Origin of the sequence: Burkholderia sp. BCC1972 (assembly GCF_905339605.1) — a bacterium.
Classification (GTDB): domain Bacteria; phylum Pseudomonadota; class Gammaproteobacteria; order Burkholderiales; family Burkholderiaceae; genus Burkholderia.
Genome location: NZ_CAJPGH010000001.1, coordinates 56,339 through 284,461, shown reverse-complemented (window position 1 = coordinate 284,461; position 228,123 = coordinate 56,339). Strand labels below are relative to the sequence as shown.

Below are 228,123 nucleotides of genomic sequence, written 5' to 3'. Positions count from 1 at the left end.
CGGATGGAGTGCGTCGACGTTGCCGCGCACGACCGACTGGACGTTCGACTACAACGCCGACCTGGTCGCACGTGCCGAGGCGCTCGGCTTCGATCTCGTGTTCGCGCTGTCGCAATGGCTGCCGAAAGGCGGCTACGGCGGCGTGTTCGATGGCCAGGCGCTCGACTCGTTCATGACGCTGGCCGCGCTGACCGCACGCACCGAGCGGATCATCCTCGTCGCGACGAGCCACGTGCTCTACGGGCCGTGGCACCCGCTGCATTTCGCGAAATTCACCGCAACGCTCGATCACATCTCGCGCGGGCGCTGGGGCGTCAACGTCGTGACGGGCCACCGCGCGATCGAACACGAGATGTTCGGCTGGAACCGGATCGAGCACGACCGCCGCTACGAGCTGGCTGCCGAATTCCTCGACGCGGTCCAGCAGTTGTGGGCGCAACCGGACAACTTCAGCTATACGCCGGCGCTGTCGAGCTGGCGCCTGGGCGGCGCATTCGTGACGCCGAAGCCGCGCTACGGCCGCCCGTTGCTGATCAACGCCACGGGCTCCGACGCCGGCATCGAGTTCGCGGCGCGCTATTCGGACATCGTGTTCGTCACGAGCCCGGCCGGCCCCGACGCCGAACGCGCGATCGACGTGCTGCCCGCGCATACCGCTCGCGTGAAGGCGGCCGCCGCCGCACACGGCCGGACGATCCGCACGCTGCTCAATCCGCTCGTGATCTGCCGCGAGACGGCGGCGGAGGCGCGCGCGTACCGCGACGCGATCGTCGCGCATGCGGACGAAGGCAGCTTCCACCGCTTCGACAGCGATGCGCATGCGTGGCGCGGCGGCTTCGACCAGCGTTCGCAGGCCGCGGCACGCGCGATCGGCGGCAACATCTCGATCACGGGCTCGCCCGACGAAGTCGCCGACACCATCGTGCGGCTGCACCGCGCCGGCATCGACGGCATCCAGCTGAGCTTCTACGACTTCAGGCCCGATCTCGACTTCTTCGGCGAGCGCGTGCTGCCGCTGCTGCGCGAAGCCGGCTTGCGGCGCTGAAGTCCCGCCGCGAATGCCTGCCGCGGCACGCTCAGAACACGCGCCCTTCCGTCAGGTGCGTCGTCACGCCGTTCAGCGTGTAGTCACCGATCACACGCGCCTTGTGCAGCAGCGGGTTGTGACTGAAGATCGTGCGCAGGTTGCGCCAGTGCCGGTCGAAGTTGTGTGAGCGCGCCGTCGCCGACGCGCCGCCGACTTCGAACAGCCGCTCGGCCGCATGCAGCGCGAGCTTGCTGACGATCAGCTGCGTGCGCGCGGTCGCGAGCGCGCTGTCGAGCACGAGCGCATCCGCGTCGGCAGCGCCTGCTTCGATCGCATCGGCGGAGCGATCGAGCGCCCGCGCGTTTTCGCGCACGAGCGCGTCGATCGCGTGACTGTGCGCGGACAGCTCGCCGACGACCTGCTGGACGAAATGATCGTCGCGTGCGGTCGGCGCCGGGCTGTGCAGTGCCGGGCGCCCATGCTCGAGCACGTAGCGGCGTGCATCGGCCACCACGTTGCGCACGATGCCCGCCCCCGTCGCGACGAGATGCAGCTGCCGCAGCGCGCCGCAATGACGGCCGACGAGCGTCGAGCCGTCACGCGGCGCCACTTCGTCCGCGAACACCTGCACGTCGTTCAGCACCAGGCTGCCGCTCGCCGTCATGCGCTGCCCCATCCCGTCCCAGTCGTCGAGCACCTGCAGGCCGTCGCGCGCGACGGGAATGATCACGGCCAGCGCGTCGCCCTGCTCGTCTTCCACGTTGATGCGGGCGAAATCGGCAAACGCGGTGCCCGTCGAATAGTATTTGCGGCCCGTCACACGATGGTGCTCGCCGTTGCGGCGCAGCACGGTCGTGTTCTCGCCCGGCCGCGACGTGCCGAGTTCCGTCGACGCGCCGCCGAAGATCGCGCCGGCCAGCACGCGTTCGAGCTGCACGTCGTTGAACGGCGTGCGCGGCGAGAGCCGCAGCGTCTCGGTCTGGTCGTAGTGAATGCGCAGCGCGTGCGCGAGATTCGAATCGGCGGCGGCCAGCGTCGCGATCGTGTCGAACAGATCGACCAGCGTGCCGCCGAGGCCGCCGCGTTCCACCGGAATCCGCAACGCGCCCAGCGCCGAGCGCCGGAAGATCGCGAAGCCCTCGAACGGCAGTTCGCGGCGCGCTTCACGTTGCGCGGCATCCTGGCCGATCGCGTTCGCGACGTCGGGCAGCGTGGCGAGCGCGTCGCGTAACGCATCGCGCGGATCGACGGCATCACGGGCAGTCATCGGGCAAATCCTTGTGCGAGAAGATCGGAAGCGTCGCGGCGTGGCGCGATCGCGGCACCGCAAAGTATAGGGACGCATGCGGCGCGCGCGAAAAACCGATTTCAGCTTTTGTTATGCGTGCGCCGGGATTGATCGTGCATCGCGGCCGCGTCAGTGCTGGATGCCCCAGCGGCGCACGGTCACGCGCTCGAGCGTGTCGAACACGAGGTTCTCGACGAGCAGGCCGATCACGATGACGGCCGCGAGACCCGCGAACACGCGGTCGGTGTACAGCTCGTTGCGGTTCTGGAAGATGTACCAGCCGAGCCCGCCCTGCCCGGCGCTCGCGCCGAACACGAGCTCGGCCGCGATCAGCGTGCGCCACGCGAATGCCCAGCCGACGCGCAGGCCCGACAGGATCGACGGCAGCGCGGCCGGCACGAGGATCAGCGCGATCTGGCGCAGGCCCGTGAGGCCGTAGTTGCGCCCGGCCATCTTCAGCGTGGCCGGCACGCCGGCGAAGCCCGTGTACATGCTGAGCGCGAGCGGCCACAGCACTGCATGCACGAGCACGAACAGCAGGCTGCCGGTGCCGAGCCCGAACCACAACAGCGCGATCGGCAGCAACGCGATCGACGGCAGCGGATTGAACATCGACGTGAGCATCGTCAACAGGTCGCGGCCGATGCGCGTCGACACCGCGAGCGACGTCAGCACGAACGCGAAAAACACGCCGAGCGCATATCCGCGCAGCAGTACCGACATCGAGATGCCGGTCTTGACGAGCAGTTCGCCGGACTCGATGCCCTGCACGAATGCAGCCAGCGTCGCGCCGAAGGTCGGCACGAGCAGGTCGTTCGCGACGATGCGCGCGACGATTTCCCATGCGGCGACCAGGACGAGCGCAATGACGCTGCGACGAAACCACCCGGCGTCGACGATGCGACGCGCCAGCGGGGCCGGGGCCGCGCGTTCGGCATCGGGCAGCGTGTCGAGCGTGCGCTCGTACTCGGCGCGAACGGGCGGCAGCGGTGTCAGGGACGGATCGATCGTGCTCATGATGCGGCTGCCTCCGTCGCCGGCGCGCCCGTCGCATCGGTATCGAACAGCAGGCGATGAATCCGTGCGACGTTGTCACGGAAGTCGCCGGTATCGACGTTGTCGAGCGAATGTTCGTGACTGTTGAGTTCCGCGCGTACGCGGCCGGGATGCGGCGACAGCAGCAGGATCCGGTTGCCGACGACGAGCGCCTCCTCGATCGAATGCGTGACGAACAGCAGCGTGAAGCGGAACTCGTCCCACAACCGCAGCAGTTCCTCCTGCATCTTGCGGCGCGTGAGCGCATCGAGGGCGGCGAACGGTTCGTCCATCAACAGCACGCGCGGCTGCATGGCGAGTGCACGCGCGATCGCGACACGCTGCTTCATGCCGCCCGACAGCGTGTGCGGATAGGCGTCGGCGAATGCACTCAGTCCGACCTTGTCGAGATAGTGCAGCGCACGTTCGCGCGCCTCGGCACGCGACAGTTTCGCGGCGACGCGCAACGGAAACGCGACGTTCTCGACGACCGTCTTCCACGGCGGCAACTGGTCGAACTCCTGGAACACCACGACGCGATCGGGTCCCGGCCCGCGCACGGGTTTGCCGTCGAGTGCGATCGAACCAGATACGGGCTCGATGAAACCGGCAATCGCCTTCAGCAGCGTCGACTTCCCGCACCCCGACGGGCCGAGCAGCACGAAGCGATCGCTGCCGTACACGTCGAAGCTCACCTGGTGCGTTGCGCGGACGATCCGCGCGCCGCTCCGGTATTCGAGGCTGACGCGGTCGATGGCCAGCAGGCGCTCGCTGTGCGAACCAGCCGGCGCGGCGTCCACACCGGACTGCCCGGCAACAGGCGTGGCGGGCGCGGCCTGAGCGGCGGACGACGCACCGCGACGCGACGCATACGGCGGCAGCCAGGTTCGGAGTGAATTGGCGTTCACGATCGGGACTCTTGCGGGGAAAGCATCAACATACGGCCGCGCGTGGCGCGGACCAACCATCGATTGCGCATATCGAAACCGCGCCGACGCATAAGCGTCGATCGCGGCGTCGAAGCGCCGGTGCGGTTCAACTGCCGCCGGCAGTCGCCGGATCGTCGAAGAAGTAGTCGCGCCACGATTTCGGTTCGTTGCGGATCGCGCCGGTGCGATGCATGAACTGCGCGAGCGGCAGCGTGTTCTGCGGCGCGGTCTTGAACTGCACCTGCGGATTGCGCAGGATCTTCAGCAGCAATGCGCGATCGATCTTCGACCCGTTCACGCGAATATACGTATCGGCCGCGCGCTCGGGATCGGCCGCGATCTGCCGCGCGGCGTCGGCCAGCGCGGCGACGAACGCGTGGTAGGTCTTCGGGTTGTCGTCGCGGAATTTTTCCGTCGCGTACAGCACCGTCGCGGAGCTCGGGCCGCCGAGCACGTCATACGAATTCAACACGATGTGCGCGTTCGGGTTGCCGGCGAGTTCCTGCTCCTGGAACGGCGGATTGCCGAAGTGCCCGGTGATCACGTTGCTGTTCGCGAGAATCGCGGCGGTCGCGTCGGGGTGCGGAATCGCCTGCGTGAGCGCGTCGAGCTTGTCGAACTGCTTGTCGCCCCACTGCTTCGCGGCCGCATACTGCAGCACGCGCGACTGCACCGACACGCCGACTGCCGGCACCGCGATGCGGTCCTTCGCGCTCAGGTCGGCGATCGTCTTCACGCTCGGGTTGCTGCTGACGAGGTAGTACGGGAAATTGCCGAGCGACGCGACGCCCTTCACGTTCTGCCGGCCGCGCGTGCGGTCCCACACGGTGAGCAACGGCCCGACGCCCGCACCGGCGACGTCGACCGCGCCCGACAGCAGCGCGTCGTTCACGGCCGCGCCGCCCGACAGGCGCACCCAGTCGACCTTGATGTCGAGGCCGGCCTTGCGCCCTTCCTTTTCGATCAGTCGCTGGTCGCGCGCGACGTTCAGCATCAGGTAGACGACGCCGAACTGCTCGGCGATGCGGATGCGGCCCTCCGCATGCGTGGCTTGCGGGAAGGCAGTGCCCGCGAATGCGAGCGCGGCGGTGAGCGTGGCCGCCAGCGCGCGGCGCGCCGGCAAAAACGAAAACGACATCGGGACTCCGGTCGGGATGGGGCGGGAATGAATGACGCGGCGCGCGGCTCAGAAAGGCGCGTCGCCTTCGATCGTCGTGCGGTACAGCTTGCGGCGCAGGTGGTCCGGCGTGCCGGCGGCGAGATGCATCAGCGAACGGTTGTCCCAGAACACGAGGTCGTGCTCGCGCCACCGGTGCCGGTACTGATGCTCGGCGCGGACGCTGTGCGCGAACAGTTCGTCGAGCAGCGCGCGGCTTTCATCGTCCGGCAAGCCGACGATGCGCGTCGTGAAATGCTCGCTGACGAACAGCGCCTTGCGGCCGGTTTCCGGATGCGTGCGCACGACCGGGTGGACTACCGCCGCAACCTGCGCGACCTGCTCGTGCGACAGCTTCGGCCGCCATGGGCTGCGCGCCCGCAGCTCCTCGTAGCGCGCGAGATACGTATGCTCGGCGCGCAGCCCTTCCACCGCGCGGCGCAGGTGGGCCGGCAGTGTGTCCCACGCGAGATGCATGTTCGCGAACAGCGTATCGCCGCCTTCCGCCGGCAATTCCTGCGCGTGCAGCAGCGAGCCGAGGCTCGGCTTTTCCTTGTAAGACAGGTCGGAATGCCAGAAATGGCCGGCGTCGCCGAGCCCGACCGGTTTGCCGTTCTCGACGATGTTCGACACGATCAGCACTTCCGGGTGGTCGGCCAGCGCGAACTGGTGCAGCACGTGGATCTGCAGCGGGCCGAAGCGGCGGCTGAACGCGATGTGCTCGTCCGGCGTGATGCGCTGGTCGCGAAACACCAGCACATGGTGATCGAGATGCGCGCGATGGATCCGCGCGAAATCGTCGGCGCCGACCGGTTGCGACAGGTCGAGGCCGATTACCTCGGCGCCGAGCGGCGCGTCGAACGGCACGATGTCGAAATGCTGCGCCGCGCCGTCCGGCCGCAAGGCGGGATGCCCGGCGGAAAGCGTTGCGGCGTCGCGGATGGCGGTAGTCGTCACGGCACGGCCCCTGATTCGGTCAAAACGCGAATCTACGAGGGCGTGCCGGCGCGCGTCAACGAAGCGATTCGGATACGTTTATCTGCTGCGGTGATAAAGATCGCTGCTTGCGCATACGGCAGCGATTGGGGGCCGAATCGTCCAACCGGCGCCGGCGTCCACTGGGCGTCCTTGCCGGCGTGCCGGTCGGAACCGCAAGCAAAGTCGCCCCCTGTCTCTTTTTCCGTATCCGCTCGGATGCGGACAAGTTGCCACAACCTTGTGTGTGGACAGATAGAGATCGCTGCGTGTCCTTCTTTTTGCTCCGGTCCTAGCGGTCAGCCATCGCCAGTCACTTTATAGCGGAAATACTGCTTGTCGACCCACTCGACGCCGCGTCGCCCGTCGCCGAGCATCTCGCTCATCTCGTTCGGCACCCGCACCGAGCCGAAAGGCTCGAACCCGAGCCGCCGGTAGAGTCGGTGCGCCGCAAGCGCATTGCCGTTGCTGCGCACGATGATGTCGCGATAGCCGGGCGCCGCCTCGCCGACGCAGTGCCGCACCAGCGCCTCGCCGAGCCCGCGCGAACGCCAGTCCGGGGCAACCGCCAGCTCGGCGATCGACATTACGGGCCCGTCGCCGAGCGTCGCGCGCAGCGACACCGGCAATTTGCGGTCGTAGCCCGCATCGGCGGACAGCAGGAAACCGGCCAGCGTGTCGCCGGCCGCCCACAGATGGCAACGCGCGGCATGCTTGGTGAACAGTCCGTAGATCCAGCCGCGCTCCGCCGCCTCGTCCAGGTAGTGCCCGGCATATGGCCCCGTCGTAAACGCGTCCATGTACAGCGCGAGCACCTGCCGCTCCCACGCATGGAACAGGCCGATTCCGCCGGAACGAATCTCGCTCGTCGTCATCCCGCCCTCCTACCAGTCGAGCTGATAGGCCGTGCTCACCAGCAGCGACGAGCACAGCGTGGCCAGCTTCACGAGCGGCAGTCCGGCCGAATCGAACCCGTAGTTCGGATAGAAATACTGTCCGAGCCCCTGCACCTGCCGCTCGATCACGATCACGCGGCGATCGCGCGGCGCCGTCTCAATAATCCGTTCGACGATCTCCACCTTGTTCTCGATGTGAATCGACAGGATAACAATGTCGCATGCGCCGTAGTCGTACACCGCGCCATCCGCGTGAACCATCTCAATCGCCGCTCGGCGATAACGCGCCGGGTGCGATGCGCACAGGTGATCGACGAACCGCTCGCCGGTTCTGAGCGATTCCTCGCTGATATCCAGCCCAACGATGCGGGCGCCGCTGAACGACTGCATGAACAGGAGCGACAGCGGCATCCCGCCGGAGCCGACCATCGCCACCGTCGAGCCGGCAGACATGTCCGACAGGAAGATCTCGGTTCTCGCGAGCAGCCGGTAGATCTCCGCGTAGTATTCCTTGATGATCAGCAGCAACCCTTCGCTCGACGGCCCGGCGCGCAGCACGTCGCTCATCTGCCGCTCGAAGCGGACCTCGTTGTCGAGCGACAGCGCCTGAAAGCGCTTCATGTACTCGCGCACCGTCGCGTCGCGCAGGAAGCGCTCGGTCTCGTTCGCGTCGAGCACCGGAGACAGCAGGTAGTTGCGGATCAGCAGCGTCTTCGCGAAACACGCGCGCAGATCGTGCCGGTCGGGCGAGACGAACATCTCGTCGATCCAGCGATGGATCTGCGTCTTCACGAAGTCGATGCGGTGCTGGGTATCGTTGGCCGCGCAATGCGGTGCAAGCGGCAGGTTGGTCAGCATGTCGGTGTCGATCCAATCTCGGGTTGAGGGGCGCCGGCGAGCCGGCGTCAGATCCAGGCCTTCGGCAGCGCGGCAAGGCGTTCGCGCGCGACCGGCCGGGTCTGGCCGAACGGCGGATGCGCCCGCTTCTGCAACGCGTGCGCGAGCATCGTCGGCATCCGCGCAAACAGGAACACCGGCGTGGCCAGCACGGCGGGCACGCCCAGTTCGAGCAGGATCGCCGCGGCGGCCGAGTCGATGTTCGGCGGCAGTCCGCGCAGGTCCTGCATCGCGCCGCATACGGCCCGGTACGCATCGAACGCCGCGCCGTCGACTCCCAGCCGCACCGCGTGGCGCTCGAGCGCGGCCGGCCGCGGATCGCACTCGAGCAGCGGATGACCGAAGCCGGGAATCCGGTCGCCCACCTGCACGCGCTGCGCGACGCGATCGCGAATCTCCGCGGAAGGCCGGCCGACGAGGCTCGCGAAAAACCGCGTCGCGTCGCTGCACGCGCCCACGTGCGCGGAACCGCTGCCCGTCATGCCCGCGATCAGGTTCAGGTCGATGCTCGCGTAGGTGCTCGCCGAGAAGCGCGGCAGTGCGATGGTCGGCGCGACGAGACCGAAGCCGCCATGCAGCGCCACCAGCAGCACGTCGAACAGTCGGGCCTGTGCGTCGCGCGATTCTCCGCCGCATAGGCAGTCCAGCACCGATGCGCTGAAACCGCGCGCGGCGTCCGTCGGCCGAGGCCGAACCGGCGCCTCGTCGTCCACCGCGCGCCACGCCGCCAGCAGGCGCGGCAATACGGCGACGATGCCCAGGCCCGTCGCCACGTCGTCGTCCTGCCCGATGCCCGACAACGCGTCGGGCCACGCAACCGGCCGCGCCTGCGGCCCGGCGGCCAGCCCGGCCGCGATCGCCGAGACCAGGAACACCTCGGGCCGGCGCTGACGGCGGGCCAGTTGCGCGGCGAGCAGGCCGTCGTCGGTCGGCCCGTCGTCGGCCAGCCGCGCCGCCAGTGCGCGGTCGAGGGCGCGCACGTCGCCCGCGTCCGGCATCCGGCCCGTGAGCACGTGCAGGATCGCGGCAGTGAAATCGACGGATTCGATCAGCTGCAGCAGATCGACGCCGCGTACCGACAGCCGGTCGGGCGAGATCGACACCGCATCGATCTCGCCTTCGTCGCGTGCGGCGCGCGGACGGGCGGCGTCCGGCGCCGGCAGGTCGTGATCGGTTCGCATCGGCAATGCTCCGCTTACTGCTCTGCCGGTTTCGCGATCAGCACCTCGAAGCCGATCGCGAGCATCCCCGACCCCTTCGATACGCTGGCGTGCTCGCCGATACCGGCTTCATGCAGGTGCCCGACCGATTCCGCGACCGTGAACTTGCCGTCGAGATGAACCGGATGAACGCCCGCGGCCGCGCGCCGCTCATTGAAGAACGCGAGCGCCTCCGGCGCCGGATCGCTGCAGGGTTCGTGAATCAGCGCGAAACCGCCGGGCGCCAGCGTGCGGAAGATCTCACGGTACGCGCCGACCGGGTCGGCCCAGTGATGCACGACCGAACGACCGATCACCGCGACGAACGTGCCGTCGTCGAACGGCAGCGCGTGGACATCGCCGGCGCGGATCGCGATCCGTCCTTCCAGCCCTTCCGCGCGCACGTTCTGTTCGGCGCGCTGCACCATGTCGTCGTAGTAGTCGACGCCGACGAAGCCCAGCGGCGCGAGCGACGGGACGCGGGCCAGCTCGATCAGCGTACGCGCGGTACCGGTGCCGACATCGAGCAAGCTGCCCGACGCGATGCGCCGCTGCGCGAGCTCGTGCTCGACGCGCTGCACCAGATTGCGGTTCCATTCGAGCGTGAACGTGTCGACATAGTGATCGTAGGTGTCGGCGTTGACTTCGGCGGGGGTGTTGGTACGCATGCAGGTCTCCAGTCGTGAGGTCTAGGGGTACAACGGTCGTGGAATCATCCGGCTGCGGGGCGCGCGCCGGCCGGAGCTGCGGCCGGCGCGGCGCCGAGCCTGCGCATGAGCCGCAGGAAAATCGTCAGGTACACGGCCTGGCGCACGACACTCACACCCGCGAGCAGCGCGAACAGCTGGGTGAGCGCGAGATGGTGCGTGACGCCGAAGTAGATCGCACCCGGGGTGACGATCCATGAAAAGAACAGCCCGAGCGCCATCGCGCGCGCCGGGCGTTCGAGAATCTGGAAGCAGCCCGTCACGAGGTTCGTCAGCAGATAGCTGAAAATGAACAGCGGCACGTAGTCGAGCAGCGCGGTCGCAACCGCGATCACGCCGACGTCGGACGCGAGAAAACGCAGCGCGAGCGAGCGCAGCAGGAAGAACGCGATGCTGATCGCCGCGGTGAACAGCACGCCCAGCAGCATCACCGACTGCAGGGCCGCACGGGACGGCGCGCGGCTGCGCACGAGATGGCCGATCCGGATCATGAACACCATGCTCAGGCCCTTGATGAGGATGAATCCGATCGTCATCAGCTCGAAGCCGATGCCGTAACCACCGATCGCGCGCACGCCGTAGCGGGCGATCAGCGAATAGACGGCGGTATTCGCGAGAAAGGTCAGCGCCTCGAGTGCGGCCGAGGGCAGGAAGATGTGCAGCAGCCGGCGCTGCGTCGGCCATTCCACGCCGGGGCGCGGCAGCACGACCTGCTCGCGGCGCAGCCGCGGGCGGATGCAGCGGACACACCAGCCAAGATACAGGCTCTTGGTGATCCACGAGGTCAGCGCGAGGCCGAACAGCTGCAGCGACGGATGCTGGCCGAACAGCCCGAACACGAGCAGCGGATCGAGGATGTTGTTGACCACGCCGCATGCGATGCTGATGCGGGCGGGCGACTTGGTGTCGCCGTACGTGCGCATCGCCGCGGAAAGCGCGGTGCTGAGCAGCGTGAGCGGAAAGCTGCCGATCACGAGCGCGTAGTAGCTGAACATGCGTTCGCCGTGAAAATGGCCGCCGGAAATGAACGTCATCAGCGGCACCCGCGTGCCGATCAGCGTCAGCACGACCAGCGCGCCGATCGCGCCCGCGAACACCAGGCTCTGCACGAACAGCCGGCCCTGGTCCTCGCGCGGCGCCTTGGCGAACACCGCGACGAACGACTCCTCGAAACTCTTGCCGAGCAGGAACAGGAACGTCGCCACGCTGCCGTTGACGAGCGCGAGCAGCGCCATGTCCTCCGCCGGCAGGTCGCGAATCCAGCGATAGTCGAACAGCGTCATGCAGTAGCCGAAGATCGACGACAGCACCATCGGATAGAGCATCAGCCAGGTCGCACGCACTTCGGCCGCGAACTGCCGCATGCGGTCGGCCCGCGACGCGCGCGTCGAAGCCAACGCGGCAGACGTCGAGGTCGCGGCAGACGCGGCAGACGCGACGGTAGCGCGATCGTCAGACATGGGCATGCCTCTCGTCGATCAGGCGCGGCAGCTTCTGGCGCGCGGAGAAGCGCAAGGCGTCGCGACCGAGCACGTCGAGGCGGCCCTCGCCCTTGTCGATGCATTCGCGCACGTCCTCGATCTCGAGCAGCGCGCCCGCGAGCCGCGACGCGAGCGGCGCGAGCTCGTCGTCGCCCAGATCCAGCGCGACCGTCAGGCAGTCGCGCCCGTGCGTGTCGACGGCCAAGCGAAACTGGCAATCGAGCGGACGGCCGGCGCACGCCGCCAGCCGTTGCGCCAGCAGCTCGGTGCTGACCAGGTTGCCCGCGAACTTGAAGCGCTGATCGGTCCGGCCCTGCAGCACGACGACCGAGCCGCCCTCGCCGCACGTGCAGCGCACCGACGGCCCGACGCGCACGCGATCGCCGATCCGATAGCGCAGCATCGCGAGGCCAGGGTTCGCGCGGCTCGTCACGAGGAGTTGCCCGTCCTCCTCTTCGAGAAAGAACCAGTCGTCAAGCACGTGGTAATGCCCTTCCGCGCAGCGCGGCGTGTGATAGCCGAGAAAGCCCGTTTCGGTCGCGCCGTACAGCCCGAAGAATGCGGCATCGCGCCAGCGCCGCTGCACGATCGCGCGCTTGCGCTCCGTGAACGCCTCGCCGGTGTAGAGGATCTTCGTCACGTCGAGATCGACGCCGTACGCGTCGAGCAGCCGCAGGCATTGCAGCACGCTCGTCGGCGTGCCGACCAGGACGTTGGGGCGGGCGCGGCCGATCAGGTTCAGCATCGCGGGCAAATCGGCGCCGTATGCGTCCAGCCGCCCGATCGGGAGTACGTTCGCGCCGATCGCTTCCAGCAGCCGGTTCACGCCGTCGTACAGCGTGGAAAAGCCGCCGGCGGTAAACAGGTTCGCCACCCGGTCGGTCGGCGCGATCGCCGTGCCCGCCAGCGCGTTCGCGAGCGCCCGGCCGTAGGTCGTGTCGGGCCGCTTGCGCGCCGGTGCGTTGAGCAGCAGCTTGACCTCGCCGCTCGTGCCCGACGTGGTGTAGAACGTCGCGCCGGCGAGACCGTCGTGATCGAGGCGGTCCAGCACGCGCCGCTTCAGGTCGTCGGCCGTCTCGATCGTGACCTGCGAGCGGAAAGCCGCGTAGCTGGCCACGCCCGCCGGCAGCAAACGCGCATAGCGGGCATCGTACGAAAGCGCTTCGCTCACGGCGGAGGAATCGAAGCGGGTCGTGCGCTCGGACATCGTGGGCTCCTGGTTCAGGCCGCGGTCACGCGCTTTCGCGCAGGAGCCGCAATGAGATCTTGCCGGTGCTCGTGACCGGAAGGTCATCGACGAACAGCACGTCGGCGATGCGCGGATACAGCGGGAACGCGGCCCGGTAGCGGCTCAGGATGCGTGCCTTGAAATCCACGTCCGCGCCGGCCGGCGTCAGGCCGGGCACGACGAACACCGTCAGCGCGCCGGTCTGCGGATCGGCGAGAAAATAGCTCTTCGCGATGTCGTCGAACGCATCGAAATGCTGGTGCAGCAGGCTGACGTTGATGAGCCGGCCGTTGCACTTGACCGTCTCGTCCCGGCGGCCGACCCAGAACACCACGCCGTCGTCGCGGCGGAACACCAGGTCGCCGGATTCCAGCGTCGTGAACCGCCGCAGGCTGCCGTCGGGCAGCAGATAGCCGTGCATCGCATACGGCGTGCGGTAAAGCAGATGGCCGGGCTCGCCGGGCGCGCACGGCCGGCCCTGCGCGTCGACGATCGACAGCTCGATGCGCGGATCGATCGGGCGGCCCGGCGCGAGGACGCCTTCGAAGCAGTACGAATCGACGTGCGGCAGGTCGTCCGGCGTGAGCGGCAGCGCGAAGATTCGCGGCCCCGATTCGGTCTGGCCGAAGTTGTTCCACACGCAGGCGCCGAGCGCGAGCAGGCGGCGCACCTGCGCCGCGTAGATGCGGTCGGATGCATTGAGCACGACGATTCCGTCGAACCGCATGCCCGGCGTCGCCTCGGCCAGGTCGCACACGCGCTCGGCAATGCTGCGGATCAGCGGCACGAAGCGGATCCGGCCGCTGCCCAGGTAGCCGAGTACCTCGTGCGCGGTCAGCGACGCCCGTTCGAGCCAGACGGTCGCGCCGGCCAGCAGGCCGTTCATCATCGTCGAGAAGCCGTACATGTAGTGCGTGGGGAACATGCACAGCACGCCGTCGCCGGGCTGCACGCCCAGATAGCGGCCGACCGCCAGCGCATTCTCGACGAGCTGCGCTTCGTCGTAGACGACCAGCTTCGGCGCGCTCGTCGTGCCCGACGTCATGAAGACGATCTGCGCGCGCGGCGCGCCGGGGTCGGCCCACGCGAACGTATCGGGCGCGGACGCTTCGGCATCGGCCATGGCCGGGTCGAGCACGACGACCGGCGGCCCGTCGCACGCGATCGACCGCGTCGCGACGACCGCGAGCGCATCGAGCCGGTACTGGCGCAGCGCGGCGGACAGCATCTTCGGGTCGCACAGGACGATCCGGCAGCCGAGCGTCGACGCGAGCAGCGTGAACAGGAAATAGTCGAACCCCGAGAAGCCGACCGCGATCAGGCAACCGCGCCCGCGCAGGTGCGGCTCCAGCGTACCGAGCGCGCGCCGGGCAGCCCTGAGCCGCGCGCGCAGGTCTTCCGCCGTCAGGCGCGCCCCGTGCAGCACGATCTGCCAGTTCGCGTCCCGTGCAAGCAGCGACGCGAACTTCATGCGGCCGCTCCTTCCAGCACGAGGGAGGCCGCGAGGCCGCCCATGCCGAACGAATTCTTGAGCACGCGCCGTGCATCGCTCGGTGTCGGGGCGCGCACCACGTTGACGGGGCACTCCTGCGCCTGCTCGTCGAGGTTGATGGTCGCCGGAATGAAGCGCTCCCGCAGCCCGATCGCCGTGTTCAGCACTTCCATCGCGCCCGCCGTCGCGATCAGGTGGCCGTGCTGCGACTTGTTGGCGGTGACGGGCATCCCGGGCCGCGTCGGGAAGATCGCGCGGATCGCCTCCGATTCGTGCTTGTCGTTGAGCACCGTCGATGTCCCGTGCGCGTTGACGTAGTCGATATCGGCCGGCACGCAGCCCGCATCGTCGAGTGCACGCTGCATCGCGAGCCGCATCTCGAGCGACTGCAGATGCGGGATGACGATGTGCTCGGCGGCCAGGCTTGCCCCGTAGCCGGCCACGCGCGCGAGCGGCGTATCGCCCCGGGCGCGCACCGCCGATTCGCGCTCGATCAGGAACAGCACCGCGCCTTCCGCGAGCACGAAGCCCGAGCGACGCACGTCGAACGGCCGCGACCGGTGCCGGGGATCGAGATTCAGGTCGGTCGAGATCACGTCGAGCGATTCGAGCCGCGCGAGATTGAGCGGATTGACCTTGCCCGACACGCCGCCGACGATGGCGGCGTCCACCCGCCCTTGGCGCAGCGCGAGCATGCCCATGCCGATCGCCTGCAGCGACGCGGAGCACAGGCCCACGTGCGCGAGCGCGCAGCCGCTGAACGGAATGTGGCGATGAATCGCGCCGAACACGGAGGTTGCGTCGCCGCTCACGAACTCGCTCATGCGCATGTGTGACACGAGCCCGCGGATCAGCGCGTCGCGCGATTTGTCGCCGTTGACCTTCTCGACGAGCTCGAGCGCGCTCTGCACGTCGGTGGCCGGCACGTCGACGCCGACCAGGCAGCCGATGCGCTCCGGCGCGTAGTCGCGCACGACGAACGGCGCCTGCGCGAGCAGCCGCGCGGCGGCGAGATCGCCGTACAGCTGTTCGGTCGCGATCCGTCGCGACGAAGGCCAGCGCACGCGCTCGTTGCCTTCGTCGGGAACGCCCGCGTGCTGGGTCGTATAGGTCGAGCAATCGAATTTCTCGATCTTCCGGATGCCGGAGCGGCCTTCACGCAGCGCGGCATGCAGTTCGTCGTAGCTGCCGCCGAGCGGCGTGACGGCGCCGAATGCACTGATGACGATGGCGTCCGATCGCGATTTCATCGCCCCACCCCGCTCAGCTTGCGTACCAGGATCGCCCCGAGGCCCGACGACACGCCAATGCCGTTGACCAGCACGGGCGCGCCGACCGGGATGGCCGGATCCGCGATCGCGAGGACCAGGTCGATCAGGTTGTTCGCCCGGCCGGTATAGCCGACATGCGGCTTGTACGCGTGCACGACGGCATTCGGCCACGCATGCTGCACGGCATTGCGCTCCGCCTTACCGAGCGACGGCTCGCCGTTCTGGTACAGCACGACGTGCGGCACGCCGAGCGCGGCCTCGCCGGGAAAGCGGGCGAACAGCCTCGACCAGTCGGCGCTCGACACGGACGTGTCGGGCTTGTACAGCGAATGCACGTCGAGCACCTGCGCGCAAGGCGCGCACCCGTCGCGCGGCGTGCGTTCGACGACGGCGCCAACCGCCCCGAACGCGGGCACGATGCCGACCGGGTGCGACGTCGTGCGCAGCAGACCCATCTTCTCGAACGCCGCGACGTTGTCGGCCGACGTCATGTCGCCAACGGCCGCGATGACTGCCCGGTCGATCGCGCCGCCCTCGATCTGCCGGTGCGCTTCCTCGAGCGCGCACAGGCTGGTCAGCGACATCCGCTGCAGCGGATAGCCTTCGCCGCGCAGCGCGAACAGCTTCGATATCTGGTACAGCGCGTTGGTGGTCAGCAGGCGCAGCATGTCGAGCGGATTCAGGTCCGCCTTGACCTCGCCGAAGTAGCCGCAGCCGTCGAGGCCGTGACGCGCGTGCAGCGGCGCGAGCACGGCCATCGTCGCGTCCTCGCCCTCGACCCCCGTGAATACCGCGAACCGCTCGCGCTCTTCGTCCGTGTAGGGCCGGCCGACCGATGCCGCGTCGAACGCCTCGGCGGCCACCTGCAGCGCGAGACGCGAACCCGGGTTCAGCAGCGAACGATCCTCGCGCGCCATGCGCTGCACGAGCGGAAACGGCAGGTTGGCGCGCACGTAGTCGCCGGGCTTCTCGGCCGGCGCGAGCGGCGCGCGCGCGGCGAAGTCGACGTCCAGCAGCGACGCGATGTCGGGAAAAGCGGCCGTCGCGATGCCGAGGCCGGTGATGTACGACATGGCAAGTCCCCATTCACATGAGTCGAAAATCGGGCGGGCGCGCGATGCCGCGCCGCGCGGTGCGGCGTTCCTGCGACGCGGGCGGAACGCCCGGGTCAGCTGAACTGCGCGATACGGCGCTCGATGTAGTTCACCGAGAAGTGCTCGTAGAGATCCTGCAGGCTGCATTTCTCGTGGCCGTTCCAGCTCATCACGTCGCACACCTGCCGCCAGCCGGCCTCGGTCCACTCGGTGCCAGTGTGGTATTGCGGATCGAGCAGCATCCGGTTGAACGGCCACAGGTTTTCGAGGCTGATGCGGTTGTCCACCTTGTCCTTGAGCTCGTAGCACAGGTCGACGTAGTCGATCGAGCTCATGTTCAGCTCGCGGAACAGCGACGCGGAGTCGGCCACCTGTTCGGGACCGCTCAGATACAGGATTTGCGCGACGATGTTCTTGATGTCTTCCTTCATGGTCCACTCTCCTTGATTCACTGGGTCAGCCACTGATGTTTTCGCCATTGCCGAGATCGACGACGCTTCCCGTCGTTTCGAGCGAGCCGTTCGCGAGCAGCAGGACCGTGCGCGCGACCTGGCCGGGCTCGAGGATCTTGCGCATCGGAATCTGGCGGTAGAACGCCGCGGCGTCCTGCGACGCGAGAAAACGCTCGAACAGGTCGGAGCGCACGAACCCCGGTGCGACCGCGTTGACGCGCACGCCGAAGCGCGCCATCTCGAGCGCGAGCGTTTTGGTGAAGCGCTCGATCGCCGCCTTCGACGCGCCGTATGCGCCGTTGCCGGTCTTCGGCTTGCGCGCGGCGATCGACGACACGTTGACGATCGCGCCGCGCCGGCGCGACTGCATCCCGTCGCCGAACGCATGGCAAAACGCCATCGTCGCGCCGAGGTTGATCCGCAGCGTTTCCCAGTAGCGGGCGAACGGGCTGCCGATCAGCAGCGCATCGTCGTTGACGCCCGCGTTGTTCACGAGCACGTCGACGGCCGCCTCCGCGTTCACGTGGTCGGCGAACGCCTGCACGGCGTCCCAGTCGCCGCCGTCGACCCGAAAGCCGCGCGCCGCGCCGTCGTACGCGCGCTCCAGTGCGTCGGCCAGTTCCGGATTCGATCGGTAGGTGAAGTAGACGGTGTGGCCGTCGGCGATCAGCGCGTCGACGATCGCGCGCCCGATCCCGCGGGTGCCGCCCGTGACGATGGCGAGCTTCGTCATGCCGCGTGCTCCCAGCTGAGGATGCCGTCCATCACGCCCTGCCCTTTGGCATTGCGCAGTTCGACGTGCGCGGTGGTGCGCGCCCCGTCCTGCTGCAGGCGTCGCAGGCGCGCGGTCAGGCGCTCGCCCGGCCGTACCGGGCAGATGAAGCTGATCTTGCGAACCGTGAGCGCCGGAATCGGCCGGTTCGCCGCGAGGCCGAGCGCGTCGAACAGCATCGAGATCACCAGGCTGAGGCTGAACGAACCGGGCAGCACGGGAAACTGCTCGAAGTGCTCGTCGAAGAGCGGTGCGGCGCTCGCCACGTCGATCACGCCGAACTGATCGCCGGTGATCGTGGCCGAGGGCGTTGCGACGGCGGGCATCATGGCCGGTCTCCCGGCGCGGCCGACGCGGGCGGGCGGGCCGGCATCAGCGCGACGAACACGGTACCCGATGCGACGGCCGGAAACATGCCGGCATCGGCGTCGCGCGCCGACACCTCGACGCGGTATCCGTCGCCATGTTTCGCGACGGTGCCGGCCAGCGCCAGCCGCGGATAGCCGTCGACGCGGTGCAGCGTCAGCTCGCGCAGCTGTGCCGGCACCATCAGCGCCGGCTCGCCGTGCATCGTGCGCGCCGCCTTGACCGCGAACTGATGCAGCGCCTCGATGACGAGCAGCGCGGGCCGTGCGCTCGACCAGTCGTCATACCGCCGCGGATCCGCGTCGCCCGCGAAACGCGCGGGATCGGACGGATCGCGGATCACGCGACAAAGGGCAAGAAAGCCAGGCCGCGCCGTCTCGCTCCCCCTCTCAAACCTGGTATGGCTCATTTTTATGCCTTGTTATGTCTGTGTTTTGGCTTCTCGCACCCCGGTGACCGCTCTCACGTCGGCCGATGTCGTGCGGATCAAGTGCTGATCGGCTGCGAGTGTATCGATTCGTCGCCGAAAGAAACGATCATGCGACCAATTGCAGAAACGGGCGACGAACCGCGCGTGGGGCCGATGGAATGCAACGCGGTCGTGCGGCCGCCGACGGGCCGCGACCGGCTCGCCGCACCGCTGCGCGGCAGCGCTCGCTGACGGCCGCCATTCGTCGCGAAGGAATGCCGTTCGTCCGCGCGTTCCGCCGTTCGTCGCACTGCGCAATACGGGGCCGCGGTTCCCGCTAAGGTGGCGACATCGATCGAATACCCTGGGAGGTGCCCGTGTTGGCGGCCAGCTTGAGTCATGTCACGAAAACCTATGGAACCGGCCCGCTCGCGGTCGCGGCGGCCGACGACGCGTCGCTCGATATTCTCGCGAACCGCTTCACGGTGCTGTCGGGCCCCTCCGGCAGCGGCAAGACGACGTTGCTCAACCTGCTCGGCGGCATCGATCGGCCGACGCGCGGCGCCATCACGGTCGCGGGCCAGCGAATCGACGCGATGCGCGAGAATGCGCTGGCCGATTTCCGCGCGCGTCACGTCGGGTTCGTGTTCCAGTCGTTCAACCTGCTGCCGGTATTCAGCGCGTTCGAGAACGTCGAATATCCGCTGACCCTGCTGGGCGTCGCCCGCGCGCGGCGACGCGAACGGGTGCTCGCGCTGCTCGACGCCGTCGGCATGGGCGACAAGGCGAATCGCCGGCCCGGCCAGTTGTCGGGCGGCCAGCAGCAGCGCGTCGCGATCGCGCGCGCGCTCGTCACCGAGCCGGCACTCGTGCTGGCCGACGAGCCCACCGCCAACCTGGACAGCGCGACGGGCGCGACCATCATCGCGCTGATGCGCACGATGCAGCGCGAGCGAGCGACGTCGTTCGTGTTTTCGTCGCACGACCCGCAGGTGATCGCCGCCGCGGACGACGTCGCGATGATTCGCGACGGATGCGTCGTCGAAACCCGCTCCGCCGCCGTGCACGAGGAGGCCTGCCAATGAGCACCTGGGTTCTCGCCTTCCGCAATCTGCTGCGCAACCGCCGCCGCTCGTCCACCACGCTGCTCGCGATGGTGGTCGGCCTGTCCGCCATCCTGCTGTTCGGCGGCTATGCACGCGACATCAATTACGGACTCCAGACCAGCTACGTGCGTCAGGGCGGCCATCTGCAGATCCAGCACCGCGACTATTTCCTGTATGGCAGCGGCGACCCCGTCTCGTACGGGATCGCCGACTACCGGAAGATCATCGACACCTTGCTCGGTGATCCCGAGCTGGCTCGCGAGGTGACGGTCGTGACGCCGGTGCTGACGATCAACGGCATCGCCGGCAACTTCGCGGCGGGCGTATCGCGCACCGTCTCGGGCAGCGGGATCGTCGTGGCCGACCAGAACCGGATGCGACAGTGGAACGACTACGGCTTCGCCGACCGGGCGACGCCCGTCGCGCTGACCGGCAGCGCCGCGAATGCCGCCGTGATAGGCACGGGCGTCGCGCGCGTGCTGCGCCTCTGCGATGCACTGCGCGTACCCGATTGCCACGATCCGGTGACGGCGGCGGCCCCGGCTGGCGCGTCGGACCTGCCCGACGACATCGCGTCGCTCACGCGGGCCGAGGCCGCGGCGAAGCCGGTGCGGCACGGCGGGCTCGCTCGTCTCGAACTGCTGACGTCGAATGCGTACGGCGCACCGAACGTCGCCGAACTGTCGGTGATCTCGGCTCAGAAGCAAGGCGTCAAGCAGATCGACGACATGTTCGTGCAGGTGCATCTGCCGCAGGCGCAGCAGCTCGTCTACGGGACCGGCCCGAATGCGAAGGTGACCTCCATCGCCGTGCAGCTGAAACACACGGCCGATCTGCCGGCCGCGCGCGCCCGCATCCAGACGCTGCTGCGCACCCGGCTCGCGGGCGAGCCGATCGAGGTGCTCGGCTTCGCGACGCTGAATCCGCAGTACGGCCAGGTCACCGGCATGTTCGGCGCGATCTTCGGCTTCATCGCGGTGCTGATCGCCACAATCGTGCTGTTCACGGTCGGCAACACCATGAACATGGCCGTGATGGAGCGCACGCACGAGATCGGCACGCTGCGCGCGCTCGGCCTGCGTGGCGCGGGCATTCGCCGCCTGTTCGTCTGCGAAGGCTGCCTGCTCGGTATGTGTGGCGCGATTTCAGGCACCGTCCTCGCGCTCGCGGCGGGTGTCGCGATCAACCGCGCCGGCCTGCACTGGACGCCACCCGGACAGACCGATCCGGTCGCGCTGTCGGTACGCGTGTGGGGCGAGTTCGGGATGATCGCGCGCTACGCGCTCGGCGTGACGGTGGTCGCGACGTTCTCGGCCTGGCTGCCCGCGCACCGCGCTGCCCGCCTGCCGATCGTCGATGCGCTGCGTTTCGCCTGACCAGGAACCGCTACCATGATCGTTCCCATCCGGATCCTGCGCGCCGCCGCGATGCTGCTCGCGTTCGCCGCCACCGCGGCCGCGGCGGCGGAGCCGTCGGCGCAACAGCTGCTCGCGCAAAGCGACGCGGTGCGCAATCCCGACAAACCGTTCGGCCTGACGACGACCCTGCTCGAATTTCGCAATGGACAGCAGACGGACAGCGAGGTGCTGAAGATCTACTCGAAGGCAGACCCGGCAACCAGCCAGTTCCGCACGCTGGTGCAGTTCGTCGCCCCGGCCCGCGACGCGAACAAGCTGATGCTGAAGAACGGCAACGATCTGTGGTTCTACGATCCGTCGAGCCAGGCCAGCGTGCGAATCTCGCCGCAGCAGCGCCTGCTCGGCCAGGCCGCGAACGGCGACGTCGTGACCGTCAACTGGGCGAACGACTACGACGCGTCGCTGGCGGGCGAGGAGAACGTGGCGGACGGCGAGCACCAGACCCGGCACTGCTACCGGCTGCACCTGACGGCGCGCGCGGCGGACGTCACGTACCACGCGATCGACCTGTGGATCGCGAACGATACGAAGCGGCCGGTCAAGGCGCGCTTCTTCGCGGCGAGCGGCAGCGTGCTGAAGATTGCGTACTACCGGCACTACCAGGACCGGTTGGGCGCGGCGCGGCCGACGGAAACCGTCATCATCGACGGGCTGGATCCCGGCTGGGTCACGGTGATGCGCTACTCCGACTACGCGTGGCGCGACATTCCGGACGCGTGGCTGCAGCGCGCGTACCTGGCCCGCTTCAAGGCCGACTAGACGATGGCGCGATCCCGGGTCGCGATACTGATCTGTGCGGCGGGCGTCGCGACCGCGCAGCCGGCCCTCGCTGCCGACGACGCGGACGGCGACGCGCTGCGGCTCGCCGATACGGCGGCAGCGGCTCCCGTGACGCCGAGCAACTGGCGCGGCACCTTCGAGGCGGCCGTCGCGAACTACACGGCGGCGAACCAGGCCGCGTCCGTGACGCTCAACGACAACGCGCGCGTATCGAACACGCTGTCGTACGACGGCACGTCCGGCAACTGGCGGGCGATCGTTTCGAATCGCTTCGATGCGGGATGGCGTGCGGGCACGTCGCGGTACAACGCGGTCGACACGCTGAAACAGGCGTACGTGAGCTGGCAGGCGAGCCCGAACGCGCTCGTCGACCTCGGCCGCGTGAACCTGCGCGAAGGCGTCGCGTCGGGCTTCAATCCCACGGACTTCTTCAAGGCCGGCGCACTGCGCTCCGTCGTCTCGATCGACCCCGAGAGCCTGCGCGAAAACCGGCTCGGCAGCGTGATGATGCGCGGGCAACTGCTCTGGAGCGGCGGCTCGATGACCGCGCTGGTGTCGCCGCGGCTCGACACGCATCCGAACGAGGCGACCTTCAATCCCGATCTCGGTGCGACGAATGCACGCACCCGCTACATGCTGAGCGGGTCGCAGCGCCTGTTCGGCAATTTCTCGCCTCAGTGGCTGCTGTACGGCGACGAAGGTATCGCACCGCAGTTGGGCGTGAACGCCACCACGCTGATCGACGATGCGACGGTCGGGTTCGTCGAATACGCGATCGGCCGCGGCAGCGCGGTCGGCGATTTCGCGCAGACCGCATCGTCCTGGGTCTCGAAGCTCGCGACGGGCGTCACCCATACCTTCGCAAACAAGCTGTCGCTGACGCTCGAGTACGACTACGACGGCGCCAGCGCGAGCGGCGCCGCATGGCGGGCACTGCAAGGCGACCCGTCGCGATACTGGCGCTATCGCGACATGGCCGGCACCGCGCAGGAACTGATGACACGGCGCTCGCTGTTCGTCTACGCATCGATGCCCGACGTCTTCGTCCAGCACCTGGGGTTGACCGCGATGGCGCGCTACAACCTCGACGACCACAGCTACTTCACATGGCTCGAAGCGCGCTATCACTGGCCACGCACCGACTGCGCCGTGCAATGGCAGAGCAACCACGGCTCGGCGCGCAGCGTCTATGGCGCGCAGGCGCAGGGCGAGATCGTGCAGGCGATCGCGACGTTCTTCTTTTGAGCGCGGAAACAGGGGAAAGCGCGGCCGCCGACGCGCATCATGCAAGACGCGCCCGACGCGATGCGTCGGGCGCGGAAGGCGGCGTAGCGGCGTAGCGGCGCACGGACCGCGAACCCGCGGGAGCGGGCGGCGCAACCGCCCGGGTCGCCGGGATCGCGGCGGACCCAGACGTCCGCCCTCGCCGGCGACGCGGCCTCGTTCAGCGCGATTCGAGCGCGGATCCGCCGCCGTCCTCCAGCACGCCGTTCGAATGACGGACGCAGCGCGTCACCACGTTGATCGCACGTCCGAACGGCATGCCGACGAGCCCGCCCCAGACCGCGAACGACAGGACTGCGAAGGCGTCGGTGGCCGCCCACGGCTGCGCGGCCTCGATCGAGTAATGAATGAAGGTTTCGGCGACGAAGGTCAGGAGCAGCGTGACCAGCAGGCTCGCGTCGCCCGGCAGGCGGACGAACATGCCATCCGGCCCGGTCCTGAACTGCAGGCGCCAGCCGCGCGCGTGGAACCAGCCGCCTGTCGAGCCGACCACCAGCATCGCAAGGGCCGCCGCGTACGCATCGACGCCCGCCTTTGGAAACAGGTGACCGAGGCTCGACAGGCCGAGGCCGACGAATACGACCGGAAACAGGAGGGGACGCACGGGACGCACTTCGCGCACGAAGCAGCGCTTCACGCCGATATAGACGAGCGCGCAGAACAATACATAGACGTAGGTCGGCAGGTGGGCCAAGGGGTACCTCGTTCGGAAGCGCCGCAACCGGCGGGATGTCAGCAACTTTAGCGGCCGGCCGCATCGAGCGCTGCATGTTGCGATGAACGGTCGAAATCGCCGGATGAACGGCCCTCAGGTCCGGCGAACGTCCTTGCGGATCGTCACCTGCGCGTCGCAGCCGATCGCCGATGGCAATGCCGTCGCAAATTACGCTACCATCTCCGCAAACCTCCCCGCTCGCTGCCATGCCAAGCAAGCCGCTCGCCTTTCTGTCGTCCGAACCGCACGTCGGCCCCGCACATCGAGGCCGCTCGCTGCTGGGTCTTTTCTGTTTCAACTCGGCGGTCGGACTGATCTTCTGGGCGACGCGCCGCAACGAAGCGCTGCTGCCGTACTTGGTCGTCGCGAACGGCATCGGGTTCAGCGCGACACTGCTCGGCGTCGCCATCGACCGGCTCGTGCGCGGCAAACTCGCGCTGGTTCCAAAGATCCTGATCGTCGCGCCGGCCAGCGTGTTCATCGGTTTTGAGGTCGCGGCCTCCACCGTCGGCCACGTTCCGCACCTGATCGGGCATGCAGGCATCAAGGTCTGGCTGGCCTACGGCTCGTCGTTCATTGTCGCCGGCGCCGCCTGCGCGTTCGTGTCGGTGTTCGTGCAGGCCGCCCGCATGCGCACGTCGCTCGAGACGCAGCGGCGCGAGGCCGCCGAGGCGCGCCAGGCCGAAACGGCCGCGCGGCTCGCGCTGCTGCAGGCCCAGATCGAGCCGCATTTCCTGTTCAACACGCTGGCGAACGTGCAGAGCCTGATCGAGCGCGATCCGGCTCGCGCCACGACGATGCTCGACAGCCTGAACCGCTATCTGCGCGCGAGCCTGGGGCGCACTCGCAAGGCCACCTCCACGGTGGGCGAGGAACTGGAGCTGGTCGAGGCGCTGCTGAAGATTGCGACGATCCGGCTCGGTGAGGAACGCCTGCGCTATTCAATCGACGTCCCGGAGGCGCTGCGGGCCTTGCCGCTGTCGCCGCTCCTGCTGCAGCCCCTCGTCGAGAATGCGTTGCTGCACGGCATCGAGCCGTCGGTTGCCGGCGGTGAAGTGCGTGTTCGCGGCACGCGCGACGGCAATTTGCTCGTCCTGAGCGTGAGCGATACCGGCGTGGGCCTCGGCAACGGCGGCACGAAGCTCCACGGCGGCGTGGGACTCGCAAACATTCGTGCCCGAATTATCAGTCTCTATGGCGAGCGCGGCCGCGTGTCGGTCGGCACGAATGCCGAAGCCATGCGGGGCGTAACCGCAACCTTGCAGATTCCGATTGCCTGACATGCCGACAGCCCTGATCGCCGACGACGAACCCAACCTATCCGCCGAACTTGCCGCGCGCTTCGGTACGCTGTGGCCCGAACTGGAGATCGTCGGGATGCCGCGCAACGGCGTCGACGCGCTCGCGGAGCTCAATGCAAAGCGCCCGGATTTCGCTTTCCTCGACATCCGGATGCCCGGTATCGACGGGCTGAAGATCGCGAGCCTCGTGCCGCACGTGCATGTCGTATTCGTAACGTCCTACGACGAGTACGCGGTTCAGGCATTCGACCAGTCGGCGATCGACTATTTGCTGAAACCCGTGACCGATGATCGCCTCCTCCGCTGCATCGTCAAGCTGCAGCGCGGCGGCCCTGCACCGGCCGACACCGCGCTGTTGGCCGGTGCGCAGGAGCAGCGAGATGCCGCACTCATACGGTGGCTGACCGTAGGGATCCGGGATACAACCCGACTCGTTTCAGTGGACGAGGTGCTGTATTTTCAAGCAGCGGACAAATACACAGAGGTCGTTACCGCGAGCGAGCGGCACGTGATCCGAACACCCCTCAAGGAGATGCTGCTGCGCCTCGATCCGGGGCGTTTCGCGCAGGTGCACCGCGGCGTAATCGTTGCCTACGCAGCGATTGATCACATCGAGCGAGACCTGCTTGGTCGACTGCGCATCCATTTGCGCGGAAGCTGCGACGTTCTCCCCGTGAGCCGCGCCAGCGCCGGCCTCTTCAAGCAGATGTAAAGGGTTGGCCGATGCGGTTCGCGAAATATCGAGTGCGACGATATCGGCGCTGATATCGCCCGCGCTCACGTCCCCCGATTGCAGGACTGGATCCATACCATCCCCGCTGCCGAATCGAGCACCTTGAGATTGGCGGCCAACCCTCCTATTCGCTTGAGGCTGCCATTGAAGGCGGATTGCGGGAGGACTTTGCAGGGCAAGGATAGCCCCTTCTACGTTACTGGCAACGACTCGATCCCGACTCGGACATTTTCGAGAAGCTCGACAGCCGAGGCGCGCTGCTTTGCGCTTGGACCAACGGTGAACGAGAGCTGTGGTTCGCCTCGTTGATGCTGCGTTTTGACACCCTGTATGGGTATTCGTCGTCGCTCCCGGGCCATCGACAGGCGCCGGACGCCATATCACCGCACGAGCTGGAGTGATGGCAGGGTGTCGAATGGCCCGAACCGAACCGGTAGTTGGCAATCTCCGCGGCCAGCAGCTCGGAAAAATGCTCCTCGAGACATTCATTTTTGTAGCGAAATCAATAACGTAGGTCGAGATGCGGCGGATTTTTCACGAATCCCGGCCAACCCTCTGTATCACGCGCCGACGCACCGGCCCGACCATCACGGCGATCACTGGCCGCACTGCGAGCTGACGATGCCGCTCGGGAATGCGACGCGGTTCGCCGATATCGACATGGATGCGCTGGTTGCGTTCGGTCAGGCACTCGGGCTCAGGGACAAGGCGGCCGCGAGCGAACTGCAGCGCTTTCTCGAACCACTCGATCGTCACGTCGAGCAGACGCTCGATGATGTGCGGCACATCGCGCACCCGGACGCCGGGGAAATGCGCTTGCTGAATTCGATCGCCGCGATGCCGATCGCGGAAATGGGGCGCGCGCTGCGGCAGACGCGCGGATAGGCTGCCGCGCGCGGGTGTCGCGCCGTTGCCGATACCCGCGAGCGCCCTCTCCCCGCCGAACCTCAGGCCTGCTCTGAGCCGCTTCGCTTGGCGGGAGCATGCTTGCCCTGGTCATAGCGTGCCCGGTTGTTCTCGATCTCTTCGAGATGCTCTCCCGCCCACGCACCCAGTGCGCGAACCGGCACCGCCAGGGCTTGTCCGAGCGGCGTCAGCGCATATTCGACTTGCGGCGGCACCGTCGGGTAGACCGTGCGGCTGACCATGCCGTCTCGCTCGAGCGCCTTGAGGGTACGCGTGAGCATCTGTTGCGAGATGCCGCCGACCGTCCGCTTGATCTCGTTGAAGCGGTGTGGCCGCTCGACCAGCACCCTGACGATCATCACCGTCCATTTGTCGCCGACGATTGCGAGCACCTTGCCGACTTCATGGCAGCGGGTGCTGACGCCCGGTTGGGCAGGCATATCCATCTGACCTAGTCCTAAAAATGTGCGTTCTTGGCGTATCGCCTCCAGTTACATAGCATAGTGCCGATCGCAAATCCACACCGGAGGTATCCAGTGAACCTGCTTCATCTCGATTCCAGCATCATGGGCGCGAACTCCGCCAGTCGCTTGTTGTCTGCCGCCATCGTCGAGCGGATCGTCGAATCAAATGACGCGGTGAATGTCACCTATCGCGATCTTGCCAGCGAAACGCCCCCGCATCTGTCCTTCGACGCGTTCATGGCGCTCGACGCCGGCAAGGACGTGCAGCAGTTTCTCGACACCGACGTCGTGGTGATCGGGGCGGGCTTCTACAATTTTTCGGTTCCCACCCAGCTCAAGGCCTGGATCGATCATATTGTCGTGCGCGGCAAGACTTTCGCGCGCGGCGAGAACGGGCCGATCGGTCTCGCCCAGGGCAAGCGCGTGTTCGTCGCGCTGGCGCGCGGCAATGTTTACAGCGAGGGATCCCCGTATCAGGCGTTCGAGCACGCCGAGACCCTGCTTCGCTCGGTGTTCACCTTCATGGGCGTCTCGGATATCGAGTACATCGTCGCTGAAGGGCTCGGGCGCAGCGAGGAGGTACGCCACGCGTCGATCGAGAGTGCACTTGAGAAAGTGCGCAAGCTCTCTCCGAAAGCTGCGGCTTCGGCTACACCCGGCGCTTGAGAGCACGGGCGCGAATACACGGCATATCCGGATTTCGCGCCCCCTGGTTTAGATGCGTTTCGGCATCAAGCTGCCGAATCCAGCATGGCACTTCGCTGTATCGACAAGGCTGCGACAACCGATCAGCCGGAACAGTCCATCGCCACCATTAATCTTCCTTCATGCCGAATCGCGTTAGGGAACGAGCATCAGGATAAGTATTCTTATCACAATACATCCATTTAAAAATGAAACCCGCCAATGCATGATTCGTCGCACCGCGCGCGACGCATTGCCGAAACACGGGAACCATGCACCGCGCCGGCTCGTTACCCGCCGGTATGCCGCAATTCGCCGTCGATATGCTGCGGCAGCTTCAGCAGGTTGAAGATCGGGCAGACGGCTTCGACCGCCTGATGCAACGCACGGATGACCTCCGGCGGCTCGGGTGACGCGATGTCCAGCGTATAGCGGATGTTGTGCGGGAAGACCGGGACATGCTCGAACCCCGGCTGCTGGGCGAGCGGATGCTGGTCGCCGGTCACCTCGACTGCGATCGAGTCGATCTTCAGGCCGCGCTCCGCAGCCTGGATCAGCGTGATATGCGTGAGGCAGCTGCCGAGCACGCCGAGTTGCAGTTCGGGCGACGCGGGCCCGAGGTTATAGCCCGCGAAGTCGGGCGGACTGTCGCTGATCACCTGGAAATCGCGAATCCGGATCTCGCGCACGCCGCTGCGGCCGAGCGCGCGTACGGTCGCCTTCAGCGGCGTCGCCTTGAAATCGGGATCGTTGCGTGCCGCCTGCTGCTTCGCGTGCCACGCGGTGCGTTTCTGGGCGAGATAGTCGTTCAGGGTCGTCATGGTCGGGTCATCGGTAGGCGACGCGCGGAAGGAGGTCGCGTCGCGGCGTTCAAAGGCGATCAGTCGATCGCCGGAATCCATGCGGCCGTCGCGGCATCGCTCGCGCGGAACGCCGGAAACTTCGCGCCGAGCTCGGCGACAGTGCGAATGTCGTTTTTCACGAGATCGTCGCGCGTGATCAGCGTCGGCTTGACCGCGATGCGCGCGCCCGGGTTCTGGCCGGCGACGAGCAGCGCCGCGGCGCGCACGGACACGGCGCCGACGACCGCGGGATTGGTCGCGGCCGTCGCGACCCATGCGCTGTTCGGCGCGCGGATGGCCTCGATGTCGGCCGTCGAGATGTCCGCGCTGTAGATGCGGACTTTCGACGACAGCCTGGCCTCGTCCGCCGCAAGCTTCGCGCCGCGCGCAAACTCGTCGTAAGGCGCGAACACGACGCGGATGTCCGGGTTCGCGCGATAGGCCGCCGCCGCCTGATTCGCGACCGATTGTGCGATCGGATTGTCGACGGTGCCCCAGCGCGCCTTTTCCTGAACCTTCGGGTGTGCGCGCTTGAAATCCCGCCACGCCGCATCGCGCCGGTCGAGCGGCGCGAATCCGGCCACGTAGACGTAACCTGCCGCGAACGCGTCGCCGTTGTCCTTGACGGCCTGATCCAGCAGCAGGTTCGCCAGGTCGCGATCGTTCTGCTCGATCTGCGGCACCTTCGGATTGGCGAGGTCGACGTCGAACGCGACGACCTTGATGCCCTTGTCGAGTGCGCGCTGAACGACGTCCTTCAGCGACTCGGGCAAGCCGTGATTGACGATGATCGCGGACACGCCGATGCTGATCGCCTGCTGAATCTGCTCGCGCTGCTCGGCCGCATCCTGCCGGCCTTCGTAGATGCGCAGATCCACGCCGAGCGCACGCGCCTGCTTCTGCGCGCCGGCTTCGTAAGCCTGGAAGAAGTCGCCGGTCGACAGGTAGTTGACGAGCGCGATCTTCACGCCGCCCTTGTCGAACGGCGCCGGCGCGCCCTTGAGCGGGCCGGCCTGCACCGCGGGCGTCCCCAGCACGAGCGCGGCACCCAGGACGAATGCGCCGACCTTCAGGTCGATACGCGAGTTTCGGCGAAGCAACGATTGCATGGCGTGTCTCTCTCCCCATCGAACGATATCGGCCCAATCTATCAGTGCGACGCACCAACGCAAACCGACCGATTCGGCAATGGTTATTACTCTGGATAACAAACCGTCCGGAACCGGCTAGCCGGCGAACCGATGAACGCTGCCGCACCCGCGCCGCGTGTCGCGCCGCCCGCCATCACGCGCGGGCATCCGCTCGGCGACCGATGCCGAACGTGAACGCAAGCGCCAGCACCAGCAACACGCCCTTGATGAAATCCTGCATGTAGTAAGGCGCGTTCAACATCGTCAGCCCGTTGAGCAGCACGCCGACGAACACTGCCCCAACGACCGTGCCGAAGACGTTGGGCCGCTTCGCGCCCCACACGGCATACCCGATCAGCGCGGCGGCCACCGCGTCGAGCAGCAGCGAGTGCCCCGCGCTCACGTCGCCGCGGCCGACCCGCGCGGCGATCAGCATGCCGCCCAGCGACGCGATCGCGCCCGACACGACATACGCGGCGACACGGTAGCGCGCAGCCGGCGCGCCGGCCAGCCGTGCCGCCGTTTCGTTGCCGCCGATCGCGTAGATCACGCGGCCCCAGCGGGTCGCCTCCATCGTGACGCAGGCCAGCACCGTCACGGCCGCGAGCATCAGCACCGGCAACGGTACGACGTCGAACACGCGCAGCCGGCCAAGCGCGAGAAAGGCGGCGGGGAACACGCCCGTCGCGTCCGTGCCGTCGGGCAGCACCGAGCCGGTCGCGAGCGAACGGCCACCGGTCGGGATCAACTGCAATCCGGCCAGCAGGAACAGCGTGCCGAGCGTCGCGAGCTGATCGGGCACGCGCAACCGCGTAATCAGCAAGCCGTTGAACAACCCGGCGGCCACGCCGAGCACGATGCATGCGATCACGGCCGCCAGCGCGCTGCCGTGCCAGACGACCAGCACGTAGCTCGCGGCCATCTGCGCGGTCGCGGCCACGCTGCCGACCGACAGGTCGAAGCCGCCGGCCGCGAGCGTGACGGTCACGCCGATGCCGAGCAACGCGACGATCGACACGGCCTGCAGGATGCTGAACAGATTGTCGAGGTTCAGGAAGGCGGGCTCCCTGAGCCCGAACACCGTCACGAGCGCGGCCAGCACGAGCAGGATGCCCGTGCGTTCGAGTGCATCGCGGATGCGTGCCGGCGCGGGGCGCCGCCGTCCGCCGGGCGACGCGGGCTGCAAGACGGAAGGAGGAACGGATTTCATGAGGTAGCTGGCTCGACGGAAGAAGTCGGATGCAGGCGATCGAGCGTGGCGCGATCGAACCGCACGATGCGATCGGCGATCTCGGCGGCTTCCTCGAGATCGCTGACGAATACGATCGTCGCGCGCTCGGGCGCATGACGCCTCAGCGTATCGACGATATCGGCACGCGCCCCCGCATCGATACCCTGAAACGGCTCGTCGAGCAGCAACAGCCGCGCGGGCTCGGCGTGCCAGCGCGCGAGCACGACCTTCTGCTGATTGCCGCCGGACAGGCGGGCCACGCGATCGTCCGGGCCCGTGCAGCGAATGCCGAACCGGGCGATCGCCGCCGCCGCGGCCGCGCGTTCGCGCGAGCGACGCACCGCGCCGCTCGCGAACCAGCGCGACAGGAACGGAAAGCCGATCGTGCCCGCGATCGATGCAAACGGCACGCCGTCGGGAAACAACGAGGTACGCCAGCGATCTTCGCCGGCCAGGAATACGCCGGCGCGAATCGCGTCGGCCGGCGAACGCGGCCGCCATGGCCGGCCGTCGAGCGTCATCTCGCCGGCCGCCGCGCGCACCGCGCCGAAGATCGTATTGGCGAAGCGCGACTTGCCGCCGCCAACCGGGCCCGCGATCGCGACGATCTCGCCGCGCCGGACATCGAGGTCGAACGGGGCACTGGTGGGCGTCAGCCGGATCTGCCGCGCACTGAAGCCCGGGCCGGACCCGGACTGCCCGTCGCGAACCGGCGCCGATGCACGCGCTCGCGGCAGAGCGCGTCCGATCATCGTTTCCACCGCGGCATCGAAATCCACCGGCGCGGCCAGATCGGCGACGATCCTGCCATCGCGAACGATCGCCACGCGATCGGCGATGCGACGCAAATCGCCGAGTCGATGCGACACCAGCAGGATCGCGACGCCGTCGCGGCGCAGCGCGTCCACCAGCACGAACAGCCGCTCGGCCTCCGGCGCGGACAGGCTGGCGGTCGGCTCGTCGAGAATCAGCAACGACGGCTGCCCGGCCAGCGCGCGCGCCAGCGTCACACGCTGCTGGTCCGCCAATGACAGCGAGGCCAGCGGCGCCGCAAGGTCGACGTCGAGCCCGACTCGCTCGGCGAGCGGCCGCGCCGCGGCGCGCCGCGCGGCCGGCGGCACGTGCCAGGCCGACGCCGGATCGCACAGCCGGTCCAGCAACAGGTTGTCGGCAATCGACAGCGTCGGCACGACGGCATCGGCAACCGACTGGTGCACGGTCGCGACGCCGAGCCGCTTGGCGGCATGCGGCGACGCCGGTCGATACGGTTCGCCGCGCAGCGCCAGCGTGCCGCCATCCGGGCGCAGCGCGCCGCTCAGGATCTTGACGAAGGTCGACTTGCCCGCACCGTTCGCACCCATCAACGCGACGACCTCGCCTGCGTCGATCGACAGGTGCAGCGCCGACAGCGCGACGGTCGCGTCGAAGCGCTTCGCGATGCCCGCGGCGCTCAGGACGGGCGTCGGCATGAAGCAATCCGGCCGGTCGTCACGAATGGCGGCCGCGTCCCGTCCGCAGCTTCCGGTTTCGCCGGTATCGGTACGTCGTGGTTCATGTCACGCGACTCCCTGTCGTTCGTTTCGCCGTGGCCGACGCACGGTCCGTCGCCCGGCACATCGCTCACCCGGCGCCCGTTCATGCCGTCGCCGTCTCGCGCCGCAGCGCCGGCAGTTCCAGGTTCGCGCGGAAATCGCCGCCCACATAGTCGGTGTCGAGCAGATCGCGGCGCCGCAACTCGGGCAGCAAGCCATTGAGCAGCAAGTCTTCCTGGTCGGGCTGGCCGAGCCCGTGCAGCGACAGCACGTCGACGAGCCCCGTGCGATAGCGCAATTCGATCGCATCGGCGAGTTGCTCCGGCGTGCCGGCCGCGAACCAGTGGCCGGTCTCCTGCGCGCGGACGATCAGCTCGCGCAGCGTCAGCCGCTGGCGTGCGTAGCCGACGAAGATCGCGACCCGCCCGCGCCGTCGATGCACGCTGTCGATCGCCGGCAACAGCGAGTCCGGCAACGGCCGGTCGAGCGGCAGGCCGCGCAGGTCGACATTGCCGCCGAGCATGTCGGCGAGCTTCAGCCTGCCTTGTTCGTAATCGATTCGTTCATGCTTGTCGCGCAACCGCCGTGCGACATCGGCATCGGATTCGCCGATCACCGAATGAAACGAATTCATCACGAGCGGCAACCGGTTGCCGCGACCGAATGCGGCAGCCTGCCGGTGCAGCTCGGAGACGAATATGCGGGCATCGTCGAGCGTCGGCTGCGACGTATAGACGACTTCGGCGTATCGCGCACCGAGCGACACGCCGCTCGCCGACTGCCCTGCCTGGAACAGCACTGGCCGCCGTTGCGGCGAGGGCGGCACGTTCAGCGGCCCCTGGACCTGAAAATGCGCGCCACGGTAGTCGATCGGGCCGAGCCTGAGCGGATCGACCGAAATGCCGCCGCCCTGCCCGCGCCGCACCGCATCCGGATCGTTCGCGTCGAACAGCGCGTTGACGACTTCGACGAATTCGGCCGCGCGTGCGTAGCGTCGCTCCGGGTCGGGCAATGCCGCGTCACCGAAGTTTTCTTCGCCGACCGACGACGTGACCGCATTCCATGCGGCGCGGCCGCCGCTCACGTGATCGAGCGTGCCGATCAGGCGCGCGAGATTGTAGGGATGGTGATACGTCGTCGACACGGTCGCGACGAGCCCGATGGCCGAGGTCGCCTGGCTCAGCGCCGCCAGCGCGACGATGGGCTCCTGGCTGCCCGTGCTGCCGGCGAGACCCGCCGTATCGGCCTGCAGGAGGTCGGCGGTAAAGAGGCCCGTGATCTTCTCGGCTTCCGCCTTGCGTGCGAGCGACGCCGCACGCCGCACGCCCTGTGCAACCTCCGCGTCGCCGGGCGCGTACAGCACGCTTGCCGCGCCGACGAGCGTCTTCAGCCGTCTGCGGGCGCGGCTCATGACGCGGCCCCGGTGGGCGCGCCCGTGCGTGCGGTGCGCGCCGTGCGTCGTTCGCCATGGTCGTTCATCTGCAATCCTCGTGATTCCGTCGGTTCGGGCAACGCATGTCGGCATCACGATGGCGAGCGCACTCGCGTCGGATCGTCCGGCAGGCTCCAGGCACGCGCCGCAAGGCGCGCAGCCAACGACCATAACGCAAGCCCCCCGGTCGGCCGGAACGAATATTTTCGGCTTTCGATATTCTTCTTGATTGTTTGACCGCGCGAACGTCGGCGAAAAATAATTCTGCATGCCTAACCCGTTGATCAGGCCGCTTCGACCCGCGCCGATCGCCTCATCATGACGTTCGACGCCATCCCTTCCGATTCCGCGCTGTCCGCGTTGCCGTTCCGCCTGAGCGTGCTCGACAAGAGCCCCGTTGCGCCCGGAGAAAGCGCCGCCGACGCGCTGGCGCGCAGCGTATCGCTCGCGCGCTTCGCCGATGCCGCCGGCTATCACCGCTACTGGCTCGCCGAGCATCACAACACGGCCGCGCTCGCGTGCCCGTCGCCGGAGATCCTGATCGCACACGTGCTCGCACACACGCAGCGCATCCGTGTCGGGTCGGGCGGCGTGATGCTGCAGCACTACAGTCCGTACAAGATCGCGGAAAACTTCAACCTGCTCGCGTCGCTCGCGCCGGGCCGCGTCGATCTCGGCATCGGCAAGGCGCCGGGCGGGCTGCCGCTGTCGACGCGCGCGCTGCAGGACGGCTACGATCCGGCGCGGCGCGCGTCCTTCGCCGATCTGGCCGACACGCTGAACCGTCATCTTCAGGGAGCCGCCGCGACCGGCGATGCGGCCGGGCAGGATGCCGGCGCACTGCACGCGACGCCGCACCCGCCGGTCCCCGCCCAAGCGTTCCTGCTCGGCGCCAGCGCGGAGAGTGCCGCGCTCGCGGCACGGCTCGGCTGGGCGTTCGTCTATGCATCGCATCTCAACGCATCCGTCGCGGATCTGGAACATGCATTCGACGCATACCGTCGCGCGTCGGGCAACCGCACGCCGCTGCTTGCGGTCTCCGTGATCGTCGCGGCAACCCGCGACGCGGCCGCTCGACTGGCGAGCGGGCATCAGGGCTTTCGCGTGCAGGTGGGCGACACGCCCGCCGTCAACGTCGGCAGCCTCGAACAGGCGCATGCCTACATCCGCCAGGCCGGTGGCGGCCCGCACCGGATCGACCCGCGCGAAACGCGAATCGTGCACGGCACGCGCGACGACGTGCTGCGCGAACTCGACGCATTGCACCGCCGTCACGGAATTGCCGAATTCGTCGTCGACACGCCGGTCGCCGATGCCGCACCGCGGATTGCGTCTCTGCAATTGCTGGCCGGCGCGCGCGCCGACGACCACGACGCGGCGGCGTCACGCGGGCGGCCGGATGCGCGAAACGAGAACCCGCGCCCCGTCACCCGCCAACCGGACTTCGAGAGCTCGGCGCGATGACCGATACGATCCGCATCGCCGGCGCCGACGACGTGCCGGCTGTCTATGCGTTGCTGCAGGACGCATACGCGCCGCTGGTCGCACAAGGCGTGCACTTCAACATCACCCGCTCGCCGATCGGTCTCGTCGCGCAGACGATCGTTCGCGAAACGACATTCGTGCTCGAACGGGCAACCGACGACGGCCGCACCGCGCTCGCCGCGACACTGACCGTGCGGTTCCCGTGGGTATCCGGCGAACCCGGCCGCACGCCGTATCCGTTCCTGCACTGGTTCGCGGTCGCACCCGCGTTCAAGCGTCAAGGCCTCGGTCAGGCCCTGATCGAGCACGTCGAATCGCGGTTCCTGGCCGCGCAGGTGAAGGCCCCCGCGACCTATCTCGCGACCGCGACCAACCATCCGTGGCTGCAGCCGTATTACGAGCGCCACGGCTACGTCGCATTCGACCGCTCGACGAATACGCTCGGCACGCCGCTCGTGTGGTTGCGGAAGATCCTGATCCCGGATCTCTATCGCGATCCGCCGGCGGTCGAGGCCGCCGGGAACGGTGCACGCGTCCGCGCAAGCGCGTGACGCACGGCCCGTCGCGCCGAACCCTCCTGCCATCCCTATCGTGAAAGGCTTCCCAGCATGACATTCGCATTTCCGGATTCCGCCCGCTTCGTGTCGCGCCGCACCGCGCCGGCCGCGCTCGTGCTCGCACTCGCGTTGCCGCACGCCGCGTTCGCGCAGGGCACGCCCGTCTCGGGCGGCACACTGACCTGGGGCGTCGAAACGGAGCCCCGCACGCTGAACCCGCAACTGAACGGCCAGGACAAGGTCGAGTTGCTGCTGCGCAATGCGTACGAGAGCCTGCTCGTGCAGAAACCCGACGGCAGCTACGTCCCGTGGCTCGCGACCGGCTACAAGGTCTCCGCCGACGGCAAGACCTATACGTTCACGCTGCGCGACGGCGTGAAGTTCACCGACGGCGCGCCGTTCGACGCGAAGGCCGTGGCGCGCAACTTCCTGAACGCACGTGAACTGTCGTATGCGGCCGGCAGCCAGCTCGCGCGGCTGAGCTCGCACGTCGCCGACGTCAAGACCCCGGACGAGCGCACGGTCGTCATCACGCTCGACGCACCGTATGCGCCGTTCCTGACGTTCGCCGGCCGGCTGCCGCTGCTGTCGCCCAACGCGTTCGACCGGCCCGGCCTGAAATCGGGCGGCACCGACATCGCGGGCACCGGCCCGTTCATCCTGCGCCGCTATGTGAAGGGGCAGGAAATCGAGTTCGCGAAGAACCCCGACTATCGCTGGGCACCGCCGACGGCCGGCCACCAGGGGCCCGCCTACCTGGACCGGATCGTCTACCGGTTCCTGCCCGAATCATCGGTGCGCACCGGCGCGCTGCTGTCCGGTCAGGTCGACGTGATCGAGGGCGTGTCGGGCAACGACGCAGCACTGATCCGCAAGAACGCCGATTTCACCTACCGCCGTGCACTCAACACCGGTACGCCCTACTCGCTGTTCCTGAACGTCGCCTATGGCCCCACGCAGGACGTGAAGGTACGCCGCGCGCTGCTCGAGGGCCTCGACACGACCGGCATCGTGCAGTCGATCTACCGCGGCGAACGCACGCGCGCGTGGGGGATCACGTCGCCGATCGATCCGTTCTACGACGCCACGATCGAACGGTCCTACGGCAACAATCCGAAACTCGCGAATCAGTTGCTGGACGAAGCCGGCTGGAGCACGCGCGACAGCGACGGCTACCGCACGAAGAACGGCGAGCGGCTGACGATCGCGGTGATCCAGGCACAGGCGACGGTGCGCGACCAGCGCGACGTGCTGCTGCAGGCGCTGCAAGCGCAGGCGCGGCAACGACTCGGCATCGACCTGAAGATCCAGTACGTCGACGACGGGACGTACGTCGAGGCACGCAAGAGCGGCAAGTTCGGCTCGATCGCGAACTCGAACACGCCGCCGGACGGGATCGACATCGAAGGACATTACCTGCCGGTCGATCGCGGCGGTGCGCTGAACTACAGCCGCGCGTCGGCCCCCGAACTGACGCGCTGGCTGCAGGCGGCCGCACGCACGCAGAACGTGGCGGAGCGCAAGAAGCTCTACGGCGAACTGCAGCGCTTCGCGATCAACGAGCAGGCGTACGCGGTGCCGCTGTATGAGCCCGAAGACCAGATCGCCGCCGCGAAGACGGTCCAGGGGTTGCGCTTCCGCTCGTTCGCGCAGATGCCCGAGAACCCGTACGACGTGTGGGTGAAGAAGTAGGCCGACGCGCGCCGATCCGACTGGAGAATTCGACCATGAACCGTTCGCCGTCCACGCCCCTCGCCGTCCCGGACACGCTGCCGGTCGCCGCGCCGCCGGTGGCATGGCGCCGCTGGTTGCGTTCGCCGATCGCGACGCGGCTCGCCACCGGCGCACTCGTGCTGTGGGCCGCGGTCACGCTGTCGTTCGCGGCCGTGCATCTCGCGCCAGGCGATATCGTCGGCATCCTGATCGGCGAGCAGCTGAGCACGCCGGAGATCGAAGCGGCCATCCGCCAGGAATGGGGACTCGACGAACCGCTTGCGCTGCAGTACCTGCATTACCTGTGGCGCGTGCTGCACGGCGAGTTCGGCCGCTCGTACATCCTGAACACCGACGTCGCGCCGCTCGTGCTCGGCCAGCTGTGGCCGACCCTGAAATTGACGGGCGCGGCGCTCGTCGTGACGATCGGGTTCGCCGTCGGCCTCGCGGTGCTGACGGCCGGCCGCCGCTGGGCCGGGCGCGTCGCGTCCGGCGTCGAGCTGCTGCTCGCGTCGACGCCGTCGTTCTGGCTCGGCATCATGCTGCTGTTCGTGTTCAGTTTCACGCTGAAGCTGTTCCCGGTGGCCGGCGATCGCGGCTTCGCGTCGCTCGTGCTGCCCGCGCTGTCGCTCGGGCTGGCACAGGGCGCGGTGATCGGCCGAGTATTGCGGCAAGGCATCGAGCGGGCGCTCGACGAGCCGTACGCGCTGACGGTGCGTTCGTGGGGCGTCGGCGGGCTTGCACTGCGCGTGCGTCATGCGCTGCGCCACGCGGCGCTGCCGGCCGTCACGCTCGCCGGCTGGCTCGTCGGCGGCTTGCTGAGCGGCGCGGTGATTACCGAGCAGGTGTTCGGCCGTCCGGGGCTCGGCAAGGTGACGGTCGACGCGGTGCTGTCGCGGGACATGCCGGTGATCCTCGCGATCGCGATCCTGTCGGCCGCCATCTATGTCGCGCTCAGTACCGCCGTCGACCTGCTGTACCTGCTGATCGATCCCCGCCTGCGCGACCGCCGCGCAGCGCATTGAACCGGAGGCACCGATGTCCGTTCCCGTCGATCTCGCGCTGCACGCACCGGCGACGTCCCGCGCGGCCGGCTGGCTGCGCCGCCACCCCGGCCTCGCGCTCGCGGCCGTCTACCTGCTGCTGAACGCGGTCGCCGTCGTCGCACCCGGCTGGCTCGCACGCTACGATCCGCTGGCGGCCGACCCGCTGTCCGCGCAGCTTGGCAGCAGCGCCGAGCACTGGCTCGGCACCGACCAGCTGGGCCGCGACATTTTTTCGCGCGTCGTGCATGGCGCCCGCTACTCGCTGTCGATCAGCGCGGCGGCGATCGGCGTCGCGACGCTGTTCGGCACCGCGCTCGGGCTGTTCGCCGGCCTCGCGCGCGGCTGGCTCGACGAGCTGATCACGCGCTTGCTCGATGTCGTGTCCGCGTTCCCCGACCTGCTGCTCGCGTTGATGCTGATCTCGTTCACCGGCCCGGGCGCGACCAACCTCGTGTTCGCGCTCGGCGTCGCATCGGTGCCGCGCTTCGCACGCGTGGTGCGTGCGCAGACCTTCGTCGTCGCGGCGTCGGGCCATGTCGAGCATGCGCGCACGCTCGGCCTCGCGCCGGCGGTGCTGGTATGGCGGCACGTGTTGCCGCATGCGATTGCACAGGTGCCGGTACTCGCGACGATCGGGCTGGGCACCGCGATCATCGGCACGTCGGGACTGAGCTTCCTCGGCATGGGGCCGCAGCCGCCCGCCGCGGAATGGGGGTTGATGCTCGCCGAAGGCCGCAACTACCTGTACAACGCGTGGTGGATCGCGGTATGGCCGGGCCTCGCGATCACCGCGGCCGTCATCGCCGTGAATGCGCTCGGCGGCTACTGGCAGACGCGCTTCGAGCGCCGGGAGGCCGCATGAGCACCCGTGGAAACGTTTCGCGCGCGACGAGCGCCGCCGCGCCACTGGTCCGCATCGAGCGCCTGACGATCGGGTTTAGCGGCCCGCAGGGGACGCGCGCCGTCGTCGGCCCGCTCGACCTTGCCGTGCATGCCGGCGAATGCGTCGCGCTCGTCGGCGAGTCGGGCTCCGGCAAGTCCGTCACCGCACGCAGCCTCGTCGGGTTGAACGGCCCGCGTGCCGTGATCGATGCTGCGTGCTTCGAGATCGGCGGCGCGGACGCGCGCGGCCACCGGGAACGCGACTGGCGCGCCATACGCGGCCGCCGGATCGGCTACGTGCTGCAGGACGCGCTGGTGTCGCTCGACCCGCTGTGGCGCGTGCGCGACCTCGTGGCGGAGGCGTTGCACGACACGCGCCGGCGCGACGTCGCGGCGCGCAGCGCCGAGCTGCTGCGCTCGGTCGGCATCGACGACCCCGAGCGGCGGCTGCCGCAGTATCCGCATCAGCTGTCGGGCGGCTTGCGGCAGCGCGTGCTGATCGGCACCGCGATCGCGGGCGGCGCGTCGCTGCTGATTGCCGACGAGCCGACCACCGCGCTCGACATGACCGTGCAACGCCAGATCCTGACGCTGCTGCGTGCGCGGCGCGACGCCGGCGACGCGATACTGCTGATCAGCCACGACCTCGCGGTCGTCGCGGACCTGGCCGACCGCGTGCTCGTGATGCGCGCCGGCCAGGTCGTCGAGCAAGGGCCGGCACGCGACGTGCTGAGTGCGCCGGCGCATCCGTACACGCGCGAGCTGCTCGCCGCGATTCCCACCGCCGCATCGCGCGGGTTTCGGCTCGCGACCACCGCACGCGTACCGCTGCCGCCGAAGCGCATCGATGCGCACGCACCGGTACTGGCCGTCGACGCGCTGACGAAGCGCTATGGCGGACGCGACGCGCCGGCCGCGGTCGACGACGTATCGTTCTCCCTTTCGCGAGGCGAGACGCTCGGCATCGTCGGCGAATCCGGCTCCGGAAAATCCACGGTCGCGCGAATCGTGCTCGGGCTCGTCGAGCCCGACAGCGGCACCGTCGTGCTCGACGGCCAGCCGTGGAACGGCGTACCGGAAGCCGCACGACGCGCCCGCCGTGCGCGGCTGCAGTTGATTGCACAAGACCCGTACAGCTCGTTCGACCCGCGCTACTCGGTCGGCCAGATCATCGGCGAAAGCCTCGATGTGCTCGGTATCCACGGTGACGCACGCCGGCGCCGCGTGCTGCAGCTGCTCGACGAAGTGCAGCTCGGCGCCGCCTGCCTCGACCGCTACCCGCGCGAATTGTCCGGGGGCCAGCGGCAGCGCGTCGCGATCGCGCGCGCGTTCGCATCGAACCCGGCGCTGCTCGTCGCGGACGAGCCGGTCAGCGCGCTCGACGTGTCGATCCAGGCCCAGGTGCTCGATCTGCTCGCCGATCTGCAGGCCGAACACGGCACCGCGATGCTGTTCATCTCGCACGACCTCGGCGTGGTCCATCACGTGGCCGACCGGATTCTCGTGATGCGGCGCGGCCGCGTGGTCGAGAGCGGCCCCGTCGGGCAGGTTTTCGATGCGCCGTCGCACCCGTACACCGTCTCGCTCCTCGATGCGCTGCCGACGCTGCCCGCTGCGTACGCGGCACCGACGCTCGCCGCGCTCGCATGAGCGTTCCCGGGCGCCGACGCGCGCGTCAGCGACCGATCGGCAACCCGGTCGGTTCGATCCAGCCGAGCTTGTACGCGATCAGCAGCGACAGAAACAGCGTGACCGACAGCCCGACGCGGGCGGCGAGCGACCATGCCATCCGCTTGGACTTGCCGCGATCGTGATTCATGAAATACAGCGCGAAGATGAGGCTCGCGATGATCATCGCGAATGCCACGGAGACCAGCAGGGTTTTCATTGCTGTTGCCTTTGAAGATCCGAATCGGCCTGAATGAGTTCGGCCAGTTTATTCCGTTCGTCGGCGACGCCGCCGACGCCTGATGCGGGCCAGTCCAGCGCGACACCGTTGCCCAGCGAATCGCGCACGAGCGTCTGGTAGCGCCGGTCGTTGATCCGGCCATGGTCCATGGCGTCCGAGATCTCGTGCCGGAACGGCAACGGGAAACTCGCGTACGCGCGCGACAGCGCCGCATATTGTCTCGCATCGATCTCTTTCGACGATGGTATGACGGTCCAGAGCACCACGGCCACGATGGCCGTGAACGGAATCGCCGTGTAGCGGAGAATGAACTTGATCGGGGTCATGACGCGGTAGGTCGAAGGGAGCGCGGCCGCGAAGCCGCAGGCTGGCCGTACCGTTCGCATTGTACTGGCAGCCCCATGAGGCTAACAGAGTATGATAATGACATTATCATGTTCATCACATGAATCGACAGACCCGGCCTTCGGCGCAGGCGGCGTGCCCGCCCTGCCGCCGGGCGCCGGTCTTCATGTCCGTGCCCGCGATCCGCGGCGATTGAGCGAAGCCCCTATGCCAGCGCAGTACTTTCGAAACCTGACGGGAAAACACCGCAGCGCGACCGCAAATCGCCAGCTCGGGTTTTCGCTGGCGTTCGTCGCCGGCGCGGCCAATGCCGGCGGCTTTCTCGCGGTCAAGCAATACACGTCGCACATGAGCGGCATCGTGTCCGCGATCGCCGACCAGACGGCACTCGGCGACGTTCGGCTGGCACTGGCCGGCATCAGCTCGCTGGGCTCGTTCCTGATCGGCGCCAGCTGCTCGGCGATCCTCGTCAACTGGGGGCGCCGCCGCGGCCTGCAGAGCCAGTTCATGCTGCCGCTGCTGGTGGAGGCCGCACTGCTGCTCCTGTTCGGGCTGCTCGGCAGCCATCTCGCGCTGTGGGAAACCTTCTTCGTGCCGGTGACCGTGACGCTGCTGTGCTTCATCATGGGGTTGCAGAACGCGACGATCACGAAGCTGTCGGGCGCGGAGATCCGCACGACGCACATGACGGGCATCGTGACCGACCTCGGCATCGAACTCGGGAAGCTGTTCTACTGGAACCGGTCGGCCGTCGACGTCGACGCGCATGCGGTGATCGCCAACCGCTCGAAGCTCAGGATTCACGCGACGATGCTCGCGTCGTTCTTCGTCGGCGGGCTGGCCGGCGCGATCGGCTTCAAGCATGTCGGCTACGTGTCGACGGTGCCGCTCGCGGCGGTGCTCGTGCTGCTCGCGATCGTACCCGTGATCGACGACCTGCTCGCGTTGCGCCGCAGCAGCCGCTGATCGGCGCGCAGAACCGTCATTCCGGCGGCGGCACCGAAGTCGGATGGATTATAATTTGATTAACATACCGACCACGCTCGCCTCGTCATGGAAACGAAAACCGCCCGCCTGACCGTCCTGATCGACCCCGCGAAGAAGGAAGCCTTCGAAATGCTCTGCGCGGAGCAGGATCTCACGCCGTCGCAAGTCGTGCGGCAGTTGATCCGCGAATATCTCGACCGGCACGGCGTCACGTACAAGACCAAGAGCACGCTCGGCAAGCGCGTGAAGTAAGCGCGGCCGCGCTCACGCACCGCTCACACACCCGTTACGCGCCGATTTCCCAGCGCCCTTGCGATTGCGCGCGCCGCACCAGCCGCTGCGGATCGACGCTCTCCCCTGCCTTCATGCGCCTCGCCGTAGCCCCTAGCTTGAGCGTGCCGGCCTGCGCGCACGCGAGCGCGCGTTCGAGCAGGATCCGCAATGACGGCAGCCGGTTGTCGTTCTTCCATGCGAACGCGACGAAGTTGTTGTCGTCACCGCACGGTACCAGCGCATACGACGCACCGAATACCGCCCGCAACTGCTCGACGTGTTGCGGCAGCGCCGGATCGTCGTCCATCAGGTTGATCGCCAGCACGCCGGTTTCGCCCAGGCGCGCGCGGCACGCGTCGAGGAATGCCGCGCCCGTGCACCGGCCCGGCGTGCCGTCGGCGACGAACGCGTCGTGCAGGATCACGTCCGTCCGGACGTCCGCCCGGTTCACATGATCCGCGGCGTCGGCGCATAGCACCGCGAACCGCGCGTCATCGGCAGGAATCCTGAAGACATCGCGCAATGCGATCACGTCCGGATTGATTTCGACCGCGTCGATCGCCGCACCGGGCAGGTGCCGGTAGCAGTACTTGGCGAGCGAGCCGCCGCCGAGCCCGAGCATGCAGATGTGCGCCGGCTCGGGCTGCAGCAGCAGGAAGCCCATCATCACGCGCGTGTAGCCAAGCTCGAGCCGCACCGGATCGCGCAGCGACATGAAGCTCTGCGTGCCGAAATGATCGAAGTGCAGCGACAGCGCGTGCCGCGTCTCCAGCACGAACGGCCGGCCGTCGTTCAGCGGCGTCGCCAGGAATTTGACGAACGCGTCGTAGGAAGCTCGATCGTCGATCATGGCCGGGCAATCGGACGGAAATGAACGGGCACGCGGATGCTCAGACCTTCTTCAGGTAGCAGGCCTTCAGCATGAAGCCGCCCATGTCGGTCTTGCAATCGACTTCGTGATCGCCGCCGACGAGCCGGATGCTCTTCACCTTGGTGCCCATCTTCAGCGTGATCGATGAACCCTTCACGCGCAAGTCCTTGATCAGCACGACCGAATCGCCGTCCGACAGCACGTTGCCGTTCGCGTCCTTGACGACGTCGCCCGCGGGTTCGTCGCCCGCTTCGGTGCCGGCACCGGCCGACCATTCATGGCCGCAGTCGGCGCAGACGGTCAGCGTGCCGTCCGGGTAAGTGTTTTCCATCGCGCATTGCGGGCAGGCGGGGGCGGCGTTCATTGCAGCTTCCATTCGGGAGGAGTCGGGTCGATCGAAAAAATGCCGGGCGAGCAGGTTGCGCGCCCGGGCGGCCATGCGGCCGGGACACGCCGGCCGGCGGAGCGGCAGGCCGGCATCGGCGCACACGGTATTATAATGCAATACACATGTTCTGACCGATGCATTATAATCCTCGACTTCGCGACATTCCGCGAACTTGAAGGCAGCTTTACCGAGGTTGCCGGCATGTTCGCACCGGATCGTGCGCCGCGGCCCTGCGGGAAACCGCGACAGCGCGGCCCGACGGCGCACGCGGTACACGTCCCGGCACTGCATTTCACGCGGCCCGCTGCGTGGCCGGCCCGGCGCCGCGCACCGATTCCGCCCCCGTCCGGAGGATTTCCAGCATCGTGGCAACCGTTGTATACGTTCAGGTCGGCCCCGCGTGGAACCGCAATCGCGGCGCCGCCGCCCGCGACGCAATCGTCGACGCAGCGCGCCGCTTCGAAAGCGACATCCAGCTGATCGCGAACGGGATCAGCGGAAACGCGAAGGACGGCGCGGCCATCGCGTCGTTGCAGGTACACGGCGGCACGTCGGCCCAGGTGCTGGCCACCGGGCCCGACGAAGAAGCGGCGCTGCACGCGCTGCTGCCGTTGCTCCAGGCGTGCTGATGCTTGTGCCGCCAGTCTCGCGGCGTTGCGCCGCCCACCCCGAATCTCCACTCCCCGAGGAAGCGATGAGCGATACCGACATGTCCACCACCCCCAACCTGTCCGCCTCCGCCATCTGGGCGCTCGAACGCCTCGCCGACGTCCGCTACGGACGCGATGCGCCGGCGCTCGGCTGGTCGATCGCGCGGGAGCTCGTCAGCGCCGGATTCGTCAGCCATCCCGTGCACGGACGCTCCGGCGCATCGATCACGGCCGAAGGGCGGACGTTCCTGAAAAGCCGGAAGTAGATCGCCCGCGGCGCTTGCGAGCGGCCGGGCGGCAAAGGCGATCGAATGCCGGTGACGGCCGCACGCGACTCAACGGCGGCAATGCGCGCGGGTATGCATGCCGTCCGCTTCGCCGCGAAACGGCGACAGTGCAATGCCGGCATCGTCGCCCAGGGGTTTTGATATGATTTCGGCGCCTTGACGGCGCGGTTGTTCTGTTCAACCCTGTTCCGGAAAATTCGATGCCGCCCATCTCTTCCCCACCCGTTCTCGACACGCCCCGCCTCGTCCTCGAAGGCCATCCGCTCGGCGACTTCGACGCGCTCGCCGCGATGTGGGCCGAACCGGAGGTCGTCGCACACATCTTCAATGGCGAACCGTCCGCGCCGCGCGATTCGTGGATGCGCATGCTCGCGTATCGCGGCCTGTGGCCGCTGCTCGGCTACGGCTACTGGGCGATTCGCGAGAAGGCATCGGGGCGCTATGTCGGCGATCTCGGCTTCGCGGATTTCCACCGGAACATCGAGCCGTCGGTGCGCGGCGTGCCGGAAGCCGGCTGGGCGCTCGCGACCTGGGCGCGCGGCAAGGGCTACGCGACCGAGGCACTCGCGGCCGCACTGGCGTGGCTCGATGGGCAGCAGCGCTTCGAGCGCAGCGTGTGCCTGATCGCGCCGACGAATGTCGCGTCGATCCGCGTGGCGGAGAAAGCCGGCTACGGCGAACCGGAACGCATCCGTTTCAACGACGCCGATTCGTTGCTGTTCTCGCGCAAAAGCCGATAGGCGCAGGCGCCGCGTCGATCCGGTGGCCCGGTCACTCCGCTACCGGTTCGTAGAAATGCTTGAAGAGGCTGTTGTCCATCGGCCAGCAGTTTCCGCATTCATCGAGCAGGATCCAGTCGCCCGGCTTCACCGAGCGCCAGCCTTCGGGCGTCGCGACGGCCCAGATGCCGTGACGGCTCTCCACCCGGTCATGATCGCCCTCGGCGAACCACCGTGTCGCATCGACATAACTGGTGCGTTTTCTGAATCTCATGCCATTCCAAAGGGAAGCGAATATCAGCTTCGTGTTGCAGGGCGGGAATCGGATCGGGCGCCCGTGCGGAAAGCACGGCGCGGTGCTGCAGCGCCCACCCCGAGCAGCTGCTGCCTGGCCTTCAACGCGTTCGTCGCCGCGCGGGTTTCGTGCAACGCAATCCGGCTCTCGGCTATGTGCACCTGCAACTTGTCGCGTGCGACCGTGGAAATCCGGACATCGATCTCCTGCATGCGCCTGAGCGCCGCCCGCACCTCGTCCGGTGATTCGGTTGCGAGCGCAACCACAAACCTCAAACGCGCATCGGCGGCCTGAACGGCCTCGTCCCAGTCGGCCCGCACCACCGCGACTTCGATCGCGTTCGTGAGCACAGCGAGATGCTGGACGACTTGCAACGGCGTCATTTCACCCCCGTCGATGGCACGCGGTTCGTTTGCCTGCCCGGCCGACGCCGGCGCGCATCACGACCGCGAACCCGACGAATCGCCATGGATCATGCAGTACGTGGCAGGTGCTGCAATTGTAGGGACGGATATCCGGCGATATTGGTAATATTTTGTAATGATATGTCGAGTAACCTTGCCTGGCCTTGGTTCCGCCGATGCGGACGGCGTTCCGGACGACGGATTTTCGCAAACGTTTTCGTCTGAAGGATGCCCGATCGCGCATCCTCGCCGGCCCGCGCCGGCTATCGCGCCGAGCCGTTTCGGCCGAACGCACGCCCCCGCCCCGCCAGCCATTCATCGCTCCGCCAGGCAGCGGCACTTTCCACATCGATACGCTCACCGAACGAATCAGCTTTCGTCACATTCCGGCGGAATGTTGCGCAGTACCATGCACGTCGCGTCGGCTGCCACGCATTCGGACTGGACCTGACCGCTCGCCACTTTCCCGTTTTACCCCCTCGTTCAGCGATGCCCATCCGAATCCTGCTCGTCGAAGACGACGCCCCACTGTCCGCGCTGATCGCCGACTATCTGCGCAAGCATCATTGCCAGGTGGACACGCTGTTCGACGGCACCGGCGCCGCCGCCACGATCGTCGCGAGCCGCCCCGACGTGGTGCTGCTCGACATCAACCTGCCGGGCAGGGACGGCTTCGAGATCTGCCGCACGGCACGCACGCAATACGACGGCGTCGTCATCATGCTGACGGCCCGCGACGAGCCGTTCGACGAATTGCTCGGCCTGGAACTCGGCGCCGACGACTTTCTCCGCAAGCCGGTCGAGCCGCGCATCCTGCTCGCACGGATCAAGGCGCAGTTGCGGCGGGTGCGGACGCAGCCGGCCGACTGCGTGCCGGAATCGCCGCAGCGGTTCACCTTCGGCAAGTTCTCGATCGACCGCACGGATCGCCGCGTCCATCTTCCCGACGGCAGCGTACCGCGCCTGACGTCGACCGAATTCGACCTGCTGTGGGCGCTGGCGTGCCGCGCGGGCGAAGTGGTCAGCCGCGCGGAGCTGACGTTGCTGCTGCGCGGCATCGCATTCGACGGCCTCGATCGCTCGATCGACGGCCGCATCTCGAAGCTGCGCCGCAAGCTGTGCGACGACGCGGCCGAGCCCAAACGGATCAAGACGATCCGCTCCAAGGGCTATCAGTTCAGCAAGCACGCGTGGGAATGACGCGGCGCGTGTGACGAATCAGCGTCCGGCCTGCCATCCCCCGCCCAGCGCCTTGTAGAGCGCGACGAGATCGGTCGTCGTCTGCAGCGCCCCCTGCTCGGCCTGTTGCCGCCCTTGTGACCACTGTCGTTCGGCATCCAGTACGTCGAGGAAAGGCGACAACCCCTTCCGGTAGCGATCGCGCGCGAGGTCCAGCGCGCCCTGCTCGGCCTTCACTGCATCGTCGAGCGCCGTCGCGCGCGCCTGGTCGGTGCGATACACGACCAGCGCATTGTCGACGTCGCGCAGCGCGACGAGCACGGCCTGCCGGTACGCCAAAGCCGCTTCCGCCTGACGCGCCTGCGACAGCCGCAGGTTCGACACGAGCGCGCCGCCGGAAAAGATCGGCAGCGACACGGCCGGCCCGAACGCATAGAACAGGTGCGACCAGTGCGCAAGCTCCCGCACGTGCGACGCGCGCAGGCCGACCTGCCCCGTCAGCGAGACGTCCGGATAGAACTGCGCGACCGCGACGCCGACGTCGGCCGTGGCCGCATGCAGGTCGGCCTCGGCCCGGCGGATGTCGGGGCGCCGGCGCGCGAGCGTCGACGGCAGGCCGACGGGCACGGTCGGCGGCACGCCCGGTAACGCGGCCGGCGCGGCGAGCCAGTCGTCGAGCGCGCCCGGCGCGCCGCCGACCAGATACGCCAGACCGTTGCGCAGCAGTACGATCTGCTGGTCGAACTGCGGCAGTTGCGCGCGGATCTGCGCGAGCCGTGCCTCGGCCGCCCGTACGTCGAGGTCGCTCGCGAGCCCGTGCGCGGCCTGTTCGCGCGTCAGGTCGAGCAGTTCGCGCTGCGCGCGCTGCAGGTCGTCGGCCAGTGCGCGTTGCGCCTGCGCGCCACGCAGTTGCAGATAGGTCTGCGCGACCTCGGCTTCGAGCGACAGCAGCGCGTCGTCGCGGCTCGCGACCGCCGCACTCGCCTGCGCGCCGGCCGATTCGACCGAGCGGCGCACGCGCCCGAACAGGTCGAGTTCCCACGATGCGTCGAACCCGGCCTGCCACAGGTTGACCGGCGCTTCGAGGGCATCGAGCGCGCCGCGCGCGCCTTGCCGCACGCTCGCGCCGGTGCCCGGCCCGAACCGGTCGAGCGGCGAGCCCGGTGCGCCGAGCCGGTCGACACGCTGGTCGATACCCTGTTCCTCGACGATGCCCTTCACGCCGAGCTGCTCGCGCTGGTAGCTCGCGCTCGCGCGCACGTCGGGCAAGCCCTGCGCGGCGGCCGCGCGAACCTGCGCGCGTGCCTGAGCGATACGCAGCACGGCGGCCTGCACATCGAGGTTGTCGCGCGCGGCACGCTCGACGAGCCGATCGAGCAGCGGATCGCCGAACGCGTGCCACCAGCGCGGATCGGGATCGGCACTCGTCACCGGCGACGACGGCGCACGCGCACCGGGAGCCGACGCCGCTGATGCCGCCGATGCGCCCGATGCCGGCGATGCCGCGTCCGCGGCCTGCAAGTCACGCCAGTTGGCCGGCGCCTCAGCCTGCGGCGGCTTGAAATCCGGCCCGACGGTACAGCCTGCGAGCACCGCGCAGGCGGCGAGCATCGCGGCGATCCCGCGTGCTCGTAGCGAATGTCGGCGACGGCCGCGTCGATGCATCGTCATCGTCAATGCCCTCCCGCGCCGCGCGCGGCCTTTGCCGGCGAGAAGAGGAACGTCAGTGGAATACTGAACGCGCAGAACACCGCGAGGATCGCAAACACGTCGATATACGCGAGGATCGTCGCCTGCTCGATGAATGTCTGGTACAGCCGCCCGTTCGCCGTCTGCAGCGCAGCCGACAGCGGCGCGCCCGTCAATTCGCCGATCGCACGCGCGTTCTGCTGCAGCGCGTCCCGGAAGTTCTGCGACAGCGTCGACATGTGCGTGGACAGATGGGCCATGCGCGCCTGCGTGCGTTCGCGGATCAATGCGGTCGACACCGAGATGCCGATCGAGCCCGCGACGTTGCGGAACATCGTGAACAGCGCCGAGGCGTCGTCGTTGAGCCGCTGCGGCACGGTCAGGTACGCGAGCGTCGTGATCGGCACGAACATGAAGCCGATCGCGAGCGATTGCGCGCAGCGGATCATCATCAGGTGCGTGTAGTCGATGTCCGGCACCAGCGTGCGCGAATAGATCAGCGAAACGCACAGCAGCACGAAGCCGAACCCGACCAGATAACGCGTCTGCACGTGCGGCATCAGCCGGCTCACGAGCGGAATTTCCATCGTGATCAGCAGCGCGCCGGGCGACAGCACGAGCCCCGCGAGCGTCGCCGTGTAGCCGAGATGCTGCTGCGCGAGCTGCGGCACGATCACCGCGCTGCCGTACAGCACGGCCGCGAACGTCGCGATCGTCACGCAGCCGAGCGCGAAGTTGCGGTCGCGCAGGCACGACAGGTCGACCACCGGCTTTTTCGTGCGCAGCAGCCACAGCGTCGCGCCGACGAGGCCGAGCGCCGACAGCACCGCGAACACCCGGATGAAGGTGGAGCCGAACCAGTCCTCGTCCTCGCCGCGATCGAGCATCACCTGCAGGCAGCCGAGCCCGATCGCGATCAGCCCGATGCCGACGTAGTCGATCGAGATCCCGCGTTCGGCACCGCGCCGCCACGGCGGATCCTCGACGAGCTGCATCACCGCGAGTACGGTCAGCGCGCCGATCGGCACGTTGAGCAGGAACACCCAGCGCCACGAGAAATGGTCGGTGATCCAGCCGCCGAGCGTCGGTCCGAGCACGGGAGCAACGACGATCGCGATCGCCGAGATCGAGAATGCGCGATTGCGCTGCTCGGGCGGGAACGTGTCGAGGATGATCGACTGCTGGTTCGGCTGCAGCCCGCCGCCGAACAGCCCCTGCAGCACGCGGAACACGATCAGTTCGCCGAGGTTGGTCGCGACGCCGCACAGGAACGAGCACGCGGTGAACGCGGCGATGCACAGCAGGAAGTAGCGCTTGCGGCCGAGCAGGCGCCCGAGGAACCCCGAGATCGGCAGCACGATGCCGTTCGCGACAAGGTACGACGTGAGCGTCCAGGTCGCCTCGTCGTAGCTCGCCGACATCGTGCCGGCGATGTGCGGCAGCGCGACGTTGACGATCGTCGTGTCGAGTATTTCCATGAACGCGGCGAGCGTGACGACGATCGCGACGAGCCACGGGTTCGCGGCGGGACGCCACGCGCCATCGGACGCACCGCTGCGGTCGGGCGGCCGGTTCATCGGCGGGCCTCGTCAGGCGGGAACGGCATGCGGGTATCGGGCATCGGATCGCTCCGGTCGAAACCGGCCGCGGCACGGCGGCCGGTCATTTCAGATGGACGGTCGGCACGACCGACAGGCCGAGACCGAGCGGCGGACGGGTCGGCAGCGGGCCGTCGAGCACGATCTTCACCGGCACGCGCTGCACGATCTTCACGAAATTGCCGGTCGCGTTCTCGGTCGGAAACGCCGAGAAGCGCGAGCCGCTGCCGAGCTGGAGACTGTCGACGTGGCCGTGCAGATCGAGATCGGGATACGCGTCGACCGACACATCGACGCGATCGCCGATGCGCATCCGTTCGAGCTGCGATTCCTTGAAATTCGCGGTGATCCACACGCGCGGCGTGACGATCGAGAAGATCGACGTGTCGGGTTGCAGGAACGAGCCCAGTTGCACGTTGCGCCGCGTGACCCAGCCGTCGGACGGCGCGCGCATCTCGCAGTACGACAGGTTCAGCTCGGCCGTATCGAGCTGTGCTCGCGCCTGCAGCACCTGCTGGCGGCGTTCCTCGACCGTCGTCTCGGCCTGCCGGATCTGCTGCGGCACGAGGCTCGCGGTGCGCGCCTGCGCCTGGGCCATCGCGACGTTCGCGTCGGCGCTCGCGCGCTGTGCGTCGGCCGCGTCGATCGCCTGTTGCGACGTCGCCCGCGCATCGACCGCGCGCTGCCGCTCTTGCGCGGCGAGCGCCTGCCGATACGCAGCTTCCGCCGATTCGATCTGGGCACGCGCTTGCCGATACTGGGCCGGATACTGCACATGCGCGATGTCGAGCTGCACGCGCGATGCGTCGAGCTGTGCCTGCGCGAGACCGAGTTGTGCACGCGCCGCATCGACCTGCGCGCGATAGTCGCGCGGATCGATCTCGACGAGCACGTCCCCGCGTCGTACGAACGTGTTGTCGTCGACGGCCAGCCGCGTCACGTAGCCGGACACGTGCGGCGCGACTGCAATCGCGTTGCCGTCGGTGTACGCATCGTCGGTGCTTTCCTGGTTGCGCGTCGCGAACCACCAGACGAGCCCGCCGATGAGCAGCACGAACACCACCGCGCCCAGGATGATCAGCGGCTTCTTGCTGCGCCGCTTGCGTTCGCCGTCGCCGTCGCTGCCATTCCCGTCGCCGCCGGTGCGGCCGCCGCGATCGTCGTGCGGATGGTCGTCGCCGCCACCGCCGCCCGGCGCATCGGTCGGGCGCTCGCCGTTGCGGCCCGGCGCGTCGCCCGAGCCGCCGCCGGACTGGCCGTCGCCTGCACGGGCGACGGCGGCCGGCCAGCGCTCGAACGTCGGCCACGGCACGCGCAGCGGCGTCGACAGCAAGACACCGGCCATCGCCGGCACGAACGCGTCCGGCGCACCGGCGCCGCATCGTCCGGGCGTCAACGCGCGCCGCAGCACGAGGCCGAATCGCTCACGAACGGGTAACGGGCACAAGATCGCATCGGGCATGAAACGGGGCTCCAGGCGGCGGGCGCAGGCGTCATTGCCCGCGCCGACCTCAAGCGCGCGATCAAGCAAACAGCGAGCCCGGCAACGGCTTCGTCCCACCGCGGCACGCCCGATGCGCGACGGGTGCCCGTCGACCGCCCCGACAGGACTCGCGAACCATGACACGCTCGACCTCACTCGACACCGACACACGCGGCGAAGATCGCGGCGACAGCACGCCCGGCCCCGAAGGCAAGCGCCGCGGCACGGCCACGCCGCCACCGCGCAGCGCGCACGACCCCGCCGAAGGCAAGCCGGCCGGGACGGAAAACGGGGCGCCGCCGCCTCGCGCGCCAGGCGGCGAACACGGCGACGCGTGATCGCCGCGCCCCGCACCGAGCCGCCCGCCCGAAGCGGGCGCGACGGCCGGCGGCAGAAATGACAAGCCGTTGAAAAATCGCGGACGACGGTCACCAAGCTCGCGGGACACGTTCACAGGGCAGCCCGCGCGGCGACGACGCAGGAACGCACGTTGCGTCACAGGCGCATGGATCTTTCAATTGCCCGCCGCCTGCACTGCATGACGCTACCCGACCCGCCCGATTTCCCCGTTCGCGCAGTGCCGCTCGCGCCGCTCGCGAAGGAACGCGCGACGATCGTCTGCCATCGCAACCAGCGCGTGCTGCTGGTCGCGCGCGGACGATCGTCGCGCTGGACGCTGCCGGGCGGCGTGATCCGGCGCGGCGAATCGGCGCTCGACGCCGCGCATCGCGAACTTCGCGAGGAAACAGGGCTCGCCGATCTCGAACTCGCGTATTTCTTCTACGTGGACGGCAGCGTGAAACGCCATCATGTCTTCGTCGCGAGCCTGCCGTGCGGCGCGCACGCGTGCCCGGGCCGCGAAATCGCGCTGTGCCGCTGGGTCGGCATCGACGCGGTGCCGCACTGGCCGGCAAGCGCGCCGACGCAGCGCATCATCCGTCAGTTTGCCGGCCTGTGGGCGGCGTACGATCTGCAACCGGACCCGCTCACGCGTCTTTCGTCGTCTCGTTGAGCCCGGCGACCGGCGACTGCGGATCGCGCGCGAGGCCCTGCGCGAAAACCTTCAACCCTTCGAGCAGCGGCGTCAACGCATCCCACAGCGCCTCGTCGTGCAGCAGCCGATAGACGCCGCGCACGCCGGGCGCGACATGCGCGTGCTGCCCCGGCTGCCAGGCGCCCACGTGATGCAGCGCGTCGGCCGCCGCGAACGCGGCGCGACCGAACTGTTCCGGCGGAATGCGCGACAGCGCCGTCACGAGCATCGCGAGATTCTGCATGCCGCTCTGCATGCCGGGCTTGTCGAGCGCGTCGACGAACGTGTCGGCCAGCCGTGCGTTCGCGCTGACGACCTCGTTCGCGAAGCGCAGGAAGCCGTGTCGATGCAGGCTGCCCAGCAGGTGTTCGAGCGCGTCGTGCGCGCCGGACTCCGGTTGCGGCGGCGTCGTGTCGGGGGGCTGGCGTTCGGTCATGGGCTTGCTCCGGTTGAGGCGCCGGGCTGCCGTCGCGCCGGCAGCCGTGCGTGCGCCGAATGCGTGTCGTACTCGTTCGCCGGCCCCCGCCAGTGCGGGCAGCCGCGGCCGCGTCAGTGCGAATGACCGCCGGGCGGCGCCTTGTATTCGCTGCGCGCGCCCAGCGCGTCCTCGACGCGATGCACGCCATGCAGCGCGGCGACGCCGTCGATCAGCGCCTGCCGTTCGCCCTCCTCGACCTGTCCGGTCAGGCACACGTTGCCGCGCTCGACGCTCACGTCGATGTCGCGCGGGCGAGCGACGAGCCGGCCGAGCGCCGCACGCACGCGCTCGGCGACCTGCACGTCGCTCGCATCGCCCGCGAGCCAGTCCGCCCGCAGGCCGGCGATCGCGCCGCGCGCATGGTCGGCCGCCCGCTTCACCTGCGTATTCGCATAATCGGCCACGTCGTGCCGGCCCGCAACCGCCTTGTCGCGCAGATAAGCGCGCCGGCGCCGGCCGGACGACGGATCGAGGAAGTACATCGCGGCCGCCCCGCAGGCGACGGCTACCGCAAGATTCAGCAACGGATTCGAAGGGGTTCTCGAGTTCATGGAAGCACCGTTGGCAATACCCGGAACAGCCGGGTTTCGTTTCTGTGTACAGCACGTGCCGTTCCCCGCTGCGAGCGTCGCATGCTCGCGGTCGCGCCGCGGGGCGGCGCCAGAAACGACAAGCGTTTGAAAAATCATCGGGCCGTGCATCGTTCGAACGCTCGATCGAAAGATCACGATTCGGGTGGCGCGTCAGCCGTTTCCGCGCGCTTTCCCCCCGGCTCGTCGTCACCGCGCTCGGCCGCGCGCTGCGCCATCTCGACATAGGTCTGCGCCAACGCGCGCAGTTCGTCCTCCGACGCATCCTCGATCCCGATCAGCCGGTCGCTCGCCGCGCGCGTGACCGCGAGCAGCTCGTCGAGCTTCAGGTGCAACGCCACGCTGTCGCGGTTCTGGTTGCGCTGCAGCAGGAACACCATCAGGAACGTAATGATCGTGGTGCCGGTATTGATGACGAGCTGCCACGCGTCGGAGTAATGAAACAGCGGCCCGCTCACGAGCCACAGCACGGTGATGGCGACCGCGCTGCCGAACGCCACCGGCGAGCCGGCCCAGGTCGTGACGCTCGACGCAAAACGTTCGAATGCGCGCGTGACGGCGTGCCCGGCCGACTGGGCACTGGCGCCGGGCTCGCACGCCGTGTCGCGACGGTCGCTCGGTGGGTCGTTGGGTTCGCGCATGAAAGCCTCCGGATTCGATCGTTCGTTTGAATGCGCGCATGCACCGCCATCCCGCCCGCCGCGAACCGGTCGCTAGCCGGGACTTGGGGTTCGGTCCCGTATGCGCGCCATGAAACAAGCATCTCGCGTGCCCGGCCCGTACGGCCTGCGCGGGCTTTACCGCGGCGCGTGCGTGTCCACGTCGTCCGGGAAATAGCGCGTGTCGATCAACTGCGCGATGCCGTCGAGATCCGGAAAGATCGTCGCGATGCTCACGCCGACGCCGGCCAGCTCCCGCCGGATCGTCGCGAACCGGGCGCCCGGCACGACGATCCGCATCAGGCGGCCGGCGAGATCCGCATGCTCGTCGAGCGGCACGAAGCGCTCGGCACCGGCGTCGTAACAGTGAATCGTGAACCAGCCGTCCTGCGCGGTGATCCTCGGCATCACGTGGCGCGGCCGGAACACCTTGGTGCACGTGACCTGCAGCGGCGCGCGCCGCTCGGCGGCGGTCGCGATGTCGTCGGCGTCGTGCGACAGGCACCACACCACGCCGTCGCCACCCGATTCGCTCGCGCGCCGGACCGCGAACCACAGCGCGGCCAGCGCGTTGCCGGACCAGTCGAGCAGGCGCGTGCGCATCCCGTGCTGCTGCGCGAGTGCGAGCCAGTCGCACGCATCGAGGGCCTGCCCGGGTTCGAGATGCGGCAGCGCATGCCGCGTGAATTCGTCGAGCATCCGCGCTTCGACGTCGGGCGACGCACGCTGCCGCGCGATGCCCGGCACGAGCGGCCAGCCTGCGTTGCACTGGCCGCGAAAGAGCCGCAGCGCCATCGTCTGCCGCTGCGCGCCGATCACGGCCATGTAGCCTGCCACACTGTCGATCGAGCGATCTTCCGCCATGTGCTCACCGTCCATGCATCGCGCCTCCTGCCGCGGCTGCCCGTGCTTGCGGCCATTGCGTCGGCGCGTGTTCGTTATTGCCGCTTGCCGGAGGCGGAACCGCCGGTGGGGCCGGCTGCGTATCTCCGTCCTGCATCGCGGTTCACGGCGTCTTGCCGTGCTCCTTCTGCCAGCGCTCCATCAACGCGATCTCGTCGCGCTGCGCGGCGACGATCCGGCTCGCGAGCTGCCGCAGTGTCGGGTCCTTGCCGTATTTGAGCTCGACCTGCGCCATGTCGATGGCGCCCTGATGATGCGGCGCCATGTGCGCGACGAAATCGCGGTCGGCGTCGCCCGTGTACGGCGCGCTGTCCATCGCTTCCATCATCTTGCGATCGGCGCGCTTGAACGCCTGCGTGGACGTGTCGGGCACGCTGGCGGGACTCGGAGGGCGCAATTGTCCGGCCGCGGGCAGCGCCGTCACGCACACCGTCAGCAGTACGCAGGCGGCACAGCGGTGTATGGATGAACGGTTGAATGCAGGCATGAGACGATTTCTCCATAAGAATGTGAACGGTTCACGTGCGGCATCCTCGCTCGTACGCAACGTCGTATCGGCCGCTGCCGGAGCCGTGCGGCACGATTCACCGCCATCGCGCACGCGCATGCGCGTCGCCACGCGCGACCAGCGCGCGGATGCGGTCGGCGGTGCGGCACGCGATCGCCTGGATCGTCAGCGACGGATTGACGCCCCCCACCGTCGGAAACACCGAGCCGTCGCACACCCACAGGTTCGGGATGTCCCAGCTGCGGCAGTCGGCATCGACGACGCTCGTCGCCGGGTCGTCGCCCATCCGCACGGTGCCGGCGAGATGGCACGTGTCGTCTTCCTCGTGCCAGATGTCGCGCGCGCCGGCCGCTTCCAGCGAACGCGCCATCTGCGCGAGCGCGTGGCGGATCATCCTGCGATCGTTGTCGTCGTACGAATAGGTGACGCGCGCGACCGGCAGTCCGAACCCATCGCGTTCGTCGGCAAGCGTCACGCGGTTGTCCGCGCGGGGCAGCGTCTCGCCGACGATCTTCAGGCCGGCCTGGAAGTTGTAGCGCGCCATCTCGCGCTTCAGCGCGTCGCCCCACAGCCCGCGCGCGGCGACCTTGCGCGCCCATTCGATCGGCAGCGGCCCCTGGCTCATCCAGCAGTAGCCGCCGAAGAAATCCTTGCCTTCGTCCGCGTAGTTCCAGTGCTCGGTGATCGACAGCGACGGCGGCCCCTTGTACCAGCGCACTTCGTCGTCCATCGTCCCCCACGACGCCTGGTTGAGCTGCGCCATCAGGTAGCGGCCGACGAGGCCCGAGCTGTTCGCGAGCCCCTGCGGATGCCGCCCGTTCGCGGACAGCAGCAACAGGCGCGGCGTCTCGATCGCATAACCGGCGACGACGACGTTGCGCGCGCGCTGGAACCGGGTGCGGCCGTCGCGCTGGTAGTGCACGCCGGTCACGCGGTCGCCTTCGGCCTCGATGCGCAGCGCCATCGCGAGATCGCGCACTTCGGCGCCGGCCGCGACCGCGCGCGGTATCCACGTGATCAGCGCGCTCTGTTTCGCATTCGTTGCACAGCCGGCGATGCAGAAGCCGCGATACACGCACGGATGGGCGCGGCCGCGCGGCGCGGATAGTGTCGCGAGCGGCGTCGGCGTCCAGTCGATGCCCATTGCCTCCGCGCCGCGTGCGAGCACGAGCGCGGCCGCGTTCAGTTCGTGTGCGCGATACGGATAGCGCGGGCGCGGCGGGCCCCACGGGTAGTTCACCGGCCCGCTGATCTTCAACGCCTGTTCGACCTCGCGGTAGTAGCGCCACATCTCGCGCCAGTCGAGCGGCCAGTCGACGCCATAGCCGAGCGCGCTACGCGAGCGAAACCACGCGGGCCGGAACCGCAGCGACACCATCGCGAAATGCACGGTGCTGCCGCCGATCGCGCGGCCGCTGTTGTTGGTGCCGAGCGTCAGCGGATCGGCGCCGTCGCAGATCCGCTCGTCGGTCCAGAACAGCTTGTGCTGATGCGTCTCGTCCGATGCGAATTCCTCGAGCGGCCGCCACCAGGCGCCCGCATCGAGCGCGACGACCGAGAAACCGTATTCGGCGAGCTTGCATGCGAGCGTGCCGCCGCCTGCCCCGGTGCCGACGATCACGAAGTCGACCGCGTCGTCGTCGCGGAACATCCGCATCGGCGACCAGCCGCCCACGCGTAACGGATCGGGTGCACGGCCGTCGCGGCCGCGCGGCGTCGGCGCGGACAGCGGTTCATTGGCGGCCATCGCGATCGCCCTCCTCCACGCGCATTTCCGCTTCCCACGGGTCGCGGCGGTTGAAGTCCATTCGCACGTAGCCGCGCGGGCTCGCGGGGCCACCGAAGCCGATTTCGTTCCATGCGAACGGATGCCCGTAATACGCACCGCAAATATCCATCAGCACACGCTTCATGAAGAACGTCTGCGGGTCCATGCCGGCCCAGGCCTGCGCTACCTGCGGATCGATATCGCCTTTCTGTACCGCGTGCAGCAACGCATCGGCATCGCATGCGCCGAGCGCCGCGAACGGGCAGCCATGCGCGTGGCGCGCCATCGCGTCGAGTGCGGCGAGGCCCGTCTGCCAGGCGGCGCGCAGCGGCGGCAGGCGCGCATCGCGATAGCCGTCGCCGTCGTCGGCCGCGAGCCGCGCGTCGACCAGCGCGGCGGTCGGGATCGCGCCCGCGCCGCCCGGTTGCTGCGGCACGATGCGCGCACACAGTGCACCGAGCGTCGCAAATCGTTCGGGGTCCAGATAACGCGGCGCATTGGCCGCGACGCGCAAGCGTGCATCGATCGCGCGCCGCGTCGCATCGTTCCACGACGGCGTATCGCGCTTGGCGAGCACGTCGTAGCCCGGATAGCGCGGCAGCGCGACCGGCTTGCGGCTTGCGTCGTTCATCGCGCCTCCTGTTCGGCGAGCGCGGTCGCGGCGAGCCCCGCGATCGCGAGCGCAGTGAAGCTCGGCGGCGCCGGCAGCGGCGGGCCTGACAGCAGGTTCTGCGACCAGTTGCGCCAGCCGCCCATCTGCCGCGCGACGCCGCGCGCATGGAGTGCGACGCCGATGAAGCCGAGCACGGCCGTCGCGCGCAGCCACCCGCGGCAGAAGCGCCGGTCGGCGCGCGGGCGCGACAGCGCGAGCTGTGCGGTCGCCAAGGCGGCCGCCGGCGGCACGACGACCGGCGCGAACATCGCGCGATGCTGGAACGCGCCGCGAAAATGCAGCAGACCGACTTCGCCGAGCGTGCCGACGAGCCCCGCCGTGACGAGCCCGGCCAGCGCGCGCCCGGCCGGCAGTCCGGCGAGCCGCGGCGCGTCGGCCGGGCTCTCGCGCAGCCGCTCGCCCGCCGCGCCCAGCGCGCCCGACAGCAGCAGCGCGAACGGCGCGCCGAGCGGTGCGCCGTAGAACAGGTTGTGCCAACTGAACCCGCCCGGCCGCTTTGTCACGTTGTACAGGTGGAACGCCGAACCGGCGACGCCGACCGCCGCCGACGCGACGTGCACCGCGTCGCGCAGCCGATGGCGCGCGGGCGTGTCGTCCGCATGGCCGTGCACGCTCGCGATCACCGACAGCGTGGACATCGCGAGCGGCGCGAGCATCGCGCGATTGTGAAAGGTGCCGCGGTAATGCTCGACGCCGCTGTCGGCGAGTACCGAGCCGGCCAGCAGCAGCGCGCTGCGGTTGAGCAGCCGCGCGGCGTCGGCCAGTAACCTGTCACGCTCGGCGGCGCGGTATCGGCGGTGTCGCATCGTTCCTCCTCGTCGGCATTCAGCGCGCAAAATCCAGCAGGTCGGCGGCGCGCAATTCGAGGCCGAGCCCCGCGCGCGTCGCGTCGATTTCCAGTGCGCCGTCGACGAGCATCGGCGCGCCGTCGAACAGCATTCGCTCGATGCGGACGTGATCGTGAAACCATTCGACGTGACGCAGGCGCCGCGCCGCGCATCCGACGTGCCGGTGCAGCGCGGGCGCGCAATGCGCGGACAGGTCGACGTGGTATGCATCGGCAACTGCGGCGGCCGCCAGAAAGCCGCTGACGCCGCCGCAGCGCGTTGCGTCGGCCTGCAGCACGTCGACTGCTCGGCCCTCCAGCAGGCGACGGAAATCGTCAGGCGTATACGCGTATTCGCCGGCCGCGACGTCGATTCGCGCGCCGACGTGCTCGCGCACGAACCGCAACCCGGCGACGTCGTCGCTGCTGACCGGCTCCTCGAACCAGCGAATGTCGCAATCGGCGGCGGCCTGCGCGAACGCGAGCGCAGTGCGTGGCGCATACGCGCCGTTCGCATCGACGAACAGGTCGACGCCGGGCCCGAGCGCGTCGCGCGCCGCGCGCACGCGCAACGGATCGTGCGCGTCCGCCATGCCGATCTTGATCTTGCATGCGCGTACGTGTTCGGCCCGCCAGGCGTCGAGCTGCGCGGCAAGCGTCGGCGCATCGTAAGTCGTGAAGCCGCCGCTGCCGTACACCGGCACGCGGTCGCGCACGCGGCCCATCAGCAGCGCGAGCGGCACGTCGGCGAGTTTCGCCTTCGCATCCCACAGCGCGACATCGAGCGCCGAAATCGCGGTCGCCGCGATCCCGCTGCGGCCGACGTTGCGCACCGCGCGCCACAGCGCATCGACCGCGGCCGGGATATCCACCACCGGCCGGTTGCGCAATACGCCGGCCAGCAGCGACGCCACGAGCGTCACGGCGCTCGCGTCCGTGTACGTATAGCCGAGCCCCGTCACGGGCCCCGCGTCGATCTCGACGACGACGACCGTCGTCGCGGTCCATGCGTAGGTGCCGTCGGCTTCGGGCCCGTCGGTCGGCACGCGGTACGCGCGAGCGCGCACGTCGTCGATCGTCGGTGCGGCGGAAAGTGGCATCGTTGGGCTCCGGTCAGCTTGCTGTTGCGTGCGGATGCCGCGTGCAACCGCTGTGCCCACCGCATGCGGCGCGGCATGTGCCTTGCGCGGCAGCCTCGCATCGACTCATCCCGAACCAAGGAGAAACGGCATGGCGACAGTGGCGGATTTCATCGTCGAGCGGCTGTACGACTGGGGCGTGCGCCGCATCTACGGCTACCCGGGCGACGGCATCAACGGCTTTTTCGGCGCGCTGAACCGCGCGGACGGCAAGATCGAATTCATCCAGGCGCGCCACGAGGAGATGGCGGCCTTCATGGCGTCCGCGCATGCAAAATTTACAGGCGAGCTGGGCGTATGCGTCGCGACGTCCGGCCCCGGCGCCTCGCACCTCGTGACCGGCTTGTACGACGCGCGGCTCGACCACATGCCGGTGCTCGCGATCGTCGGCCAGCAGGCGCGCGCGGCGCTCGGCGGCCACTACCAGCAGGAAGTCGATCTTCCGGCGCTTTACAAGGACGTTGCGGGCGCATTCGTTCAGCTTGCGACAGTGCCCGGCCAGGTGCGCCACCTGGTCGACCGTGCGGTACGCACCGCGCTCGGCGCGCGCACGGTCACGGCGCTCGTGCTGCCGAACGACCTGCAGGAGCTCGACTACGCGCCGCCGAAGCGCGCGCACGGCACCGTGCATTCGGGGGTCGGCTATACCGCGCCGAAAGTCGTGCCGTATGCGGACGACCTGCGGCGCGCGGCCGACGTGCTCAACGCGGGGTCGAAAGTTGCGCTGCTGGTCGGCGCCGGCGCGCTGAAGGCGACCGACGAAGTCATCGCGGTGGCCGACCGGCTCGGCGCGGGCGCCGCGAAGGCGCTGCTCGGCAAGGCCGCGCTGCCGGACGACCTGCCGTGGGTCACCGGCTCGATCGGGCTGCTCGGCACCAAGCCGAGCTACGAGTTGATGACCGAATGCGACACGCTGCTGGTCGTCGGCTCCGGCTTTCCGTACTCGGAATTCCTGCCGAAGGAAGGTCAGGCGCGCGGCGTGCAGATCGACCTGAAGGCCGACATGCTGAGCCTGCGCTACCCGATGGAAGTCAACCTCGTCGGCGACAGCGCCGAGACGCTGCGCGCGCTGCTACCACTGCTGAACGAGCGTCGCGACACCGCATGGCGCGACCGGATCGCGAAATGGAACCGCGACTGGCACGACACGCTCGCGGCCCGCGCCGCCGCGAGGGCCAGCGCCGGGCGTGGCGTGAATCCACAGCGGGCGTTCACCGAACTGTCGCCACGCCTGCCCGACGACGTGATCCTGACGAGCGATTCGGGCTCCTGCGCAAACTGGTATGCGCGCGACCTGACGATGCGGCGCGGAATGATGGGGTCGCTGTCCGGCGGGCTTGCGTCGATGGGCGCGGCGGTGCCGTACGCGATCGCCGCGAAGTTCGCGCACCCGGTGCGCCCGGTGATCGCGATGGTCGGCGACGGCGCGATGCAGATGAACAACATGGCCGAGTTGATCACCGTCGCGAAATATTGGCGCCAGTGGCCCGACCCGCGCTGGATCTGCATGGTGTTGAACAACGAGGACCTGAACCAGGTCACGTGGGAACAACGCGTGATGGAAGGCGACCCGAAGTTCGACGCATCGCAGCAGATCCCGAACGTGCCGTACTACCGCTTCGCGACGCTGCTCGGCCTCAAGGGCATCTACGTCGACGATCCGGAACAGCTCGGCGCCGCGTGGGACGAAGCGCTCGCGTCCGACCGGCCGGTCGTGCTCGAAGTGAAGAGCGACCCCGAGGTGCCGCCGCTGCCGCCGCACGTGACGCTGCAGCAGGCGAAGCATTTCGCCGAAACGCTGGTGAAAGGCGACGCGCGGGAGGGCAACGTGATCGTCGAGACCGCGCGGCAGGTGCTGTCGGCCGTGCTGCCGGGCAACGGCGAACACGGCGACAAGAGCAGCAAGGGAAGCAAAGGCGAATCGTAAGTAAGCCAGGCGCGGGACGGCTGCGCGACACCCTAGCCGATGTCGACGTCGTCCCGCCCGTTCCCCTGCAGCGCGAGCGCCGCGTTCACGAGCCCGACCTGCGCGAGCGTGAACGGAAAATTCCCGCACAGGCGCCGCGCGTTCACGTCGTATTCCTCGGACAGCAACCCCACGTCGTTGCGCAAGCCGAGCAGCCGCTCGAACAGCGCATGCGCGTCGTCGTCGCGGCCCTGCATTCGGTACACCTGCACGAGCCAGAAGCCGGCCGCGACAAACGCGCCCTCGTCGCCTTCGCAGCCGTCCGCGAAACGCGGCGGCCGATAGCGGAACGGCAAGCCGTCGTCCATCAGTTCGCGCTCGATCGCCGCGACCGTCGCGACCACGCGCGGGTCGGACGCATCGAGCATCCCCGTCAGCGGAATCAGCAGCAGGCTGACGTCGATGCCGTCGCCGTCGAAGCGGTCGACGAAGCGGCCGAGCTGCGCGTGATAACCGTGTTCGAGCACCTCCGCGCGCACCGCGTCGGCCCAGCGCCGCCACACGTCGAGCGGCGCTTGATGGCCGAATGCGCGCGCGGAGCGGTACGCGCTTTCGACCGCGGCCCACACCATCACCTTCGACGACGTGAACGGATGCCGGCCGCTGCGCACTTCCCAGATGCCTTCGTCCGGCTCGCTCCAGATCGTCGCCAGATGTTCGAGCAGGCGCCGCTCGAGCGTCCACGCGTCGTCGTCGGGCGGCAGCCCGTGCCGGCGCGCCTGGTACAGCGCGCCAAGCACCTCACCGTATACGTCGAGCTGCAACTGGTCGGCCGCCGCGTTGCCGAAGCGCACCGGCTGCGCGCCTTCGTAGCCGGCCAGATGCACGGCCTGCCACTCGGCCGCGCGCCGGCCGCATACAGCACCTGCAGTTGCGACGGATGATCGGCGATCGCACGCACGAGCCAGTCGCGCCAGCGCACGGCCTCGTCGCGATAGCCGCAGCGCACCAGCGCGCGCAGCGTGAAGCTCGCATCGCGCAACCAGCAGAAGCGGTAGTCCCAGTTGCGCTTGCCGCCGAAGCGCTCGGGCAGCGAACTGGTCGGCGCCGCGACGATGCCCCCGGTACGCACGCTCGACAGCAGTTTCACCGTGATCAGCGCGCGTTCGATCGCGTCGCGATGCGGGCCCTTCGCGACGTTGCAATCCGACCAGACGCGCCAGAACGCCTGCGTGTCGTGCAGCGACGCGTACGCATCGGGCACGGCCGGCGCCGGGTCGAACGAGCGCGCGTAACTGATGCAGGAATCCACCCGCTCGCCCGCCGCGATCCGTCGCGTGCCGACCAGCCGGTCGTTCTGCACGTCGAGTCGCGCATCGGTGTCGAGCCATATCGCATCGCCGCCCGTCGTCATCCGCCAGCGCCGGCCCAAACGCCGGCACCACGGCAACGCGCTGCCGTAGTCGAAGCGCACGCCGAGATCGACGTCGACCGTCCCGCGCTCGCCGCGCTCGCCGCGCACGCTGCGGATCAGACACGGATCGCGCGCGTTCCAGCTCATCCAGTCGGTGATCGAGATGCAGCCCGACGCCGTTTCGAACGTCGTTTCGAGGATCGCCGTGCCCGGCAGATAGCGGCGTGTGGCGCGGGCATCGCACTCGCGCGGCGCGATCCGGAACCGGCCGTTGTCCGGCGTACCGACGAGCGCGGCGAAGCACGGCGGCGAATCGAAGTCCGGCCAGCACAGCCAGTCGATGCTGCCGTCGCGCGCGACGAGCGCCGCGCTGCGACCGTCACCGACGAGCGCGTAATCCTCGATCCGCATCGCGCTCACCGGCGCCATTTGCGTGCGGCGGCACACGCGGCCGCGAGCACCGCGACGGCCGCGCCGAATGCGAGCGCGCGCGACGCGCCGAGCCCGGCCTCGGCGCCCGTGCGGTGCGCTTCGTCGCTGAACGCGCCACGTGTCGCATGCCGGCCCGGCACGGGCGTCCACAGGTTCGACACGCGCGGGCCAGCCGGCGCCGCGCGCTGCTGGCCGCGCACGGCAGTGCGCGCGAGATAGCGGTCGAAGCAGCCGGGCGCGATGCCGTTCGCGACGATCGCCGCGAGCGACGACCAGCCGACCCAGCGCTCGCGGCACGGATGCCGCGCGGCGTGCACGATCGCATCGGCCGCCACCTCCGGCGCATAGACCGGCGCGACCGGACGCGGTGCGTGCGGCAGCACGGATTCGGCCCAGTCGAACTGCGGCGTGTCGATCGCCGGCAGTTGCACCATCGTCACGCGCACGCGGCTGCGTGCATGCAGCAGTTCGCAGCGCAGCGCGTCGGTGAAGCCGCGGATCGCATGTTTCGCGCCGCAGTACGGCGCCTGCAACGGAATCGACCGGTACGCGAGCGCCGAACCGACCTGCACGATCGTGCCGCGGTTGCGCGGGGCCATCCGTGCGAGCGCGGCACGCGTGCCATAGACGCAGCCGAGGTAGGTGACGGCCGTCACGCGCGCATAGTCTTCCGGCGAGATGGCGTCGAACGGCGCGAACACGGTGACCATCGCGTTGTTGACCCATACGTCGAGCGGCCCGAATTCGTGTTCGATCCGCTCGGCCGCCGCGTCGAGCGCGGCCGCGTCGCTGACGTCGACGGCGATCGGGAGCGCCTGGACGCCATACGCACGCACCTCGCCCGCGGTGTCGTGCAGCGCGCGCGGGTCGCGAGCGAGCAGCGCGACGTTCGCGCCCAGCCGTGCAAATGCGTGGGCGGTCGCACGGCCGACGCCGGCGCTCGCGCCGGTGATCGCGACGGTCTTCACGGTCGGTCCTCCCATTTTGAGATGAGGGCCGGCACGCCGCCGACGCCTTCGCGCCGCAGCGTGCCGGAACGGGATCCGCCCAGCAAACGGTATGCCGGCGCGCACGCGAGCCGTATCACCCCGGCGCATGCCGGGAACGCTCGCCCAATTTACAAGCCAGCTGTAACGCACAGGCCGTGGCGCGCGCAATTCCGCATCCCCAAGGCTGGCTATGAGCGAGCCCGTCGCGCACGAAACTTGCTCTGCCGGGAACGGCTGTCGTCACGCCGCCGAATGCGGCAAGGAGTCGTGTTGCTCGTTGCGCCGTCCAGGAAAACGCGTCATATCGCGTGCATCGCACCGTTTGCGTGGGCGGTCGCGCCGCTCGCCGCGCGCGCGGCCGCCAATCCCGCCGCGCCGCTGCCGCTCGCGTACGTCGTACATGCAGCCGGCCCCGCCGCGCAGCCGGTCTTCGTGCTCGGCTGGGCGCTGCTCGCGCTGTGCGTGGCCGTCTGCGTCGCGATCGCCGTGCTGCTGCTGATTGCGATGTTCCACCGGCGCGCGCAGGCAGGCGGCAGCCACGGCAGCGGGATGACGATCGTGACCGTCGGCAGTGCGATCTCGATCGTGCTGCTGTTCGGCGCGCTCGTGTCCATGCTGCGCGTGCTCGGTGCGGTCGCGACGCCGCCGCATCCGCCCGCGCTGACGGTCGTCGTCACCGCGCACGACTGGTGGTGGGCCGCGCGCTATCCGGACGACGCGGGCGGCAGCGCATTCGTCACCGCGAACGAGCTGCACATCCCGGTGGGCGAGCCCGTCGCGATCGAACTGAAAAGCGCCGACGTGATCCACGCGTTCTGGGTGCCGCAGCTCGCCGGCAAGACACAGACGATTCCCGGCCAGACGAATCGCCAATGGCTGCAGGCCGACCGGCCGGGCATCTATCGCGGGCAGTGCTCGCAATACTGCGGCGCGCAGCACGCGCACATGGCGCTCGAGGTCGTGGCCGAGCCGCCCGCCGCGTTTCGTGCGTGGCTCGCCGCGCAGCGCCAGCCGGCACCCGTGCCCGGCACCGACGCGCAACGGCATGGCCGGCGCGTGTTCGCCGCGCGCTGCGCGGGCTGCCACACCGTGCGCGGCACCGACGCGACGGGCGACGCCGGCCCCGACCTCACGCACGTCGGCTCGCGCCGGCTGCTCGCGGCCGGCACGCTCGACAACACCCCCGACGACCTGCGCCGCTGGATCGCGCATGCGCGGCAGGTCAAGCCGCAGTCGCTGATGCCGTCGATCGCGCTCGCGCCGCGCGACGCCGACGATCTCGCCGCGTATCTCGCGACGCTGCGCTGAACGGAGGATGCCGATGGACGTTGCCCGCGACACGCCCGCCCCGCTCAGCCGCGTACCCGACCTCGGCGAAGCGCCGCCCGGTTCCGCGCACGAGCGCGCGCTGGCCGAGCTCTGGGAATCGGCGCCCGGCTGGCGCGGCTGGCTCGGCACCGTCGACCACAAGCGCATCGGGCTGCGCTACATCGTCACCGCGTTCGCGTTCCTGCTGCTCGGCGGCGTCGAGGCGCTCGTGATGCGCATCCAGCTCGCGCGGCCCAACGCGACGCTGCTCACGCCCGCGCAATACGATGCGCTGTTCACGATGCACGGCGTCACGATGATCTTCCTGTATGCGCTACCGGTGCTGTCCGGCTTCGCGAACTACCTGTGGCCGCTGATGCTCGGCTCGCGCGACATGGCGTTTCCGCGGCTCAACGCGTTCTCGTACTGGTCGTTCCTGTTCGCCGGGCTGTTCCTGTACGCGAGCTTTCCGCTCGGCGCCGTGCCGGACGGCGGCTGGTTCAACTACGTGCCGCTCACGTCGCTCGACTACAGCGCCGGCGCGAACATCGACATCTATGCGCTCGGGATGATCCTGCTCGGCATCTCGACGACGGGCGGCGCCGCGAACTTCGTCGTCACGCTGCTGCGGATGCGCGCGCACGGGATGTCGATCGACCGGCTGCCGATCATCGTCTGGGGCACGCTGACCGCGTCGGTCGCGAACCTCGTCGCCGTGCCGTCGGTGAGCCTCGCGTTCCTGCTGCTGTGGCTCGACCGCAACGCGGGCACGCACTTCTTCGACGTCGCGCAAGGCGGCCGGCCGCTCCTGTGGCAACACCTGTTCTGGATGTTCGCGCATCCGTGGGTGTACGTCGTCGTGCTGCCCGCGATGGGGATCGTGTCGGACGCACTGCCGACCTTCTGCCGGCGGCCGCTCGTCGCGTACGAGGCCGTCGCGGTATCGACGGTCGCGACGATGCTGATCGGCTTCGAAGTGTGGGTCCATCACATGTTCGCGACCGGTATCGCGCCGCTCGCGCTCGCGTTCTTCGGCGCCGCGAGCATGCTGATCTCGATCCCGAGCGCGGTCGCGGTGTTCGCGTGGATCGCGACGATCTGGACGGGCCGCCCGGTGTTCCGCACGCCGTTCCTGTATTTCGCGGGCTTCGTGCTGATGTTCGTGATCGGCGGCGTGTCGGGCGTGATGACGGCCGCGGTGCCGCTCGACTGGCAGCTCACCGACACGTACTTCGTCGTCGCACACCTGCATTACGTGCTGCTCGGCATCAACGTGTTCCCGGTGCTCGGCGGCGTCGCGTACTGGTTCCCGAAATTCACCGGGCGGATGATGAACGAGCGGTTCGGCCGCTGGACCTTCTGGGTCGTCCTGGTCGGCTTCAACCTCGGCTTCTTTCCGATGCACCTCTCGGGGCTGCTCGGGATGCCGCGCCGGATCTATACCTATCCGTCCGGGATGGGCTGGGACACGTCGAACCTGCTGACGACGATCGGCTCGTTCGTGTTCGGGATCGGCATCGTGATGTTCGTCGTCAACGCGCTGGTGAGCGCACGGCGCGGCGCACGCGCCGGCGACAACCCGTGGGGCGCGCCCGGCCTCGAATGGTCGGTCGCGTCGCCGACGCCCGTGTACAACTTCGCGGTGCTGCCGCTCGTCGCGTCGCGGCACCCGCTGTGGGAAACGCGCGACGATCCGACGCGCACCACCATGCGCGTCGGCTACCGGCTCGCGGATGGGCGCGAGGCGCTCGCGGTCACGCCGCTTGCCGCGACGCCGGACGCGATCCTGAAGATGCCCGACGACAGCTGCGTGCCGTTCGTGCTCGCGCTGCTCGCGACCGGCGTGTTCGCGGCGATGCTCGTGCGCTCGCCCGCACTCGTCTGTGCGGCGGTTGCGGGCTGCACGATCGCGACCGGCGCGTGGCTGTGGCCGCGCCGCACGCTCGGACAACGCACGCGCCCGCCGGCCCGCGCCGACACGCAGGCGCCCGCCGGCGCGGCCGGGCTTCATCCGGACGAACCGCCGTCGGCGACGGTGCCGGCCGGCGCGCCGGCTGCCTGCATCGACCCGCTGCCCGTCGGCAGTTGCGGCGAGCGCGCGGGCGGCTGGTGGGGCGTACTGACGCTGATCGTGACCGAGGCCGGGCTGTTCGGCTACCTGCTGTTCTGCTACTTCTACCTGCAGTCGCAATCTTCCGCGCCGTGGCCGCCCGAAGGGATGCCGAAGCTCGCGCTCGCGGCCGGCAACACGGTCGTGCTGCTGTCGAGCAGCGTATTCGTGTGGCTCGCGGAGCGTGCGGTGCGGGCCGGGCGGCAGGCGCGCGCGGTCGCGATGCTCGCCGTCGCGCTGGTGCTCGGCGCCGCGTTCGCGCTCGTCCAGCTGCACGAATGGCGCGAGCATCCGTACGGCCCGACCGCGCACCTGTACGGCAGCCTCTATTTCACGATCACCGGGTTCCACCTTGCGCACGTGGTGGCGGGCCTCGTCATCCTCGCACTGCTCGCCGGCTGGACGACCGCCGGCTTCTTCGATCGCGAGCGGCGCGTCGCACTGACGGTCGGCGGGCTCTACTGGCACTTCGTCGACATCGTGTGGCTGTTCATCTTCACCGCGCTGTACGTGTCGCCGTTCTGGCTGAGGAGCGCGGGATGAACGACGCCCGACGCGCATGGACCCCGCTGCTCGCGATCGCCGCCGGCCTCGTCGGTGCGCCCGCGCTGTGGTTCGCGCAGATGCTGGTGTCGGAGACGCTTGCGTCCACCGCGTGTTATCCGCTCGGTGTCGCGCAAGCCGTGCCGCGCTGGGCGCATGTCGGCGTGTGGCTCGCGCTGATCGCCGCGGGCGCGTTCGCGCTGGCCGCGGCCTGCGCGACGTGGCTCGCACGCGCGTGGCGGCACCGGCACGATGCCGAGGCGTCCGTCGCGACGCGCGACGACAGTACGCGCTTTCTCGCGCGCTGCGGAATGCTTGCCGCGCTCGGTTTCGTGATCGGTCTCGTGTTTACGGGGATCGTCACCGCTTTCGTGGGGCCTTGCAGCCCATGGCGCTGATCTCGTTCGCTTCGTTCACGTTCCGAGTTCCGGGCCGCCGCGCGGGTGTCTTGCTCGCGATATGCGTCGCGCTCTGCGGATGCGACAGGCAGCGCGACGACAATGCGGCCTCGGCCGGCGAGACAGCCGGCGCCGCATCGGCGGCGGAAGCGCCCGAACCCGCGTCGGGCTGGCGGTTCGTACGGATTGGCGCGTCGGCGGCCGATGCCGGCGCGTCGATGTCCGCTCGCGCGAGAGACGATCCGCGGCTTTCCCGGTCGAGGGACGCGGCGCAGGGTTCGGCCGCGTCCGCCCCGCCGCCCGACGCCGCTTCCGCTTCGACCGCCCGCCGCCCGGTGATCGCCGCGGCTGCCGCGAGCGCCGACGCCGCGACGATCGCGCGCGGCCGCTACCTCGCGCTCGCCGGCGATTGCGCCGCGTGCCACGACGCGGCCGACCATACGCCGTACGCGGGCGGCCAGCCGGTGAATTCGCCGTTCGGGCCGATCTATGCGCCGAACATCACGCCGGACCCGGCGCACGGCATAGGCAACTACACGCTACGGCAGTTCGACGATGCCATGCGGCGCGGCGTGCGCGCGGACGGCAGCCGGCTGTATCCGGCCATGCCGTACCCGTCGTTCGCGCACCTGAGCGACGACGACGTGCGCGCGCTGTATGCGTATTTCATGCGCGGCGTCGCGCCATCCGCGAACGCGGCGAAGCTCACGCAGTTGTCGTTTCCGTTCAACCAGCGCTGGGCGCTCGGCCTCTGGAGCCTCGTGTTCTCGAACCGAGGCCGATTCACGCCGCAGCCGTCGCAATCGGCGCAATGGAATCGCGGCGCGTATCTCGTGCAGGGGCTCGGCCATTGCGGCGCATGCCATACGCCGCGCGGGCCGGCCTACAACGAACGCGGCTACGACGAGCGCAGCCCCGCGTTCCTGACCGGCGGCATCAACGACCACTGGTTCGCGCCGAACCTGACCGGCGCGGATACCGACGGCCTCGGCCGCTGGTCGGCCGACGACATCGCCGCGTTCCTGCGCAGCGGTCACGCGCAACGCGGCGCGGTATTCGGTGCGATGGCACCGGTCGTCAGCGAAAGCACCGCGTTGCTGACGGATGCCGACCGCCAGGCGATCGCCGTGTACCTGAAGTCGTTGCCCGCGCAACCGACTGCCGCGACGAATCCGCTGGGCGTCGGCGTGCCGCGGCTGACGGCCGCCGGGCCGCGTCCGGAAGGCGGTCAGCAGGCGCCGGGGGGCGGTGTGTACGTGGGGTTCTGTGCGCGTTGCCATGGTGCGGACGGCATGGGGGTGCGCGATCGGGGGCCGGCGCTTGCCGGGAATCCGGCCGTGCTCGCGGCGGATCCGACGAGTGCGATCCGCATCGTCGTCGAAGGCGCGCGGCCGGCGCCGGGCCAAACCGGGCCCGTGCGCCGGATGCCGGCAATGCGCGGCGCGCTGACGAGCAGCGAGATCGCGGCGGTGGTCAGCTATGTGCGCGGCGCGTGGGGGAATCGGGCGGCGCCGGTGTCGGAACGGGAGGTGAGGCGGTTGCGGGAGGCGATACATCGGTAGCGGCGTGCCGCACCGTTCGATGCCGACCGGATCAATACGGGTGGGCCGGCGCGAAGTTTGCAGCCCCTTGAGGACATCATCCGTGGGCCGCCGCACGTGCGTGCGAGCGCGCGCGCGAAGTCGGTTCAGGCGCGGGTGCGGCTTCGGCGGTCTGCGTGGTCGGCGCAACGGTCAGATGCAATCCCAACGCGGCGACAACCTTCATGATCGTTGCAAACTCCGCGTTCCCACCCTCCGACAACGCACGGTAGAGCGCTTCACGCTTCACACCGGACTCCCGCGCCAGCGCCGTCATGCCACGCGCCTTCGCGACGTTCCCGAGCGCGGCCTGGATCAGTCGAGGATCCCCGTCTTCGAACGCCTGCGCCAGATAGTGACGAATCGCTTCCTCATCCTTCAGGTACTTCGAGCCATCGAATTCGGCCAGTTCGCTGATTTTCATATTCAATCCTCCAGTTCGGCGGCGATTTGCTTCGCCGTCTTGATGTCCTTCTTCTGCGTCGACTTGTCCCCGCCACACAACACCACGACGATGATCTTTCCGCGCCGCACGAAGTAGGCCCGATACCCCGGCCCTACGTCGATCTTCATTTCATTGACGCCATCGCCGATGGTACGCCACTGGCCAAGGTTGCCGAGCTTTGCCCGCTCGAGGCGCAGGCTGATCGCGGCGCTGCCGACCGGGTCGCGAAGGCCGTCAAGCCATTTGTCGAATTGGGGGGTGGTCAGGACTTTGAACATGAATCGATTGTAACTCATGGGGGACAATTCGACTACTGCTCCGCGTTGCTCATCAGATCCGCAGGCACCGTGGACGCGCACTGGGCACGGCGCCGGGCATCGCAATCATTCGACGCTTGTCCGGTCCGACCGATCAGGTTCCGAAGTTATCGCTACCGGCTCGCAACAGCCTGCGCTTCCGGCGCCTGCCACCCACCGCCGAGCGCCTTGAACGCCGCGACCGCCGCGCGCGCCGATTCGGTTCGTGCCTGCACGCGCTCGTCCGATGCGCGCAGCAGGCTTTCATCGGCCTGCAACACTTCGATCAGGCTCACGACGCCTTTCTGGTACGCCGCAAATGACGCCGCCCTCGCGCGGCCAAGCGAATTGACGCCGTCGGCCAGAACGGCCGCCTGCTCGTCACGCTTGACGAGCGCCGAGAACGCGTTCTCGACGTCCTCGGTCGCATGCAATGCCGCGAGCCGATACGCGGCCAGCATTTCGGCATCCTGCCCTTTCGCCTGCGCGATTTGCGCATTGATCCGGCCGAAGTCGAACAGACGCCAGCGCAGGCCGAGCACGCCCGCCGCCTGGTTCGCGCCGCCGGCAAACAGATTGCCCGCGCCCATCGTGGTCGCGCTGCCGATCAGTCCGCTCAGCGAGAACTTCGGGTAATACTCGGCGATGGCCACGCCGATGCGGGCGTTCGATGCCGCCACACGCCGCTCGGCGACGATCAGGTCGGGTCGGCGCCGGAGCAGTTCACCGGGCGTGCCCGTCGCCGCGATCCGCGGCGCGACCGGAACTTCGCCGCCGGCGAGCAATGCCGCGCGATGCGTGCCGGGCTGTGCGCCGAGCATCACGTCGAGCGCATTCATCGCCGCGTCCAGCGCCGCTTCGAGCACCGGCACCGTGGCGCGAACCTGCGCGAGCGCGCCCTCGGCCTGCCTGACCTGAAGTTCCGCCGCGAGGCCCTTTCCATAGAGCAGATTGATGGTCGACAGCAGGTCCTGCTCGGTCTGCACCTGGTGCCGTGCGACTTCGAGGCGGCCCTGCAACCCGCGAATCGTGATGTAGGTGTCGGCGGTTTGCGCGGCGACCGCGAGCCGCGTCGCGACCGCCGCCGCTTCGGAGGCCTGATAATCGGCGAGCGCCGCTTCGCGGCCGCGGCGCAATCCGCCGAATACGTCCAGCTCCCAGCTCGCGTTGAAATCGGCCTCATAGTCGTTACCGTGACGGTCGAAACCGGGCGTCGCATTCAACACGCGCCCCAACGGTGTCTCGACCGACTGGTAGACGCGCGCCGCCTGGCCGCTCACGTTACCCGACGGCAGCAGCGCGGCATTCGCCGCACCGAGCCCCGCGCGCGCTTGCTCGACGCGCGCCGCGGCCTGGGCCAGATCGAGGTTCTGCGCGAGCGCGAGCGAGACGAATCGCGTCAGTTGAGGATCGCCGAAACCCGCCCACCACGTCGCGAGGTCGACGTCGGCAGCCGCGTGGCGCTGCTCCACGGCGCCCTGCCCCTGGAACCGCTCCGGCATCGCCACTTCCGGCCGCACATAGTCGGGACCGACGGCGCACCCCGCCGACAAGATGGCGGCCAGCGCCGCGGCAACGATGGGTTTGGGTAGCATGTGGGCATTAGCAAGAATCCGGTTGTGACTATAATACCAAATAGTCACTCGTTGTCCATTCCTGTCTGTTGCAGCCCATGAAAAAAATCGACCCTTCCCCGGCGCCCGCGCGCGGCCCGGCCGACCACGACGTCCGCGACCAGATCGTGGCCGCCGCCACCGAGCACTTCAGCCGGTACGGCTATGAAAAGACGACCGTGTCGGACCTCGCGAAGGCGATCGGCTTCTCGAAGGCCTATATCTACAAGTTCTTCGAGTCGAAACAGGCGATCGGGGAAATGATCTGCGCGAACTGCCTGCACGAGATCGAAACGGACGTGCGCGCGGCCGTCGCCGAGGCCGAGCTGCCCACCGAAAAGCTGCGCCGGATGTTCAAGGTCTTTACCGAAGCGAGCCTTCGGCTGTTCTTCCGCGACCGCAAGCTGTACGACATCGCCGCGTCGGCCGCCACCGGAAACTGGCCGTCGGTGCAGGCCTACGAGGCGCGCGTGCAGAAGCTGCTGCAGGACGTGCTGCAGGAAGGCCGGCAAAACGGCGAGTTCGAACGCAAGACGCCGCTGGACGAAACCGCGATGGCGATCTATCTGGTGATGCGCCCGTACCTGAATCCGCTGCTGCTGCAGTACAACCTCGACACCACCGACGCCGCGCCCGCTCAACTGTCCAGCCTCGTTCTCCGCAGCCTCGCGCCCTGATGCGTCACCACATGTGACCATTGACTATATTGGTCACTAGATACACAATGAAAGCCCCGATCACTTCGTCACTGGGTCTTTCATGGTTCGGCGTCGCCTCGCTCTCTTCGCAGTCGCTTCCGCACTGCCCCTCGCGCTAGCCGCCTGTAGCGGAAAAGCGCCTTCCGATCCGCGCACGGAGGCGCCGCTCGTGCGTACCGCCATCGTGCAGGCGGCCGTTCCCGCGTCCCGCGCGTTTACCGGAATCGTCGCCGCACGCGTGCAGAGCGACCTCGGCTTCCGGGTGCCCGGCAAGGTGCTGGAGCGGCTCGTCGATACCGGGCAAACCGTCCGGCGCGGCCAGCCGCTGATGCGGATCGATCCCGTCGACCTGAAGCTGGCGGCGCGCGCACGCGACGAAGCGGTGGCCGCCGCACGGGCACGCGCGCGGCAGACCGCCGAGGACGAAGCGCGCTACCGCGACCTGCGCGGCACCGGCGCGATATCGGCATCGGCCTATGACCAGGTCAAGGCGGCAGCCGATGCGGCGAAGGCGCAGCTGAGCGCCGCCGAGGCCGACGCCGACGTCGCGCGCAATGCGACCGGCTATGCGGACCTCGTCGCGGACGGCGACGGCGTCGTGATGGAAACGCTCGCGGAACCCGGCCAGGTCGTCAGCGCCGGCCAGCCGGTGGTGCGACTCGCGCACGCGGGCAGCCGCGAGGCCGTGATCCAGCTGCCCGAAACCCTGCGCCCGGCGGTCGGGTCGGTCGCGCAGGCCGGACTGTTCGGCAAGCCGGACGTCAGCGTCCCCGCGACGCTGCGCCAGCTTTCCGATACCGCGGATCCGGGAACCCGCACTTTCGAAGCGCGCTACGTGCTGCAGGGCACGCTGGCGAACGCACCGCTGGGCGCGACCGTCACGATCCGCCTGCCGGACGACGCGCGCACCGCATCGCAAGGCGGCCTGCAGGTGCCGATCGGCGCGCTGCTGGACGCGGGCAAAGGGCCCGGCGTGTGGATCGTCGCCGGCGAACCGGCCAAGGTGGCGTGGCGGCCGGTCAAGGTCGAGCATCTCGACGACGACAGCGCGCGCGTGTCCGGTGCGCTGAAGCAAGGCGAACGCGTCGTCGCGCTCGGCGCGCAGCTGCTGCGCGAAGGCGAGCCGGTCCGCGTGTCCGCGCAGGCCATCGCGGTCGCGGACGAAGGAGTACGGCCGTGAGCGAACGCCGCTTCAACCTGTCGGCGCTCGCCGTGCGCGAGCGTGCGATCACGCTGTTCCTGATCTGCCTGATTTCGCTCGCGGGGCTCGTATCGTTCTTCAAGCTGGGCCGCGCGGAAGACCCGGCATTCACGATCAAGGTGATGACCATCGTCACCGCGTGGCCGGGCGCCACCGCGCAGGAAATGCACGATCAGGTCGCCGAAAAGATCGAAAAGCGCATGCAGGAGCTGCGCTGGTACGACCGCACCGAGACCTATACGCGTCCCGGCCTGGCGATCACGACGCTGACGCTGCTCGACAGCACGCCGCCATCGGAGGTACAGGAGCAGTTCTACCAGGCGCGCAAGAAGATCGGCGACGAGGCGAACGATCTGCCGGCCGGCGTGATCGGCCCGATGGTCAACGACGAATACGCGGACGTGACGTTCGGGCTGTTCGCGCTGAAGGCCAGGGGCGAACCGCAGCGCCTGCTGGTGCGCGACGCCGAAACGCTGCGCCAGCGGCTGCTGCACGTGCCCGGCGTGAAGAAGGTCGACATCATCGGCGAGCAGCCCGAGCGCATCTACGTCCAGCTGTCGCACGAGCGGCTCGCGACGCTCGGCGTGAGCCCGCAGGAAGTGTTCGCCGCGCTCAACGGCCAGAACGCGCTGACGCCGGCCGGCTCCGTCGAGACGCGCGGGCCGGAGATCTTCATTCGCGTCGACGGCGCGTTCGACAAGCTGCAGAAGATTCGCGACACGCCGATCGTCTCACGGGGCCGCACGCTGAAACTGTCGGACATCGCCACCGTCGAGCGCGGCTACGAAGATCCGTCGACGTTCGTGATCCGCAACAACGGCGAACCCGCGCTGCTGCTGGGCATCGTGATGCGCGACGGCTGGAACGGGCTCGACCTCGGCCGCGCGCTGGACCGCGAAGTCGGCGCGATCAATGCGGGGCTGCCGCTCGGCATGAGCCTGACCAAGGTCACCGATCAATCCGTGAACATCAGCTCGGCCGTCGACGAGTTCATGGTCAAGTTCTTCGCCGCGCTGCTCGTCGTCATGCTGGTGAGCTTCGTCAGCATGGGCTGGCGCGTGGGCCTCGTCGTCGCCGCGGCCGTGCCGCTGACGCTGGCCGCGGTATTCGTCGTGATGGCCGCCACCGGCAAGAACTTCGACCGCATCACGCTCGGCTCGCTGATCCTCGCGCTCGGCCTGCTGGTCGACGACGCCATCATTGCCATCGAAATGATGGTCGTGAAGATGGAGGAAGGCTACGATCGCGTGGCCGCGTCGGCCTACGCGTGGAGCCACACGGCCGCGCCGATGCTGGCCGGCACGCTGGTGACCGCGGTCGGCTTCATGCCGAACGGCTTCGCGCGCTCCACCGCCGGTGAATACACCAGCAACATGTTCTGGATCGTCGGGATCGCGCTGATCGCATCGTGGGTCGTCGCGGTGGCGTTCACGCCGTACCTCGGTGTGAAGATGCTGCCCGAGTTCAAGAAGATCGAAGGCGGTCACGATGCAATCTACGATACGCCGCGCTACAACCGCTTCCGCCGGTTGCTGACCCGCGTGATTGCACGCAAATGGCTGGTTGCCGGGTCCGTCGTCGGCCTGTTTGTACTCGCCATTCTCGGGATGGCCGTCGTCAAGAAGCAGTTCTTCCCGATCTCCGATCGCCCCGAGGTCCTCGTCGAGGTGCAGATGCCGTACGGGACGTCGATTTCGCAGACGAGCGCCGCCGCGTCGAAGGTCGAAGCGTGGCTCGCCAGGCAGAAGGAAGCGAGGATCGTCACCGCGTACGTCGGCCAGGGCGCGCCGCGTTTCTATCTGGCGATGGGACCGGAGCTGCCCGATCCGTCGTTCGCGAAGATCGTGGTACGCACGGACAGCCAGGACGAGCGCGACGCGTTGAAAGCGCGGCTGCGTCGCGCCGTCGCCGACGGCCTCGCGCCCGAAGCGCGCGTGCGCGTCACGCAGCTCGTGTTCGGCCCGTATTCGCCGTTCCCGGTGGCGTATCGGATCACCGGCCCCGACCCCGACAGGTTGCGCGGCATCGCGGCCGAGGTGCGGCACCTGATGACCGGCAGCCCGATGATGCGCACCGTCAACGCCGACTGGGGCACGCGCGCGCCGACGCTGCACTTCACGTTGCAGCAGGATCGCCTGCAGGCCGTCGGGTTGACGTCCAGCGCGGTCGCGCAGCAGTTGCAGTTCCTGCTCACCGGTGTGCCCGTCACCGCGGTGCGCGAGGATATCCGGACCGTGCAGGTGATCGCGCGTTCGGGCGGCGACGCGCGGCTCGACCCGGCGCGGCTCGACGACTTCACGCTCGCCGGCGCGAACGGGCAGCGCATTCCGCTGTCGCAGGTCGGCAAGGTCGACGTGCGGATGGAGGAACCGATCATGCGCTGGCGCGATCGCGTGCCGACGATCACGGTGCGCGGCGACATCGCCGACGGCTTGCAGCCGCCGGACGTATCGGCCGCGATCACGAAGCAGCTGCAGCCGATCATGGCCAAGTTGCCGAGCGGTTATCGAATCGAGGAAGCGGGCTCCATCGAGGAATCGGGCAAGGCGACGACGGCGATGCTGCCGCTGTTCCCGATCATGCTGGCGATCACGCTCGTCATCATCATCTTCCAGGTGCGCTCGATCTCGGCGATGGTGATGGTGTTCCTGACGAGCCCGCTCGGGCTGATTGGCGTGGTGCCGACGCTGATCCTGTTCCGGCAGCCGTTCGGCATCAACGCGCTGGTCGGCCTGATTGCACTATCGGGGATCCTGATGCGCAACACGCTGATCCTGATCGGGCAGATCCATCAGAACGAACAGGCGGGACTGGATCCGTTCCATGCGGTCGTCGAAGCGACCGTGCAGCGGGCGCGCCCGGTGATCCTGACCGCCATGGCCGCCGTGCTCGCGTTCATTCCGCTCACGCATTCGGTGTTCTGGGGCACACTCGCGTACACGCTGATCGGCGGCACGTTCGCCGGAACCGTCCTCACGCTGGTGTTCCTGCCGGCGATGTACGCGATCTGGTACAGGATCCGGCCGGGCCATTCCGCCGGTGCGCGCCACGGCCGGCATGAACCGGCATTGCCTGCCGAACCTGCGCTTCAGACCGCGCTGGATGCGCGTAATTGACACCCCATTCATCGCATCGAAGGAAACAGCCATGTCGAACTCCATCGTTGTCGTCGTGACCGGCGTGTCGTCGGGCATCGGGCGCGCCGCCGCGGAAAAATTCGCCAAACGCGGGTGTCGCGTATTCGGCACCGTGCGCAGCATCGCCCGGACGGCACCCGTCGCCGACGTCGAGCTGATCGAGATGGACGTGCGCGACGATGCGTCCGTTCGCGCCGGAATCCAGACGATCATCGAGCGAGCCGCGCGTATCGACGTGCTCGTCAACAACGCGGGCACGAGCCTGATCGGCGCGGTGGAAGAAACGTCGGTGGACGAAGCGGCCGCCCTGTTCGACACCAACGTCTTCAGCATCGTGCGCACCGTGCAGGCGGTGCTGCCTCACATGCGCGCACGGCGCAGCGGACGCATCGTCAACGTGAGTTCGGTGCTCGGCTTCTTGCCGGCACCGTACATGGGGCTCTATTCGGCGTCCAAGCATGCGGTCGAAGGGTTGACCGAAACGCTCGATCACGAGGTGCGCCAGTTCGGCATCCGCGCGACGCTGGTCGAACCGTCGTTTACGCGCACCAGTCTCGACGTCAATGCGCCGCGCGCGAACGCGAAGATCGCCGGCTACGACCGCGAACGCGCGCTGGCGTCGCAGGCTGTCGTCGACGGCGTGCAAGCCGCGCCCGAACCCGACGGCGTCGCCGCCACCATCGTGGACGCGGCGCTCGGCGCATGGCGGATGCGGCGCACGCCGAACGGCGAGGCGTCGCTATTGCGCCAATTGCGGCGCTTCATGCCGGCAGGCCCGGTCGATTCGAGCCTGCGGAAGAAATTCGGGCTCGGGTGACGGGACGATAGATGAAACCGCGACATCGGCGGCAAGCGCGATGCCCGTCGATCAGCCTCGCAGCACCGCCACCGCCTTGATCTCGACGATATAGCCGGGCGAGCCGCCCAGCATGTGCGCGCCGACCGCCGTCCATGCCGGCTTCGGATGCGCGCCGAGATAGCGGTCGCGCACCTGCATGAAGAGCGGCAGGTCGCGCATGTCGGTATGGAACGTGGTCAGGTCGACCACGTCGTCGAACGATGTGCCGGCCGCTTCCAGTACCTGCTTCAGGTTCTCGAACGCCTGCACGATCTGCGCTTCGCGGCCTTCGACCAGCTGCATCGCCGCGTCGCGGCCGATCTGGCCGGACACGTACAGCGTGTCGCCGACCCGAAGGCCCGGCGCGTAGCCGATTTTCTCGTACACCGCTTCCATTCCCGCCGGAACGACGGCTTTGCGATCACGCATGGATGTCTCCGTGGCCGGCGTCGGCGCGCCGGCCGTGTGGTTGTCGATGAGGGTTGTCGATGAGGGTTGTCGATGAAGTCTGTCGATGAACGATGCCAAGCGGCGCGCCGCTCAACCCGTATCGCCGCCCGCCACCGGCAGCACCGTGCCGGTGATGTAGCTTGCCTCGTCGGACGCGAGGAACAGGATCGGCGCGATCTGCTCGTCGAGGCTGCCGTAGCGCTTGAAATACGTCGAGTCCGTCACCTGCTGCACGGCCTCGCCCATCCACGCCTGTTCCTGCTCGGTGTCGCCCGCCGCATTGCGCGGCACGCGGCGCGGCGGCGCTTGCGTGCCGCCGGGCGCGGTGGCCACGACGCGAATGTTGTGTTCCGCGTACTCCATCGCGAGCGCCGACGTCAATGCATTGACGCCGCCTTTCGCCGCCGAGTACGGCACGCGGCGGATCCCGCGCGTCGCGTTCGACGACACGTTGACGATCGTGCCGCCGCCGCGCGCGAGCAGGTGCGGCAGCACCGCGTGACAGGCATAGAGCGTCGGCATCAGCGAGCGGCGGATTTCCGCGTCGATCTGCGCCGGCTCGAATTCGGCGAACGGGCGCATGCGAATCGCGCCGCCGACGCCGTTGATCAGGATGTCGATGCCGCCGAACACCTGCGCCGCGTACGCGATCGCCGCGTGCGCGCCTTCGTAGGTTTCGAGATCGGCGACGAAGCCGGCCGTCTCGCCGCCGGGCGCCTCGGCCGCCACCTCGGCGACGAAGTCTGCACGATCGACGAACAGCACCCTGCCGCCCTCGGCCGCCGCGCGCAGCGCGACGCCTCGGCCGATGCCCTGTGCCGCGCCGGTGACGACGACGACCTTGCCGGAGAATCGTTGCATGGTCATGCCGCCTTTGCCGTGACGTTGGGGGTGAACTTCTCGTAGTGGAAGCTGTTCGGCTTCACGCCTTCATCGTCGAAGTACTTGCGCACCGCGTCGACCATCGGCGGCGGCCCGCACAGGTACACGTCGACATCGCCGTCGTTCAGCGCATCTGCCGGGATGTGCTGCGTGACCCAGCCCTTGCGCGGATGGCTCGACGCGGCATCCGCGACGACCGTCGCGAAACTGAAGTTCGGCAGTTTCGCCGCAACCGCTTCGATCGCGTCGACCAGCACGAGATCGAGATCGCGCGTCACGCCGTAGATCAGGTGCACCTTCTGCTGCGAGGCGCTGCGCGCCAGCACTTCGAGCATCGACAGGAACGGCGCGAGGCCCGTGCCGCCGGCGAGGAACAACAGCGGCCGCTGCACGTCGCGCAGGTAGAAGCTGCCGAGTGGGCCGTGCAACTGCAGCGTGTCTCCCGGCTGTGCCGATTCGAGCCACGTGCTCATCACGCCGCCGGGAATCTTCTTGATCAGGAAGCTGACCTTTGCGTCGGCCGGCGCCGACGAGAACGAATACGAGCGGTGCTGGCCGCTCGCGGGCACGTCGATGTTCACGTACTGCCCCGGCAGGAACACGGGTGCGGCCGCGCCGACGTCGAGTTCGAGCACGACGGCCGCATCGTTGTGCTGCTCGACCTTCGTGACCGTCGCGGCAAAGCCGCTCTGGCCGGTCTTGCACGCGACCGACGAGGTCGGCACCGCGATCACGCAATCGCTCTGCGGCACCATCTGGCACGTCAGTACGAGGCCGCCGTCCTTCTCGTCCTCGGTGAGCGCGTCGTCGATGTAGTCGTCGCCGAGGTCGTAGCTGCCGCTTTCGGCGCGGCACTTGCAGGTGCCGCATACGCCGTCGGAGCAATCCATCGGCAGGTTGATCTTCGCGCGAAAGGCCGCGTCGAGAACCTTCTCGCCGGCCTTGCAATCGATGAAGCGGGTTACCCCGTCCTCGAAATTCAGTGCAATCTTGTAGCTGGACATGGCGTCACCTCCACTTCCTTTCATGACATGGCAACGAGCGTCAGACGTGATACACGTCGAGCACCTGCCGGATGTAGTCGTTCTTCAGCACGATCTTCTTGTGCGAAATCAGCAGCGCATCGCCAGCCCGGCGCAACGTGACGAACATCGTGCCGAAGAAGTGATCGGTCACGCGGTAGCGATGGTTCAGCGTGTGAAAGTTGTAGCGCACGTCCACTTCGTCATCGCGCTCGGCCAGCACCTCGACGTTCGTCACGTTGTGGCTGGTACGCGGCTCGGGCGTCGACGCGCCGCTGCGCTCGGTCTTGATCCGGAACACGCGATCCTCGAGGCCGCCGCGGTCCGGGTAATACATCAGCGAGATCTGGCTCTGGTGATCGTCGGTCGGTCGGTCGTCGTCGTCCCATGCGGGCATCCAGTACGTGACGTCTTCCGCGTAGCAGGTCAGCCACTCGTCCCACTGACGATCGTCGAGCAGGCGCGCTTCGCGATACAGCGCCGCGCAAATGGTCCGGTAATCGAAGCTCATGCCGCCACCTCCCCGCGTTCCTTCTTCAGCGCGTCGCGCATCACGTTCACCCAATGTTCGTGCTGGCACACGAACAGCCCTTCGTCCTCGCTGCGCTCGCCCGAGATGCGCGGGTTCAGCCCCATCTTCTTCGCGTTATCGTCCGGCCCGTGTACCCACAGCGGCGCGCCGCGCGACAGGTCGTTCCACATCGCCGTGATGCCCGCATAGCCGGCCTGGCACGCGCGGAACTCCTCGAGATCGTCGGCCGTGCCCATGCCCGTCACGTTGAAGAAATCCTCGTACTGGCGAATCCGCGTCGTGCGGTCGGTTTCGCACTCGCCCTTCGGTGCGAAGCAGAAGATGCTGACTTCGGTTTTGTCGACGCCGAGCGGCCGCACCACGCGGATCTGCGTGCTGAACTGGTCCATCAGGAACACGTTCGGGTACACGCACAGGTTGCGCGTCTGGTTCACGATGAAATCGGCCTGCACGTCGCCGACGCGCGCCTTGATTTCTTCACGATGCCGGTACACGGGCCGCACTTCCGGGTTCATCGTCTTCGTCCACAGCAGGATGTGGCCGTTGTCGAACCCGTACACGCCCGCGACCGACTTGCTCCAGCTGTTCGCGTCGACGGCCTTGGTGCCGTCTTCCTTGCGGCGGCCCATCGTCGCCGCGTAGTTCCAGTGCACGGTGCTGACGTGGTAGCCGTCGCAGCCGTTCTCCATCTGCATCTTCCAGTTGCCTTCGTAGATGTAGGACGAGTTGCCGCGCAGCACTTCGAGCCCGTTCGGCGCCTGGTCGACGATCTGGTCGACGATCACGCGTGCCTCGCCGAGGTAGTCCTCGAGCGGCAGCACGTCGGCGCTGAGGCTGCCGAACAGGAAGCCGCGATAGTTCTCGAAGCGCGCGACCTTCTTCAGGTCGTGCGAACCATGCATGTTGAACTGCACCGGATACTCGGTCGTCTTCTCGTCCTTCACCTTCAGCAGCTTGCCGGTGTTCGAGAAGGTCCAGCCGTGGAACGGGCAGGTGAAGCTGCCCTTGTTGCCGTGCTTGCGGCGGCACAGCATTGCGCCCTTGTGCGCGCACGCATTGATGACCGCATGCAGCTCGCCGGTCTTGTCGCGCGTGATCACGATCGGCTGGCGGCCGATCCACGTCGTGTAGTAGTCGTTGTTGGCCGGAATCTGGCTTTCGTGCGCCAGGTACACCCAGTTGCTCTCGAAGATGTGCTTCATCTCGAGCTCGTACAGTGCCGCGTTCGTGAAGATGTCGCGGCGGCAGCGGAAAATTCCGTTCTCCTTGTCATCCTGCACGGCGGTTTCCAGCAGGTGATCCAGCTCGTTGGTGTGGTCGATCGTGGCGGACATGTTGACTCCTCCCATGCGCGTGCCGCGTCCTGCAAGCACGCTCGCATCGGTTTCGGTTGAATCTCGGGGGACCGGCCGGCAGCGGCGACGCATGCGCGCCACCCTGCCGCCGGCGGTTATGCCGTGGCGGAAGCGCGCAGGCGTTCGACGATCTGGTTGTCCTTGCCCTGCACGAGCGGCGTCAGCACGAAGTTGAACTCGATGTCCTGGTACGCATCGGCCTTCATGCCGAGCGCCGTGCCGCCGGTCTTTTCGACCACGGGCGGAATCAGCTCCTCGCGCGTCGCATACGCGAAGTCATCCCAGATCAGCGGATCGCCGTCGATGTTGAACTGCGTCGTCAGCTTGCGGTGATCGTCGCTGTCGACGAAGAAGTGCACGTGCGCGGGGCGATTGCCGTGACGGCCGAGGCCGTTCAGCAGTTGCTGCGTCGCGCCGTGCGGCGGGCAGCCGTAGCCGACCGGCATCAGCGTGCGGAATTCGTACTTGCCGTCGGCGCCCGTCTTCACCGCGCCGCGCAGGTTGAAGTCGCTCTGCTTGCCGGTCGGGTCGAAGTGCGAATAGAAGCCGTGCGAATTCGCGTGCCAGCATTCGACCAACGCGCCGGCCACCGGCTTGCCGTCGAGATCCTTGACCGTGCCGTGGATCACCAGCGGGCCCGCGCCTTCGTCCGCGTCGAGGTCGATCTTCGCGACGCCGTCGCGCACCGGTGCGCCCGCGACGTACAGCGGCCCCTCGATCGTGCGCGGCGTGCCGCCGTCGACGCCGAGTGCCTTGTCCTCGGCATCCATCCGGATGTCGAGATATTTCTCGAGACCGAGGCCGGCCGCGAGCAGCGCGGCTTCGCCATCCTGACCAAGCTTGTTTAGATAGTTCACGCCGGCCCACACTTCGTCGGGCGTGATGTCGAGATCGTCGATCGCCTTGAACAGGTCGCCGAGCAGGCGCAGCACGACCTGCTGCGTACGTGCGTTGCCGCCCTTCGCACCGTTCCCGCCCGCGTTCGACGCAGCCTTCAGCAGATCCTGCACTTCCCGGGTTTCGAAAACCTTGACGCTCATGATGGTGTCTCCATGTGTATTTGGGGGATGACGGTCTTTGCCTGACTCGGGCTACCGCTACCGCGCGACTCGCGTGAGCCCGTCGCGCGTGAAACGCCTGACCTTGTCTTCGTCGAGCTCGATGCCGAGACCGGGGCCGTCCGGCACGGTCAGTTCGAAGTCGCTGTAGTCCAGCGGCTGCGTCAGGATCTCTTCGGTGATCAGCAGCGGCCCGAACAGTTCGGTGCCCCACTGCAGGTTCGCGAAGCTCGCGAACAGGTGTGCGGACGCGACTGTGCTGAACGCGCCTTCGAGCATCGTGCCGCCGTACAGCTCGATGCCGGCCGCATCCGCGATCGCGGCCACGCGCTGCGCGGCAAAGAGGCCGCCGCTCTGCTCGATCTTGATCGCGAACACGTCCGCGCCGTGATGCTTCGCGATGTCGAACGCGCTGTCGGGGCCTTGCAGGATTTCATCGGCCATCAGCGCGACCGGGAAGCGGCGCATCAGGCGCGCCAGCGCCGCGGCCGACGCGACCGGCTGTTCGACCAGTTCGCAGCCCGCATCGGCCAGCGCGGGAATCGCGCGCGCGGCCTGCGTTTCGCTCCATGCCATGTTCACGTCGACGCGTACCGACGCGCGATCTCCGAGCGCCTTCTTGATTTCGGCCACGTGGCGGATATCCGTCGCTGGCGGCTTCGCACCGATCTTCAGCTTGAACACGTTGTGGCGGCGCAGGTCGAGCATTCGCTCGGCTTCGGCGATGTCGGTGGCCGTGTCGCCCGACGCGAGCGTCCACGCGACCGGCAGGCGATCGCGCCGGCGGCCGCCGAGCAGTTCGCTGACCGGCACGCCGAGCCGCTTGCCGTGCGCGTCGAGCAGCGCGGTTTCGAGCGCGCTCTTCGCGAAGTGGTTGATCTTCGCGAGCTTGCCGACGAACGCCATCAGCGTCTGGACGCGCGTTGCGTCCTTGCCGACGATTGCCGGTGCAAGGTACGCATCGATCGCGAGCTTCATCGCTTCGGGGCTTTCCGGGCCGTAGGCCATGCCGGCGATCGTCGTGCCTTCGCCGAGACCCGTCACGCCGTCGCTGCAGAACACCTTCACGAGCATCAGCGTCTGGCCGTGCATCGTGGCCACCGACAGCTTGTGCGGGCGAATCGTCGGCAGGTCGACGAGGCGGGTTTCGATGCGTTCGATGGTGGCGGAGGACATGGGGGGCGCTGCGTAGGGGCTGTTCATGGAACGGATTTATACGCGGCGGGGAAATGGAGCGTCCAATACTTTTCGGCGCGGTTTTTGATACCTGACGGGTATTGAAATCGCGCTCATCACGCAAAATATTGCGGCGCGCCATACCCGTTTTGGCTAGGTATGCGGTCTGAGAGGCTTGCTGGGGCGCGGTTGTGCGTGTCTGGGATTGGGTTTGGATGCGGGTGCGATGCCGCTGCCTGCGGCAGCGATAGATCGGCTTGAAACCGGTGATCTGTCGAGGCGCATCAGGGTTTTCCTGACGGGAAATGGTGATGGTGGCGGCTCGGCTTTCAGCTTGGGCTACTGAGAATGATCGAAACGAAGCCGGCATGTGGGTGGCCGACGACGTTTTCTTGAGCCACGATCACCGCAAGACGAATCCCTGCTGCCGCCATCGATGGAAATGGCTACCCGGATGCTTTAGATGAGACGGCTTCAACTCCACGTTCAGATGGGCGGCAGCGGCTTCCATGGCTTTTCGCTGGGTCATACCGATGTTGTGGAGCGCAAAACAGAGTTCCTTGAACGACTGATTAATATGACCGTGATTACTCAAGCGCCCTTCGGCGCCTCTGGCATTGCTCTCTTCGCTCTGAGCAGCCCGCCTTCCATACACCCAGAGGCCACTGTCTATTTCCTTGAGTGACTCGATAGTGACAGAGCCAGGAGCGCGGCCCATGCTCGTCGACAATTGCAACCACCAGGCGCGATAAGCTGCGTAGCGACTTATCGTGATGCTAGGTGATCTATGTGCGAGGGCACCGGTCAACTTTAAATGGGCGTATATCACCCGACGATCAACAATCGGGTACACATGCGGATTCAAGCAATGGAGCAGGAAACCCGGAATCACCACCGACGACCACAGCCCAAATCTGTGTAGGGCCCGGATCAGCCCCGGCTCAAAAGTCGCCATAGACTTGACGCGCATGGCCCATGTAAAAAATGATTTGGACGCGAGAATCTTTAGATGGCGCGCGTCTAGTGTGTTTGGTCGGGTAGTGCTAACGCGATAGCGCGCACTAGAGCGTTTCAAGACACCCTCGCCATTCGGATCGCGTCGCACCTTGCCGTCTTTCCACGCAAGGCCGAGCGCCAGGGCGTTGGCGAGTTCAGCCGGCGTGTATGCTAAGCGCACGCGCTTGAGCATTTCGAAATAGACGTCGCCCGGGTAGCTCGCATCATCGAAGTCCGCCGCCAGGCGGCACAGCAGTTCTCCGAGCTCGTTTATCGTCATTAGGTTCATCACCAAGATTGGCGCAATGGGCCGAATGAGTGTGACCACGCGACACCCAGCAGATAAGAAGACTAATTTGAGGTCAAATACCGCCGCCTCTTGAGTCAGCGTGCCCAAGTGTCGGATTCATCATGGGGGAGTTGCTCGCGTAGCCTATTCTAAGCTACCGGCTCGTAGAGCCAAGAGCGTCTAGCTCAATGTGACATTCCGACGCCTTGGTTGCCACCGATGCGACGGGCTGAGATCAGTTCTGGCCGAAAGCTTGCCGACCTTGGCGACTATTCGACTGACCGTGTACGTTCCAAGCCAGCTGTTGACTGCGAAAGGAACGAGGGGCCGAAGTGGAGTGGGTAACAGGCAAATGGTGGGCGTAGGTCTTGGCGTAGCTTTGTGTGCTGCGCCGTGTCAGGTGAGAGGCAGATACTGCCGTATCGGCAATACCCGCAGTGTCACTGACCTGCCCATCCAGCAAAATCCGCACCGCAACTGTTCAATTTCCGCACACCAAATCGCAAACGCCCCCCACTCCACGCGCCCTCCGCGCGTGGGAACAAACCCGGATACCCCCGTTTCGCCCGCCCGCCTACGCTCGCGCGCATGCCGGTCGATGCCCACGCAACAAAACCGACCCGGCCGATCCGAATTCACCAGGAGCGCACATGGATAGCAGCAGCACCCCCGCATTGTTCGACACCGACATCTGGCGCGGCAAGACCTTCAACGGCCAGTGGCACGCAAGCCCGCAATCAGCCGACGTGATCGAACCGGCGACCGGCAACACCCTCGGCCGCATCGGCGTCGCCGACAGCGCGGCCATCGCAGAAGCATCGACTACCGCGCATCGCGCGCAGCCTGCATGGTTCGCCCTCCCCTACGACGACCGCGCAGCAGTCCTGCGCCGCGCGGCGACAGTCGCCGAAGCGCACTTCGACGCGATCGTCGACTGGCTCGTGCGCGAAAGCGGCTCGACGCGCGCGAAGGCGTCGTTCGAAACGTCGGTCACGATCAAGGCGCTGCACGAAGCGGCCGGCCTGCCGTCGCGCGCAGCCGGCGAAGTGCTGCCGTCGGCGGCCGGCCGGCTGTCGCTCGCGCGCCGCCGTCCGCGCGGCGTGGTCGGCGTGATCTCGCCGTTCAATTTCCCGCTGTACCTCGCGATACGTGCGGTCGCGCCGGCGCTCGCACTCGGCAACGCGGTCGTACTGAAGCCCGATCCGCGCACCGCCGTGTGCGGCGGCGTCGCGATCGCCCGCGTGTTCGAACTCGCCGGCTTGCCCGAAGGCTTGCTGCACGTGCTGCCCGGCGACGGCGCAGCCGGCGCGGCGCTGGTCGCCGATCCGCACGTCGCGATGATCCAGTTCACCGGCTCCACCGCGGCCGGGCGCAAGGTCGGCGAAGCGGCAGGCCGCCACCTGAAGAAGGTATCGCTCGAACTCGGCGGCAAGAATTCGCTGATCGTGCTCGACGATGCCGACCTCGACCGCGCGGTCGCCAACACCGCGTGGGGCGCGTATCTGCATCAAGGCCAGATCTGCATGGCGACCGGTCGCGTGCTCGTGCAGCGCGCGATTCACGACCGCTTCGTCGCGAAGCTCGTCGAGAAGGCGCGAAGCCTGCGCGTCGGCGACCCGGCCACCGGCGACGTCGGCCTCGGCCCGCTGATCAACGCCGCGCAACGCGACCATGCGGCGAGCGTGGTCGACGCGGCCCGCCGCGCGGGCGCACGCGTCGAGACGGGCGGCGGCCATCGCGGCCTGTTCTTCGAGCCGACCGTGCTGAGCGGTGTCGCGCCGGGCAATCCGGCATTCGACGAGGAAATCTTCGGGCCGGTCGCGATCGTCGTGCCGTTCGATACCGACGAAGACGCGATCGCGCTCGCGAACAAGACCGAATACGGGCTGTCGATGGCGATCCTGTCGGCCGACGTCGGCCGCGCACTGAGGATCGGCGAGCGCTTGAACACGGGGCTGCTGCACATCAACGACCAGACGGTCAACGACGAAGTGATCAACCCGTTCGGCGGCGTGGGCGCCTCGGGCAACGGTTCGAGCATCGGCGGTGCCGCAAACTGGGAGGAATTCACGCAGTGGCAGTGGCTGACGATCAAGGGCGAAGCGCCGCTGTATCCGATTTGACGAGGAGACCGACCATGTACACCGAAAACGATACGCGCGCCGTCACCGCCGCCGTCGCGCGCGCCGCCGGCGCGCCCTTCTCGATCGAAGCGGCCCGCATCCGCGCGCCGCGCGGCGACGAGGTGCTGGTGCGCGTCGTCGCGACCGGCTTGTGCCATACCGACCTGATCGTGCGCGACCAGTACTATCCGGTGCCGCTGCCGGCCGTGCTCGGTCACGAAGGCGCCGGCGTGGTCGAGGCAGTCGGCCCGAACGTGAAGACGCTCGCCGCCGGCGATCACGTCGTGCTGACCTACGGTGCGTGCGGCCACTGCGCGTCGTGCGTGGGCGGTCACGGCGCGTACTGCCGGCAGTTCTTCGCGCTGAATTTCGGCGGCGCCGACGCCGACGGGCAGACGGCCATCCGGGACGAAGCCGGACAACCGCTGAACGATCATTTCTTCGCGCAGTCGTCGTTCGCGAGCTACGCGCTCGCACGCGAGAACAACGCGATCAAGGTGCCGAAGGAAGCGCCGCTCGAACTGCTCGGCCCGCTCGGCTGCGGGATCCAGACCGGCGCGGGCGCCGTAATCAATTCGCTCGCGGTGCGCACCGGCAGCAGCTTCGCGAGCTTCGGCGCGGGCGCGGTCGGCATGAGCGCCGTGATGGCCGCGCGCATCGCCGGCGCGACGACGATCATCGCCGTCGACATCGTGCCGTCGCGGCTCGCGCTCGCGCTGGAGCTCGGCGCGACGCATGCAATCAACAGCCGGGAAGTCGACGTCGTCGACGCGATCCGTGAGATCACCGGCGGCGGCGTCGACTTCGCGCTCGAGTCGACCGGGCTGCCGGCCGTGCTGTCGCAAGGGATCGACGCGCTCGGCTCGCGCGGAACGATGGGCGTGGTCGGCGCGCCGAAGCTCGGCACCAAGGCCGAATTCGACGTCAACAGCCTGCTGCTCGGCGGCCATACGATCCGCGGCATCGTCGAAGGCGACAGCGTGCCGCAGACGTTCATCCCGCAGCTCGTGCAACTGTACCTGCAAGGGCGGTTCCCGTTCGACCGGCTGGTGAAGTTCTATCCGCTCGAGCAGATCAACCAAGCCGCCGAGGACAGCAGCAAAGGCATCACGCTCAAGCCGATCCTGCGTTTGCCGCATTGAACGCAAAAGGCGCCGCGGCGGCACGCCGACGCAAATCGGCCGCGCGCGGCGGCGCCTCTTCTCGTGAAAATACCCTGCTTCGGGCACCGGGCTATATTACGCATTCGCGCGACACGCCAGGCCGGCACGTCCGGCCCGGCCCTTCGACCCAAACTGGAGCGCAGCGTGAATACAGCCCCCGAATCCCTTTCACGGCCGGTCGACCTCGACCGCCTCCGCGCCCGCTTCGCGGCGGGCGAGCCGCTCCCGGAAGCGGCGTTGCCGGCCAGCGTCGCGCGCTCGTGGCTGCGTTCGCGCGACGCCGGGCTGCGGCCATGGCAAACCGCCCGCTATGAAATGCAGCGCGAGCACGACGAATCGCGCGCGGACCGGCGGCTCTACCGCTGCGTCGCGCAGGAGATCGAGCCGCTGTGGGCGGCATTCGGCGGCAGCGAATGGACGATCATGTGCGTCAATCCGCACGGCACGATCATCCATGCGCGCCGCAGCCCGCAATGCGACGACGCGCTGCTGACGCCGATCGTCGCCGGGCGCCGGATCGTCGAACCGAACATCGGCACGACCGCGCCGAGCTGCGTGATTCACGACGGCGCCGAAGCCGTCGTCGCGGGCGCGCAGCACTATCTCGACGAGCTGTCGCGGGTGTTCTGCCTCGCGGTGCCGCTGGTGGGCTTCAACGGCGAAGTGATCGGCGCGCTCGATATCACCGGCATCGGCAGGCGCAACGTCGTGCAGCTGCGCGAGCCGTTCCGGCACGCGTCGCTGTCCGCCGAGCATCGGCTCTATGCGATGCTGCGCGACTGCCATCTGCTGCAGGTGCAATTCGATCCGCGCTGGCTCGGCACGCCGCTCGCCGGCGTCATCGCGCTCGACGCAGCGGGCCGGGTACGCGCGGTGAGCCGCCTGGCGCGCCAGATGCTCGACCTCGCGGCCGTCGGGCCTGTGGCCCCGTACGATCTCCGGCAACTGTTTCCCGGCGCGACGCCCGCGCAGCAGCGCCGTTTGCTGACACCGGCCCGCACGCCACAGCGGATCGCGCGCGACGATGGTAGCCACGTATGGGTGCGCACCGTGCGTGCGCCGCTCGATCGTGCGGCGACGGCGCGTCACGCCGATGTGCTCGAAGAAGCCGCCGACTTGTGCCATGCGGTGCCGGCCGCCGGCCCACAGGCGAGCCTGCACGAACAGTCGCTCGACGCGATCCGGCGGGCGCTCGACGAACACGACGGCAATGTGTCGGCGGCCGCGCGGCAACTCGGCATTTCACGCACGACGCTGTACGCGAAACTGCGGCAGCGCGATGCGGCGGGGATCGGGCGCGACGGGGCGCATTGACGCTGCGGGAGGAAGCGGGTCGCGTGACAATGGCGCCTGTTCATGTTGCTAACGGGCTTGCGCTGCCCCTGATCGGGTCCCACTCCAATCGTCTCGTGTAGTCACATCCAGTCATTCATATGAAGGATGTTTTTCGCGGCGGCGGCGCTTGGCGGAATGCATTTTCAGCACAGGTCACGATGCTGCGAATTCGCCGCCCTCGTTCAACGCGTCACCTCATAACGATTCGACCATTCCTTGGTTCCCTCGATGATGCGGTATCCGTATCGTGCACGAATTCGTCAGACTTATCGTCCGATGCCGGCGCAGTCCTTCGACGGTGCAAAATATCGCGTTGGTTTCAAACCACTTCGAGTCCGGCGGTTTTTGTAATGGCATACTCAAGCCTGGGCGTTGCGCAGAGTCGTTGTCACTTCCAGAGGCGTGGCGGCGCAAATAAAGTGCGCTTCTTCATGTGCTGTTTTCGTGCAAGCTTTCGTGCCTTAACGCCACTCGTCCAGGAATCAGTCTCACATGAATTACAGTTCACCGATCAGTGGCTCCCCCACGAGATGCGACGTCGACGACGAACGCACGCGCTCGCGCGCGGCATGGCTGACCAGTGAATTCCGCGCAAGCTATGCATGGCTGAAGTCGAAACTGCAAAGACGCGTCGGCTCGCCGGCCGACGCAGAGGATCTCGCGGCGTCGTCGTTCGCCGAACTGGCGGATGTTCAGGACCTGACAGCGGTGCGCGATGCGCGGGCCTTTCTCACGGTCATCGCACAGCGCCTCACCTACGAGATGTGGCGCCGCCGCGACCTGGAGCGCGCGTACCTGGAAACGCTCGTCCATCGGGAAGAAGCAGTCACGCTGTCGGCGGAAAGCCTCGCGGAAGTGACGCAGGCGCTCTTGCTCGTGGATCAGGCGTTGAACGGCCTGTCACCCAACGCGAAAAGCGCCTTCGTGATGAGTCAGATAGACGGCCTCACGCACGCCGAAATCGCCGAGCGGCTCGGCGTGTCGGTAAGCATGGTGCGGAAATATATCGCGCAGGCGTTGACTCAGTGCTATCTGATGACATGAGCCGGCTGCACCCGCGTCGGCGCTCGGCTGCCGGCTGACCTTCTTCCCTGCCGTTCGTGGTCACGAACGTGCCGCTTTCACTGCGCCGCACCGGGTCGCTCCAGTTGCCGTGCGACGATGTCGATCACCCGGACGGGCGCTGTCTCGAGTTGCGAGTCATGATCCGTCACGAGCGCCGCGAACACCCGAAAGGCGGCCGGATCGAATCCGTAGCGGCCTTCCTCGCCCGATTCATAGGCATAGCCGGCGATACGCTCGTATTCGTCGGCCGCATGCAGGTGTCGCCCACCGTAGCCGAGTTCGCGCAGCATCGCCGCGGCCATCGCCACGCGCAGCAGGATGCGCAGCGCGGTCAGCGAGCCGGCCCCGGCGCGCAGCGCTTCGAGCTGAAGGTGATACTCCAGCGAAAGCGCGTCGCGAATGGCTTTCGGCAAAGGCAGAAGTTCCGTCTTGTCCGCCCGCGACCGGACCCTCGACTGGTCGAGACGCTGCGTCCACCCTCTCATCTTCGGCTCGCCATCCGTCCGCACGCATTCGTCATGCCGTGCCGCCGACCGTCATGTCGTCCACGCGAACGGTAGGCTGCCCCACGCTCACGGGCACCGACTGGCCGGCCTTGCCGCACACGGCGCGGCCCGTGTCGAGTTCGAGGTTGTTGCCGACCATGCTGATTTTCTGGATCGTTTCCAGCCCGTTGCCGGTGATCGTCGCGCCTTTCACGGGTGCGCAGAGCTTGCCGTTTTCGATCAGGAATGCTTCCGAGGCCTCGAACACGAACTGCCCGCTCGTGATGTCGACCTGCCCGCCCTCAAGCCCCGCCACGTATATCCCGCGCTTCACCGACGCAATGATCTCCTCGTGCTCGCGATCGCCGTTGAGCATGAACGTGTTGGTCATGCGCGGCATCGGCAACACCGCGTAGCCCTCGCGGCGGCCATTGCCCGTCGGCCGCATGTTCATCAGGCGCGCGTTGAGCGAGTCCTGCATGCAGCCGCGCAACACGCCGTCCTCGATCAACACCGTGCGTTGCGTCGGACAGCCCTCGTCGTCGACATTGAGCGAGCCGCGGCGGCCTTCGAGCGTGCCGTCGTCGACGATGGTGACGTTACGCGCCGCCACGCGCTCGCCGACGCGGCCCGCGAACACCGAGGTCTTGCGCCGTATGCCGTCGGCCTCGAGACCATGGCCCACGGCTTCGTGCAACAGCACGCCGTTCCAGCCCGGCCCGACGACGACGGTCATCGTTCCCGCCGGCGCGGGTCGTGCATCCAGTTTCGTCAGCGCGGCTTCGACGCGGTCGTACACCAGCGCGCGGAGGTCGTCGTCCGACCACGAAGCGAGCCCGTAGCGGCCGCCGATCCCGCCGCTCGCGCTTTCAACCCGGTCGCCCGATTTGACCCGAACGTTGATCGCCAACCGCAGCATGGGTCGCACGTCGCCGACGCCGAGCCCGTCGCAACGCGCGATCCACACCGTCTCGTGCGTCGCGGCGAGCATGGCGTTGACCTCGACCACGCGCCGATCCTTCGAACGCGCCAATTCGTCGACGCGCTTGAGCAGCGCGAGTTTCCGCTCCGCGTCGATCGCGCTAAGCGAGGCGCGCGGAAGATAGATCGATCGCGCCGCCGCGGAGCCGGCTGGTTCGCGGCGAGGCGTTGCGCGGGAAAGAACCTCCGGTCCCGAACGAATCTGCCGCGCGATCGTGCGCAACGCGTCCGCCCCGATTCGTTGCGAACTTGCGAACGTCGTCTCCTCGCCGTTCAGCACGCGAATGCCGAATCCCGAATCGCACTGCCAGGCCCCGCCCCGCACGGCGCCGCCTTCTAGTGACCACGATTCGGCGATCGACTCCTTCAGATAGATGTCGGCGAAGTCGCCGGACTGCCCGAGCGCGCTATTCAGCGCGGCGAACAAATGCGTTTCGTCGATGCCGTGTTTATCGAGCAGCCCGGCATACGCCGCTCGCCCCATGTCGTCGAGCGAGGGGCCGCGGGTGTCAGTCAGGGTTTCGTGCGTGTCCAGCATGGTGTCGTACCGGTATGTGACAGGAAAGGATGGCCGCGCATCGCGCGCGTCAGCTGCCGCCGATTCTCATTTCATCGATCAGCCACGAACCCGTGCGGAAGCTTCCTCTGGTCACGGTGTCGGCCCCCACGGCGAGCAGGCCGGAAAATATCGCATTCAGATTCGACGCGATCGTGATGCCGGTGACCGGAAAGCGGATCTGGCCGTTCTCCACCCAAAACCCCTTCGCGGCACGCGAGAAATCGCCGGTCAGCCGATTTACGCCGCCGCCTGCCATCTCGGTGACGAACAGGCCGCGATCGAGCCTTTCCAGCATCGCGTCGACCCCGTCCGAGTCGGCGGTTTTCGCGCTACGCACTTCGAGGTTGTGCGGGCCCCAGCCGTTGCCGGTCGGCGCCATGCCGAGACGGCGGGCCGCGTACAAGCCAAGAAAATAGCCGCGCAACACGCCCGCGTCGACGACCGATCGCCGGGACACGGCAACACCGTCCGAGTCGAAGCAGCGACTCGCCATCCCTCTCGGGACGAACGGATCTTCGTATACCTGAATGTGATCGGCAAAGATGCGGGTGTCGAGACGACCGGTCAGATACGAGCCCGCCCGATAAAGCGCATCGCCGGATGCCGCGTTGACGAACTCGCCGAGCAGCGACATCGCGGCCATCGGCTCGAACAACACGGGGCAACGCTGCGTTTCAATCTGCGTGCCGCCCAGCAGCGCGAGCGCGCGCGTCGCGGCTTGCGTGCCGATCCGTGCGGGTGCGTCGAGATCGGCATAGGCGCGCGCGCCGTCGCTCCAGAATCCCATTTGCTTCTCGCCGCTGCCTGCGGCGACGGGCATGCACGACACGAAATGCGCGGACCACGGCACGCTGTGCCCGAACCCCTCGCTGGTCGCGAGCAGCGACAACCCCGCGGAAGTCCCGACGCTGGCGCCGTTGGTCGTCACGATGGCGGGGCTCGTGGAAAATGCGGCCTCTTCCGCGCGATGGGCGTCGTCGAGCATGTCGTCGAGCGACAGATCGAGCAGATGATACAAGTCCAGATCGATGAAGTCCGTGGCGAGCAAGTCCGCCGGGGCCAGGCCGGCAGCAGCATCGACGTCCGTGACCGACGCGATGTCGATGGCGGCCGCCACCGCACCGGCGAGGCCGTCGGCGGACAAATCGGACGAGGTCGTCGCGCCGCGTCGGCCATTGCGATAGACCGCGAGCGAGACAGATGAAGACAGTCGAAGGCTCCGTTCGGTCGGCATCCGGTTGCGCACGGTGGCTGTCCGCGATTCGACATGATCGACCTCCACACGGACGCCGTCGGCCCCTGCGCGTCGTGCGAGATCGAGTGCACATTCGGCCGCCGCCTCCAGGCTGGATTTCACGTCGCGCCACTGCGTACCGCCGTCATGCATGAAAATTACTCCGAGTGTTGGAATGCCGTGTGCCCAATGAGTCCGCTCATCTGGCGAGACGTTTTCGCGTCATGTCGAGCGGGAGCATATTGGAAATAGTCTATCGAGCGCGATCGGAATTTTTTTACGAAAGAAATCACCGTCTCGCGGATTCGTGGAATCGTTTTGCGCGCACGCCGGCGTATCCGGAATTTACGTTCGACGCGCGCTTTTTCTCAGATGACTTACGCGCAGCGCTGCGTGATCGCGATCAAACGATCGCCGATGCGCGTGCCGACCTCTTTCATGGTCTGCGTGCCCTCGCCGTAGTGAGACCGAAACCGTGCAATGAGTTCGGAATCCACCAGCTCAATTCGCTCGAGAGTCTTGTCGTCTTGCGAAGCCTCTTCGCCGCGCTGCACCGCGCGATTCGACGTTTCTTCCGCGAGCTGCATGAAGCGTCGGTCGTCATCGCTCGTCCAGTTGCAGGCCGCGCGCAACAACTCCCAATGCGCGCCCGCAAGGCCGAATATGAAATCGGTAACGATCGCGGCGTCGCCCAGCGGCTGGGCGACCAGCACGAGGAGCCGTGTCGCCAACGCGTGCGCGGCGCCGGCCGGGGTGGTGTCGGCCTTCGCGAGCGCCTGCTTGATCGCGGCCAGTTCCGAGTCGAGCGGCCCTGCCGCCCGCGCCGGATCATGCTGCGCGATAAGCCGGTCGCGAATCGATAGCAACGCTGCATCGTCGCCGATCAACTCAGACATCTCGCCGCCGGACAGCAGATCCGTGACCAGCATTTGCGGCAGCCGCGAGAGATTCGCACCCACCGGAACGGCGTCCAGCCAGTGCGCGATGAACTCCGCACCGTTCACATGGGTGCTGCGATAGCTCGACAGCGATTCCACCACGGCCAGCACGTTGGCCGGGATACCCAGCATCCTCGCGCAATCGTCCACGTCCGCGGTGTTGCAGACGAACTGAATGGCGCTGCCGATTTCGCCGTCCCACATAGCTTCCGAAGGCGCGGCCCGCTTGCGATCCACCCATGCGCGTAACGCGGCAAGGCGCTCCGCCTTGAGCTGGGCGTTGCCGTCGAATGCGTTCGGTGCAACGGCGATCGCCGCCGGCAACGGCGTCACGGAGCCGAGGTGATTGTCGATGAAGCCTGCCAATTGCGTGGCGGAGCGATTGCCGACCACGCGGCCAAGCTCCTTGCCGCCGCGCAGCAGGATCAGCGTCGGAATACCGCGAACACCGAACCGTTCGCGCACGCCTGCATTCTCGTCCACGTCGATCTTCACGAACGCCACGTTACCTTGAAACTGCTCGCCCAATTTCGACAGCGTAGGCGCGAGCGCCTTGCACGGACCGCACCAGGGCGCCCAGAAGTCGACCAGTACGGGCAGCGGGTTGTTGATCACGTCGGCTTCGATTGTTTCCAGCGTCACTGCTTTCAGATTGCTCATGGATCGACCTTGTCCTGTTTCACTTGTTGGCGCGCCGCACAGTGTTCAAATGCACGGCGTCGGTTGGGATCGTGGTGCTCAGCACAGCTGCGTTCCCGCGTATGCGCCGCTGCCGGTGTGTGTACCCTTTGCTTCGTCGGCCGCGTCCCGTCGTGCTTCCGGCGCCGCCGGTGCGGGAAAATCGAGCGTCGTGTCGTGAAACGCCAACAGTTCCTTGCGATGCGCGACGCTGACGACCGTGGCCTGGGGCAAACGCTCAATTAGCAAACCGTAAAGTTCCTTCTCGCTCTGGCTATCGAGTGCGGACGTGCATTCGTCGAGGAACACCGTGGAAGGTTTGGCGAGCAGCACGCGCGCAAACGCCACGCGCTGTTGCTCGCCACCGGACAGCCGTGTGCTCCAGCGGTCCTCGACATGGAGCTGGGAGGCATAGGCCGACAATCCGCACGCGTGCAGCAGCGCCTCGCATTCGCTGTCCGGGTACGCCGACGCGTCGCGCGGATAGGTCACGGCCGCTTTCAGCGAACCCGGCGGGATATAGCTGCGTTGCGGCAAGAAGAACGTACCGGCCGCCGGACGCGCGATCGTGCCTTCGCCATAGGGCCACATGCCCGCCAGCGCGCGCAGCAACGTGCTTTTCCCGCACCCCGAGCGACCGCGCACGAGGCACCGTTGGCCGGCTTCGAGCACGAAGTCGGGCACATGCGACAGCGTGCCGCCGGACGCGTCGCGCAAGACGAGCCCGCTCGCGGCAACCGCTCCGGTACGGCCTTCGTGAAGCACGATTTCCTGCTGCGGCTCAAGCTCGCTTACGTGCAGGAATTCGCGCAAACGGTTGGCCTCCGCACGCCACGACGTAAATCCCGGATAGGCTTGCGGAAAGAATGCCAGCGACCCCGTGACGGAATGAAATGCACCGTTCGATTTCATCAGCCCGCCGAGCGTCAACCCACCCGACAGCAGCTGCGGCAGCACCAGCAAGGTCGGAATGACCGAGCTCACCTGACCGACAATATTGGTAAAGAACGACAGGCGCGTATTCACCCACAGCGTCGCGTAGAGATTCGATACCACGAAACGAAACGATGTCTGCAGGCGACCATGCTCGGCCGTTTGCCCCTGAAAGAACGCGATCTGCTCCGCGAATTCACGCACGCCCACCATGAGCACGCGAAAATCGCCCTCGAGACGATGCTGCCTGGCCGTCAGCGTAATGAGCCGGCGGCCCAGATAATGCGTCGCAGCAAAAATGACGCTCGTGTAGGCAAATGCGGCGAACACCAGATAGCCGTGCAAAGCGTACGACGATCCGCCGACATTCATCTGCAACGGGCCGCCCATGCGCCACAGCACGATGCTGAACGACACGACGCTGACCGGTACCGAAAGAAATCCGAGCCCCAGAAGCAGCGTGTCGTTGACGAACAGCTTCACGTCCTCCGCGATACGCTGGTCGACGTTCTCCAGTTCCCGGTCGCGTTCGATCCGATAGTAGTTGCTGCGCGCGAGCCATTTTTCGGCGAGCCATGTCGTGAGCCACCGGCGCCAGCGGATCTGCACGATCTCCTGCAGCACCACTCCGGTAATCTGCACGACCGCCCCGGCCATCGCCACAAGGAGGAAACGCACGAGCATCTCCGGCAGCACCTTGAAACGAGAAGCGCCGATCGCATCGTAAAACGTGCCGGTCCAGCTGTTGTTCCACAGCATCACGTACGTAACGGCCCAGCTCGAACCGATTACGGCAAGCAGCAACATCAGCGAGAACACGCCTTCGCGCGTACGCCAGTACGGCAGCAGCAGGCGCCACACCGACGGAAAACGGCGGCGCGCTTGCGCGTCTTCCGCGCGGTCAACGGGGAAAGCGCCGTTCACCGTCATTGGTGCGCCTCGGGCGGTTGCATCACGAAGTTGATCTTGTTGAGACCCCCGCCCTGCAGCGCCGCGAGAATGGTCGCGACCTTGCCATACTCGACGTGCTGATCCGCGTTGATGTTGACCGCGGGCGGCTCGCCCTTCGCCGCGGCCTCGACCACGCGCGCCTTCAATGCATCCTCGTCGACCGGCTGCTTGTTCCACAGCACCGTCTTGTCAGCCGTGATCGACAGGTCGATGTCCTGCGTCTTCGAGACGGCCGGCTGCGCCGCCGCCTGCGGAAGATCGACCTTCACTGCCTTGTTGATGACGGGCAGCGTCACAATGAAGATGATCAGCAACACCAGCATGACGTCGATCAGCGGCGTCATGTTGATGTCGTTCATGACGCCTTCGTCGCCGCCGCCATCGGTAATCATTGACATGACGGGCTCCTTAGGCGGCCAGGTTGGGCGTCGCGCGCTTGCTCGCGACAGGTGCGCCGACCGGCCGGCTGGCGTCGGCGCGGGCCTTCGCACCCGTGACGAAATACACGTGCAGCTCGTGCGCAAAGCGGTTCAGCCGATGGCTCACGCGCTTGTTGCCGCGGTTCACGTAGTTGAAGCCGAGCACCGCCGGAATGGCGACGAACAGCCCGATTGCGGTCATCACGAGCGACTCTCCCACCGGGCCGGCAACGTGATCGAGGCTGGCCTGCCCCGACATGCCGATCGCCATGAGTGCGTGATAGATGCCCCAGACGGTACCGAACAGCCCCACGAACGGCGCCGTGCTGCCGATCGAGCCCAGCACGGCCAGGCCGTTCTGCAGGCGCGCGACTTCGTCGTCGAATGCGTTGCGCAGCCCGCGCGCCACCCATTCGCTCGCGCTCAGGCTGCCCTGCATCGACGGTTCATTACCCGAGTGCTGCTCATTCGCTTCGCGCCCGGCAAGCACCAGCGCACGATAGGGATTGTCGCCACCCTCGCCCAGCGCCTCGATGCCCTCGCTGATCGACGAGCTGGACCAGAAACCCGTTTGCGCACGCTTGCCGAGCGATTCGAGGCGCCGATTTTCGAATCCTTTCGTCAGTATCACGAACCATGAGACGACGGACATGCCGATCAGGAAAACGAAGATGAAGCGGGTGACGAAGTCGCCCTGTTGCCAGACGTTGGCGATGCCATACTGTTCCATGTGTTGCTCCGGTTGGTGCGGGTTCAGTCGTTCAGGTTGAATGCGATGGGTTGAGTAGCTTCGACCGAGCGCGCGATGCCCGCGGTCTCATAGGGGTGACAGCGGCCGGCACGGATCGCCGCGACGGCGGCCGCGTCGAGCAGCGGCGAACCGCTGCTCTGCGTCACCCGCGCGGACGTCACCGCGCCGTCGGTGCCGATGCTCAGATGCACGATCACGGTTCCTTCCTGTTGCAGCCGCCGCGCTTTCGCCGGGTAGTCGGGTCGCGGCATCTGGCATCCCAACTGCTTCAACTCGCCCGCGCTGATTTGCTTCGGCGCGTCCAGCAGGTTCGGCCCCGGCGCGGGTTGCGCGACAGGTTGGGCCGGCGCTGCTTCAGGTGCGGGATGCGGTGCGGGCACCGGCGCGACCGGCCGCGTTTCGGCGGGTTTCGGCGTCTCCTGGGGCGCCGCTTCCACCGTGCGCGGGCTCGGCGCGCGCGACGCCAGCACGTGCGCCTTTTCCGGCTTCGCCGGCGACACGGGTTTCGGCGGCTCGGTGCGCGGCTTGGGCGGCGCAGGCGGGGTTGGCGCGGGCCTCGGCGCGGGCGCGGCGACCAGTTGCACCTGCACCGTGCCGCCCGCCGGACGCCCTGCCTCGAGCCTGAGCGTCACCGCGCTTTGATGGACTGCAACGTACAGTCCCAGCGCATGGGCGAGCAGCACACCCGCGGCACACGCGACGCGGCGTGTGAGCGCATAGGGTGGCTGGCCCGGGTTTTCACGCACGGCGATGTCGTCCCAGGGCCGTGTAGGCAAGGAATCAGAAGTCATAGGTGCCGGTCAGCATGACTGTCCGCTCCGGTCCCATCGGGATCAGGGAGGGCGTCGTGCTGCTGTAATAGAGCTTGCGGTTGAACACGTTCTTGACCGAAAGATTCAGGCCGTACCCCTTCTTCCGATAGAACACACCGAGGTCCGTCTCCACCTGGCTGGGAATGCGATACGCCGATCCCGACCCGACATACTGTCCACTTGCGTAGAACAGCCCAGCACCCACCCCGAAGCCCTGGAGCTTTTCACTCCGGAAGTTGTAGGTCGCCCACAGGCTGGCGCTGTTCCTGGGCAGGTTTGCCGCGATCTTGGCGGCCGAGGGCTGCACGAAGTCGTTGTACGTATAGGTACCCACCAGGTTGACGCCGGGCAGCGGCTGGCCGTTGATCTCAGCTTCGAATCCGCGGCTGACAGCGCCGCCCGCTGGAAGATAGAAACCGCGATGAAGCGGATCGGAGATGTTGTAGTTGCTGAACGAGGTGCGGTATGCCGAGGTCGTGATGGCCAGCTTGTCGTCCAGGAGGTTGAACTTCATGCCCACTTCGACTTGCTGGCTGATCTGCGGAGGAAGGATGCCGCCGCCGAATTGAGTCGCCGTGCCAGGCTGAAAGCCGCGGTTGTAGCTGGCATAAGCAGAAACCTCGGAGGTCAGTTCATAGAGCAGGCCGAGGCTTGGGCTATACGCGTTCTGATGGTTTCCCGGTGATCCGTCACCGCCCATCGTATTCGTCAGGTAGGTGTCCCGCCGCACTGAAACGAGCGCATGGAGGTTCCTGTAGGAAAACTGATCTTGAAGGTACAACCCCGTTTGCACGAAGTGACTTGCGAACGTCGGCGCTACGTTACCCGTGTCGGACGACGGCAACGAAGGGGGGCCGAAAACGTTCGGAACGAAAATGAATTTCGAGGTCGTGGTGTCAGCCTGATACTGGTTGTAACGACTGAGATCCCAACCTGCTATCACGGTATTCTTCACACCGCCGATATCGAACTTGGCTCGCAGGTAATTCTGGAAACTCCAACTGTAGTAATCCGAAATAGAATCGAAGTTGAAGAATGCCGCGCGGTTGGTTGCCGAGAGCGGCGTCGCCGTCGCCCAAGCCTGCTGCGTTTGCTGGGTACGCGTATAGGACCCCTTGCTCACCCAGGTCAGCGCCTTGCCGAGCTTTTGTTCAAGGTGAAAGAAAATATTGTCGGTTTGAGCGCCGAAGTGGTCGGACGGTGAGCCGAGCGGGCGGTCGATATAGTTTCGGTAGATGTCACCCGCGGCGTAGCCGACCGTGAACTGCGGAACCGGTTGGCGATCAACCGTCCGCTCATAGCCGACCGTCAGATCCGTGGTCGAATCCTTCCATTGCAGGGTCGGCGCGAAGTAGAAATTTCTCTGGCCGTCATATCCCATGGCATTCTGACCAGCCCGCTCCCCTGAGACGATGAAGCGATACCGGAGTTTCTTGTCGTCGGTGATCGCGCCCGTGGTGTCCAGCGCGATCTGTGTGTCACCGAACATGCCGTAGCCCAGCTTGATTTCGTGAAACGGGTCGGCCTGCGGCATCTTCTTGACGATATTGATCACGCCCCCCGGCGGGCTGTTGCCGTTCACGATCGCCGACGGTCCCTTGATCACCTCCACGCTCGAGATCGCGATCGTCGGTGTGACGTTGGGCGCGGATCCGACAGTCGCGAGCCCGTCCGAAGTCAGATTTTCCGCTGCAAACCCGCGAATCATGTACTGCGGCACGCCAAGCGGCCCAGGCCGCGTGACGACACCGGAAGCATTCCTCAGCACATCGGAGAGCGACTGAGCGGCCTGGCTCTGGATCACCGCCGCGTTGATGACGCTGACAGATTTCGGCGTCTCGCTCAGCGGCACATCCGATCGTGCATAGGTGGACGACGATTCCGCGACGAAGCCGGTGCCGCCGGAGTCCCGGCTGGCCGCCACGCTGATGAGCGGAAGCGTGGTATCGACAGGCCCCACGGAGGTCGCCGTGGCTGCCGCCGACGCCGCAACGGGCGCCGCCGCCGCCGGCTTCGCAACCGCCTTCTGAATGGTCAGACCACCGCTGCCCGTCGCGACGAGGTCGAGGCCGGTGCCTCGGAGCGCTTGTCGAATCGCGGCCTCGGCGGTGTAGCTGCCCTCCACGGGCGACGATTTCAACGATTGCACGAGGCCCGCGTCGTAGCCCAACCTCACGTTGGCCGCCTGGGCGATTTCGACCAGCGTACGGTCCAGCGGACCGCTCGCGAGATGCCATGACTGCTGGGCAGCCTGTTGTGCATGCGCCGACGCCGCCATGAAAACCTGTGCAACGGCGACCGCGATGGCAACCCCTGATGCCTGGCTCGAGATGGCCCGGCGCGTTCTGATGTTGAGCTTCACTTTTGAACCGCTCCCTTGTCGAATGTTTTGGCTCTTCGTCCGTTCTATCAGTATTCCTACGCGTAACCGCGTCATCGTCGTGTCGCAAAGTACCGTCATGCTTCAAATCGGGCTTCGGTCAGCTTCTTGCCCGAGTGCGTCATCGATGAAACAAGTCTATCGTCCGGGCTTGGAATGTTTTTTTGAAACAATTCACTTGTGCCACCCGTTTTGGAATTCCATTCCGCGGTTTCCGCCGCGCCGGTGAAATTCCGTCCTTCTCCGTCCCTGCCGATAAACTGCTCGGCCCGTGCGCTCAGAGCATGTAATCGAGCGGTAATACGGTGGTCTGCTTAATGGTCTCCATCGCGAAGCTGGAGCTGACGTCGAAGATGTCGACCGCGCCGATCAGACGCCTGTATACGCTGTCGTAGGCATCGATATGCGGCACCACCACCTTGAGCATGTAGTCGATGTGCCCGCTCATGCGATGGACTTCCACCACCTCGGGGATCGCCGCCACGACGTCACAGAAACGTCGCAGCCATGCGGCGGTATGCTCGGCGGTCTTGATTTCCACCAGAACGGTCACGCCCACGTTGAGCTTCTTCGCATCCAGAAGCGCCACGCGACGCGCGATCACCCCGTCCTGCTCGAGCTTCTGAATGCGCCGCCAGCAGGGTGTAGTCGAAAGATTCACGCGGTCGGCGATCTCGGCCACCGAGAGCGTGCTGTCCTGCTGCAGCACGGACAATATGGCCTTGTCGATAGGGTCGAACACACTTCCTCCACTCGAGTGCACGGGTCGATGTCGAGCGTTTTGATGCGCTCTTGATTACCTTGTGCAACGAGCGGCGAAAAGTGACACCGCAAATCGAAAAAAATCCGGAGGGAGGACTGGACAGGCAGCCTGCGGTTTCAGGCTTGTGTGGCGACGGCGAGCATGTTGCCGTAGAGATTCAGGGAAAACCCGAGGCTCTCGGCCAGTTGCCGGAGCGCGGCCGGCGCGTCGTCGAGCGGAAAGACGCCGCTCACGCGGCGCGACAGCGCGGCCTCCGGAAAACGGATATAGCCGCCAAAGTAACGGCCCAGCGTTTCGATTACGTCCGGCACCGCGCGGTCGAGCACGACCAGCGTGCCGCGTGTCCAGGAGAAGATGTCGGCCGACGTTTCGGGCATGCGTGCGATCTGCCCGCCCGACAGGGACCACGCCGATCCGTCGGGTACGCGCAAACGGCGCCCGTGAGGCACCGCAAGGACCGCGTCGCCGCCTTGCACGGCCACGACGGTGTGCCGGCGCAGAACGTCCACGCTTACGCGCGCCTGCTCGGTGCGGACCATGCCGTCGCGAGTGGTCACGACGACAGGCTGGTACCCCGCGCGATTCGGATCGGTTGCAACCTGGCCGGCGGCCAGATAGAGGTCGGCTTGGCCACGCGCATTCGTATATACCCGCGTGGCCGCGCCGGCCGTGACCGACACGTTGCCGTCGAACTGGACCCTTTGCGGGACCACATCGCCATTGTGGTAGTCCGCGTCGAGCGAAAACGCCGAAATGAGCTGCCGCGTGCCGATCCCGGCGAGCACGATGCCTCCCAGGCCCGCGCCGGCTTTCAGCAATCGTCTGCGGTGATGCGACGGCTCATCGAGCGCCCGCCGCACCGCCGCACTCGACGCGCCCTGCAACGGCCCCAGCCTGCCGAGCCGCTGCTGCAGCCGCGCCCACGCTTCTTCGTGGGCCGGATCCGCGCGCCGCCACGCCAGGAATGCGTCGCGCTCCTCCTGCGAAATCTCGCCGGAGCGCAACCTCACTTCCCAGTCAATCGCTTCTTGCGCCACCGGATCGAGCGTGGAGTTACCGTTCATGAGCGTCAATCAATCGAGGGCGAACGGCCGTGCCGCGCAAACGCGGCCCGTGGCCGAGCCGCCCGTTCCCGAACACGGGTTTCGCGCGGAGCATAGCATGCCGCACCGAGCGCATCGCAACGCACGATACGGTGAAATGCGCGGATCGGCTGCGTGATCGCGGGCAGCACGGCGGTCCTCGCGTCGAGGATCGGGCCCCGCGCTTCCAGACTGGCCGCGAGGTCGTCGAACAGCCTGCGTTCGTCCGGCGTGATGTCAGCCACGGAAAGGTTCACGATGCTGCCCCGACCGACGTCTGCCATTGCGCGGCCACGCCGGCGTAATCGTCGACCTTGAAAGCCGTACCGTCCTGGACATGGACCCAGCCCCGAGTGCGCTCGGCCAGCGGCTTGTCGTGGTCGTCGGTCGCGATCTTGACGATCGCATGCGCACGAATATGCACGAGACCGTCCGGATAGTCGGACGACGGATTCGCGAGCGTCGCCGTCACGAACGGGCCAAGTTCCTGCAGCAGTTGCGCGGCCGGCGGATGGTCGGCCATCAGCAGCACGCCGCCCTTCACGCGGTCGTCCACGCGGATGGCCGTGCCGCCCGGCCGCCGTTGCGCGGCGGTCGGCTGCGACATCCACAGCACGTACTCCGGGTTGAGATAGACCACGTCGGGGTCGCCCATTGCGTCGCGCGTTTCAATCCGGGCTATCGGCATGCAAATCTCCAGTCGGCTATCGGGCGCCGAACGCAGGTGCATCGGCACCATGATGATGCCGCAATGTGCCGGTCGACGGCACGGCAGCGCCCCCCTACTCCCGCCACGTCGCCTCCGCGAGCTTCGCCACCAGTTCGTCGTACACCACCCGGATACGCCGGGGCATCGGGCCGCGCCGCGGCCGATAGACGTGCAGCTTCCACGGCTCGGGTTCGAGACTCGGCAACAGGCGCACCAGCCGCCCCTTCCGGACATACGGCCGGACCAGGTACTCCGAGCACTGGCCGAATCCTGCTCCGGCACACACGGCCTCGATCTCCACCTCGGTGTCGTCCGTCAGATAGGCCGGCGACGACGGAACGAAGTGTTGCTCCCCCCGAAAGATCCACGGCCATGCGCGGCCGCTCGCGCGGTCGATCAGGCACGTCACCGGCATCGCTTCGAGTGCCTTGCGGTTTTTCGGCTCGCCCAGCCGCTCGATCAGCGACGGCGCGCCCACGACCCACATCGGCAGCGGCCCGATCATGCGCGCGACGAAGCGGTTGTCGCCGATCGCGCCGACGCGCACGCCGATGTCGATCTGCTCGTCAACCACCGGCGACGGCACGTCGGACAGCCGCAGATCGGGCACGAGCCCCGGATACTGCTGCATGAGGCCGGTGAGGATCGGCTGCACGTAATGCCGCCCCATGCCTGACGGCGCGGTGATCCTGACGATGCCGACCGGCTCGTCGACTTGGCCGGCCGCGGGCCCGAACAGCCCGTCGACGGCGGAAAGCGCCGCCTGCGCGTCACGCGCGAACGACTGGCCGAATGCGGTAATCCGGATGCTGCGGGTCGTCCGGTGAAACAGCGTTTCGCCGAGCATCTCCTCCAGCTCGCGCACCGCGCGCGTCACGACCTGCGGCGATACGCCAAGACGCGCCGCCGCCTCGCGGAACGTGGGGGCCGCGGCAGCCGCGGCAAAGATCTTGAGGAGATCGAGTCGGTTGAGCATGGCGAACCCCGGAAACTGCGCACTTCATTCCTGAATCAGGAATTCTGAATGCGTAATTGTTCCATTTTATTGCGACGATCGAGCGCCCACAATGGGCACCAGACGTCGCATTGACGTGGACGGTCAACCACTCTGGAGAAACGCATCATGAACGCAAGCACTCAACCTGCCCAACTCGAAGGCCGCATCGCCGTGGTGACGGGCGCCAGTTCCGGCATCGGCCGCGCATCGGCGATCGAACTCGCGCGACGCGGCGCGAAGGTCGTCGTCAGCGCCCGGCGCAAGACGGAACTCGATCGACTGGTCGACGAGATCGCGACGGCCGGCGGCGAAGCCCGCGCATTCGCGGCGGACGTCGCTAACGAAGACGATCTGCGCAAGCTCTTCGACTTCGCGGTATCGACTTACGGCCGCCTCGACATCGCGTTCAACAATGCCGGCACGGAAGGCGTGTTCGCGCCGCTGCTCGAGCAGAACGCGGAAAGTTTCGACAAGGTGTTCGAGCCGAACGTGCGCGGCGTCTTCAACTCGATGAAGTTCGCGGCCGAAATCATGCTGCGCCAGGGGTCGGGCAGCATCATCAACAACGCGTCGATGGGCGGCCTGATCGGCTTCGAGAACGCGTCGGTCTATATCGCGAGCAAGCACGCGGTGATCGGGATGACGAAGACGGCGTCGATCGAATGGTTCAAGCGCGGCGTCCGCGTCAACGCGCTGTGCCCCGGCCTGATCGAAACGCCGTTCCATCACCGCGGCATCTGGCCGTCGGACGACGCGCAACAGGCGTTCGCCGCGTCGACACCGGCAGGACGGTGGGGTTCCGCCGAGGAAATGGCGACGATCGTCGCATTCCTCGCGTCGGACGACTCAAGCTACGTGTCGGGGCATGCACTCGTGGCCGACGGCGGCTATTCGGTGGCATGATCCACGGGGCGCGAGCCGCGCAGCGGCTTCAAGGCGCGGGGGCCGCGACCGCCGCTTCCCGTTTCGCGTGCAGCCGCAACGCGGCCCACGCGACACCGGCCGCGAAGATCGCGACCACGCCGCCGAAGGTGCCGATCCACGGCAGCCCGAAGTCGCCCGCGATATGGTTGCCGAGCAGCGCGCCGGCGCCGATCCCGACGTTGTACAGCCCGGAGTAGATCGACACGGCCAGGTCGGTCGCCTCCGGCGCCAGCTTCAGCACCCACGCCTGCATCGCCAGCCCGAAACAGACGATCGCGCCGCCCCACACCAGCGTATGCACCGACAGCGTGACGATGTTCAGCGCGCACGGGAACAGGATCAGCAGGCAGCCTGACAGCGCCACGATCGACGCCAGCAGGAAATCGTCGGGCCGGTGCGGATAGACGCGATTGAAGCAGACCGCGGCCGGCAGGCCGGCGACGCCGAACAGGATCAGCACGTACGTGATCCGGCTGTTGCTCGCGTGGTTGATGCTCTGCACGAACGGTTCGATGTACGTGTACGACGTGAAGTGCGCGGACACGACCAGCACGGTGATCGCGTACAGCGCGACCAGCGCGGGCTTGCGCAGAAATACGCCGATGCTGCTCAGCGATCCGGCGCCCTGGCTCGGCAGCAACGGCAGCGTGGCGCGCAGCAACAGCAGCGCGACGCCCGCCGCGCCTGCGATGATCAGGAACGTGACGCGCCAGCCGAACGCCTCGCCGATCACGCGGCCGAGCGGAATCCCGGCCACCATCGCGATCGCCGAGCCCATCGCGATCAGGCTGAGCGCACGGCTTTTACGGTCGCTCGGCGCGAGCCGCACCGCGAGCGGGATCGAAATCGACCAGAACACCGCATGCGCGCACGCGATGCCGAGCCGGCCGATCATCAGCACGGTGAAGTTCCACGCAAAGCCGGTCACGACATGACTGCCGATGAACACCAGCAGCGCCACGCTCAACAGCTTGCGGCGCTCGACGTGCCGCGTGACGAAGGTCAGCGGCAACGAGACGACCGCGACGGCCCACGCGTAGATCGTCAGCATCAGGCCGACGGCGGTCGGCTGCATCTGCAGGCTGTCGCCGATCGCGCTCAACAGCGCGACGGGTACGAATTCGGTGGTGTTGAAGATGAAGGCGGAGAGCGCAAGGGCCAGAACGCCCCACCACGATTGTTCGGAACTGACGGCGTCGGGGGTTGCCATACGGGGATTCGACGAAGGTTGGGCGCGCGCGGGCGGCCCGCCCGGCGCATCGGCGCGATTGTACCAGCGCCGTTCGACACGCTGCCGCCGGGCGCGGCGCGTGCGGCATGTGCGGCGCGGGACATGGCGGTGACACGGCCGCGCACCGATAATGCAACGAATGGGTTCTTGCCGACGATTTGCCCGAACGCTACCGGACCAGGAGATTCACATGCGCATTGAAACGTCATTTCTGTTCGATCTCGACGGCACGCTCGTCGACAGCGTCTATCAGCACGTGCTCGCGTGGAAGGAGGCGCTCGATGCCGAGGGCATTGAACTGTCGGTGTGGCGCATCCACCGCAAGATCGGGATGAGCGGCGGCCTGTTCCTGAATCAGCTGCTGCGCGAGACGGCCGGCGACATCGACGCGGAGCGCGTCGAGCGGCTCGCGCGGCTGCATGCGGCCGCCTACCAGCGGCTGCGCGCGCAGGTGCGGCCGCTGCCCGGTGCACGCGAGTTGCTGGCCGCGCTGACGAATGCCGGCATTCGCTGGGCCATCGCGACCAGCGGGCGGATGGAAACCGCGGCGATCAATCTGGAAGCGCTTGGCGTCGATCCGGCGAAGCAGGTCGTCGTCACGCGCGACCAGGTGAAGTATGCGAAGCCGGACCCCGACCTGTTCCTGACCGCGGCCGCTCAGTTGAACGTGCCGATCGAACACACGGTGGTGGTCGGCGACAGCATCTGGGACATGCTCGCCGCGGCCCGCTGCCGCGCACTCGGCGTCGGGCTGCTGTCGGGCGGGTATGGCAGCGACGAACTGGAACGGGCCGGCGCGCTGCGCGTGTATGACGATCCGGCGGACCTGCTGTGGCATCTGGACGAGATTGCGGCGCGGCCGTAGGTGCCGGCCGGCCTGTCGACGGCGACAACGGGTCTACACGACGGGCCGTGCAGCACACAACGGTCCGGCAGCTTGCGTGGGCGACAAGCTCGACGTGAAAGGTGCGCGCCCAAGCGAAGTACATCGTGGCGCTCTGCGCGGCGGCATCGGGCACTACGCGCACCTCCCTCCGATAGCGCAGCCGCCGTTCAGCTGTCGAATTAAGCCTGGGCGAAATATGCAGGTCACCAGAAAAAATTTAATCGTGATCGCGCTCGTTTTGGCGCTGGCGATTCCGTTTCTTACGTTGCGAAAATCGTACGAGGGCTGCGAAAGCTTTACTCAGGCTCTTAACGGAGGAACGAAAGAGTTCGGTGGCGAGAAATACAAAATCGAGCTGTGTGGGGCACGTCGCTCGTTTGGCGACGGCGACGAAATTCGGCTCCAAGTGATAGGACCGGCAGGAGATGTGCTGGCTGAGCGGTATTTCGCGGTGCGCACGATTAACGATGCAGCCCCTCGGGAACTAGAATACGGCGACGACAATATTTTCTACTACGACCAATCGAAGTCGTCTCCGTTGCGCTTCATCGCCATGCCGCCTTCCAGGATGGACGGGTGGACGGCGCGAGTACCTTTGCTGCAACGACTGATCGCGTTATTTTCATGACGAGCAGCATGCGATCGTCACGCTCCACGTCGTTCTCGTAGCGCTGCAGGAATGGCTACATGTCACGTTCGGGGTCGTAGCGCCAAACATGAAAGGTGCGCGGATCGCTCCTCGGTTCCTCCCAGCGCGGGCCGACATGCAAAGACGAAGGCCCGTCGCCGCAAGCGCCACGCCGGTCAGTCGTCATCCACGCGCTTGTCGATCAGATAGCGGCCGCGCTCGACACCCGCGCGCAGCGCCTCCACCTCGGTCAGCCATTCGGGGCCGGCCGGCTCGGGCACGTACAGCTCGATGCGTGCGCCGTCCACATACACCTGCACCTCGTCGCGCCATGCGCCGCTTTCGTCGCGCCGCGCCCAGACGAGAATCTCGTGACCGCGATATGGGTCCCGAACCTGCGCATCCTGTTGATGTTGCACGGTGGCCTCCTGTCCTTATCTGCGATTCCGATGCAAAAAATGCGCGCCGCATGGTTGCCGCGCACACCGTAGGCCTTGTGCGCACGCGCCGTGCCCGGCCGGCACGCGGCTTGCGTCCCCTTGGTGCATCGAATCGCCGCCGCGCCGCCACGCGCGTGCGGGAAGGAGTGCACATCATGATCGGCCATCTCGAACTGCTTGGACGCCTGCTGCTGGCCGCACTGCTCGGCAGCGTCATCGGGCTCGAACGCGAGCGCCTGAACTGGGCCGCCGGGCTGCGCACGCACATGCTCGTATGCGTGGGCTCCGCGCTCGTGATGCTGGTGTCGACATTCGGCTTCGAGGACGTGCGCGGGCAAAACGGCGTCGTGCTCGATCCGTCGCGGGTCGCGGCGCAGGTGGTGTCGGGCATCGGCTTTCTCGGTGCCGGCTCGATCCTGCTGCGCGGCGAAGTCGTGCGCGGGCTGACGACGGCCGCGAGCCTGTGGGCGGTGGCCGGCGTCGGCCTTGCCACGGGCGGCGGCATGTACCTGGCGTCGATCGGCGCGACGGCGATCGTGCTCGCGATCCTCGCGGGCGTGAAGCCGCTCGAACGCCGCTTCATCGCCCAGCGCCAGCAGCGCACGCTGCAGCTCGTGGCCGAGCGCGGCGGCCTCACGCTCGGCACGCTGCACGAAGCGCTCGGCCCCGGCCGCGTGCGCGTGAAACGGTTCATCGTCCAGCAGTCTGACGACGATCCCGACACCGACGACATTTCGGTGTCCTTCTCGCGCACGAGCGGACCGGAATTCGCCGCGATCTGCGAGACGCTGCAGAACATCGCCGGCGTACGAACCTGCCAACCCGACAACGCGTCAAGGAGCCTCGCGTGACCCGCACCGACCTGCTCTCGTATCTCGTGACGAGCCAGCTGGCCACGCGCATGCGGTCAAGCGCATGGCTCACCCCCCGCCAGCTCGTGAACGCGCAGCGCGCATGGCTCGCGTGCCATCACGCCGAATGCGGATGGCTCGAGCGGATCCGGATCGCGAACGCGTCGGCGACGATCGCGCAAGGCATCTACGACATCGCGATCGCGTCAGGCGACCCCGGCAGCGGCAAGCGCGTACGGCTCGATGCCGATTCACCGGAACTGCAGGCGCTGCGTGCGCGCTGCGACGCGCTGTTGCAGCGAATCGACGGCGACCGGGACGTCGGCGCCCGATGATCTTGCCGGATCACGCGACCCGCGCCGACGACCACCGGCTCGACACCGCGCCGGCGGACGGCCCGCCGCGGCACGGCCTGCTCGAACGCGGTCGCAACTGCGACGCAATCCGTCACGCGGACCGCTTCACGATGCTCGTCGACGGCGACGCATACTTCTCGACACTGCGCGCCGCGCTGCTGCGCGCGCGCCATACGGTGTTCATCGTCGGCTGGGACGTCGACAGCCGGATGCGACTCGCGCGCGGCGGCCCCGACGACACGCTGCCCGACACGCTCGCGGCATTCCTGCATGCCCTTGCCGAAGCACGCCACAACCTGCGCATCTACGTGCTCGCGTGGGACTTCGCGATGATCTACGCGCTGGAGCGCGACTGGCCGCCCGTGTACCGCGCCGGCTGGCGCGCGCATCGCGGCATCGTGTTCCGGCTCGACGGCACGCATCCGCGCGGCGCGTCGCATCACCAGAAGCTCGTCGTGATCGACGACCGGCTCGCGTTCGTCGGCGGCCTGGACCTGACGCGTGCGCGCCGGGACACGCCCGCGCACGCAGCCGGCGACCCGCGCCGCCATGACGAGGATGGGATGCCGTACGCACCGTTCCACGACGTGCAGGCGATGTTCGACGGCGACGCGGCCGCCGCGATCGGCGAGCAGGCCCGCGCGCGCTGGCTGCAGGCATGCGGGCGCCGGATCGCGATCCGCGCGCAGCGCCATCTCGACCGGCCGGACGGCGACGATCCCTGGCCGCCCGGGACACGCGTCGACGTGCGCGACGTGCGGCTCGGCATCGCCTATACGGCCCCGCGCCACAGCGGCCGCGCGCCGGTGCGGCAGGTGCGCGCGCTCGTCGAGGACACGATCCGCGCCGCACGCCGGCACCTGTATGTCGAGAACCAGTACTTCACCGCGGCAGTGGTGCGCGAGACGCTCTCCGCGCGCCTCGCCGACGCGCACGGGCCGGACGTGACGGTTGTCGCACCGCGCGTGCAGAGCGGCTGGCTGCAGGAAGCGACGATGGGCGTGCTGCGCGCGCGGCTGCACGCGACGCTTGTAGCGGCCGACCGCTTCGGTCGCTACCGGCTGCTGTATCCGCACGTCGACGGGCTCGGCGACGCATGCGTGAACGTGCACAGCAAGCTCGCGATCGTCGACGACGAATGCATCGTGATCGGCAGTGCGAACCTGAACAACCGTTCGATGCTGCTCGACACCGAATGCTGCATCGCGCTCGTCGCGGCCGGCGATACACGCATTCGCGCGTCGATCGCCGGCATGCGTGCACGGCTGCTGGCCGAGCATCTCGGTACGGCGCCCGCGGTCGTGGCCGATGCGCTGGCGGGCGCCGAACGACCGAATGCCGTGCTCGACCGGCTGCGCGCGAAGCCCGGCCGCACGCTGCGCACGCTCGATCCGGCCGTCGCGCCGCAGCTCGACGCGCTCGTGCCGGTCAGCGCGCGGCTCGACCCGGAGCAGCCGATCGAACCGGACCGCTTCGTCCGCGAATTCGTGCCGCGCGACCGCCATCGCCCGCTCACCGCGCGCTTTTTCGTGCTCGGCACGGCCGTGCTGCTCGTCGCCGCACTCGCGCTCGCGTGGCGCTTCACGCCGCTCGGCGAACGCGTCAACGTCGCGTCGCTGTCGCATGCGGCAGCCGGCGTCGCGCAACTGCCTGCCGCACCGGTGCTGCTGCTGGCCGGCTACGTGATCGCCGCGACCTTCGCGGTGCCGATCACGCTGCTGATCGCGGTGACGGGGCTCGTGTTCGGCGCGTGGCCGGGCTTCGCCTATGCGGCGATCGGCACGATGGCGGCCGCCGCCGCGACCTACGGGCTCGGCCGCTGGCTCGGGCGCGACGCGGTGCGCCGGCTGGCCGGCGCGCGCGCGAACCGGCTGAGCGAACACATCGGCCGGCGCGGCGTGCTCGCGATGGCCGTGCTGCGATTGCTGCCGATCGCGCCGTTCGCGGTCGTGAACCTCGTCGCCGGTGCGTCGCACATCGGCTTGCGCGACTTCCTGGTCGGCACGGCGATCGGGATGCTGCCCGGCATTGTGCTGACCGTCACGTTCGCGCACCAGTTGACGGCCGCGCTCGGTCATCCGCGGCCCGCGGCGTTTGCGTGGCTCGCCGCGATCGGCCTCGCGCTGGTCGGCGTGTCGATCCTGCTCGTCAGGGTGCTGCGACGATGGCGCTGAGCTCACACGCGGCGCCGCCGCCGGAAATCGCCGTCGCCGACGGCGCGCCCGCCGCCGCGCCGGGCGGGCGCGACTTGCGGATCGCGACCTACAACATTCGTGGCGGCTACGGCGCATGGCCGGCGCGCGCGGCCGACCGGATCGCCGCGGTGATCGATGAACTCGACGCGGACGTGATCGCCCTGCAGGAAGTACCGCTCGGCGGCACGCGCGCACCCGACGTGCTCGCCCACCTGCGCGACGCGACCGGCATGCATGCGGTCGCCGGCCCGACGATCGACACGCCGGAGCGCCGCTACGGCAACGCGGTGCTGTCGCGCTGCCCGATCCGCGCGGCGCGCACGCTCGACCTGTCGTTCCACCAGCGCGAGCCGCGCGGCGCGCTCGACGCCGACATCGATTGCGACGCGGGCACGATCCGCGTGGTCGCGACCCATCTCGGGCTGTCGGCAAGCGAACGCAGCGCGCAGGTGCAGCGGCTGCTCGCGGCCTTCGACACGGGCGCGATGCCGGTGATCCTGCTGGGCGACATCAACGAGTGGTTCGTGCGCGGCCGTGCACTGCAAGCGCTCGTCACGCGGTTCCGGCGCGCACCGGCGCCGCGCACGTTCCCGACCGTATGCCCGGTGTTCTCGCTGGACCGGATCTGGATCCACCCGGGCGAGTGGCTGATCGACGTGGTCGTGCACCGCAGCGTGCGGGCACGGCATGCTTCCGACCACTATCCGCTGGTCGCGCGGATGCGCGCGCCGCCCTCGACGCCCGCGGCGGGTACGTTGCTTGCGCAGTGAGTCCTTTTACGATTCGGCGGAGTCACCATGCAAACCGACGCCCTCGACGGAAAGGATCTCGATTACTGGTGCGCCCGCGCGCTGTGCGCGGATGACGAAGACACGCTGCGCTTCACGGCCGTCGCGCCGACCGTCGTCGTGACGGCCGCCTGCGACGCGTTCCGGCACGTCGATGCGCCATTCGCGCCGTCGACGTCGTGGGCCGACGCGTGCACGGTGCTCGACCGTGTCGACGACCTGCGGATCACCCGCCACGGCAACGACGTCGAGTGCGACGCGACCTTCGTCGACGGGCCGTCGACGTGCGGCGCCCACGGCCACGATGCGCGCGTGGCGCTGCTGCGCGCGTTCGTGCGTGCGCGCTTCGGCGACACGGTCGATGCGCCGCCGCCGTTCTCGCACCGGATCGAACACGGCGCCGTGGTGCGCTACGACCCCGGCGCACCGCTGCCCGAGCCGGACGACGATCGCGCCGCAGGCGACAGCACGGATATCCGCTCGATACCGCGGATGTGAGTACGCGCGGCTGCCATGCGCATGTAAAAACGACAGTCCCCATTCACCGGGATCCGGCCCGCCCCTTGCTGCACGGAACGCCACGCGGCAGGCACGCGCGTTGCGGCGCACCGGGATCACCGATCGCCGCTACCCGCCCGCGCCACGCCATGGACTCGACGCCGACCTTCGCTCCGCACCTCTATTTCTGCGACGCCCGCCTCGTCGGGCCGCTCGACGCGTGGCCTCAGACGTTCGCGCACATCGCGGGCATGGGCTTCGATCATGTGCTCGTCGGCGCCTTCTGGGCTGCGAGCGCCGCCGGCTTTCCGCGCCACGTGGCCGATTTCCGGCGGCCGGCCCAATCGTTCGCGACGCGTGCGAGCGCACTCGAAACCTTCTCGCGGCTCGCACAGCTCGCGCACGGCCACGGGCTGCGCCTGCTGCTCGAAGTCGTGCCCGACCGCATCGCACGCGACAACCCGCTGCGCGCCGAGCATCCGGACTGGTACGTCGAGCGCACGCACGACGACGCGCTGATCGACCCGCGCGGCACCGCGCACGCGCTGGATCTCGCCCACGCGAACGTCGGCGACGAAGCGGCGCGCGACGCGCTGTCGGCATGGTGGTGCGCGCACCTCGCCACGTTCGCCGATGCGGGCGCGGCTGGTTTCCTGATCGATGCGCCGCATCATCTGCCGGCCGGCTGGTGGCCGGGCTGGCGGGCGGCGCTGCGCCGCGCGCGCCCCGACGTCGCGGTGCTCGCGGGCGTGCCCGGCCATGCGCGCGACGCGCTCGCGCAGCTCGAGGCTGCCGGGTTCGACGCGGTGTTTTCGTCGGTGCGCTGGTGGGACCTGCACGCGCCGTGGTTCGCGGACGAACACCGGCTGCTGCGGCGCATCGGCTCGCCGATCGCCTTCCCCGATGCACCGGACGGCCCGCGTCTCGCCGACGACTGGCCCGACGCATCGGACGACACCGTCGCCCGCGCGTATCGCCGCGCGCTGTGGACGGCCGCGGCCGTCGGCACCGGCTGGCTCGTACCGATGGGCTTCGAGCGCGGCGTCACGGTGCCGCTGATGGCGCGCGACGCCGATGCCGGGCGCTACCGCGCCGCGTTCGACCACGGCCGTTTCGACCTGTCGGGCGCGCTCGCCGATGCCAACGCATGGCGCCGCGCGACGCCCGTCGCCGCGGCGCGCGGCGAGATCGCGCAACTGAGCGCGCCGGGCGCGGCCGCGACCGTGCTGCTGCGCGGCACGGGCCCGTCGCTCGAACACGACGAAGCCGCGCTGCTGATCGCGCTGAATCCCGCGCTCGACGCGCCGGCGCCGGTCGACCCTGCAACGATCCTGCCGGGCGTGCCCGGCGGCTTCACGCGTGTCGTCACGCAAGACGGTGCGCAAACGCATCCGCCGGCCGCGCTCGCACCATTTACGCTCGAACCCGGCGCCTACGCGCTGCTGCACGCGTGGCGTGCGCCCGCTGTCACGACCCGTCCCGACGCGTCGCGCGAGCGCGGCGCGCTGTCCGCCGCGCTCGCGGCCGACCGGATCGCGATCGAGCGCGTCGAGCCGTCGGTCGACGGCGGCCGCTTCGCGGTCAAGCGCGTGATCGGCGAACCGCTCGTCGTGCGGGCGTCGATCTTCACGGACGGCCATGCGCACCTCGCGGCCGCGCTCCAGTGGCGCGCGGAAGATGAAGACACCTGGCGCGAAGTGCCGTTCGAAGCCGAGCCGAACGACCGCTGGCACGCGCGTGTCACGCTCGACCGGCTCGGCCGGCATGAATTCCGCGTGATCGCATGGCGCGACGACTGGGCGTCGCTCGTCGACGACGTCACGAAGAAGCACGCAGCCGGCCAGGACGTGACGCTCGAACTGCGCGAGGCGCAGTTGCTGCTCGCGGCCGCGCTCAAGCGCGCCGAGCCGGCCGACCCGCGCGCGGTCCCGCGGATGGAGCGCCTCGTCGCCGAATTCACGGATGCGCCGGCCGATGCGCGACTCGCGCTGCTCGGCGCCCCGCCGCTCGCCGACGCGTTCGCGGCGCTGCGCTACCGCCCGTTCGTCACGCATGACGACACGGCCTACCCGGTCGACGTCGAGCGCCGCGCGGCGCGCTTCTCGAGCTGGTACGAGATGTTTCCGCGCTCGGCCAGCGACGATCCGCACCGGCACGGCACGTTCGACGACGTGATCGCGCATTTGCCGCGCATCCGCGACATGGGTTTCGACGTGCTGTACTTCCCGCCGATCCACCCGATCGGCACGGCCGCGCGCAAGGGACGCAACAACAGCCTGAACGCCGGCCCCGACGACGTCGGCAGCCCGTATGCGATCGGTTCGCCCGACGGCGGCCACACGGCCGTGCATCCGCAGCTCGGCACGCTCGACTCGTTTCACGCGCTCGTCGCTGCCGCACGCCTCCACGGGCTCGAGATCGCGCTCGATTTCGCGATCCAGTGCTCGCCCGACCATCCATGGCTCGCCGCGCATCCCGGCTGGTTCGCGTGGCGGCCCGACGGCTCGCTGCGCTTCGCGGAGAATCCGCCGAAGCGCTACCAGGACATCGTGAACCCCGATTTCTACGCGCCGGACGCGCTGCCCGGCCTGTGGCTCGCGCTGCGCGACGCGGTGCTGTTCTGGGTCGATGCGGGCGTGCGGATCTTCCGCGTCGACAACCCGCACACGAAGCCGCTGCCGTTCTGGGCGTGGATGATCGACGACGTGCGCGGCCGGCATCCGGACGTCGTGTTCCTGTCCGAGGCGTTCACGCGGCCGGGGATGATGTATCGCCTCGCGAAGGTCGGCTTCTCGCAGTCGTACACGTACTTCACGTGGCGCGAGTCGAAGCGCGACTTCATCGACTACCTGACCGAGCTGACGACCGGCCCCGCGCGCGAGTTCTTCCGGCCGAACTTCTTCGTCAACACGCCCGACATCAACCCGCGCCACCTGCAGAACGCGCCGCGCTCGCAGTTCGTGATCCGCGCGGCGCTCGCGGCGACGCTGGCCGGCTCGTGGGGCCTGTACTCGGGTTTCGAACTCGGCGAATCGGCGCCGCTGCCGGACAGCGAGGAATATGCGAACGCCGAGAAATACGAGCTGCGCGCGCGCGACTGGAGCAAGGCCGCGCATATCGGCGCCGAAGTCGCGCGGCTGAACCGTGCGCGGCGCGATCACGCGGCGCTGCAGACGCACCTCGGCCTCACGTTCGTCGACGCGGACAACGATTCGGTGCTCGTGTTCATGAAGGCGACGCCGGCGTTCGACAGCGTGGTCGCCGTCGCGATCAGCCTCGACCCGTGGCATCCGCAGGCCGCGAACTTCACGCTCGACGCGGCGCTGTGGCGCGGCTTCGGGCTCGTCGACGGCGAACCGCTCGACGCACTCGAACAGGACGCCGCGCATGCGCAGACCTGGCGCGGCCATCGCCAGTACGTGTCGCTCGATCCGCACGTGCGGCCTTACGCAATCTGGCGGCTCATGCCGTCGCCGGACGCCGCGCGGTCGGCGGCGCCCGCACCGGACGACGCCCGACATGCCTCGGGAGCCCACGGATGATGAAACGCGAAGATTCCCTCGACGACGTGCGCCGCGCGCAGTTTCCGTCGCTCGCGCCGGCCGGCACGCCGCGCCGGCGCCGCGCGCGCCGCCGCGAACCTGCGCTCTGCGCGGACGATCCGCTGTGGTACAAGGACGCGATCATCTACCAGGTGCACGTGAAGTCGTTCTACGACTCGAACAACGACGGCATCGGCGATTTCCCCGGCCTGATCGCGAAGCTCGACTACATCGCCGAACTCGGCGTCGACACGATCTGGCTGCTGCCGTTCTACCCGTCGCCGCGCCGCGACGACGGCTACGACATCGCCGACTACCGCGACGTGCATCCCGACTACGGCACGCTCGCCGACGTGCGGCGCTTCATCCGCGAAGCGCATGCGCGCGGCATCCGCGTGATCGCCGAGCTGGTGATCAACCACACGTCGGACCAGCATCCGTGGTTCCAGCGCGCGCGCCGTGCGAAGCCGGGCTCCACGCATCGCGACTACTACGTGTGGTCCGATACCGACACGAAATACGCGGGTACGCGAATCATCTTCCTCGATACGGAGACGTCCAACTGGACTCACGATCCGGTGGCCGGCCAGTATTACTGGCACCGCTTCTACTCGCACCAGCCCGACCTGAACTTCGACAATCCGGCCGTGGTGCGCGAAGTGATCCAGGTGATGCGCTTCTGGCTCGACCTCGGCATCGACGGGCTGCGGCTCGACGCGGTGCCGTACCTGGTCGAGCGCGAAGGCACGAACAACGAGAACCTGCCCGAGACGCATGCGATCCTGAAACGGATTCGCGCGACGATCGACGCCGAGTACCCGAACCGGATGCTGCTCGCGGAAGCGAACCAGTGGCCGGAAGACGTGCAGGAATACTTCGGCAACGAGGACGAATGCCACATGGCGTTCCACTTCCCGCTGATGCCGCGCATCTACATGTCGATCGCGAGCGAGGACCGCTTCCCGATCCTCGACATCATGCGGCAGACGCCGGCGCTCGCGCCGAGCAACCAGTGGGCCGTGTTCCTGCGCAACCACGACGAGCTGACGCTCGAGATGGTCACCGATTCGGAGCGCGACCTGCTGTGGCAGACCTATGCGAGCGACCGCCGCGCGCGGCTGAACCTCGGCATCCGGCGCCGGCTCGCGCCGCTGATGGAGCGCGACCGGCGCCGGATCGAGCTGATCAACTCGCTGCTGCTGTCGATGCCCGGCACGCCGGTGATCTACTACGGCGACGAGCTCGGGATGGGCGACAACATCCACCTCGGCGATCGCGACGGCGTGCGCACGCCGATGCAGTGGTCGTCGGACCGCAACGGCGGCTTCTCGCGCGCCGACCCCGAACTGCTCGTGCTGCCGCCGGTGATGGGCTCGCTGTACGGCTATGACGCGATCAACGTCGAGGCGCAGACGCGCGACCCGCATTCGCTGCTGAACTGGACGCGGCGCATCCTCGCGACGCGCCGCGCGTCGCAGGCGTTCGGGCGCGGCACGATCCGCTTCCTGCGCCCGGAGAACCGCAAGGTGCTCGCGTACCTGCGCGAGCTCGACGGCCACGAGCCGGTGCTGTGCGTCGCGAACCTGTCGCGCGCGTCGCAGGCGGTCGAACTCGACCTGTCCGAATTCGCGGGCCGCGTGCCGATCGAGATGACGTCCGATTCGCCGTTTCCGCCGATCGGCCAGCTCCCGTATCTGCTCACCTTCCCGCCATACGGGTTCCTGTGGTTCGTGCTCGCCGAGCATGGCCGCGAACCGTCTTGGCGGCAGCCGCATGCGGAGCCGCTGCCCGAATACGTGACGCTCGTGATGCGGCGCGGCGATACGCGGCCGGACGTGTCGCAACTGCATGCGCTCGCGCACGACGCGCTCGCGTCGTGGCTCGCACGGCGGCGCTGGTTCGCGTCGAAGGATCGCGCGATCGGCGACGCGTGGCTGAACGTCGTCACGCCGATTCCGGACGAGCCGTTCCAGTACGCGGAAGCGTGGGTGTCCGCAAGCGACGGCGACGTCGAACGCTATGTCGTGCCGCTCGCGGCCGCGTGGGGCGGCGAGACGTCCCATCCGCTGTTCGCGCAGCTCGCGCTCGCGCGCGTGCGGCGCGGCCACACGGTCGGCTACCTGACCGACGCGTTCGCGCTGCCGGCATTCGCGCGCGGGATGCTGCGCAAGCTGCGCGACGGCGCGACGGTGCCGACCGCCGACGGCGGCCGGCTCACCTTCCTGCCGGAAGACGCGCTCGCCGCGCTCGATCCCGGCGACGATGCGGAAGTACGCTGGCTCGCGGCCGAGCAGAGCAACAGCTCGCTCGTGATCGGTGACACGATCGTGCTGAAGCTGGTGCGCAAGGTCGCGCACGGCATTCATCCGGAAGCGGAAATGAGCCGACACCTGACGCGCATCGGCTATGCGAACACCGCGACGCTGGCCGGCGAAGTCGTGCACGTCGATCCGGACGGCACGCCGCACACGGTCGCGATCCTGCAGCGCTACGTCGACAACCAGGGCGACGCGTGGACACGCTCGTTCGACTTCCTGCGGCGGGCGGTCGACGAGCTCGCGTTGCCGGCCGCGGACGACGACGAAGCGGCCGACGCGGCCGACGAACCCGACGCGCTGCTCGGCTATGCAGCGTTCGCGGGCATCGTCGGCACGCGGCTCGGCCAGTTGCACGTCGCGCTCGCGCAGCCGTCCGGCGATCCCGCGTTCGCACCGGAGCAGGCCACGCCCGACCACGTCGACGGCTGGTGCGCGGATGCGATCGCGTCGTTCGAGCGCGCGCTCGACGTGCTGCACACGCGGCTCGATGCGCTCGACCCCGCGATGCGCGCAGCGGCCGACACGCTGCTCGCGTCGCGCGACGCCGCCGTAGTGGCGCTCGGCGAACTCGTGCCGCGCACGCTCGACGCGCAATGCATGCGGATTCACGGCGATTTCCATCTCGGCCAGGTGCTCGACGTGCAGGGCGACGCGCTGCTGATCGACTTCGAGGGCGAACCGGCGCGCCCGCTCGAGCACCGCCGCGCGAAGTCGCATCCGCTGCGCGACGTGGCCGGCCTGCTGCGCTCGCTGTCGTATGTCAGCGCGACCGCGCAGTTCGCGATCGAGAAGGCGCCGCCGCAGGCGGCCGGCCGCAAGCGCGCGCTGTTCGACCGCTTCGGGCAGGCCGCCGCCGACCGCTTCGTCGAGTGCTATCGTGCGGCCGCCGACCTCGCACCCGCGCGCTTCGTCGATCCGCGCTATGCCGATCGCCTGCTCGCGCTGTTCCTGATCGACAAGGCGTCGTACGAGCTGTGCTACGAAGCGGCGAACCGGCCCGACTGGCTGAGCGTGCCGGTCGGCGGCCTCGCGGCGCTGGTCGAGCGCCTGCTCGGCGACAACGGCCTGCCCGAAGACGGAGGAACCCCATGACCGACACGCTGTTCGAACGCGCCGATATCGACGCGCTGCTCGCCGGCCGCCATCCCGATCCGTTCGCCTGCCTCGGCCCGCACGGGCAGGACGACCGGCTCGTCGTGCGCGCGCTGCTGCCGGGCGCCGAACGCGTGCGTGCGCTGTCGCCCGACGGCGACGAACTCGGCGCGCTCGCATGCGTCGATCGCGCCGGCTGCTTCGCCGGGACGATCGCGCACGACGGCGGCGTGCCGCATTACCTGCTCGCGGTCGACTGGCCGGACGCGCGGCAGGTGATCGACGACGCGTACGCGTTCGGCACGCTGCTCGACGAAGCGGCGCTCGGGCGCTTCTCGGCCGGCGACCCGAGCGCCGTGCTCGACTGCCTCGGCGCGACGCCGATGCGCATCGACGGCGCCGACGGCGTGCGTTTCGCGATCTGGGCGCCGACCGCGCAGCGCGTGTCGGTGGTCGGCGACTTCAACGCGTGGGACGGTCGCCGCCATCCGATGCGGCTGCGGCGGCCATCGGGCGTATGGGAGCTGTTCGTGCCGGGCATCGGTGCGGGCGAGTGCTACAAGTACGAGCTGCGCGCGGCCGACGGGCGCGTGCTGCCGCACAAGGCCGATCCGTGCGCACGCGCGACCGAGGCGCCGCCGCGCACGGCGTCGGTGGTCGCCGACGTCGCGGCGCTCGACGCCTTCGCGTGGCACGACGACGGCTGGATGCACGCACGGCCTCGCGTCGACCGCTACCGCGTGCCGTGGTCGATCTATGAAGTGCATCCGGAGTCGTGGCAGCGCGTGCCCGAGGAGATGAACCGCAGCGCGACGTGGGACGAGATGGCCGAGCGGCTGATTCCGTACGTGAAGGGGATGGGTTTCACGCACGTCGAGTTCATGCCGATCGCCGAATACCCGTTCGGCGGCTCGTGGGGCTACCAGCCGCTCGCGCAGTTCGCGCCGTCCGCGCGCTTCGGCCCGGTCGACGGTTTCGCGCGGTTCGTCGATCGCGCGCATGCAGCCGGCATCGGCGTGATCGTCGACTGGGTGCCCGCGCACTTCCCGAACGATGCGCACGGGCTCGCGCAATTCGACGGCAGCGCGCTGTACGAGCACGCCGATCCGCGCGAAGGGATGCACCCCGACTGGAACACCTGCGTGTTCAACGTCGGGCGCACCGAGGTCGGTGCGTTCCTCGTCGCGTCGGCGCTCGCGTGGGCGCGCCGCTATCACGTCGACGGCATCCGCGTCGACGCGGTCGCGTCGATGCTGTACCGCGACTATTCGCGCAAGGAAGGCGAATGGGTGCCGAACGTGCACGGCGGCCGCGAAAACCTCGAATCGGTCGCGTTCCTGCGCCTGCTGAACGACACGCTGCACGGTGCGGCCGCGCCGGCCGGCGTCGTCACCGTCGCGGAGGAGTCGACCGCGTGGCCGGGCGTCACCGCACCGACCGGTGACGGCGGCCTCGGCTTCGACTTCAAGTGGAACATGGGGTGGATGCACGACACGCTCGCATACCTGCACGAGGATCCGATCCACCGCCGCTATCACCACGACCGGATGACGTTCGGGCTCGTCTACGCATTCTCGGAGCGCTTCGTGCTGCCGCTGTCGCACGACGAGGTCGTGCACGGCAAGGGCTCGCTCGTCGCGAAGATGCCGGGCGACGCGTGGCAGCGGCTCGCGACGCTGCGCGCGTACTTCGGCTTCATGTGGGCGCACCCCGGCAAGAAGCTGCTGTTCATGGGCAGCGAATTCGCGCAATGGGCCGAGTTCGCGCACGATGCGACGCCGCACTGGGACCTGCTCGACGCACCGGCCCATCGCGGCGTGCAGCGGCTCGTGCGCGACCTGAACCGCACGTATGCGGCGGAACCGGCACTGCATGCGCTCGACTGCCACGCGGCCGGATTCTCCTGGCTGATCGGCGACGACCGCGACAACAGCGTGTTCGCGTTCGCGCGCCGCGACGATGCCGGGCACCTGGTCGTGGCCGTCTGCAACTTCACGCCGGTGCCGCGCGCCGGCTACCGTCTCGGGCTGCCCGCGCCCGGCCACTGGCGCGAACTGATGAACACCGATGCCGCGCCGTACGGCGGCACCAACGCCGGCAACGACGGCGCCGTGTGGGCCGAGGCCGTGCCCGCGCACGGCGAGGCGTGGTCGGCGCTGCTGCGCCTGCCGCCGCTCGCGACGCTATGGCTGACGCCCGCTTGATTTCCTGTGCCCTCGACACGGAGGTTCGCCCCATGCCGACCGCCCTGCCCGCCCGTCTCGAATCCGGCCGCTGCTATCCGCTCGGCGCGACCTGGGACGGCCTCGGGACCAACTTCGCGGTGTTCTCCGCGCACGCGCAGCGCATCCAGCTGTGCGTGTTCGATCCGACCGGCCGCAAGGAACTCGCGCGCCTGGACCTGCCCGAATGCACCGACGAGGTGTGGCACGGCTACCTGCCCAACGCGCATCCGGGCACCGTGTACGGGTTTCGCGCGGACGGCCCGTACCAGCCGCAGCACGGCCACCGCTTCAATCCGACCAAGCTGCTGCTCGACCCGTATGCACGCAAGCTGGTCGGCCAGTTCCGCTGGTCGGACGCGCTGTTCGGCTATCGCGTCCATTCGAATCGCGCGGACCTGTCGATGGACCGCCGCGATTCGGCGCCGGCGATGCCGAAAGCCGTGGTCGTCGACGAAGCGTTCGACTGGAGCAACGACCGCCGCCCGGACGTGCCGTGGCGCAACACGGTGATCTACGAGACCCACGTACGCGGCGCGTCGATGCGGCGCGCCGGGTTGCGCGTGCCGGAGCGCGGCACGTTCGCGTCGCTCGCGCATCCCGCGTTCGTCGATCACCTGCTGTCGATCGGCGTGACGACGGTCGAGCTGCTGCCGATCCACGCGTTCCTGCAACAGCGCGAGCAGGTGAAACGCGGGCTGCGCAACTACTGGGGCTATGACACGGCCGCGTTCTTCGCGCCGGAGCCGTCGTATCTCACGACGCGGCGGCTCGACGAAATGCGCATCGCGGTCCGCCAGCTCCATGCGGCCGGCATCGAGGTCGTGCTCGACGTGGTCTACAACCACACGTGCGAAGGCAATCAGCTCGGGCCCACGCTGTCGTGGCGCGGCCTCGACAACGCGAGCTACTACCGGCTGCGGCCCGACGATCCGCGTTACCACGTCGACGAAACCGGCTGCGGCAACACGCTGAACCTGTCGCATCCGCGCGTCGTGCAGATGGTGATGGACTCGCTGCGCTACTGGGCGACCGCGTTCAACATCGACGGCTTCCGCTTCGATCTCGGCGTGACGCTCGGCCGCGAGGATCACGGCTTCGAGCCCGGCGCGGGGTTCTTCGATGCGTTGCGGCAGGACCCCGTGCTCGCGCAGCGCAAGCTGATCACCGAACCGTGGGATCTCGGCCCCGGCGGCTATCAGCTCGGCCGCCATCCGCCCGGCTTCGCCGAATGGAACGACCGGTTTCGCGACACCGTACGGCGCTTCTGGCGCGGCGATGCCGGACAGCGCCCGGAACTGGCCGCGCGGCTGTCGGGCTCGGCCGACCTGTTCAATCACGGCCGGCGCCGCACGTGGGCATCGATCAATTTCATCACCGCGCACGACGGCTTCACGCTCGCCGACCTCGTGTCGTATGCGGGCAAGCACAACGAGGCGAACGGCGAGGACAACCGCGACGGCCACGACGACAACTGCAGCGCGAACTGGGGCGTCGAAGGGCCGACCGACGACGCGAAGATCCGTGCGGTGCGTGCGCGCGTCGCACGCTCGATGCTCGCGACGCTGTTTACCGCGCTCGGCACGCCGATGCTCGTGGCCGGCGACGAATTCGGCCGCACGCAGCAAGGCAACAACAACGCGTATTGCCAGGATAACGAACTGTCGTGGCTCGACTGGGACCAGGCCCGCAGCGACGACGGCGTGGCGATGACGCGCTTCGTGTCGCGGCTCGCGGCACTGCGGCGCATGTATCCGGTGATGTCGGCGCCGCGCTATCCGTCGGGCGACCGCGACGGCGCGCCGGGCATGCGCGAGATCGACTGGTTCGACGAACGCGGCGACGCGCTCACCGTGCCCGCGTGGGAAGACGGCGAACGCCGCGCGCTGACGATGCGGCGCGTCGGCACCGGCCGCACCGGGCGCACCGAGGCCTTGCTCGTGATGCTGAACGCGTCGGCCGGCACCATCACGTTCATGCCGCCCGCGCCCGTGCTCGATTACCGGATCCTGCTCGACACCGCGACGCCCGACTCGGGCCCGCGCTCGTGGCCGGAAGCCGGTCTCGACGTCGCCGCGCACGCGGCCGCGATCGCGGTCGCGGCCGTGCCGCCCGATCCGCCTTCGTGAGGACCGCCATGACATCCCGTTCCGACCATCCACCCGGCTCGCAGGCTTTCGAATCGTCGTTCGGCGCCACCTGCGTCGATGCCGACCACACGCGCTTCCGGCTGTGGGCGCCCGCGAGCCGCGCGGCCGCGGTCGAGCTGCACGACGACAGCGAACACGTGATCCCGATGACACCCGTCGGCGACGGCTGGTTCGAGACGGTCGCGCCGTGCGGCCCCGGCGCGCTGTATCGCTACCGGCTCGACGGCGGTCTCGTCGTGCCCGATCCCGCGTCGCGCTTCCAGCCCGGCGGCGTGGACGGCCCGAGCCAGGTCGTCGATCCGGCCGCCTATCGCTGGCGCCACGACGCATGGCGCGGCCGCCCGTGGCACGAGACGGTGCTGTACGAGCTGCACGTCGGCGCCTGCGGCGGCTACGCGAGCGTCGAGCGGCGGCTGCCGTCGATCGCCGCGCTCGGCGTGACCGCGGTCGAGCTGATGCCCGTCAATGCGTTTCCCGGCGCGCGCAACTGGGGTTACGACGGCGTGCTGCCGTTCGCGCCCGACACCTCGTACGGGCGGCCCGAGGAACTGAAGGCCCTCGTCGATACCGCGCACGGGCTCGGCCTGCAGGTGTTCCTCGACGTCGTGTACAACCATTTCGGCCCCGAAGGCAACCTGCTGCCGCGCTACGCGCCCGCCTTCTTCCGCACGGACCGGCAGACGGCATGGGGGCCGGCGATCGACTTCTCGTGCCCGCAGACGAGCGCGTTCTTCATCGACAACGCGCTGTACTGGCTCGACGAATTTCGCTTCGACGGTCTGCGCATCGACGCCGCGCACGCGATCGACGACGACGCGTGGCTGCGCGAACTCGCGCGCCGCGTGCGCGCGTACGCGGGCGACGCACGCCACATTCACCTCGTGCTCGAGAACGAGCGCAACGCGGCGAGCCTGCTCGGCCCCGGCGGCTTCGACGCGCAGTGGAACGACGACTTCCACAACAGCGCACACGTGCTGCTGACGGGCGAGCGCGACGGCTATTACCGCGCGTACGCCGACGCGCCGCTGCACCATTTCGCCCGCACGCTCGGCGAAGGATTCGCGTACCAGGGCGAACCGTCGCCGCTGCACGACGGCGCCGCGCGCGGCGAGCCGAGTGCGCACCTGCCGCCCACGGCGTTCGTCACGTTCCTGCAGAACCACGACCAGGTCGGCAACCGCGCATTCGGCGAACGGCTGCGCGCACTCGCGAACGACGACGCGGTACGCGCCGCCACCGCGCTGATGCTGCTCGCGCCGTCGATCCCGCTGCTGTTCATGGGCGAGGAAGACGGCAGCACGCAGCCGTTCCAGTTCTTCACCGACTATCGCGGCTTGCTGGCCGATGCCGTGCGCGAAGGCCGGCGCCGCGAATTCGCGGCGTTTCCCGCATTCGCCGATCCCGCGCATCGCGACCTGATTCCCGATCCGAACGACATCGCGACGTTCGTCCGCTCGTCGCTGCACCATCCGCCCGACGACACCTGGGCCGACGCGGCCGCCTGGCAGCGCTTCTACCGCAGCGCACTGGCCGTGCGCGCGGCGCTCGTGATGCCGCACCTGCCGGGCGCGCATGCACTCAGCGTGGAGCGGCTCGCGGGCGGCGGCGACCCGCAGGGGCTCGTCGCGCGCTGGCGCCTCGGCGACGGCAGCACGCTGACGATCGCGCTGAACCTCGGCTCGCACGATGCCGTGCTGTCCGAATTGCCGGTCGGCAAGCTCGTGTTCGAGACACCGCCGCGCGCCCGCGACCGGCTGCCCGACCTGCGGCTGCCGCCACGTGCGTGCATCGTGTGGCGCGACGGTGCGGTCAACCACGATGCGCGGCACCACCGCGCGAACGGGCAGGGCCGATCATGACGACCGACGTCTCGATCGCGGTACTCGCGCAGGCGGCCGGCCTGGAAACCGACTGGATCGACGCAGGCGGCGTCGCGCGGCGGGTGGACGACGACGCGCTCGCCGCGCTCGTCGACGCGCTCGGCTGGCCGTGCGGCACGGCGGCTCAGCGCGTCGACAGTGCCGCGGCACTCGCCGACGAGAACGCGGCGCCGCCGCGCATCGTGACCGGCGACGCCGGGCAGCCGCTGCCGCTGCCGGCTGCCGTCGCGCCGCCGGGCGCGCGCTTCCGGATCACGCTCGAAGCCGGCGGCCACGTCGACGGGCGGGTGGACACGCACGGCGCGCTGCCGCCGCTTGCGATACCCGGTTATCACGCGCTCGACGTCGGCGATCAGCGCATCGGGCTGACGATCGCGCCGCCGCGCACGCGCCCGTTCGACACGCGTGCGGCCGGTGCGGACAACCGCTGGGGCATCGCGGCGCAGCTCTACAGCCTGCGCCGCACCGGCGACGGCGGCGCCGGCGACTATACGGCGCTCGCACGGCTGGCCGCCCACGCGGCGCGGCACGGCGCGCAAGCCGTGGCCGTCAGCCCGACGCACGCCGGCTATCCGGCGCTGCCCGCGCACGACAGCCCGTATTCGCCGTCGTCGCGGCGCTGGCACAACGTCGCGTATCTCGACTGCGACGCGGTGCCGGGCGCCGAGGCCGCATACCCCGAATCCGGTGCGCCGCCCGATACGCCGCTGATCGACTGGCCGCACGTGCTGCCGATGAAACTGCGCCGCCTGCGCGCGTGCTTCGACGCGTGGCATGCCGGCGCCACGCCCGAGCGCGACGCGTTCCAGCGGTTTCGCGCGGCGGGCGGTGCGGCGCTCGACGCGCACGCGCGCTTCGATGCGCTGCAGGCGTTCTGTCTCGAACACGGGCTCGGTGCGGACTGGCGGCAGTGGCCGGCACCGTGGCGCACGCCGGGATCGGCCGAAGTCGATGCGTTCGCGCACGCGCATGCCGACACGATCGTGTTCCACGCCTTCCTGCAGTGGTGCGCGTCGCGCGCGCTCGGCGACGCGCAGCACGCGGCGCGCGGCGCCGGCATGGCGACCGGGCTGATCGCCGATCTCGCGGTCGGCTCCGATCGCGCAGGCAGCGACGCGTGGGCGCATGGCGCGACGCTGCTGCGCGGCGTGTCGCTCGGCGCGCCTCCGGACCAGTTCAACGCGGCCGGCCAGGCGTGGGGCGTGACGACCTGGACACCCGCGGCGCTGCGCGCCGACGGTTTCGTGCCGTTCATCGAACTGTTGCGCGCCACGTTCGCGCATGCGGGCGGCATCCGCATCGATCACGTGCTCGGTTTCGCACGGATGTGGATCGTGCCGGACGGCGGCGCGCCGCGCGACGGCGCGTACCTGCGCTATCCGCTCGACGACCTCGTGCGGCTCGTCGCGCTCGAGGCGGCCCGCCATCGCGCGATCGCGATCGGCGAGGACCTCGGCACCGTGCCGGCCGGATTCCGCGAACGGCTCGGCGCACAGGGGATCGCGGGCATGCGCGCGCTATGGTTCGAGCGCGATGCGGACGGCACGTTCCGGCCGCCGTCCGCGTGGGATCGCGACGCCATCGCGACGACGTCGACACACGATCTGCCGACCGTCGCCGGCTGGTGGCGCGGTGTCGACCTGGCATGGCGGCGGGTCGCGGCCGCTGCCGCGGCAGGTGCCGCGCAGCGGGACGACGCAACGGATGCGCGCGACATCGCCGCACCGGCGCCGGACGACGCGAGCGCACACGACTCCGACGAGATCGTGCAACGCACGGTGCCCGGGCCTGACGCCGCCGACGCCGCGCAACCGCCCGCCTGTCCCCCCGACCTGCTCGCCGCGCACGCGGAACGCGCGACCGAACGCGCCGCGTTATGGCGCGCGCTGCAGCAAGCGGGCTGCGCACCGGCCGACAAGGCGACCCCGCCGACCGACGCGCCGCCGGTCGGCGCGATCCTCGCCTACGTCGCGCGCAGCGCGTCGCCGCTCGCCATCGTGCCGCTCGAGGACCTGCTCGCGCTGGACGCACAGCCGAACCTGCCGGGCCCGCCGTGCGGCCATCCGAACTGGCGGCAGCGGCTGCCGCGCACGATCGACACGCTGTTCGACGCCGACGTGCGCGAACGCATCGCGGCCGTCGTGCACGCGCGCCGTTCGCGGGAGCGCGGCACATGACGCCGCGCGCGACGCTGCGCCTGCAGCTTCATGCGGGCTTCACGTTCGACGACGCAACCGCGCATGCCGACTACTTCGCACGGCTCGGCGTGAGCCACCTTTACCTGTCGCCGGTCGCGACAGCCGAACCGGGCTCGCGGCACGGCTACGACACCGTCGACTACGACGTACTCAATCCCGAACTCGGCGGCGAAGCCGGTTTCGTCCGGCTCGTCGACGCGCTGCGTGCCCGCGGCCTCGGCGTGATCGTCGACATCGTGCCGAACCACATGGGCGTCGGCGGATCGTCGAACGGCTGGTGGAACGACCTGCTCGAATGGGGCCCCGCGAGCCCATACGCGCGCTACTTCGATATCGACTGGCACCCGCCCGACCCGGCACTCGACGGCAAGGTGCTGCTGCCGTGTCTCGGCGTGCCCTATGCCGACGCGCTCGCGGCCGGCGACATCACGCTCGGCGCCGACCCGGCCAGCGGACGCTTCTTCGTCGCGTGCCCCGGACGGCGGTTGCCGGTGGCGGCCGCCACCTACGCGGACATCCTGCGCATCGCGAACCGCGCGGACCTGAACGCGCTCGCCGAGCGCTTCGATGCCGCGCCGCCACGCGACAGTGCGCGGCTGGCCGCCGCGCACGCGGCGCTGCGCGATCACGCGGCCGCGCACGGCCCGCACGCGCTCGACGCCGTGCTGCGCGGCGCCGACCCGCGCATCGCGCGTTCGCGTACCTGCCTGCACCGGCTGCTCGAACGCCAGCACTACCGGCTCGCGTGGTGGCGCACGGCCGCCGACGAACTGAACTGGCGGCGCTTCTTCGACATCGCGACGCTCGCAGCCGTGCGCGTCGACGACGACGCCGTATTCGACGCCGTTCATGCGCTGCCGCTGCGCCTGCATGCGGCCGGGCTCGCCGACGGCGTGCGGGTCGATCACGTCGACGGCCTCGCCGATCCGCGCGCGTACTGCCAGCGGCTGCACGAGCGACTCGCCGCGCAGGGCCGGGCGCAGCCGTATGTGGTCGTCGAGAAGATCCTCGCGCCCGGCGAGACGCTGCGGGCCGACTGGGCCGTGGAAGGGACGACCGGCTACGACTTCATGAACGATGTCGGCGCGCTGCTGCACGACCCGGCCGGCGCCGCCCCGCTCGCCGCGCACTGGGCCGCCGTGTCGGGGTCGTCGCGCATGTTCGCGCAGGAAGCGCTCGACGGCAAGCGGCGCGTGCTGATGCGCCAGCTCGCCGTCGAGCATGCGCGCGTGGCGCGACTGCTGCATGCGATTGCACGGGCGTCGCCCGCCACCCGGGACGTCAGCCGGATCGCGATTCAGCGCGTGATGGGCGAACTCGCGGTACGGCTGCCCGTGTACCGCATGTATCCGGCACCGCGCGACGAGCCGGCCGATGCCGACCGTCGCGTGCTCGCACAGGCCTATGAAGGCGCGCGCGCGGCCATCGATCCGGCCGACCGGTTCGCGCTCGATCGTGTCGCCGCCTGGCTGGGCCTGCCGGTCGTGCGCGTGCCGCGCGCAGCCCCCGACGCGCTGGTCGCGGCGCGCATCGCATTCGCGCAGCTCACCGCACCGCTCGCCGCGAAAGGCGTCGAGGATACGGCCCACTATCGCTACGGCCGGCTGCTGTCGCGCAACGAGGTCGGCGCCGATGCCGGCGACTTCAGCCTGTCGCGCGGCGCGTTCCATGCGCGGAACCGGCACCGCGCGCGCACCGTGCCGCACGGGCTCCTCGCGACGGCCACGCACGACCACAAGCGCGGGGAGGACGCACGTGCGCGGCTCGCGGTGCTCAGCGAGATGCCCGACGCGTGGCGCGCGGTATCGCTCGACTGGTCGGCGCTGAACCTGCCGCATCGCGGCCGCGCGCATCGCGACCTCGCGTGGGCGCCGGGACCGGCCGCCGAGGCGATGCTGTATCAGACGCTCGTCGGTTGCTGGCCGCCGGCGCTCGCGCCCGACGATGCCGCCGGGCTCGTCGCACTCGCCGCGCGCGTGGTGCAGTGGCAGACGAAGGCCCTGCGCGAAGCGAAGCAGCATACCGACTGGCTGGCGCCCGCGATCGATTACGAGCAGGACTGCGCGGCATTCGTCCGCGCGATCCTGACGCCGCGCGGTGCCGGCGATTTCGCGCACCGGCTGCATGCGTTCGTCGCGCGGATCGCGCCGGCCGGTGTCGTCAACAGCCTGGCGCAAACGACGCTGCGGATCGCCTCGCCCGGCGTGCCAGACCTGTATCAGGGAACCGAATCCTGGGATCACTCGCTCGTCGATCCGGACAACCGGTGCGACGTGCCGTTTGCGGCGCTGGCGGCCGAACGGGTCGACGAACCGGTCGCGTCGTATCTGTCGACATGGCCCGACGGGCGCGTGAAGCGAGCGCTGGTCGAGCGGATGCTCGCACTGCGTGCGCGGTGGCCGACGACGTTTGCGGATGGCGCATATGTGCCGCTGCGGGTGCACGGCCGCCTCGCGCGCCACGTGGTGGCATTCGCGCGGTGCGACGATGCGGCTACGGTGGTGGTCGTGGCGACGCGGCTCGCGTGCCGGTTGCTGGGCGAAGCGCCCGGGTTGCCGCGCGTGGAGCCCGCGCAGTGGGGCGATACGGCGGTCGCGCTGCCGCGCGGCAGCGCCGGACCGTGGACGGACGCGTTGGATCCGCGGGCCGCCGTCGATGCGCCGGGAGGCAGGCTGGCGCTCGATCGCTGCCTGGACGGGTTGCCCGTCGCCGTGTTCGTGGCGGCGCGAACGACGAATCGGGGTCCCTTAGAATACGATCGCGCCCCGTAGTCCAATCCAATCGAGGCCCTCGTCACCTTGGGGGCCGCTGCGTCCAATAATGGGGCTGGACGTAACTTCCCATGACTGTCGCCTCCACGCTGCGGTCAGTGGCGCGAAGATAATCAAATTTGTACAAAACAGGCCGCGCATAATCGTTTTTGTACATCCGAAATCGATTACGCACAAAACACGCGTTTGTATTCGATTTTGAGCAGAGGCTCAGCAACGTCCTCGCGAAAGAAATGCCCGTTCTGCAACAACCCGGTATTTGGCCCGCTATCGTCGATGCGGTTTCTGCGGCATTTCGCGACGGTGAATCGGTCGATGTCGCGATTGCCGATCGTTACCGGCCCGAACGGCCTGCGGGCCAGTAAACGCCCGACCTCACGACCACTCCTCCGGCGGCGTCGCCCCGCTGTCGTCCTCCCACAGCGGCTTGCCCTTCCCGTCGCCATCGCGCGCCGCCACCGGCCCGCTTGCTCCGCGCGCCGTCGACCGCCGCGTGTCGCGCGAGGTCGCCGTGGTCGCACGCGCCCGCGTGCGCGTCGGCGTCACGGTGCGTTGCCCATCCCTGCGGCGCGTGTCGGTCGCGCCTGCGTCGTTCGCCTGTCGTGCATTCGAAGCCGCGTTCATCCTTTCTCTCCCGTGTCATCAGAAAATGGCCGACCGATTGCCGCAATTTCGGTGCCGAATCCGGGCAAGCATCTTGCTGCGTCATGTCGTCCCGAATTGATGCCCGGAGGTGACGATGCCGACCGACCGCAACCCGCCGCCCGCCACGCGCCGTCGGCTCGGCGAATGGATGGCGCGCGAAGAAGCCCACATGGTCGCGTTCCGCGAGAAGATCGCGGCCGACGCCCGCGCGCATGCGGGCGACCGGCTGCGCACGCCCGCCGTGCAGGCACTCGCGCGGCTGTTCGACGACGACGCCGTGCTGCGCATGAGCCTGACCCGCGCGATCGACGAAGCAATCGAATCGGGACACCGGCTCGGCTACACGTCGATCGGCGAGTTGATGACCGTGATCGATCATCTGATGACCTACACGCCGCCGTTCAGCGAGGAAAGCCTGATCGTGTGCCCGCTGAACGCGTTCTTCGACTGGCCGATGTGCATGCCGTCGGGCCACGCGGTGTTTCGCGACGCGGCCGTCAACGCGCAATTGAAGCGCGTGCTGAACGTATGGTGCGATTTCCTCGGCGGCCCGCATTCGCGCGCGCATCTCGACACGTCGGCGCCCGACGGCTGGTTCTGCGACGAAGCGCGCAAGCGCCTCGGGCTGTCGCAGTTCCAGTATCGCGAAGACCAGCCGCACTGGGGCTTCGATTCGTGGAACGACTTCTTCACGCGGCGCTTTCGTGACGGCGCGCGCCCGGTCGCGGCGCCCGACGATCCGCACGTGATCGTCAGCGCGTGCGAGGCCGCGCCTTATCACACCGAGTCGAACGTCAAGCTGCGCGACACGTTCTGGATCAAGGCGCAGCCGTATTCGCTGCGCGACCTCTTCACGCCCGCACGGCTGTCGCTCGCCGAGCGCTTCGTCGGCGGCGACGTGTACCAGGCTTACCTGAGCGCGTACAACTACCATCGCTGGCATGCGCCGGTGCGCGGCGTCGTCACGCATGCGTACCGCGTCGACGGCACCTACTACTCGGTCGCCGAAGCGGAAGGCCCGGACCCGGCCGGCCTGAACGATTCGCAGGGCTACACGACGGCCGTCGCCACGCGCGCGGTGGTCGCGATCGCCTGCGACGATCCCGGCATCGGCACCGTGGCAGCCGTGTTCGTCGGGATGGGCGACGTGTCGTCGTGCGTGGTCGAGGTCGTGCCGGGACAACGCGTCGACAAGGGCGACGAAATCGGCTACTTCCAGTTCGGCGGATCGACGTACTGCCTGCTGTTCGAGGCCGGCGTGATCGACCGCTTCCTGCATGCGCCGCCGTTCGACGGCCGGACACCCGTCGTCCAGGTCAACGCGTCCGTCGCGATCGCGCGGTAAGCGCCGCGCGAGGGCGCGTCACGCATCGGTCACGTCGTTCAGGTCGCTAGCGTCGATCGTGTCGGGTTCGGGCACGTCATGCCGCTGCACGCACCGCAGCACCGACAGCCCGCCGGCCGTCAGCACGGGCCGATGCTCGCCCGACGCGTCGTCGCGCTGCATCACGATCAGGTGTTGTTCGACGAGTGCGACGACGTCGTCGCGGTCGATCTGGATCTGCTCCGGTGCGTGATGCACCAGGAACAGCGCGGCAAATTCGTGGGCGGTCAGCATGCTCGTTTCCCCGTTGGCGGCTGCGTGCGACGCGACGAACGCGTCGCGTCGGCATGCGGCGCGAATCGTGCGCCGGCGACGGGTAATGCATGCAGGGACCATGCCGGCCGACACCGCGCGACCGGCCTCCGCCGGGTCGGCGCCCGGCGCGATGCGGCACCGCGCGCCGACCGCGCCGCGCTGCAAAGTTTTCAACGACATGTAATGCCGGACGGGCCGCGGAGCGCGGCCGCGTCAAGGCTTGCGCGGAAACAGGCCGGCGCGCGCACGGCCGGCCGGCGCACGGAAATAGCCGCTGTGCAGCACCACGTCGCCGCCATTGCCGTTGGCCAGCACGTCCGCGCACGCGGCCTCGATGCGCGCGCGGCCGCGTTCGAACGCGTCGCGCAGGTCGGCCTCCAGCGCGGATTGCGCGCCGAAATGATCTTCCAGCGATTCGACCGTGATCGCGCAGGTTTGCGGCGCGCCGTCGACCTCGACGACGAAGCGCAACTGCAGCGCCGCGCCGTCGAATACGGGCGGCGCGTCGGTCAGCGTCACGCGGCGTGGGGAATCGGCCGGCATGGGCTCAGGCGCCCCGCGCCGCGAGGCGGTCGACCAGCGCGCCGTTGAACGCCGGCAGGTCGGCCGGCTTGCGGCTCGTGATCAGGTTGCCGTCGCGCACGACTTCCTCGTCGACCCACTTGCCGCCCGCGTGACGGATATCGTCCTGCAGGCTCGGCCAGCTCGTCATCGTGCGGCCCTCCACGAGCCCGGCCGACACGAGCAGCCAGCCGCCGTGGCAGATCGCCGCGATCGGCTTGCCGGCGCCGACGGCCGCCGTCACGAATTCGCGCGCGGCCGGCAGCATCCGGATCGCGTCGCCGTTCACGACGCCGCCGGGCAGCACGACCGCGTCGTAGTCGCCTTCGCGCGCATCGTCGAACGTGCGGTCGACCTTCACCCGGCTGCCCTTGTCAACGTGCCGGAAACCCTGGATCTCGCCGCGCTTCTGCGAAATCACGTCGACCTGCGCGCCTTCGGCCGCAAGCGCGCGCTGCGGTTCGACGAGTTCGGCTTCCTCGAAACCGTCGACCGCGAGGATCGCTACCTTGCAATGATCCAGCCTGCCGCTCATGAATGCCTCCTTCGGTGTGTCGGCACATGTCGTGCCATGGCGATTGCGCAGCAATCGGCGTGCCGGCACGGCCGCCCTATCGCGGCACCGCCGGGGGAACGACCCGCGATCACGCTCGCCCGCACGGGCATACGCGTGCGGCGTCGCCGCGCTGCAAAGATTTCAACGGGTCTGTAACCGGACGCGGCCGGTCGGGCCGGCGTGATTACTGCAGGCGACGCGCCGCGTCCAGCATCGAATCGGTCAGCTCGATCGTCAGCGTCAGGTTCTCGTCGGTGTCGGGCAACTGGTCGAGCGTCTGCTGCACGGCCTCGTGCAGCATCGCATGCACGCGCATCCGCGCGCCGTCGTCGAGATCGGCGTAATGCTCCATCGTGTCGCAGTCGAGCGCGAGCACGACCGAATGCCGCGCGGCCTCGGGCGGTGCTTCGTTCGCAAGCGCCCACGCCGCATGAAACATGATCCGGCCCGTTTCGACGTCGACGTGGACCGTCGTATCGAGATCGTCCGCGTCGGCCGCATCGCCGTCGACCGCTTCGTTCTCCAGCAAGATCCGGGAATTCGATTGCATGATGTCCTCCTGCGTGGTGGTGGCGCGCCCGTCCTGGCAACCGCGCCGCCATCGCGCCGTGCCGGCCGCGCCGGCACGACACCGTCAATAACCGCTGGAACCCGCGCCGCCTGTCCCGCCGCCGCCCGGGCCCGTCGATCCGGTCGAACCGCCGTTGCCGGCGCCCGTGCCGCCCGTGCCGCCCGTGCCGCCGACACCGCCACCCGGCGCGCCGCTGCCGCCTTCGCCCGCGCCGTTGGGGCCGCCGCCCGGCTTCACGTGGGCGGCCGATCCGCCATGCGAACGCATGCCGTGCTTCGCGCCTTTCTGCTTCGGACTGGCCGGCGGCGGCGGCGCGGCCGTATTGCCGTTGGCGCCGGGCGTCGACATGTCCATCGACGGATTCGGCGCGCCCGTCCCCTCGTCCGGGCGTTGCGAATTCTGCGCCCACGCGGCCGGCGCGGCCGTGACGACCGCGACCGCCGCGCACGCAAGCACGCCGCGCGCGACAAGCCGCGCGACACACTTCGATTCGGTTACTGACTTCATGGCGTTTCTCCCTGTTGATGGTGCCCTGGTGAACATTCCTGATGAACATTCCTGCCCGTTCCTTTCAGCAAGGCCCATGCCGTCATCGGCCTGTGCGCGGCGCGGCACGCGGTTTGCGTCACCCGTCTTCGTACGTTCGTTTCGTGCCCCCTATGGAGCCCCTGCCATGCCTTCCGCTTCCGCCTCCCACGCGCACGGCAAGCGCCTCACGCGCCGCGCCGGCCGCGCCCGCAGCGCCGATCCGAACCACCGCAAGCGCTGGTCCGGCGAAGTCACGCAAAAAAGCGATGCGCTCGACATCGAGCCCGACATCTTCAAGTCCGACGATCCGGCGGCGATTGCCGCATCGCTGAAGCATTCGGCCGAACACAGCCGCCGCCGCAAGGCGTCGCCGTTCCAGTCGGCGATGTCGATGCTGAACTTCTACGTGAACCGCGCAGGCCGCCATCTGCCGAAAACGCGCCGCACGACGCTCGAACGCGCGAAGCGGAAACTGCGCGAGGCGTTCGGCCGAAAGCCCTGACGGCTTGCGCGTCCGCCCTGCCGACTCGCCGCGACCGCACGCATGCACGAGACGCTCTGGTACCTGATCATCGGCGCCGTCCTGCTGGGCATGGGCGTCGCGACATCGGCGCTGCGCCACCTGCCATGCAGCACCGCGATGATCTATCTCGTGCTCGGCATCGCGCTCGGCCCGGCCGGCGCCGGCCTGCTGCAGCTCGACCTCGAGCGCGACGCCCGGTTGCTGCGCGAAATCGTCGAAATCGCGCTGCTCGTCTCGCTGTTCGCGATCGGGCTGCGGCTGCGCGTGCCGCTGTCCGACAAACTGTGGCTCGTGCCATGCCGCCTCGGCCTGCTCGCGATGGTCGTCACCGTGCCGCTGCTCGCCGCCTGCGCGGTGCTCGCGCTCGGGCTCGGCTGGGGCCCCGCGCTGCTGCTCGCGGCGATCCTCGCGCCGACCGACCCCGTGCTCGCGCACGACGTACAGGTGCACGATCCGGGCGATCGCGACCTCGTGCGCTTCGCGCTGTCCGGCGAAGGCGGGATGAACGACGGTATCGCGCTGCCGTTCGCGCTCGCAGGGCTCGCGCTGTGCGGCGCGCGCGACGTGACGCATGGCATTGCGCCGCTGTCCGGCACGTTCGCGCTCGTCGCGCTGTGGGGCATCGCAGGCGCGGCCGCGATCGGCGGCAGCCTCGGCTGGGTGACGACGAAGACGATCGGCTGGCTGCGCACGCGTCACGCGCAGGCGCTCGGCCTCGAAGGCTTCTTCGCGCTCGCGCTGATCGTGCTGTCGTTCGGCGCCGCACAGCTCGCACATACATTCGGCTTCATCGCGGTGTTCGCGGCCGGTGTCGCGATGCGCCGCGTCGAGCACCGGGCGAGCGGCGACCGGCCGCCGCGCGAAGTGATCGGCCAGATCGATTCGGAAGACGTCGTCGCCACCGAAAAGCATCCGGAGAAGGCACACGCGTTCATGGCCGAATCGGTGCTCGGCTTCACGATCGAACTCGAACGGATCGCGGAAGCCGTCGTGATGACGATGATCGGCAGCGTGCTCGCGACGCTGCCCGGCCCATTGATCACGTGGGGCGCGGCCACGCTGGCGGCCGTGCTGTTCGTCGCCGTGCGCCCGCTCGCGGTGCTGCTCACGCTCACCGGTTCGCGCGCGACGCATGCGCAGCGGCGGCTGATGGCATGGTTCGGCATCCGCGGCATCGGCTCGTTCTACTACCTGCTGTTCGCGCTCGAGCACGGGCCGTCCGATGCGGTGCGGTCGCTCGCAGCGCCGGTGCTGGCCGTCGTGTCCGCGTCGGTGGTCGCGCACGGGATCTCCGCGACGCCGCTGATGAACTGGTACTACCGGCTGCAGCATCGGCGCTGACGCGTTCATGTTTCCGCCGCGAGCCGCGCGCGCATCGCGGCGGTGATGCGCTGGCGCGTCTTCGCGTAGCCTTCCCACGGATCGCGCTTCAGCGCATCGAGCCGCTCGTGCAGCGTGTCGATCGTCCATTGCGCGCCGCCCGTCGTATCGGGCACCTCGTCCCAGTCGAGCGGCACCGACACGCCCATGCCGGGCCGCGCGCGCACCGAGTACGCGGCGATCGTGCTCGCGCCGCGGCCGTTGCGCAGGTAATCGACGAAGATCTTGCCGCGCCGGTGACGCGGCCCCATCGTCGCGGTGAAGCGCTCGGGCAGCGTAGCGGCGACATGCTGCGCGACCGCGCGGGAGAAATCCTTCACGTCGTCCCAGCCCGCATGCCGCGTAAGCGGCACGACGACGTGCAGCCCCTTGCCGCCGCTCGTCTTGCAGAACGATACGAGCCCCAGCTCGTCGAGCAACCCGCGCACGAGCTGCGCGGCGTCGATCATCGCGCGCCACGGCAGCGCCGGGTCGGGATCGAGGTCGAACACGATGCGGTCGGGCCGCTCGACGTTCGACGCATGCGCATTCCACGTATGCAGCTCGACCGTGCCCATCTGCGCGGCGCCGAGCAGCGCGTCGACGCCGTCGATCGACAGCAGCGGCCCGTGGCCGGGGTCGAGCCCGGCGTGCTGCGTGACGAACGGGATCTCGCGTCGTTCCGCATGCTTCTGGAAGAACAGTTCGCCGGCAATCTCGCCCGGCGCGCGCACGAGCGACACGGGCCGGCCTTTGAGGTCGGGCAGCAGCCACGGCGCGACCCATTGCCAGTAATGCGCGAGGTCGATCTTGCGCGTGCCGCTTTGCGGGTCGATCACGCGATCGGGATGCGTGATGCGCACATGGCCGACCTGATCGGCGCCGGACGCGCCGCGCGCACGGCCGGCAGACGCAGGCGATCGTGCGCGCGACCGGCGGCCATGCGCGGCATCCGCATGCGGCTCGGGCGGGTGTCGGTCGTGCGCTGCACGGGGTTCATCCATCGTCGCCTCCGTTTCGGGTTGCCGCGGCACCTCGCGGACGATCTGCCGCGCCGGCTTGTCTTCGCGCAGCGCGACGAACGCCGCCTGCCGCACGATCCCGTCGCCCGTCCATTCCGCGAACTCGCACTCGGCGACGAGCGTCGGCTCGACCCAGTGCACGCGCGTGCGCGACCGTTCGCGCGGCGGTGGATCGAACGGCGTCGTGTCGCGTTCGTGCTTGCGCAACGTGGCCGCGAGCCGGTCGAGCAGGCGCGTATCGAACCCGGTGCCGACGCGGCCGACGTAGCGCAGCGGCGGCGCGCCGCGCGACCGCTTGCCGCCCGCGGCGGGTTCGTACACACCGAGCAGCAGCGCGCCGAAGCCATGCCGGCTGCCCGACGGCTCGGTATAGCCGCCGATCACGAACTCCTGCCGCCGCCTGCATTTCAGCTTGATCCACGCAGGCGAACGGCCGCCGCGATAGCGCGAATCCGCGCGCTTGCCGATCAGCCCCTCGAGCCCCGTGTCGCACGCGCTCGCGATCAGCGACGCGATGTCGTCGCCGAGGTCGGGCGAGTAGCGCAGCCGCGCGGGGTCGCTGCGGGCGAGCAGCGGTTCGAGCCGCGCGCGACGCGCGGCGAGCGGCGCGTCGCGCAGGTCGTATCCGTCGAGGAACGGCAGATCGAAGACAAACAGCGTCACGGCGTCCGAGCGCCCTGCGCCGAGCGCGTTCTGCAGCGCCTGGAAATCGGGCAGGCCGTCGGCGCCCAGCACGACGGCCTCGCCATCGAGCCACGCATTGTCGACGTCGAGCGCGGCAAGCGCGTCGCGCTGCGCGCGCAGTTTCGCGGTCCAGTCGCGGCCTTCGCGCGTCATCAGCACGACGTGCCGCCGCGCGCCGCGGCCCGCGATCCGCGCGAGGATCCGGTAGCCGTCGAATTTCACTTCGTAGCGCCAGTCGCCGTGCGCAGGCGGCCCGTCGACCAGCGTCGCGAGTTGCGGCGCGACGCGCTCGGGCAACGCCGCGCGCACGGCGCCGTCGATGTCGGACAGATCGGCCGACGCATGTCCTGCGTCGTCGTCGCGACGCGCGGTGCGCGGGCCGGACGCACTGCCGTCGCCGCGCTTCCTGCGCGCGGCCGGCGTGTGTTCGTGATGGACGCTGCCCGGCCGCCGCGCGACCACGTCGAACGCCTCGGCGTCGCGCGCGTCGTCGTCGCGTTCCTTGATCAGCAGCCATTGCTCCTGGCGGCCCTGCTGCCGCCCGCTGCGCACGAGCGCCCAGCCGCCGTGCAGCTTCGTGCCGTCGAGCCGGAACGTCAGCTTGCCCGCCCGGTAGCCGTCGCGTGCCTGCGCGACGCCGCCGTCGGGCGTCCACGTGCCTTCGTCCCAGACGACGACCGAGCCCGCGCCGTAATGGCCGGCCGGAATCTCGCCTTCGAACGACGCGTATTCGAGCGGATGATCCTCGACGTGCACGGCCAGCCGCTTCACCGACGGGTCGACGCTCGGCCCCTTCGGCACGGCCCACGACTTCAGCGTGCCGTCGAGTTCGAGACGGAAGTCGTAATGGAGCCGCCGTGCGTGATGTTCCTGGATCACGAAGCGCAGCGGCCGGGCCGCGCGCGCGGGCGGTCGAGGCTTCTGCGCATGCGCATCGGCATGCGCGCGCCGCCGCCCGTGCGCGCCCTCGGGTTCAGGGTTCTCGTCGAAGCGGCGCTTGCGGCGATACGGTTCGAGCTTGCCGGCCATCGCGTTTCCCTCCGTCGTGCGCCGTCATGCAGCATGCTTGCGGCGCGCGGCGGTCTTCTTCGCCGCGTGCGCGCCGGTCGCACCGTGCTTCGCGGCCGTGCGTTTGGCGGGCGCCTTCGCCGCGCCTTTCGCCGGCGTTTTCGACGCCGGCTTGCGCCGCGCGCCGGCGCCACGCGACGACACCGGCGCCTCGGCCTCCCCTTCGTCGTCCGCATCGGCCGCACGCGCCCCGCCCTTCAGGCTGCGCTTGAGCAGCTCGGTCAGGTCGACGACGTTGGACGCCGCGCGCCCCGTCTGCGCGGGCCGGTCCTCGATTTCCTCGATCCGGCCCGCGCGCACCTTGCGCTCGACCAGCTCGAGGATGTCGTCGCGAAACGTGTCGTGATACTCGTCGGGCGTCCAGGTGCCCGACATGTCGTCGATCAGCTTCTTCGCCATCGCGAGTTCGCGCGCGCTGACGCCGGCGCGCTTCGCGTCGCCGGCCGGCACCGACAGCTCGTCGAGCGGGCGCAGTTCCTCCTGCCAGCGCAGCGTATCGAGCGCGAGCAGCGGCCCGACCGGAATCAGCGCACCGAGATGCTGCCGGTCGCGCATCACGACATGCGCGATGCCGATCTTGCCGCTGTCCTTCAGCGCGTCGCGCAACAGTGCATAGACCTTCTCGCCCTTGCGGTCCGGCACGAGGTAGTACGGCGTGTCGAGATACAGGAACGACACGGCGTCCTCGTCGACGAACGTGACGATGTCGACCGTCTGCGTCGATTCGGGGTTCGCCGCGCGGATCTCGTCGTCGGTCAGCACGACATAGCGTTCCTTTTCATACTCGTAGCCGCGCACGATGTCCTCGCGCGTGACCTCCTTGCCGGTGCGCTTGTTGATCTGCCGGTAACCGACCGGGTCCATCGAGCGCTTGTCGAGCAGCCGGAACGACGGCTTCACGGTACGCGTGGCCGGGAACAGCTGCACGGGCACGTGAACGAGCCCGAAGCTGATCGCGCCTTTCCAGATCATCCGTGCCATCGATGCCCTCCTTGTGGCGTGTGGCGCCCCCTTCATGCAGCGAACGTCAGGGCCTGCGGCAGCGGCTGCGCCGCACGATGCTGACGTGGCCGTTGCGCTCCAGGATCGCCGCGTCGACGTCGGCCAGGTCGGTCGCGCCGAGTGCCTGCCGCACGCTTTCGCGGATGTCGGTCGGCGTGATCAGCGCGGCACGCATCTGCGCGTCGTCGAAGCGGCCGTGGTGATACACCTCGCGCTCGACACCCACCAGCAGCCGCTCGAGCCGGCGCGAGCGCACGCAGGCCCAGCCAATCGCGCGATGCAGCAGCGCAATCGCGAACGACGCCGCGACGGTCGCCACGAACGGCGACGCGCCGACCACCGCGCGGCTCAGGATCGCGCCGAGCAGGATCCCGACCACGTAGTCGAACGGCGAACGCTGGCCGAACGCCCGCCGCCCGGCGATGCGGATCAGCACGAGCGCGATCATGGCCACGACGATCGCGCGCAGCACCATCTGCCCGGGGCCGAGCATCCGGCCCTGTCCGAACAGCGCGACGACGGCGTCCATGATCGCGCGGCGCTAGGCCGGCAACTCGGCGGCCTGCGGCTCGCGCGCCCAGACGCGATGCTGGCCGAGGTCGTCCGACAACGTCTTCAGGATCGCGTCGAGATCGACGGCCTGCCCGACGCACACGCCTTCGGCCGGATCCGGCAGGTGCGCGGCACTCAGCAGTTGCCGCCCCGACCCGACGGCCGCGATCGGCTTCAGGTGCTTGAACGCCTCGCGCACGAAATGCCGTGCGTCGGCGCTGTGCGCGAGGTCGCGGCCGTCGCCGTCGCCGCCGCAGACGAACACCGCGTCGAACATCACCGACGGCATGCCGGCCAGCGTCGCCTGCGGCACGATGCTGCCGATCGGCGCGAGCGTCGGCGCGACGATCGTCGGCACCGCGTGCGCGGCCTGCAGCGCGTCGCGCACCTGCTCGACGAGCGTCTGGCTCACGCCCGGCGTCGCGATCAGCGCAATCTTGCGCGAGCGGATGCCGGGCTTCGAGCGCCTGATCAGGCTCAGCGCGGGCGAGCGCTGCGCGACGGCCGGCGTCGCGGCCGCCTGCGGCGCGGGCAGCCCGAGCCGTTCGGCGACCTGCGCGGCGAGCCCCGCGTCGAAGCGCGCGATCGTTTCGTTCACCACACGTTCGCGAATCTGCGGCTGCGTCACCTTGCCGAGTTCGAAGCAGTACGCGTCGCGAATATGCCGCTGCTCGATCTCGGTCATGCTCTGATAGAACAACGCGGCCTGCGAGAAATGGTCGGCGAACGATTCGCTGCGCACGCGCACCTTGTCGCCTTCGAGCGGCTCGTGCACGGTCTCGAAGCCGCCGCCGGACGGCGCGGGCGGCGTCTCGCGCGGCCAGCCGCCGCTCGTGGAATTCGGCTCGTACGACGCCTGCCCGACGTTGATCGTCTGCCGGTGCAGCGCGTCGCGCTGGTTGTTCGCGAACGGGCACACCGGCCGGTTGATCGGAATCTCGTGGAAGTTCGGGCCGCCCAGCCGGCTCAGTTGCGTATCGGTGTACGAGAACAGGCGCCCCTGCAACAGCGGATCGTTCGTGAAGTCGATGCCTGGCACCACGTGGCCCGGATGAAACGCGACCTGCTCGGTCTCCGCGAAGAAGTTGTCGGGATTGCGGTTCAGCGTCATCCGGCCGATCGGCCGCACCGGCACCCGTTCTTCCGGCACCAGCTTGGTCGGATCCAGCAAGTCGAAGCCGAAGGTGTCGGCATCGGCCGGGTCGATCATCTGCACGCCCAGTTCGAACTCCGGATAGTCGCCGCGCTCGATCGCCATCCACAGGTCGCGCCGGTTGAAATCCGGGTCATGGCCGGCGATCCGCTGCGCCTCGTCCCACAGCAGCGAATACGCGCCGCTCACCGGGCGCCAGTGGAACTTCACGAAACGCACGTCGCCGGCCGCGTTCACGAAGCGGAACGTGTGCACGCCGAAGCCGTCCATCGCGCGAAAGCTCGCGGGCAGCGCGCGATCCGACATTAGCCACAGCACCATGTGCGTGGCTTCCGGCACCAGCGACACGAAATCCCAGAACGTGTCGTGCGCGGATGCGCCGGTAGGCATCTCGTTCGGCGCCTCGGGCTTCACCGCATGCACGAAGTCGGGAAACTTGATCGCGTCCTGGATGAAGAACACCGGCATGTTGTTGCCGACGAGGTCGTAGTTGCCTTCCTCGGTGTAGAACTTCACCGCGAAGCCGCGCACGTCGCGCACGGTGTCGGCCGACCCGCGCGGCCCCTGCACCGTGGAGAAGCGCACGTACACCGGCGTTTCGGCGGCCGGGTCCTGCAGGAACGCGGCCTTCGTGTAGTCGGCCATCGGTTCGTAGACGCGGAACACGCCGTGCGCGGCCGAGCCGCGCGCGTGCACCACGCGCTCGGGAATGCGCTCGTGATCGAAGTGCGTGATCTTCTCGCGCATGATGAAGTCTTCGAGCAGCGACGGGCCGCGCGGGCCGCCGCGCAGCGTGTTCTGGTTGTCGGCGATCCGTACGCCCTGGTTGGTGCGCAACGCCTCGTGGTCGGGCCGCACACGGTTTTCGTCGAGCTGGCGCGACTTCGCGCTGTCGGGCGACGGCGCGGACGAAGTCTTGCCGGCTGAGGGGGAATGGGTCATCGATAGGTCCTCGTGGCATTCGGGTAGGCAGCCGCCACGCGCGCCATCGCACTGCGGCACGCGCGGGCGGACAGCAGGAAAAGCCGGCGCGGCGCGGGCCGCGACAGCGCCCGCGGGGCCGGCTGCGGCGTCAGGGCGCGCGCAGCGCCGCGTCGAATTCGGCGCGCGTCACGTCGAGCGCCACGTTGCATTCGATCGCGGCATCCTCGACGCGCGGCTTGTGCTCGTCCACTGCGCGCCGCGCGCGGTCACACAGCTGCGTGCGCACGCGCAGCCGGTCGGCCGCGTCGAGCGATGCGTAGCGCGTGATCACGTCCGGATCGAACCGCAGGTCGACGGTGCAGCGCCAGTCGCGCGCCGTGGCCTCGGCCGGCACACGCACCCACGACACCTGGATCGTCAGCCGGCCGGAGGCGTCGTCCGAGTGCACGACGACGGTCGACTGCGAAGGAAAGCCGATCGCGAGCGCATGTTCGAGTTCGGCCACGCGCTGCGACCGGTCGGGCGCGTCGCTCATCGTCGCACGACGCCCAGCAGCAGCGTGACCAGGAAGATCACGACGAAGATGTAGAACAGGATCTTCGCGATCTCGGCCGCGCCGGCCGCGATGCCGCCGAAGCCGAACACGGCCGCAATGATCGCGATGATGAAGAAGATGATGGCGTATCGAAGCATGGAACCCTCCTGGATGACAGCGGTCGTCACCAAACGTCGTCGTCGGTCACGCATCGTGCTTGTGTTTCGGTTTGCCGCGCGCGGGCGTGGAAGCCATTTTCTCGAGCTCTTTCTCGCTCATCGATTTGGCCATCGACTTCGCCGGCGGCTTGAGGTCCTTCATTTTCGTGTCGCCGCGCTTGGCCGACAGCGCGGCGCCTGCGGCACGTTGCTGGGCCTGGGATTTTGCTGGCATGGTTGCGCTCCTGTTGAATGCGCGGGCCGATACGACGGGCGGCGTCGCGCGCGGTTGATTCGCCAGGCAAGCCGTCACGCGGCATCGCGGCGCCGCAGGTCGGCCGGCGGAATCTTCATCGCCTGGCGATACTTCGTCACCGTGCGACGCGCAAGAAGAATGCCGCGCCCCGCGAGGTTCTCCGCGAGCGCGACGTCGGACAGCGGTTCGGTATGCCGCTCGGCCGCGATCATGTCGCGGATCAGCACCTTCGCGGCCGATGCCGAACACACGCCCTTGCCGGCCGCCTCGAGCTTGCGCGGGAAGAAATGCTTGAACTCGAACGTGCCGTGCGGCGTGGCCATGTACTTGTTGCCGGTCGCACGCGACACCGTCGATTCGTGCAGGTCGAGTTCTTCCGCGATGTCGCGCAGCACCAGCGGCTTCATCGCGATCTCGCCGTAGCGGAAGAAGTCGCGTTGCCGCGCGACGATGCATTCGCCCACGCGCTGGATCGTGTCGAAGCGCTTCTGCACGTTGCGGATCAACCAGCGCGCCTCCTGCAGTTGCTGGCCGAGCGGCGAATCGCGCTCGCCGCTCGACTGCGCGAACAGCGTCGCGTAGCGCTCGTGCAGGCGCGCGCGCGGCAGCACGGCCGGGTTGATCGTCACGATCCATTCGTCGCGTACCTGGCGCACGATCACGTCGGGCACCACATAGTCGCCGCGCGTGCTGCCGTAGTGATTGCCGGGCCGCGGGTCGAGCCCGCGCACCAGCGCGCAGGCCGCATGCAGCGTCTGCGGGTTGCAGCCGAGGCGCCGCTGGATCTCGGCCGTCTCGCGGCGCGCGAGCCGTTCGAGATGCTCGCGCGCGATCGCTTTCGCTTCCGCCAGCGCCGGCGTGCCGGCCGGAATCGCATCGAGCTGCAACGTCAGGCATTCGGACAGCGAACGCGCGGCAATGCCCGGCCGGTCGAGCATCTGCACGAGCCGCAGCGCGATCGCGAGATCCTGTTCCGACAGCAGCAGCGCCGGATCGGCCGCGATCAGCAGCTCGGGCAGTTCCTGGCGCAGGTAGCCGTCGTCGTCGAGCGCATCGATCACGATGCGCGCGGCTTCGCGGTCGCGCCTGTTCAACGGATACAGCCTGAGCGCATCGTGCAGCTGCTGATGCAGCGACGGCTCCGCGGCGATCCATTCGCCCGGCGACAGGCCGTCTGCATCGTCGCCCTGGCGATTCGTGCCGCGCGGCGCGGGTGCGGCCGTAAACGGCACCTCGCCGTCCGGCGGGCGGACTTCGTCGGGTTCGGGCGTCGCTTCGGGCGCGGCCGTTTCGGCCGGCTGCTCCGGCGTGCCGGGAGCAGGTTCCTCGTCGCCCTGGCCGTCTTCGAGAAACGGATTCATGTCGAGCGCCTGCCGCAATTCCTGTTGAAATTCGAGCGAGGACAACTGCAGCAGCCGCAGCGACTGCTGAAGCCTCGGCGTAAGTGCCAGATGCTGTCGCATCTGCAGCGCAAGCGAGACGGACATCGAAAGCCTCCTGACGGTACGGTTCGCGGTAAGTCGTTGACAGGATTCACGCAGCTTTCGTGCCAGTCCGGCGACGCGCGTCGCACGGCGGCTCTCGCGGATTTGCCCCCCGTTTCGCGATGGGCCGGGGCCGCTTTTTTACAAGCCGGCGGCAAGTTTGGGGCACGTATTTCGCTCGTCGGGAAGCGCGCGGCGGCGCGGCATGCCGTGCGTCACGCGCTGCCGGCCGGTTCAGTACTGCATCGGCGGCGGCGTGCCCGGCAGAGGCGGGTCGCCCTGTACGCCGTTCGGGCCCGGCGGCGGGACGTCGGCCGGTTCGCCGCCGGCCGCGCCTTGCGGCATCGTGTTGCCCGGCGACGGACGCGCGTCGTAGCGCGTATTCGCATCCGGCATCGTCGTGGTCGACTGCGCGCCACGGCCGTCCGGCGGGGCAGGCGGCGCCGCACGCGCGCCGTAATTGCCGTTCGTCGGTTGCGTGCAGGCGCCCAGCGCGCACGCGGCAGCGAACGCACAGGCGCCCGCGCGTATCGTCTGGATCGTGTTCATCGAAATCCTCCCTCGGATCGACGGCTCAGAGCCGATTGAAATGGAAATCGCCCGCGTAGGCGGTCGGCGCACGGCGCGCCATCATCACGTCGAATTCGGCCGCGACGCGCGTGAGCGTGCCGCGCTGCCGTTCGATGGCGGCCTGCTCGAGCGCGGCGAATGCATCCGCCTCGAACGTCACGGTGAGCGACGCCGGATGGCCGTCGACCCTAAAACCGATATGCAACGCGCCGGCCGGCTGTTCCTCGACATGGAACGGCATCGCGCGCGCCTCGAAATGGCGGCCGAGCGTCTCGGCGATATCGCGCAGCAGGCCGGGTTTCACACGGACGCTCATCGCCGCGCCTCCGTTCGGGTTCGCCACGCCATGCTCGCCGGCGGCGCATGCATGGGCGGCGCATGCACGGGCGGCTCGCGCGACGGCGGTTCGCGTTCCGGCGGTGCCGTCCCGGGCGGGTCGCCTGCAGGGTGGCGGTACGGCTCCGGCAGGTCGGGCGGCACGTCGTCGGGATCGGGTGGCTCGGGGTCGGGCTCGTAGTCGGGAATCGGCGGCTCCGGCCGCTGCAGCCGCTGTGCGGGATCGTGTTTCATCGGCATTCCATGATGGCGGGTTCGGATCGATAGCGTGTGCCACGGTCGCATCCGGATACAGCAGTCCCGCAATGCGCATGCCGTCCCGGCGCGTCGCCCGCATACGGGCAGCGCTGCGCATCCGCGCGGCCTCGCGCGATACGCCGTGCCTTCGCTACACCGTTCGCTGCAAATCTTGCAAGCGCGCCGCTACGCGTCATACGCGGCCATCACGAGCCACAGCTCGCGGCCGTCGTCCCTCACGCAGGCCGCGAGCGCATACGGGTCCGACGGCTCGCAAGCGCGCTGCAGCGCAAAGCGCGCGGGCTCGGTCGAACCGAACGTCTCGTCGCCGAGCGGCCGCACGTCGGCCTTGCCTTCGAACATCCGGCGCTCGGGCCGGTAGATCAGCGGTTCATGCTTCCATTCGGTGAAATGGCTCTTCACCGAATCGAATCCGCCGCCGCATACGTTGACTTCGTAGCGCACCCCTGGTCGTCGTTTCGGAATCGTCATCGTGCCTCCGGCTTGTAGTGCGCATGGCTGGCACCGGTCGGTGCCGCGCGTGGTCGTCATCGTCGTTATCGTCGATACGGCAAGTCGTGTGCCGCGTGCGCGAGCCGGGCACGACCGTTGCGGCACTTGTGGCCCATCGTCACCGACACGGAGCCTCGCGATGAAGGATTCGACCCGGCCCGGCCACGACAAGCCGGCGCACGAGCGGCACAGCGACACGTCGCCGCCGCTGAAGCAACAGGACCGCACGCGCACGCGCCATTCGGAACGCCATATCGACCGGCAGCTCGAGGACACGTTTCCGGCGAGCGACCCGCCGGCGACCGGCGGCGTTACGCGCATCGAGCCGGATACGCCGCCCGGCACGCACGACGACGGGCCGTGGCAGGACAAGCGCGAGCGCGGCGACGCGTGAGCGGCCGCGCGCATGGCGGACGGCACGCGGCTTGCTGAACCCCGCTGACGAATCGCCCTACCCACCCGCAAGGAGGACTTCATGCATCGCGTCAACGAAATCATGTCGCAGGACGTCGTGCGCATCGCGCCGACCGACTCGATCCGGCACGCCGCGCAACTGATGGAGCGTTACGACATCGGCGCGCTGCCCGTGTGCGACAACAACCGGCTGATCGGGATGGTGACGGACCGCGATCTCGCGGTGCGCGCGATCTCGGCCGGCAAGCCGCCGGAGACGCGGATCCACGAAGTCGCGTCGGGCCCGATCGAATGGTGCTTCGACGACGATTCGCTGGACGAGATCCAGCACTACATGGCCGACGCGCAACTGCGCCGGCTGCCGGTCGTCGATCACGACAAGCGTCTGGTCGGCATGCTGTCGCTCGCGGACATCGCGACGCGCACGGCCAGCCCCGACCGCGACGACGTCGCGAACACGCTCGAAGGCGTGTCGCAACCGAAGCAGACGTGACGGCGCGATCCTCGCCCGTCCCGACCACCCGCGCGACCCGCAGGGCCCACCCCGGGCACGGTCGCGCCCCATGCAGCCTGGAGGAAACCATGCAGACTTCCGATCAAGGTCAGACCCGCATCATCGGCAAGGGCGCCGCGACCGCGGCCGGCCCCGGCCCCGACGTGATGGCGGCCGATACGCTGGAAGGCGACAAGGTCTATACGACCGACGGCGACGATGTCGGCAAGATCAAGGACATCATGCTCGACGTGCGCTCGGGCCGGATCGCCTATGCGGTGCTGTCGAGCGGCGGCATCCTCGGCATCGGCGACAAGCTGCACGCGATTCCGTGGAGCGCGCTCACGCTCGACACCGAACGCAAGTGCTTCCTGCTGTCGGTATCGTCCGAGCGGATCCGCAACGCACCGGGATTCGACAAGGATCACTGGCCGGCGATGGCCGATCCGCAATGGGCCGAGCCGCTGCACGAGTTCTACGGCAGCGCGCCGTACTGGAGCGCCGGCGACGAACTCGGGCTGACCGACCCGACCGAGGAACTGAACGATCCGCGCGCGCGCGATCGTCACTGACCGCACGCCGATGCGGCGCCGGCTCGCCGGTGCATCCGCGTTCCACACGCCCCGCCCGCGCGGGGCGTTTTTCTTGTGCGTCGACGCGTCACGCACGTCACGCGTTTTTACAAGGCCGTGTAACGGCACCGTCGACCTGCCCTGCGCCGCCGCTCGCCGATTCCAGATAGCCCAGCAGCCGGTGCGGCGTCAGCGGTTTCGCGCAGTGCGCGTCGAAGCCCGCTGCCTTCGCCTGTTCGCAGTCGCGCCGCGACGCGAACCCGCTGCACGCGACGAGCAGCATGTCGGCCGTTCGCGGATCGCCGCGCAGCCGCATCGCGAGTTGCAGCCCGTCGAGGCCCGGCATCGCGATGTCGAGCACGACCGCGAACGGCTGCCAGTCGCGCGCGACGTCGCACACGGCGAACGGATCGTCGGCGACGCGGCATTCGAAGCCGCGCGCCTCGAGCAGCAGGCGCAGTGCGTCGGCTGCGTCGCGATAGTCGTCGACGACCAGGACGCGACGCGGGCGGCGCGGCACGGTGCCGGGCGCGCGCCACAGCAGCACATCGTCGGCGGTCGGATCGTCGCCGGGGTCGAATTGCATCGCGGTTCTCCCGTCGTTGGACCGGATGGCCACGCAAGCCGCGCACCCGTCGCGACTGCATGCGGCATGCCGGTTGCTGCGTCTCTCGCATCGTCGATACGGGAGTTCTTCATGCGCGCGATGCGGCTTCATCTGTCCGGTTTGCGTTCCTCCGCGCGTGCGGCAGCCCGCGCGCCGGACCGTTCCGCGCGCCGGCGGCGCGCCCCGGCTGCGGTCCGTGCACGGGGCGTCGCATGACCCGCAAGCCGCCGGCACATCCGGCCCCGCCCGCCGCCGACGACGCGCCGCCCACGCTCGACGCGTGCCGCCGCTGCACGCTGTGGGAACACGCAACGCAGCCGGTGCCCGGTATGGGGCCCCTCGACGCATCGATCATGCTGGTGGGCGAACAGCCGGGCGACCAGGAAGACCGCGCCGGCTTGCCGTTCGTCGGCGCGGCCGGCCGCCTGCTCGATCGCGCGCTCGACGAGGCCGGCATCGAACGCACGCACGTGTACGTGACGAACGCGGTCAAGCACTTCAAATGGGAGCCGCGCGGCAAGCGGCGCCTGCACAAGACGCCCGCGCAGCGCGAAGTGGCCGCGTGCCGCTACTGGCTCGAGCGCGAACTCGATGCGGTGCATCCGCGCGTGGTCGTCGCGCTCGGCGCCACCGCGCTGCGCGCCGTGCTGCAGGACAACGACGCGACGCTCGAGCGCACGCGCGCGCCGGTGCGCACCGGCGATGGCCGGCTCGTCGTCGCGGCCTACCACCCGTCGTACGTGCTGCGCACGCGCGGCGCCGATTCGCGCGAGCACGCGTACCGGGCGCTCGTCGACGCGCTGCGCACCGCGTCGGACCTCGCGCGCGACCGGCACCGCGAGAGCGGCCGTCACGCCCGCGGCGACGCCGGATGAGCGCGCCGGACGAAGGCGTGCCGCCGGCGGCCGACGCCGCGCCGCCCGCCGTGCAACCGTGGTACCGGCGGCTCGGCCCCGGCCTGCTCGCGGGAGCATCCGATGCCGACCCGAGCAACGTGGCCGTCTACGCGCAGGCCGGCAGCCAGTTCGGCTTCAACATGCTGTGGATGATCGTCGTCACGCTGCCGATGATGGTCGCCGTGCAGCTCGCGTCGGCCTTCATCGGGCGCCGCAACCGCGAAGGGCTCGTCGCCGCCATTCGCGAGCATTTCTCCGACCGTCTCGCCAAGGTGCTGATCGTGATGGTCGCGATCGTCAATATCGCGAACGTCGGCGCCGATCTCGCGGCAATGGGCGATGCAACGACGCTCGTCGCCGGCGGCCGCAGCTACTGGTATGCGCCGCTTTACGGCATCGCATCGCTCGCGCTGCAGGTGACGCTGTCGTACGAGCGCTACGCGCGCTGGCTGAAGTGGATGACGCTCGGCCTGCTCGCGTACGTGCTCGAACTCGGCTTCGTGCAGGTCGACTGGCGCGGCGTGCTGCATGCGCTCGTGCTGCCGCAGATCGCGTTCACGCATGCGTACGCAACCACCGCCGTCGCCGTGCTCGGCACGACGCTGAGCCCTTACCTGTTCGTCTGGCAGGCCGCGCTCGAAGTCGAGGAAACCGCGTCCGAGCAGCGCGAAGGGGCGGCCGGCACGCGCGCCGCGACCGAACGGCGCGTCACGTTCGACACGTGGACCGGCATGATCGTCACCAACGCGGTGTCGTTCTGCATCATGGTGATCGGCGCGGCCGTGTTCTTCGCACACGGCAAGCACGATATCGGCAGCACCGCGCAGGCTGCCGAAGCGTTGCGGCCGATCGCCGGCGAAGCCGCGTTCGTCGTGTTCGCGTTCGGCATCGTGGGCTGCGGGCTGCTCGCGATTCCGGCGTTCGCCGGCAGCGCCGCGTACGGTTGCGCGGAAGCCTGGCGGTTCCGCGAAGGGCTGAACGAACCCGTGCGGCGCGCGCCCGCGTTCTACGCGGTGCTGGCGCTGTGCGTGATCGTCGGCATCGCGATCTGCATCAGCCCGATCGATCCGATCAAGGCGTTGTACTGGAGCGCCGTGCTCAACGGCGTCGCGGCGGTGCCGATGCTCGTGCTCGTGATGCTGCTGGCGCGGCGGCGCGAAGCGGCCGGGCAGCCCGGCAGCGGACCGGCAGCGAAACTGTTCGGCTGGCTCGCGGTCGCGCTGATGGGCGCATCGGTGGTCGCGATGATCGTCGACCTGCTGACCTGAGCGGAACGGAACGGTTGTGCCGGCAACCGGTTCGGCGCAGCGCGAAGCGCAACGCGAACAGCCGGGCGGACGCCCATGCGGCACCGCCCGGCTGCCGGCCCGCGGCCGTCACATCATCTTGCCGCGCGAGCGTTCGGCGCGCGCTGCCTCGGCCGCCGATTCGACCTTCTTCACCTCTTCCGGCGGCGGCAGCACGGCCTTGAAGCCCATCGACCCGATCCACAGCTCGCGCGCCCAGCCGCGCGTGTGATACAGGTGGTGATCCTCGTCGGCCTCGACCTCGTCGTGCGCATCCTTCAGCGTCTTCGCCGCGTCGCCCGACAGCTGGTCGGCCGCGTAGCCGATCAATTCCCAGTTCAGGTGGTCCTTGGTCTCGGCGAGCACCACGCACTCCGCCGCGACGACCTGCGCGACGGCCGGGTCGGCCTGCTTCTGCGCCTGCTCGATCACGTGGACGAGCGACTTGCCGGTGGCCGCGACCGCGCTGCGCCCGGGCGACTGCGCATCGGGGTCCATGCCGAACGTCTCGAACACCTTGCGCAGCACCTCCTGGTGATGCAGCGTCTCGCGGTGATACTTCTCCCATTCCTTGTGCAGATCCTCGTCGGTCGCGCACTGCAGCGCGGCCTCGTAGATCTTCGCGCCGCCAAGCTCGGTTTCGTATGCCTGGCAGAGCAATTCGCGGATGCCTTCGTGTTTCGGTTGCCGATGGGCCATGACTGACTCTCCGAAAAAAACGGGCCGCGCGCGCGGCCCGGGGGTTGGACGGGCGCGCGTTACTGCGCGCCCACCTTGCGTTCGAGCGCCTGCGCCATGCTCAGGTGATGCCGGAGCGTCGGCAGCGTGGCGCTCGCGAACTCGCGCAGCTGCGGATCCTGGCCGTCGCGCGCCTCGCCTTCGAACAGCGCGACGGCCTTGCGGTGCGCGTCGGGGCCGACCGCCGCCACGTACGCGGCGTCGAAGTCGCGACCGCTCTTGCCGCGCAGCGCCTCGACGTCGGGGTCCGCGATCTGTTCGACCTGCGGCTTCATACCCTTGCGGGCGGCAATCTCGGTGAGCCGCGCGTTCGCCTTGCCGTGATCGCTCACCATCCGCTGCGCGAATGCGCGCACGTCCGGCGACCGCGCCTGCTTCAGCGCGAGCTGGCTTGCCTGCAGTTCGGCCTTGCCGGCGATCGCGGCCTTGTCGACGAATTCCGCGTCGCCGCCTTGCGGCGCCTTCGCGATGCGTGCGTCGCCCGCGCCCGACGACGGATTGATCACGCCGCCCGGCACATGCGAATTCGATGCGGGCGGCTCGCTCGGCATCTGCGCGCCGGCGAGCGCAGACACGGCGAGCGCGCCTGCGGCGAGCACCGCGATCGTCCAGTTGGGATGTTTCATCTGTGTCCTCCTTGCACTTGCGTGGAAGCGGCCGCCGGCGGCGGTCGACGCTCGTCAGCCGCCGACGATCGAGCCGCCGTTCGGGTGCAGCGTCTGCCCCGTCATGTAGCTCGCGCCGTCCGACGCGAGCAGCACGTAACAGTCGATCAGCTCGTCCGGCTGCCCCGGCCGCCCGAGCGGCACGTTCGAGCCGAACTTCGCGACCTGCTCGGCCGTGAATGTAGACGGGATCAGCGGCGTCCAGATCGGCCCCGGCGCGACCGCGTTCACGCGAATGTCGCGTTCGGCCAGCTCGATCGCCAGCGAGCGCGTAAACGCGACGATCGCGCCCTTGGTCGCCGAGTAGTCGGGCAGTTTCGGGCTGCCGTGGTAGGCCGTCACCGACGCCGTGTTGACGATGCGTCCGCCCTGTTTCATGTGCGGCAGCGCGGCCTGCGTGCAGAAGAACATCCCGTACACGTTCGTGCGGAACGTGCGTTCGAGCTGTTCCTCGGTCACGTCCTCGATGCCCGGCTGCGGATGCTGCTCGCCCGCATTGTTCACGAGCACGTCGAGCCGGCCGAGCCGCTCGACCGTGCGCGCCACCGCGTCGCGCGCCTGACGGCGATCGCCGACGTCGCACGCGATCGCCTCGCAGCGCCGGCCGGCCTGTTCGATCAGCTTCTTCGTGTGCGCGGCATCGTCGGACTCCTTCAGATAGACGATCGCGACGTCCGCGCCTTCCTTCGCGAAACCGATCGCCACCGCGCGACCGATCCCGCTGTCGCCGCCCGTCACGAGCGCGACCTTGCCGGCCAGCTTGCCGCTGCCCGTGTAATCGGCTGCGTCGTCGCGCGGCTTCGGGACCATGTCGCCCTCGGTGCCCGGCTGGTGCGTCTGTTTCTGGGGCGGCGGCGTTTGTGCGCTGGTCATGGGTTCCTCCTTGAACGGGTGCCGGTCATGCCGCGCAAGCCGCATGCCGCGCCCGAGACGCCGGCTTGCAAGGCGCGGCCGTGTTTGCACGGTCGACGTTGCAAGCGCATGCAATAAAGTGCATCGTCAGCGCGAACCGCCCGACGTGGCCTGGTCCGGACGGCGCACCGGGTCGAAGTCGCGCCATTCGCCGTCACGCCAGTCGCCCTCGACGCGCTCGATCGACTGCGCGCCGTTCGCGTGCAGCACGTCTTCCGCGGCGGTCGCGGTGTCGGGCGTCACGCGCGCGGCGAGGATCACGCCCGTGTCGCTCTGCGCGAGCGCGCCCTTGCCCTCGGCCGCCTCGCCGCGCATCCGGCCGAGCGCGCCGCCGAAGGCGCCGAGATACGCGCCGGCCAGCGCACCCGCGGCGGGCACGAACCAGTAGCGCACGCCCACCGCGTAGACGATCAACCCGACGACGACGCCGATCAGCAGCCCGCGGACCGCCCCCGCCATCGCGCCGCGGCCGCCCGGCTTCGCCGCCGTATCGGCATACACGTCCCCGCCGATCGGAAAGCGCGCGTGCTGGCCGCCCGGATTCAGGAAGAAGATCGACACGTCGTCCGTGCCGAACGCGCGCTCGTAAAGGTGGCGCGCCGCACCTTCCGCCTCGTCGAACGTCGTGAAGCGGCCTGCGACGATCATCGCCATGCTGGTCCTCCGCGTGACCGGTGGTGCGCCGCACAGGGCGCGACGGGACGGCCCTTACATCAGCCGTCCGAGCTCCTTCGATACCGATGCCGGCGTACCGTACTCGCGATCGGGAATCCGGCGCAGCATGTCGAGTACATTGGGATCCGCATGCGCGCGCTCCGCGCACTGGACGACCTCCGACTTGCTCGCCGGATAGTCCATGCCCTTCAGCGCCTTCTGCACGTCGACCGGGCTCGGCGCCTTGCCGTGCCCGGTCTGGTGGCCGCCCTTGTCGTGGTCCTGCTGCACGCGCTCGCCTTCGTGCGCGCGTGCGTGGCTGTACTCGTGGCCCGTATGTTGTCGGGATGTCATGAAAGCCTCCTTGGAAATTGAATGAAATCACGCGGACGGGCGGCGCGCGCGTGCGAAGGCGGCGAACAGGAGCGCCGCCGCGCCCAGCGCGACCGCACCGGCAACCTTCGGCCGCTGCACCACCGTGTTGTAGGCACAGCTGCGCAGCACGGGGCCGTCCATCCCCTCGCGCTCGTGCAGCGCATGGCGCGAGTCGTACAGTGCGTTGTCGTCGCGCGGCCGCGCGGGCCGCACCGTGCGCTGGCCGCGCGAGAACAGCGTGGCCGCGACGCGATCGAACAGGCGCGGCGCGTGGTACGCGCTCGCCGACGTGAATTTGGCGGCGCCGCCGACGAACAGCGTGCGACGGGCGTGCGCGGCCGCGAACAGGATCGCGTCGGCGACGAGATCGGGGTCGTAGATCGGCGGCGGCAGCTTCGCCTCGACGTTCATGTAGTTCTTCGCGTGCATCACGAACATCGTGTCGATCGCGGCCGGCTTGATCAGCGTGACCGAGACCGGCAGGTGATCCGCTTCCATCTCCAGCCGCAGCGAATCCGTGAAGCCCTTCACCGCGTGCTTCGACGCGACATACGCGCTTTGCAGCGGCACCGGCGCGTCGGACGCCTCGCTGCCCATGTTGATGATCGCGCCGCCGTGGAAATCGCTCTTGCGCCTGAAATGATCGGCCGCGACGAGCGAGCCGTGCACGACGCCCCAGTAGTTGGTGTCGAACAGACGGCGCTGGTCCTCGAGCGGCACCGAGGCCGCCGTGCCGAAGATCGACACGCCCGCGTTGTTGACCCACGTATCGAAGCCGCCGTACGTGTCGGCCGCCGCCGCGGCCGCGCGCTGCAGATCCTCGACATTGCCGACGTCGCCGGCGACCGGCACCGCCAGGCCGCCGTGCTGGCGGATTTCCTCGCACAGCGTGTTCAGCGCGTCCGCGTTGCGCGCGAACAGCACGAGCTTCGCGCCGCGCCGTGCCGCCTTGCGCGCGGTGACGAGGCCGATGCCGCTCGTCGCGCCGGTGATCACGATCGTCTGCTCGCCGACCGGTTTGAGCATGCAGTTCATCACTGGACTCCTTTGGCGACGCCGCGATTACTTGGCCCGGATGGTCAGCTGGTCGCGCACGTCCTGCACGCCGTCGACCTGCTTCACGACGCTCACGGCCTGCGTGCGCTGCTGCTCGTCCGGCACGCTGCCGGTCAGCGTCACGGTGCCGCGACGCGTCTTCACGTGAATGTCGCCGGACGACAGGCCGTTCGCGCCGACGAGTTCGGCCTTCGCCTTGGTCGTGATCGTCGCGTCGCGAATCTTCGCGCCGGTAGTCGAATGCGACGACGACGCGGTGCTGTCGTCGCCTGCCGCGACCGCGTTCGGCGCGATCACCGCGCAGGCCGCGGCTGCGGCAATCGCGACTGCCATGCCGGCGCGCATCGCGCGCTGACGACGGATTCTCGGGGAGCCTGCTTGCAGCGGGATGACCTTCATCGTGACCTCCTTGTGGTCTGGCCGGGCAGTGCCGGCAGGTGACCCGTGGTGCGCAAGCCGCGTGCCGCGCCGGCCGCGCCGCGCGCCCGTACGGCACACCCGCCCGTACGGCACACCGATCGGACGCCCTATCATCCAACGCTTTGTAATTTTTTCGGCGTACCGACCGGCCGATTTCCCCGCAACGCACCGGGCATGCCGATTGCCGAAAGCCGGCTAACGGGGGTGCATCGAAGCACCCCTGATACCGGGAGCCATGCCATGCAAAGAATCGCGTTGATCAGTGAACATGCGTCGCCGCTGGGGGTGATCGGCGGCGTCGATGCCGGCGGCCAGAACATCTATGTCGCGAACGTCGCGAAGCAGCTCGCGGAGCGCGGGCTCGACGTCGACGTCTATACGCGCTGCGACAACCCGCACCTGCCGGAAGTCGTGCCGATCGGCTCGCGCATGCGTGTGATCCACGTGCCGGCCGGGCCGCCGACCGACGTGCCGAAGGAGCGGCTGCTGCCGTACATGGTGGCGTTCGCGGACGCCATGATCGCGCGCATGCGGCGCGAGCCCGACCCCGTCGACGTGATGCATGCGAACTTCTTCATGTCGGGCGACGCCGCGCTGCGCGTGAAGCGGCAACTCGGCATCCCGCTCGTCACGACATTCCACGCGCTCGGCCGCGTGCGGCGCCTGCATCAGGGCGCGGCCGACGGATTCCCGGACGCGCGCTTCGCGATCGAGGACACGCTCGCGCGCCGTTCGGACCGGCTGATCGCGGAATGCCCGCAGGATGCGCTCGACCTGACGACGCACTATCGCGCCGACGCCGCGCGCATCGAGATCGTGCCGTGCGGCTTCGACGTGCGCGAACTCCGCCCGGTGCCGCGCCTCGATGCGCGCCTGCGGCTCGGCTGGCGGCAGGACGCGTTCGTCGTGCTGCAGCTCGGCCGCCTCGTGCCGCGCAAGGGTGTCGACACGGTGATCGATGCGCTGGCGCGCATGCCGCGCGATCCACGGCGGCCGACGCACCTCTACATCGTCGGCGGCAGCCAGACCACGCCCGACCCCGCGCGCGATCCGGAACTCGCACGGCTCGCCGCGTTCGCGCACGAACTGGGGATCGCCAACCGCGTGACCTTCGTCGGCCGGCGCGACCGCGATGCGCTGCACCTGTACTACAGCGCGGCCGACGTGTTCGTGACGACGCCGTGGTACGAGCCGTTCGGGATCACGCCGGTCGAGGCGATGGCCTGTGCGACGCCGGTGGTCGGCAGCGACGTGGGCGGCATCCGCACGACGGTCGAGGACGGCGCGACCGGCTACCTGGTGCCGCCGCGCGACCCGGCCGCACTGGCCGCGCGCCTCGTGCAGTTGCGCGCGCAACCGGACCTGTGCGCGGCCCTCGGGCGCGCCGGCTACCTGCGCGCGCACCGGTTCTATACGTGGCAGGGCGTGGCCGACCGGCTCGTCGACATCTACCGCGACGTCGCGCGCGCGCCGCGCGCCGGCACGTCGGCCGCCGCCGGCCGGCGCACGCCCGTCGCCCCCACCCAGGGCGTACTTGCCCATCGCAAGGAGAATGCTTAATGAAGGGCTACGATCGCAAACGCGTGCTCGTCACCGGCGGCGCCGGCTTTCTCGGTTCGCATCTGTGCGAACGCCTCGTGACGGCCGGCGACGACGTGCTGTGCGTCGACAACTTCTACACGGGCGCCCGCGACAACATCGCGCACCTGCTCGACGCACCGAACTTCGAGCTGATGCGGCACGACGTGACGTTTCCGCTCTACGTCGAAGTCGACGAGATCTACAACCTCGCGTGCCCCGCGTCGCCGGTCCACTACCAGCGCGACCCCGTGCAGACGACGAAAACCAGCGTGCATGGCGCGATCAACCTGCTCGGCCTTGCGAAGCGCGTGAAGGCGCGCATCCTGCAGGCGTCGACGAGCGAGGTGTACGGCGACCCCGACGTCCACCCGCAGGACGAGCAGTATTGCGGCCGCGTGAATCCGACCGGCCTTCGCGCGTGCTACGACGAAGGCAAGCGCTGCGCGGAAACGCTGTTCATGGACTATCACCGCCAGTACGGCGTCGACGTGCGGATCGCGCGGATCTTCAATACCTACGGCCCGCGCATGCACCCGGCCGACGGGCGCGTCGTGTCGAACTTCGTCACGCAGGCGCTCGCGGACGAGCCGCTGACCGTATACGGAGACGGCCGGCAGACGCGCTCGTTCTGCTACGTGGACGACATGGTCGAGGCGCTGACGCGCCTGATGGCCGAGCCGGGGGAGGCGAGCGAGCCGGTCAATCTCGGCAGCGAGGTCGAGATCGCGATGATCGACGTCGCGCGCGAGGTCGTGCGCATCGTCGGCGCGACGGTGCCGATCGAATTCCGGCCGCTGCCGTCGGACGATCCGCGCCAGCGGCGACCGAATCTCGACGCCGCGCGCCGGCGGCTCGGCTGGCAGGCGACGACGGCGTTCGCGAACGGCCTCGCGCACACCGCGCGGTATTTCATCCAGCGCCAGGTCACGCACCATGCGCCCGGCGACCTCGTGCGCAGCACGCGGATCGCGTCGCACCTGCTCGCGCAGGTTCATACGCAGAACCGGCCGGCACCGGCGACGTAACGCCACCGCCGCCCGCGCGTCAGCCGTCGCGCTTCGTCACGTGCGCGATCTTGTGCGCCAGTTCGCGCACGTCGACCGGCTTGCACAGATAGCCGTCGAACCCGGCCTCCAGCGCGCGCCGTTCGTCGGCGAGGCCGGCGTGCGCGGTGACGGCGAGCACGCGCACGTCGGGCGGCCCGCTGTCGCCGTTCATCGTCCCGCGCCGCAGCGCATCGAGCAGCCAGAAGCCGTCGCCGTCGGGCATCGCGAGATCGGACAGCACGACGGTCGGCCGCATGTCGGCGGCCACCGCGAGCGCTTCACGGCCCGACGACGCGATCGCGACGGCCGCGCCGAACGTGGTCAGCGCGGCCGTGAGGCTCGCGCGCGTGGTTGCATCGTCGTCGACGATCAGGATCCGCTGCGTATCGAGCGCGAGCGACTCGCGCTGATCGGACGCCTGCGCGAGCCCCCACGCCATCGCGCCGGCCGGGTGCCAGCCGGCCGGCAGCATCACGGTAAACGTCGTGCCGCGATTGCGCCCCGCGCTCACGACGGTCACGCGGCCGCCATGCAGCTCGGCGATATGCCGCACGATCGACAGGCCGAGACCGAGCCCGCGCCGCGACGACGCCGGCGAATCGTCCGCGCGGCGGAACATGTCGAATACGTACGGCAGGAACTCCGCTGCGACGCCCTGCCCCGTATCTGCCACGGTCAGTACCGCATGCACATCGTCGCGCGCGAGTCCGACCGTGACGTGGCCGCCGCCCGGCGTGAATTTGAGTGCGTTCGAGATGAGGTTCGACAGCATCTGCCGCAGCCGCTCGGCATCGCCCGACACGATGCAGGACGCGGTATCGCAATCGAATTCGAGCACGATGCCGGCGGACGCAGCGGCCGTCTGGAACGCGCCGACCGAATCGGAAAACAGCCGCACGACGTCGACCGGCGTCGCGTCGAGGCGCAGCTTGCCGGTCGCGAGCGACGACGCATCGAGGATGTCGCCGACCATCCGCGTCAGCGAACGCGCGCTGCGGTCGATCGCGTCGACTGCCTGGTTCTGCAGCGCGTGGTCGCCGGAATTGCGCAGCACCTCGATCCAGCCGTAGATCACGTTCAGCGGCGTGCGCAGCTCGTGCGATACCGTCGCGAGCAGCTCGTCCTTCAGCCGGTTCGACGTATCGGCCTGGTCGCGCGCATCGCGTGCGCCTTGCAGCGAGCGCTTCGCGCGCTGGTCGCGACGGCGCTGTGCGCCGGTCTCGCGCAGGGTCAGCGACATCGCGACGCAGTCGCGCGCGTCGCCCTGCACCGGGCCTGCCGACACCGTCGCACGAAAACGCCGGCCGTCGCGCCGCACGCACAGCAGTTCGAGCGGCCCGACCGGCTCGCGCATCGCATCGAGCGACGCGGCGAGCGGATTGCGCCGCAACCAGCGCATTGCGACCAGCGTGTCGAACTTGCGGCCGCGCGCGTCGGCCTCGTCGTACCCGAAGATTCGCCGCGCGGCCGGATTCCAGCTGACGATGTGCCCCGTGCCATCGATCCCGACGATCGCATCCGGCGATGCGTCGACGACCGCATGCTGCAACCGCGACGCATCGACGCGGGCACGGTCCGCGCCGGCATCGCGCAACAGCAGCACCGCGCCGTCGAGGTTGCCGTCCGCGTCGCAGAGCGACGACGCCACCTCGACGATCGGAACCGGATCGCCGCCGCCGGCCGGCTGCAGCCAGTGCTGGTCGGACACCGCGTCCGCACCGCCGAGCGCGCGATCGAGCGGCGTCGTCTGCACGCGGCGGCCCTCACGGTCGACGATCCGCAGCACGTCGCGCACGGGCCGCCCCGTCGCGTCGTCCGGCCGGCAGCCGGCGAGTTCGGCCGCCGCCGCATTGATATAGGTCAGCCGCCCTTTCGCATCGGTCGCGATCACGCCGTGGGGCAGCGCACGCAGCACGGCGTCGAGCTGCCGGCGTGCGGCCGCCTCGCGCCGGTGCGCGCGATCGTTCGTGATCCGCGTGTTCCGCAGCGTCGACGCGATCGCGCAAACCAGCGCACCGACCAGCATGAAGGTGCCGAGCTGCACGAGCCGCTCCGGCAGCGGCGCCGGATAGGCGGCCGAGTCGGACAGGAACAGCGTCCACACGAGCATCCCGCTGACGACGGTCGACGCGACGCCGAACAGGAACGACGTCGCCCATGCAGCGCCCGCGAGCAGCGGGTAGTACAGGACGAACGGCAGGTTCACGCCGCCGAAACGGATCGCCAGCGCCTGCAGCACGGTCGCGATCGCAACCAGCATCACCGCGGTAGCGTAATTTCCGGCCTGCGGCCGGCCCAGATCGATCATCGGACGCGCTCCTGCGAGGCGGGCCGACCGCTGCGGGCCCGTACACCGCCGACGGGCACGGCGCATGCTGGCCGGTCGGAACCGGCGGCGCAGCCGCCCATCATGAGGAGATTCACGCCATGACCGCTCCGGCACGCTGGCTCGTCGTCTCGCCGCATCTCGACGACGCCGTCTTCAGTTGCGGACAACTGCTCGCGCAAGCGCCGGGCTCCGTCGTCGTCACCGTCTTCGCGGGCATTCCGCCGCGCGGCACGCCCGCGCCGCCGTGGGATCGCCGCGCCGGCTTCGGCAGCGCCGACGAAGCCGTGCGTGCACGTCGCGAAGAGGATGGCCGCGCGCTCGCGCAGCTCGGCGCGCATCCCGTCTGGCTCGACTTTCTCGACGACCAGTACGGTGTGCCGGCCGCCTCGGCCGCCATCGCCGCGCGCGTGGCCGACGCGATCGACGCGCACCCTGGCTGCGGCGTGCTCGCACCGGCCGGCCTGTTCCATCGCGATCACCGGCAGGTGCAGCAGGCCGTGCTGTCGCTGCTGTGGCACAACGCGGACATGCCGGCAGGCGCCGCGCGCGTCTGGCGCTTCTACGAAGACGTACCGTATCGCCGCATCGACGGGCTGATGGCCGAACGCGTGAGCGACTGGCGCGAACGCGGCTGGATCGCGCACCCGGTCGACGCGCCGGCCGGCAACGGCACGAGCGGCGGTGCCGCGAAAGCCGCCGCCGTCGCCGAATACGCGAGCCAGGTTGCCTTGTTCGAACCTCATATGCGCGCCGACCTCCATGAACCTGAAACGTACTGGCGGCTCGAATGCGACATCACATTCGCGTAACGCCCGCGCGCACCGTGCTGCCACCGGGGGAGCCGCGCGTCACCGCCATCGTGCTGACCTGCCGGCGCGCGGCGGAACTCGCGCGCACGCTGGCGCGGCTCACCGCGCTGCCCGACCGGCCGGCGATCGTCGTCGTCGACAACGGGTCGGACGGCGAGACGGTCGCGCTGATCCGCGACCGCTTCCCGCACGTCGTGCTGGTGCATGCGCCGGCCAATCTCGGCGCGGCCGGCCGCAATCTCGGCGCGGCCGTCGCGCGTACGCGCCACGTGGCGTTCTGCGACGACGACACGTGGTGGGCGCCCGGCGCGCTCGCCGAAGCTGCCAACCTGCTCGATGCGTATCCGCACGTGGCGGCCGTCACCGCGCGCGTGCTGGTCGGCCCCGAGCAACGCGAGGATCCGACCAGCCGATCGATGGCCGACAGCCCGCTCGATGCATCCGTCGAGTTGCCCGGCCGACCGATTCTCGGGCTGCTGGCCGGCGCGACCGCGTTCCGGCGCGACGCCTTCGTCGCTGCAGGCGGCTACCACCCGCGCTATTTCCTCGGCGGCGAGGAAGCGCTGCTCGCGCTCGACCTGTATCGTGCCGGCTACTGGCTCGTGTACGAGCCGCGCCTGACCGTGCATCACTACCCGTCGACGCGGCGCGACCGGCCAGCGCGTGCACGCGTCGCCGCGCGCAACGCGGTGTGGACCGCATGGCTCAGGTGGCCGGCCGCCGCGGCATGGCGGCACACCGTGCGGCAATTGCCGCTGCTGCGCCGCGAACATGCAGTCGCCAGTACGTTCGCCGGCCTGCCGTGGATCCTGCGCGAGCGGCGGGCGATCCCGCCGCATGTCGAGCGCATGCGCCGCCGTCTCGACCGGAAAACGCGCCGTGATGCGTAAACGGAAGTGTGTGCACGATCGCCGCGGCATCAGGAATCCGGCTTTTCCGCTTCGTCTTCGAGTTGCGCGAGCCGGTTGTAGATCGTCTTCAGGCTGACGTCGAGCACCTCGGCCGCTTGTGCCTTCACGCCGCCGCACTGGGCGATCGTGCCGAGGATCAGCTTGCGGTCGACTTCCTCGAGCGGCGTGCCGAACGGCACCGTCACGCGATCCTCGTGCGAATCGACCATGCTGGACAACTCGTCCATGATCGGCGGCGGCAGCGTCTCGATCACGTCGCCATCGGTAAAGATGCTCGCGCGCTGCACGAAGTTGCGCAACTCGCGCACGTTGCCGGGCCATTCGTAGGTCTTCAGCGCTTCGCGCGCGGCCGGCGCGAAGCGCAGGCTGCGCCCGCTTTCCTCGTTGTAGCGTTGCAGGAATGCCTCCGCGAGCATCGGGATGTCGTCGCCGCGCTCGCGCAGCGACGGCAGCGGAATCGGAAACACGTTGATCCGGTGGAACAGGTCGGGCCGCAGCTTGCCGTCCGCCATCGCGGCTTCCGGGTCGCGGTTCGTCGCGGCGACGATGCGCACGTCGACATCGATCTCGCGCGTCGAGCCGAGCCGCGTGACGCGCCCCGTTTCCAGCACGCGCAGCAGCTTGACCTGCGATTCGAGCGGCATCTCGGTGATCTCGTCGAGAAACAGCGTGCCGCCGTCCGCGCGCTCGAAGAACCCCTTGTGCTGGCGCTCGGCACCGGTAAAGCTGCCGCGGTCGTGGCCGAACATCTCGCTTTCGACGAGGTTCGCGGCAATCGCGCCGCAGTTCACCGCGAGGAACGGGCCGCGGCGGCGCAGGCTCAGGTCGTGTACCGTCTGCGCGGCGAGCTCCTTGCCGGTGCCCGATTCGCCCGTGAGCAGCACCGATGCCTCGGTGCGCGCCACGCGGCCGATCGCGTCGTAGACGGCCTGCATCGCGGGCGAACTGCCGAGCATGCGGCCGAAGCGGCCGAGGCGCTGCAGTTCCGAGCGCAGCTCCGCGATTTCCTCGTGCAGCGCGGTCGTGCGCGGCACGCGCGCGAAAATGCTGTTCAGCCGCTGCATGTTGATCGGCTTCACGAGGTAGTCGGTCGCGCCGCGCCGCAACGCATCGATCGCGGTTTCCAGGCTCGCGTGACCGGTGGTCAGCACCATTTCGCAATGCCCGCGTTTGGGCAGCGCGTCGAACAGGTCCATTCCATTGCCGTCCGGCAGCACGAGATCGCACAGCACGAGATCGGGGGTATGCGTCGAGACCAGCGTGCGCGCTTCTTCGAGCGTGGCCGCCGTATCGCACGCGAGTTGCTGCGTGCGCGCGAGCGTGGCCAGCATGGTGCGCGTATCGGCATCGTCTTCGACGATCAGGACATAAGGCATCGAGGCTCCTTGTAATGCGGCCCGGCCCATGCGTCGGCCGACACCGCGGCATGCGCCACCGGCACATACGACGACACGCGCGACGCTGCACGCGAATGAGCAGACGAGACTTCCTGCAATGACATACGAGTGCTTAGCAGTATAGAAGAACGGTGTCGCGCAAGCTTCGCTCATCGAATAAATCTATCTGTCGACGCTACCCGCATTGCCAGATTCAATGCCTTGGAATCGGTACGAAATGTATGCTGGAGACGTGAAAAACGGCGTGTGCCACGTCATTTTTTCATCCGCCTCGACACATTCGGTCAAATCTTCCCCATTCGGGATCACATCATGTCGAAATCAGTCGACGACGGCGCACGTCTGTTCGGTCGCTCGCGCACGATCCAGGATCTGCTGCTGAAAATATCGCGCGTGGCGGCCACGCGCATCAGCGTTTTGATCGTCGGAGAAAGCGGTGCCGGCAAGGATATCGTCGCGCGGCTCATCCACGACATGAGCCCGCGCCGACGCGGGCCGTTCGTGCCCGTCAACTGCGGCGCGATCCCGCACGATATCGCGGAATCGCAATTGTTCGGTCACGAGAAAGGCAGCTTCACGGGCGCCGTTGCCCAGCATGTGGGCATGTTCGAAGCCGCGCGCGGCGGCACGCTGTTTCTCGACGAGATCGCCGAGATGCCCGGCGAACTGCAGGTCAAGCTGCTGCGTACGCTCGAGACGAACACGATCGTTCGCGTCGGCGGCCACGAGCCGATTCCGCTCGACGTGCGGATCGTCGCGGCCACCCACCACGATCCCGTCGAGGCGCTGCGCAGCGGCCGCTTGCGCGAAGACCTGTTCTACCGGATCGCACCGGTCGCGCTGCACGTGCCCGCGCTCAGGCAGCGCGAGGACGACGTCGGCGACATCGCGCTGCAGATCGTCGAGCGGCTGAATGCGCGGCACCGCACGAGAAAGCGGCTGTCGACGCAGGCGATGAAGGCGCTGCGCGCGTATTCGTGGCCCGGCAACGTGCGCGAGTTGCGCAACGCACTGGAACGCGCCTTCATCCTCGCCGACGAGCAGATCGAACTGCAGTTGCCGCGCCGCCCGCCACCGCGCGAGGAAGTCCGTCACAACGCGATGACGCTGCATATCGGCACGACGCTCGCGCATACGCAGCAGCGCTTCATCGTCGCGTCGCTGCGGCATTTCAAGGGCGACAAGCCGCGTACCGCGAAGGCGCTCGGCATCAGCCTGAAGACGCTGTACAACCGTCTCGCGCTGCTGCCCGCGCACGAGCGCAATGCGGCCAGCGCCACCGCGCCGCAGAATGCGAACGCGGCGAACGGCGGCAACCCGCCCGACGCGTCGTCCGCGCCGGCGCCATGAGCGCGACGCGCTATGCCGTCACGTCGTGCAGTGCCGCGTCCCAGTCGCGCGCGAATCGTTCGATGCCGAATCGCTCGCATGCGTCGCGCCGGGCCGCCGCGCCCCACTCGCGCGCCAGCTCCGGATCGCGGATCAGCATGCGCATCGCATCGACCAGCACGGCCGGCCGCGTATCGGCCATGCCGTTGCAACCGCTTCTCACGAGCTGCGCCATCTCGGTCGTGGCGAGTGCGATGATCGGCAGCCCGATCATCATCGCCTCGATCACCGCGAGCCCGAGGCTCGTGTAGCGGATCGGATTGAAGAAGAACCGGTAGTGCGACAGGAACTGCGGCAGCGCCGGGTTCGGCACCTCGCCGATCCCGCCGAGCTCGGCCGAGCCCATCCCGACGAGGTCGATCGGCACGCAGTGGCGCGCCGCCTCGAACACGTCCGCGCCGAGGCGCCGGCCGCGCTTCGCGAGATGGTTCACGACGGTCACGCCCTTCGGCAGCGTACCGCGATATTCAACGCCCTCGGGCATCGGCACGCCATGCTCGATCACGCGCGTCGGCGTCACGCCGTTGTCCCACATCAGCGCGTTGAACGGCGTCACGTGCACGAGCAACACGTTCGGGTCCTGCACCGGGTGCAGCGTGTCGGTCGGATGCTCGCGCGGCGGATCGTGCTCGACGAACAGCGTCGGCAGTGCGCGCTGCGCTTCGCTCAGCAGCCGCAGGCGGTCGTGCTGGTAATGCTTCACATGCTGGTACAGCACGCAGTCGAACGTCGTGTCGCGTACGCACTCCGCCGGTACCTCATGCACGTTGTCGCCCCACGGCAGGTGCCCGACGCGGCCCGCGTAACCCGGCGGATGCTGCGGCTTCGTGACGATGTAGAAATCGTGCGGCGCCTGCGACAGGTAATACAGGTAGTTGCCATGCACGTGCCAGGTCAGCACGCGCAACCGCTTACGTGACATGACGTCTCTCCTCCGCGAGCAGTGCGCCCGCCTGGTCCATCACGTCGCCGACGCCGATCGCCGTCGCGCATTCGTGCCCGTACGGGCACGTATCGAACATGCACGGCCGGCAGGCCGGGTAGTTCGCGAGCACGCGATGGCGAGTGCCGTCGAGCGGCGCCCAGCGCGCCACGTCGCTGCCGCACGCGACGACGACGCTCGGCGTGCCGAGCGCCGCCGCGATATGCGACACGCCCGTGTCGTTGCACATCAGCAGCCGCGCACGGCCGATCAACGCCGCGAGCGCACCGAGCGGCGTGCGGCCGCACAGGTTCACGCACGGCCGCGCGAGATGCTCGGCGAATGCGCCGGCCAGCGCCAGTTCCGCGCGTGTGCCGGTCAGCACGATCTGCCAGCCGTCGTCGGCCAGTTGCCGCGCCGCGAGCGCGAAGCGCTCGACCGGCCAGCGCCGCGACGCCATCCGCGCGCCGGGATGGACGATCACGTAGCGGCCCGGATCAAGCGCGTGTTCGTCGCAGAGCACGTGCCACAGCGCATAGTCGAGGCCGCCCAGCGGGAATTCGAGGTAGTCGCCCCAGTCCACATAGCCGAGCTCGCGCGTCAGCGTCAGGTAGCGCGTCACTTCCGGTTCGTCGTCGCGCCAGACCAGCGCGCAGTCGAGCGCGGTCGTGCCGCCGCCGGCCGGCACGAAACCGGCCGTGCGGGTCGCGCCGAGCGACGCGACGATCGCATTCGTGTGCGCGCCGCTGCCGTGCAGCTGGATTGCGAGGTCGAAGTCGCGCGACCGGCATTCGGCGATGAACGCTTCGCGCGCGGCCGCGTCCGGTGCGGGCTGCTCGGCGAGACCCGGCGCACCCGGAAACGCAATGAAGCTGTCGATGTAGTCCGAGAAGCGCGACGCGAATTCGCGCGCCCACGGCAGGCCGATCAGCGTGATGCGCGCATCGGGTTCGCCGCGCCGCAGCGCGCGCAACGCGGGCACGGCGCACAGCATGTCGCCGAGCTGCAGCGCGCGGAACACCGCGATCCGCTTCGGGCCGCGCGGGCCGTCGGAATCAACGCTGGGATCGAGCTTCATCAGTTGCTCCGAGAAACCCCGTCCTTCAGGACGGAGAGGAAAGGCGTGCTGTTGACAGGCAGCTTCTTCCACGGGTTAGGATCGCCTGCATGATCCTTGTCTACCGCTACCGGGTGAAGTCGCTCAACGGACTGCTCAACAAGCAGAGCCGTGTGGTGAACTACGTCTGGAACTTTTGCAACGACACGCAGAAGCACGCGCTCAAGTGGAGCAAGAAGTGGCCGACGGGATTCGATCTGAACGTGCTGACGACCGGCAGCAGCAAGGAACTCGGTATTCACTCCGGCACGGTCAACGCGACGTGCGAGCAATACGCGAAGTCGCGCAGTCAGCACCGTCGCCCGTACCTGCGTTATCGCGGCAGGAAGTCGCTCGGCTGGGTGCCGTTGAAGGGCCGTGACCTGAAGCGCGAGGGCGACGCGTTCCGTTTCGCCGGCAACACCTTCCGCGTGTTCAACAGCCGACCGCTTCCCGAAGGCAAGATCAAGGATGGAACCAGCTTTGCGCAGGATGCACGCGGCAACTGGTTTCTCAACATCGTGATCGAGATGCCCGATGTGCAGGCCCGCCCGATTCGTTCCGGCGTCGGGATTGATCTCGGCTTGAAAGACTTCGCCACACTTTCGACCGGAGAAAAACTGCCGAATGACCGGTTCGGTCGACGAGCGGCGGAAAAGCTGGCGAAAGCGCAACGGGCGCGAAAGCACAAGCGGCATATCGCGAAGTTGCACGCCAAGGTGGCCAATGCCCGCGCCGATTTCCAGCACAAGCTCGCGCTCGATCTGGTGCGGCGCTTCGATCACATCGCGGTCGGCAACGTGTCGGCCGTCAAACTTGCCAGAACCAGGATGGCGAAGAGCGTCTACGACGCATCCTGGTCGTCCTTCCGAAACAAGCTTCGCTACAAGGCGATCGCGCACGGAGCCAGTTTCGAGGAAGTGGACGAAAGCGGTTCGACCCAGTCCTGTTCGTCGTGCGGGTCGAAAGACAGCACGACGCGGCCGAAAGGTATCGCAGGACTGAGAATAAGAGAGTGGGCCTGCAGTGACTGTGGTGTCGAGCATGATCGAGATACCAACGCTGCGTTGAACATTCTCCGATGCGGACGTGCATCGCCAGATGTGGGAATCCTCTCCCTTTAGGGACAGGAGGACGTCAAAGGAAGAGCACCCGGAAATGAAATGCCCCGCGCATGCGCCAGTACACGGACACGGGCGGAATCGCGACGGACGTGACGATCATCTCGGCAACGTGCGACGGCGTGAGCTGCGTGCCGCGCAGTCGCTTCACGCAGAACGCGGCGGTAATCACGGCCCAGACCGCCGCGCACGCGACGCCCGGCGCCGGCCATCCGGCCATGAAGCACGCGATCGCACCGAGCGCCGCCAGCACGGCCGCATAGTAGTGCCACGGCGGCACCGGCCGGATGTGGCGCCGGTAGGTCGCGCGATGCTTCTTGTACAACAGCGCGTCGAAATACACCTTCGACTGCTGGCCGACGCTCGCCCCCCAACGCGCAGGGCGCACCGGATGCACGATGCGCGCTGCACCGGCATCGACGATCGGCCCCGCATGCTCGCGCAGCGCGAACATCAGGTCCGCGTCTTCGCGCCATGCACGCGTGAAGCGTTCGTCGAAACCGCCGATGCGTTCGAGCGCCGCGCGCCGCACGAAGCAGTTCGCCGTCGCGAATTCCGCATGCGCGAGGCCCGCCGCATCGCGCTCGTAGTCGGTCGGGCACGCCCGCAGCGGCACGTCGATGCGCCCTGCCGCGGCCACCGCCGACGGCTCGGCCAGCAGCGCCGCCGCACCGTAACGCAGCCAGGTCGGGTCGGGAATCGTGTCGTCGTCGGTGAACGCGATCAGTGCGCCGCACGCGCTGCGCCAGCCGACGTTGCGTGCGCCGGCCGGCCCCTGCGTGGCGGGTGCGGTCATGTAGCGGATCGACGGCACGTCGGTCACGCGCGCGCGGCATGCATCGACGACGGGCCGTGCACTGCCGGCCGGGTCGTCGTCCACGACGACGATCTCGTAGGTCGCCGGATCGAACACCTGCACGCACAGCGCGTCGAGGCAGCGTTCGAGCAGGTCGGGCCGCCGATAGGTCGGCACGACGACCGACACCACCGGCGGCAGTTGCGTGTCGCGCAGGTTCATCGCGGCTTCTCCAGCAGGAACGGACCGATCACGAGCGCATCGAGCGGCGACGTCCAGAAGCATTCGATCGCGTCGCGCGGCGTGCAGACGATCGGCTCGCCGCGCGTGTTGAACGACGTGTTGACGAGCACCGGCACGCCGGTGAGCGCGTCGAACTCGGTCAGCAGCGCGTGCAGCAGCGGATGCTGGCGCTCGTCGACGGTCTGCACGCGCGCGGTGCCGTCAATGTGGCGCACGGCCGGAATCTGTTCCGCGCGATCGGCCACGACGTCGTACACGAACAGCATGAACGGCGCGCGCAGCGGCGTGCGCCGGCCGCCGGCAAACCAGTGATGCGCGCGGCTTTCGAGCACGACCGGCGCGACCGGCCGGAAATCCTCGCGATCCTTGATCCGGTTCAGCTTGCGCTGCATGTCCGGGTCGATCGGCGACGCGAGGATCGACCGTGCGCCGAGCGCGCGCGGGCCGAACTCCATGCGCCCCTGGAACCAGCCGATCACGCGGTTCGCCGCGAGCAGCGCGGCTGTCTGCGCGGCCACGTCGGCGAGCCGCCGGTACGGCAGCTGCGCTTCCTTCAGGAAGGCCTCGATCGCGTCGTCGCCGTAGGCCGGCCCGAGATACGCATGATCCATCCGCCAGTCGCCGCGCGCGCCGCGCATCCGGAAGTCGGTCCACAGCGCGGCGCCGAGCGCGGTGCCCGCGTCGCCCGCCGCCGGCTGCACCCACACGTCGTCGAACGGGCCGCGATCGCGGATCTTCGCGTTCATCACGCAGTTCAGCGCGACGCCGCCCGCCATCGCGAGCTGCCGCTCGCCGGTCTCGGCGGCCAGCCAGTCGACCGCCTGCAGCGCCGTCTCTTCCAGTACGATCTGCAGCGCATGCGCGATGTCGCAGTGATGCGGCTCGATCGGGCCGCCGCGTTCGCGCGGCGCACCGAACAGCGCGGCGAGATCCGCGTCGACCACGTCGTAGCGCCCTTCGCCGCGATACCGCACGAGCCGGCGCATGTCGTCGGCGAACACCGGCTTGCCGTACGACGCGAGCGCCATCACCTTGTACTCGTCGGACGAATGCAGGAAGCCGAGATAGCGCGTGACCCGCTCGTACAGCAGCCCGAGCGAATGCGGCAGGTTGACCTGCCCGAGCCGCCGGTAGGACCGGCCGTCGAACACGCCGTAGCTCGTCGTCGCGCGCTCGCCGCGCCCGTCCATCGTCATCACCGCGCAGCGCTCGAACGGCGCCGCGAGAAACGCGCTCGCCTCGTGCGCGAGATGGTGCTCGATGAAATGCCAGCGGAACGGCCCGTCGTGCGTGACGCCGCGCAAGCGCCGCTGCAGGTGATGCGGCGCGGCGCCCGCGAGCTGGCGCGGCGCGTTGACGATCGACGACAGGAACAGCGGATGCCATGGCGACGCGCCGTCCTCGCGCGGTGCATGCGCGGACGGCGCAAGCGGCAACGTCAGCGACGGCGCCGCGCCTTCGCGGTCGAGTTCGAACGACGGGTCGTACGAATAGGCGACGTGGTCGACGTCCGCGAGCGTGATGCCGGCTTCCGCGAGGCAGTAATCGATCGCGTGGAAAGGCAGCTCCCAGGTCGAGAACGGCACCGGACGCTTCGCGTGCTTCACGTGCGTGAAGCGTTCGTCCTCGGCGGCCGCGATCACGATGCCGTCGCGCACGATGCACGCGGCGCTGTCGTGGAAAGCGGCGTTGATGCCGAGCGTATGGATCGGGTCTGGCATGCGTCAGCTCCTGGTGATGGCGTGCGCGAACGGAATCACGTTCGATGCGTGCGCAGCGACCGGCTCGCCGCCGTGTGCCGCAGCCCGCGAGGCCGCGCGTTGCGCATGACGCGCGCCGCCGCGCAGCAACGCGTGCACGGCGGCGACCACGTCGTCGACGCTCACGCCGCGCAAACACGGATGGCCGGGCTGGTTGCACACGCTGCGATAGCAGTTGCGGCACGGTACGTCGACATTCAGCACACGATGCGGCACACGCCACGGCGTGTGCTGCGGGTTGGTCAGCGCGTACAGGTCGACCACCGGCGTGCCGAGCGCGGCCGCGAGATGCACGGGGCCGCTGTTGTTCGACAGCAGCAGGTCGGCCGTCTCGACCAGCGCGCCGAGTTCGCCGAGCGGCAACGCGCCGGCGAGCGGCACCGCGCGTGGCCCCGCGCGTTCGCACACCGTGTCGACCAGCGTGCGTTCGCTCGCGCTGCCCGTCACCGCAATGCCGTCGAACCACGGCGCGACGGCGGCGGCGGCTTCGCCGAACCGCTCGGCCGGCCAGCGCCGCGAGGCTGCGCTCGCGCCCGGATGAACGACCAGCCAGCGCGCGTGCTCCGCGTCCGGCCGGCGCGTGCCGCCGATGCACCGCAACGCGGCCCGCAAGCGGGTGTGCACCGCGCGCCGCGCCGCGTCGCCCGGCTCGAATGCCATCCGCCAGTCCGACGTCTTCGCGCCGACGGTCCGCACCAGCGCGAGCTGGCGCGCGACCTCATGGCGCACGTGCGCGTCCGGCTCGGTTTCCGGCACGCGGTCGGTCAGGAGTTCATACGGATTCTCGCGGCAATGCGCGAGCCGCAGCGGGATACCCGCGAGCCAGCACATCATCGCGGCGGGCAGCGGGTTCTGGCTGTAGACGGTAAAGATCACGGCCGCGTCGAAGCGGCCCGCCAGCAGCCGGTCGATCATGTCGAGATCGGCCACCGGGTCGCCACGCTGGTCGGGGTGCCTGACCCACGGCGCGTCGTAGCTCCACACGTCGTCGACCATCGGCAGATGCTGCGCCAGCACGGCGGCCGCGCGCGACGTCAGCAGCGTGAGCCGGCGGCCGTCGCCGCCCTCCTTCAGCGCCCGCAGCGCGGGCGTCGTCATCAGCACGTCGCCGAGATTGTCGAGCCGCACGCACAGGATGCGCCGCGCGTGGCGCCAGGCGGCGTTCATCGCCGCATCCACGTGCCGTGCCGGCGCACGGCTTCGCGCACGACGATGTCGGCAGCGAGATCGACACGGTCGACCACGTGATGCGGCGTGCGCGCCGCATCGACCCGCCATTCGGTCTCGTGACCGCAGTCGACGAGAATCGTGCTGCAGCGCGCGGTGCGGCCGGCCTCGACATCGTCGAGGATGTCGCCGATCATCCAGCTCCATTCGGGCACGACGCCGAGCGCGGCCAGCGCGCGGCGCAGCATGCCGGGGCGCGGCTTGCGGCAGATGCAGTCGCAGGTGTAGCGCGGCACGCTGCCCTGCGGGTGATGCGGGCAGTAAAAAAAATCCGCCAGCACCGCGCCGTTCGCTTCGAACAGTTCGGCGAGACGCTGGCGGACCGCGCCAAGCTGAGGTTCGGTAAAGCGGCCGAGCGCGATGCCCGGCTGGTTCGACACGACCGCGAGCGGCATGCCGGTCGCACCGAGCGCACGCAGTGCCCGCGCCGCGCCCGGCGCGAGGCGCATCCGCGCGGGATCGACGTTGTACGGCACGTCGTCGAGCAGCGTGCCGTCCTTGTCGAGCAGCACCGCGCCGGGCAGCCGCCGTTCGCGCTTCAGGGCCATGACGTCTCCTTCATCGGCAGCACCATCAGTTCCGGCACGACGGTGCCCGGCGGCTGCGCGAGCACGAACCGCACGGCGGCCGCGACGTGCTCCGGCGGCTGCAGCGTGTCCTCGTCGATGTCCGGGAAGCGGTCGAGCAGGAACGGCGTGCGCATCCCGCCCGCGACGATCGCCGACACGCGCACGCCGCTGGGACGCAGTTCGGCATGCAGCGCATGCGACAGGCCGAGCAGCCCCCACTTCGTCGCGTGATACGCGGACGCGTTCGGCCACGCGCGCTTCGACGCGGTCGACGCGATGTTGACGATATGCCCGCCGCCGCGCGCCTTCATCATCGGCACGGCCGCATGGCACATCAGGTACGGGCCGAACAGGTTCGTCATCAGCACCTGCCGCCACGCGTCGATACTCACGTCGTCGATCGGCGCGGTCACGTCGATCGCCGCGTTGTTGACGATCACGTCCAGATCGCCGAGCGACTCGCGCGCATCGTGGATGACCTGCAGCACAGATGCCTCGTCGCGCACGTCGAGCGGCCGGCCGACCGCCTGCCCGCCGTGCCGTTCGAGCCGCTGCGCAACGGCCGCCGCACGGTCGCCGTCGAGGTCAGCGACGACCACGTGCGCGCCGTGCCGCGCGAGATCTTCGCAAATGGCCTCGCCGAGACCGCGGCCGCCGCCGGTCACGAGCGCGGTTCGGCCCGCGAGCGGCGGTCCTGCTGGATCGTGAGTCGCATTCACCTGCACCTCCTGTCGACGTTGGAAAGCAATCCGACTGACGGTTACGCTTGTCGCGACAACCATCGATACAGGAGAGACAGCGAAAACCGTGCCGGGCCGCCCGCGCCGGCACCGCATCGGGCGCCGGCAGGCGATCGCTGGCTTTTTTATAACCGGCTGTAAAAACGCGCGCGGACGGCCGCGTTCAGATCGCGAGAGCGTCGGGCGTCGCCTGCGCACGGCGCTTTGCCAGTGCGCGCAGGCAGTGGGCGATGCAGCCCGCGAACGCCTCGTCGAACCACGGCTGGGCGCCCGACACGCCGACCACGATGCCGCCGAGCGCGACGCCGCCCCACAGGTTCGTGTCGCCCGCGCGCAGCCGGTACGGCTCCAGCGCCTGCACGACATGGCCGTCGCGGCCCGTCTCCCATGACAGCCGCGCCTTCGCGCGCGCGTACGCGCGGTAGTCGGCATCCCAGTCCTTCGGGTCGGGCAGCGAGAACTCGTACAGGATCGCGTCCTCGAACGCGGCGTCGTGCGGCCCGAGCGCCGGATCCATGATCACGATGTGCAGGCAACCGCTGTCGCCGACGAGGTCGCTCTGCAGCGCCGCCGACAGGCTCGGCAGCAGCAGCTCGACGGCCGCCACCGCGGCCTGCCGGTCCGCGAACGCGCTACCGGCGCGGCGCTCGGTCAGCGTGCCGCGCGTCGGGTTCGAAAGTTCAGGCATGGGTCTCTCCGGAGGAAAACGCGAGCGCTCGCAACGCCGCGATCAGGTCGGCCGCTACCGCGGGCTTGGTCAGGTACGCGTGAAAACCGGCTTCGACCGCGCGCGTGCGGTCACGCTCGCGCGCATGGCCGGACAGCGCCAGCGCCTCGAGCGGCGCGCGGCCGTCGCGGTCGCGCGCGGCATCGAGCTGGCGCACGCGCGACATCACCGTGTAGCCGTCTTCCTCGTCGTCGCCGAGATCGATGTCGCAGACGAGCAATGCCGGCCAGTCCGCGCGGCGCGCGCGCCACAGGTCGTCCAGCAGCGTCTGTCCGGACGCATACGCGTGCACGTCCGCACCGGCCGTCTTCAGCAGCGCGACAAGCGCGTCGCGCGCCTCGTCGTGATCGTCCACGCACGCGACACGAATGCCGTCGAGCGGCCGGGCACGGGCATCGACGCCCCGGTCCGGCATGCTGCCTGCCGGCTGCACCGGCGCCGGCACGACCGCGCACATCGGCAGCGACAGGTGCAGCGTCACGCCCGTATCGTCGCGTTCACGCACCACGTAGCCGCCGGCTTCCTCGATCGTGTCCTGCAGCCGCTCGAGATCGATCAGCGACAGCTCGAGCGCGTCGACGCCAGCACACGCGATCGTGATCCGCGCTTCCGGGTCGTGGCGCGCGGTGCGCACCTCGAGCTGCCCGCCGCCGCTCGCGTCGATCGCGCCGCGGCACAATTCCCATACGAAGCGCCGCAGCGCGGCCGGATCGGCCTCGACGACGAGATCCTCGCCCGACAGGTGGCGAAACACCGGCACGCCGCGTCGCGCGGCCGCCTCCGTCAGCGAATCGAGCACCTGCGACACGAGCGGGTTGATCGGCACCGGCTGCCGCGCGAACTTCGCCTCCGTGCGCGCCAGTTCGCGCTGCTTCGCCTGCAGCGACCACATCTGCGCATACACGCCGCCGCTTTCGAGCAGTGCATCGTGCGTGCCGTGCTCGACGAGCCGGCCGTGCTCCATCACGAGGATGCGGTCCGCATCGACGATCGTCGACAGCCGGTGCGCGATGATCAGGCTCGTGCGGTGCTGCGCGACGCGCATCAGCTCCTGCTGGATCGCGCGCTCCGAGCGCGTGTCGAGCGCCGAGGTCGCCTCGTCGAACACGACGATCGGCGGCGCCTTCAGCAACGCGCGCGCGATCGCGACGCGCTGCCGCTCGCCGCCCGACAGCCGCACGCCGCGCTCGCCGACGCGCGTGTCGTACGCATCGGGCAGCCGCTCGATGAACGCATCGAGCTGCGCGCTGCGCGCGGCCGCGATCACTTCGCCGCGCGTCGCGTCGCGCTTGCCGTACGCGATGTTGTACGCGAGCGTGTCGTTGAACAGGATGGTGTCCTGCGGGACGATGCCGAGCGCGTCGCGCAGGCTGCGCTCGGTGACGAGCCGCAGGTCCTGGCCGTCGATCCGGATCGTGCCCGCATCGGGCTGGTACAACCGGAACAGCAGCCGCGCGAGCGTCGACTTGCCGGAGCCGCTGCCGCCGACCACCGCGACCGTCTGCCCGGGCTCGATGCGAAACGACACGTCCGACAGGATCTGCCGGCTCGGCTCGTAGCCGAAGTCGACGTGCGCGAACTCGATCGCGCCGCCGCGCACCTCGAGAGGCCGCGCGCCGGGCGCATCGCCGTCCTCGCCCGGCCTGCCGCGCGCATCGAGCAGCCCGAACAGCCGCTCGATATTCGTCATCGCGTCGTTCGCCTCGCGAAACACGAAGCCGAGCACGTTCAGCGGCAGGCTGATCTGGATGATGTACGCATTGATCAGCACGAGATCGCCGACCGTCATCACGCCCCGTGCGACCTGCTGGCCGGCCAGCAGCATCACGGCCGCGATCCCCGCGCCGATGCACGCGCTCTGGCCGATATGCAGCGTGGACAACGCGTACTGGTTGTCGACGCCCGCTTCGCGCCACGCGTCGAGCACGCGGCCGAGGCGATCGCGCTCGACGTCCTCGCGCGCGAAGTACTTGACCGTATCGACGTTCAGCAGGCTGTCGACCACGCGCGCATTCGATTCGGCCTCGAGCGCATTCACGCGCCGCTGGTAACGCATGCGCCGGCGCGTGAACACCACCGTATACGCCGCGTAGACGGCGAACGTGACGACGATGATCGCGGTGAAGCCGCCGCCGTACTTGACGATCACGATCACGAGCACCGAGCCGATCTCGATGGCCGTCGGCACGACGGTGAATATCGCGACGCCGAGCAGGTAGCCGATGCCGGCCGTGCCCTTCTCGAGGTCGCGCACGACGGCGCCCGTTTCGCGCTGCGCATGAAAGCGCGCGCCGAGCCGGTGCAGGTGGCCGAACGTGCGGACTGTAAACGACGCGACCGTGTGCTGCGTGACCTGCACGAACGTCATGTCGCGCACTTCGTTCAGCGCATTCGACGCGAAACGCACGACCGCGTACGCGAACAGCAGCAGCACCGGCCATGCGACGGGCTGGTCGCGGGCGCGGCCGAAACCGTCGACGATGTCCTTGAGGAGCAGCGGCACCGACACCGCCGCCGCCTTCGCGAGCACCAGCAGCACGACGGCCGCCAGTACGCGCGCACGGTAATGCCAGATCGCGCGCCACAGTTCGGCCGCGATCCGCAGCCGCAGGCCGCGCTCGTCGCGACGCTCGCGGCCTGCGGCTGCAGCGCGGCGCGCGGGCCGCGTATCGTCGGTTCCGGTCGTCATGCGCGCGCTGCTCGCGGACGGGATCGGGATCGCGCCGGGTGGTGCACGATCGGTCAATGATGCGGCTTGCGCTCGCGGTCGGGGCCGACCGTGCCGGGTTCGGGATCGCGCGCGGCCGGCAGCGTCGGCGTGACGGTCCGCTGGTCGGGATGCAGCACCGTGCCGGTATCGTGCTCGCCGTCGCGACGCACGCGCACGCGATTCTCGACGTCGCGCACACCCAGGCAGCCGTCGGCCAGATCCTCGATGTCGTGCTTCATCCAGCGCGCCGGCACCGTGCCGTCCAGCTGGACGCAACCGTCATTCACCTGCACGGCGACGTCGCTCACGTCGATCTCGAGCGCATGCGCGAGCCGCTCGCACACGTCCTCGCGAATCCGTTCGTCCGAGCGCGTGTAGCCCTTCGGCCCGCGGCGCTGGCGCAGCGCGTCGCGTTCGGCTTCACTGCCGAATCGCGCCTGATCCGGGGCGCGGTCGCCGCCGCGCGGATCGCCCTGGTCGTACTCGCCGCCGTACCAGCCCATCCGGTGATGACCGCGGAACGCCGGGCGGTCGCCGCCGTACGCGCTTTCGCGGCCTTCCGCGCGGCGGCCGGGTTCGGCTTCGCGCGCCGGCTGGCGCGCCCGGCCCGGCCAGTCCGCGCCGGTGCCGCGCGACTGGCCAGCCGGCCGTGCGGCGCGCTCGGTCCATTCGCTGCCCCAGTCTTCCGGGCCGACGTCCTCGCTCGCGAAACGGCGATAAGCCGATTCAGACTCGTGATCTTCCTCCGGCCAACGCGCCGGATCGTCCGGGATGCCGCGCTCGCCGGCGCCCCGGTACGCGCGCTCGTCGCGCTCGTGCCGCTCGGGCGGGCCGCCACGCTCGCCGTATCGTCCGGGATATCGTCGTTGCATCGTGTCTCTCCTTGATCGCGCCCGCGTCGCGCACGGCCCCATGCCGCGTCGCGGCGCGCGCCGAGCCGATGGCACGCAAGCCGCGTGCCGATGCCGCGGCCGGCGCACGACGGATGTGCGCCGCGACGGCGATCTGCCGCCGGGCGCGCGAATCTGCAACGCGATTGCAGTTTTTGCGTGCCGGGCGTCACGGCACACCGCCGTCGTCCGGGTCGCCCGGTTCGTCCGGGTCGTTCGACTCGCTTGTGCGACCGGGCTCGCTCAGCCGCTCGGTACGGTCCGGCTCGATGTCCGCGCCTTCGTCGAGCGTCGAATCGCCGTCCGCCGACGCACGCTCGCCGGTGCCCGCACGGTCCGTATCGCTGTCGAGCGATGTATCGCCGCGTTCGAGCGCGTGATCGTCGAGCGGCGAATCGATGTCGAACGGATGGCGCCGCGCGCCGGCCGTGTCGCTGCCGCTGTCGGACGAGTCGCTCGGCCCCAGTGCGCGGCCGTCGCGGCCGCGGCTGGCGTTGTCGTCGTCCGGGCCGGCCGGTTCGTTGTCGGGGTTCAGCGTGCTGTTCATGTCGATCTCCTTGCAGGGCTTGCCGCCGCGTGCGGCCGGGCGGCCATCGCACGGCAGGCGGGCCGCACGGTCGTGCAACCGGCATGCCGCATCGCGCGGCCGGGCCGGTTCCGGCCGCCGACACGACGGATGGCACAGCCGATGCGCACCCATTGATCAGGCGAATTGAGTTCCCTTATGCTTTCCGGGGTGCCAATCCGATTCATGACGCCGCCGCCGGCCCGCCCGGCGGCGGCCGGGCGACGCTTGCCCGCCCGCCTTCGACCCGTTGCACCGATGAACAGAGACGACACCGATCCTCGCTCGCCCCCCTCGCCGCCCGGCTTGCCCGACGCGCGCGACCTGCTGCATCGCTTCGCCGAGTTCCGTTTCCAGACGGTGGTCGGCTCGATCACCGATTACGCGGTATTCATGCTCGATCCGTACGGCAACGTCGCGACCTGGAACAAGGGGGCCGAGCGCATCAAGGGCTATCGCGCCGCCGAGATCGTCGGCCAGCACTTCTCGCGCTTCTATCCGCCCGACGCGATCGCGGCCGGCCGGCCATCGCACGGGCTCGACGCGGCAGCCAGGCGCGGGCACTTCGAGGACGAAGGCTGGCGCGTGCGCAAGGACGGCTCGCAGTTCTGGGCGAGCGTGACGATCACCCCCGTGCACGATCACGCGAACCAGCTGTGCGGCTTCATCAAGATCACGCGCGACATGACCGAGCGCAAGCGGCTCGAGGAGCTCGAAGCGTCGACGCACCGGCTCAGCGTGTTCATCGCGATGCTCGCGCACGAGTTGCGCAACCATCTCGCGCCGCTGCGCCACTCGGTCGGCGTGCTGCAGCACCTGCCCGATCCGGCGCCCGCGCTCGCGCAGTGCCGCGACGCCGTGCACCGCCAGGTCGGACAACTGACGCGGCTCGTCGACGATCTGCTCGACGTCGGGCGCATCACGGCCGGCAAGGTCGAGCTCGACGATCGCCCCGTCACCGTGCGCGATGTCGTGTGTCGCGGCGTCGAGAGCATCCAGCCGAAACTGGCCGCGCGCGGGCAGCACATCCACGTCGACCTGCCGGCCGATGCCGTGCTGCTGCACGGCGACGAAGCGCGGCTCGTCCAGGTGCTGCACAACCTGCTCGACAATGCGTCGAAGTTCTCGCCGCAAGGCGGACGGATCGACGTCGGCGCGCGGGTGGAAGGGCCGGTGGTCGCGATCCGCGTCACCGATCGCGGCGTCGGCATAGCGCCTGGCGCTCTCGAAGCGATCTTCGACCTGTTCGAGCAGCAAGGCGCACCGGGGCGCCCGCCGAGCGGCGGCTTCGGGCTCGGCCTGTCGATCTGCCGGACCTTCGTCGAACTGCATGGCGGACGGATTTCCGCCGAAAGCGACGGGCCCGGTCACGGTGCGACGTTTACGGTGCAGCTGCCGATCGACCGGATGGCGCGTGCGGCGCCGGTCCGCGCGCCCGAACCGGCCAGGAACGCGCCATCGGACACCACACCGCTGCGCATCGTCATCGTCGACGACAACCGCGACTCGGCCGACACGCTCGCCGTGCTGCTCAAGGTGAAGGGACACGCGCCGCGCGTCGCGTACCACGCGGCAGAAGCGCTGGCGCTCGCCCGCGACTACCTGCCGCAATTGATGATCCTCGACCTGACGATGCCGGACGTCGACGGCTTCACGCTGCTGCAGGAACTGCGCGCGATCGACGCGCTGCGCGACACGACCTGCGTCGCGCTGTCCGGCCATGCGCGCGCGTCGGACCTGGCGCGCACCGAACGTGCAGGCTTCGACGGCCATCTCGTGAAGCCCGTCGAGATGGCCGTGCTCGACGCATTGCTGCAGCGCGTCGCGCGCCAGGTTCAGGACACGCCGTAAGCGCCCGTGCTCAGGCCATTGCGCGGCACATCGCCGCGCACGCCTCGCACGCGAGCGCGCAGCGCCGGCAATGCTCGTGCGCGTGCCGCGAACACTCGGCCGCACACAGGTCGCACGCATGCGCGCACAGCGCGCAAATGCGCGGTGCGAGCCCGCTGCGGCGCGACATCGCGCCCGACGCGAAGCGGCACAGCTGCGCGCATTCGATGTCGAGCGCGATGCAGCCGGCCAGCGCGTGCACGTCGCGCTCCGCGAGGCAGGCGGCCGCGCAGGTGTCGCACGCGTGCGCGCAGGCATCGCACGCGGCCATGCAGTTGTCGTATCGATCGTTCATCGCAGTGCTCCCGGTTTCGGTTCGTGTCGTCATGGCGCCAGCTTCACCTTCATCCAGCCCGGCTCGCGCACGTCGAACGCGCGATACGCATCGATCGCGTTCGTCAGCGGCTCGCAGCGCGTGAGCACCGACAACGGATCGAACGCGCCGCTGCGCACGAGCTCGACGAGCGGCGGCGTCACCGTCCGGTGATTGCAGTTGCCCATCTTGATCGTCAGGTTCCGGTTCATCGCGTCGCCGATCGGAAACACACGCGCGGCCGACGGATACACGCCGATCACCGCGACCGTGCCGGCCTTCGCGACCGCGCGCACCGCCCATTGCAGCACCTGCGACGGCCCGTCGCCCGGCACCCAGTTGCGGCCGTCCGGTCTCGGGCGCGGCACGATCGCCGCGACTTCCGCATCGAATGCGCGCACGGCGTCACCGTCGGCCGCGGCCGGCCCGTGCGTCGCCCGCATCGCGTCGACGCCCACCGCATCGATCACGCGATCGACGCCGATCCCGCCCGTCAGCCGCAGCACGGTATCGACCGGATCGTCCTCGGAGAAGTCGATGATTTCGGCACCCTGCGCGCAGGCCATCTCGAGACGCGACGCGATGCGGTCGACCGCGATCACGCGCCCGGCGCCCATCAGCTTCGCGCTCGCGATCGCGAACTGGCCGACCGGCCCCGCGCCGAACACCGCGACCGTATCGCCCGGCTTCACTTCCGCGAGCTGCGCACCGAAATAGCCGGTCGGGAAGATGTCCGACATCAGGATCGCGCGATCGTCGTCGATCGCATCCGGCAAGCGGATCAGGCTCGCATGCGCGAGCGGCGTGCGCGCGTATTCGGCCTGCAGCCCGTCGAACGGGCCCGTCTCGGCCGGCCCGCCGAAGAACGCGGTGCCCGCGCGCGGGCCGCCCGGATTCGCGGCGTCGCACTGCGCGGTGTAGCCCGCGCGGCAGTACGCGCAGCTGCCGCAGGCGATCGTCGACGGAATCAGCACGCGATCGCCACGCCTCAGGTTGCGCACGTCGCGCCCGATCGCCTCGACGATGCCGACGCCTTCATGGCCGAGGATCGTGCCCGGCTTCATCCCGCCGAGCGTGCCGCGCACCATGTGCAGGTCGGTGCCGCAGATCGCGCTGGCCGTCAGGCGCACGACCGCGTCGGTCGCCGCGGCGACCTCGGGATCGGGCACCGTGTCGATGCGAATGTCGCCGATGCCGTGAAATACGACTGCTTTCATGTCAGGCCCTCCTTGTCGAAAGCGGAAACGGTGCATGTGACCGTCGAGGCTATCGAGCAAGGCGTGCGCCCGGGCCGGTGGCTGCGCACGCGACCATTCCGCAAGCATCGGGCCGTCAGCGGCCGTCAGCAGCCGTTGCGCCGCACGACATTTGCCTGCCTTCTCGCCGAATTTCCCGAGACTCCCATGTAGCGCCTCGCGAACCGCCCGTCGTCATCCAGCCTGATCGACAGGAGGGGGCGCACACCTGCGGCCGCGCAGCGCACCGATCGTGCGACCGCGACCTTCACGCGACGTCAATCAATCGGCCGCAACGCTGCCGCCGCCGTCGCGCGCGTTCGAAATCGCTTCGACGAGCTTCAGTTCGTCGTCGATCGACAGTGTCGTGTCGGTCACCTCTCCGCCGAACGGCGCCAGCGCCGCACTCAGCGCGTAGATGTCGAGTTGCGTCGCAGCGAGCCCGAGCGATACGGTGCCCGGGCGCGCCTTGCGCGCGACGCGGTCGGTCAGCGCGTCGTCCACCGGGCGCTCGCGCCATGCGTCGAGCGACGCTTCGATGTGCTCGACCACGCTGCCGAGCAGCGATCCGGACGACACGCGGCCGGGATCGACCGAATGCGTGCGCAACCGTCCGTCGGTCGTGCACTCGACGATCACGACGCCCGACAGCGCGACGACGTGCCGGTCGCGCAACGTCCCGAGTTCGGCCATCGCGCGACGGGCCGCATCGAGATCGGGATAGGACAACACGATCAGCGTGTTCATCGGGGACTCCATGCAATCGAACGGCCGCGCTTCGGCACGCCGCGCTCAATGCGGCAGCCCGAACGCGGCCTTCAGGCTCGCGACGATCATCTGCATCGCGATCGCCGCGAGAATCATCCCCATCAGCCGCTGCGTGACGGCCGTCACGCGCGGCGACAGGTAATGTCCGATCAGCGGCGCCGACAGCAGCGACACGGCCAGCAGCACGAGAAACGCGGCCAGGCCGAGCGCGAACGCAAGTTCCTGCCCGGTCGAGAACGCGCCGTGCCCGAGCACGATCATCGTCGCGATCGTGCCGGGGCCGACCAGCAACGGGATCGTCAACGGATAGATCGCGATGCTCTCGGCCGCCGCCGGATCGGCGCCCTCGTCGTCGCCTGGCGAATGCTGGCGGCTCGGCGCACCATGCAGCATCGACAGCGCGATCAGCAGCACCAGCAGCCCGCCCGCGAGGCGGAAATCGTCGATCGTCAGGCCGAACACGTGCAGGATCGCGCCGCCCGCGACGGCCGATACGATGCAGCCGACCGACACGCCGATCGCGGCCGTCAGCGCGACCTTGCGGCGCACGCCGTCCGCCGCGCCTTCGGTCAGCGACAGGAATACCGGGATGTTCGCGATCGGGTTCATGATCGCGAACAGCGCCGCGAATACCTTGATGGAAAAAGTCAGGTCGAAGGCCACAGGGTCGCTCCCGTTTCGCATGCCGAATCGAATGCAGGTTCATGCCGGTTTCCGGTGCACGGCGCGCGCCGTGCTGATACGATCGACGCACCGCGTTCACGCATGACGGAGGGCCCCGACCGATGCAAGCCACCGATACCTTCATGGATCACGAGATTCGCGTCGAAGCGACGCGCAACGCGAACGGCGCGTGGGTCGCGCAGGTGCGGATCTTCCGCGACGGCGCGCCGGTCGACCTGCCCGCGCCCGAGCTCGTCACGCCCGAATGGCTCACGTGCGACGAGGCGCTGCGCGGCGGCATCGACCAGGGTCGCGTGATCGTCAAGACGCGCGACCGCTAACGTCGCGCGGTTCATCGGCACATCGCCGGCCGCCGTCGCACCGCGCGTTTCATGCATCGAAATCGAGGTCGCCGATCAGGATCTCGCGGTCGCGCTGGGTCCGCGAGCTGAAATCGACCGGCAATTCCATCTGCCACCGCTCGATCGTCACCGGCAGTGCCGCGAGATAGCGGTCGAAGCGGCCAGGGTCGCGCTCGGCCAGCAAGCCGGCGACTGCATCGTCGCGCCACGCGAGCCGCGCATTCAGCCGGTTCGGCAGCCCCACCGTCGACGTGAGGCCGACGACTTCGACGCAGGCCGGGCTGCCCTGCCCGTCGTGCGGCACGACGTCGACCGTCACTTCGCCGGGCTGGTACAGGTCGCGCAGGCGCGCCGCGATACGCGGCGCGAATTCGGTTTCGAAACGGGCACGGACGTCGGGATTCATCTCTTCTTCACTCCAGGTTCGGATTGTGTCGTCACGCCGCCATCACGCGGCTGCAATCTGCTGCTCGAATGCCGCTTCCGCCTTCAAGCTGTCGAGATCGCGGCCGACCGTCACGACCGCGAGCCGCGTGTCGCCGCGCCAGTACGCGATCGAGCAGTCGTGCGCGCCGAGGTCGCCGTCGATCTCGACGCGATCCCAGTGCTCCGCATGCCCGACATAGTGGATCGTCAGGTCGTAATGCTGGCTCCAGAAAAACGGCACCGCGTCGAACGGCTGCTGCTGGCCAAGCATGTTGCGCGCCGCGACGATGCCCTGCCGCTCGGCGACGACCCAGTGCTCGACGCGGATCCGCTCGCCCGTCAGCGGATCGGGCCAGCGCGCGATGTCGCCGGCCGCGTAGATGCCGGGCGCGCTCGTCTGCAGGAAATGGTCGACCGTCACGCCGCGTTCGACGGCAAGCCCCGCGTCCTGCGCGAGCCCGACGTTCGGATGCACGCCGATGCCGACCACCACGACATCGGCCGGCAGCACGTCGCCGTTCGACAGCGTCACGCTGTCCGGCGTGATCCGCGCGGGTGTCGCGCCGAGATGGAACACGACGCCGTGCGATTCGTGCAGCGCCTTGATCGCATCGCCGAGCGCATCGCCGAGCACGCGCGCCATCGGGCGCTCATCGGGTGCGACGACGTGCACGTCGAGCCCGCGCGTACGCAACGCGGCGGCCGCCTCGAGGCCGATGAAGCTCGCGCCCACCACCACGCAGCGCCGCGCGGTTTTCAGCTTGCCGATCAGCGCGTCGCAATCGGCGCGCGAGCGCAGCACGCACACGTGCGGCAGGTCGGCACCGGGCACCGTCAGCCGGTTCGGCTCGGCGCCCGTCGCGAGCAGCAGCGCGCCGTATCCGACGCGGCTGCCGTCGGCCAGCTCGACCGCGTGCTGCGCGGGATCGATCCGGGCGACGCGCGTGCCGCACCGCACGTCGATGCGCTGCGCGGTATAGAACGACGGTGCGCGCAGCGGCAGCCAGTCGGCATCGGCCGTGCCCGCGAGGTAATCCTTCGACAGGTTCGGCCGGTCGTACGGCGGATCGGCGTCGGCGCTCAACAGCGTGACGGGATGCGGATAGCCTTCCTGCCGCAGCGTCACGGCCGCCGCGATCGCAGCGGCGCCGCCGCCGACGATCACGACCGACGCCGGCAGCCCGGCCGCTTCCAGCGCAGTCGGCACGGCGGCCGGCCGCGCATCGAGCACGACCGCGCGGCCGTCGCGGCGCTCGACGCGCCAGCACGGCAGCCCGTCGAGCGCCGGCGCGCGCTGCAACTCGCCCGTGCGCAGGCAGAACGCCGCGTGATGCCACGGGCAGCGGATCGTATCGCCGACCAGCAGGCCGTCGGCCAGCGGCGCGCCGTAGTGCGGACAATTCGCCCCCACGGCAAACAGTTCGTCGGCACGGCGCACGAGCAGCACCGCTGCATCGCCGACATGGCCCTCGATCATCGCGCCGTCGGCGATCTCGTCGAGCGCGATGCCTGCCGCGAGATCGGGGCGCGAAGACGAATCGTCGCTTGCAGTCATGACGTGGCTCCCGGAAAGTCAGGTAACGATCCCATTATCGACATCCCTCCTGAAAAGAACAGGTACAGACGCCCCGCAGCGCACGCAAACACGGACTGTAGCTTGCACGCGATCCATGACGGGCGTAGAACGTCATCAACGTTGCGGCGCAACACGCCGCCCGCCCGCGGGGCACGTCGCGCGTCCCGCGCAATGCGCGTGCCGCCTTCATCCCGTCGTCAGGAGTGCTCCCCGATGGCCACCGTCCTGTGTGTGCTCTACCCCGATCCCGTCGACGGCTATCCGCCGCGCTACGTGCGCGACACGATTCCGGTCATTTCGCGATACGCGGACGGCCAAAGCGCGCCGACGCCGGCGGGCCCGCTCGGCTTCCGGCCCGGCGAACTCGTCGGCTCCGTGTCCGGCGCGCTCGGGTTGCGCGGCTACATGGAAGCGCACGGCCATACGCTGATCGTCACGAGCGACAAGGACGGCCCCGATTCCGAATTCGAGCGCCGGCTGCCCGAAGCCGACGTGGTGATCTCGCAGCCGTTCTGGCCCGCGTACTTGACGGCCGAGCGGATCGCCCGCGCGCCGAAGCTGAAGCTCGCGCTGACCGCCGGGATCGGCTCCGATCACGTCGACCTGGACGCCGCGGCGCGCGCACACGTCACCGTCGCCGAAGTCACCGGCTCGAACAGCATCAGCGTGGCCGAGCACGTGGTAATGACGACGCTCGCGCTGGTGCGCAACTACCTGCCGTCGCATGCGGTCGCGCAGCAAGGCGGCTGGAACATCGCCGATTGCGTGTCGCGCAGCTACGACGTCGAAGGCATGCATTTCGGCACGGTCGGCGCCGGGCGCATCGGCCTCGCCGTGCTGCGCCGGCTGAAGCCGTTCGGCCTGCAGTTGCACTACACGCAGCGCCACCGGCTCGATGCCGCGATCGAGCAGGAACTCGGGCTCACGTATCACGCCGATCCCGCGTCGCTGGCGAGTGCCGTCGACATCGTCAACCTGCAGATCCCGCTGTACCCGTCGACCGAGCACCTGTTCGACGCGGCGATGATCGCGCGGATGAAGCGCGGCGCGTACCTGATCAACACCGCGCGCGCGAAGCTGGTCGACCGCGACGCAGTCGTGAATGCCGTCGCGTCCGGGCATCTCGCCGGCTACGGCGGGGACGTGTGGTTTCCGCAGCCCGCGCCGGCCGATCACCCGTGGCGCGCGATGCCGTTCAACGGGATGACGCCGCATATCTCGGGCACGTCGCTGTCCGCGCAGGCGCGCTACGCGGCCGGCACGCTGGAGATCCTGCAATGCTGGTTCGACGGCAAGCCGATCCGCGACGAGTACCTGATCGTCGATGGCGGCACGCTCGCGGGCACGGGCGCGCAGTCGTACCGGCTGACCTGATGCAACGCGCCATGCACGGCGCGCGCGACGGCAGGTTCAGTCGAGACAGTGTGCGGCGAGCTTGCCGACGGTCACGACCGCCTGCTCGATCTCGGGCGACCACGGGCTGCTGTAGTTCAACCGGATGAAGTTCCGGTAGCTGTCCGCGATCGAGAACATGTAGCCGGGCCCGATCGTGATCCCTTGCTCCAGCGCGAGCTGGTACAGCCGCATCGCGTCGACCTGCGCGGGCAACTCGACCCACAGCACGTAGCCGCCGGCCGGGCTCGACATGCGCGTGCCTTCCGGGAAGAACCGCGACACCATCGTCCGCATCAGGTTCGCCTGCTGTGCATATGCCTTGCGAATCCGACGCAGGTGATGCTCGTAGCCGTCGCGTTCGAGAAACTCCGCGATGGCCAGCTGCGGCAGCGACGGCGTCGCCAGCGTATTCAGGAACTTCAGCTTCTCGACCTGCTCGCGATAGCGCCCCGGCAATGCCCAGCCGATCCGGTACGCGGCCGTCAGGCTCTTCGAGAACGATGCGCAATGCAGCACGATGTCATGGCGATCGAACGACTTCAGCGTGCTCGGATGCATGTTGCCGAAGTACAGTTCGTTGTACACGCCGTTCTCGATGATCGGCAGGTCCGCTTTCGTTGCGAACGCCACCAGTTCGCGCTTGCGCTCGTCGGGCATCTGGAAGCCGAGCGGATTCTGGAAGTTCGGCATCACCATGCATGCCGCGATCGGCTGCGACTTCGCGATCGCGGCCAGCGCCGCGATGTCGATCCCGTATTCCGGATGCGTCGCCACCTCGATCGCCTTCATCCCCATCCGCTCGATCGCATGCAGCATCGCGTAGAACGTCGGCGACTCCACCGCGATCGTGTCGCCCGGCTTCGCCACCGCCTGCAGGCACAGGTTGATCGCCTCCGTCGCGCCGACCGTCACGATGATCTCGTTCGGGTCCACCGACATCCCGTTTTCCAGGTAGCGGCGCGCGATCTGCCGGATCAGCCGCGGATGGCCCGGCGGCAGCCCGTCGGTCACGCCCCACAGCGACTTGTCGCGGCCGGCCGCGTACGCATAGCGATTCAGCTTCTCGAACGGGAACAGGCTCGGGTCCGGGTACGGCGAGCCGAGCGGCACCGCGTCGTCGGTGCCGATCGATCGCAGCGTCGACAGCACGAGCCGGCTCACGTCGACCGACGACGAGATCGCGATCGGCTTCGACGGCCGCAGCTCGCGCACCGGCGCGTGGCTGTCGTCGCGCCGCAGGTTCACGAAATAGCCCGACTGCGGGCGGCTTTCGAGCAGCCCGCGGCTTTCCAGCAGCAGATACGCGTGCAGCACGGTCGTGATGCTGATCCGGTGCTGCTGGCTTGCCTGCCGCACCGAAGGCACACGATCGCCGTGTCGATATACACCTTGCCGGATGAGTCTCTCTATGTCGTTTGCAAATTTCTCGTAGAGCTTCATCCGCCTCGCCCCGCCAGCGGTGAACCGGCCTGCGATGCATGGGCGGCACGGCCGCGCCGGCGCACGAAGCCGGATAGCCGTGCCCGGGCGCGGGTGTCCCGGTGCGAACCTCGTCCGTTATCGAAATTGAAGGCGGATAGCAATGCGAATCTCATCAAGACAAGGTTCGGCATCCTACTGCGTCATTTCGACGAATGTAAGTGACAGTTTGGCGAGGAAACGTGAAATCCGGCCGGCGTGGTGAACAGATTCGAACGCGGCCGCGCGCGTTCACGCGTCGTCGACGTTGTCCGCGTAATGGTCGATCGCGACCTTGCATTCGTCGAACACCACCGTCAGCAGCGCGATGTCGTTCGACTCGACCCACTTGCGGATCTGCAGGAACTGGCCGGTGCCGAGATCGGCGAGGCGGCCCGGATCGTCGGTCGTCACGTCGACGGTCGCGATCGCGCGGTTGCCGTGGCCGGGCAGCGGCGCCAGCGTCGCCGCGATGTCGAAGCGCCGGTACGATTGATCGATGCGCATGCGGTTCTCCCGAGGCAGTTCGAAAAGGGTGTGGGCTCAACCGAGCGCCTGGCGGAACACCTTGCCGCCGAATCCCGTCACGACGTTGTCGACCGAGAACGGCGTGTCCTCCTTCGCCTCGACGATGACCGCGACGCTGCCGGGCGCGAGCCGCGCGGCCACCGCCTCGACGAAGGTGCCGTCGAGCAGCGCATTGCCGGCCGCATCCGCGAGGATGCCGGCGCCGGCGCCCGCCGCCATGCCGGTGACCACGCCGAGCGGCCCGGCCAGCAGGCCGAGCAGGCCGCCCGCGATCGCGCCGATCACGCCGCCCTTGAACGGCCGCGATTCGGCCGCGAGCACCGCGAGCTTGCCGGTCGCGTCCTTCTCGACGACCACTCCGTTCTCGATGTGGAATCCTTCATTCTTCTCCGACAGCGCCTCGAAATCGTTCACGGCCTGATGGGCCGTGCCGACGCTGTCGAACACGGCGACGATCAGTTGCTTGGTCATGCGACACCTCGCTTGGTTGGATGATCAGCTGCAGCGGCCGCCACGCGTGCAGCACGCCGGGATTTGGATTCAGATGCCGGTTGCCGCGGCGCGTGCGCGGGCCGCATCGGCGTACGCCTGCGCGGCCGCCTGCTGCAGGCCGGCGACCGAAGGCGCACGTGCGCGCGCCGGGTCGGCATCCAACGCGTCGCGCGCCAGCCGGTAGGCATCCGACGATGCTTGCTGCAATTCGATGGCTTCTGCCGTAGCGACGGATTGCGGTTTCATGCGACACCTCCTACGAAGACATGGCGGACGCAAGCGTCATGCCGCTTGCCGGTTACCTGCGTGCGTGCACATCGTCCTCGACATCGTCGACGTCCGCCGGAAAGCGATGCTGGCCGAAACTGAGGATCAGCACGCCGACCGCGAGCAGCACGATCCCGAAGGTCGTCATCAGCATCCGCTCGGGGCTGTCGGTCGCGCCGCGCAGGATCAGGTCGCGGGCGAGCGACGTCATCGCAATGAACAGCGGAAACCGCACGGGCAGGCGGCCGAGCCGAAGGTAGCGCACGTCCATCGCGAGCACTTCCAGATACAGGAACATCAGCAGCAGGTCGGTCAGCGACACCTCGCCCGCGAGCACGACCTTCCACGCTTCCTGCGTCATCGCGAACGCGGTCGCGAGCCCGATCACGATCAACCCGGCCAGCTCGGCCGCGTGCAGGAAGTGACCGAAACGGCGACGGATGCGCTCGGCCGGCGAACCGGAAACGGTGGACGTATTCAAGGCGACAGTCGATGTGAAGGTGCGTAAGCGGCGCCGGGCGGCGGGAAATCGGGACAATGCGCGGGACCATGCGCGGGACCATGCGCTGGCGAATACGCGGCATCGCGTGCATCCGGCGCAGGCACGCGAGCCGGGCCGGTCGCCTGCTCGACCGCGGACAGCGTGCGGCGGCAGCACACGTGGAACGCGTCGCCCGCGTCGGTGCAGGCGACGTCGTCGTGTTCGCGGCACAGCAGCAGGCGGCAGCCGAGATACCGTTCGAGCGCGTCGATCCGGTCGCTCACCTGCGCCTCGCCGAGCTCGAGTTCGGCCGCGGCGGCGGACAGGCCGCCGTGCTCGACCACCGCGACAAATACTCGCATCGCTTCCAGCAGGTTCATGGTGACGCTCCTCGTCGGCGGCGCAGCGGGACCTAATCTACTGCACGCGGCACACGCGCTCAAGAGCACAGCGCCGCAGCCGCCAGGAGTACAGCTGCGCGGGCGCCGCGCAAAATCCGGCCCCGTTTGACGCAATCGAATGACAGATTCACGTTACGTGTTCCAAAGACCCGCCGAAGCTGCTAGATTGCATGCTCGACGACGTTACGCGGTGCGGGCAGGTCACGCGCCGGGCGGCCGGCCGCCGCTGCCGCGGCCCGTTGCGCGATGCCCGCGCAACGTCCTTCATCCGCATGTCACAAAGAGAACAGTCGCATGACACAGTTCAACCGTTCGCCTTCGCGCGCCGCGGCAGCCGCGGCCCGTCCGTCCCGACATGACTGACCGGCAGGCCGCGATGCAGACTCCTCCCCCGCTCTCCCAGGCCGTTCACAGCACGATCACGCGCAGCGCGATCTTCCTCGTGGCGACGATCAATCCCGGCGCCGATCACGCCGACACGATCCGCTCATGGTGCGGCGACATCGCCGCCCTCGTGCGCTCGGTCGGCAAGCGCGTGCCGGGCGGCAACCTCACGTGCGTCTGCGGCTTCGGCGCCGACGCGTGGGATGCGCTGTTCGGCGATCCGCGCCCCGCGTCGCTGCACCCGTTCCGTGAATTCGGCGCCGGCCAGCGCGTCGCGGTCGCGACGCCCGGCGACATCCTGCTGCACATCCGCGCCGACGCGATGGACCTGTGCTTCGAACTCGCGACGCAACTGCTCGGCGCGCTCGGCGATGCGGTGACCGTCGTCGACGAGGTGCACGGCTTCCGCAATTTCGACCAGCGCGCGATGATCGGCTTCGTCGACGGCACCGAGAACCCGGAAGGCCGCGAGGCGGTCGACTTCACGGTGATCGGCGACGAGGATGCCGACTTCGCCGGCGGCAGCTATGTGATCGTGCAGAAGTACCTGCACGACATGGCCGGCTGGAACGCGCTCGCGGTCGAGACCCAGGAGCGCATCATCGGCCGCACCAAATTGTCCGACATCGAGCTCGCGCCGGACGTGAAGCCGTCGTGCTCGCACAGCTCGCTGACCACGCTCGACGAAAACGGCCAGGAAGTGAAGATCCTGCGCGACAACATGCCGTTCGGGCGGCCGGGCGCCGGCGAGTTCGGCACCTATTTCATCGGCTATGCGCGCTCGCCGGCACCGATCGAGCAAATGCTCGAGAACATGTTCGTCGGCCGCCCGCCGGGCAACTACGACCGCCTGCTCGACTACAGCCGCGCGGTCACCGGCTCGCTGTTCTTCGTGCCGTCGGCCGACCTGCTCGAGGCGCTCGCCGACCGCGCGGCGCCCGCCGCCGACGCCGCACCAACGGAATCCTCGCCGTCCGCGCCGCAGCGCGACGGCTCGCTGAAAATCGGCTCGCTGAAAGGGACCCCAACCTATGAATAACCTGCACCGCGAACTCGCCCCGATCTCGTCGTCCGCCTGGGAACAAATCGAGGAGGAAGTGGCGCGCACCTTCAAACGATCGGTGGCCGGCCGCCGCGTCGTCGACGTCGACGGCCCCGAAGGCCCCGAACTGTCGGCCGTCGGCACCGGGCACCTGACCGAGGTCGCCGCGCCGCGCGAGCACGTGAGCGCACGGCTGCGCGAAGTCCGCTCGATCGTCGAGCTGACGGTGCCGTTCGAGCTGAGCCGCGAGGCGATCGACAGCGTCGAGCGCGGCGCGCGCGACGCCGACTGGCAACCGGCGAAGGAAGCCGCGCAGCGGCTCGCGTTCGCCGAGGACAACGCGATTTTCGACGGCTACCAGGCGGCCGGCATCGTCGGCATCCGCGAAGGCACGTCGAACCGCAAGCTCACGCTGCCGGCAGACGTGAGCGCCTACCCGGACGCGATCAGCGATGCGCTCGAGGCGCTGCGCCTCGCCGGCGTCGACGGTCCGTATTCGGTCGTGCTCGGTTCGGACGCCTACACCGCGCTCAGCGAAGCGCGCGACCAGGGCTATCCGGTCCTCGGCCACATCAAACGCATCGTCAGCGGCGAGATCATCTGGGCGCCGGCGATCAGCGGCGGCTGCGTGCTGTCCTTGCGCGGCGGCGACTACGAGCTGCACCTCGGGGAAGACGTATCGATCGGCTACACGAGCCATAGCGACAAGGCCGTCCGCCTGTACCTGCGCGAGACGTTCACGTTCCTGATGCTGACGAGCGAAGCATCGGTGGCCGTGGCACCGCAAGGCAATACGGCGGCCTGAACCCGGTTGCCCGCGCGCGGCGCCCCGAGCCGGGGCGTCGCGCGCGACCGGCCGCACTGCCGGCCGCATGTTCGTCGCCGATCGAGCCTATCCTGCATGGAGAGATTGTCATGAGCGATACGAATGATGCACTGCAGGCGCTGCAAGCGTCGGTCGACACGTTGAAGCAGACCGTCGACGCGAACGCGGGCAGCCAGGCCGGCGACACCGCCGTGCTGTTTACCGTCGTGTCACTGATGCTCGCCGAGCTGCCGCCCGACACGCGCAACCTGATCGAGGATTCGTTCTCCGTCTGGGCCAATGGTCTGCCGAATGCGGCATTGTCGAGCGACGTGAAGCGCATCGCCCGGCAGCGGCTCGCGATGAACTTGTCCGACTGATCGCGGTTCACCACGGTCGTGCCATGTCCGGCCCGATCCGTGCAACCCGCCCTCTCCTTGGCCGGCCCGCCGGCACGCATCGGCTGCGGTGCGTGCACGGCCGGACCTGGCCGGTTCGCCCGCGCCACCGGCGCGCGCGTCATGCTGCGCGCGGCCCTTCGCTACGCCGCCCGTCCAGCCGCGGCCGGCCCCCTGCGCGCCGATGTCGCACCGCGCGCCGTGAGCGTTCCGTGGGCCGCCACCCCCGCGCACCGCGTCCCCCGCCTGCCGCACACGCCCGCGCCGCCGCGTGCGCGCCCGTCTGTACTCCCTGGCACCCGCGCACGCGTCGATGTGAGGGTGCAATTCACGGCCGGTCCGGCACGGAACTGTGTCTTGGATGGCCCCCGCCGATTCGCTATTTTGAACGCAGTCGAAGCGATGCCGTGGGCTCCTCGCAGCACTCGCGCTTCCCGCCCCGACCGCGACCGTGCGCCACGCCGGCGCGCGCTGCGCGACCGTCCGGGCGCGGCACGCGCGCCGCCGCGCCGCGCGTCGCGAGTGCGCGGTCGGGACGCGCGAGCGCCGCACCGCATCGGGACTTCACCCTTCGACCCACCTTCACTGACAGGAGCCAGACCACCATGCCCGCACTTTGCGATATCTGCCACGCCCGGCCGGCCGTCGCGCGCGCAACCGTGATGCAGGACGGCGAGCGCAAGACGATCTCGATCTGCGATTACCACTTCCGCCAGCTGATGCGGCATCAGAGCATGCTGAACCCGTTCGATTCGCTGCTGGGCGGTGGCGGCTCGTCGTCGCTGTTCGGCGGGCTCGACGACGATGCACCGCTGGCCGCCGAGATTCCGCGCGAATCGGTCGACCCGACCGACGCATTCAGCGAACAGACGCTCGAACTGCTGCAGCGCGCGGCCGAGAAGGCGCACGAGCTGCGCCGCAGCGAGCTCGACTCCGAACACCTGCTGTACGCACTCGCGGACACCGACGTGTGCGCCGCGCTGCTGAAGGAACTGAAGCTGTCGCCACAGGACATCAAGTCGTATATCGACGAGCACGCGCACACCGGCACGGCCGCCGCCGATGCGCCGCTCGACAAGCTGTCGATCTCGCCGCGCGTGAAGAAGGCCGTGCAGTACGCGTTCCAGGCGTCACGCGACCTCGGCCACTCGTACATCGGCCCCGAGCACCTGCTGATCGGCCTCGCGTCGGTGCCGGACAGCATCGCCGGCACGCTGCTGAAGAAATACGGCGTAACGCCCGAGGCGCTGCGCCAGAAAGTCGTGAAGGTGGTCGGCAAGGGCGCCGAGGACGGCCGCGTCGATGCGCCGACCGGCACGCCGAACCTCGACAAGTTCGGCCGCGACCTCACCGCGATTGCGCGCCAGGGCAAGCTCGACCCCGTGCTCGGCCGTGCGCAGGAAATCGAGAGCACGATCGAGGTGCTCGCGCGCCGCAAGAAGAACAACCCGGTGCTGATCGGCGAGCCGGGCGTCGGCAAGACGGCGATCGTCGAAGGGCTCGCGCAGCGGATCGTCAACGGCGACGTGCCCGAGGTGCTGCGCGACAAGCGGCTCGTCGAGGTCAACATCAACTCGATGGTGGCCGGCGCGAAGTACCGCGGCGAATTCGAGGAGCGCGCGAAGCAGCTGATCGACGAAGTCACTGCGAAGCAGGACGAACTGATCCTGTTCATCGACGAGCTGCACACGATCGTCGGCGCGGGCCAGGGCGGCGGCGAAGGCGGCCTCGACATCGCGAACGTGCTGAAGCCCGCGCTCGCGCGCGGCGAGCTGAGCCTGATCGGCGCGACGACGCTCAACGAATACCAGAAGTACATCGAGAAGGATGCCGCGCTCGAACGGCGCTTCCAGCCCGTCTTCGTGCCGGAGCCGAGCGTCGAGCAGACGATCGTGATCCTGCGCGGGCTGCGCGACAGCCTCGAGGCGCACCACCAGGTGACGTTCTCCGACGACGCGTTCGTCGCCGCCGCCGAGTTCGCCGACCGCTACATCACGTCGCGCTTCCTGCCCGACAAGGCGATCGACCTGATCGACCAGGCTGCCGCACGCGTGCGGATCGGCGCGACGTCGCGTCCGGTCGACATCCAGGAAGGCGAAGCGCAGATCGCGCAACTGAAGCGCGAGCAGGACTACGCCACGTCGCGCAAGCGCTTCGACCAGGCGAAGCAGTTCGAGGAGCAGATCAACGAGAAGCAGAAAGCCGTCGACGAGAAGATGGAGGCGTGGCAGCGCAAGACCGGCTCCGAGACGCTCGAAGTGACCGTCGAGTCGGTGGCCGAGGTCGTGTCGCGCCTGACCGGGATCCCGGTCTCCGAGCTCACGCAGGAAGAACGCCAGAAGCTGCTGCAGATGGAAGAGCAATTGCGCGAGCGCGTGGTCGGCCAGAGCGATGCGGTGGTCGCCGTCAGCGATGCCGTGCGGCTGTCGCGCGCAGGGCTCGGCCAGACGCACCGGCCGATCGCGACGTTCCTGTTCCTCGGGCCGACGGGCGTCGGCAAGACCGAGCTCGCGAAGGCCCTGGCCGAGACCGTGTTCGGCGACGAGCAGGCGATCATCCGCATCGACATGTCCGAGTACATGGAGCGGCACGCGGTCGCGCGGCTGATCGGCGCGCCGCCCGGCTACGTCGGCTACGACGAAGGCGGCCAGCTCACCGAGCGCGTGCGGCGCCGCCCGTACAGCGTGATCCTGCTCGACGAGATCGAGAAGGCGCATCCGGACGTCTACAACGTGCTGCTGCAGGTGTTCGACGACGGCCGGCTGACCGACGGCAAGGGCCGCGTGGTCGACTTCAGCAACACGATCATCATCGCGACGAGCAACCTCGGCGCGGCGATCATCATGGACAACCTCACGCAGCCGGAAGCCGCGCGCAAGACCGACAAGGCCGTGCGCGAGGAGCTGATGCAGGTGCTGAAGGGCCATTTCCGCCCCGAGTTCCTGAACCGCATCGACGAGGTGATCGTCTTCCACGCACTGTCGAAGGACAACATCCGCTCGATCGTGCAGATCCAGCTCGACCGCGTGGTGCGGACCGCCGCCGCGCAGGACATCACGCTCGTGATGGGCGACTCGCTCGTCGATCACCTGACCGAAGTCGGCTACCAGCCGGAGTTCGGCGCGCGCGAGCTGAAGCGCCAGATCCGCCAGACCATCGAGACGCGGCTCGCGAAGGAGATCCTCGCCGACCGGTTGAAATCGGGCGACCGGTGCGAAGTCGACTTCGACAAGGACAGCGACGAAGTGAAGTTCAACAAGCTCGCCGCGCCGGAAGCGAAGGACACGAAGGACGCGAAGCCGGACGCCGACGGCAAGGCCAAGCCGAACGGCAAGGCCGCCAAGGCATCGGGCGATGCGAAGTCGGACGACGCCCCCGCCGCCGCGCCGCCGCCCGCGGCGAAGCCCGGCAAGAAGTCGTCCGGCGCGAAGAAGGACGCGCACTAAAGAAACGCATGCCCTGCAACCCGGGGCACGCATGACCGGCTCCGTCCGCCGGACGGAGCCGCCCCACGCCGCGACACGGCGCAACCGAGCCACCCGCACCGGGCCCGGCTATTGGAGATTCACCATGACAAATCGACGCGAAGTGCCAGGCATCAGGAAGTACGATGGGCCCGCCGGCGGTTGGGGCGCGCTTCGCGCGACAGCCGATGCGGTGCGTACGCAGATGGAAACCATCGAGGCGCCGATCGTGCTGATGCGGACCAACCAGCCCGACGGCTTCGATTGTCCCGGCTGCGCGTGGCCCGACAAGGAACACAAGTCGACGTTCCAGTTCTGCGAGAACGGCGCGAAGGCCGTTACGTGGGAAGCGACGACCAAGCGCGTGACGCCCGACTTCTTCGCGGCGAACACCGTATCGTCGCTGCTGCGCATGTCGGACTACGAACTGGAGAACATGGGCCGGCTCACGCATCCGCTCGTCTACGACCGCGCGACCGACACGTTCCGCGCGATCGAGTGGGACGACGCGTTCGCACGCATCGGCGAAGTGCTGCGCGCGCTGCCGCCCGAGCAGGTCGAGTTCTACACGTCGGGCCGCGCGTCGAACGAAGCCGCGTACCTGTACCAGCTGTTCGCGCGCGAGCTCGGCACCAACAACTTCCCCGACTGCTCGAACATGTGCCACGAGCCGACCAGCGTCGGCCTGCCGCAGTCGATCGGCATCGGCAAGGGCACCGTGTCGCTGGAGGATTTCGACCACTGCGAGCTGATCATCTCGATCGGCCACAACCCCGGCACGAACCACCCGCGGATGATGGGCACGCTGCACGAGTGCTCGCGCCGCAACGTGCCGATCATCGTGTTCAACCCGCTGCGCGAACGCGCGCTCGAACGCTTCGCCGATCCGCAGGACATGATCGAGATGGCGTCGTTCGGCTCGACGCGCATCGCATCGACGTACTACCAGGTCGATGCGGGCGGCGACGCGGCCGCGCTGAAAGGCATCATGAAGGCGCTGCTGAAGCTCGAAGCCGAGCAAGGCAACGTGCTCGATCGCGACTTCATCGCGCAGCACACCAACGGCTTCGACGCGTTCTCGGCCGACCTCGAAGCCACGTCGTGGGACGACATCGAACGCGCGAGCGGCCTCAGCCAGGCGCAGCTCGAACAGGTCGCGCTCGCGTACGCGAAGTCCAACGCCACCATCATCACGTACGGGATGGGCGTCACGCAGCACAACAAGGGCACCGCGACGGTGCGCCTGATCGCCGACCTGCTGCTGATGCGCGGCAACATCGGCAAGCCCGGCGCCGGCGTGTGCCCGCTGCGCGGCCATTCGAACGTGCAGGGCAACCGCACGGTCGGCATCACCGAGAAGCCGTCGGCCGAGTTCCTGAAGAAGATCGAGGACGTGTGCGGCTTCACGCCGCCCGCGCAGCACGGGCACGATGCCGTGCAGGCGATGCAGGCGATGATCGACGGCACCGCGAAGGCGCTGCTGTGCCTCGGCGGCAACTTCGCGGTCGCGCTGCCCGATCCCGAGCTGTCGTTCCCCGCGATGGCGAAGCTCGACCTGAGCGTGCATCTCGGCACGAAGCTGAATCGTTCGCACCTGCTGGTCGGCAAGGAAACCTTCATCCTGCCGGTGCTCGGCCGCACCGAGCTCGACATGCAGGCCACCGGCCGGCAGTCGATCACCGTCGAGGATTCGATGTCGATGGTCCACGCGTCGGCCGGCAAGCTCAAGCCGGCATCCGACCAGTTGCGCTCGGAGCCCGCGATCGTCGCGGGGATCGCGCATGCGACGCTGCCGAACAGCAAGGTCGCATGGCTCGACCTGATCGCCGACTACGATCGCATCCGCGACCTGATCGACAAGACGGTATCCGGTTTCGAGGCGTTCAACGAGCGCATCCGCACGCCGGGCGGCTTCCGCCTGCCGCTGCCGCCCACCGAGCGCGTGTGGCCGACGCCGACCGGCAAGGCGATGTTCTCGGTCTACAAGGGCGTGAAGGAAGACGCGGACGTGCTCGGCGCCGAGCAGGTGCTGCGGCTCATTACGCTGCGCAGCCACGATCAGTACAACACGACGATCTACGGGCTCGACGATCGCTATCGCGGCGTGTTCGGGCGGCGTGACGTGCTGTTCATGAACGCGGCCGATCTCGCCAAGTACGGGCTCGAGCACGGCGACCTCGTCGACATCGAGACGATCACCGCGTCGGGCCGCACGCTGCGCCTCGAGAAGATCACCGCGATCGAGTACGACATCGCGCCGGGATCGGTCGGCGCGTACTATCCGGAAGCGAACGTGCTCGTGCCGCTCGACTACATCGACAAGGAAAGCGGTACGCCGTCGTACAAGTCGGTGCCGGTGCGCGTCGCGCGCTCGGCGGTGGTCTGATTCCGGTTCGGGCAGGTTCGCGCCGCACGGCACGCAGCGACATGCCGCGCGCCTGAACCTGCCCGCCGCCCCACTCTGCCCGTTCTACCCGTTCTACCCTCTCCCGTCCGCCGCATCGCCACCGATGCGGCGGACGCTTCATTTCATCCCGTCGAACGACGCGACGCTTGCCGCGCAGCCGACGTCGGCGGCTGGGCGCCAATGCGCGAACGCGCACGCCGATGCTGTCCTTTTTTGTGGCTGTCGACCAGAAAAAGCTGGGGTCGTGGGCTGGCTGAAATATCGAGCAAACCGTCTGCCGCGCAGTACAGGAACGAACCGTGCTCGTTTTTTCAGGTACTTGATGGAGGACAGATCATGAAACCCACGAGAATTGCAACCCGCCGAATTCTGGCAACGCTCGCGGCAGGCGGCGCACTCGTCGCGGGCAGCGCGGCCTTCGCGCAAGACTATGCCCCGCAACCGAGGTACGAACAACGAGATCCTGCCCCGGGCGCAGGTGTGTCCGTCACGATTGGCATGCACGGTGACCGCTACTGGGACGGCCATCGCTACTGGGAACACGATGCATGGAGGCATCGTCATCCGCGTGATCGGGATCCGTGGCGCGAGCATGAACACGAGCACGAGCATCGTGAATAACTGACGGCCCGCAGGGCACACGACATTGCACAGTGCCCGTCAGATCAGCTTGAGTGCGGCCTCTCCGTCTGGAAGGGGTCGCGCGCCTTTATGATTCGCGCAGCTGTAGCCATCAATGCTCGGTCAGGCGGCAACGCCCCTGCCGCTACCCTGGCCCCGACAATTCTTGACTGTGCCCCTACCTCCGAACTGGTAGGATGTCGGTCGCTCGGCATGGACGGCGGCCACGGGGCGCTCAACTGTCCCCCTTTTAAACCGCGATCGGCCGACCTGCCGTCCCCTGAGCGACACAGTGCGCCAATCGCACCTGCCCCCGTAGCCCCGCAACACCCCGGCTCGCCGCGCGCGACCCGTTGCAGTAACCGTTGGAGTGGCGCGCCCCCGCGCCTGCAAGCATGATGAAATCGAAGCAGTCCCCCCGTCCATCGCACCACCGAGACCGCACGCCATTCGTACGTGCCGGCGCATTGCTGCTGATGGCCGGCCTGCTGTACCTGCTGTGGCCGTCCGCCGAAACCGCGTACCTCGCGATGGAGTCGGTGATCCGCTGACGCGCACGGCCGGCCGCGCACTACGCTATACTTGCGCGATGGAAACCAAACCTGCCTCGCCGATCGTGCATTGCTGGTGGCGCGCCTGACCCAGGCGGCCCGTTTCCTTTTGCATGTCCCAAACGTGATGCCGCCAGCGATGGCGGCATTTGCGTTTCTGCGCTGACGTCATGGCTGGCAGCTTCGATAACCCGGAGCCAACGACGACCATGACGCAACCCACCCGCCCGATCATCCTCACCGGCGACCGCACGACCGGCCCGCTGCATCTCGGCCACTACATCGGCTCGCTGCGTGCGCGCGTGCAGATGCAGCACGAAGCGACGCAATTCCTGCTGCTCGCCGATACGCAGGCGCTGACCGACAACATGGGCCGCCGCCAGCGCGTCACCGAGAACGTGATCGAGGTCGCGCTCGACTATCTCGCGGTCGGCATCGATCCGGCGATCTCGACGATCGTCGTGCAGTCGCAGGTGCCCGAACTCGCCGAGCTGTCGCAATACCTGCTCAACCTCGTCACGGTCGCGCGCCTCGAACGCAATCCGACCATCAAGGAAGAGATCCGCCTGCGCGGGTTCGAGCGCGACATTCCGGCCGGCTTCCTGACCTACCCGGTGAGCCAGGCGGCCGACATCACCGCATTCAAGGCGACGCACGTGCCCGTCGGCGACGATCAGCTCCCGATGATCGAACAGACCAACGAACTCGTGCGCCGCTTCAACGCAACCGTCGAGCAGCCGGTGCTGGTCGAGTGCGAGGCCGTGCTGTCGTCGGTCACGCGGCTGCCGGGCATCGACGGCAAGGCGAAGATGAGCAAGTCGCTCGGCAACGCGATCACGCTCGGCTCGACGCCGGACGAGATCGCTCAGGCCGTGAAGGACATGTACACGGACCCGAACCACCTGCGCGTGAGCGACCCGGGCCAGGTCGAGGGCAACGTCGTGTTCACGTTCCTCGATGCGTTCGAGCCCGACGTCGCGAAGGTCGACGAGCTGAAGGCCCACTATCGCCGCGGCGGCCTCGGCGACAGCGTCGTCAAGCGCGTGCTGAACGAGCGGCTGCAGGCGCTGATCGAGCCGATCCGCACGCGCCGCCGCGAGTTCGAGACCGACAAGGCCGAGGTGATGGCGATCCTGAAGCGCGGCACGCTGCACGCGCGGGAAGTGGCAGGCGCGACGCTCGCGGAGGTGAAGGGCGCGATGGGGCTCACGTATTTCGATTGAGCGGCAATGCCGGCGTGCATGGCTCCCACCACGCCATGCACGCCGGCTCTGAACGATGACATGTACCGAATCATGCAAGCCGACGCGCGACGCGCCGCTCGACCACCGTGCCCGCCCACGTCGCGATTTCGACAAGCAACAGGTAACACACGGATAGCGCGAGCAATGTCTCGACGAACGCGAAGCTCGCCGAGCCGATACCGGTCAGCACGAATGTCAGTTCCGGTACGGTGACGATCGACAGCACCGCGGTTTCCTTGCTCAGCACAATCGTCAGGTTGGTCAGCGCCGGCAGGATCAGCACCATCATCTGCGGCAATTGCACGCGAAAGGTCGTTTGCCAGCGGCTCAGGCCGAGACAGGAGGCCGCTTCGACATGCCCTTTCGGCACGGCCAGGAATCCGGAACGAAATGCCTCGGTGAAATAGGCGCCCGCATAGAGCGCAAGGCTGACCACGCCTGCCGTCAACGGCTCGAGCGTCAAGCCGAATGCCGGGCCGCCGTAGTACAGCAGAAAGAGCTGCACGAGAAACGGCGTGCCGCGGAACAGCTCGACATAGACGCGAATCACCGCGCGTACGAAACGGCCGCCCGCCTGCTGCGCGAGCGCCGCACCGAAACCGATCGCGGCCCCGGCGAGCGTACCCGCCGCCCAGGTCGCGACGGTCATCGCGAGACCCGCACCGATCTCCGGCAGGTTGTGCGTGAGTACATCGGGATGGAAAGTCAGCATGAGGATCTCCGGCAAGCCACTGACGCGTCACGCCGCGCGCAGGCGCCGCTCCGCGCCATGCGCGATCAGTGCCAGCGAACCGCAGAGCAGAAAATAGATCATCCCGGCCGCAACATAAGCTTCGAGCGGCTGGTACGTACTGGCCGCGATGTTCTGCGCGGTTCGCGTGATCTCCGCCACCCCGACCACGGAGACGAGCGACGATGCCTTGATCAGCAGCACCATTTCGTTGACGAGCGACGGCAGTGTCATGCGCACGGCCTGCGGCACCTGGATCCGCCAAAGACGATCTTTTGCCGAGAACCCGAGCATCGTCGCCGCCTCGAGCTGCCCCTTCGGGAGATTCGCGAATCCGCCACGGAGAATTTCGGCGATATACGCGGCAGAGCACAGCGACACGGCGCTGACGGCCGCCATCACGGGCGGCACATTGATGCCCACGAACGGCAGGAAGTAGTAGACGAGCAGCAGTTGCACGAGCAGCGGCACCCCGCGAAACACCCGGACATACGCACCGGCAGCGGCACGAATCGCCACTTGCGGCGCAAGCCGTCCGCAGCAGATCGCAAGACCGATGAAGAAGCCGAGCACCAGGCCGGCTGCCGAGACTTCGAGCGTCATCAGCGCCGCATGGAACAGCAACGGCAGGCCGTCGATGAAGGTGGTCAGGCTGAACATGGCAAGTTGCTCGGTCGTGGTGCTCGGCGGTGGCGCGCGATGATGTTGCCCGGACGTGGCGCTCAGTAGTTCGGCGTGGGCATCTCGGTCGGCAGTGCGGTCGCGACGCCGAGCCACTTGCGCTGCAGTGTCGCAAGCGTGCCGTTCTTGTTCAACGTGACGAGCGCCGCGTTGAACGCATTGGCCAGCGACGCGCTGTCCGCATCCTTGCGCAACGCATAGGCGAAGTAGACTTTTGCGCCGAACGCAGGTTGCACCACCGAGAACACGGCCGGGCGCTGCTTCGCGACATATGCGATGTTGGTCAGCGAGTTGGCGACGGCGGCAATGCGCCCGGTCGCGAGGTCTGCATACGCCTGGTTGTTGTCGACGTATTCGCGGATCGTCGGCGGCTTCGGCAGTGTCGCCGCGTAGCTCTTCAACTGTTCGAGTTGCGCGCTGCCCTTGCCCGCCCCAACCACTTTGCCCGCTATATCGGCCGAGGTCTTGAGACTGCCGTCGCCGGTTCGCTTGAGCAACGCATCGGTGGCTTCCGCGATCGGCAACGAGAACGCATAGCGTTCCGTGCGCGCCTTCGTTACGGTCAGCGGTCCTGCGACCATGTCGAACTTGCCCGCGTCGAGTCCGGGCAGCACGCTTTCCCACGGCAGATCGATGAAGCGCACCTTCACGCCGACAAGCTGCCCCACAGCCGCGAACAGATCCTTGTTGAAGCCGGCCTGCTGGCCGTTCTCGAGGAAATCGAACGGCGCAAACTGCATTTCGGTCCCCACCACCAGCTCGCCGTGCTGCTTGACTTGATCGAGCAGGCTCCCGGCATGGGCGGCCACACTGGCTGCCGCGAGGGTCAACGCCACGAACAGCGAAGTACAGGACTTGGATCGTTTCATCTGACGTGTTCCATTCGAATCGAAAAGTGACTGGATGACCGGACTGACGCCCGCCCGTTGATCGCCAGGCGACTCCGCCGTCAATGCAATCTACGTGGTCAATTTACCGACAGAAATATTGTTTTCCGATCCACCGAAAAGCTTTTCCCTATGTACGCGGTCTTTCATCGACTCTGCGAACAGGCGCATCCGCGCCATCCGTGGGGCGCCCGCGCAAATGCACATGGAAAAAAATGATGCAGATCTTCCATGACCATCTTTTTGACTATGCAAAATAGCAGCGCGCCTCGCGTCGCGAGCCGCATCCGATTCGATACCTTGTGCGAGCTACGCGTCATGGAAAACATTGCGTTGCGCTATTCGTTGCGCCAGTTGCGCTACTTCGTGGTCACTGCGGAAACACTGTCGTTTACTGCCGCCGCACGCCAGTTGCATATCTCCCAGCCGTCGATCTCTACATCGATAGGCGAACTGGAATCTTCATTCGGCGTCCAGCTCTTCATCCGCCATCGTGCGAGCGGTGTGTCGTTGACGCCTGCCGGACGCGACTTGCTCGGGCAGGTGCGCAACCTGCTGAAGAATGCGGAAGAACTGCAGACAATGGCACGCGAGATGGACGGCGGAATGTCGGGCACGATCGCGCTGGGCTGCCTCGTCTCGCTGGCTCCGCCCTTGATGCCGCCATTGATGAGCCGCTTCGTTTCCGAGTACAGCGGCATCGGGTTCCGCACGATGGAGGCGACCCAGGACGACCTGCTGTCGGCACTGAGCAACGGCACGCTGGACATGGCGCTCACTTATAGCCTCGATATTGCCGACGACATTTCGTTCACGCCGCTCGTCACGCTGCCGCCGTATGCGATTCTGCCGCCCGAACACAAGCTCACGCGCAGCAAGAAAGTCGCACTCGCCGATCTGCTCAACGAACCGTATGTCCTGCTCGACCTGCCGCACAGTCGGGAGTACTTCGCAGGACTTTTCGATCCGCTGGGCCGCCGCCCGTCGCCGACGTTCCGTTCGTCGCAGCCGGAAGTCGTGCGCGGCATGGTTGCCAACGGTCTCGGCTACAGCATCCTGAACTTCCCGCTTCGTTCGACCCGCACCGTCGACGGTGCGACTTTCGCGATCCGTCCGTTTCGCGACGAGGTCACGGCGATCACCCTCGGCATCGCGATGTCACGCAGCATGAAACCCCGCCAGCTCGTCACGCGCTTCGCGCAATTCTGCGAAACCTATATCCCTCAGGTGCACGTTCAGGCCACGCCGGCTGCATAGGAAAAAACTTCTTGTTGCATCCGAAAAGAATATTTCGACTCTTTATTGGACTTGCTAAATTGGTCGCCAATGTGATCGGTTTCAACGTTTCCCGGAGGCACGATGCGTTCCATCCCTACGGCAGCGCCGTCCATCGACGTGATCGTCCGCGACCTGAAAACCAATTGTGAACGCGACTTCGGCGACGCCCGCGCGATGCCGCCGGGCGTCTACATATCGCCCGAGTTTCTGGAGCGCGAACAGCAAACCCTCTTTCGCAACGAATGGCTGTGCATGGGTCGCGCGAGCGCGCTGCCCAGCCCCGGCGACTACCTGACGGCGGAGATCGCCGGCCAGCCGATCATCGTGATCCGCCGCGACGACGGCACACTGCGTGCCATGTCGAACGTATGCCTGCACCGCATGTCCACGCTGCTCGAAGGCCGCGGCAATGTGCGCCGGATCGTCTGCCCCTATCACGCGTGGAATTACTCGCTGGACGGCGACCTGCGCGGCGCGCCGATGATGGACAGGCAGGACGGATTCTGTAAGGACAGCTACAAGCTTCCGCAAGTTCGCTGCGAGATCTGGCAGGGCTGGGTCTACGTCACGCTCAATCGCGAGGCACCGCCTGTTGCCACGCAATTGAAGGAACTCGACGAACTGATCGCCGATTACGACATGGCGTCGTATGTCGAGACCTTCCACGAAGAACACGTGTGGGACACCAACTGGAAGATCCTCGCGGAAAACTTCATGGAGAGCTATCACCTGCCGATGCTGCATCGGGCGACGGTGGGCCCGCATTCGAAGCTCGACGAGATGGAGTGCCCTCCCGGACTTCCGGCATTCAACTATCACTGGATCACGAAAGAGGCGTCGCTGCCGATCGGCAATGCGCATCCGAACAACACGCGCCTGCAAGGCCAATGGCGCAAGACGACCGCGCTCCTCGCGATCTACCCGACCCATCTCGTCACGCTGACACCGGGCTATTTCTGGTATCTGGTGCTTCAGCCGCTGGGCGTGGATCGCGTGCATATCCGCTTCGGCGGCGGCCTGTCGCCGGAATTCGTCGACGACCCGAAGGCGGCTGAATACATGGCGACGCTGAAGAAGCTGCTCGACGAAGTGAATCTCGAAGACCGGCGCGGCGTCGAGGCGGTGTTCCGCGGCGTGCATGCCCCGCTTGCGAAGCCCGGTCACCTGAGTCATCTGGAACGGCCGAACTACGACTTCGCGCGCTATCTGGCGTCGCACGTCGCAGTTTGAAGCCGCACGCGAACGACTCGCCACTCACGTCACCTCATTGAAGCTCACGATGACCAGCCAACCCTACATTTCGTTCGTCGGCGTCAGCAAGTCCTACGACGGCCGGCATGCGGTTGTCGACGGTCTCGATCTCGACATCGCCCGAGGTGAATTCGTCTCGCTGCTGGGGCCGTCCGGCTCCGGCAAGACCACCACGCTGATGATGCTCGCCGGTTTCGAGGCGCCGACCGACGGCACCATCCTGCTCGACGGCCACCGCCTCGACGACAAGCCGCCTCACCAGCGCGACATCGGCATGGTGTTCCAGAACTACGCGCTCTTCCCGCACCTGACGATCGCCGAGAACGTCGCGTTTCCGCTCTCGGTGCGCAAGACCGCTCGCGACGAGCGCAAGCAGCGCGTGCAGCGCGCGCTCGACATGGTGGAGCTGTCGCATCTCGCGTCGCGACGTCCCGCACAGTTGTCGGGCGGCCAGCAGCAGCGCGTCGCGCTGGCCCGCGCCCTGGTATTCGAGCCTCGCGTAGTGCTGATGGACGAGCCGCTCGGCGCACTCGACAAACGGCTTCGCGAAACGATGCAGTACGAAATCATGCGGCTGCATCGCGACCTGTCGCTCACGATCGTCTATGTGACGCACGATCAGAACGAAGCACTGACCATGTCCAATCGTGTCGCCGTGTTCTCGGACGGACACATCCAGCAGGCCGCGACGCCGACCGAGCTGTACGAAAACGCGCAGAACGCATTCGTCGCGAACTTCGTCGGCGAAAACAACGGTCTCGCCGGGCGCGTCAGCGCGCTCGACGGCGAATGGGCCGTGCTCCAGCTTCATGGCGGCGCCACGATCCGCGGTCGCCGCGGCAACCAGGTCGAGGCCGGCGACGACGCCACGCTCGCGCTGCGTCCCGAGCGCGCGCAGGTACTCGGCGCGGTCGAAACCGCGAACGTGCCGGCGGGATCGAACGCACTCGCCGCGACGGTGCGCGACATCGTGTATTGCGGCGATCATCATCGCGTACAACTGCAACTCGGCAGCGGCGACACGATGGTCGTCAAGGTCCCCAACACGCGCCTCGTCGCGCTGCCGCCGATCGGCGCGGCCGCGACGATCGTATGGCGCCAGGACGACTGCAAGGTGCTGTCGCCGTCCGCCGTCGCCCGCGTCGCAAGCTCCGCGGTTCGCTTACCCACCCCGCCTGTTGCCATGCCCATCGCCTCTGGAGCCTGAAAATGAAAAACCCTCGCTACGCCCCTCTGCGCCGCACGATCGCGGCTGTCGTCGGGCTCTCCGCATTCTCCGCGCTGCCTGCCGCTCATGCCGCGGATACGCTGTCCGTCGTCACGTTCGGCGGCGCCTATGAAACGGCCGCACGCCATGCGTGGTTCGAGCCGTTCACCGCAAAGACCGGCACCCAGTTCCAGACCGAGTCGTACGACGGCGGCCTCGCCAAGCTGCAAGCCATGGAACAGGCGAAGAACCCGACGTGGGACCTGATCGACATGGAGACCAACGACGCGATCAACGCGTGCGACGAAGGTCTGCTCGAGAAGCTGGACGGCAAGACCCTCGGCAACACGTCGGATTTCCTGCCGGGTGCGCTGCGCGATTGCTCGGTGGCCGCGATGGTCTGGTCGACCGTGTATGCGTACGACGCGTCGAAGCTGAAGACCGCGCCGGCCGGCATCGCGGACTTCTTCGACCTGAAGAAATTCCCGGGCAAGCGCGGCCTGAGAAAGTCGCCGAAGGTCACGCTCGAATGGGCACTGGTCGCGGACGGCGTGGCCCCGGCCGACGTCTACAAGGTGCTCTCGACCCCTGCCGGCGTCGATCGTGCATTTGCGAAGCTCGACACGATCAAGTCGAGCATCGTCTGGTGGGAAGCCGGTGCGCAAGCCCCGCAGCTGCTCGCGGACGGCGCGGTGACGATGGTGCAGGCATACAACGGCCGCATCGACAGCGCCGTTCACCAGGACAAGAAGCCGTTCAGGATCGTCTGGGACGCGCAGGTGTACGACTACGAATGGTGGGGCGTGCCGAAGGGTGCGAAGCACGCCGCGGCCGCGAAACAGTTCATCGTTGCATCGGCGCAGCCGCAGGCATACGCGGATCTGTCGAAGTACATCGCTTACGCGCCGCCGCGCAAGGCATCGTTGCCGCTGATCGACAAGGCGCGCGTTAACGACCTGCCGACGGCGCCCGCCAACTTCAAGCGACCGATCCAGATCAACGCGAACTTCTGGGCCGACAACGGCGATACGCTGACCAAGCGTTTCCAGACATGGCTCGGCCAGTAACGCGCCTCGCCACGACGGCGTAGTGGTTTTACGCGACGCGTCCTGCTCCGGGCGCGTCGCTCCGGAGTCCCGATGAACAACTCGTCGATGTTTCCCGTGCGGGCGGCAGGCCCCGAGCTCGCCACCGGGCACGCCGTCAAATACCGGCAGGCGCGGCGCAAGGCGGCTTTGCGCGCGCTGCTGCTGACGCTGCCGCTGCTCGTGTTCCTGCTCGCCACGTTCATCGCGCCGATTGCGTCGCTGCTTGCCCGCAGCGTGCGCAATCCGGAACTGTCCGGCGCGATGCCGTCGTTCGCGCAAACGCTGCGACACTGGAACGGCCCGGGCGTGCCGGACGAGCCGGTGTTCGCCGCCCTCGCCATCGGACTGAAAAGCGCCGGCGAGGCCGGCTCGCTCGGCGACGTGGCGCGCCGGCTGAATTTCTACCAGCCCGAGTTCCGCACGCTGCTGCTGAAGTCGGCACGCACGGTACGCGCCCAGGATGCCGTCACGGCATGGAAACCCGTCCTGCTCGCCGCCGACGATCGCTGGAACCAGCCCGAAACCTGGCGCCTGCTGAAACGCGCGGCGTCGTCATGGACGCCGGACTATCTGTTGAACGGTCTCGACGCACAGGTGTCCCCCGATGGCGCCGTCCATTCGGTGCCCGCGAACAGCGCGGTCTACCGCACCGCGTTCATGCGCACGGTGTCGATCAGCGCAACGGTCACGCTGCTGTGCCTGCTGCTCGCGTACCCGGTCTCGTGGCTGCTCGCCAACCTGCCGGCAAAGCAGGCCAACCTGCTGATGCTGTTCGTGATCGTGCCGTTCTGGACCTCGCTGCTGGTCCGCACGACCGCGTGGTACGTCCTGCTGCAACCGGGCGGCGTGGTCAACCGCGTCCTGCTCGCGCTGCATGCCGTCGATCATCCGCTGCCGTTGATCTTCAACCGTGCCGGTGTGCTGATCGGCATGACGCACGTGCTGCTGCCCTACATGATTCTCGCGATCTACTCGGTGATGAAAAGCGTGCCGCCGATCTACATGCGCGCCGCGCAGTCACTCGGTGCCCACCCTGTCGTCGCATTCTTTCGCGTGTACGTCCCCCAGACGCTGCCGGGCATCGGTGCCGGGTGCTTTCTCGTGTTCGTGCTGGCGCTCGGTTACTACATTACGCCGGCCCTGCTCGGCGGCGCAGGCGACGAGATGATCAGCCAGCTGATCGCGTCGCAAACCAACGATCTGCTCAACTGGGGGCTGGCCGGTGCGTTGTCCGCGTATCTCGTGATCTTCACCGCCGTGTTCTATTTCATCTTCAACCGGCTCGTCGGCATCGACCGGCTCCGGTTCGGCTGACGCCCGACGTCACTGGAGCCGCCTCGTGTCCGTGAACCCCAACAGCCTGCCGTCGACGCGCATTGCCACTGCCGGTGTGCGCATCCATTGCGCGATCGTGCTGTTCTTCCTGGTTGCGCCGATCCTCGTGATCATTCCGCTGTCGTTCAATTCCGGGTCGTATTTTTCATACCCGATGGAAGGCTTCTCGCTGCGCTGGTACGCGCAGGCATTCGGTAGCCCGGACTGGCAGCGGGCATTCCTGAACAGCATCGCAATCGGCGCGGCGTCGACCGCGATTGCAACGAGTCTCGGCACGCTCGCCGCAATCGGCCTCGCGCGCGACGACTTTCCGTTCCGCGCGCTGATCATGCCGATCCTGATTTCGCCCATGATCATCCCGATCGTCGTGGTCGCGGCCGGCTTCTACCTGATCTTCGCGCCACTCGGGCTCGTCAACTCCTACCCGGGGGTGATCCTCGCGCATGCGGCACTCGGCACGCCTTTCGTCGTGATCACCGTGACCGCATCGTTGCTGTCGTTCGACCAGAGCCTGCTGCGCGCCGCCGCGAATCTCGGTGCCGCGCCGTGGACCACCTTTCGCCGCGTGACGATGCCGCTGATCCTGCCGGCGGTTGCCACTGGCGCCGTGTTCGCGTTCGCGACGTCGTTCGACGAAGTGATCGTGATCCTCTTCATCGGCGGTCCCGATCAACGCACCGTGCCGCGGCAGATGTGGAGCGGCATTCGTGACCAGATCGACCCGTCGATCCTCGCCGTCGCCACCGTGCTGATCGTTTTCGCGATCCTGCTTTTCACCAGCATCAACTGGCTGCGTGGCCGCGCGCAGGCTTCGGGCGCGGCACGCGAAGCGGCCTAGCCGCCGTCTGCCGCGCAAGTGGAAGTCAGCCTGAGCCGATGCCGCTGGTGCCGCGCGTTTCGTTGCGTCCTCTTCCATTCCTTCCCCGGATTCGATTGCGACTGCTGCCAATCGCGCTCTCATGTCTCGTCGCACGCATCTGCATAGGCAAACCAGATGCAATTCATTTTTTAAATATATTTTTCAGATTCAGTGCACCGGCGTAGATTTTCTTCGACTCCACGCAATTCGCGGGACACACGGCCACGCGGCGTAGATCGCTTCGGACTCCCGAGACGTTCCGGATCCGCTGCCTGAACATCGCGATCTCCTCGCGCAGTCGCATCGTGATGCGTTGCAACGAATTGCAGCAAAGACGGACCTATCAGTCCATGAACAACCCGATCGATACGCACCAGGAAGAACTCACATGACCGTCGAAGTCACATCAATCGATACGCTGGTGGTCGGCGCCGGACAGGCTGGTATCGCGATGAGCGAACACCTCGGTGCGCTTGGCGTGCCGCATCTCGTGCTGGAACGCGATCGCATCGCCGAGCGCTGGCGCACCGCGCGCTGGGATTCCCTGGTGGCGAACGGCCCGGCATGGCACGACCGCTTCCCCAACATGAATATCGGCGGTGTCGATGCGGACGGCTTCGCCACGAAGGATCAGATGGCCGAGTACTTCGTCGACTACGCGCGCATGATCGACGCGCCGATCCGCACCGGCGTCGAAGTCAAGCGTGTGGTCCGCGAGAGCGGCCGTCAAGGCTTCGTCGTCGAGACGACGGATGGCACCTTCCACGCGAACCGCGTCGTGGTCGCGACCGGCCCGTTCCAATGCCCGGTCATTCCGGCCATCGCGCCCACCGACGCGCGCCTGGCGCAGATTCATTCCGCCGACTACCGCAATCCTGCGCAACTGCCCGCCGGCAACGTGCTCGTCGTCGGCGCGGGTTCGTCGGGCGTCCAGATCGCGGCTGAACTGCAACGCTCGGGCCGCCAGGTCTATCTGTCCGTCGGTCCTCACGACCGTCCGCCGCGCGCGTATCGCGGTCGAGACTTCTGCTGGTGGCTCGGCGTGCTGGGTCTGTGGGACATGGAAACGATGCGCCCCGGCCGGTCGCACGTGACGATCGCGGTGAGCGGTGCGGACGGCGGCCACACGGTCGACTTCCGCCGTCTCGCGCACGACGGTGTGATGCTGGTCGGCGTGACGCGGGCTTTCGAACAAGGCATCGTCGCGTTCGAAGCGGATCTCGCGGCCAACATCGCGGCCGGCGACGAAAACTACCTGTCGCTGCTCGACGCCGCCGACGCGTACGCGGCCAGCAACGGTCTCGATCTGCCGGAGGAGCCCGAAGCCCGTCGCATTCCCGCCGATCCGCCCTGCCTCACCGAACCGCTCGCGCAACTCGATCTCGCCGCGGCAGGTGTCACGTCGATCATCTGGGCGACCGGCTACGCGAACGACTTCGGCTGGCTGCAGGTCGACGCCTTCGACGAGCACGGCAAACCGAAACATCAGCGCGGCGTCGCCAGCGAGCCCGGACTCTATTTTCTCGGTCTGCCGTGGCTGTCGCGGCGCGGCTCCGCGTTTATCTGGGGGGTCTGGCACGACGCGAAACATGTGGCCGGACATATCGCGACGCAGCGCAGCTACCAGCGCTATCACGAGGCCGCCGCGCAACGAGGCACCGCGAGCGCGCCGCACGCTGGCGACCAGGTTGCCGAACCGGCAGTCCCGAGCCCGGTGCAGACCCGCGCCACCGCGCACTGAACGCAAGACCGATTCGCACTGCACTGCTTGCCGAACCCTCCTTCAGGAATTCACGACGATGAGCCAGCCGACCCACACCCGTATCCGGATGTTCAACACGAAAGACACCTATCCGAACCAGACGCTCGACAACGATCTGTGCCAGGCTGTCCGCGCCGGCAACACGGTCTATGTGCGCGGCCAGATCGGCACCGACTTCGACGGCAATCTGGTCGGCCTGGGCGATCCGCGCGCGCAGACCGAACAGGCGATGAAGAACGTCAAGCAACTGCTCGAAGAAGCCGGCAGCGACCTCTCGCATATCGTCAAGACCACCACGTATCTGATCGATCCGCGTTATCGCGAGCCCGTCTATCAGGTCGTCGGCAAATGGCTCAAGGGCGTCTATCCGATCTCGACCGGCCTCGTGGTCAGCGCGCTCGGCCAGCCGGAGTGGCTGATGGAAATCGACGTCATCGCCGTGATTCCCGACAACTGGCAGCCGGCTCCTGCCGCCGGAGCGTGACATGACATTCTCCATCGTCGGACGGTGCGCCGAAACCGGACAACTCGGCATCGCGATCAGTTCCTCGAGCATCGCAGTGGGGGCGCGCTGCGCGTGGGTTCGCACCGGTGCGGGCGCCGTGGCGACGCAGAACGTCACGCTGCCGTCGCTCGGCCCGCAGGTGCTCGACCTGCTCGGCGACGGCGCGGCCGATCCCGTACAGGCGCTCGAAGCCGCGCTCGCCACCGATCGCTGGCGCGACTACCGGCAGGTCACGGTCGTCGATACACAGGGCCGCACGGCATTCCAGACCGGCGCGCACGCGCTCGGCCTGCATCATGCGGTAGCGGGCAGACAGTGCGTCGCCGCGGGCAACATGCTCGCCAGTCAGGACGTGATCTCCGCGATGGTGCCCGCGTTCGAGCAGACGCCCGGCCCGCTCGCCGACCGTCTGCTCGCGGCGATGCAGGCCGCGATCGACGCGGGCGGAGAAGCCGGCCCGGTGCATTCGGCCGCGTTGAAGATCGTCGATACGCAGGTGTGGCCGCTCGTCGACCTGCGGGTCGACTGGACCGACGACGCACCGATCGCGGCCCTCGCCGCGCTGTGGCATGCATACCGTCCGCAGATGCACGACTATGTGACGCGCGCGCTCGATCCGACGGCCGCACCGAAATACGGAGTCCCCGGTGATGAGTGACCCGACCAGCCGCACCCTGCTCGCCGAACTGATCGGCTTCGATACGGTCAGCCGGCACTCGAACCTCGCGATGATCGAGTTCATCCGCGGCTATCTGGCGGGCTACGGAATAGACAGCGAACTGTTCTACAACGAAGCGCGCAGCAAGGCGAACCTGTTCGCCACGATCGGGCCGCGCGAGCGCGGCGGCATCCTGCTCTCGGGTCATACGGATGTGGTGCCCGCCGACGGCCAGGCATGGACCGTCGAGCCGTTTCGGATGACTGAACGCGACGGCCGGCTGTATGGGCGCGGCACCGCGGACATGAAGGGTTTTCTCGCGTCGGTGCTGGCTACGGTACCGATGTTCGTCGAGCGCCGGTTGTCGTTGCCGATCCATCTCGCGTTCTCGTACGACGAGGAGATCGGCTGTCTCGGGGTGCGGCCGATGCTGGCCGAACTCGCGAAGCGCCCACACAGGCCGGTGCTGTGCGTGATCGGCGAGCCGACCGAATTGAAGCCGGTTCTCGGCCACAAGGGCAAACTGGCGATGCGCTGCCACGTCAAGGGCGCCGCGTGCCATTCCGCGTATGCGCCGTATGGCGTCAATGCGATTCAGTATGCGGCACGTCTCGTCAACCGGCTGGAGGAAATCGGCGAGCGCCTCGCACAACCGGAGCATCACGACGCGCGCTTCGATCCGCCGTATTCGACTGTCCAGACCGGCCTGATCCACGGCGGCAAGGCGTTGAACATCGTTCCCGACGCATGCGAATTCGATTTCGAAGTCCGCACGCTGCCCGGCTTCGACGCCGATGAAGTGACGAGCGAATTACAGGCCTATGCGCAGCAACACCTGACGCCGAAGATGCGCGCGGTTCACGCGGATTGCGATATCCGTATGCAGCCGCTGTCCGCCTACCCGGGCCTCTCGACACCGGGCGACAGCGACGCCGCCCGCCTGCTGTCGATACTCAGCGGATCGAGCGCGTTCGGCACGGTTGCGTTCGGCACCGAAGGCGGACTGTTCGAGCAGGCCGGTATCCCGACCGTGGTGTGCGGACCGGGCAGTATGGATCAGGGGCACAAGCCGGACGAGTTCGTGAGCGTCGAGCAACTGCAGGGTTGCGATGCGATGCTGCGGCGGCTGGCAGACCATCTCGCCGCGACCGAAGTGACTGATCGCATGACTGACTGATTTCGACTCCGTCGAGCTCGGCTGGCTGTTCCCGTACTGCCGCGCAATTCCCTCCGCCGGTGCGCGCATCTCCTTCGCCGCGCACCGGCGCGCTGCATAGGAAAAACCTGCGAATCGCATTCGAAAAGAGTTTTTCCCCGATCAATATTGACCACGTAAAGTCGGCTCATCGAACTTGCATTGCGCCCGTCGCCTGACCCAGGCGATGACGGCACGATGACCGGAACTGATCGAGGCCATCATGAACGCAGTCAGCGCCATCCCCGCAAGCGTACCCGCCGCCACGCTCGCGCCGGCGTCCGCAACGCCGCTCGTCGAAGTCAGGGGTTTGCACAAACGTTTTGGCGATACCGATGTGCTGCGCGGAATCGATGTGTCGATCGCGAAATCCGAAGTGGTCTGCCTGATCGGTCCGTCCGGATCGGGCAAGAGCACGCTGCTGCGCTGCATGGCCGCCCTCGAAACCTATGATCACGGCGAGATCCGGATCGGCGGCGAGATGCTCGGCTATGTCGAACGCAACGGCGTACGCGTGCGCGCGTCGAGCGCCGAGATCAACCGCGTGCGCCGTAACATCGGCATGGTGTTTCAGCAGTTCAACCTGTGGCCACACATGAGCGTGCTCGGCAACGTCACCGAAGCGCTGCGGCGGGTGCGCCGCCTGCCCGGTGCCGAGGCGAACGCCATCGGTGGCCGCATGCTCGACATGGTCGGCATGTCCCACAAGGCGGATGCCCATCCGTCGAAACTGTCCGGTGGCCAGCAGCAGCGCGTGGCGATCGCCCGCGCGTTGGCGATGGAGCCGAACCTGATGCTGTTCGACGAGCCAACCTCCGCACTGGACCCGGAACTCGTCGGCGAAGTGCTGCAGGTCATGAAGCAGCTCGCGCGCGACGGGATGACGATGGTCGTCGTCACGCACGAGATGGGCTTCGCCGCCCAGATGGCCGATCGCGTCGTGTTTCTCGACCATGGCCGGATCGCGGTGAGCGGCGCGCCGGGCGAGGTGTTCCGCCGTTCCACGAATCCCCGGCTGCAGCAGTTCCTGCAGAACTATCGCGACCGCAACGCGTTCTGGAACTCGGACGACGCGACGGCCGACGCGGACGGATCGACCGTCCGGAGACAGTAAGCGGGTCGATGCATCGCGGCGTGGCCGGCGCTCGGCCGCCCGTCTAGTCGACCCCTTTCGACAATTCCCCGCAGCCAGCCATGAACCTGCGGCCGGCGCCCCCGTTTCCCACGCTTCCGCTCAAGCACTTCAATATGAACGAAACCCAACTCCGCATCGATCTCGCCGCCGCCTTCCGCTGCTTCGCCCGCCTCGGCATGCATGAAGCGGTCGCGAACCACTTCAGCGTCGCCGTTTCCGACGACGGCCGTCGCTTCCTGATGAACCCCAAATGGATGCACTTCTCGCGGATCCGCGCGAGCGACCTGGTTCTGCTGGACGCCGACGATCGTTCGAGCCTCGAAAACGGCAGCGTCGATCCGACCGCGTGGGCGATCCATGGTCAGTTGCACCAGCAACTGCCGCATGTGCGCGTCGCCATGCACCTGCACCCCGTCCATGTCACTGCGATCTCGACGTTGTCCGATCCGACCATCCTGCCCATCGAACAGAACACCGCCCGTTATTTCAATCGTGTCGCGCTGGACACCGCATTCTCGGGAATGGCGGATACCGAAGACGAAGGCGCCCGCCTCGTGTCGCTGCTCAAGGACAAGTCCCGTTTGCTGATGGGCAATCACGGCGTACTGGTGACCGCGCCGACAGTCGGCGAGGCGTTCGACGACATGTACACGCTCGAACGCGCGTGCCGGATCCTCGTCAACGCGTACGCGACCGGCAAGCCGATCAATGTGCTGTCCGACGAAGTGGCCGAGAAGACCGCGCGTGACTGGGAAGGATTCCGTGACTTCTCGATCGCGCATTTCGACGAGATGAAGCGCATCCTGGACGTCGAGGAGCCGTCGTATCGGGATTGATGCGTTCGCCCACTCCTCGTCAGATCCGTCTCGTCGATTCCGGGCAGGGGCTCGGCGGCCAGCGAACGCGTCGTCAAGCGTGCGCTGATCGGGCCGGTCCGCGCACGCCGCCGCCGGGGCAAGGCCGACGAGGCCGAAGTTAAGGCGATCGCGAAGCGCGGCACGTTGCATGCACGGGAAGTGGCAAGCGCGACGCTCGTGGCCGTGAAGAGTGCGATGGGGTTCACGTATTTCGATTGAGCGGCGACGGCGACTTGCATTGGATCCACCACACAATGCACGCTCGACATGAACGTCGACGTGGAGCGTAATCGGCAACAATTCGACAACCTGCCGTCCCCGGCATCACAACGAAGAGAATGATCGGCCGCGCGAGCGTCCCGTGCCGCTCTTCCGTCACCACACGGCGAGCAACGGCCTTCGTGTCGTTTTTGCGTGAATCGCTCGTCAGCGCCACCGCAGCAGCCGGCCTCCTCCGATATTGCCCCGCAAAGACCACTTCGCTAACGTAGCCCGCCAACGACAACGACGGCGAACGGGACGTGCAGCGAATGCGGCCTGTGTCGCCGGCATCCCGAGGGCACCGCGTGAATACTTACCACTACCGGAACGAACCAGACCTGGCTCCGATCGAGTTGTTCTTCCTGATTGCCGCAGACGAAACCTGCAAGCAGATCGGCATCGACGATGTCGAAGCGGTTGTTCTGATACTGTCGGGTCTTCCCATTCTTCCAACCCGAGCCAAGCCGGCCGGCACGACCCGCGGCACGTCCGTCGCATCGGTCATGTCGAGGTCGATATTTCGGTATGAATTCAAGCGCAAGGTATTGCCGACCGTTACGCTGAAAAGCATCAAGAGATTGCGGGTAATCCTGACCCATCGACTGGCAGTGTTCGTCGGACGAACCATACCGGGTGTCGGATGGGTGGTGCTTGGGACGGATGTATTCCATATTGTCCGGAACACCGTTTACCAGTACAACCGGATTGTGAAACCAGAGGACAGGATTCTCTAATGGACGACCGACACAATTGGGAAGCGCTGGAAGCGTTCGTTCGCAAGGAAGCCGCTGCCTCGGACAAGCACCGCATTACGGAGCGCACCTCGATCTCGGACGACCTGGGACAGACCGGGGACGACGCCGACATCTTCATGGAACGCTTTTTCGACCGATTCGGCGTCGACCGAGGAGACTACGATTTTGGGCGTTACTTCCTGATGGAGGGCGAGGGGCTGCTATATCACGTCTTGCGAAAATACCTGCTCGGAAAACCCCATACGTTCCAGCGACATGCATTGACCGTCGGCATGCTGAGCAAAGCGATATCCCTCGGGACGTGGGACTCCGAAGCAGTCGAAAACTAACGACCGCCGGACCTCACCACCGTTACGGCTACTCGTGCTCCGCCACCGCCGCGTGACACACGGCCTCGACCTGGTTGCCGGCCGGATCGACGAGAAACGCCGCGTAGTAATCGCCGTGGTAGTGCGGCCGCAAGCCGGGGTCGCCGTTGGGCCGGCCGCCCGTAGACAGGCCGGCCTCGAAAAACGCATGCACCTGCTCGCGGGAAGCGGCCTTGAAACACCAGTGACGCTTGTTCGTCCCGATTTCGGCGGGATCCAGATACACCGCGAGGAAGGTCGATGCAGGGTCGTTCGCGCTGCAGCGTTCGCCATAACCGAGCGCAGTGGGCCGGTCGTAGACCTTGGCTGCGCCCAGCGCAGCCATGACGGCATCGTAGAAGGGGCGTGCCTGGTTGATATCCGGCACGCCGATCGACACGTGATCAAGCAGTTGCATGGTGTGGGCTCCATTGAACGAGCCCGAGTCTACACAACCTCTCCCGATCCGACCGATCAACCTTACCGGCGACTACACTACCGAACCGGCGCCCTACGTGATCTGATACGTCGATGCCGGCGCGAACTCCTCCGGCATCGGCCGATCGCCGAGTTCGAGCACCGACCGCTCGATCGTGCGCGTCATCGCATTGAGCGCGAGCGCATTCGGCGCAAGGCCGAACGGCTCGGCCACTTCGTTCGCGATCGCCTCGAGCGCGATCAGCGCGTACGAGATGAACACGCAGATCAGCGGCGTGAAGAACTCCGTCGAGTCGACGAGCCCGAACGGCAGCAGCACGCAATACGCATACACGGTGCGATGCAGCAGCACGCTGTACGAAAACGGGATCGGCGTCGACAGGATGCGCTCGCAACCACCGACCGACTTGCCGAGCTCGTCGAGCTGCGTCTCGAACATCCAGCAGGTCGCGTCGCTGCCGTGCGCTCGGCCCAGCGCACGGACGATGCCGCCGCGCAGTTCGTCGAGGATCGCGACCGGCTTGTAGCATTTGCCGCCGAGCGCGGCCGTGCGCTCCGCGCCGAGAATGCGCAGCAGGTCTTCGGTCGGATCGGTATGGCGCAGCTGGTGCTTCAGCGCATACGCGAGCGCGATCAGCAGATCGGCGAGCCGGTTGCGCTCGGCGTCGCTCACGCTGTCGGGCAGGTAGCGATGCAGTTGCGACGTCACCGCGCGCGCCGCGATCAGCAGGTTGCCCCACAGGTGCCGCGCCTCCTTGAAGCGCTCGAAGCTCGCGTTGTTGCGAAACCCGAGGAAGATCGCGAGCGCGAGCCCGAACAGCGTGAACGGCGCGGTGTTGAGCGGAATCTTCTCGCCGAAGATGCGCCCGTTCGTGAAGACCGCCAGCGTGCTGACGATCGCCATGAACACGAGCTGCGGAATGATCGATTGCAGCACGGAGCCGTTCCATACGAACAGCATCCTGAGCCAGTTTTGTCGTGGTCTGACGATCATGGTGTTTTCTCGACTGCCAAAGGAATACGCAACGCAACCCGTTGCGCCCGCACCCGATGCGCAGCGGCCCGCGCGTGGCGGGCCGCTTTCGCATCGGGTGCCGTGCCGGGCGCCGCGCTGTGCGTGATGATACGCGCACGCCGCGCCCCGTCACTTCGCATGCCGCTCAGTGATAGCCGATGTCGCCCTCGCGCACCTTGCCGCGGAACACGCGGTACTGCATCGCGTTGTACACGAGGATGATCGGCAGCACGATCACGGTGCCCACGAGCGCGAACAGCTGGCTCGAATGGCTCGACGATGCATCCCAGATCGTCAGCGAAGGCGGCACGATGTTCGGCCAGATGCTGATCACGAGCCCCGTATAGCCGAGGAACACGAGCGCGAGCGTCAGCAGGAACGGCGTGGCTTCGTGCGTGCGCTTCACCGAGTGGAAGATGCCCCACACGCATGCGACGACGAGGATCGGCACCGGCAGGAACCAGCCGAGGTTGCCGCTGCCGAACCAGCGGTGCGCGACGGCCGGCAGCCCGATCACGGTCCACAGGCTCACGACACCCATCACGGCGAGCAGCACGCCCGCGAGCGGCTTCATCAGCAGCCGCATCTTGCGCTGCAGTTCGCCGTCGACCTTCAGGATCAGCCAGCCGCAGCCGAGCGTCGCATACGTGACGAGCACGCCGATCCCGCAGAGCAGGCTGAACGGCGACAGCCAGTCGAACGGGCCGCCCGCGAACTGGTTGTTCTCGATCTTGATGCCCTGCAGCAGCGAACCGAGCACGATCCCCTGGCAGAACGCCGCGAGCGCGGAGCCGCCGATGAACGCGAGATCCCACATGTGTTGCGTGCGGGTAGCCTTGGCGCGCAGCTCGAACGCCGCGCCGCGGAAGATCAGTCCGACCAGCATCAGCACCAGCGGCAGGTAGTTCGCGGGCAGCAGCGTCGAATACACGACCGGGAACGCGCCATAGAGGCCCGCGCCGCCGAGCACGAGGAACGTCTCGTTGCCGTCCCACACCGGTGCGACGGTGTCGAGCATCACCTGGCGCTCGGCTTTCGCGTCGAAGAACGGAAACAACAGGCCGATACCGAGATCGAAGCCGTCCAGCATCACGTAGATGAATACGCCGAGGCCGATGATCGCGGCCCATACGACAGGAAGATCGATGTGCATGGCTTACTCCGCTTCGGTGACGTTCAGCGGCGTGGACAGCGCGCTCTTGCGCAGCCCCGGATGCCGGTGCAGCTCAATGTACCCGGCCTGGGCAGCCGGCCCGCGCCTCATCAGTTTCATCATGTAGTAGATACCCGTCCCGAACACCAGGAAATAGACGACCACGAAGATCAGCAGCGACACGCCGACCTGCTGCGCGCTGAGCGGCGCGACCGAATCGATGGTGCGCAGCACGCCGTAGACGGTCCACGGCTGCCGCCCGACCTCGGTCGTGATCCAGCCGGCGAGCAGCGCGACGATGCCGGACGGCCCCATGCAGACCACGAACCACTGGAACCAGCGCGTTTCATAGAGGCGTCCGCCCTTTCTCAGCAGCAGCCCGAGCAGCGCGGTCAGCAGCATCAGCATCCCGAGGCCGGCCATGATCCGGAACGTCCAGAAGATGATCGGCGAATACGGGCGATCCTGCGGCGGGAATTCCTTCAGCCCGCGAATCTCGCCGTCCCAGCTGTGCGTGAGGATCAGGCTGCCGAGGTGCGGCACCTGGATCGCATAGCGCGTGGTTTCGGCCTGCATGTCGGGCAGCCCGAAGAGGTTCAGCGCGGTGCCGCCCTTCTCGGTTTCCCACAACCCCTCGATCGCCGCAATCTTCGCCGGCTGGTATTCGCGCGTGTTCAGCCCGTGCGCGTCGCCGACGACGATCTGGATCGGCGCGAGCACCAGCAGCATCCACAGCGCCATCGAGAAGCTGCGCTTCACCGGCTCGTCGCGGCGCCCCTTCAGCAGGTGCCAGGCGCCGCACGCGGCGACGATGAAGCCTGCGACGATGAACGCCGCGATCGTCATGTGCACGAGGCGGTACGGGAACGACGGATTGAAGACGATCTTGAACCAGTCGACCGGTACGACGAGGCCGTTCTCGATCTTGTAGCCCTGCGGCGTCTGCATGAAGCTGTTCGACGCGAGGATCCAGAACGTCGAGATCAGCGTGCCGACCGCAACCATCAGCGTCGCGAAGAAGTGCGCCCGCGGGCTGACGCGCTGCCAGCCGAACAGCATCACGCCGAGGAAGCCGGCCTCGAGGAAGAACGCCGTCAGGACTTCATACGTCAGCAGTGGCCCGGTGATGTTGCCTGCGACGCGCGAGAAGCCGGCCCAGTTGGTGCCGAACTCGTACGCCATCACGACGCCGGAGACC

The 228,123-nt window shown here is 68.3% G+C and carries 219 protein-coding genes and 2 pseudogenes (2 of these 221 only partly in view); 91 read left to right on the top strand and 130 right to left on the bottom strand.

Translation table 11 applies throughout. The features are described 5' to 3' along the window. On the top strand, positions 1–1,045 hold the 3' portion of the coding sequence (locus tag U5798_RS01355) for an LLM class flavin-dependent oxidoreductase (protein WP_124452714.1). The gene continues 143 nt to the left of window position 1, outside the view; 1,045 of the gene's 1,188 nt are visible here — the last part of the coding sequence; its start codon lies off the left edge, out of view; its stop codon occupies positions 1,043–1,045. A 31-nt stretch (positions 1,046–1,076) separates the two neighbouring features. On the opposite strand, the gene U5798_RS01350 is transcribed toward U5798_RS01355, so the two are convergent. The 18 genes from U5798_RS01350 to U5798_RS01265 form a co-directional block, all read right to left on the bottom strand. Continuing rightward, a complete protein-coding gene (locus U5798_RS01350) occupies positions 1,077–2,294 on the bottom strand; it encodes an acyl-CoA dehydrogenase family protein (protein ID WP_322080920.1) in 1,218 nt (405 codons plus the stop codon). Positions 2,295–2,444: 150 nt separating this feature from the next. Beyond that, complete coding sequence (locus U5798_RS01345) at positions 2,445–3,332, bottom strand: ABC transporter permease (protein WP_124452710.1); 888 nt, start codon at positions 3,330–3,332, stop codon at positions 2,445–2,447. Continuing rightward, positions 3,329–4,318, bottom strand: a complete 990-nt coding sequence (locus tag U5798_RS01340) for an ABC transporter ATP-binding protein (RefSeq protein WP_322080919.1) — start codon at positions 4,316–4,318, stop codon at positions 3,329–3,331. Before U5798_RS01340 ends, U5798_RS01345 begins: the two co-directional genes overlap by 4 nt. A gap of 67 nt (positions 4,319–4,385) precedes the next feature. Then, complete coding sequence (locus U5798_RS01335) at positions 4,386–5,417, bottom strand: ABC transporter substrate-binding protein (RefSeq protein ID WP_124452706.1); 1,032 nt, start codon at positions 5,415–5,417, stop codon at positions 4,386–4,388. 48 nt (positions 5,418–5,465) lie between these two features. Beyond that, on the bottom strand, positions 5,466–6,392 hold the full coding sequence (locus U5798_RS01330; RefSeq protein ID WP_124452704.1) for a TauD/TfdA dioxygenase family protein: 927 nt from the start codon (positions 6,390–6,392) through the stop codon (positions 5,466–5,468). 317 nt (positions 6,393–6,709) lie between these two features. Continuing rightward, positions 6,710–7,285: a GNAT family N-acetyltransferase gene (locus U5798_RS01325; protein ID WP_124452702.1), complete on the bottom strand. Its 576-nt coding sequence runs from the start codon at positions 7,283–7,285 to the stop codon at positions 6,710–6,712. Between the two features lie 9 nt (positions 7,286–7,294). Beyond that, a complete protein-coding gene (locus U5798_RS01320; protein ID WP_124452700.1) occupies positions 7,295–8,164 on the bottom strand; it encodes a nicotianamine synthase family protein in 870 nt (289 codons plus the stop codon). A 47-nt stretch (positions 8,165–8,211) separates the two neighbouring features. Then, positions 8,212–9,384, bottom strand: coding sequence for a citrate/2-methylcitrate synthase (locus U5798_RS01315; protein WP_124452698.1), 1,173 nt, complete (start codon positions 9,382–9,384; stop codon positions 8,212–8,214). A 14-nt stretch (positions 9,385–9,398) separates the two neighbouring features. After that, complete coding sequence (locus tag U5798_RS01310) at positions 9,399–10,070, bottom strand: class I SAM-dependent methyltransferase (RefSeq protein WP_322080918.1); 672 nt, start codon at positions 10,068–10,070, stop codon at positions 9,399–9,401. Positions 10,071–10,114: 44 nt separating this feature from the next. Then, positions 10,115–11,569 carry an MATE family efflux transporter gene (locus U5798_RS01305; RefSeq protein ID WP_322080917.1) on the bottom strand — a complete coding sequence of 485 codons (1,455 nt, stop codon included), beginning with the start codon at positions 11,567–11,569 and terminating at the stop codon, positions 10,115–10,117. Next, positions 11,562–12,797: a hypothetical protein gene (locus U5798_RS01300; protein ID WP_322080916.1), complete on the bottom strand. Its 1,236-nt coding sequence runs from the start codon at positions 12,795–12,797 to the stop codon at positions 11,562–11,564. Before U5798_RS01300 ends, U5798_RS01305 begins: the two co-directional genes overlap by 8 nt. Positions 12,798–12,822: 25 nt before the next feature. Continuing rightward, complete coding sequence (locus U5798_RS01295; protein ID WP_322080915.1) at positions 12,823–14,289, bottom strand: class I adenylate-forming enzyme family protein; 1,467 nt, start codon at positions 14,287–14,289, stop codon at positions 12,823–12,825. After that, positions 14,286–15,560, bottom strand: a complete 1,275-nt coding sequence (locus tag U5798_RS01290) for a beta-ketoacyl-[acyl-carrier-protein] synthase family protein (RefSeq protein ID WP_322080914.1) — start codon at positions 15,558–15,560, stop codon at positions 14,286–14,288. Before U5798_RS01290 ends, U5798_RS01295 begins: the two co-directional genes overlap by 4 nt. Beyond that, a complete protein-coding gene (locus U5798_RS01285; protein ID WP_124452688.1) occupies positions 15,557–16,654 on the bottom strand; it encodes a beta-ketoacyl synthase N-terminal-like domain-containing protein in 1,098 nt (365 codons plus the stop codon). The genes U5798_RS01290 and U5798_RS01285 overlap by 4 nt, the downstream gene beginning before the upstream one ends. A gap of 95 nt (positions 16,655–16,749) precedes the next feature. Further along, the gene (locus U5798_RS01280) at positions 16,750–17,106 is read right to left on the bottom strand and encodes an acyl carrier protein (RefSeq protein ID WP_124452686.1); all 357 of its coding nucleotides are present in this window, start codon (positions 17,104–17,106) and stop codon (positions 16,750–16,752) included. Between the two features lie 25 nt (positions 17,107–17,131). After that, on the bottom strand, positions 17,132–17,860 hold the full coding sequence (locus U5798_RS01275; protein ID WP_124452684.1) for an SDR family NAD(P)-dependent oxidoreductase: 729 nt from the start codon (positions 17,858–17,860) through the stop codon (positions 17,132–17,134). Then, positions 17,857–18,228 carry a hotdog fold domain-containing protein gene (locus U5798_RS01270; RefSeq protein ID WP_124452682.1) on the bottom strand — a complete coding sequence of 124 codons (372 nt, stop codon included), beginning with the start codon at positions 18,226–18,228 and terminating at the stop codon, positions 17,857–17,859. Before U5798_RS01270 ends, U5798_RS01275 begins: the two co-directional genes overlap by 4 nt. Continuing rightward, positions 18,225–18,674, bottom strand: coding sequence for a hypothetical protein (locus tag U5798_RS01265; RefSeq protein ID WP_322080913.1), 450 nt, complete (start codon positions 18,672–18,674; stop codon positions 18,225–18,227). The genes U5798_RS01270 and U5798_RS01265 overlap by 4 nt, the downstream gene beginning before the upstream one ends. 129 nt (positions 18,675–18,803) lie before the next feature. On the opposite strand from U5798_RS01265, the gene U5798_RS01260 reads away from it, so the two are divergent. The 5 genes from U5798_RS01260 to U5798_RS01240 all read left to right on the top strand — a co-directional run bounded on the left by U5798_RS01260 (position 18,804) and on the right by U5798_RS01240 (position 23,223). Continuing rightward, positions 18,804–18,926 (top strand): hypothetical protein, encoded by a 123-nt coding sequence (locus tag U5798_RS01260; RefSeq protein WP_260434907.1) that lies wholly within the window; start codon positions 18,804–18,806, stop codon positions 18,924–18,926. Positions 18,927–19,051: 125 nt separating this feature from the next. After that, positions 19,052–19,759, top strand: a complete 708-nt coding sequence (locus tag U5798_RS01255; RefSeq protein ID WP_409364425.1) for an ABC transporter ATP-binding protein — start codon at positions 19,052–19,054, stop codon at positions 19,757–19,759. Continuing rightward, positions 19,756–21,156 (top strand): ABC transporter permease, encoded by a 1,401-nt coding sequence (locus tag U5798_RS01250; RefSeq protein ID WP_322080912.1) that lies wholly within the window; start codon positions 19,756–19,758, stop codon positions 21,154–21,156. Before U5798_RS01255 ends, U5798_RS01250 begins: the two co-directional genes overlap by 4 nt. Positions 21,157–21,171: 15 nt before the next feature. Beyond that, positions 21,172–21,957, top strand: coding sequence for an outer membrane lipoprotein-sorting protein (locus U5798_RS01245; protein WP_322080911.1), 786 nt, complete (start codon positions 21,172–21,174; stop codon positions 21,955–21,957). Between the two features lie 3 nt (positions 21,958–21,960). Next, a complete protein-coding gene (locus U5798_RS01240; protein WP_322080910.1) occupies positions 21,961–23,223 on the top strand; it encodes a hypothetical protein in 1,263 nt (420 codons plus the stop codon). A 199-nt stretch (positions 23,224–23,422) separates the two neighbouring features. Here U5798_RS01240 and U5798_RS01235 read toward each other — a convergent pair whose 3' ends face one another. Beyond that, entirely contained in the window at positions 23,423–23,956 is a 534-nt protein-coding gene (locus U5798_RS01235; RefSeq protein ID WP_322080909.1) for a hypothetical protein, read from the bottom strand. A 227-nt stretch (positions 23,957–24,183) separates the two neighbouring features. On the opposite strand from U5798_RS01235, the gene U5798_RS01230 reads away from it, so the two are divergent. From U5798_RS01230 to U5798_RS01220, 3 genes and pseudogenes are all read left to right on the top strand, one after another. Next, complete coding sequence (locus tag U5798_RS01230; RefSeq protein ID WP_124452793.1) at positions 24,184–25,257, top strand: sensor histidine kinase; 1,074 nt, start codon at positions 24,184–24,186, stop codon at positions 25,255–25,257. A 1-nt stretch (position 25,258) separates the two neighbouring features. After that, positions 25,259–25,990, top strand: coding sequence for a LytR/AlgR family response regulator transcription factor (locus U5798_RS01225; protein ID WP_124452670.1), 732 nt, complete (start codon positions 25,259–25,261; stop codon positions 25,988–25,990). 579 nt (positions 25,991–26,569) lie between these two features. Further along, positions 26,570–26,896, top strand: a pseudogene (locus tag U5798_RS01220) (type II toxin-antitoxin system HipA family toxin); the annotation flags it as partial. A gap of 62 nt (positions 26,897–26,958) precedes the next feature. Here the strand turns inward: U5798_RS01220 and U5798_RS01215 are convergent. After that, positions 26,959–27,363: a winged helix-turn-helix transcriptional regulator gene (locus U5798_RS01215; protein WP_124452668.1), complete on the bottom strand. Its 405-nt coding sequence runs from the start codon at positions 27,361–27,363 to the stop codon at positions 26,959–26,961. Between the two features lie 90 nt (positions 27,364–27,453). Between U5798_RS01215 and U5798_RS01210 the strand changes: the two genes are divergently transcribed. Next, positions 27,454–28,047, top strand: a complete 594-nt coding sequence (locus U5798_RS01210) for an FMN-dependent NADH-azoreductase (protein WP_322080908.1) — start codon at positions 27,454–27,456, stop codon at positions 28,045–28,047. 308 nt (positions 28,048–28,355) lie between these two features. Here U5798_RS01210 and U5798_RS01205 read toward each other — a convergent pair whose 3' ends face one another. The 5 genes from U5798_RS01205 to U5798_RS01185 form a co-directional block, all read right to left on the bottom strand. Further along, on the bottom strand, positions 28,356–28,886 hold the full coding sequence (locus U5798_RS01205) for an OsmC family protein (protein ID WP_124452664.1): 531 nt from the start codon (positions 28,884–28,886) through the stop codon (positions 28,356–28,358). 59 nt (positions 28,887–28,945) lie between these two features. Beyond that, entirely contained in the window at positions 28,946–30,016 is a 1,071-nt protein-coding gene (locus U5798_RS01200; protein WP_124452661.1) for a substrate-binding domain-containing protein, read from the bottom strand. 175 nt (positions 30,017–30,191) lie between these two features. Next, on the bottom strand, positions 30,192–31,247 hold the full coding sequence (locus U5798_RS01195) for an ABC transporter permease (RefSeq protein WP_322080907.1): 1,056 nt from the start codon (positions 31,245–31,247) through the stop codon (positions 30,192–30,194). Then, positions 31,244–32,737, bottom strand: coding sequence for a sugar ABC transporter ATP-binding protein (locus U5798_RS01190; protein WP_322080906.1), 1,494 nt, complete (start codon positions 32,735–32,737; stop codon positions 31,244–31,246). Before U5798_RS01190 ends, U5798_RS01195 begins: the two co-directional genes overlap by 4 nt. Positions 32,738–32,903: 166 nt before the next feature. Next, positions 32,904–34,211 (bottom strand): NtaA/DmoA family FMN-dependent monooxygenase, encoded by a 1,308-nt coding sequence (locus tag U5798_RS01185; protein ID WP_322080905.1) that lies wholly within the window; start codon positions 34,209–34,211, stop codon positions 32,904–32,906. A gap of 339 nt (positions 34,212–34,550) precedes the next feature. On the opposite strand from U5798_RS01185, the gene U5798_RS01180 reads away from it, so the two are divergent. From U5798_RS01180 to U5798_RS01155, 6 genes are read left to right on the top strand one after another with little or no spacing between them, the layout of a single operon-like run. After that, on the top strand, positions 34,551–35,696 hold the full coding sequence (locus tag U5798_RS01180; protein WP_322080904.1) for an MsnO8 family LLM class oxidoreductase: 1,146 nt from the start codon (positions 34,551–34,553) through the stop codon (positions 35,694–35,696). Beyond that, entirely contained in the window at positions 35,693–36,268 is a 576-nt protein-coding gene (locus tag U5798_RS01175; RefSeq protein WP_124452651.1) for a GNAT family N-acetyltransferase, read from the top strand. Before U5798_RS01180 ends, U5798_RS01175 begins: the two co-directional genes overlap by 4 nt. A 57-nt stretch (positions 36,269–36,325) precedes the next feature. Continuing rightward, positions 36,326–37,966 (top strand): ABC transporter substrate-binding protein, encoded by a 1,641-nt coding sequence (locus U5798_RS01170; RefSeq protein ID WP_322080903.1) that lies wholly within the window; start codon positions 36,326–36,328, stop codon positions 37,964–37,966. 35 nt (positions 37,967–38,001) lie between these two features. Further along, a complete protein-coding gene (locus U5798_RS01165) occupies positions 38,002–39,012 on the top strand; it encodes an ABC transporter permease (RefSeq protein WP_322080902.1) in 1,011 nt (336 codons plus the stop codon). Between the two features lie 13 nt (positions 39,013–39,025). Then, the gene (locus tag U5798_RS01160; protein WP_322080901.1) at positions 39,026–39,895 is read left to right on the top strand and encodes an ABC transporter permease; all 870 of its coding nucleotides are present in this window, start codon (positions 39,026–39,028) and stop codon (positions 39,893–39,895) included. Beyond that, complete coding sequence (locus U5798_RS01155) at positions 39,892–41,565, top strand: ABC transporter ATP-binding protein (RefSeq protein WP_322080900.1); 1,674 nt, start codon at positions 39,892–39,894, stop codon at positions 41,563–41,565. The genes U5798_RS01160 and U5798_RS01155 overlap by 4 nt, the downstream gene beginning before the upstream one ends. Before the next feature lie 25 nt (positions 41,566–41,590). On the opposite strand, the gene U5798_RS01150 is transcribed toward U5798_RS01155, so the two are convergent. Together U5798_RS01150 and U5798_RS01145 are read right to left on the bottom strand one after the other, a co-directional pair. Then, positions 41,591–41,803, bottom strand: coding sequence for a twin transmembrane helix small protein (locus U5798_RS01150; protein ID WP_006489184.1), 213 nt, complete (start codon positions 41,801–41,803; stop codon positions 41,591–41,593). After that, complete coding sequence (locus tag U5798_RS01145; RefSeq protein WP_124452642.1) at positions 41,800–42,150, bottom strand: hypothetical protein; 351 nt, start codon at positions 42,148–42,150, stop codon at positions 41,800–41,802. Before U5798_RS01145 ends, U5798_RS01150 begins: the two co-directional genes overlap by 4 nt. A gap of 226 nt (positions 42,151–42,376) precedes the next feature. Between U5798_RS01145 and U5798_RS01140 the strand changes: the two genes are divergently transcribed. After that, positions 42,377–43,135, top strand: coding sequence for a YoaK family protein (locus U5798_RS01140; RefSeq protein ID WP_124452640.1), 759 nt, complete (start codon positions 42,377–42,379; stop codon positions 43,133–43,135). 87 nt (positions 43,136–43,222) lie between these two features. Next, a complete protein-coding gene (locus U5798_RS01135) occupies positions 43,223–43,408 on the top strand; it encodes a ribbon-helix-helix protein, CopG family (RefSeq protein ID WP_124452638.1) in 186 nt (61 codons plus the stop codon). A gap of 34 nt (positions 43,409–43,442) precedes the next feature. Here U5798_RS01135 and U5798_RS01130 read toward each other — a convergent pair whose 3' ends face one another. Further along, on the bottom strand, positions 43,443–44,279 hold the full coding sequence (locus U5798_RS01130) for a spermidine synthase (RefSeq protein WP_322080899.1): 837 nt from the start codon (positions 44,277–44,279) through the stop codon (positions 43,443–43,445). Positions 44,280–44,319: 40 nt separating this feature from the next. Beyond that, the gene (locus tag U5798_RS01125) at positions 44,320–44,664 is read right to left on the bottom strand and encodes a zinc ribbon domain-containing protein YjdM (RefSeq protein ID WP_176049825.1); all 345 of its coding nucleotides are present in this window, start codon (positions 44,662–44,664) and stop codon (positions 44,320–44,322) included. A gap of 389 nt (positions 44,665–45,053) precedes the next feature. Here U5798_RS01125 and U5798_RS01120 point away from each other — a divergent pair, with 389 nt between their 5' ends. The 3 genes from U5798_RS01120 to U5798_RS01110 all read left to right on the top strand — a co-directional run bounded on the left by U5798_RS01120 (position 45,054) and on the right by U5798_RS01110 (position 46,365). Continuing rightward, complete coding sequence (locus tag U5798_RS01120) at positions 45,054–45,317, top strand: HPr family phosphocarrier protein (RefSeq protein WP_124452634.1); 264 nt, start codon at positions 45,054–45,056, stop codon at positions 45,315–45,317. A 65-nt stretch (positions 45,318–45,382) separates the two neighbouring features. Beyond that, complete coding sequence (locus tag U5798_RS01115; protein ID WP_124452632.1) at positions 45,383–45,604, top strand: hypothetical protein; 222 nt, start codon at positions 45,383–45,385, stop codon at positions 45,602–45,604. A 221-nt stretch (positions 45,605–45,825) separates the two neighbouring features. Continuing rightward, a complete protein-coding gene (locus U5798_RS01110; RefSeq protein ID WP_124452630.1) occupies positions 45,826–46,365 on the top strand; it encodes a GNAT family N-acetyltransferase in 540 nt (179 codons plus the stop codon). A gap of 31 nt (positions 46,366–46,396) precedes the next feature. On the opposite strand, the gene U5798_RS01105 is transcribed toward U5798_RS01110, so the two are convergent. Together U5798_RS01105 and U5798_RS01100 are read right to left on the bottom strand one after the other, a co-directional pair. Next, the gene (locus U5798_RS01105) at positions 46,397–46,618 is read right to left on the bottom strand and encodes a hypothetical protein (RefSeq protein ID WP_124452628.1); all 222 of its coding nucleotides are present in this window, start codon (positions 46,616–46,618) and stop codon (positions 46,397–46,399) included. A gap of 23 nt (positions 46,619–46,641) precedes the next feature. Beyond that, complete coding sequence (locus U5798_RS01100) at positions 46,642–47,022, bottom strand: hypothetical protein (protein WP_124452626.1); 381 nt, start codon at positions 47,020–47,022, stop codon at positions 46,642–46,644. A gap of 510 nt (positions 47,023–47,532) precedes the next feature. Between U5798_RS01100 and U5798_RS01095 the strand changes: the two genes are divergently transcribed. Next, entirely contained in the window at positions 47,533–48,243 is a 711-nt protein-coding gene (locus U5798_RS01095; RefSeq protein ID WP_124452624.1) for a response regulator, read from the top strand. An 18-nt stretch (positions 48,244–48,261) separates the two neighbouring features. On the opposite strand, the gene U5798_RS01090 is transcribed toward U5798_RS01095, so the two are convergent. The 3 genes from U5798_RS01090 to U5798_RS01080 form a co-directional block, all read right to left on the bottom strand. Then, entirely contained in the window at positions 48,262–49,893 is a 1,632-nt protein-coding gene (locus U5798_RS01090; RefSeq protein WP_322080898.1) for an efflux transporter outer membrane subunit, read from the bottom strand. Between the two features lie 2 nt (positions 49,894–49,895). Next, the gene (locus tag U5798_RS01085) at positions 49,896–51,488 is read right to left on the bottom strand and encodes a DHA2 family efflux MFS transporter permease subunit (RefSeq protein ID WP_322080897.1); all 1,593 of its coding nucleotides are present in this window, start codon (positions 51,486–51,488) and stop codon (positions 49,896–49,898) included. An 85-nt stretch (positions 51,489–51,573) separates the two neighbouring features. Then, a complete protein-coding gene (locus U5798_RS01080) occupies positions 51,574–52,971 on the bottom strand; it encodes an HlyD family secretion protein (RefSeq protein WP_322080896.1) in 1,398 nt (465 codons plus the stop codon). Between the two features lie 158 nt (positions 52,972–53,129). Between U5798_RS01080 and U5798_RS01075 the strand changes: the two genes are divergently transcribed. Then, positions 53,130–53,330 carry a hypothetical protein gene (locus U5798_RS01075; protein ID WP_124452616.1) on the top strand — a complete coding sequence of 67 codons (201 nt, stop codon included), beginning with the start codon at positions 53,130–53,132 and terminating at the stop codon, positions 53,328–53,330. Between the two features lie 200 nt (positions 53,331–53,530). Then, on the top strand, positions 53,531–54,004 hold the full coding sequence (locus tag U5798_RS01070; protein ID WP_322081199.1) for an NUDIX hydrolase: 474 nt from the start codon (positions 53,531–53,533) through the stop codon (positions 54,002–54,004). On the opposite strand, the gene U5798_RS01065 is transcribed toward U5798_RS01070, so the two are convergent. The 9 genes from U5798_RS01065 to U5798_RS01025 all read right to left on the bottom strand — a co-directional run bounded on the left by U5798_RS01065 (position 53,979) and on the right by U5798_RS01025 (position 61,530). After that, positions 53,979–54,461, bottom strand: a complete 483-nt coding sequence (locus U5798_RS01065; RefSeq protein WP_124452614.1) for a DUF1641 domain-containing protein — start codon at positions 54,459–54,461, stop codon at positions 53,979–53,981. The genes U5798_RS01070 and U5798_RS01065 overlap by 26 nt on opposite strands. A 113-nt stretch (positions 54,462–54,574) precedes the next feature. Then, the gene (locus U5798_RS01060; RefSeq protein ID WP_322080895.1) at positions 54,575–55,054 is read right to left on the bottom strand and encodes a BON domain-containing protein; all 480 of its coding nucleotides are present in this window, start codon (positions 55,052–55,054) and stop codon (positions 54,575–54,577) included. A 173-nt stretch (positions 55,055–55,227) separates the two neighbouring features. Continuing rightward, positions 55,228–55,734, bottom strand: coding sequence for a low affinity iron permease family protein (locus U5798_RS01055; RefSeq protein WP_124452610.1), 507 nt, complete (start codon positions 55,732–55,734; stop codon positions 55,228–55,230). 156 nt (positions 55,735–55,890) lie between these two features. Continuing rightward, positions 55,891–56,631 (bottom strand): FRG domain-containing protein, encoded by a 741-nt coding sequence (locus U5798_RS01050; protein ID WP_124452608.1) that lies wholly within the window; start codon positions 56,629–56,631, stop codon positions 55,891–55,893. 127 nt (positions 56,632–56,758) lie between these two features. Beyond that, entirely contained in the window at positions 56,759–57,142 is a 384-nt protein-coding gene (locus U5798_RS01045; RefSeq protein ID WP_124452789.1) for a DUF305 domain-containing protein, read from the bottom strand. A gap of 97 nt (positions 57,143–57,239) precedes the next feature. Further along, complete coding sequence (locus U5798_RS01040) at positions 57,240–58,910, bottom strand: GMC family oxidoreductase (protein ID WP_322080894.1); 1,671 nt, start codon at positions 58,908–58,910, stop codon at positions 57,240–57,242. Next, entirely contained in the window at positions 58,897–59,562 is a 666-nt protein-coding gene (locus U5798_RS01035; protein WP_322080893.1) for a gluconate 2-dehydrogenase subunit 3 family protein, read from the bottom strand. The genes U5798_RS01040 and U5798_RS01035 overlap by 14 nt, the downstream gene beginning before the upstream one ends. Continuing rightward, positions 59,559–60,410 carry a hypothetical protein gene (locus U5798_RS01030; protein WP_322080892.1) on the bottom strand — a complete coding sequence of 284 codons (852 nt, stop codon included), beginning with the start codon at positions 60,408–60,410 and terminating at the stop codon, positions 59,559–59,561. Before U5798_RS01030 ends, U5798_RS01035 begins: the two co-directional genes overlap by 4 nt. 19 nt (positions 60,411–60,429) lie before the next feature. After that, positions 60,430–61,530, bottom strand: coding sequence for an enolase C-terminal domain-like protein (locus tag U5798_RS01025; protein WP_124452601.1), 1,101 nt, complete (start codon positions 61,528–61,530; stop codon positions 60,430–60,432). Between the two features lie 130 nt (positions 61,531–61,660). Between U5798_RS01025 and U5798_RS01020 the strand changes: the two genes are divergently transcribed. After that, positions 61,661–63,496, top strand: coding sequence for a thiamine pyrophosphate-requiring protein (locus U5798_RS01020; protein ID WP_322080891.1), 1,836 nt, complete (start codon positions 61,661–61,663; stop codon positions 63,494–63,496). Between the two features lie 32 nt (positions 63,497–63,528). On the opposite strand, the pseudogene U5798_RS01015 reads toward U5798_RS01020, so the two are convergent. Then, a pseudogene (locus U5798_RS01015) lies at positions 63,529–65,300 on the bottom strand (glycoside hydrolase family 15 protein). A 5-nt stretch (positions 65,301–65,305) separates the two neighbouring features. Next, the gene (locus U5798_RS01010; RefSeq protein WP_124452595.1) at positions 65,306–66,289 is read right to left on the bottom strand and encodes an SDR family oxidoreductase; all 984 of its coding nucleotides are present in this window, start codon (positions 66,287–66,289) and stop codon (positions 65,306–65,308) included. Between the two features lie 291 nt (positions 66,290–66,580). Here U5798_RS01010 and coxB point away from each other — a divergent pair, with 291 nt between their 5' ends. Genes coxB through U5798_RS00990 form a run of 4 tightly spaced genes read left to right on the top strand, consistent with a single transcriptional unit; the run spans position 66,581 to position 72,231 of the window. Next, positions 66,581–67,618 carry a cytochrome c oxidase subunit II gene (gene coxB, locus U5798_RS01005; protein WP_322081198.1) on the top strand — a complete coding sequence of 346 codons (1,038 nt, stop codon included), beginning with the start codon at positions 66,581–66,583 and terminating at the stop codon, positions 67,616–67,618. 13 nt (positions 67,619–67,631) lie between these two features. Further along, positions 67,632–70,271, top strand: a complete 2,640-nt coding sequence (gene ctaD, locus U5798_RS01000) for a cytochrome c oxidase subunit I (protein WP_322080890.1) — start codon at positions 67,632–67,634, stop codon at positions 70,269–70,271. Continuing rightward, positions 70,268–70,669, top strand: a complete 402-nt coding sequence (locus U5798_RS00995; RefSeq protein WP_124452591.1) for a cytochrome C oxidase subunit I — start codon at positions 70,268–70,270, stop codon at positions 70,667–70,669. The genes ctaD and U5798_RS00995 overlap by 4 nt, the downstream gene beginning before the upstream one ends. Continuing rightward, on the top strand, positions 70,660–72,231 hold the full coding sequence (locus tag U5798_RS00990) for a c-type cytochrome (RefSeq protein ID WP_124452589.1): 1,572 nt from the start codon (positions 70,660–70,662) through the stop codon (positions 72,229–72,231). The genes U5798_RS00995 and U5798_RS00990 overlap by 10 nt, the downstream gene beginning before the upstream one ends. Before the next feature lie 76 nt (positions 72,232–72,307). Here the strand turns inward: U5798_RS00990 and U5798_RS00985 are convergent, their stop codons facing one another. From U5798_RS00985 to U5798_RS00975, 3 genes are all read right to left on the bottom strand, one after another. Beyond that, positions 72,308–72,673, bottom strand: coding sequence for an addiction module antidote protein (locus tag U5798_RS00985; RefSeq protein WP_124452587.1), 366 nt, complete (start codon positions 72,671–72,673; stop codon positions 72,308–72,310). Between the two features lie 2 nt (positions 72,674–72,675). Further along, positions 72,676–72,972 (bottom strand): type II toxin-antitoxin system RelE/ParE family toxin, encoded by a 297-nt coding sequence (locus tag U5798_RS00980; RefSeq protein WP_185658178.1) that lies wholly within the window; start codon positions 72,970–72,972, stop codon positions 72,676–72,678. Positions 72,973–73,124: 152 nt separating this feature from the next. Beyond that, positions 73,125–74,585, bottom strand: coding sequence for an efflux transporter outer membrane subunit (locus U5798_RS00975; RefSeq protein ID WP_124452583.1), 1,461 nt, complete (start codon positions 74,583–74,585; stop codon positions 73,125–73,127). 77 nt (positions 74,586–74,662) lie between these two features. Here U5798_RS00975 and U5798_RS00970 point away from each other — a divergent pair, with 77 nt between their 5' ends. From U5798_RS00970 to U5798_RS00955, 4 genes are all read left to right on the top strand, one after another. Continuing rightward, entirely contained in the window at positions 74,663–75,280 is a 618-nt protein-coding gene (locus tag U5798_RS00970; RefSeq protein ID WP_124452581.1) for a TetR/AcrR family transcriptional regulator, read from the top strand. An 82-nt stretch (positions 75,281–75,362) separates the two neighbouring features. Next, entirely contained in the window at positions 75,363–76,481 is a 1,119-nt protein-coding gene (locus U5798_RS00965) for an efflux RND transporter periplasmic adaptor subunit (RefSeq protein WP_124452579.1), read from the top strand. Continuing rightward, positions 76,478–79,618 carry an efflux RND transporter permease subunit gene (locus U5798_RS00960; RefSeq protein ID WP_322080889.1) on the top strand — a complete coding sequence of 1,047 codons (3,141 nt, stop codon included), beginning with the start codon at positions 76,478–76,480 and terminating at the stop codon, positions 79,616–79,618. The genes U5798_RS00965 and U5798_RS00960 overlap by 4 nt, the downstream gene beginning before the upstream one ends. A 31-nt stretch (positions 79,619–79,649) precedes the next feature. Further along, positions 79,650–80,456, top strand: a complete 807-nt coding sequence (locus U5798_RS00955) for an oxidoreductase (RefSeq protein WP_322080888.1) — start codon at positions 79,650–79,652, stop codon at positions 80,454–80,456. A gap of 51 nt (positions 80,457–80,507) precedes the next feature. Here U5798_RS00955 and U5798_RS00950 read toward each other — a convergent pair whose 3' ends face one another. The 8 genes from U5798_RS00950 to U5798_RS00915 form a co-directional block, all read right to left on the bottom strand. Next, a complete protein-coding gene (locus U5798_RS00950; RefSeq protein ID WP_124452573.1) occupies positions 80,508–80,906 on the bottom strand; it encodes a RidA family protein in 399 nt (132 codons plus the stop codon). 111 nt (positions 80,907–81,017) lie between these two features. Further along, on the bottom strand, positions 81,018–81,794 hold the full coding sequence (gene benD, locus U5798_RS00945; protein ID WP_322080887.1) for a benzoate diol dehydrogenase BenD: 777 nt from the start codon (positions 81,792–81,794) through the stop codon (positions 81,018–81,020). Beyond that, the gene (benC, locus tag U5798_RS00940) at positions 81,791–82,813 is read right to left on the bottom strand and encodes a benzoate 1,2-dioxygenase electron transfer component BenC (RefSeq protein ID WP_322080886.1); all 1,023 of its coding nucleotides are present in this window, start codon (positions 82,811–82,813) and stop codon (positions 81,791–81,793) included. The genes benD and benC overlap by 4 nt, the downstream gene beginning before the upstream one ends. 40 nt (positions 82,814–82,853) lie before the next feature. Next, on the bottom strand, positions 82,854–83,342 hold the full coding sequence (gene benB, locus U5798_RS00935; protein ID WP_321852593.1) for a benzoate 1,2-dioxygenase small subunit: 489 nt from the start codon (positions 83,340–83,342) through the stop codon (positions 82,854–82,856). Continuing rightward, on the bottom strand, positions 83,339–84,697 hold the full coding sequence (locus tag U5798_RS00930) for a Rieske 2Fe-2S domain-containing protein (protein WP_322080885.1): 1,359 nt from the start codon (positions 84,695–84,697) through the stop codon (positions 83,339–83,341). The genes benB and U5798_RS00930 overlap by 4 nt, the downstream gene beginning before the upstream one ends. 116 nt (positions 84,698–84,813) lie before the next feature. Then, positions 84,814–85,758 carry a catechol 1,2-dioxygenase gene (gene catA / locus U5798_RS00925; RefSeq protein ID WP_322080884.1) on the bottom strand — a complete coding sequence of 315 codons (945 nt, stop codon included), beginning with the start codon at positions 85,756–85,758 and terminating at the stop codon, positions 84,814–84,816. A 57-nt stretch (positions 85,759–85,815) separates the two neighbouring features. Further along, positions 85,816–86,952, bottom strand: coding sequence for a muconate/chloromuconate family cycloisomerase (locus U5798_RS00920; RefSeq protein WP_322080883.1), 1,137 nt, complete (start codon positions 86,950–86,952; stop codon positions 85,816–85,818). A 403-nt stretch (positions 86,953–87,355) separates the two neighbouring features. Then, on the bottom strand, positions 87,356–88,345 hold the full coding sequence (locus tag U5798_RS00915) for a hypothetical protein (protein WP_322080882.1): 990 nt from the start codon (positions 88,343–88,345) through the stop codon (positions 87,356–87,358). A gap of 542 nt (positions 88,346–88,887) precedes the next feature. Here U5798_RS00915 and U5798_RS00910 point away from each other — a divergent pair. The 4 genes from U5798_RS00910 to U5798_RS00895 all read left to right on the top strand — a co-directional run bounded on the left by U5798_RS00910 (position 88,888) and on the right by U5798_RS00895 (position 93,902). Continuing rightward, positions 88,888–90,360, top strand: coding sequence for a benzaldehyde dehydrogenase (locus tag U5798_RS00910; protein ID WP_322080881.1), 1,473 nt, complete (start codon positions 88,888–88,890; stop codon positions 90,358–90,360). A 14-nt stretch (positions 90,361–90,374) separates the two neighbouring features. Then, the gene (locus U5798_RS00905) at positions 90,375–91,502 is read left to right on the top strand and encodes an NAD(P)-dependent alcohol dehydrogenase (protein ID WP_124452550.1); all 1,128 of its coding nucleotides are present in this window, start codon (positions 90,375–90,377) and stop codon (positions 91,500–91,502) included. A gap of 165 nt (positions 91,503–91,667) precedes the next feature. Then, on the top strand, positions 91,668–92,837 hold the full coding sequence (locus U5798_RS00900; protein ID WP_322080880.1) for a helix-turn-helix domain-containing protein: 1,170 nt from the start codon (positions 91,668–91,670) through the stop codon (positions 92,835–92,837). A gap of 513 nt (positions 92,838–93,350) precedes the next feature. Further along, on the top strand, positions 93,351–93,902 hold the full coding sequence (locus U5798_RS00895) for a sigma-70 family RNA polymerase sigma factor (protein WP_322080879.1): 552 nt from the start codon (positions 93,351–93,353) through the stop codon (positions 93,900–93,902). A gap of 77 nt (positions 93,903–93,979) precedes the next feature. Here the strand turns inward: U5798_RS00895 and U5798_RS00890 are convergent, their stop codons facing one another. The 14 genes from U5798_RS00890 to U5798_RS00825 all read right to left on the bottom strand — a co-directional run bounded on the left by U5798_RS00890 (position 93,980) and on the right by U5798_RS00825 (position 108,574). Beyond that, entirely contained in the window at positions 93,980–94,432 is a 453-nt protein-coding gene (locus U5798_RS00890; protein WP_311766457.1) for a Fis family transcriptional regulator, read from the bottom strand. 7 nt (positions 94,433–94,439) lie between these two features. Continuing rightward, positions 94,440–95,927: a metalloprotease TldD gene (gene tldD / locus U5798_RS00885; protein ID WP_322080878.1), complete on the bottom strand. Its 1,488-nt coding sequence runs from the start codon at positions 95,925–95,927 to the stop codon at positions 94,440–94,442. A 49-nt stretch (positions 95,928–95,976) separates the two neighbouring features. Further along, a complete protein-coding gene (locus tag U5798_RS00880) occupies positions 95,977–97,335 on the bottom strand; it encodes a TldD/PmbA family protein (RefSeq protein ID WP_322080877.1) in 1,359 nt (452 codons plus the stop codon). 224 nt (positions 97,336–97,559) lie between these two features. Further along, positions 97,560–98,780, bottom strand: coding sequence for a thioredoxin (trxA, locus tag U5798_RS00875; protein WP_322080876.1), 1,221 nt, complete (start codon positions 98,778–98,780; stop codon positions 97,560–97,562). A 78-nt stretch (positions 98,781–98,858) separates the two neighbouring features. Further along, positions 98,859–100,592 (bottom strand): ABC transporter ATP-binding protein/permease, encoded by a 1,734-nt coding sequence (locus U5798_RS00870; protein ID WP_322080875.1) that lies wholly within the window; start codon positions 100,590–100,592, stop codon positions 98,859–98,861. A 65-nt stretch (positions 100,593–100,657) separates the two neighbouring features. Continuing rightward, on the bottom strand, positions 100,658–101,080 hold the full coding sequence (locus U5798_RS00865) for a biopolymer transporter ExbD (RefSeq protein ID WP_322080874.1): 423 nt from the start codon (positions 101,078–101,080) through the stop codon (positions 100,658–100,660). Positions 101,081–101,090: 10 nt separating this feature from the next. Then, on the bottom strand, positions 101,091–101,831 hold the full coding sequence (locus tag U5798_RS00860) for a MotA/TolQ/ExbB proton channel family protein (protein WP_322080873.1): 741 nt from the start codon (positions 101,829–101,831) through the stop codon (positions 101,091–101,093). Between the two features lie 23 nt (positions 101,832–101,854). After that, positions 101,855–102,535, bottom strand: coding sequence for a TonB family protein (locus tag U5798_RS00855; protein ID WP_322080872.1), 681 nt, complete (start codon positions 102,533–102,535; stop codon positions 101,855–101,857). A gap of 97 nt (positions 102,536–102,632) precedes the next feature. Next, positions 102,633–105,026, bottom strand: a complete 2,394-nt coding sequence (locus U5798_RS00850; RefSeq protein ID WP_415859479.1) for a TonB-dependent siderophore receptor — start codon at positions 105,024–105,026, stop codon at positions 102,633–102,635. A gap of 295 nt (positions 105,027–105,321) precedes the next feature. Continuing rightward, positions 105,322–105,786 (bottom strand): Lrp/AsnC family transcriptional regulator, encoded by a 465-nt coding sequence (locus U5798_RS00845; protein WP_322080871.1) that lies wholly within the window; start codon positions 105,784–105,786, stop codon positions 105,322–105,324. A 137-nt stretch (positions 105,787–105,923) separates the two neighbouring features. Continuing rightward, complete coding sequence (locus tag U5798_RS00840) at positions 105,924–106,871, bottom strand: DUF4880 domain-containing protein (protein ID WP_322080870.1); 948 nt, start codon at positions 106,869–106,871, stop codon at positions 105,924–105,926. Positions 106,872–106,876: 5 nt separating this feature from the next. Then, positions 106,877–107,146 carry a hypothetical protein gene (locus tag U5798_RS00835; RefSeq protein ID WP_322080869.1) on the bottom strand — a complete coding sequence of 90 codons (270 nt, stop codon included), beginning with the start codon at positions 107,144–107,146 and terminating at the stop codon, positions 106,877–106,879. Then, complete coding sequence (locus U5798_RS00830) at positions 107,143–107,577, bottom strand: hypothetical protein (protein ID WP_322080868.1); 435 nt, start codon at positions 107,575–107,577, stop codon at positions 107,143–107,145. The genes U5798_RS00835 and U5798_RS00830 overlap by 4 nt, the downstream gene beginning before the upstream one ends. A gap of 94 nt (positions 107,578–107,671) precedes the next feature. Continuing rightward, positions 107,672–108,574 (bottom strand): LysR family transcriptional regulator, encoded by a 903-nt coding sequence (locus U5798_RS00825; protein WP_322080867.1) that lies wholly within the window; start codon positions 108,572–108,574, stop codon positions 107,672–107,674. 147 nt (positions 108,575–108,721) lie between these two features. Here U5798_RS00825 and U5798_RS00820 point away from each other — a divergent pair, with 147 nt between their 5' ends. Then, positions 108,722–109,498 (top strand): glucose 1-dehydrogenase, encoded by a 777-nt coding sequence (locus U5798_RS00820; RefSeq protein ID WP_322080866.1) that lies wholly within the window; start codon positions 108,722–108,724, stop codon positions 109,496–109,498. 28 nt (positions 109,499–109,526) lie between these two features. Here U5798_RS00820 and U5798_RS00815 read toward each other — a convergent pair whose 3' ends face one another. Next, complete coding sequence (locus tag U5798_RS00815) at positions 109,527–110,729, bottom strand: sugar transporter (protein WP_322080865.1); 1,203 nt, start codon at positions 110,727–110,729, stop codon at positions 109,527–109,529. Between the two features lie 211 nt (positions 110,730–110,940). Here U5798_RS00815 and U5798_RS00810 point away from each other — a divergent pair, with 211 nt between their 5' ends. Then, positions 110,941–111,615 (top strand): HAD family hydrolase, encoded by a 675-nt coding sequence (locus tag U5798_RS00810; RefSeq protein ID WP_322080864.1) that lies wholly within the window; start codon positions 110,941–110,943, stop codon positions 111,613–111,615. Between the two features lie 76 nt (positions 111,616–111,691). Further along, positions 111,692–112,264 (top strand): hypothetical protein, encoded by a 573-nt coding sequence (locus U5798_RS00805; protein ID WP_322080863.1) that lies wholly within the window; start codon positions 111,692–111,694, stop codon positions 112,262–112,264. A gap of 176 nt (positions 112,265–112,440) precedes the next feature. Here U5798_RS00805 and U5798_RS00800 read toward each other — a convergent pair whose 3' ends face one another. Next, a complete protein-coding gene (locus U5798_RS00800) occupies positions 112,441–112,683 on the bottom strand; it encodes a DUF6566 family protein (protein WP_124452541.1) in 243 nt (80 codons plus the stop codon). Between the two features lie 176 nt (positions 112,684–112,859). On the opposite strand from U5798_RS00800, the gene U5798_RS00795 reads away from it, so the two are divergent. The 12 genes from U5798_RS00795 to treY all read left to right on the top strand — a co-directional run bounded on the left by U5798_RS00795 (position 112,860) and on the right by treY (position 135,565). Next, positions 112,860–113,555 (top strand): MgtC/SapB family protein, encoded by a 696-nt coding sequence (locus U5798_RS00795; protein WP_124452539.1) that lies wholly within the window; start codon positions 112,860–112,862, stop codon positions 113,553–113,555. Next, positions 113,552–113,890, top strand: a complete 339-nt coding sequence (locus tag U5798_RS00790; protein ID WP_322080862.1) for a hypothetical protein — start codon at positions 113,552–113,554, stop codon at positions 113,888–113,890. The genes U5798_RS00795 and U5798_RS00790 overlap by 4 nt, the downstream gene beginning before the upstream one ends. After that, positions 113,887–116,085, top strand: a complete 2,199-nt coding sequence (locus U5798_RS00785; RefSeq protein WP_322080861.1) for a VTT domain-containing protein — start codon at positions 113,887–113,889, stop codon at positions 116,083–116,085. Before U5798_RS00790 ends, U5798_RS00785 begins: the two co-directional genes overlap by 4 nt. Then, positions 116,076–116,876, top strand: coding sequence for an endonuclease/exonuclease/phosphatase family protein (locus U5798_RS00780; RefSeq protein WP_124452533.1), 801 nt, complete (start codon positions 116,076–116,078; stop codon positions 116,874–116,876). Before U5798_RS00785 ends, U5798_RS00780 begins: the two co-directional genes overlap by 10 nt. A gap of 27 nt (positions 116,877–116,903) precedes the next feature. Then, positions 116,904–117,392 carry a phage protein NinX family protein gene (locus U5798_RS00775; protein WP_124452531.1) on the top strand — a complete coding sequence of 163 codons (489 nt, stop codon included), beginning with the start codon at positions 116,904–116,906 and terminating at the stop codon, positions 117,390–117,392. A 149-nt stretch (positions 117,393–117,541) separates the two neighbouring features. Continuing rightward, positions 117,542–120,934, top strand: coding sequence for a maltotransferase domain-containing protein (locus tag U5798_RS00770; RefSeq protein WP_322080860.1), 3,393 nt, complete (start codon positions 117,542–117,544; stop codon positions 120,932–120,934). Then, complete coding sequence (gene treS, locus U5798_RS00765; protein WP_124452776.1) at positions 120,934–124,344, top strand: maltose alpha-D-glucosyltransferase; 3,411 nt, start codon at positions 120,934–120,936, stop codon at positions 124,342–124,344. The genes U5798_RS00770 and treS overlap by 1 nt, the downstream gene beginning before the upstream one ends. Next, positions 124,341–126,548, top strand: a complete 2,208-nt coding sequence (glgB, locus tag U5798_RS00760) for a 1,4-alpha-glucan branching protein GlgB (RefSeq protein ID WP_124452527.1) — start codon at positions 124,341–124,343, stop codon at positions 126,546–126,548. Before treS ends, glgB begins: the two co-directional genes overlap by 4 nt. 32 nt (positions 126,549–126,580) lie before the next feature. Continuing rightward, positions 126,581–128,695: a glycogen debranching protein GlgX gene (gene glgX, locus U5798_RS00755; protein ID WP_124452525.1), complete on the top strand. Its 2,115-nt coding sequence runs from the start codon at positions 126,581–126,583 to the stop codon at positions 128,693–128,695. 8 nt (positions 128,696–128,703) lie between these two features. Further along, positions 128,704–130,575, top strand: coding sequence for a malto-oligosyltrehalose trehalohydrolase (gene treZ, locus U5798_RS00750; protein ID WP_322080859.1), 1,872 nt, complete (start codon positions 128,704–128,706; stop codon positions 130,573–130,575). Then, positions 130,572–132,773, top strand: a complete 2,202-nt coding sequence (gene malQ / locus U5798_RS00745; RefSeq protein ID WP_322080858.1) for a 4-alpha-glucanotransferase — start codon at positions 130,572–130,574, stop codon at positions 132,771–132,773. The genes treZ and malQ overlap by 4 nt, the downstream gene beginning before the upstream one ends. Next, complete coding sequence (treY, locus tag U5798_RS00740; protein ID WP_322080857.1) at positions 132,770–135,565, top strand: malto-oligosyltrehalose synthase; 2,796 nt, start codon at positions 132,770–132,772, stop codon at positions 135,563–135,565. Before malQ ends, treY begins: the two co-directional genes overlap by 4 nt. A 375-nt stretch (positions 135,566–135,940) precedes the next feature. Here treY and U5798_RS00735 read toward each other — a convergent pair whose 3' ends face one another. Further along, a complete protein-coding gene (locus U5798_RS00735; RefSeq protein ID WP_124452514.1) occupies positions 135,941–136,189 on the bottom strand; it encodes a hypothetical protein in 249 nt (82 codons plus the stop codon). Between the two features lie 115 nt (positions 136,190–136,304). Here U5798_RS00735 and U5798_RS00730 point away from each other — a divergent pair, with 115 nt between their 5' ends. Further along, positions 136,305–137,555 (top strand): phosphatidylserine decarboxylase family protein, encoded by a 1,251-nt coding sequence (locus U5798_RS00730; protein WP_124452512.1) that lies wholly within the window; start codon positions 136,305–136,307, stop codon positions 137,553–137,555. Between the two features lie 18 nt (positions 137,556–137,573). On the opposite strand, the gene U5798_RS00725 is transcribed toward U5798_RS00730, so the two are convergent. The 5 genes from U5798_RS00725 to U5798_RS00705 form a co-directional block, all read right to left on the bottom strand. Continuing rightward, positions 137,574–137,828 (bottom strand): hypothetical protein, encoded by a 255-nt coding sequence (locus U5798_RS00725; RefSeq protein WP_124452510.1) that lies wholly within the window; start codon positions 137,826–137,828, stop codon positions 137,574–137,576. Positions 137,829–138,062: 234 nt separating this feature from the next. Continuing rightward, a complete protein-coding gene (locus tag U5798_RS00720; RefSeq protein ID WP_322080856.1) occupies positions 138,063–138,392 on the bottom strand; it encodes a DUF1488 domain-containing protein in 330 nt (109 codons plus the stop codon). Between the two features lie 4 nt (positions 138,393–138,396). After that, positions 138,397–138,945, bottom strand: a complete 549-nt coding sequence (locus U5798_RS00715; RefSeq protein WP_124452507.1) for a type 1 glutamine amidotransferase domain-containing protein — start codon at positions 138,943–138,945, stop codon at positions 138,397–138,399. 205 nt (positions 138,946–139,150) lie between these two features. Further along, the gene (locus tag U5798_RS00710; RefSeq protein ID WP_124452505.1) at positions 139,151–139,516 is read right to left on the bottom strand and encodes a hypothetical protein; all 366 of its coding nucleotides are present in this window, start codon (positions 139,514–139,516) and stop codon (positions 139,151–139,153) included. An 84-nt stretch (positions 139,517–139,600) separates the two neighbouring features. Then, complete coding sequence (locus U5798_RS00705) at positions 139,601–140,044, bottom strand: hypothetical protein (RefSeq protein WP_322080855.1); 444 nt, start codon at positions 140,042–140,044, stop codon at positions 139,601–139,603. 166 nt (positions 140,045–140,210) lie between these two features. Here U5798_RS00705 and U5798_RS00700 point away from each other — a divergent pair, with 166 nt between their 5' ends. Together U5798_RS00700 and U5798_RS00695 are read left to right on the top strand one after the other, a co-directional pair. Continuing rightward, entirely contained in the window at positions 140,211–140,567 is a 357-nt protein-coding gene (locus tag U5798_RS00700; RefSeq protein WP_322081196.1) for a DUF3175 domain-containing protein, read from the top strand. A gap of 42 nt (positions 140,568–140,609) precedes the next feature. Continuing rightward, positions 140,610–141,929, top strand: a complete 1,320-nt coding sequence (locus U5798_RS00695; protein ID WP_322080854.1) for a cation:proton antiporter — start codon at positions 140,610–140,612, stop codon at positions 141,927–141,929. A gap of 5 nt (positions 141,930–141,934) precedes the next feature. Here the strand turns inward: U5798_RS00695 and ligD are convergent, their stop codons facing one another. From ligD to U5798_RS00635, 12 genes are all read right to left on the bottom strand, one after another. Then, positions 141,935–144,682 carry a DNA ligase D gene (ligD, locus tag U5798_RS00690; protein WP_322080853.1) on the bottom strand — a complete coding sequence of 916 codons (2,748 nt, stop codon included), beginning with the start codon at positions 144,680–144,682 and terminating at the stop codon, positions 141,935–141,937. Between the two features lie 24 nt (positions 144,683–144,706). After that, positions 144,707–145,702, bottom strand: coding sequence for a Ku protein (locus U5798_RS00685; RefSeq protein WP_322080852.1), 996 nt, complete (start codon positions 145,700–145,702; stop codon positions 144,707–144,709). Positions 145,703–145,748: 46 nt separating this feature from the next. Further along, positions 145,749–146,252 (bottom strand): DUF421 domain-containing protein, encoded by a 504-nt coding sequence (locus U5798_RS00680; protein WP_322080851.1) that lies wholly within the window; start codon positions 146,250–146,252, stop codon positions 145,749–145,751. Positions 146,253–146,264: 12 nt separating this feature from the next. Further along, positions 146,265–148,370: a catalase HPII gene (gene katE / locus U5798_RS00675; RefSeq protein ID WP_322080850.1), complete on the bottom strand. Its 2,106-nt coding sequence runs from the start codon at positions 148,368–148,370 to the stop codon at positions 146,265–146,267. A gap of 130 nt (positions 148,371–148,500) precedes the next feature. After that, positions 148,501–148,887 carry a DUF3022 domain-containing protein gene (locus U5798_RS00670; RefSeq protein ID WP_124452491.1) on the bottom strand — a complete coding sequence of 129 codons (387 nt, stop codon included), beginning with the start codon at positions 148,885–148,887 and terminating at the stop codon, positions 148,501–148,503. Continuing rightward, a complete protein-coding gene (locus U5798_RS00665) occupies positions 148,884–149,045 on the bottom strand; it encodes a DUF1328 family protein (RefSeq protein ID WP_006767422.1) in 162 nt (53 codons plus the stop codon). The genes U5798_RS00670 and U5798_RS00665 overlap by 4 nt, the downstream gene beginning before the upstream one ends. Positions 149,046–149,091: 46 nt before the next feature. Further along, positions 149,092–149,280 carry a DUF3008 family protein gene (locus U5798_RS00660; RefSeq protein ID WP_124452772.1) on the bottom strand — a complete coding sequence of 63 codons (189 nt, stop codon included), beginning with the start codon at positions 149,278–149,280 and terminating at the stop codon, positions 149,092–149,094. Between the two features lie 74 nt (positions 149,281–149,354). Beyond that, positions 149,355–150,788, bottom strand: coding sequence for an RNA polymerase factor sigma-54 (rpoN, locus tag U5798_RS00655; RefSeq protein WP_124452489.1), 1,434 nt, complete (start codon positions 150,786–150,788; stop codon positions 149,355–149,357). A 231-nt stretch (positions 150,789–151,019) separates the two neighbouring features. Beyond that, positions 151,020–151,334, bottom strand: coding sequence for a hypothetical protein (locus U5798_RS00650; protein ID WP_124452487.1), 315 nt, complete (start codon positions 151,332–151,334; stop codon positions 151,020–151,022). A 25-nt stretch (positions 151,335–151,359) separates the two neighbouring features. Continuing rightward, positions 151,360–151,671 carry a hypothetical protein gene (locus U5798_RS00645; protein ID WP_322080849.1) on the bottom strand — a complete coding sequence of 104 codons (312 nt, stop codon included), beginning with the start codon at positions 151,669–151,671 and terminating at the stop codon, positions 151,360–151,362. Continuing rightward, positions 151,668–151,931 carry a hypothetical protein gene (locus U5798_RS00640; protein WP_124452483.1) on the bottom strand — a complete coding sequence of 88 codons (264 nt, stop codon included), beginning with the start codon at positions 151,929–151,931 and terminating at the stop codon, positions 151,668–151,670. The genes U5798_RS00645 and U5798_RS00640 overlap by 4 nt, the downstream gene beginning before the upstream one ends. 183 nt (positions 151,932–152,114) lie before the next feature. Next, entirely contained in the window at positions 152,115–152,420 is a 306-nt protein-coding gene (locus U5798_RS00635) for a hypothetical protein (protein ID WP_124452481.1), read from the bottom strand. 160 nt (positions 152,421–152,580) lie between these two features. Here U5798_RS00635 and U5798_RS00630 point away from each other — a divergent pair, with 160 nt between their 5' ends. The 3 genes from U5798_RS00630 (at position 152,581) to U5798_RS00620 (ending at position 153,920) form a co-directional block, all read left to right on the top strand. Beyond that, entirely contained in the window at positions 152,581–152,835 is a 255-nt protein-coding gene (locus tag U5798_RS00630) for a hypothetical protein (RefSeq protein ID WP_124452479.1), read from the top strand. An 81-nt stretch (positions 152,836–152,916) separates the two neighbouring features. Continuing rightward, on the top strand, positions 152,917–153,348 hold the full coding sequence (locus U5798_RS00625; RefSeq protein WP_124452477.1) for a CBS domain-containing protein: 432 nt from the start codon (positions 152,917–152,919) through the stop codon (positions 153,346–153,348). A gap of 89 nt (positions 153,349–153,437) precedes the next feature. Continuing rightward, positions 153,438–153,920 carry a PRC-barrel domain-containing protein gene (locus U5798_RS00620; RefSeq protein ID WP_021161233.1) on the top strand — a complete coding sequence of 161 codons (483 nt, stop codon included), beginning with the start codon at positions 153,438–153,440 and terminating at the stop codon, positions 153,918–153,920. Positions 153,921–154,017: 97 nt separating this feature from the next. Here U5798_RS00620 and U5798_RS00615 read toward each other — a convergent pair whose 3' ends face one another. Then, on the bottom strand, positions 154,018–154,506 hold the full coding sequence (locus tag U5798_RS00615; protein WP_124452475.1) for a response regulator: 489 nt from the start codon (positions 154,504–154,506) through the stop codon (positions 154,018–154,020). A 233-nt stretch (positions 154,507–154,739) separates the two neighbouring features. Here U5798_RS00615 and U5798_RS00610 point away from each other — a divergent pair, with 233 nt between their 5' ends. Both U5798_RS00610 and U5798_RS00605 read left to right on the top strand, forming a co-directional pair. Further along, positions 154,740–155,402 carry a UdgX family uracil-DNA binding protein gene (locus U5798_RS00610; RefSeq protein WP_322080848.1) on the top strand — a complete coding sequence of 221 codons (663 nt, stop codon included), beginning with the start codon at positions 154,740–154,742 and terminating at the stop codon, positions 155,400–155,402. After that, complete coding sequence (locus U5798_RS00605; RefSeq protein WP_124452471.1) at positions 155,399–156,691, top strand: NRAMP family divalent metal transporter; 1,293 nt, start codon at positions 155,399–155,401, stop codon at positions 156,689–156,691. The genes U5798_RS00610 and U5798_RS00605 overlap by 4 nt, the downstream gene beginning before the upstream one ends. A gap of 108 nt (positions 156,692–156,799) precedes the next feature. On the opposite strand, the gene U5798_RS00600 is transcribed toward U5798_RS00605, so the two are convergent. From U5798_RS00600 to U5798_RS00570, 7 genes are all read right to left on the bottom strand, one after another. After that, complete coding sequence (locus U5798_RS00600; RefSeq protein ID WP_124452469.1) at positions 156,800–157,408, bottom strand: DUF892 family protein; 609 nt, start codon at positions 157,406–157,408, stop codon at positions 156,800–156,802. A gap of 59 nt (positions 157,409–157,467) precedes the next feature. Next, positions 157,468–158,073: a DUF4142 domain-containing protein gene (locus tag U5798_RS00595; RefSeq protein WP_124452467.1), complete on the bottom strand. Its 606-nt coding sequence runs from the start codon at positions 158,071–158,073 to the stop codon at positions 157,468–157,470. 54 nt (positions 158,074–158,127) lie between these two features. Beyond that, positions 158,128–158,985 (bottom strand): SDR family oxidoreductase, encoded by an 858-nt coding sequence (locus U5798_RS00590; RefSeq protein ID WP_124452465.1) that lies wholly within the window; start codon positions 158,983–158,985, stop codon positions 158,128–158,130. A 126-nt stretch (positions 158,986–159,111) separates the two neighbouring features. Next, entirely contained in the window at positions 159,112–159,678 is a 567-nt protein-coding gene (locus U5798_RS00585) for a hypothetical protein (protein WP_124452463.1), read from the bottom strand. A gap of 54 nt (positions 159,679–159,732) precedes the next feature. Next, on the bottom strand, positions 159,733–160,032 hold the full coding sequence (locus U5798_RS00580; RefSeq protein WP_124452461.1) for a DUF2795 domain-containing protein: 300 nt from the start codon (positions 160,030–160,032) through the stop codon (positions 159,733–159,735). 27 nt (positions 160,033–160,059) lie between these two features. Continuing rightward, a complete protein-coding gene (locus U5798_RS00575; protein ID WP_124452459.1) occupies positions 160,060–161,088 on the bottom strand; it encodes an SDR family oxidoreductase in 1,029 nt (342 codons plus the stop codon). A 27-nt stretch (positions 161,089–161,115) separates the two neighbouring features. After that, the gene (locus U5798_RS00570) at positions 161,116–161,508 is read right to left on the bottom strand and encodes a BON domain-containing protein (RefSeq protein WP_124452457.1); all 393 of its coding nucleotides are present in this window, start codon (positions 161,506–161,508) and stop codon (positions 161,116–161,118) included. A gap of 261 nt (positions 161,509–161,769) precedes the next feature. On the opposite strand from U5798_RS00570, the gene U5798_RS00565 reads away from it, so the two are divergent. Then, on the top strand, positions 161,770–163,089 hold the full coding sequence (locus U5798_RS00565) for a glycosyltransferase family 1 protein (protein WP_322080847.1): 1,320 nt from the start codon (positions 161,770–161,772) through the stop codon (positions 163,087–163,089). Then, positions 163,089–164,135: a UDP-glucuronic acid decarboxylase family protein gene (locus tag U5798_RS00560; RefSeq protein WP_124452453.1), complete on the top strand. Its 1,047-nt coding sequence runs from the start codon at positions 163,089–163,091 to the stop codon at positions 164,133–164,135. Before U5798_RS00565 ends, U5798_RS00560 begins: the two co-directional genes overlap by 1 nt. 19 nt (positions 164,136–164,154) lie before the next feature. Here the strand turns inward: U5798_RS00560 and U5798_RS00555 are convergent, their stop codons facing one another. Beyond that, entirely contained in the window at positions 164,155–166,464 is a 2,310-nt protein-coding gene (locus U5798_RS00555; RefSeq protein WP_322080846.1) for an ATP-binding protein, read from the bottom strand. A gap of 119 nt (positions 166,465–166,583) precedes the next feature. Here U5798_RS00555 and U5798_RS00550 point away from each other — a divergent pair, with 119 nt between their 5' ends. Next, complete coding sequence (locus U5798_RS00550) at positions 166,584–167,294, top strand: PIG-L deacetylase family protein (RefSeq protein WP_322080845.1); 711 nt, start codon at positions 166,584–166,586, stop codon at positions 167,292–167,294. After that, the gene (locus U5798_RS00545; RefSeq protein WP_322080844.1) at positions 167,273–168,184 is read left to right on the top strand and encodes a glycosyltransferase family 2 protein; all 912 of its coding nucleotides are present in this window, start codon (positions 167,273–167,275) and stop codon (positions 168,182–168,184) included. The genes U5798_RS00550 and U5798_RS00545 overlap by 22 nt, the downstream gene beginning before the upstream one ends. Before the next feature lie 29 nt (positions 168,185–168,213). Here U5798_RS00545 and U5798_RS00540 read toward each other — a convergent pair whose 3' ends face one another. Continuing rightward, a complete protein-coding gene (locus tag U5798_RS00540) occupies positions 168,214–169,581 on the bottom strand; it encodes a sigma-54 dependent transcriptional regulator (protein WP_322080843.1) in 1,368 nt (455 codons plus the stop codon). Between the two features lie 333 nt (positions 169,582–169,914). On the opposite strand from U5798_RS00540, the gene U5798_RS00535 reads away from it, so the two are divergent. Further along, positions 169,915–170,952 (top strand): sigma-54 interaction domain-containing protein, encoded by a 1,038-nt coding sequence (locus U5798_RS00535; RefSeq protein ID WP_124452443.1) that lies wholly within the window; start codon positions 169,915–169,917, stop codon positions 170,950–170,952. Positions 170,953–170,962: 10 nt separating this feature from the next. Here U5798_RS00535 and U5798_RS00530 read toward each other — a convergent pair whose 3' ends face one another. Together U5798_RS00530 and U5798_RS00525 are read right to left on the bottom strand one after the other, a co-directional pair. Continuing rightward, positions 170,963–171,913, bottom strand: coding sequence for a glycosyltransferase family 4 protein (locus tag U5798_RS00530; protein ID WP_322080842.1), 951 nt, complete (start codon positions 171,911–171,913; stop codon positions 170,963–170,965). Next, entirely contained in the window at positions 171,903–172,991 is a 1,089-nt protein-coding gene (locus U5798_RS00525; protein ID WP_322080841.1) for a glycosyltransferase family 9 protein, read from the bottom strand. Before U5798_RS00525 ends, U5798_RS00530 begins: the two co-directional genes overlap by 11 nt. Positions 172,992–173,080: 89 nt before the next feature. Between U5798_RS00525 and U5798_RS00520 the strand changes: the two genes are divergently transcribed. After that, a complete protein-coding gene (locus U5798_RS00520) occupies positions 173,081–174,133 on the top strand; it encodes a transposase (RefSeq protein ID WP_322080840.1) in 1,053 nt (350 codons plus the stop codon). Between the two features lie 13 nt (positions 174,134–174,146). Here the strand turns inward: U5798_RS00520 and U5798_RS00515 are convergent, their stop codons facing one another. From U5798_RS00515 to U5798_RS00475, 9 genes are all read right to left on the bottom strand, one after another. After that, the gene (locus tag U5798_RS00515) at positions 174,147–175,148 is read right to left on the bottom strand and encodes a glycosyltransferase family 2 protein (protein WP_124452434.1); all 1,002 of its coding nucleotides are present in this window, start codon (positions 175,146–175,148) and stop codon (positions 174,147–174,149) included. Further along, positions 175,145–176,890 carry a carbamoyltransferase gene (locus U5798_RS00510; protein WP_322080839.1) on the bottom strand — a complete coding sequence of 582 codons (1,746 nt, stop codon included), beginning with the start codon at positions 176,888–176,890 and terminating at the stop codon, positions 175,145–175,147. The genes U5798_RS00515 and U5798_RS00510 overlap by 4 nt, the downstream gene beginning before the upstream one ends. A gap of 3 nt (positions 176,891–176,893) precedes the next feature. Continuing rightward, the gene (locus U5798_RS00505) at positions 176,894–178,096 is read right to left on the bottom strand and encodes a glycosyltransferase family 9 protein (RefSeq protein ID WP_322080838.1); all 1,203 of its coding nucleotides are present in this window, start codon (positions 178,094–178,096) and stop codon (positions 176,894–176,896) included. After that, on the bottom strand, positions 178,093–178,704 hold the full coding sequence (locus U5798_RS00500; protein WP_124452428.1) for a D-glycero-alpha-D-manno-heptose-1,7-bisphosphate 7-phosphatase: 612 nt from the start codon (positions 178,702–178,704) through the stop codon (positions 178,093–178,095). The genes U5798_RS00505 and U5798_RS00500 overlap by 4 nt, the downstream gene beginning before the upstream one ends. Continuing rightward, positions 178,695–179,444: an SDR family oxidoreductase gene (locus tag U5798_RS00495; protein ID WP_124452426.1), complete on the bottom strand. Its 750-nt coding sequence runs from the start codon at positions 179,442–179,444 to the stop codon at positions 178,695–178,697. The genes U5798_RS00500 and U5798_RS00495 overlap by 10 nt, the downstream gene beginning before the upstream one ends. Before the next feature lie 184 nt (positions 179,445–179,628). Further along, positions 179,629–180,153 (bottom strand): hypothetical protein, encoded by a 525-nt coding sequence (locus tag U5798_RS00490; RefSeq protein WP_124452425.1) that lies wholly within the window; start codon positions 180,151–180,153, stop codon positions 179,629–179,631. Further along, on the bottom strand, positions 180,146–182,881 hold the full coding sequence (locus U5798_RS00485; RefSeq protein WP_322080837.1) for an ABC transporter transmembrane domain-containing protein: 2,736 nt from the start codon (positions 182,879–182,881) through the stop codon (positions 180,146–180,148). Before U5798_RS00485 ends, U5798_RS00490 begins: the two co-directional genes overlap by 8 nt. Before the next feature lie 53 nt (positions 182,882–182,934). After that, positions 182,935–183,774, bottom strand: a complete 840-nt coding sequence (locus U5798_RS00480) for a BON domain-containing protein (protein WP_322080836.1) — start codon at positions 183,772–183,774, stop codon at positions 182,935–182,937. A 187-nt stretch (positions 183,775–183,961) separates the two neighbouring features. Continuing rightward, positions 183,962–184,339, bottom strand: a complete 378-nt coding sequence (locus tag U5798_RS00475; RefSeq protein ID WP_322080835.1) for a chemotaxis protein — start codon at positions 184,337–184,339, stop codon at positions 183,962–183,964. A gap of 276 nt (positions 184,340–184,615) precedes the next feature. Here U5798_RS00475 and U5798_RS00470 point away from each other — a divergent pair, with 276 nt between their 5' ends. Then, the gene (locus U5798_RS00470; RefSeq protein ID WP_322080834.1) at positions 184,616–186,208 is read left to right on the top strand and encodes an ATP-binding protein; all 1,593 of its coding nucleotides are present in this window, start codon (positions 184,616–184,618) and stop codon (positions 186,206–186,208) included. Between the two features lie 10 nt (positions 186,209–186,218). Here the strand turns inward: U5798_RS00470 and U5798_RS00465 are convergent, their stop codons facing one another. From U5798_RS00465 to U5798_RS00450, 4 genes are all read right to left on the bottom strand, one after another. Further along, positions 186,219–186,542: a four-helix bundle copper-binding protein gene (locus U5798_RS00465; protein WP_124452416.1), complete on the bottom strand. Its 324-nt coding sequence runs from the start codon at positions 186,540–186,542 to the stop codon at positions 186,219–186,221. Between the two features lie 29 nt (positions 186,543–186,571). Then, positions 186,572–187,777, bottom strand: a complete 1,206-nt coding sequence (locus tag U5798_RS00460) for a zinc-dependent alcohol dehydrogenase (protein WP_124452414.1) — start codon at positions 187,775–187,777, stop codon at positions 186,572–186,574. Positions 187,778–188,077: 300 nt separating this feature from the next. Next, positions 188,078–188,542 carry a hypothetical protein gene (locus tag U5798_RS00455; protein WP_322080833.1) on the bottom strand — a complete coding sequence of 155 codons (465 nt, stop codon included), beginning with the start codon at positions 188,540–188,542 and terminating at the stop codon, positions 188,078–188,080. A 45-nt stretch (positions 188,543–188,587) separates the two neighbouring features. After that, positions 188,588–189,226 carry an NAAT family transporter gene (locus tag U5798_RS00450; RefSeq protein WP_322080832.1) on the bottom strand — a complete coding sequence of 213 codons (639 nt, stop codon included), beginning with the start codon at positions 189,224–189,226 and terminating at the stop codon, positions 188,588–188,590. Between the two features lie 122 nt (positions 189,227–189,348). Between U5798_RS00450 and U5798_RS00445 the strand changes: the two genes are divergently transcribed. Further along, positions 189,349–189,567 (top strand): DUF6566 family protein, encoded by a 219-nt coding sequence (locus tag U5798_RS00445; protein WP_034189953.1) that lies wholly within the window; start codon positions 189,349–189,351, stop codon positions 189,565–189,567. Between the two features lie 49 nt (positions 189,568–189,616). Here the strand turns inward: U5798_RS00445 and U5798_RS00440 are convergent, their stop codons facing one another. Then, on the bottom strand, positions 189,617–189,994 hold the full coding sequence (locus tag U5798_RS00440) for a DUF5594 family protein (protein WP_322080831.1): 378 nt from the start codon (positions 189,992–189,994) through the stop codon (positions 189,617–189,619). Positions 189,995–190,036: 42 nt separating this feature from the next. Then, positions 190,037–191,569 (bottom strand): FAD-dependent oxidoreductase, encoded by a 1,533-nt coding sequence (locus tag U5798_RS00435; RefSeq protein WP_322080830.1) that lies wholly within the window; start codon positions 191,567–191,569, stop codon positions 190,037–190,039. 234 nt (positions 191,570–191,803) lie between these two features. On the opposite strand from U5798_RS00435, the gene U5798_RS00430 reads away from it, so the two are divergent. Then, positions 191,804–192,964: an NAD-dependent formate dehydrogenase gene (locus U5798_RS00430; RefSeq protein ID WP_322080829.1), complete on the top strand. Its 1,161-nt coding sequence runs from the start codon at positions 191,804–191,806 to the stop codon at positions 192,962–192,964. 36 nt (positions 192,965–193,000) lie between these two features. Here U5798_RS00430 and U5798_RS00425 read toward each other — a convergent pair whose 3' ends face one another. The 6 genes from U5798_RS00425 to U5798_RS00400 form a co-directional block, all read right to left on the bottom strand. Then, complete coding sequence (locus U5798_RS00425; protein WP_322080828.1) at positions 193,001–194,425, bottom strand: PLP-dependent aminotransferase family protein; 1,425 nt, start codon at positions 194,423–194,425, stop codon at positions 193,001–193,003. Between the two features lie 270 nt (positions 194,426–194,695). Next, entirely contained in the window at positions 194,696–194,950 is a 255-nt protein-coding gene (locus U5798_RS00420; RefSeq protein WP_124456357.1) for a hypothetical protein, read from the bottom strand. A 36-nt stretch (positions 194,951–194,986) separates the two neighbouring features. Then, the gene (locus U5798_RS00415) at positions 194,987–195,442 is read right to left on the bottom strand and encodes a DUF1269 domain-containing protein (RefSeq protein WP_322080827.1); all 456 of its coding nucleotides are present in this window, start codon (positions 195,440–195,442) and stop codon (positions 194,987–194,989) included. 69 nt (positions 195,443–195,511) lie between these two features. Further along, positions 195,512–195,709 carry a hypothetical protein gene (locus U5798_RS00410; RefSeq protein WP_322080826.1) on the bottom strand — a complete coding sequence of 66 codons (198 nt, stop codon included), beginning with the start codon at positions 195,707–195,709 and terminating at the stop codon, positions 195,512–195,514. Between the two features lie 52 nt (positions 195,710–195,761). Continuing rightward, the gene (locus tag U5798_RS00405) at positions 195,762–196,211 is read right to left on the bottom strand and encodes a phosphate-starvation-inducible protein PsiE (protein ID WP_124456354.1); all 450 of its coding nucleotides are present in this window, start codon (positions 196,209–196,211) and stop codon (positions 195,762–195,764) included. Further along, positions 196,208–196,591, bottom strand: a complete 384-nt coding sequence (locus U5798_RS00400; protein WP_322080825.1) for a LysR family transcriptional regulator — start codon at positions 196,589–196,591, stop codon at positions 196,208–196,210. Before U5798_RS00400 ends, U5798_RS00405 begins: the two co-directional genes overlap by 4 nt. Before the next feature lie 376 nt (positions 196,592–196,967). Here U5798_RS00400 and U5798_RS00395 point away from each other — a divergent pair, with 376 nt between their 5' ends. From U5798_RS00395 to trpS, 8 genes are all read left to right on the top strand, one after another. Then, positions 196,968–198,035, top strand: a complete 1,068-nt coding sequence (locus U5798_RS00395; protein ID WP_124456351.1) for a Dyp-type peroxidase — start codon at positions 196,968–196,970, stop codon at positions 198,033–198,035. Beyond that, complete coding sequence (locus tag U5798_RS00390) at positions 198,028–198,843, top strand: family 1 encapsulin nanocompartment shell protein (RefSeq protein WP_124456350.1); 816 nt, start codon at positions 198,028–198,030, stop codon at positions 198,841–198,843. Before U5798_RS00395 ends, U5798_RS00390 begins: the two co-directional genes overlap by 8 nt. 110 nt (positions 198,844–198,953) lie before the next feature. Continuing rightward, positions 198,954–199,223: a hypothetical protein gene (locus U5798_RS00385; protein WP_124456349.1), complete on the top strand. Its 270-nt coding sequence runs from the start codon at positions 198,954–198,956 to the stop codon at positions 199,221–199,223. Positions 199,224–199,846: 623 nt separating this feature from the next. Further along, a complete protein-coding gene (locus U5798_RS00380) occupies positions 199,847–202,687 on the top strand; it encodes an ATP-dependent Clp protease ATP-binding subunit (RefSeq protein WP_322080824.1) in 2,841 nt (946 codons plus the stop codon). A 124-nt stretch (positions 202,688–202,811) separates the two neighbouring features. Beyond that, positions 202,812–205,091, top strand: coding sequence for an FdhF/YdeP family oxidoreductase (locus U5798_RS00375; protein ID WP_124456347.1), 2,280 nt, complete (start codon positions 202,812–202,814; stop codon positions 205,089–205,091). A gap of 357 nt (positions 205,092–205,448) precedes the next feature. Continuing rightward, positions 205,449–205,733 (top strand): hypothetical protein, encoded by a 285-nt coding sequence (locus U5798_RS00370; RefSeq protein ID WP_322080823.1) that lies wholly within the window; start codon positions 205,449–205,451, stop codon positions 205,731–205,733. Positions 205,734–206,128: 395 nt separating this feature from the next. Then, positions 206,129–206,284: a hypothetical protein gene (locus tag U5798_RS00365; RefSeq protein WP_322080822.1), complete on the top strand. Its 156-nt coding sequence runs from the start codon at positions 206,129–206,131 to the stop codon at positions 206,282–206,284. Positions 206,285–206,493: 209 nt separating this feature from the next. Beyond that, the gene (gene trpS, locus U5798_RS00360) at positions 206,494–207,507 is read left to right on the top strand and encodes a tryptophan--tRNA ligase (protein WP_124456345.1); all 1,014 of its coding nucleotides are present in this window, start codon (positions 206,494–206,496) and stop codon (positions 207,505–207,507) included. 70 nt (positions 207,508–207,577) lie between these two features. Here trpS and U5798_RS00355 read toward each other — a convergent pair whose 3' ends face one another. From U5798_RS00355 to U5798_RS00345, 3 genes are all read right to left on the bottom strand, one after another. Then, a complete protein-coding gene (locus tag U5798_RS00355; protein ID WP_322080821.1) occupies positions 207,578–208,240 on the bottom strand; it encodes an amino acid ABC transporter permease in 663 nt (220 codons plus the stop codon). Between the two features lie 27 nt (positions 208,241–208,267). Beyond that, complete coding sequence (locus U5798_RS00350; RefSeq protein WP_322080820.1) at positions 208,268–208,918, bottom strand: amino acid ABC transporter permease; 651 nt, start codon at positions 208,916–208,918, stop codon at positions 208,268–208,270. Positions 208,919–208,980: 62 nt separating this feature from the next. Continuing rightward, positions 208,981–209,808: a transporter substrate-binding domain-containing protein gene (locus tag U5798_RS00345; RefSeq protein ID WP_322081195.1), complete on the bottom strand. Its 828-nt coding sequence runs from the start codon at positions 209,806–209,808 to the stop codon at positions 208,981–208,983. A 336-nt stretch (positions 209,809–210,144) separates the two neighbouring features. Between U5798_RS00345 and U5798_RS00340 the strand changes: the two genes are divergently transcribed. The 14 genes from U5798_RS00340 (at position 210,145) to U5798_RS00275 (ending at position 224,301) form a co-directional block, all read left to right on the top strand. Then, a complete protein-coding gene (locus U5798_RS00340) occupies positions 210,145–211,083 on the top strand; it encodes a LysR family transcriptional regulator (RefSeq protein WP_322081194.1) in 939 nt (312 codons plus the stop codon). Between the two features lie 102 nt (positions 211,084–211,185). Further along, the gene (locus U5798_RS00335) at positions 211,186–212,334 is read left to right on the top strand and encodes an SRPBCC family protein (protein WP_322080819.1); all 1,149 of its coding nucleotides are present in this window, start codon (positions 211,186–211,188) and stop codon (positions 212,332–212,334) included. Positions 212,335–212,383: 49 nt separating this feature from the next. Further along, positions 212,384–213,562: an ABC transporter ATP-binding protein gene (locus tag U5798_RS00330; RefSeq protein WP_124456340.1), complete on the top strand. Its 1,179-nt coding sequence runs from the start codon at positions 212,384–212,386 to the stop codon at positions 213,560–213,562. A gap of 2 nt (positions 213,563–213,564) precedes the next feature. Continuing rightward, positions 213,565–214,629: an ABC transporter substrate-binding protein gene (locus U5798_RS00325; protein ID WP_322080818.1), complete on the top strand. Its 1,065-nt coding sequence runs from the start codon at positions 213,565–213,567 to the stop codon at positions 214,627–214,629. Positions 214,630–214,716: 87 nt separating this feature from the next. Then, positions 214,717–215,964 (top strand): ABC transporter permease, encoded by a 1,248-nt coding sequence (locus tag U5798_RS00320; protein WP_322081193.1) that lies wholly within the window; start codon positions 214,717–214,719, stop codon positions 215,962–215,964. A 25-nt stretch (positions 215,965–215,989) separates the two neighbouring features. After that, positions 215,990–216,823 carry an ABC transporter permease gene (locus U5798_RS00315; protein WP_322080817.1) on the top strand — a complete coding sequence of 278 codons (834 nt, stop codon included), beginning with the start codon at positions 215,990–215,992 and terminating at the stop codon, positions 216,821–216,823. A gap of 409 nt (positions 216,824–217,232) precedes the next feature. Next, a complete protein-coding gene (locus U5798_RS00310) occupies positions 217,233–218,585 on the top strand; it encodes an NAD(P)/FAD-dependent oxidoreductase (protein ID WP_322080816.1) in 1,353 nt (450 codons plus the stop codon). Positions 218,586–218,643: 58 nt separating this feature from the next. After that, on the top strand, positions 218,644–219,090 hold the full coding sequence (locus U5798_RS00305; RefSeq protein ID WP_124456334.1) for a RidA family protein: 447 nt from the start codon (positions 218,644–218,646) through the stop codon (positions 219,088–219,090). A gap of 1 nt (position 219,091) precedes the next feature. Beyond that, a complete protein-coding gene (locus U5798_RS00300; protein WP_322080815.1) occupies positions 219,092–219,769 on the top strand; it encodes a DUF1028 domain-containing protein in 678 nt (225 codons plus the stop codon). Then, positions 219,762–220,946 (top strand): acetylornithine deacetylase, encoded by a 1,185-nt coding sequence (gene argE / locus U5798_RS00295; protein ID WP_322080814.1) that lies wholly within the window; start codon positions 219,762–219,764, stop codon positions 220,944–220,946. The genes U5798_RS00300 and argE overlap by 8 nt, the downstream gene beginning before the upstream one ends. Positions 220,947–221,187: 241 nt before the next feature. Beyond that, positions 221,188–222,078 carry an amino acid ABC transporter ATP-binding protein gene (locus tag U5798_RS00290; RefSeq protein WP_322080813.1) on the top strand — a complete coding sequence of 297 codons (891 nt, stop codon included), beginning with the start codon at positions 221,188–221,190 and terminating at the stop codon, positions 222,076–222,078. A gap of 134 nt (positions 222,079–222,212) precedes the next feature. Beyond that, a complete protein-coding gene (locus tag U5798_RS00285; RefSeq protein WP_322080812.1) occupies positions 222,213–222,935 on the top strand; it encodes a class II aldolase and adducin N-terminal domain-containing protein in 723 nt (240 codons plus the stop codon). A 551-nt stretch (positions 222,936–223,486) separates the two neighbouring features. Beyond that, positions 223,487–223,951, top strand: a complete 465-nt coding sequence (locus U5798_RS00280; protein ID WP_415859478.1) for an STM2901 family protein — start codon at positions 223,487–223,489, stop codon at positions 223,949–223,951. Continuing rightward, a complete protein-coding gene (locus U5798_RS00275; RefSeq protein WP_124456328.1) occupies positions 223,951–224,301 on the top strand; it encodes a DUF1493 family protein in 351 nt (116 codons plus the stop codon). Before U5798_RS00280 ends, U5798_RS00275 begins: the two co-directional genes overlap by 1 nt. A gap of 28 nt (positions 224,302–224,329) precedes the next feature. On the opposite strand, the gene U5798_RS00270 is transcribed toward U5798_RS00275, so the two are convergent. The 4 genes from U5798_RS00270 to U5798_RS00255 form a co-directional block, all read right to left on the bottom strand. After that, on the bottom strand, positions 224,330–224,737 hold the full coding sequence (locus U5798_RS00270; RefSeq protein ID WP_322080810.1) for a VOC family protein: 408 nt from the start codon (positions 224,735–224,737) through the stop codon (positions 224,330–224,332). Positions 224,738–224,830: 93 nt separating this feature from the next. Continuing rightward, positions 224,831–225,751: a bestrophin family protein gene (locus U5798_RS00265; RefSeq protein ID WP_322080809.1), complete on the bottom strand. Its 921-nt coding sequence runs from the start codon at positions 225,749–225,751 to the stop codon at positions 224,831–224,833. Positions 225,752–225,917: 166 nt separating this feature from the next. Further along, positions 225,918–226,925, bottom strand: coding sequence for a cytochrome d ubiquinol oxidase subunit II (cydB, locus tag U5798_RS00260; RefSeq protein ID WP_124456325.1), 1,008 nt, complete (start codon positions 226,923–226,925; stop codon positions 225,918–225,920). A gap of 3 nt (positions 226,926–226,928) precedes the next feature. Then, on the bottom strand, positions 226,929–228,123 hold the 3' portion of the coding sequence (locus U5798_RS00255) for a cytochrome ubiquinol oxidase subunit I (RefSeq protein WP_124456324.1). 206 nt of this gene lie beyond the right edge of the window; the window shows 1,195 of its 1,401 coding nt (coding positions 207–1,401); its start codon lies beyond the right edge, outside the window; it ends in the stop codon at positions 226,929–226,931.

Bases quoted from the DNA above. Each gene is read 5' to 3' on its own strand.
- malQ (WP_322080858.1), top strand. From the start codon at position 130,572: ATGACGACCGACGTCTCGATCGCGGTACTCGCGCAGGCGGCCGGCCTG.
- U5798_RS00550 (WP_322080845.1), top strand. From the start codon at position 166,584: ATGACCGCTCCGGCACGCTGGCTCGTCGTCTCGCCGCATCTCGACGAC.
- U5798_RS01145 (WP_124452642.1), bottom strand. From the start codon at position 42,150: ATGACCCCGATCAAGTTCATTCTCCGCTACACGGCGATTCCGTTCACG.
- U5798_RS01240 (WP_322080910.1), top strand. From the start codon at position 21,961: ATGGCGCGATCCCGGGTCGCGATACTGATCTGTGCGGCGGGCGTCGCG.
- U5798_RS00980 (WP_185658178.1), bottom strand. From the start codon at position 72,972: ATGTTCAAAGTCCTGACCACCCCCCAATTCGACAAATGGCTTGACGGC.
- trxA (WP_322080876.1), bottom strand. From the start codon at position 98,780: ATGAGCAATCTGAAAGCAGTGACGCTGGAAACAATCGAAGCCGACGTG.
- U5798_RS00815 (WP_322080865.1), bottom strand. From the start codon at position 110,729: ATGGCAACCCCCGACGCCGTCAGTTCCGAACAATCGTGGTGGGGCGTT.
- U5798_RS01125 (WP_176049825.1), bottom strand. From the start codon at position 44,664: ATGAACGCCGCCCCCGCCTGCCCGCAATGCGCGATGGAAAACACTTAC.
- U5798_RS01065 (WP_124452614.1), bottom strand. From the start codon at position 54,461: ATGACCGAACGCCAGCCCCCCGACACGACGCCGCCGCAACCGGAGTCC.
- U5798_RS00705 (WP_322080855.1), bottom strand. From the start codon at position 140,044: ATGAAGTCAGTAACCGAATCGAAGTGTGTCGCGCGGCTTGTCGCGCGC.
- U5798_RS00770 (WP_322080860.1), top strand. From the start codon at position 117,542: ATGGACTCGACGCCGACCTTCGCTCCGCACCTCTATTTCTGCGACGCC.
- U5798_RS01050 (WP_124452608.1), bottom strand. From the start codon at position 56,631: ATGGACGGTGAGCACATGGCGGAAGATCGCTCGATCGACAGTGTGGCA.
- U5798_RS00535 (WP_124452443.1), top strand. From the start codon at position 169,915: ATGTCGAAATCAGTCGACGACGGCGCACGTCTGTTCGGTCGCTCGCGC.
- U5798_RS00385 (WP_124456349.1), top strand. From the start codon at position 198,954: ATGAGCGATACGAATGATGCACTGCAGGCGCTGCAAGCGTCGGTCGAC.
- U5798_RS01275 (WP_124452684.1), bottom strand. From the start codon at position 17,860: ATGACGAAGCTCGCCATCGTCACGGGCGGCACCCGCGGGATCGGGCGC.
- U5798_RS01250 (WP_322080912.1), top strand. From the start codon at position 19,756: ATGAGCACCTGGGTTCTCGCCTTCCGCAATCTGCTGCGCAACCGCCGC.
- U5798_RS00615 (WP_124452475.1), bottom strand. From the start codon at position 154,506: ATGCAATTCGACCCCGGCGACGATCCGACCGCCGACGATGTGCTGCTG.
- U5798_RS01105 (WP_124452628.1), bottom strand. From the start codon at position 46,618: ATGAGATTCAGAAAACGCACCAGTTATGTCGATGCGACACGGTGGTTC.
- U5798_RS00590 (WP_124452465.1), bottom strand. From the start codon at position 158,985: ATGACCAGCGCACAAACGCCGCCGCCCCAGAAACAGACGCACCAGCCG.
- glgX (WP_124452525.1), top strand. From the start codon at position 126,581: ATGCCGACCGCCCTGCCCGCCCGTCTCGAATCCGGCCGCTGCTATCCG.
- U5798_RS01135 (WP_124452638.1), top strand. From the start codon at position 43,223: ATGGAAACGAAAACCGCCCGCCTGACCGTCCTGATCGACCCCGCGAAG.
- U5798_RS00415 (WP_322080827.1), bottom strand. From the start codon at position 195,442: ATGACCAAGCAACTGATCGTCGCCGTGTTCGACAGCGTCGGCACGGCC.
- U5798_RS00335 (WP_322080819.1), top strand. From the start codon at position 211,186: ATGCGTTCCATCCCTACGGCAGCGCCGTCCATCGACGTGATCGTCCGC.
- U5798_RS00880 (WP_322080877.1), bottom strand. From the start codon at position 97,335: ATGCATGACGGCGGTACGCAGTGGCGCGACGTGAAATCCAGCCTGGAG.
- U5798_RS00975 (WP_124452583.1), bottom strand. From the start codon at position 74,585: ATGCTACCCAAACCCATCGTTGCCGCGGCGCTGGCCGCCATCTTGTCG.
- U5798_RS00320 (WP_322081193.1), top strand. From the start codon at position 214,717: ATGTTTCCCGTGCGGGCGGCAGGCCCCGAGCTCGCCACCGGGCACGCC.
- U5798_RS00380 (WP_322080824.1), top strand. From the start codon at position 199,847: ATGCCCGCACTTTGCGATATCTGCCACGCCCGGCCGGCCGTCGCGCGC.
- U5798_RS00420 (WP_124456357.1), bottom strand. From the start codon at position 194,950: ATGCGCATCGATCAATCGTACCGGCGCTTCGACATCGCGGCGACGCTG.
- U5798_RS01025 (WP_124452601.1), bottom strand. From the start codon at position 61,530: ATGCCACTTTCCGCCGCACCGACGATCGACGACGTGCGCGCTCGCGCG.
- U5798_RS00310 (WP_322080816.1), top strand. From the start codon at position 217,233: ATGACCGTCGAAGTCACATCAATCGATACGCTGGTGGTCGGCGCCGGA.
- cydB (WP_124456325.1), bottom strand. From the start codon at position 226,925: ATGCACATCGATCTTCCTGTCGTATGGGCCGCGATCATCGGCCTCGGC.
- U5798_RS00575 (WP_124452459.1), bottom strand. From the start codon at position 161,088: ATGAACTGCATGCTCAAACCGGTCGGCGAGCAGACGATCGTGATCACC.
- U5798_RS00695 (WP_322080854.1), top strand. From the start codon at position 140,610: ATGCACGAGACGCTCTGGTACCTGATCATCGGCGCCGTCCTGCTGGGC.
- U5798_RS00910 (WP_322080881.1), top strand. From the start codon at position 88,888: ATGGATAGCAGCAGCACCCCCGCATTGTTCGACACCGACATCTGGCGC.
- U5798_RS00280 (WP_415859478.1), top strand. From the start codon at position 223,487: ATGCGGCCTGTGTCGCCGGCATCCCGAGGGCACCGCGTGAATACTTAC.
- U5798_RS00510 (WP_322080839.1), bottom strand. From the start codon at position 176,890: ATGCCAGACCCGATCCATACGCTCGGCATCAACGCCGCTTTCCACGAC.
- U5798_RS01045 (WP_124452789.1), bottom strand. From the start codon at position 57,142: ATGCCTGCATTCAACCGTTCATCCATACACCGCTGTGCCGCCTGCGTA.
- treS (WP_124452776.1), top strand. From the start codon at position 120,934: ATGAAACGCGAAGATTCCCTCGACGACGTGCGCCGCGCGCAGTTTCCG.
- U5798_RS00275 (WP_124456328.1), top strand. From the start codon at position 223,951: ATGGACGACCGACACAATTGGGAAGCGCTGGAAGCGTTCGTTCGCAAG.
- U5798_RS00490 (WP_124452425.1), bottom strand. From the start codon at position 180,153: ATGCCTGAACTTTCGAACCCGACGCGCGGCACGCTGACCGAGCGCCGC.
- U5798_RS00785 (WP_322080861.1), top strand. From the start codon at position 113,887: ATGATCTTGCCGGATCACGCGACCCGCGCCGACGACCACCGGCTCGAC.
- U5798_RS01100 (WP_124452626.1), bottom strand. From the start codon at position 47,022: ATGACGCCGTTGCAAGTCGTCCAGCATCTCGCTGTGCTCACGAACGCG.
- U5798_RS00410 (WP_322080826.1), bottom strand. From the start codon at position 195,709: ATGAAACCGCAATCCGTCGCTACGGCAGAAGCCATCGAATTGCAGCAA.
- U5798_RS01150 (WP_006489184.1), bottom strand. From the start codon at position 41,803: ATGAAAACCCTGCTGGTCTCCGTGGCATTCGCGATGATCATCGCGAGC.
- U5798_RS01130 (WP_322080899.1), bottom strand. From the start codon at position 44,279: ATGATCGACGATCGAGCTTCCTACGACGCGTTCGTCAAATTCCTGGCG.
- U5798_RS00350 (WP_322080820.1), bottom strand. From the start codon at position 208,918: ATGTTCAGCCTGACCACCTTCATCGACGGCCTGCCGTTGCTGTTCCAT.
- U5798_RS00505 (WP_322080838.1), bottom strand. From the start codon at position 178,096: ATGAACGCCGCCTGGCGCCACGCGCGGCGCATCCTGTGCGTGCGGCTC.
- U5798_RS00860 (WP_322080873.1), bottom strand. From the start codon at position 101,831: ATGGAACAGTATGGCATCGCCAACGTCTGGCAACAGGGCGACTTCGTC.
- U5798_RS01030 (WP_322080892.1), bottom strand. From the start codon at position 60,410: ATGCGACACCGCCGATACCGCGCCGCCGAGCGTGACAGGTTACTGGCC.
- trpS (WP_124456345.1), top strand. From the start codon at position 206,494: ATGACGCAACCCACCCGCCCGATCATCCTCACCGGCGACCGCACGACC.
- U5798_RS01175 (WP_124452651.1), top strand. From the start codon at position 35,693: ATGACCGATACGATCCGCATCGCCGGCGCCGACGACGTGCCGGCTGTC.
- U5798_RS00865 (WP_322080874.1), bottom strand. From the start codon at position 101,080: ATGTCAATGATTACCGATGGCGGCGGCGACGAAGGCGTCATGAACGAC.
- U5798_RS00530 (WP_322080842.1), bottom strand. From the start codon at position 171,913: ATGTCACGTAAGCGGTTGCGCGTGCTGACCTGGCACGTGCATGGCAAC.
- U5798_RS00455 (WP_322080833.1), bottom strand. From the start codon at position 188,542: ATGAACACGCTGATCGTGTTGTCCTATCCCGATCTCGATGCGGCCCGT.
- U5798_RS00330 (WP_124456340.1), top strand. From the start codon at position 212,384: ATGACCAGCCAACCCTACATTTCGTTCGTCGGCGTCAGCAAGTCCTAC.
- U5798_RS00440 (WP_322080831.1), bottom strand. From the start codon at position 189,994: ATGAATCCCGACGTCCGTGCCCGTTTCGAAACCGAATTCGCGCCGCGT.
- U5798_RS00990 (WP_124452589.1), top strand. From the start codon at position 70,660: ATGGCGCTGATCTCGTTCGCTTCGTTCACGTTCCGAGTTCCGGGCCGC.
- U5798_RS00445 (WP_034189953.1), top strand. From the start codon at position 189,349: ATGCAAGCCACCGATACCTTCATGGATCACGAGATTCGCGTCGAAGCG.
- benD (WP_322080887.1), bottom strand. From the start codon at position 81,794: ATGACCATGCAACGATTCTCCGGCAAGGTCGTCGTCGTCACCGGCGCG.
- U5798_RS00635 (WP_124452481.1), bottom strand. From the start codon at position 152,420: ATGACGATTCCGAAACGACGACCAGGGGTGCGCTACGAAGTCAACGTA.
- U5798_RS00355 (WP_322080821.1), bottom strand. From the start codon at position 208,240: ATGCTGACTTTCCATCCCGATGTACTCACGCACAACCTGCCGGAGATC.
- U5798_RS01090 (WP_322080898.1), bottom strand. From the start codon at position 49,893: ATGACGATGCATCGACGCGGCCGTCGCCGACATTCGCTACGAGCACGC.
- U5798_RS01085 (WP_322080897.1), bottom strand. From the start codon at position 51,488: ATGAACCGGCCGCCCGACCGCAGCGGTGCGTCCGATGGCGCGTGGCGT.
- U5798_RS01340 (WP_322080919.1), bottom strand. From the start codon at position 4,318: ATGGTTGGTCCGCGCCACGCGCGGCCGTATGTTGATGCTTTCCCCGCA.
- U5798_RS00475 (WP_322080835.1), bottom strand. From the start codon at position 184,339: ATGAACAGCACGCTGAACCCCGACAACGAACCGGCCGGCCCGGACGAC.
- U5798_RS00985 (WP_124452587.1), bottom strand. From the start codon at position 72,673: ATGAAAATCAGCGAACTGGCCGAATTCGATGGCTCGAAGTACCTGAAG.
- U5798_RS01335 (WP_124452706.1), bottom strand. From the start codon at position 5,417: ATGTCGTTTTCGTTTTTGCCGGCGCGCCGCGCGCTGGCGGCCACGCTC.
- U5798_RS00780 (WP_124452533.1), top strand. From the start codon at position 116,076: ATGGCGCTGAGCTCACACGCGGCGCCGCCGCCGGAAATCGCCGTCGCC.
- U5798_RS00265 (WP_322080809.1), bottom strand. From the start codon at position 225,751: ATGATCGTCAGACCACGACAAAACTGGCTCAGGATGCTGTTCGTATGG.
- U5798_RS00660 (WP_124452772.1), bottom strand. From the start codon at position 149,280: ATGCCAGCAAAATCCCAGGCCCAGCAACGTGCCGCAGGCGCCGCGCTG.
- U5798_RS01270 (WP_124452682.1), bottom strand. From the start codon at position 18,228: ATGATGCCCGCCGTCGCAACGCCCTCGGCCACGATCACCGGCGATCAG.
- U5798_RS00370 (WP_322080823.1), top strand. From the start codon at position 205,449: ATGAAACCCACGAGAATTGCAACCCGCCGAATTCTGGCAACGCTCGCG.
- U5798_RS00970 (WP_124452581.1), top strand. From the start codon at position 74,663: ATGAAAAAAATCGACCCTTCCCCGGCGCCCGCGCGCGGCCCGGCCGAC.
- ctaD (WP_322080890.1), top strand. From the start codon at position 67,632: ATGGACGTTGCCCGCGACACGCCCGCCCCGCTCAGCCGCGTACCCGAC.
- treZ (WP_322080859.1), top strand. From the start codon at position 128,704: ATGACATCCCGTTCCGACCATCCACCCGGCTCGCAGGCTTTCGAATCG.
- U5798_RS00930 (WP_322080885.1), bottom strand. From the start codon at position 84,697: ATGTCCGCCACGATCGACCACACCAACGAGCTGGATCACCTGCTGGAA.
- U5798_RS00390 (WP_124456350.1), top strand. From the start codon at position 198,028: ATGAATAACCTGCACCGCGAACTCGCCCCGATCTCGTCGTCCGCCTGG.
- U5798_RS00720 (WP_322080856.1), bottom strand. From the start codon at position 138,392: ATGCCGGCCGATTCCCCACGCCGCGTGACGCTGACCGACGCGCCGCCC.
- U5798_RS00375 (WP_124456347.1), top strand. From the start codon at position 202,812: ATGACAAATCGACGCGAAGTGCCAGGCATCAGGAAGTACGATGGGCCC.
- U5798_RS00435 (WP_322080830.1), bottom strand. From the start codon at position 191,569: ATGACTGCAAGCGACGATTCGTCTTCGCGCCCCGATCTCGCGGCAGGC.
- U5798_RS00665 (WP_006767422.1), bottom strand. From the start codon at position 149,045: ATGCTTCGATACGCCATCATCTTCTTCATCATCGCGATCATTGCGGCC.
- tldD (WP_322080878.1), bottom strand. From the start codon at position 95,927: ATGCTGGACACGCACGAAACCCTGACTGACACCCGCGGCCCCTCGCTC.
- U5798_RS01195 (WP_322080907.1), bottom strand. From the start codon at position 31,247: ATGAAATCCGTTCCTCCTTCCGTCTTGCAGCCCGCGTCGCCCGGCGGA.
- U5798_RS01260 (WP_260434907.1), top strand. From the start codon at position 18,804: ATGCGACCAATTGCAGAAACGGGCGACGAACCGCGCGTGGGGCCGATG.
- rpoN (WP_124452489.1), bottom strand. From the start codon at position 150,788: ATGTCCGTCTCGCTTGCGCTGCAGATGCGACAGCATCTGGCACTTACG.
- U5798_RS00565 (WP_322080847.1), top strand. From the start codon at position 161,770: ATGCAAAGAATCGCGTTGATCAGTGAACATGCGTCGCCGCTGGGGGTG.
- U5798_RS00460 (WP_124452414.1), bottom strand. From the start codon at position 187,777: ATGAAAGCAGTCGTATTTCACGGCATCGGCGACATTCGCATCGACACG.
- U5798_RS01325 (WP_124452702.1), bottom strand. From the start codon at position 7,285: ATGACGACGAGCGAGATTCGTTCCGGCGGAATCGGCCTGTTCCATGCG.
- U5798_RS01155 (WP_322080900.1), top strand. From the start codon at position 39,892: ATGAGCACCCGTGGAAACGTTTCGCGCGCGACGAGCGCCGCCGCGCCA.
- U5798_RS00965 (WP_124452579.1), top strand. From the start codon at position 75,363: ATGGTTCGGCGTCGCCTCGCTCTCTTCGCAGTCGCTTCCGCACTGCCC.
- U5798_RS00525 (WP_322080841.1), bottom strand. From the start codon at position 172,991: ATGAAGCTCGATCCCAGCGTTGATTCCGACGGCCCGCGCGGCCCGAAG.
- U5798_RS00610 (WP_322080848.1), top strand. From the start codon at position 154,740: ATGACCCGCAAGCCGCCGGCACATCCGGCCCCGCCCGCCGCCGACGAC.
- U5798_RS01310 (WP_322080918.1), bottom strand. From the start codon at position 10,070: ATGCGTACCAACACCCCCGCCGAAGTCAACGCCGACACCTACGATCAC.
- U5798_RS00345 (WP_322081195.1), bottom strand. From the start codon at position 209,808: ATGAAACGATCCAAGTCCTGTACTTCGCTGTTCGTGGCGTTGACCCTC.
- U5798_RS00545 (WP_322080844.1), top strand. From the start codon at position 167,273: ATGCGACATCACATTCGCGTAACGCCCGCGCGCACCGTGCTGCCACCG.
- U5798_RS01060 (WP_322080895.1), bottom strand. From the start codon at position 55,054: ATGAACTCGAGAACCCCTTCGAATCCGTTGCTGAATCTTGCGGTAGCC.
- U5798_RS01115 (WP_124452632.1), top strand. From the start codon at position 45,383: ATGAGCGATACCGACATGTCCACCACCCCCAACCTGTCCGCCTCCGCC.
- U5798_RS00400 (WP_322080825.1), bottom strand. From the start codon at position 196,591: ATGAACCTGCTGGAAGCGATGCGAGTATTTGTCGCGGTGGTCGAGCAC.
- U5798_RS00290 (WP_322080813.1), top strand. From the start codon at position 221,188: ATGAACGCAGTCAGCGCCATCCCCGCAAGCGTACCCGCCGCCACGCTC.
- argE (WP_322080814.1), top strand. From the start codon at position 219,762: ATGAGTGACCCGACCAGCCGCACCCTGCTCGCCGAACTGATCGGCTTC.
- U5798_RS00625 (WP_124452477.1), top strand. From the start codon at position 152,917: ATGCATCGCGTCAACGAAATCATGTCGCAGGACGTCGTGCGCATCGCG.
- U5798_RS00830 (WP_322080868.1), bottom strand. From the start codon at position 107,577: ATGCCGATAGCCCGGATTGAAACGCGCGACGCAATGGGCGACCCCGAC.
- ligD (WP_322080853.1), bottom strand. From the start codon at position 144,682: ATGGCCGGCAAGCTCGAACCGTATCGCCGCAAGCGCCGCTTCGACGAG.
- benC (WP_322080886.1), bottom strand. From the start codon at position 82,813: ATGTCCAGCTACAAGATTGCACTGAATTTCGAGGACGGGGTAACCCGC.
- U5798_RS01265 (WP_322080913.1), bottom strand. From the start codon at position 18,674: ATGAGCCATACCAGGTTTGAGAGGGGGAGCGAGACGGCGCGGCCTGGC.
- U5798_RS01160 (WP_322080901.1), top strand. From the start codon at position 39,026: ATGTCCGTTCCCGTCGATCTCGCGCTGCACGCACCGGCGACGTCCCGC.
- U5798_RS01055 (WP_124452610.1), bottom strand. From the start codon at position 55,734: ATGCGCGAACCCAACGACCCACCGAGCGACCGTCGCGACACGGCGTGC.
- U5798_RS01215 (WP_124452668.1), bottom strand. From the start codon at position 27,363: ATGGATATGCCTGCCCAACCGGGCGTCAGCACCCGCTGCCATGAAGTC.
- U5798_RS00810 (WP_322080864.1), top strand. From the start codon at position 110,941: ATGCGCATTGAAACGTCATTTCTGTTCGATCTCGACGGCACGCTCGTC.
- U5798_RS00895 (WP_322080879.1), top strand. From the start codon at position 93,351: ATGAATTACAGTTCACCGATCAGTGGCTCCCCCACGAGATGCGACGTC.
- U5798_RS01140 (WP_124452640.1), top strand. From the start codon at position 42,377: ATGCCAGCGCAGTACTTTCGAAACCTGACGGGAAAACACCGCAGCGCG.
- U5798_RS01075 (WP_124452616.1), top strand. From the start codon at position 53,130: ATGACACGCTCGACCTCACTCGACACCGACACACGCGGCGAAGATCGC.
- U5798_RS00710 (WP_124452505.1), bottom strand. From the start codon at position 139,516: ATGCAATCGAATTCCCGGATCTTGCTGGAGAACGAAGCGGTCGACGGC.
- U5798_RS01225 (WP_124452670.1), top strand. From the start codon at position 25,259: ATGCCGACAGCCCTGATCGCCGACGACGAACCCAACCTATCCGCCGAA.
- U5798_RS00825 (WP_322080867.1), bottom strand. From the start codon at position 108,574: ATGCTCAACCGACTCGATCTCCTCAAGATCTTTGCCGCGGCTGCCGCG.
- U5798_RS00515 (WP_124452434.1), bottom strand. From the start codon at position 175,148: ATGAACCTGCGCGACACGCAACTGCCGCCGGTGGTGTCGGTCGTCGTG.
- U5798_RS01320 (WP_124452700.1), bottom strand. From the start codon at position 8,164: ATGCTGACCAACCTGCCGCTTGCACCGCATTGCGCGGCCAACGATACC.
- U5798_RS01180 (WP_322080904.1), top strand. From the start codon at position 34,551: ATGACGTTCGACGCCATCCCTTCCGATTCCGCGCTGTCCGCGTTGCCG.
- U5798_RS01290 (WP_322080914.1), bottom strand. From the start codon at position 15,560: ATGAAATCGCGATCGGACGCCATCGTCATCAGTGCATTCGGCGCCGTC.
- U5798_RS00820 (WP_322080866.1), top strand. From the start codon at position 108,722: ATGAACGCAAGCACTCAACCTGCCCAACTCGAAGGCCGCATCGCCGTG.
- glgB (WP_124452527.1), top strand. From the start codon at position 124,341: ATGACCGACACGCTGTTCGAACGCGCCGATATCGACGCGCTGCTCGCC.
- U5798_RS00735 (WP_124452514.1), bottom strand. From the start codon at position 136,189: ATGAACGCGGCTTCGAATGCACGACAGGCGAACGACGCAGGCGCGACC.
- U5798_RS01070 (WP_322081199.1), top strand. From the start codon at position 53,531: ATGACGCTACCCGACCCGCCCGATTTCCCCGTTCGCGCAGTGCCGCTC.
- U5798_RS00500 (WP_124452428.1), bottom strand. From the start codon at position 178,704: ATGGCCCTGAAGCGCGAACGGCGGCTGCCCGGCGCGGTGCTGCTCGAC.
- U5798_RS00580 (WP_124452461.1), bottom strand. From the start codon at position 160,032: ATGACATCCCGACAACATACGGGCCACGAGTACAGCCACGCACGCGCG.
- U5798_RS00285 (WP_322080812.1), top strand. From the start codon at position 222,213: ATGAACGAAACCCAACTCCGCATCGATCTCGCCGCCGCCTTCCGCTGC.
- U5798_RS01305 (WP_322080917.1), bottom strand. From the start codon at position 11,569: ATGTCTGACGATCGCGCTACCGTCGCGTCTGCCGCGTCTGCCGCGACC.
- U5798_RS01350 (WP_322080920.1), bottom strand. From the start codon at position 2,294: ATGACTGCCCGTGATGCCGTCGATCCGCGCGATGCGTTACGCGACGCG.
- U5798_RS01285 (WP_124452688.1), bottom strand. From the start codon at position 16,654: ATGTCGTACATCACCGGCCTCGGCATCGCGACGGCCGCTTTTCCCGAC.
- U5798_RS01110 (WP_124452630.1), top strand. From the start codon at position 45,826: ATGCCGCCCATCTCTTCCCCACCCGTTCTCGACACGCCCCGCCTCGTC.
- U5798_RS01205 (WP_124452664.1), bottom strand. From the start codon at position 28,886: ATGACGACCCTGAACGACTATCTCGCCCAGAAACGCACCGCGTGGCAC.
- U5798_RS00480 (WP_322080836.1), bottom strand. From the start codon at position 183,774: ATGCAACGACGATATCCCGGACGATACGGCGAGCGTGGCGGCCCGCCC.
- U5798_RS01080 (WP_322080896.1), bottom strand. From the start codon at position 52,971: ATGCCCGATGCGATCTTGTGCCCGTTACCCGTTCGTGAGCGATTCGGC.
- U5798_RS01295 (WP_322080915.1), bottom strand. From the start codon at position 14,289: ATGAAGTTCGCGTCGCTGCTTGCACGGGACGCGAACTGGCAGATCGTG.
- U5798_RS00650 (WP_124452487.1), bottom strand. From the start codon at position 151,334: ATGAACACGATCCAGACGATACGCGCGGGCGCCTGTGCGTTCGCTGCC.
- U5798_RS00605 (WP_124452471.1), top strand. From the start codon at position 155,399: ATGAGCGCGCCGGACGAAGGCGTGCCGCCGGCGGCCGACGCCGCGCCG.
- U5798_RS00955 (WP_322080888.1), top strand. From the start codon at position 79,650: ATGTCGAACTCCATCGTTGTCGTCGTGACCGGCGTGTCGTCGGGCATC.
- catA (WP_322080884.1), bottom strand. From the start codon at position 85,758: ATGAGCGTCAAGGTTTTCGAAACCCGGGAAGTGCAGGATCTGCTGAAG.
- U5798_RS00630 (WP_124452479.1), top strand. From the start codon at position 152,581: ATGAAGGATTCGACCCGGCCCGGCCACGACAAGCCGGCGCACGAGCGG.
- U5798_RS00725 (WP_124452510.1), bottom strand. From the start codon at position 137,828: ATGCTGACCGCCCACGAATTTGCCGCGCTGTTCCTGGTGCATCACGCA.
- U5798_RS00920 (WP_322080883.1), bottom strand. From the start codon at position 86,952: ATGTCCTCCGCCACCATCGAACGCATCGAAACCCGCCTCGTCGACCTG.
- U5798_RS01185 (WP_322080905.1), bottom strand. From the start codon at position 34,211: ATGAGCCGCGCCCGCAGACGGCTGAAGACGCTCGTCGGCGCGGCAAGC.
- U5798_RS00595 (WP_124452467.1), bottom strand. From the start codon at position 158,073: ATGAAACATCCCAACTGGACGATCGCGGTGCTCGCCGCAGGCGCGCTC.
- U5798_RS01095 (WP_124452624.1), top strand. From the start codon at position 47,533: ATGCCCATCCGAATCCTGCTCGTCGAAGACGACGCCCCACTGTCCGCG.
- U5798_RS00430 (WP_322080829.1), top strand. From the start codon at position 191,804: ATGGCCACCGTCCTGTGTGTGCTCTACCCCGATCCCGTCGACGGCTAT.
- benB (WP_321852593.1), bottom strand. From the start codon at position 83,342: ATGAGCTTCGATTACCGGACCATTTGCGCGGCGCTGTATCGCGAAGCG.
- U5798_RS00520 (WP_322080840.1), top strand. From the start codon at position 173,081: ATGATCCTTGTCTACCGCTACCGGGTGAAGTCGCTCAACGGACTGCTC.
- U5798_RS00905 (WP_124452550.1), top strand. From the start codon at position 90,375: ATGTACACCGAAAACGATACGCGCGCCGTCACCGCCGCCGTCGCGCGC.
- U5798_RS00680 (WP_322080851.1), bottom strand. From the start codon at position 146,252: ATGGACGCCGTCGTCGCGCTGTTCGGACAGGGCCGGATGCTCGGCCCC.
- U5798_RS01280 (WP_124452686.1), bottom strand. From the start codon at position 17,106: ATGAAGGAAGACATCAAGAACATCGTCGCGCAAATCCTGTATCTGAGC.
- U5798_RS00270 (WP_322080810.1), bottom strand. From the start codon at position 224,737: ATGCAACTGCTTGATCACGTGTCGATCGGCGTGCCGGATATCAACCAG.
- U5798_RS01020 (WP_322080891.1), top strand. From the start codon at position 61,661: ATGGCGACAGTGGCGGATTTCATCGTCGAGCGGCTGTACGACTGGGGC.
- U5798_RS00470 (WP_322080834.1), top strand. From the start codon at position 184,616: ATGAACAGAGACGACACCGATCCTCGCTCGCCCCCCTCGCCGCCCGGC.
- U5798_RS00485 (WP_322080837.1), bottom strand. From the start codon at position 182,881: ATGACGACCGGAACCGACGATACGCGGCCCGCGCGCCGCGCTGCAGCC.
- U5798_RS00620 (WP_021161233.1), top strand. From the start codon at position 153,438: ATGCAGACTTCCGATCAAGGTCAGACCCGCATCATCGGCAAGGGCGCC.
- U5798_RS01300 (WP_322080916.1), bottom strand. From the start codon at position 12,797: ATGTCCGAGCGCACGACCCGCTTCGATTCCTCCGCCGTGAGCGAAGCG.
- U5798_RS00715 (WP_124452507.1), bottom strand. From the start codon at position 138,945: ATGAGCGGCAGGCTGGATCATTGCAAGGTAGCGATCCTCGCGGTCGAC.
- U5798_RS01190 (WP_322080906.1), bottom strand. From the start codon at position 32,737: ATGCCGACGCCCGTCCTGAGCGCCGCGGGCATCGCGAAGCGCTTCGAC.
- katE (WP_322080850.1), bottom strand. From the start codon at position 148,370: ATGACCCATTCCCCCTCAGCCGGCAAGACTTCGTCCGCGCCGTCGCCC.
- U5798_RS01165 (WP_322080902.1), top strand. From the start codon at position 38,002: ATGAACCGTTCGCCGTCCACGCCCCTCGCCGTCCCGGACACGCTGCCG.
- U5798_RS01345 (WP_124452710.1), bottom strand. From the start codon at position 3,332: ATGAGCACGATCGATCCGTCCCTGACACCGCTGCCGCCCGTTCGCGCC.
- U5798_RS00570 (WP_124452457.1), bottom strand. From the start codon at position 161,508: ATGAAGGTCATCCCGCTGCAAGCAGGCTCCCCGAGAATCCGTCGTCAG.
- U5798_RS01230 (WP_124452793.1), top strand. From the start codon at position 24,184: ATGCCAAGCAAGCCGCTCGCCTTTCTGTCGTCCGAACCGCACGTCGGC.
- U5798_RS00645 (WP_322080849.1), bottom strand. From the start codon at position 151,671: ATGAGCGTCCGTGTGAAACCCGGCCTGCTGCGCGATATCGCCGAGACG.
- U5798_RS00365 (WP_322080822.1), top strand. From the start codon at position 206,129: ATGATGAAATCGAAGCAGTCCCCCCGTCCATCGCACCACCGAGACCGC.
- U5798_RS01200 (WP_124452661.1), bottom strand. From the start codon at position 30,016: ATGCAATCGTTGCTTCGCCGAAACTCGCGTATCGACCTGAAGGTCGGC.
- U5798_RS00775 (WP_124452531.1), top strand. From the start codon at position 116,904: ATGCAAACCGACGCCCTCGACGGAAAGGATCTCGATTACTGGTGCGCC.
- U5798_RS01170 (WP_322080903.1), top strand. From the start codon at position 36,326: ATGACATTCGCATTTCCGGATTCCGCCCGCTTCGTGTCGCGCCGCACC.
- U5798_RS01040 (WP_322080894.1), bottom strand. From the start codon at position 58,910: ATGGCCGCCAATGAACCGCTGTCCGCGCCGACGCCGCGCGGCCGCGAC.
- U5798_RS01315 (WP_124452698.1), bottom strand. From the start codon at position 9,384: ATGCGAACCGATCACGACCTGCCGGCGCCGGACGCCGCCCGTCCGCGC.
- U5798_RS00560 (WP_124452453.1), top strand. From the start codon at position 163,089: ATGAAGGGCTACGATCGCAAACGCGTGCTCGTCACCGGCGGCGCCGGC.
- U5798_RS00305 (WP_124456334.1), top strand. From the start codon at position 218,644: ATGAGCCAGCCGACCCACACCCGTATCCGGATGTTCAACACGAAAGAC.
- U5798_RS00840 (WP_322080870.1), bottom strand. From the start codon at position 106,871: ATGAACGGTAACTCCACGCTCGATCCGGTGGCGCAAGAAGCGATTGAC.
- U5798_RS00465 (WP_124452416.1), bottom strand. From the start codon at position 186,542: ATGAACGATCGATACGACAACTGCATGGCCGCGTGCGATGCCTGCGCG.
- treY (WP_322080857.1), top strand. From the start codon at position 132,770: ATGACGCCGCGCGCGACGCTGCGCCTGCAGCTTCATGCGGGCTTCACG.
- U5798_RS00325 (WP_322080818.1), top strand. From the start codon at position 213,565: ATGAAAAACCCTCGCTACGCCCCTCTGCGCCGCACGATCGCGGCTGTC.
- U5798_RS00685 (WP_322080852.1), bottom strand. From the start codon at position 145,702: ATGGCACGGATGATCTGGAAAGGCGCGATCAGCTTCGGGCTCGTTCAC.
- U5798_RS00395 (WP_124456351.1), top strand. From the start codon at position 196,968: ATGACTGACCGGCAGGCCGCGATGCAGACTCCTCCCCCGCTCTCCCAG.
- U5798_RS00995 (WP_124452591.1), top strand. From the start codon at position 70,268: ATGAACGACGCCCGACGCGCATGGACCCCGCTGCTCGCGATCGCCGCC.
- U5798_RS00540 (WP_322080843.1), bottom strand. From the start codon at position 169,581: ATGCCTTATGTCCTGATCGTCGAAGACGATGCCGATACGCGCACCATG.
- U5798_RS00600 (WP_124452469.1), bottom strand. From the start codon at position 157,408: ATGGCCCATCGGCAACCGAAACACGAAGGCATCCGCGAATTGCTCTGC.
- U5798_RS00585 (WP_124452463.1), bottom strand. From the start codon at position 159,678: ATGGCGATGATCGTCGCAGGCCGCTTCACGACGTTCGACGAGGCGGAA.
- U5798_RS01245 (WP_322080911.1), top strand. From the start codon at position 21,172: ATGATCGTTCCCATCCGGATCCTGCGCGCCGCCGCGATGCTGCTCGCG.
- U5798_RS00555 (WP_322080846.1), bottom strand. From the start codon at position 166,464: ATGATCGATCTGGGCCGGCCGCAGGCCGGAAATTACGCTACCGCGGTG.
- U5798_RS00670 (WP_124452491.1), bottom strand. From the start codon at position 148,887: ATGAGCGACGCGCCCGACCGGTCGCAGCGCGTGGCCGAACTCGAACAT.
- U5798_RS00300 (WP_322080815.1), top strand. From the start codon at position 219,092: ATGACATTCTCCATCGTCGGACGGTGCGCCGAAACCGGACAACTCGGC.
- U5798_RS01035 (WP_322080893.1), bottom strand. From the start codon at position 59,562: ATGAACGACGCAAGCCGCAAGCCGGTCGCGCTGCCGCGCTATCCGGGC.
- U5798_RS00425 (WP_322080828.1), bottom strand. From the start codon at position 194,425: ATGAAGCTCTACGAGAAATTTGCAAACGACATAGAGAGACTCATCCGG.
- U5798_RS00700 (WP_322081196.1), top strand. From the start codon at position 140,211: ATGCCTTCCGCTTCCGCCTCCCACGCGCACGGCAAGCGCCTCACGCGC.
- U5798_RS00730 (WP_124452512.1), top strand. From the start codon at position 136,305: ATGCCGACCGACCGCAACCCGCCGCCCGCCACGCGCCGTCGGCTCGGC.
- U5798_RS00640 (WP_124452483.1), bottom strand. From the start codon at position 151,931: ATGCCGATGAAACACGATCCCGCACAGCGGCTGCAGCGGCCGGAGCCG.
- U5798_RS00950 (WP_124452573.1), bottom strand. From the start codon at position 80,906: ATGCGTGATCGCAAAGCCGTCGTTCCGGCGGGAATGGAAGCGGTGTAC.
- U5798_RS00340 (WP_322081194.1), top strand. From the start codon at position 210,145: ATGGAAAACATTGCGTTGCGCTATTCGTTGCGCCAGTTGCGCTACTTC.
- U5798_RS00795 (WP_124452539.1), top strand. From the start codon at position 112,860: ATGATCGGCCATCTCGAACTGCTTGGACGCCTGCTGCTGGCCGCACTG.